At 69.8% G+C, this 228,770-nt stretch carries 218 protein-coding genes and 2 pseudogenes (1 of these 220 running past the window's edge); 119 read left to right on the forward strand and 101 right to left on the reverse strand.

Translation table 11 applies throughout. The features are described 5' to 3' along the window. Positions 1–551: 551 nt before the first annotated feature. Positions 552–2,345: a S8 family serine peptidase gene (locus tag IE307_RS33210; RefSeq protein WP_229905315.1), complete on the reverse strand. Its 1,794-nt coding sequence runs from the start codon at positions 2,343–2,345 to the stop codon at positions 552–554. Positions 2,346–2,527: 182 nt separating this feature from the next. Here IE307_RS33210 and IE307_RS33215 point away from each other — a divergent pair, with 182 nt between their 5' ends. Beyond that, on the forward strand, positions 2,528–3,454 hold the full coding sequence (locus IE307_RS33215; protein ID WP_191303375.1) for a LuxR C-terminal-related transcriptional regulator: 927 nt from the start codon (positions 2,528–2,530) through the stop codon (positions 3,452–3,454). Positions 3,455–3,529: 75 nt separating this feature from the next. On the opposite strand, the gene IE307_RS33220 is transcribed toward IE307_RS33215, so the two are convergent. Then, positions 3,530–5,407, reverse strand: coding sequence for a S41 family peptidase (locus IE307_RS33220; protein ID WP_191303376.1), 1,878 nt, complete (start codon positions 5,405–5,407; stop codon positions 3,530–3,532). A 120-nt stretch (positions 5,408–5,527) separates the two neighbouring features. Between IE307_RS33220 and IE307_RS33225 the strand changes: the two genes are divergently transcribed. Together IE307_RS33225 and IE307_RS33230 are read left to right on the forward strand one after the other, a co-directional pair. Next, on the forward strand, positions 5,528–7,918 hold the full coding sequence (locus IE307_RS33225) for a hypothetical protein (RefSeq protein WP_191303377.1): 2,391 nt from the start codon (positions 5,528–5,530) through the stop codon (positions 7,916–7,918). Between the two features lie 14 nt (positions 7,919–7,932). Continuing rightward, a complete protein-coding gene (locus tag IE307_RS33230) occupies positions 7,933–8,508 on the forward strand; it encodes a superoxide dismutase family protein (RefSeq protein WP_191303378.1) in 576 nt (191 codons plus the stop codon). On the opposite strand, the gene IE307_RS33235 is transcribed toward IE307_RS33230, so the two are convergent. After that, positions 8,505–10,244: a helix-turn-helix domain-containing protein gene (locus IE307_RS33235; protein ID WP_191303379.1), complete on the reverse strand. Its 1,740-nt coding sequence runs from the start codon at positions 10,242–10,244 to the stop codon at positions 8,505–8,507. The two genes, IE307_RS33230 and IE307_RS33235, sit on opposite strands and share 4 nt — an antisense overlap. A gap of 141 nt (positions 10,245–10,385) precedes the next feature. On the opposite strand from IE307_RS33235, the gene IE307_RS33240 reads away from it, so the two are divergent. The 3 genes from IE307_RS33240 to IE307_RS33250 all read left to right on the forward strand — a co-directional run bounded on the left by IE307_RS33240 (position 10,386) and on the right by IE307_RS33250 (position 16,126). Continuing rightward, positions 10,386–12,995 (forward strand): type 2 lanthipeptide synthetase LanM family protein, encoded by a 2,610-nt coding sequence (locus tag IE307_RS33240; RefSeq protein ID WP_191303380.1) that lies wholly within the window; start codon positions 10,386–10,388, stop codon positions 12,993–12,995. Further along, entirely contained in the window at positions 12,992–13,180 is a 189-nt protein-coding gene (locus IE307_RS33245; protein ID WP_191303381.1) for a hypothetical protein, read from the forward strand. Before IE307_RS33240 ends, IE307_RS33245 begins: the two co-directional genes overlap by 4 nt. A 69-nt stretch (positions 13,181–13,249) precedes the next feature. Further along, on the forward strand, positions 13,250–16,126 hold the full coding sequence (locus IE307_RS33250) for a LuxR family transcriptional regulator (RefSeq protein WP_191303382.1): 2,877 nt from the start codon (positions 13,250–13,252) through the stop codon (positions 16,124–16,126). 9 nt (positions 16,127–16,135) lie between these two features. Here IE307_RS33250 and IE307_RS33255 read toward each other — a convergent pair whose 3' ends face one another. Both IE307_RS33255 and IE307_RS33260 read right to left on the reverse strand, forming a co-directional pair. Continuing rightward, a complete protein-coding gene (locus IE307_RS33255; RefSeq protein WP_191303383.1) occupies positions 16,136–16,351 on the reverse strand; it encodes a CDGSH iron-sulfur domain-containing protein in 216 nt (71 codons plus the stop codon). Further along, complete coding sequence (locus IE307_RS33260; RefSeq protein ID WP_191303384.1) at positions 16,293–16,991, reverse strand: HemK2/MTQ2 family protein methyltransferase; 699 nt, start codon at positions 16,989–16,991, stop codon at positions 16,293–16,295. The genes IE307_RS33255 and IE307_RS33260 overlap by 59 nt, the downstream gene beginning before the upstream one ends. A 48-nt stretch (positions 16,992–17,039) precedes the next feature. On the opposite strand from IE307_RS33260, the gene IE307_RS33265 reads away from it, so the two are divergent. Further along, entirely contained in the window at positions 17,040–17,648 is a 609-nt protein-coding gene (locus IE307_RS33265) for a hypothetical protein (protein WP_191303385.1), read from the forward strand. Here IE307_RS33265 and IE307_RS33270 read toward each other — a convergent pair. Together IE307_RS33270 and IE307_RS33275 are read right to left on the reverse strand one after the other, a co-directional pair. Beyond that, positions 17,643–18,119 (reverse strand): DUF1360 domain-containing protein, encoded by a 477-nt coding sequence (locus IE307_RS33270; RefSeq protein ID WP_229905316.1) that lies wholly within the window; start codon positions 18,117–18,119, stop codon positions 17,643–17,645. The genes IE307_RS33265 and IE307_RS33270 overlap by 6 nt on opposite strands. Before the next feature lie 53 nt (positions 18,120–18,172). Continuing rightward, positions 18,173–18,967 carry an SDR family NAD(P)-dependent oxidoreductase gene (locus tag IE307_RS33275; RefSeq protein WP_191303386.1) on the reverse strand — a complete coding sequence of 265 codons (795 nt, stop codon included), beginning with the start codon at positions 18,965–18,967 and terminating at the stop codon, positions 18,173–18,175. 140 nt (positions 18,968–19,107) lie between these two features. On the opposite strand from IE307_RS33275, the gene IE307_RS33280 reads away from it, so the two are divergent. From IE307_RS33280 to IE307_RS33290, 3 genes are read left to right on the forward strand one after another with little or no spacing between them, the layout of a single operon-like run. Next, entirely contained in the window at positions 19,108–20,100 is a 993-nt protein-coding gene (locus IE307_RS33280; RefSeq protein WP_191303387.1) for an efflux RND transporter periplasmic adaptor subunit, read from the forward strand. Continuing rightward, a complete protein-coding gene (locus IE307_RS33285) occupies positions 20,100–20,810 on the forward strand; it encodes an ABC transporter ATP-binding protein (RefSeq protein WP_191303388.1) in 711 nt (236 codons plus the stop codon). The genes IE307_RS33280 and IE307_RS33285 overlap by 1 nt, the downstream gene beginning before the upstream one ends. Further along, positions 20,810–22,138: an ABC transporter permease gene (locus tag IE307_RS33290; protein WP_191303389.1), complete on the forward strand. Its 1,329-nt coding sequence runs from the start codon at positions 20,810–20,812 to the stop codon at positions 22,136–22,138. The genes IE307_RS33285 and IE307_RS33290 overlap by 1 nt, the downstream gene beginning before the upstream one ends. A 68-nt stretch (positions 22,139–22,206) precedes the next feature. Here the strand turns inward: IE307_RS33290 and IE307_RS33295 are convergent, their stop codons facing one another. Together IE307_RS33295 and IE307_RS33300 are read right to left on the reverse strand one after the other, a co-directional pair. After that, positions 22,207–22,992: an aldo/keto reductase gene (locus IE307_RS33295; RefSeq protein ID WP_191303578.1), complete on the reverse strand. Its 786-nt coding sequence runs from the start codon at positions 22,990–22,992 to the stop codon at positions 22,207–22,209. Positions 22,993–23,043: 51 nt separating this feature from the next. Beyond that, positions 23,044–23,808: an SDR family NAD(P)-dependent oxidoreductase gene (locus tag IE307_RS33300; RefSeq protein ID WP_191303390.1), complete on the reverse strand. Its 765-nt coding sequence runs from the start codon at positions 23,806–23,808 to the stop codon at positions 23,044–23,046. Positions 23,809–23,891: 83 nt separating this feature from the next. On the opposite strand from IE307_RS33300, the gene IE307_RS33305 reads away from it, so the two are divergent. From IE307_RS33305 to IE307_RS33325, 5 genes are read left to right on the forward strand one after another with little or no spacing between them, the layout of a single operon-like run. Further along, the gene (locus IE307_RS33305) at positions 23,892–24,329 is read left to right on the forward strand and encodes a MarR family winged helix-turn-helix transcriptional regulator (RefSeq protein ID WP_191303391.1); all 438 of its coding nucleotides are present in this window, start codon (positions 23,892–23,894) and stop codon (positions 24,327–24,329) included. Between the two features lie 21 nt (positions 24,330–24,350). Beyond that, the gene (locus IE307_RS33310; protein WP_191303392.1) at positions 24,351–25,442 is read left to right on the forward strand and encodes an acyl-CoA dehydrogenase family protein; all 1,092 of its coding nucleotides are present in this window, start codon (positions 24,351–24,353) and stop codon (positions 25,440–25,442) included. Further along, positions 25,442–26,044: a nitroreductase family protein gene (locus IE307_RS33315; protein WP_191303393.1), complete on the forward strand. Its 603-nt coding sequence runs from the start codon at positions 25,442–25,444 to the stop codon at positions 26,042–26,044. Before IE307_RS33310 ends, IE307_RS33315 begins: the two co-directional genes overlap by 1 nt. Before the next feature lie 9 nt (positions 26,045–26,053). Continuing rightward, positions 26,054–26,851: a thymidylate synthase gene (locus IE307_RS33320; protein WP_191303394.1), complete on the forward strand. Its 798-nt coding sequence runs from the start codon at positions 26,054–26,056 to the stop codon at positions 26,849–26,851. After that, the gene (locus IE307_RS33325; RefSeq protein WP_191303395.1) at positions 26,848–27,303 is read left to right on the forward strand and encodes a dihydrofolate reductase; all 456 of its coding nucleotides are present in this window, start codon (positions 26,848–26,850) and stop codon (positions 27,301–27,303) included. Before IE307_RS33320 ends, IE307_RS33325 begins: the two co-directional genes overlap by 4 nt. 160 nt (positions 27,304–27,463) lie before the next feature. Here the strand turns inward: IE307_RS33325 and IE307_RS33330 are convergent, their stop codons facing one another. Genes IE307_RS33330 through IE307_RS33340 form a run of 3 tightly spaced genes read right to left on the reverse strand, consistent with a single transcriptional unit; the run spans position 27,464 to position 29,256 of the window. Continuing rightward, positions 27,464–27,982 carry a YciI family protein gene (locus tag IE307_RS33330; RefSeq protein ID WP_191303396.1) on the reverse strand — a complete coding sequence of 173 codons (519 nt, stop codon included), beginning with the start codon at positions 27,980–27,982 and terminating at the stop codon, positions 27,464–27,466. Further along, a complete protein-coding gene (locus IE307_RS33335; protein ID WP_191303397.1) occupies positions 27,982–28,341 on the reverse strand; it encodes an MmcQ/YjbR family DNA-binding protein in 360 nt (119 codons plus the stop codon). The genes IE307_RS33330 and IE307_RS33335 overlap by 1 nt, the downstream gene beginning before the upstream one ends. Positions 28,342–28,350: 9 nt before the next feature. Then, positions 28,351–29,256, reverse strand: coding sequence for a proteasome assembly chaperone family protein (locus IE307_RS33340; RefSeq protein ID WP_229905317.1), 906 nt, complete (start codon positions 29,254–29,256; stop codon positions 28,351–28,353). A 111-nt stretch (positions 29,257–29,367) separates the two neighbouring features. Here IE307_RS33340 and IE307_RS33345 point away from each other — a divergent pair, with 111 nt between their 5' ends. The 3 genes from IE307_RS33345 to IE307_RS33355 all read left to right on the forward strand — a co-directional run bounded on the left by IE307_RS33345 (position 29,368) and on the right by IE307_RS33355 (position 32,228). Next, the gene (locus tag IE307_RS33345) at positions 29,368–29,979 is read left to right on the forward strand and encodes a DUF4230 domain-containing protein (RefSeq protein WP_191303398.1); all 612 of its coding nucleotides are present in this window, start codon (positions 29,368–29,370) and stop codon (positions 29,977–29,979) included. A 70-nt stretch (positions 29,980–30,049) separates the two neighbouring features. Continuing rightward, positions 30,050–31,654: a serine/threonine-protein kinase gene (locus tag IE307_RS33350; protein ID WP_191303399.1), complete on the forward strand. Its 1,605-nt coding sequence runs from the start codon at positions 30,050–30,052 to the stop codon at positions 31,652–31,654. Positions 31,655–31,706: 52 nt separating this feature from the next. Next, the gene (locus IE307_RS33355) at positions 31,707–32,228 is read left to right on the forward strand and encodes a hypothetical protein (protein WP_191303400.1); all 522 of its coding nucleotides are present in this window, start codon (positions 31,707–31,709) and stop codon (positions 32,226–32,228) included. A gap of 4 nt (positions 32,229–32,232) precedes the next feature. Here IE307_RS33355 and IE307_RS33360 read toward each other — a convergent pair whose 3' ends face one another. The 4 genes from IE307_RS33360 to IE307_RS33375 all read right to left on the reverse strand — a co-directional run bounded on the left by IE307_RS33360 (position 32,233) and on the right by IE307_RS33375 (position 39,098). Next, entirely contained in the window at positions 32,233–34,245 is a 2,013-nt protein-coding gene (locus IE307_RS33360; protein WP_191303401.1) for a transglutaminase TgpA family protein, read from the reverse strand. 625 nt (positions 34,246–34,870) lie between these two features. Then, positions 34,871–35,977 (reverse strand): DUF58 domain-containing protein, encoded by a 1,107-nt coding sequence (locus tag IE307_RS33365; RefSeq protein ID WP_229905318.1) that lies wholly within the window; start codon positions 35,975–35,977, stop codon positions 34,871–34,873. After that, entirely contained in the window at positions 35,974–36,939 is a 966-nt protein-coding gene (locus IE307_RS33370) for an AAA family ATPase (protein ID WP_191303402.1), read from the reverse strand. The genes IE307_RS33365 and IE307_RS33370 overlap by 4 nt, the downstream gene beginning before the upstream one ends. Beyond that, positions 36,936–39,098: an NHL repeat-containing protein gene (locus IE307_RS33375; RefSeq protein WP_191303403.1), complete on the reverse strand. Its 2,163-nt coding sequence runs from the start codon at positions 39,096–39,098 to the stop codon at positions 36,936–36,938. The genes IE307_RS33370 and IE307_RS33375 overlap by 4 nt, the downstream gene beginning before the upstream one ends. Positions 39,099–39,285: 187 nt before the next feature. On the opposite strand from IE307_RS33375, the gene IE307_RS33380 reads away from it, so the two are divergent. Further along, on the forward strand, positions 39,286–39,930 hold the full coding sequence (locus tag IE307_RS33380; RefSeq protein WP_229905319.1) for a hypothetical protein: 645 nt from the start codon (positions 39,286–39,288) through the stop codon (positions 39,928–39,930). Between the two features lie 178 nt (positions 39,931–40,108). Here the strand turns inward: IE307_RS33380 and IE307_RS33385 are convergent, their stop codons facing one another. Further along, positions 40,109–40,783, reverse strand: a complete 675-nt coding sequence (locus tag IE307_RS33385) for a fibronectin type III domain-containing protein (protein ID WP_191303404.1) — start codon at positions 40,781–40,783, stop codon at positions 40,109–40,111. After that, positions 40,780–41,382, reverse strand: coding sequence for a hypothetical protein (locus IE307_RS33390; RefSeq protein ID WP_191303405.1), 603 nt, complete (start codon positions 41,380–41,382; stop codon positions 40,780–40,782). Before IE307_RS33390 ends, IE307_RS33385 begins: the two co-directional genes overlap by 4 nt. Before the next feature lie 80 nt (positions 41,383–41,462). Between IE307_RS33390 and IE307_RS33395 the strand changes: the two genes are divergently transcribed. Continuing rightward, positions 41,463–42,350 (forward strand): LysR family transcriptional regulator, encoded by an 888-nt coding sequence (locus IE307_RS33395; protein ID WP_191303406.1) that lies wholly within the window; start codon positions 41,463–41,465, stop codon positions 42,348–42,350. Here IE307_RS33395 and IE307_RS33400 read toward each other — a convergent pair. Beyond that, the gene (locus IE307_RS33400) at positions 42,253–43,143 is read right to left on the reverse strand and encodes an EamA family transporter (RefSeq protein ID WP_191303407.1); all 891 of its coding nucleotides are present in this window, start codon (positions 43,141–43,143) and stop codon (positions 42,253–42,255) included. The genes IE307_RS33395 and IE307_RS33400 overlap by 98 nt on opposite strands. Before the next feature lie 66 nt (positions 43,144–43,209). On the opposite strand from IE307_RS33400, the gene IE307_RS33405 reads away from it, so the two are divergent. Continuing rightward, positions 43,210–44,118 (forward strand): RluA family pseudouridine synthase, encoded by a 909-nt coding sequence (locus tag IE307_RS33405; RefSeq protein ID WP_191303408.1) that lies wholly within the window; start codon positions 43,210–43,212, stop codon positions 44,116–44,118. Here the strand turns inward: IE307_RS33405 and IE307_RS33410 are convergent. Beyond that, complete coding sequence (locus IE307_RS33410) at positions 44,113–45,006, reverse strand: phosphotransferase family protein (RefSeq protein WP_191303409.1); 894 nt, start codon at positions 45,004–45,006, stop codon at positions 44,113–44,115. The genes IE307_RS33405 and IE307_RS33410 overlap by 6 nt on opposite strands. Before the next feature lie 45 nt (positions 45,007–45,051). Next, positions 45,052–48,339: a GH92 family glycosyl hydrolase gene (locus IE307_RS33415; protein ID WP_308436421.1), complete on the reverse strand. Its 3,288-nt coding sequence runs from the start codon at positions 48,337–48,339 to the stop codon at positions 45,052–45,054. Here IE307_RS33415 and IE307_RS33420 point away from each other — a divergent pair. From IE307_RS33420 to IE307_RS33440, 5 genes are all read left to right on the forward strand, one after another. Beyond that, the gene (locus tag IE307_RS33420) at positions 48,300–49,562 is read left to right on the forward strand and encodes a BNR-4 repeat-containing protein (protein ID WP_191303411.1); all 1,263 of its coding nucleotides are present in this window, start codon (positions 48,300–48,302) and stop codon (positions 49,560–49,562) included. The two genes, IE307_RS33415 and IE307_RS33420, sit on opposite strands and share 40 nt — an antisense overlap. Positions 49,563–49,602: 40 nt before the next feature. After that, complete coding sequence (locus IE307_RS33425) at positions 49,603–49,986, forward strand: VOC family protein (protein WP_191303412.1); 384 nt, start codon at positions 49,603–49,605, stop codon at positions 49,984–49,986. 119 nt (positions 49,987–50,105) lie between these two features. Further along, the gene (locus IE307_RS33430; RefSeq protein WP_191303413.1) at positions 50,106–50,795 is read left to right on the forward strand and encodes a chitinase; all 690 of its coding nucleotides are present in this window, start codon (positions 50,106–50,108) and stop codon (positions 50,793–50,795) included. A 127-nt stretch (positions 50,796–50,922) separates the two neighbouring features. Next, a complete protein-coding gene (locus IE307_RS33435) occupies positions 50,923–51,969 on the forward strand; it encodes a glycoside hydrolase family 19 protein (RefSeq protein ID WP_373306063.1) in 1,047 nt (348 codons plus the stop codon). Between the two features lie 37 nt (positions 51,970–52,006). Then, on the forward strand, positions 52,007–52,489 hold the full coding sequence (locus IE307_RS33440) for a DinB family protein (protein WP_191303414.1): 483 nt from the start codon (positions 52,007–52,009) through the stop codon (positions 52,487–52,489). Between the two features lie 25 nt (positions 52,490–52,514). On the opposite strand, the gene IE307_RS33445 is transcribed toward IE307_RS33440, so the two are convergent. Then, positions 52,515–52,760, reverse strand: a complete 246-nt coding sequence (locus IE307_RS33445; protein WP_030472806.1) for a mycoredoxin — start codon at positions 52,758–52,760, stop codon at positions 52,515–52,517. Positions 52,761–53,054: 294 nt separating this feature from the next. On the opposite strand from IE307_RS33445, the gene IE307_RS33450 reads away from it, so the two are divergent. From IE307_RS33450 to IE307_RS33460, 3 genes are all read left to right on the forward strand, one after another. Next, positions 53,055–53,678, forward strand: a complete 624-nt coding sequence (locus IE307_RS33450) for a DUF4360 domain-containing protein (protein WP_191303583.1) — start codon at positions 53,055–53,057, stop codon at positions 53,676–53,678. A gap of 62 nt (positions 53,679–53,740) precedes the next feature. Further along, on the forward strand, positions 53,741–54,385 hold the full coding sequence (locus IE307_RS33455) for a DUF4360 domain-containing protein (protein ID WP_191303415.1): 645 nt from the start codon (positions 53,741–53,743) through the stop codon (positions 54,383–54,385). A 94-nt stretch (positions 54,386–54,479) separates the two neighbouring features. Then, positions 54,480–55,718 (forward strand): hypothetical protein, encoded by a 1,239-nt coding sequence (locus tag IE307_RS33460; RefSeq protein ID WP_191303416.1) that lies wholly within the window; start codon positions 54,480–54,482, stop codon positions 55,716–55,718. Here the strand turns inward: IE307_RS33460 and ilvA are convergent. Then, on the reverse strand, positions 55,715–56,950 hold the full coding sequence (gene ilvA / locus IE307_RS33465) for a threonine ammonia-lyase IlvA (protein WP_191303417.1): 1,236 nt from the start codon (positions 56,948–56,950) through the stop codon (positions 55,715–55,717). The two genes, IE307_RS33460 and ilvA, sit on opposite strands and share 4 nt — an antisense overlap. A gap of 62 nt (positions 56,951–57,012) precedes the next feature. Between ilvA and IE307_RS33470 the strand changes: the two genes are divergently transcribed. Then, complete coding sequence (locus IE307_RS33470; RefSeq protein ID WP_191303418.1) at positions 57,013–57,876, forward strand: lytic polysaccharide monooxygenase auxiliary activity family 9 protein; 864 nt, start codon at positions 57,013–57,015, stop codon at positions 57,874–57,876. A gap of 83 nt (positions 57,877–57,959) precedes the next feature. Continuing rightward, complete coding sequence (locus tag IE307_RS33475; protein ID WP_191303419.1) at positions 57,960–59,201, forward strand: ThuA domain-containing protein; 1,242 nt, start codon at positions 57,960–57,962, stop codon at positions 59,199–59,201. On the opposite strand, the gene IE307_RS33480 is transcribed toward IE307_RS33475, so the two are convergent. Continuing rightward, positions 59,198–59,587 (reverse strand): hypothetical protein, encoded by a 390-nt coding sequence (locus tag IE307_RS33480; protein WP_191303420.1) that lies wholly within the window; start codon positions 59,585–59,587, stop codon positions 59,198–59,200. The two genes, IE307_RS33475 and IE307_RS33480, sit on opposite strands and share 4 nt — an antisense overlap. 145 nt (positions 59,588–59,732) lie before the next feature. Here IE307_RS33480 and IE307_RS33485 point away from each other — a divergent pair, with 145 nt between their 5' ends. Genes IE307_RS33485 through IE307_RS33505 form a run of 5 tightly spaced genes read left to right on the forward strand, consistent with a single transcriptional unit; the run spans position 59,733 to position 63,489 of the window. Beyond that, positions 59,733–60,170 carry a helix-turn-helix domain-containing protein gene (locus IE307_RS33485; RefSeq protein WP_191303421.1) on the forward strand — a complete coding sequence of 146 codons (438 nt, stop codon included), beginning with the start codon at positions 59,733–59,735 and terminating at the stop codon, positions 60,168–60,170. 3 nt (positions 60,171–60,173) lie between these two features. Next, positions 60,174–60,686, forward strand: a complete 513-nt coding sequence (locus IE307_RS33490) for an ImmA/IrrE family metallo-endopeptidase (protein WP_191303422.1) — start codon at positions 60,174–60,176, stop codon at positions 60,684–60,686. Next, positions 60,687–61,796: an MAB_1171c family putative transporter gene (locus tag IE307_RS33495; protein ID WP_191303423.1), complete on the forward strand. Its 1,110-nt coding sequence runs from the start codon at positions 60,687–60,689 to the stop codon at positions 61,794–61,796. Between the two features lie 15 nt (positions 61,797–61,811). Beyond that, the gene (locus tag IE307_RS33500; RefSeq protein WP_191303424.1) at positions 61,812–62,870 is read left to right on the forward strand and encodes an ATP-dependent DNA ligase; all 1,059 of its coding nucleotides are present in this window, start codon (positions 61,812–61,814) and stop codon (positions 62,868–62,870) included. 19 nt (positions 62,871–62,889) lie between these two features. Then, positions 62,890–63,489, forward strand: coding sequence for a YigZ family protein (locus IE307_RS33505; RefSeq protein ID WP_191303425.1), 600 nt, complete (start codon positions 62,890–62,892; stop codon positions 63,487–63,489). Here IE307_RS33505 and IE307_RS33510 read toward each other — a convergent pair. Beyond that, positions 63,486–64,265 carry an alpha/beta hydrolase gene (locus tag IE307_RS33510; protein WP_229905320.1) on the reverse strand — a complete coding sequence of 260 codons (780 nt, stop codon included), beginning with the start codon at positions 64,263–64,265 and terminating at the stop codon, positions 63,486–63,488. The genes IE307_RS33505 and IE307_RS33510 overlap by 4 nt on opposite strands. Before the next feature lie 91 nt (positions 64,266–64,356). On the opposite strand from IE307_RS33510, the gene IE307_RS33515 reads away from it, so the two are divergent. Then, entirely contained in the window at positions 64,357–64,911 is a 555-nt protein-coding gene (locus IE307_RS33515) for a TetR/AcrR family transcriptional regulator (RefSeq protein ID WP_191303426.1), read from the forward strand. Between the two features lie 48 nt (positions 64,912–64,959). Here IE307_RS33515 and IE307_RS33520 read toward each other — a convergent pair whose 3' ends face one another. The 3 genes from IE307_RS33520 to IE307_RS33530 form a co-directional block, all read right to left on the reverse strand. After that, positions 64,960–67,572, reverse strand: coding sequence for a glycoside hydrolase family 3 protein (locus IE307_RS33520; protein WP_191303427.1), 2,613 nt, complete (start codon positions 67,570–67,572; stop codon positions 64,960–64,962). Between the two features lie 496 nt (positions 67,573–68,068). Then, positions 68,069–68,728: a YdcF family protein gene (locus IE307_RS33525; RefSeq protein ID WP_229905321.1), complete on the reverse strand. Its 660-nt coding sequence runs from the start codon at positions 68,726–68,728 to the stop codon at positions 68,069–68,071. Between the two features lie 12 nt (positions 68,729–68,740). After that, on the reverse strand, positions 68,741–69,877 hold the full coding sequence (locus tag IE307_RS33530) for a helix-turn-helix domain-containing protein (protein WP_229905322.1): 1,137 nt from the start codon (positions 69,875–69,877) through the stop codon (positions 68,741–68,743). Between the two features lie 89 nt (positions 69,878–69,966). Between IE307_RS33530 and IE307_RS33535 the strand changes: the two genes are divergently transcribed. Then, positions 69,967–70,422 carry a glycine-rich domain-containing protein gene (locus IE307_RS33535; RefSeq protein WP_191303428.1) on the forward strand — a complete coding sequence of 152 codons (456 nt, stop codon included), beginning with the start codon at positions 69,967–69,969 and terminating at the stop codon, positions 70,420–70,422. 8 nt (positions 70,423–70,430) lie between these two features. Next, positions 70,431–71,252: a phosphotransferase family protein gene (locus IE307_RS33540; protein ID WP_191303429.1), complete on the forward strand. Its 822-nt coding sequence runs from the start codon at positions 70,431–70,433 to the stop codon at positions 71,250–71,252. 27 nt (positions 71,253–71,279) lie between these two features. On the opposite strand, the gene IE307_RS33545 is transcribed toward IE307_RS33540, so the two are convergent. Further along, on the reverse strand, positions 71,280–72,926 hold the full coding sequence (locus IE307_RS33545) for a glutamate--tRNA ligase (protein ID WP_191303430.1): 1,647 nt from the start codon (positions 72,924–72,926) through the stop codon (positions 71,280–71,282). Positions 72,927–73,026: 100 nt separating this feature from the next. On the opposite strand from IE307_RS33545, the gene IE307_RS33550 reads away from it, so the two are divergent. After that, the gene (locus IE307_RS33550; protein WP_191303431.1) at positions 73,027–73,647 is read left to right on the forward strand and encodes an L-threonylcarbamoyladenylate synthase; all 621 of its coding nucleotides are present in this window, start codon (positions 73,027–73,029) and stop codon (positions 73,645–73,647) included. On the opposite strand, the gene IE307_RS33555 is transcribed toward IE307_RS33550, so the two are convergent. Further along, positions 73,648–75,471 carry a S8 family serine peptidase gene (locus IE307_RS33555; RefSeq protein WP_191303432.1) on the reverse strand — a complete coding sequence of 608 codons (1,824 nt, stop codon included), beginning with the start codon at positions 75,469–75,471 and terminating at the stop codon, positions 73,648–73,650. A gap of 239 nt (positions 75,472–75,710) precedes the next feature. On the opposite strand from IE307_RS33555, the gene IE307_RS33560 reads away from it, so the two are divergent. Then, entirely contained in the window at positions 75,711–76,670 is a 960-nt protein-coding gene (locus IE307_RS33560; RefSeq protein WP_191303433.1) for a hypothetical protein, read from the forward strand. 61 nt (positions 76,671–76,731) lie between these two features. After that, complete coding sequence (locus tag IE307_RS33565; RefSeq protein WP_191303434.1) at positions 76,732–76,890, forward strand: hypothetical protein; 159 nt, start codon at positions 76,732–76,734, stop codon at positions 76,888–76,890. Between the two features lie 109 nt (positions 76,891–76,999). Here IE307_RS33565 and IE307_RS33570 read toward each other — a convergent pair whose 3' ends face one another. Further along, positions 77,000–77,581, reverse strand: coding sequence for an NUDIX domain-containing protein (locus IE307_RS33570; protein WP_229905323.1), 582 nt, complete (start codon positions 77,579–77,581; stop codon positions 77,000–77,002). A 130-nt stretch (positions 77,582–77,711) separates the two neighbouring features. Between IE307_RS33570 and IE307_RS33575 the strand changes: the two genes are divergently transcribed. Further along, complete coding sequence (locus IE307_RS33575; RefSeq protein WP_191303435.1) at positions 77,712–78,806, forward strand: helix-turn-helix domain-containing protein; 1,095 nt, start codon at positions 77,712–77,714, stop codon at positions 78,804–78,806. Between the two features lie 12 nt (positions 78,807–78,818). Here the strand turns inward: IE307_RS33575 and IE307_RS33580 are convergent, their stop codons facing one another. Further along, a complete protein-coding gene (locus IE307_RS33580) occupies positions 78,819–79,715 on the reverse strand; it encodes a ParB/RepB/Spo0J family partition protein (RefSeq protein ID WP_191303436.1) in 897 nt (298 codons plus the stop codon). 78 nt (positions 79,716–79,793) lie between these two features. Beyond that, positions 79,794–80,186 carry a CoA-binding protein gene (locus IE307_RS33585; protein ID WP_191303437.1) on the reverse strand — a complete coding sequence of 131 codons (393 nt, stop codon included), beginning with the start codon at positions 80,184–80,186 and terminating at the stop codon, positions 79,794–79,796. Positions 80,187–80,305: 119 nt separating this feature from the next. On the opposite strand from IE307_RS33585, the gene IE307_RS33590 reads away from it, so the two are divergent. Beyond that, positions 80,306–80,728 (forward strand): YciI family protein, encoded by a 423-nt coding sequence (locus tag IE307_RS33590; protein WP_191303438.1) that lies wholly within the window; start codon positions 80,306–80,308, stop codon positions 80,726–80,728. 28 nt (positions 80,729–80,756) lie between these two features. Here the strand turns inward: IE307_RS33590 and IE307_RS33595 are convergent, their stop codons facing one another. Next, positions 80,757–81,461 (reverse strand): LysR family transcriptional regulator substrate-binding protein, encoded by a 705-nt coding sequence (locus tag IE307_RS33595; RefSeq protein ID WP_191303439.1) that lies wholly within the window; start codon positions 81,459–81,461, stop codon positions 80,757–80,759. 57 nt (positions 81,462–81,518) lie between these two features. Between IE307_RS33595 and IE307_RS33600 the strand changes: the two genes are divergently transcribed. Beyond that, a complete protein-coding gene (locus tag IE307_RS33600; protein ID WP_191303588.1) occupies positions 81,519–81,878 on the forward strand; it encodes a DUF5997 family protein in 360 nt (119 codons plus the stop codon). On the opposite strand, the gene IE307_RS33605 is transcribed toward IE307_RS33600, so the two are convergent. Then, entirely contained in the window at positions 81,875–82,516 is a 642-nt protein-coding gene (locus tag IE307_RS33605; RefSeq protein WP_191303440.1) for a maleylpyruvate isomerase N-terminal domain-containing protein, read from the reverse strand. The genes IE307_RS33600 and IE307_RS33605 overlap by 4 nt on opposite strands. Before the next feature lie 50 nt (positions 82,517–82,566). Between IE307_RS33605 and ligD the strand changes: the two genes are divergently transcribed. Continuing rightward, positions 82,567–83,511 (forward strand): non-homologous end-joining DNA ligase, encoded by a 945-nt coding sequence (gene ligD / locus IE307_RS33610; protein WP_191303441.1) that lies wholly within the window; start codon positions 82,567–82,569, stop codon positions 83,509–83,511. After that, the gene (locus IE307_RS33615; protein ID WP_191303442.1) at positions 83,501–84,436 is read left to right on the forward strand and encodes a DNA polymerase domain-containing protein; all 936 of its coding nucleotides are present in this window, start codon (positions 83,501–83,503) and stop codon (positions 84,434–84,436) included. The genes ligD and IE307_RS33615 overlap by 11 nt, the downstream gene beginning before the upstream one ends. On the opposite strand, the gene IE307_RS33620 is transcribed toward IE307_RS33615, so the two are convergent. The 7 genes from IE307_RS33620 to IE307_RS33650 all read right to left on the reverse strand — a co-directional run bounded on the left by IE307_RS33620 (position 84,415) and on the right by IE307_RS33650 (position 95,212). Then, a complete protein-coding gene (locus IE307_RS33620; protein WP_191303443.1) occupies positions 84,415–86,838 on the reverse strand; it encodes an effector-associated constant component EACC1 in 2,424 nt (807 codons plus the stop codon). The genes IE307_RS33615 and IE307_RS33620 overlap by 22 nt on opposite strands. A 43-nt stretch (positions 86,839–86,881) precedes the next feature. After that, positions 86,882–87,760, reverse strand: coding sequence for a hypothetical protein (locus tag IE307_RS33625; protein WP_191303444.1), 879 nt, complete (start codon positions 87,758–87,760; stop codon positions 86,882–86,884). A gap of 69 nt (positions 87,761–87,829) precedes the next feature. After that, entirely contained in the window at positions 87,830–89,527 is a 1,698-nt protein-coding gene (locus IE307_RS33630) for an ABC transporter family substrate-binding protein (RefSeq protein ID WP_229905325.1), read from the reverse strand. A gap of 80 nt (positions 89,528–89,607) precedes the next feature. Then, positions 89,608–91,731 carry an ABC transporter ATP-binding protein gene (locus IE307_RS33635; protein ID WP_191303446.1) on the reverse strand — a complete coding sequence of 708 codons (2,124 nt, stop codon included), beginning with the start codon at positions 91,729–91,731 and terminating at the stop codon, positions 89,608–89,610. Continuing rightward, positions 91,728–92,708: an ABC transporter permease gene (locus IE307_RS33640; protein ID WP_229905326.1), complete on the reverse strand. Its 981-nt coding sequence runs from the start codon at positions 92,706–92,708 to the stop codon at positions 91,728–91,730. The genes IE307_RS33635 and IE307_RS33640 overlap by 4 nt, the downstream gene beginning before the upstream one ends. Positions 92,709–92,724: 16 nt before the next feature. Continuing rightward, entirely contained in the window at positions 92,725–93,702 is a 978-nt protein-coding gene (locus tag IE307_RS33645; protein WP_191303447.1) for an ABC transporter permease, read from the reverse strand. 487 nt (positions 93,703–94,189) lie between these two features. Continuing rightward, a complete protein-coding gene (locus IE307_RS33650) occupies positions 94,190–95,212 on the reverse strand; it encodes a hypothetical protein (RefSeq protein WP_191303448.1) in 1,023 nt (340 codons plus the stop codon). 325 nt (positions 95,213–95,537) lie between these two features. Here IE307_RS33650 and IE307_RS33655 point away from each other — a divergent pair, with 325 nt between their 5' ends. Beyond that, on the forward strand, positions 95,538–96,188 hold the full coding sequence (locus IE307_RS33655) for a response regulator transcription factor (protein ID WP_191303449.1): 651 nt from the start codon (positions 95,538–95,540) through the stop codon (positions 96,186–96,188). Further along, on the forward strand, positions 96,185–97,453 hold the full coding sequence (locus IE307_RS33660; RefSeq protein ID WP_191303450.1) for a HAMP domain-containing sensor histidine kinase: 1,269 nt from the start codon (positions 96,185–96,187) through the stop codon (positions 97,451–97,453). The genes IE307_RS33655 and IE307_RS33660 overlap by 4 nt, the downstream gene beginning before the upstream one ends. On the opposite strand, the gene IE307_RS33665 is transcribed toward IE307_RS33660, so the two are convergent. Continuing rightward, a complete protein-coding gene (locus IE307_RS33665) occupies positions 97,410–97,937 on the reverse strand; it encodes an SgcJ/EcaC family oxidoreductase (RefSeq protein WP_229905327.1) in 528 nt (175 codons plus the stop codon). The two genes, IE307_RS33660 and IE307_RS33665, sit on opposite strands and share 44 nt — an antisense overlap. An 83-nt stretch (positions 97,938–98,020) precedes the next feature. On the opposite strand from IE307_RS33665, the gene IE307_RS33670 reads away from it, so the two are divergent. Beyond that, a complete protein-coding gene (locus tag IE307_RS33670) occupies positions 98,021–98,395 on the forward strand; it encodes a PH domain-containing protein (protein ID WP_191303451.1) in 375 nt (124 codons plus the stop codon). Positions 98,396–98,466: 71 nt separating this feature from the next. Here IE307_RS33670 and IE307_RS33675 read toward each other — a convergent pair whose 3' ends face one another. Together IE307_RS33675 and IE307_RS33680 are read right to left on the reverse strand one after the other, a co-directional pair. After that, positions 98,467–98,913: a DoxX family membrane protein gene (locus tag IE307_RS33675; protein WP_191303452.1), complete on the reverse strand. Its 447-nt coding sequence runs from the start codon at positions 98,911–98,913 to the stop codon at positions 98,467–98,469. A 107-nt stretch (positions 98,914–99,020) separates the two neighbouring features. After that, positions 99,021–99,680, reverse strand: a complete 660-nt coding sequence (locus IE307_RS33680) for a winged helix-turn-helix transcriptional regulator (protein WP_229905328.1) — start codon at positions 99,678–99,680, stop codon at positions 99,021–99,023. A gap of 94 nt (positions 99,681–99,774) precedes the next feature. Here IE307_RS33680 and IE307_RS33685 point away from each other — a divergent pair, with 94 nt between their 5' ends. The 3 genes from IE307_RS33685 to IE307_RS33695 all read left to right on the forward strand — a co-directional run bounded on the left by IE307_RS33685 (position 99,775) and on the right by IE307_RS33695 (position 101,824). Then, positions 99,775–100,920, forward strand: a complete 1,146-nt coding sequence (locus IE307_RS33685) for an acyl-CoA dehydrogenase family protein (RefSeq protein WP_191303453.1) — start codon at positions 99,775–99,777, stop codon at positions 100,918–100,920. Positions 100,921–100,986: 66 nt separating this feature from the next. After that, on the forward strand, positions 100,987–101,394 hold the full coding sequence (locus tag IE307_RS33690) for a VOC family protein (RefSeq protein ID WP_191303454.1): 408 nt from the start codon (positions 100,987–100,989) through the stop codon (positions 101,392–101,394). Positions 101,395–101,443: 49 nt separating this feature from the next. After that, complete coding sequence (locus IE307_RS33695) at positions 101,444–101,824, forward strand: class I SAM-dependent methyltransferase (protein WP_191303455.1); 381 nt, start codon at positions 101,444–101,446, stop codon at positions 101,822–101,824. Here the strand turns inward: IE307_RS33695 and IE307_RS33700 are convergent. The 6 genes from IE307_RS33700 to IE307_RS33725 all read right to left on the reverse strand — a co-directional run bounded on the left by IE307_RS33700 (position 101,821) and on the right by IE307_RS33725 (position 108,622). Then, positions 101,821–103,536: a DUF2264 domain-containing protein gene (locus IE307_RS33700; protein WP_191303456.1), complete on the reverse strand. Its 1,716-nt coding sequence runs from the start codon at positions 103,534–103,536 to the stop codon at positions 101,821–101,823. The genes IE307_RS33695 and IE307_RS33700 overlap by 4 nt on opposite strands. A 79-nt stretch (positions 103,537–103,615) precedes the next feature. Further along, the gene (locus IE307_RS33705; RefSeq protein ID WP_229905329.1) at positions 103,616–104,566 is read right to left on the reverse strand and encodes a hydroxyacid dehydrogenase; all 951 of its coding nucleotides are present in this window, start codon (positions 104,564–104,566) and stop codon (positions 103,616–103,618) included. Further along, on the reverse strand, positions 104,563–105,390 hold the full coding sequence (locus IE307_RS33710; protein WP_191303457.1) for a carbohydrate ABC transporter permease: 828 nt from the start codon (positions 105,388–105,390) through the stop codon (positions 104,563–104,565). Before IE307_RS33710 ends, IE307_RS33705 begins: the two co-directional genes overlap by 4 nt. Beyond that, positions 105,390–106,265 (reverse strand): carbohydrate ABC transporter permease, encoded by an 876-nt coding sequence (locus IE307_RS33715; RefSeq protein WP_229905330.1) that lies wholly within the window; start codon positions 106,263–106,265, stop codon positions 105,390–105,392. The genes IE307_RS33710 and IE307_RS33715 overlap by 1 nt, the downstream gene beginning before the upstream one ends. After that, entirely contained in the window at positions 106,262–107,560 is a 1,299-nt protein-coding gene (locus tag IE307_RS33720) for an ABC transporter substrate-binding protein (protein ID WP_191303458.1), read from the reverse strand. The genes IE307_RS33715 and IE307_RS33720 overlap by 4 nt, the downstream gene beginning before the upstream one ends. A 33-nt stretch (positions 107,561–107,593) precedes the next feature. Beyond that, positions 107,594–108,622, reverse strand: coding sequence for a substrate-binding domain-containing protein (locus IE307_RS33725; protein WP_191303459.1), 1,029 nt, complete (start codon positions 108,620–108,622; stop codon positions 107,594–107,596). Between the two features lie 97 nt (positions 108,623–108,719). Between IE307_RS33725 and IE307_RS33730 the strand changes: the two genes are divergently transcribed. Genes IE307_RS33730 through IE307_RS33740 form a run of 4 tightly spaced genes read left to right on the forward strand, consistent with a single transcriptional unit; the run spans position 108,720 to position 110,735 of the window. Next, positions 108,720–109,640, forward strand: a complete 921-nt coding sequence (locus IE307_RS33730) for a TIGR01777 family oxidoreductase (RefSeq protein WP_191303460.1) — start codon at positions 108,720–108,722, stop codon at positions 109,638–109,640. A 1-nt stretch (position 109,641) separates the two neighbouring features. After that, positions 109,642–109,893 (forward strand): SH3-like domain-containing protein, encoded by a 252-nt coding sequence (locus tag IE307_RS47025; protein WP_229905331.1) that lies wholly within the window; start codon positions 109,642–109,644, stop codon positions 109,891–109,893. After that, positions 109,886–110,152 carry an SH3-like domain-containing protein gene (locus IE307_RS47030; protein ID WP_229905332.1) on the forward strand — a complete coding sequence of 89 codons (267 nt, stop codon included), beginning with the start codon at positions 109,886–109,888 and terminating at the stop codon, positions 110,150–110,152. The genes IE307_RS47025 and IE307_RS47030 overlap by 8 nt, the downstream gene beginning before the upstream one ends. Then, entirely contained in the window at positions 110,145–110,735 is a 591-nt protein-coding gene (locus tag IE307_RS33740) for a nitrile hydratase subunit alpha (protein WP_191303461.1), read from the forward strand. The genes IE307_RS47030 and IE307_RS33740 overlap by 8 nt, the downstream gene beginning before the upstream one ends. A 22-nt stretch (positions 110,736–110,757) precedes the next feature. Here the strand turns inward: IE307_RS33740 and IE307_RS33745 are convergent, their stop codons facing one another. Genes IE307_RS33745 through IE307_RS33760 form a run of 4 tightly spaced genes read right to left on the reverse strand, consistent with a single transcriptional unit; the run spans position 110,758 to position 115,649 of the window. Beyond that, the gene (locus IE307_RS33745) at positions 110,758–112,158 is read right to left on the reverse strand and encodes a serine hydrolase (protein WP_191303462.1); all 1,401 of its coding nucleotides are present in this window, start codon (positions 112,156–112,158) and stop codon (positions 110,758–110,760) included. Positions 112,159–112,183: 25 nt separating this feature from the next. Further along, positions 112,184–113,407: an MFS transporter gene (locus tag IE307_RS33750; protein ID WP_191303463.1), complete on the reverse strand. Its 1,224-nt coding sequence runs from the start codon at positions 113,405–113,407 to the stop codon at positions 112,184–112,186. 60 nt (positions 113,408–113,467) lie between these two features. After that, a complete protein-coding gene (locus IE307_RS33755; protein WP_191303464.1) occupies positions 113,468–113,929 on the reverse strand; it encodes a DoxX family protein in 462 nt (153 codons plus the stop codon). Between the two features lie 58 nt (positions 113,930–113,987). Further along, entirely contained in the window at positions 113,988–115,649 is a 1,662-nt protein-coding gene (locus IE307_RS33760) for a peroxidase family protein (RefSeq protein WP_191303465.1), read from the reverse strand. A 283-nt stretch (positions 115,650–115,932) separates the two neighbouring features. Here IE307_RS33760 and IE307_RS33765 point away from each other — a divergent pair, with 283 nt between their 5' ends. Continuing rightward, positions 115,933–116,256, forward strand: a complete 324-nt coding sequence (locus IE307_RS33765; protein ID WP_191303466.1) for an STAS domain-containing protein — start codon at positions 115,933–115,935, stop codon at positions 116,254–116,256. Between the two features lie 51 nt (positions 116,257–116,307). Continuing rightward, positions 116,308–116,664, forward strand: coding sequence for an RNA-binding S4 domain-containing protein (locus IE307_RS33770; RefSeq protein ID WP_191303467.1), 357 nt, complete (start codon positions 116,308–116,310; stop codon positions 116,662–116,664). Here the strand turns inward: IE307_RS33770 and IE307_RS33775 are convergent. The 5 genes from IE307_RS33775 to IE307_RS33795 form a co-directional block, all read right to left on the reverse strand. Next, positions 116,661–118,079, reverse strand: a complete 1,419-nt coding sequence (locus tag IE307_RS33775; protein WP_191303468.1) for a DUF4419 domain-containing protein — start codon at positions 118,077–118,079, stop codon at positions 116,661–116,663. The genes IE307_RS33770 and IE307_RS33775 overlap by 4 nt on opposite strands. A 6-nt stretch (positions 118,080–118,085) precedes the next feature. Next, positions 118,086–118,955, reverse strand: a complete 870-nt coding sequence (locus IE307_RS33780; protein ID WP_191303469.1) for an NAD-dependent protein deacetylase — start codon at positions 118,953–118,955, stop codon at positions 118,086–118,088. Position 118,956: 1 nt separating this feature from the next. Continuing rightward, positions 118,957–120,687 (reverse strand): cellulase family glycosylhydrolase, encoded by a 1,731-nt coding sequence (locus IE307_RS33785; protein WP_229905333.1) that lies wholly within the window; start codon positions 120,685–120,687, stop codon positions 118,957–118,959. A gap of 442 nt (positions 120,688–121,129) precedes the next feature. Continuing rightward, positions 121,130–122,011 carry a class A beta-lactamase gene (bla, locus tag IE307_RS33790; RefSeq protein WP_191303471.1) on the reverse strand — a complete coding sequence of 294 codons (882 nt, stop codon included), beginning with the start codon at positions 122,009–122,011 and terminating at the stop codon, positions 121,130–121,132. 63 nt (positions 122,012–122,074) lie between these two features. Further along, positions 122,075–122,905: a phosphatase PAP2 family protein gene (locus tag IE307_RS33795; RefSeq protein WP_229905334.1), complete on the reverse strand. Its 831-nt coding sequence runs from the start codon at positions 122,903–122,905 to the stop codon at positions 122,075–122,077. Positions 122,906–122,958: 53 nt separating this feature from the next. On the opposite strand from IE307_RS33795, the gene IE307_RS33800 reads away from it, so the two are divergent. Further along, positions 122,959–123,285, forward strand: a complete 327-nt coding sequence (locus IE307_RS33800) for a hypothetical protein (protein WP_191303472.1) — start codon at positions 122,959–122,961, stop codon at positions 123,283–123,285. Here IE307_RS33800 and IE307_RS33805 read toward each other — a convergent pair. Continuing rightward, entirely contained in the window at positions 123,258–123,926 is a 669-nt protein-coding gene (locus IE307_RS33805; RefSeq protein WP_229905335.1) for a TetR/AcrR family transcriptional regulator, read from the reverse strand. The genes IE307_RS33800 and IE307_RS33805 overlap by 28 nt on opposite strands. Positions 123,927–124,006: 80 nt before the next feature. Between IE307_RS33805 and IE307_RS33810 the strand changes: the two genes are divergently transcribed. Together IE307_RS33810 and IE307_RS33815 are read left to right on the forward strand one after the other, a co-directional pair. After that, on the forward strand, positions 124,007–125,020 hold the full coding sequence (locus IE307_RS33810) for an MBL fold metallo-hydrolase (RefSeq protein ID WP_229905336.1): 1,014 nt from the start codon (positions 124,007–124,009) through the stop codon (positions 125,018–125,020). Between the two features lie 10 nt (positions 125,021–125,030). After that, positions 125,031–125,591 carry an ester cyclase gene (locus tag IE307_RS33815; protein ID WP_191303474.1) on the forward strand — a complete coding sequence of 187 codons (561 nt, stop codon included), beginning with the start codon at positions 125,031–125,033 and terminating at the stop codon, positions 125,589–125,591. Here the strand turns inward: IE307_RS33815 and IE307_RS33820 are convergent. Then, positions 125,588–126,193, reverse strand: coding sequence for a response regulator (locus tag IE307_RS33820; RefSeq protein WP_191303475.1), 606 nt, complete (start codon positions 126,191–126,193; stop codon positions 125,588–125,590). The two genes, IE307_RS33815 and IE307_RS33820, sit on opposite strands and share 4 nt — an antisense overlap. After that, positions 126,190–127,152, reverse strand: coding sequence for a sensor histidine kinase (locus tag IE307_RS33825; protein WP_229905337.1), 963 nt, complete (start codon positions 127,150–127,152; stop codon positions 126,190–126,192). Before IE307_RS33825 ends, IE307_RS33820 begins: the two co-directional genes overlap by 4 nt. A gap of 111 nt (positions 127,153–127,263) precedes the next feature. On the opposite strand from IE307_RS33825, the gene IE307_RS33830 reads away from it, so the two are divergent. Continuing rightward, a complete protein-coding gene (locus IE307_RS33830) occupies positions 127,264–127,752 on the forward strand; it encodes a GlcG/HbpS family heme-binding protein (RefSeq protein WP_191303476.1) in 489 nt (162 codons plus the stop codon). A 20-nt stretch (positions 127,753–127,772) separates the two neighbouring features. On the opposite strand, the gene IE307_RS33835 is transcribed toward IE307_RS33830, so the two are convergent. After that, positions 127,773–128,183: a hypothetical protein gene (locus IE307_RS33835; protein ID WP_191303477.1), complete on the reverse strand. Its 411-nt coding sequence runs from the start codon at positions 128,181–128,183 to the stop codon at positions 127,773–127,775. Between the two features lie 96 nt (positions 128,184–128,279). On the opposite strand from IE307_RS33835, the gene IE307_RS33840 reads away from it, so the two are divergent. Further along, positions 128,280–129,104, forward strand: a complete 825-nt coding sequence (locus IE307_RS33840) for a class II glutamine amidotransferase (RefSeq protein WP_191303478.1) — start codon at positions 128,280–128,282, stop codon at positions 129,102–129,104. A gap of 4 nt (positions 129,105–129,108) precedes the next feature. Here the strand turns inward: IE307_RS33840 and IE307_RS33845 are convergent, their stop codons facing one another. After that, positions 129,109–129,870, reverse strand: a complete 762-nt coding sequence (locus tag IE307_RS33845; RefSeq protein ID WP_191303479.1) for a hypothetical protein — start codon at positions 129,868–129,870, stop codon at positions 129,109–129,111. 67 nt (positions 129,871–129,937) lie between these two features. Here IE307_RS33845 and IE307_RS33850 point away from each other — a divergent pair, with 67 nt between their 5' ends. Next, on the forward strand, positions 129,938–130,372 hold the full coding sequence (locus tag IE307_RS33850) for a cupin domain-containing protein (RefSeq protein WP_191303480.1): 435 nt from the start codon (positions 129,938–129,940) through the stop codon (positions 130,370–130,372). Continuing rightward, positions 130,369–130,701: a cupin domain-containing protein gene (locus tag IE307_RS33855; RefSeq protein ID WP_191303481.1), complete on the forward strand. Its 333-nt coding sequence runs from the start codon at positions 130,369–130,371 to the stop codon at positions 130,699–130,701. Before IE307_RS33850 ends, IE307_RS33855 begins: the two co-directional genes overlap by 4 nt. A 38-nt stretch (positions 130,702–130,739) precedes the next feature. On the opposite strand, the gene IE307_RS33860 is transcribed toward IE307_RS33855, so the two are convergent. Continuing rightward, a complete protein-coding gene (locus IE307_RS33860; RefSeq protein WP_229905338.1) occupies positions 130,740–132,431 on the reverse strand; it encodes an L-aspartate oxidase in 1,692 nt (563 codons plus the stop codon). 121 nt (positions 132,432–132,552) lie between these two features. Here IE307_RS33860 and IE307_RS33865 point away from each other — a divergent pair, with 121 nt between their 5' ends. Then, complete coding sequence (locus tag IE307_RS33865) at positions 132,553–133,155, forward strand: phosphoribosylanthranilate isomerase (RefSeq protein ID WP_191303483.1); 603 nt, start codon at positions 132,553–132,555, stop codon at positions 133,153–133,155. Here IE307_RS33865 and IE307_RS33870 read toward each other — a convergent pair. Then, positions 133,143–133,505: a DUF4406 domain-containing protein gene (locus IE307_RS33870; protein ID WP_191303484.1), complete on the reverse strand. Its 363-nt coding sequence runs from the start codon at positions 133,503–133,505 to the stop codon at positions 133,143–133,145. The two genes, IE307_RS33865 and IE307_RS33870, sit on opposite strands and share 13 nt — an antisense overlap. Positions 133,506–133,553: 48 nt before the next feature. On the opposite strand from IE307_RS33870, the gene IE307_RS33875 reads away from it, so the two are divergent. Continuing rightward, on the forward strand, positions 133,554–134,294 hold the full coding sequence (locus tag IE307_RS33875; protein WP_191303485.1) for a DeoR/GlpR family DNA-binding transcription regulator: 741 nt from the start codon (positions 133,554–133,556) through the stop codon (positions 134,292–134,294). Here IE307_RS33875 and IE307_RS33880 read toward each other — a convergent pair. Next, positions 134,284–135,348: a HEAT repeat domain-containing protein gene (locus IE307_RS33880; protein WP_229905339.1), complete on the reverse strand. Its 1,065-nt coding sequence runs from the start codon at positions 135,346–135,348 to the stop codon at positions 134,284–134,286. The genes IE307_RS33875 and IE307_RS33880 overlap by 11 nt on opposite strands. Positions 135,349–135,444: 96 nt before the next feature. Here IE307_RS33880 and IE307_RS33885 point away from each other — a divergent pair, with 96 nt between their 5' ends. The 9 genes from IE307_RS33885 to IE307_RS33925 all read left to right on the forward strand — a co-directional run bounded on the left by IE307_RS33885 (position 135,445) and on the right by IE307_RS33925 (position 144,855). Beyond that, positions 135,445–136,758 carry a cytochrome P450 gene (locus IE307_RS33885; protein WP_191303486.1) on the forward strand — a complete coding sequence of 438 codons (1,314 nt, stop codon included), beginning with the start codon at positions 135,445–135,447 and terminating at the stop codon, positions 136,756–136,758. Continuing rightward, on the forward strand, positions 136,755–137,309 hold the full coding sequence (locus IE307_RS33890; RefSeq protein ID WP_229905340.1) for a TetR/AcrR family transcriptional regulator: 555 nt from the start codon (positions 136,755–136,757) through the stop codon (positions 137,307–137,309). Before IE307_RS33885 ends, IE307_RS33890 begins: the two co-directional genes overlap by 4 nt. A gap of 32 nt (positions 137,310–137,341) precedes the next feature. Continuing rightward, positions 137,342–138,472 carry an aromatic ring-hydroxylating oxygenase subunit alpha gene (locus IE307_RS33895; RefSeq protein WP_229905341.1) on the forward strand — a complete coding sequence of 377 codons (1,131 nt, stop codon included), beginning with the start codon at positions 137,342–137,344 and terminating at the stop codon, positions 138,470–138,472. 68 nt (positions 138,473–138,540) lie between these two features. Then, complete coding sequence (locus IE307_RS33900) at positions 138,541–139,581, forward strand: alpha/beta hydrolase (RefSeq protein ID WP_191303487.1); 1,041 nt, start codon at positions 138,541–138,543, stop codon at positions 139,579–139,581. Between the two features lie 143 nt (positions 139,582–139,724). Next, entirely contained in the window at positions 139,725–141,443 is a 1,719-nt protein-coding gene (locus IE307_RS33905; RefSeq protein WP_229905342.1) for a S8 family peptidase, read from the forward strand. A gap of 67 nt (positions 141,444–141,510) precedes the next feature. After that, positions 141,511–142,146 (forward strand): hypothetical protein, encoded by a 636-nt coding sequence (locus IE307_RS33910; protein ID WP_191303489.1) that lies wholly within the window; start codon positions 141,511–141,513, stop codon positions 142,144–142,146. A 178-nt stretch (positions 142,147–142,324) separates the two neighbouring features. Next, complete coding sequence (locus tag IE307_RS33915; RefSeq protein WP_191303490.1) at positions 142,325–143,227, forward strand: LysR family transcriptional regulator; 903 nt, start codon at positions 142,325–142,327, stop codon at positions 143,225–143,227. Positions 143,228–143,296: 69 nt separating this feature from the next. Further along, complete coding sequence (locus tag IE307_RS33920) at positions 143,297–144,292, forward strand: YeiH family protein (protein ID WP_191303491.1); 996 nt, start codon at positions 143,297–143,299, stop codon at positions 144,290–144,292. A gap of 29 nt (positions 144,293–144,321) precedes the next feature. Next, positions 144,322–144,855: a cysteine dioxygenase family protein gene (locus IE307_RS33925; RefSeq protein ID WP_191303492.1), complete on the forward strand. Its 534-nt coding sequence runs from the start codon at positions 144,322–144,324 to the stop codon at positions 144,853–144,855. Here IE307_RS33925 and IE307_RS33930 read toward each other — a convergent pair. Beyond that, complete coding sequence (locus IE307_RS33930; protein WP_191303493.1) at positions 144,842–145,456, reverse strand: TetR/AcrR family transcriptional regulator; 615 nt, start codon at positions 145,454–145,456, stop codon at positions 144,842–144,844. The two genes, IE307_RS33925 and IE307_RS33930, sit on opposite strands and share 14 nt — an antisense overlap. Before the next feature lie 74 nt (positions 145,457–145,530). On the opposite strand from IE307_RS33930, the gene IE307_RS33935 reads away from it, so the two are divergent. From IE307_RS33935 to IE307_RS33965, 7 genes are read left to right on the forward strand one after another with little or no spacing between them, the layout of a single operon-like run. Beyond that, entirely contained in the window at positions 145,531–146,196 is a 666-nt protein-coding gene (locus tag IE307_RS33935) for a 3'(2'),5'-bisphosphate nucleotidase CysQ (RefSeq protein WP_191303494.1), read from the forward strand. Then, the gene (gene cysD, locus IE307_RS33940) at positions 146,193–147,080 is read left to right on the forward strand and encodes a sulfate adenylyltransferase subunit CysD (RefSeq protein ID WP_268250440.1); all 888 of its coding nucleotides are present in this window, start codon (positions 146,193–146,195) and stop codon (positions 147,078–147,080) included. Before IE307_RS33935 ends, cysD begins: the two co-directional genes overlap by 4 nt. Next, positions 147,080–148,855, forward strand: a complete 1,776-nt coding sequence (cysC, locus tag IE307_RS33945) for an adenylyl-sulfate kinase (RefSeq protein WP_191303496.1) — start codon at positions 147,080–147,082, stop codon at positions 148,853–148,855. Before cysD ends, cysC begins: the two co-directional genes overlap by 1 nt. Before the next feature lie 59 nt (positions 148,856–148,914). Further along, positions 148,915–149,970, forward strand: a complete 1,056-nt coding sequence (locus IE307_RS33950) for a DUF1214 domain-containing protein (RefSeq protein ID WP_191303497.1) — start codon at positions 148,915–148,917, stop codon at positions 149,968–149,970. After that, entirely contained in the window at positions 149,967–151,115 is a 1,149-nt protein-coding gene (locus IE307_RS33955) for a sulfotransferase family protein (protein WP_191303498.1), read from the forward strand. The genes IE307_RS33950 and IE307_RS33955 overlap by 4 nt, the downstream gene beginning before the upstream one ends. Beyond that, positions 151,115–151,891, forward strand: coding sequence for an SDR family oxidoreductase (locus IE307_RS33960; protein ID WP_191303499.1), 777 nt, complete (start codon positions 151,115–151,117; stop codon positions 151,889–151,891). The genes IE307_RS33955 and IE307_RS33960 overlap by 1 nt, the downstream gene beginning before the upstream one ends. Beyond that, entirely contained in the window at positions 151,888–152,340 is a 453-nt protein-coding gene (locus tag IE307_RS33965) for an SRPBCC domain-containing protein (protein WP_191303500.1), read from the forward strand. The genes IE307_RS33960 and IE307_RS33965 overlap by 4 nt, the downstream gene beginning before the upstream one ends. 3 nt (positions 152,341–152,343) lie before the next feature. Here IE307_RS33965 and IE307_RS33970 read toward each other — a convergent pair whose 3' ends face one another. After that, positions 152,344–152,934, reverse strand: coding sequence for a TetR/AcrR family transcriptional regulator (locus IE307_RS33970; protein ID WP_191303599.1), 591 nt, complete (start codon positions 152,932–152,934; stop codon positions 152,344–152,346). A 118-nt stretch (positions 152,935–153,052) separates the two neighbouring features. On the opposite strand from IE307_RS33970, the gene IE307_RS33975 reads away from it, so the two are divergent. Both IE307_RS33975 and IE307_RS33980 read left to right on the forward strand, forming a co-directional pair. Continuing rightward, on the forward strand, positions 153,053–154,267 hold the full coding sequence (locus IE307_RS33975; RefSeq protein WP_191303501.1) for a cytochrome P450: 1,215 nt from the start codon (positions 153,053–153,055) through the stop codon (positions 154,265–154,267). Then, a complete protein-coding gene (locus tag IE307_RS33980) occupies positions 154,264–154,458 on the forward strand; it encodes a ferredoxin (protein WP_191303502.1) in 195 nt (64 codons plus the stop codon). Before IE307_RS33975 ends, IE307_RS33980 begins: the two co-directional genes overlap by 4 nt. A 43-nt stretch (positions 154,459–154,501) precedes the next feature. Here IE307_RS33980 and IE307_RS33985 read toward each other — a convergent pair whose 3' ends face one another. Then, positions 154,502–154,978, reverse strand: coding sequence for a cupin domain-containing protein (locus IE307_RS33985; RefSeq protein WP_191303503.1), 477 nt, complete (start codon positions 154,976–154,978; stop codon positions 154,502–154,504). Between the two features lie 55 nt (positions 154,979–155,033). Continuing rightward, a complete protein-coding gene (locus IE307_RS47035) occupies positions 155,034–156,635 on the reverse strand; it encodes a serine/threonine-protein kinase (protein ID WP_229905343.1) in 1,602 nt (533 codons plus the stop codon). 45 nt (positions 156,636–156,680) lie between these two features. Between IE307_RS47035 and IE307_RS33995 the strand changes: the two genes are divergently transcribed. Continuing rightward, positions 156,681–158,153, forward strand: coding sequence for a tannase/feruloyl esterase family alpha/beta hydrolase (locus tag IE307_RS33995; protein WP_191303504.1), 1,473 nt, complete (start codon positions 156,681–156,683; stop codon positions 158,151–158,153). A gap of 34 nt (positions 158,154–158,187) precedes the next feature. Here IE307_RS33995 and IE307_RS34000 read toward each other — a convergent pair whose 3' ends face one another. From IE307_RS34000 to IE307_RS34015, 4 genes are all read right to left on the reverse strand, one after another. Beyond that, positions 158,188–159,030: an alpha/beta hydrolase family protein gene (locus tag IE307_RS34000; protein WP_191303505.1), complete on the reverse strand. Its 843-nt coding sequence runs from the start codon at positions 159,028–159,030 to the stop codon at positions 158,188–158,190. A gap of 35 nt (positions 159,031–159,065) precedes the next feature. Then, positions 159,066–159,356 (reverse strand): antibiotic biosynthesis monooxygenase, encoded by a 291-nt coding sequence (locus IE307_RS34005; RefSeq protein ID WP_191303506.1) that lies wholly within the window; start codon positions 159,354–159,356, stop codon positions 159,066–159,068. A gap of 70 nt (positions 159,357–159,426) precedes the next feature. Next, positions 159,427–159,888, reverse strand: coding sequence for a MarR family winged helix-turn-helix transcriptional regulator (locus tag IE307_RS34010; protein WP_191303507.1), 462 nt, complete (start codon positions 159,886–159,888; stop codon positions 159,427–159,429). Positions 159,889–159,897: 9 nt separating this feature from the next. Beyond that, the gene (locus IE307_RS34015; protein WP_191303508.1) at positions 159,898–160,521 is read right to left on the reverse strand and encodes a hypothetical protein; all 624 of its coding nucleotides are present in this window, start codon (positions 160,519–160,521) and stop codon (positions 159,898–159,900) included. A 192-nt stretch (positions 160,522–160,713) separates the two neighbouring features. On the opposite strand from IE307_RS34015, the gene IE307_RS34020 reads away from it, so the two are divergent. Then, positions 160,714–161,538 (forward strand): alpha/beta fold hydrolase, encoded by an 825-nt coding sequence (locus tag IE307_RS34020; protein ID WP_191303509.1) that lies wholly within the window; start codon positions 160,714–160,716, stop codon positions 161,536–161,538. 50 nt (positions 161,539–161,588) lie between these two features. Here IE307_RS34020 and IE307_RS34025 read toward each other — a convergent pair whose 3' ends face one another. Beyond that, the gene (locus IE307_RS34025; RefSeq protein WP_191303510.1) at positions 161,589–162,143 is read right to left on the reverse strand and encodes an EF-hand domain-containing protein; all 555 of its coding nucleotides are present in this window, start codon (positions 162,141–162,143) and stop codon (positions 161,589–161,591) included. A 123-nt stretch (positions 162,144–162,266) separates the two neighbouring features. Here IE307_RS34025 and map point away from each other — a divergent pair, with 123 nt between their 5' ends. The 3 genes from map to IE307_RS34035 all read left to right on the forward strand — a co-directional run bounded on the left by map (position 162,267) and on the right by IE307_RS34035 (position 164,599). Beyond that, entirely contained in the window at positions 162,267–163,085 is an 819-nt protein-coding gene (gene map / locus IE307_RS34030) for a type I methionyl aminopeptidase (RefSeq protein ID WP_191303511.1), read from the forward strand. Between the two features lie 433 nt (positions 163,086–163,518). Next, complete coding sequence (locus IE307_RS47040) at positions 163,519–163,662, forward strand: hypothetical protein (protein WP_229905344.1); 144 nt, start codon at positions 163,519–163,521, stop codon at positions 163,660–163,662. 16 nt (positions 163,663–163,678) lie between these two features. Beyond that, positions 163,679–164,599 carry an aKG-HExxH-type peptide beta-hydroxylase gene (locus IE307_RS34035; RefSeq protein WP_229905345.1) on the forward strand — a complete coding sequence of 307 codons (921 nt, stop codon included), beginning with the start codon at positions 163,679–163,681 and terminating at the stop codon, positions 164,597–164,599. A 6-nt stretch (positions 164,600–164,605) separates the two neighbouring features. Here the strand turns inward: IE307_RS34035 and fxsT are convergent, their stop codons facing one another. The 5 genes and pseudogenes from fxsT to IE307_RS34055 form a co-directional block, all read right to left on the reverse strand. Continuing rightward, positions 164,606–167,389 (reverse strand): FxSxx-COOH system tetratricopeptide repeat protein, encoded by a 2,784-nt coding sequence (fxsT, locus tag IE307_RS34040; protein WP_308436426.1) that lies wholly within the window; start codon positions 167,387–167,389, stop codon positions 164,606–164,608. 165 nt (positions 167,390–167,554) lie between these two features. Next, positions 167,555–168,745, reverse strand: a pseudogene (locus IE307_RS47350) (SAV_2336 N-terminal domain-related protein); the annotation flags it as partial. 189 nt (positions 168,746–168,934) lie between these two features. Further along, complete coding sequence (locus IE307_RS34045; protein WP_191303513.1) at positions 168,935–170,008, reverse strand: AAA family ATPase; 1,074 nt, start codon at positions 170,006–170,008, stop codon at positions 168,935–168,937. Positions 170,009–170,339: 331 nt separating this feature from the next. Further along, positions 170,340–170,786 carry a VMAP-C domain-containing protein gene (locus tag IE307_RS34050; protein WP_191303514.1) on the reverse strand — a complete coding sequence of 149 codons (447 nt, stop codon included), beginning with the start codon at positions 170,784–170,786 and terminating at the stop codon, positions 170,340–170,342. Continuing rightward, positions 170,787–171,692: a hypothetical protein gene (locus IE307_RS34055; protein WP_191303515.1), complete on the reverse strand. Its 906-nt coding sequence runs from the start codon at positions 171,690–171,692 to the stop codon at positions 170,787–170,789. Between the two features lie 348 nt (positions 171,693–172,040). Between IE307_RS34055 and IE307_RS34060 the strand changes: the two genes are divergently transcribed. Continuing rightward, positions 172,041–172,694, forward strand: a complete 654-nt coding sequence (locus IE307_RS34060) for a Crp/Fnr family transcriptional regulator (RefSeq protein ID WP_229905346.1) — start codon at positions 172,041–172,043, stop codon at positions 172,692–172,694. Positions 172,695–172,764: 70 nt separating this feature from the next. Next, positions 172,765–173,091, forward strand: a complete 327-nt coding sequence (locus IE307_RS34065) for a hypothetical protein (RefSeq protein WP_191303516.1) — start codon at positions 172,765–172,767, stop codon at positions 173,089–173,091. Between the two features lie 53 nt (positions 173,092–173,144). Here IE307_RS34065 and wecB read toward each other — a convergent pair whose 3' ends face one another. Further along, the gene (gene wecB / locus IE307_RS34070) at positions 173,145–174,260 is read right to left on the reverse strand and encodes a non-hydrolyzing UDP-N-acetylglucosamine 2-epimerase (RefSeq protein WP_229905347.1); all 1,116 of its coding nucleotides are present in this window, start codon (positions 174,258–174,260) and stop codon (positions 173,145–173,147) included. Positions 174,261–174,384: 124 nt separating this feature from the next. Here wecB and IE307_RS34075 point away from each other — a divergent pair, with 124 nt between their 5' ends. The 10 genes from IE307_RS34075 to IE307_RS34120 all read left to right on the forward strand — a co-directional run bounded on the left by IE307_RS34075 (position 174,385) and on the right by IE307_RS34120 (position 184,749). Continuing rightward, on the forward strand, positions 174,385–175,215 hold the full coding sequence (locus IE307_RS34075; RefSeq protein ID WP_191303518.1) for a hypothetical protein: 831 nt from the start codon (positions 174,385–174,387) through the stop codon (positions 175,213–175,215). Between the two features lie 5 nt (positions 175,216–175,220). Further along, positions 175,221–176,156, forward strand: a complete 936-nt coding sequence (locus IE307_RS34080; protein ID WP_229905348.1) for a polysaccharide deacetylase family protein — start codon at positions 175,221–175,223, stop codon at positions 176,154–176,156. Continuing rightward, a complete protein-coding gene (locus tag IE307_RS34085; protein ID WP_191303520.1) occupies positions 176,147–177,319 on the forward strand; it encodes an O-antigen ligase family protein in 1,173 nt (390 codons plus the stop codon). The genes IE307_RS34080 and IE307_RS34085 overlap by 10 nt, the downstream gene beginning before the upstream one ends. Then, positions 177,301–178,335 (forward strand): glycosyltransferase, encoded by a 1,035-nt coding sequence (locus IE307_RS34090; RefSeq protein WP_191303521.1) that lies wholly within the window; start codon positions 177,301–177,303, stop codon positions 178,333–178,335. Before IE307_RS34085 ends, IE307_RS34090 begins: the two co-directional genes overlap by 19 nt. Beyond that, entirely contained in the window at positions 178,332–179,183 is an 852-nt protein-coding gene (locus IE307_RS34095) for a hypothetical protein (RefSeq protein ID WP_191303522.1), read from the forward strand. Before IE307_RS34090 ends, IE307_RS34095 begins: the two co-directional genes overlap by 4 nt. Beyond that, positions 179,180–179,947, forward strand: a complete 768-nt coding sequence (locus IE307_RS34100) for a hypothetical protein (protein WP_191303523.1) — start codon at positions 179,180–179,182, stop codon at positions 179,945–179,947. Before IE307_RS34095 ends, IE307_RS34100 begins: the two co-directional genes overlap by 4 nt. A gap of 143 nt (positions 179,948–180,090) precedes the next feature. After that, complete coding sequence (locus tag IE307_RS34105) at positions 180,091–181,194, forward strand: glycosyltransferase family 87 protein (RefSeq protein WP_229905349.1); 1,104 nt, start codon at positions 180,091–180,093, stop codon at positions 181,192–181,194. Beyond that, positions 181,191–182,591, forward strand: a complete 1,401-nt coding sequence (locus IE307_RS34110) for an oligosaccharide flippase family protein (RefSeq protein WP_191303525.1) — start codon at positions 181,191–181,193, stop codon at positions 182,589–182,591. Before IE307_RS34105 ends, IE307_RS34110 begins: the two co-directional genes overlap by 4 nt. After that, positions 182,588–183,655 (forward strand): glycosyltransferase family 4 protein, encoded by a 1,068-nt coding sequence (locus IE307_RS34115; RefSeq protein WP_191303526.1) that lies wholly within the window; start codon positions 182,588–182,590, stop codon positions 183,653–183,655. Before IE307_RS34110 ends, IE307_RS34115 begins: the two co-directional genes overlap by 4 nt. After that, entirely contained in the window at positions 183,652–184,749 is a 1,098-nt protein-coding gene (locus tag IE307_RS34120; protein WP_191303527.1) for a glycosyltransferase family 4 protein, read from the forward strand. The genes IE307_RS34115 and IE307_RS34120 overlap by 4 nt, the downstream gene beginning before the upstream one ends. Here the strand turns inward: IE307_RS34120 and IE307_RS34125 are convergent. Continuing rightward, entirely contained in the window at positions 184,730–185,857 is a 1,128-nt protein-coding gene (locus IE307_RS34125) for a putative glycoside hydrolase family 15 protein (RefSeq protein WP_229905350.1), read from the reverse strand. The two genes, IE307_RS34120 and IE307_RS34125, sit on opposite strands and share 20 nt — an antisense overlap. 89 nt (positions 185,858–185,946) lie before the next feature. Beyond that, positions 185,947–187,389, reverse strand: a complete 1,443-nt coding sequence (locus IE307_RS34130; RefSeq protein WP_191303529.1) for a sugar transferase — start codon at positions 187,387–187,389, stop codon at positions 185,947–185,949. Between the two features lie 235 nt (positions 187,390–187,624). On the opposite strand from IE307_RS34130, the gene IE307_RS34135 reads away from it, so the two are divergent. The 5 genes from IE307_RS34135 (at position 187,625) to IE307_RS34155 (ending at position 193,572) form a co-directional block, all read left to right on the forward strand. Further along, positions 187,625–188,449 (forward strand): glycosyltransferase, encoded by an 825-nt coding sequence (locus IE307_RS34135; protein ID WP_191303530.1) that lies wholly within the window; start codon positions 187,625–187,627, stop codon positions 188,447–188,449. Beyond that, complete coding sequence (locus tag IE307_RS34140) at positions 188,449–189,783, forward strand: NAD(P)/FAD-dependent oxidoreductase (RefSeq protein ID WP_191303531.1); 1,335 nt, start codon at positions 188,449–188,451, stop codon at positions 189,781–189,783. Before IE307_RS34135 ends, IE307_RS34140 begins: the two co-directional genes overlap by 1 nt. After that, positions 189,780–190,715: a lysyl oxidase family protein gene (locus IE307_RS34145; protein WP_229905351.1), complete on the forward strand. Its 936-nt coding sequence runs from the start codon at positions 189,780–189,782 to the stop codon at positions 190,713–190,715. The genes IE307_RS34140 and IE307_RS34145 overlap by 4 nt, the downstream gene beginning before the upstream one ends. Positions 190,716–191,163: 448 nt before the next feature. Beyond that, the gene (locus tag IE307_RS34150) at positions 191,164–192,186 is read left to right on the forward strand and encodes a tryptophan dimethylallyltransferase family protein (RefSeq protein WP_229905364.1); all 1,023 of its coding nucleotides are present in this window, start codon (positions 191,164–191,166) and stop codon (positions 192,184–192,186) included. Positions 192,187–192,210: 24 nt separating this feature from the next. Further along, positions 192,211–193,572, forward strand: a complete 1,362-nt coding sequence (locus IE307_RS34155; protein WP_191303533.1) for a tryptophanase — start codon at positions 192,211–192,213, stop codon at positions 193,570–193,572. A gap of 213 nt (positions 193,573–193,785) precedes the next feature. Here IE307_RS34155 and IE307_RS34160 read toward each other — a convergent pair whose 3' ends face one another. The 9 genes from IE307_RS34160 to IE307_RS34200 form a co-directional block, all read right to left on the reverse strand. Continuing rightward, on the reverse strand, positions 193,786–194,394 hold the full coding sequence (locus IE307_RS34160; RefSeq protein WP_191303534.1) for a GTP-binding protein: 609 nt from the start codon (positions 194,392–194,394) through the stop codon (positions 193,786–193,788). Beyond that, the gene (locus tag IE307_RS34165; RefSeq protein ID WP_191303535.1) at positions 194,375–194,752 is read right to left on the reverse strand and encodes a DUF742 domain-containing protein; all 378 of its coding nucleotides are present in this window, start codon (positions 194,750–194,752) and stop codon (positions 194,375–194,377) included. The genes IE307_RS34160 and IE307_RS34165 overlap by 20 nt, the downstream gene beginning before the upstream one ends. After that, a complete protein-coding gene (locus IE307_RS34170) occupies positions 194,749–195,186 on the reverse strand; it encodes a roadblock/LC7 domain-containing protein (RefSeq protein WP_191303536.1) in 438 nt (145 codons plus the stop codon). The genes IE307_RS34165 and IE307_RS34170 overlap by 4 nt, the downstream gene beginning before the upstream one ends. A 26-nt stretch (positions 195,187–195,212) precedes the next feature. Next, positions 195,213–197,609, reverse strand: a complete 2,397-nt coding sequence (locus IE307_RS34175; RefSeq protein WP_308436422.1) for a sensor histidine kinase — start codon at positions 197,607–197,609, stop codon at positions 195,213–195,215. 684 nt (positions 197,610–198,293) lie between these two features. Further along, complete coding sequence (locus IE307_RS34180) at positions 198,294–199,265, reverse strand: hypothetical protein (protein WP_191303538.1); 972 nt, start codon at positions 199,263–199,265, stop codon at positions 198,294–198,296. Continuing rightward, the gene (locus IE307_RS34185) at positions 199,262–199,753 is read right to left on the reverse strand and encodes a hypothetical protein (protein ID WP_191303539.1); all 492 of its coding nucleotides are present in this window, start codon (positions 199,751–199,753) and stop codon (positions 199,262–199,264) included. Before IE307_RS34185 ends, IE307_RS34180 begins: the two co-directional genes overlap by 4 nt. Positions 199,754–199,801: 48 nt before the next feature. Then, a complete protein-coding gene (locus tag IE307_RS34190) occupies positions 199,802–200,830 on the reverse strand; it encodes an NAD(P)-dependent alcohol dehydrogenase (RefSeq protein WP_191303540.1) in 1,029 nt (342 codons plus the stop codon). After that, a complete protein-coding gene (locus tag IE307_RS34195) occupies positions 200,827–201,483 on the reverse strand; it encodes an iron-sulfur cluster assembly protein (protein WP_191303541.1) in 657 nt (218 codons plus the stop codon). The genes IE307_RS34190 and IE307_RS34195 overlap by 4 nt, the downstream gene beginning before the upstream one ends. After that, on the reverse strand, positions 201,480–202,493 hold the full coding sequence (locus tag IE307_RS34200; protein WP_191303542.1) for an amidohydrolase family protein: 1,014 nt from the start codon (positions 202,491–202,493) through the stop codon (positions 201,480–201,482). Before IE307_RS34200 ends, IE307_RS34195 begins: the two co-directional genes overlap by 4 nt. Positions 202,494–202,641: 148 nt before the next feature. Between IE307_RS34200 and IE307_RS34205 the strand changes: the two genes are divergently transcribed. Next, positions 202,642–204,039 carry an AAA-type ATPase lid domain-containing protein gene (locus IE307_RS34205; RefSeq protein WP_191303543.1) on the forward strand — a complete coding sequence of 466 codons (1,398 nt, stop codon included), beginning with the start codon at positions 202,642–202,644 and terminating at the stop codon, positions 204,037–204,039. Here IE307_RS34205 and IE307_RS47045 read toward each other — a convergent pair. From IE307_RS47045 to IE307_RS34225, 3 genes and pseudogenes are all read right to left on the reverse strand, one after another. After that, a pseudogene (locus IE307_RS47045) lies at positions 204,014–205,114 on the reverse strand (serine hydrolase domain-containing protein). The gene IE307_RS34205 and the pseudogene IE307_RS47045 overlap by 26 nt on opposite strands. A gap of 80 nt (positions 205,115–205,194) precedes the next feature. Beyond that, the gene (locus IE307_RS34220) at positions 205,195–205,863 is read right to left on the reverse strand and encodes a phosphoribosylformylglycinamidine synthase subunit PurQ (RefSeq protein ID WP_191303546.1); all 669 of its coding nucleotides are present in this window, start codon (positions 205,861–205,863) and stop codon (positions 205,195–205,197) included. Beyond that, complete coding sequence (locus IE307_RS34225; RefSeq protein ID WP_191303547.1) at positions 205,860–208,643, reverse strand: AIR synthase-related protein; 2,784 nt, start codon at positions 208,641–208,643, stop codon at positions 205,860–205,862. The genes IE307_RS34220 and IE307_RS34225 overlap by 4 nt, the downstream gene beginning before the upstream one ends. A 123-nt stretch (positions 208,644–208,766) precedes the next feature. On the opposite strand from IE307_RS34225, the gene IE307_RS34230 reads away from it, so the two are divergent. From IE307_RS34230 to IE307_RS34270, 9 genes are all read left to right on the forward strand, one after another. Further along, complete coding sequence (locus IE307_RS34230) at positions 208,767–209,750, forward strand: DUF6461 domain-containing protein (RefSeq protein ID WP_229905352.1); 984 nt, start codon at positions 208,767–208,769, stop codon at positions 209,748–209,750. Positions 209,751–209,758: 8 nt separating this feature from the next. Further along, a complete protein-coding gene (locus IE307_RS34235; protein WP_229905353.1) occupies positions 209,759–210,580 on the forward strand; it encodes an SAM-dependent methyltransferase in 822 nt (273 codons plus the stop codon). A gap of 301 nt (positions 210,581–210,881) precedes the next feature. Further along, positions 210,882–211,976 (forward strand): radical SAM protein, encoded by a 1,095-nt coding sequence (locus IE307_RS34240; RefSeq protein WP_191303549.1) that lies wholly within the window; start codon positions 210,882–210,884, stop codon positions 211,974–211,976. 154 nt (positions 211,977–212,130) lie between these two features. Beyond that, positions 212,131–213,435 (forward strand): M16 family metallopeptidase, encoded by a 1,305-nt coding sequence (locus tag IE307_RS34245; protein WP_229905354.1) that lies wholly within the window; start codon positions 212,131–212,133, stop codon positions 213,433–213,435. Further along, on the forward strand, positions 213,432–214,760 hold the full coding sequence (locus IE307_RS34250) for a M16 family metallopeptidase (protein ID WP_191303550.1): 1,329 nt from the start codon (positions 213,432–213,434) through the stop codon (positions 214,758–214,760). The genes IE307_RS34245 and IE307_RS34250 overlap by 4 nt, the downstream gene beginning before the upstream one ends. Positions 214,761–214,922: 162 nt before the next feature. After that, positions 214,923–215,891, forward strand: coding sequence for a hypothetical protein (locus IE307_RS34255; RefSeq protein WP_191303551.1), 969 nt, complete (start codon positions 214,923–214,925; stop codon positions 215,889–215,891). Positions 215,892–216,210: 319 nt separating this feature from the next. Continuing rightward, a complete protein-coding gene (gene lanKC / locus IE307_RS34260; protein WP_191303552.1) occupies positions 216,211–218,742 on the forward strand; it encodes a class III lanthionine synthetase LanKC in 2,532 nt (843 codons plus the stop codon). Between the two features lie 411 nt (positions 218,743–219,153). Beyond that, positions 219,154–220,392, forward strand: coding sequence for an MFS transporter (locus IE307_RS34265; RefSeq protein WP_191303553.1), 1,239 nt, complete (start codon positions 219,154–219,156; stop codon positions 220,390–220,392). Next, a complete protein-coding gene (locus tag IE307_RS34270) occupies positions 220,389–222,110 on the forward strand; it encodes an FAD/NAD(P)-binding protein (RefSeq protein WP_191303554.1) in 1,722 nt (573 codons plus the stop codon). The genes IE307_RS34265 and IE307_RS34270 overlap by 4 nt, the downstream gene beginning before the upstream one ends. A gap of 58 nt (positions 222,111–222,168) precedes the next feature. Here IE307_RS34270 and IE307_RS34275 read toward each other — a convergent pair whose 3' ends face one another. From IE307_RS34275 to IE307_RS34285, 3 genes are all read right to left on the reverse strand, one after another. Then, positions 222,169–223,605 (reverse strand): serine-rich family protein, encoded by a 1,437-nt coding sequence (locus IE307_RS34275; RefSeq protein WP_191303555.1) that lies wholly within the window; start codon positions 223,603–223,605, stop codon positions 222,169–222,171. A gap of 130 nt (positions 223,606–223,735) precedes the next feature. After that, positions 223,736–224,530, reverse strand: a complete 795-nt coding sequence (locus tag IE307_RS34280) for a hypothetical protein (protein WP_191303556.1) — start codon at positions 224,528–224,530, stop codon at positions 223,736–223,738. 299 nt (positions 224,531–224,829) lie between these two features. Beyond that, positions 224,830–225,483 (reverse strand): fasciclin domain-containing protein, encoded by a 654-nt coding sequence (locus tag IE307_RS34285; protein WP_191303557.1) that lies wholly within the window; start codon positions 225,481–225,483, stop codon positions 224,830–224,832. Positions 225,484–225,611: 128 nt separating this feature from the next. Between IE307_RS34285 and IE307_RS34290 the strand changes: the two genes are divergently transcribed. Then, positions 225,612–226,076 (forward strand): peroxiredoxin, encoded by a 465-nt coding sequence (locus tag IE307_RS34290; RefSeq protein ID WP_191303558.1) that lies wholly within the window; start codon positions 225,612–225,614, stop codon positions 226,074–226,076. Between the two features lie 64 nt (positions 226,077–226,140). Here the strand turns inward: IE307_RS34290 and IE307_RS34295 are convergent, their stop codons facing one another. Further along, positions 226,141–228,770 carry the 3' portion of a DUF5682 family protein gene (locus tag IE307_RS34295; RefSeq protein WP_191303559.1) on the reverse strand. The gene runs 91 nt beyond the window's last position, so 2,630 of the gene's 2,721 nt are visible here — the last part of the coding sequence; its start codon lies beyond the right edge, outside the window; it ends in the stop codon at positions 226,141–226,143.

Consider the following 228,770-nt stretch of genomic DNA (forward strand, 5'->3'; position numbering starts at 1 on the left):
ACACGCCTCGGCTTCGCCATTGCCGTTGGCGGCCTGGGTGCCTCGGCTTCGCCGTTGGCCTTGTCGTTCGGGAGGGACGCCTCGGCTTCGCCATTGCCGTTGTGCTCGGTGGCTTGCCCCTGTCCCGCCCCGCATCTCACCTGGCCGTGCCCCCTCGCTCCCCGCCTGCGCCGCCCCGCCCCACGCAGCCTGCAGGCACCCGCCTGCGCCGCCCCGCGTCGCCTCGCCCCCGCGTCGCCTCGCCCGCGTCGCCTCGCCCCGCGCCACCTCGCCCTGCGCCTCCTCGCCCTGCCTGTGCCGCCCCGCCTCACCCAGCCCGCCGGCACCCGCCTGCGCCGCCCCGTGTCGCGTCGCCTGTAGGCCCCGCCTGCGCTGCCCCGCGTCGCCTCGCCTCGCCTGCGGGCCCCGCCTTGCTGCGAGTCTGCCTCGCCGAGCCGAGCCTCTCGCCCCGCCGCGCCCGCCTGGCCCTGCCCGCCTGGCCTGGCACGTGAAAGGGCGGCGCGCTCCCAGTGTCAGGCTGGGAGGCGCCGCCCCTCGGCGAACTCGTGGAGCTATCGCAGGGTCAGGTTCCAGGCGTTGATGTACCCGGTGTCACCGGAGTACGCGTCCTGGACCCGCAGCTTCCACGTGCCCGCCGCGACCTCGGACGAGGCGTTGACCGTGTAGGTCGCCACCACGTTGTCGGCACTGTCCGAAGAGGACGAGTTCTTGAGGCGGTAGGCGGTGCCGTCCGGCGCCACCAGGTCGATCACCAGGTCTCCTCGGTAGGTGTGGACGATGTCCACGCCCACCTTGGTGGTGGCGGAGGCGTTGCCCGTCACCGTGGAGGTGATGGAGGACGTGACGGTGCCGCGGTCCACGATGGCCACGTCGGTCGTGTTCTCCAGGCCGCCGGTGGGCGGGGGTGTGGTGTCGAGTGCGTTCACGGTCTTGGTGGCGTCCGCGAGGCCCGCGCCGCAGCCGCCCGAGCAGGTGCCGGGGAAGGTGCGGGCGTTGGTCTTGATGAGGTCCTTGACCTGGGCCGGGGTCAGCGACGGCTTCTTGGCGACGAGCAGTGCCGCGAGGCCGGCGATGTGCGGGGCCGCCATCGAGGTGCCCTGGTAGGGCTTGTAGTTCTCGGCGCCGGGGGTGGTGGCTCCGGCGTTCAGCGTCGACCAGATGCCGTTCTCCGGCGTGGTGATGGTGCCGGGGGTGTCGGTGCCGCGGCGGGTCTCGCCGCCGGGGGCGGCGATGTCGATGCGGGTGCCGAAGTTCGAGTAGAACGCCTTGTTGCCCTCGCGGGAGGAGGCGGCGACGGTGATGACGCCGTTGCAGTTGGCCGGGGTGAAGTTCGCGACGTTCATGTTCGAGTTGCCGGCCGCGACGACGACCGTGGTGCCGCGGTTGATGGCGCCGTTGATCGCGTTCTGGTACGTCGTGGAGCAGGAGGACTGGCCGCCGAGGGACATGTTGATGACCTTGGCGACGTTCTGGTTCGCGGGGACGCCGTTCACCGTGCCGCCGGACGCCCAGGTGATCGCGTCGGCGATGTCCGAGGTGGCGCCGCCGCACTTCGCGAGGACGCGCAGGGGCTGGATCTTGGCGTCGTAGGCGATGCCCGCGATGCCCTTGCTGTTGTTGGTCGACGCGGCGATCGTGCCCGCCACGTGCGTGCCGTGCCAGGACGAGCCCTGGTCGGCCGGCGGGACCGGCTGGCCGTTGGCGTCCGTGCCGCACTCGCCGCGGGCGGTCCAGTCGCCCTCGTCGGCCGGGTTGGAGTCGCGGCCGTTGTTGTCGCGGGCGCGCGCCGAGTCCGACACGAAGTCGTAGCCCGCGACGACCTTGGAGGCCAGGTCGCTGTGCGCGACGTAGCCGGTGTCGATCACGGCGACGGTGACGCCCGCGCCGGTGGTGCTGGACCACGCGCCGGGGACGTTCATGCCCGCGGTGGCCTCGAAGAGGTCCCACTGCCGGGAGTACTCGGTGTCGTTCGGGTCGGCGAGCGGCTGCATCAGCAGGTCCGGCTCGACGTAGGCGACCTTCGGGTCGTTCTTGAAGGCCTGGATCGCCGAGTCGGCGTTCGTGGTCTTCGAGCCGAGGTCGACGACGACCGCGCCACTCGCCGTGCGGCGGTGGACGGACTTGCCCTTCTTGCGGGCGTCGTCCGAGGCAGCGGAGTCGGACGAGGCTTCGGCGGTGCCGGGCTTGTAGCCGACGATCAGCCGTTCGAAGGGGCGGTTCACCTGGGTCGAGTCCGGCTGGGACTGGATCTGGGCGGGGGCAGCGGTTGCCGATGGGGCAAGAACGCTGAGCACGGCGGCGGAAACTGCCGCGGCGCACACACTCGTGCGTCGCACGTTGTTCACGTGAGGTCCTTCCACGCAGGGCCTTCGCGTGCCGTTGAGGGCGTCAGTGTTCTGAACCGGCTGCGGAGGTGGAGGGACCGTAAGTCGGGTCACACCTGCGAAAACAGGTCTAGCGGAGTCCGAATGACGACACTGGCGTGTTCACGACAGGGGCGTTGCGCTGAATGGCGCACACTATGGCCGTGTTCGGACACTTGGGCGTCTCACCGGAGCTGTCGGCGGTCTACGAGCTCCTGGTGACGGGAGGCAGCCGCACCACCGAGGAGATCGGTGTCGCGGCCCCGCTGCTGGAGCGGATGCGGGAGCTCGGCCTGGTCCGGCACCTGCCCGGTGACGTGTGGCAGGCCGTCGCGCCCGACCTCGCCGTGGAGGCGCTGATCGCGGCGCGCGAGGAGGCCAACCGCCGGGCGCGCGCGGACATCGGCCCGTTGATGGAGCTGTACCTGCGCAACCGCGACGAGGAGCTGGCCGACAACGCGTTCGTCGAGGTGATCTCCGGCGGGGCCGCGGTCCGCGAGCTGTGGCACGCCCTGCTGCGCGGCGCCCGCGAGGAGGTCTGCGTGCTCGACCAGCCGCCGTACATCACGCCGCTGGGCCAGCACGTCGCCCTGGAGGACGAGACCCGTGCACGGGACGTGCAGTGGCGCGTCGTCTACGACCGGTCCGCCGTCGACATCCCCGGCCGGGTCACGGAGATCATCGAACTGGTCTCGGCCGGCGAACGCGCCCGCGTCACGCCGACGCTGCCGTTCAAGCTCGCGGTGATCGACACGCACGCGGCCGTGCTCCCCGTCGTCAACGGCGACGTGGTCGACAAGGTGCTGCTGATCCGCCCGTCCGCGCTGCTGGACGTGCTGCGCTCGACGTTCGAGCTGTACTGGGACAAGGGGATCCCGTTCAGCCCCGGCGGCATCTACGCGGCCGCGGCCGACGTCGACCCGAGCCTGCTGGGGTTGCTGGCCGCCGGGCTGACCGACGAGTCGATCGCGCGGCAGCTGGGGCTGGCGCCCCGGACCGTGCAGCGGCGGGTGCGGCAGCTGATGGACCGGTGCGGGGCGCAGACGCGGTTCCAGGCGGGTGTTCAGGCCATGCGGCGGGGGTGGCTCTGACCGAAGCACCTCACCTGGACGTGCAAGAGAGAACGGGCGCTTCCGGTCATGGAGTCACCGGAAGCGCCCGCTCGATCAACTGGCGACCTTGCGCGCGGCCACCAGCTGCCCGTCCGCGAACCCCTCGACGCGCACCTCGCGCCCGGTCGCGGTCAACGTCGCGGTGTGCGCACCGTCGGTCACGTCCAGCGAGGTCATCGGGCGGCCGTCGACGTAGACGTCCACCCGGTCGAGGTTCACGGTGTCCAGTGAGACGGTCGTTCCGGCGACCGCCACTCCCAGCCTGCGCACCGGCAGCGCCTTCAGCAGCTCTCCTGCCCGTGCGAGCAGATCCACGTTGCCCTGCAACAGGTCCGCGCGCGTGACCTTGTGCTGGTGCGTCGGGCGCACGCCCAGGTCCTCCACCGGCGTGCCGGCGAGCTTGCCGACGCGCAGCGTGCGGCGGATCGACACGCGCATGTTCGCCTTGTTGGGCAACGCCTTGTACGGCGACTCGGCGTCGGCCGGCGCCGGGATCTTCAGCAGGATCGACAGGAGCCCGTGCGTCCAGACGTTCGCGCCCCCGGCACCGGTGTTGTCGTCCACGCCGAGGATCGGGCCCAGCTCGTGGTCCGCCCAGCCCGCCGCGAAGATGTCCGTGGCGGAGTAGCAGCGCGCGTCGGTGATCAGCACCACCGGGCCGTGGTAGGTCTGGCCCACGGCGTTCGCGCCCTCGACCGGTGTGATCGTGTGCGAGCAGGAGAACGCCTGGCCCGTCTCCGTCGAGCTGTCGAGCGACGGGAACCACGGGCCGAGGTCGATCTGGCCGGTCGGGTCCTCCGCGTGGCGGCGGCAGATCCGCAGGTTCAGCGGTGTGCTGAGGAACTGCACGGGTTCCGGTGCGATCGGCTTCGGCGTCATCGTCTGCAGCAGGAACTCCGAGGCGAAGATGTGACCGCCGCCGTTGTCACGGACGTCGACGACGAGTCCGTTCTGCGGCAACAGGTTCGCGAGCCGGACGAACTCGGCGAGGAACGCCTCCGGGTCGTCGACGCTGAACGTGAAGATGCGCAGGTGCCCGAACGTGCCGGACGGCGTGACGACGGGACGCGCCCGGAACACGCCGGGCATCGTCGTCGGGACGTCCTGCGACGCCATGGCGACCGCGCCGCCGGCTGCCTCCGCCTGCACGACCTTGGGCGCGTGCAACAACTTCTTGGCGCGCGCCTTCTCGTCCGAGTCGAGGTCGACACCCTGCGCGGCGGCGGCCGAGGACAGCGAGTCGACGTCGGTCATCGGCGGCAGGTTCTCCGTGACCTGCCAGTCGACGCGGATCTCCTCGGTGGCGCCGGCCTCGGTGCGGTGGCTGACGACGACCCAGTCCTCGTCGGGCGGGAGCTGGATCACCAGCGGGCGCAGCGTGAGCGACTCGAGGCCGCGGGCGTGGTTCGCGGCGCTGTTGCTGCCGCAGAAGTTCGCGCCGTTCAACGCGACGGCGCGCGCGATCGGCGTGCCGTTCCAGTGCGTCACCTCGGCGCCGGCCGCGAGGCCGTTGAAGCCGGCGACCGTGCGGGCGACCAGGTACTGCTCGGTGCCGTCCTGCGCGAAGCAGCGCTCCAGCTGGAACGGCAGGAAGGCGATCTTGCCGGCGAACGGCGCGGGCAGCAGGTAGTTCGTGTGCAGGTCGCGCACCGAGTGGAAGGTGCTCGACAGCTCGCGGTGGAACTGCCACTCCGCCTCGGCCGTGGCGTCGGTCTGCCGTTCGAGTCTCGCTCTCAGGACTCTCAGTCTCTGCACGGGGTTCACGGCGTGCATGGCGACCTTCAGAGGCAGGTGCGCGTAGTTCTGCTCCAGCAGGATCAGGGCCTGGTCGACGATGAGCTTGCGTTGCGCCAGGGTGAGCGTGCCCGCGGTGGCGAGGAACTCGGCGAGTCCGACGGAGTTCGCGATGTTCGGGTGAGCGGTTGTGGTCATGGTGGGGCCTCCTTGCTCAGTAGAGGCTTTCCAGGGCGTCTGGATACACCTTTTTCACCCGTTCGGCCGCTAACTGGAGCAGTTTTCGGGACGACAACTGGAGTAAAGGGGAGGCAGACGATGAGTCCGAGCGTCCTGGAACTGCGCATCCACGGGGTCAACAACACACCCCCTGACGCGATGCTGGCCCTTCCCGACCACGCCGTCGAGCAGTTCCGGGGCGATCGCTTCGGCAGCTTCTGGCGGCCGAGGCCGGACAAACTCGCCGACCTGCCACCGGATCACGCCGGGCGCGTGCCCGGGAACGTGCGGCGCGAGGCGTACTCGTGGGGCGGGATGGCGCGCAGCACCCCCGGCGTGCCGGGCAGCGGTGTGCCCTCGGTGCTCGCGAACGCGCTGGGACGCGTCGGATGGGCGTTGCTGCTGCCGTTCGGGCTCGCGAACGTCGCCTACTGGTCCCGGAAACTGCCCGACGACTCGGTTCCGACGACGCGGCGGATGGTGTGGTGGAACGCCGGGCGCGGGGCGGCCTCGACGCGGTTGTTCGGGTTGGGGCTCACGGTGTTGCTGGTGCTCGCGGTGTGCGAGGCGGCGATCTCGACGTACGCGGTCCAGTGCTCCCTGCCGGGTGTCGCGTGCAAGCGGCTGCCGGAGTTCCTGGACGTGCTCGGTGATCCCGCGCAGCACGTGCGCGTGCTGGCCGCGTCCGCCGTGCCGGTGCTGTTGCTGCTCGGGCTGCTGGCGCTGACCTCGTTGTCGCGCAGCAGGTACGAGATGACCTCGATGCGCACTCCCGAACGCCGGGCCGGCGTGATGCTGAGCCGCAAGTCGATGTGGGAGGGCAGCCCGCGGATCCGCCGGCTCACGCGGCTGCACATCTCCGCCGGGTGTTGCGTGGTGGTGCTGGCGACGAGCACGCAACTGTTGCAGCACGTGTTCTTCCTGGTGCTCACGGTGCTCGCGGCGGGGGTGCTGGCGGTCGTGACCGCGCGAGTGGTCGTGACGGCGACCGACTGCCCGGACGTGCCGTCGACCGAGAAGGGCGGTCTCTGGTCGTGGCTGCTGATGGTCTCGGCCGTGATCGTGCTGGTGGCGCACGGGTTCGGGCTGTACGCGGTCGCGCCGTCGTTCGACGGACCGTTGTGGCTGACGACGTGGGGACCGCCGACGGTGGTCGTCGCGTTGCTCGGATCGGTGCTGGCGGCGTGGTCGTGGCGGCGCAACGACGCCAAGGGGCCGTTGGTCCTGCTCCTGCTGTTCGTGGCGTTCATGGTTGCCACGCATTGGTTTTCGCTGGCCTGGATCGGCGCCGCGGTGTTCGGTGGTGTGCTGGCGTGGCGGGCGCGGCCCCGGGCTGGTGACGAGTGGCAGGCCTGGCGCGGGGCCGGACCCGGTGTGCTGCTGGGGTTGTCGCTCGTGTCGTCGGTGATGTTGTCGACCGTGCTGGTGCTGACCTTCCGCGGCTGGGTCGGGACCGGGCTGGAGGCGCCGCCGTTCTACTCGTGGTTCAGCGCGGCCTTCGCCTGTGCGCTGGTTCCGTTGGTGCTGCTGGTTGTTGTGCAGGCCTTCGTGTTGTTGTCGCGGTTGATCGCGCCCGCGGTGCTGGACGGCGAGGCCGAGGCGCTGGTCGTGCGGACGCGGCACGTCGTCGCGGTGACGCACCGGGCCGAGAACGTGGCCGGAATGCTGTCGGTGCTGGGCGTGCTCGCCCTGCTGCTGACGTGCTACCTGACGTTCGACGCGCCCTCGTGGTCGCGCTGGTCCGGCGTCGAGTGGGTGGTGGGCAAGGGCGACTGGGTGACCGGGCTCGCCGGGGTCGCGGTGGTCGGCTCGTTCGTCGGGGCCGGGATGCTGGTGAACCGCCGGCCGCTCGGGCTGGTGTGGGACCTGATGTGCTTCCTGCCGCGCACGGCCCACCCGTTCGCACCGCCCTGCTACGCCGAGCGCGCGGTACCGGAGATCGCCGACCGCACGCGTGAGTTCCTCGACGAGTCGCCTGGGAATCGTGTCGTGCTGTCCGCGCACAGCCTGGGCGCCGTGCTGGCGGTCGCGGCCTTGTACGCGTTGCCCGCCGGGTACCTGAAGCGCGTGCAGCTGCTGACGTACGGCGTGCAGCTGCGGCCCTACTTCGGGCGGATCTTCCCGGAACTGCTGGGACCCGTCGTGCTGGGAACGCCGTCGGTGCGGGCGGGGGCGATGTTCTCGTGCGACCCGTGGGTGCGGCCGACCGGTGAGGCGCCGGATCGCGGGCTGTCGCAGTTGCTGGGGCCGAGCTGGATCAACCTGTGGCGCCGCACCGACTACCTCGGCTTCCCGGTGCACGGCTGGGGTTCGAACGAGCTCGACCGCCGCGCCGGCGAGACGGACGGCTCACCGGACCAGGTCGCGACCCACGGCGGATATCACCTGTGTGAGGCCTATCAGCAGGCGTTTGCGGACCTCGTGGCGATCGACCTGAGCCAGTCACCCGTTAGTGAACAGGAAGCGGGTGAGAACCTGGGACCCAGTTGAGCCGAGGGAGAGACATGCGCATCGTGGCGACTGCCGTACTGCTGACCGCGGGACTGGCCACCTGCTCGACCCCAGGTCCGGGCGCTCCATCCGACGCGCCCGCGATCAAGCCGATCGCCGAGACCGCGGTGGCGGCGCCCGCCTCGTCCGGCGAGCAACCGAGGGGCATCACCTACGACGTCGCGCGGATTCCCGTGGGAGCCCGGATCTCCACCGGCTCGACTGTCTCAGGTGGACGAACGACGGTGGAGCTGAAGGTGTCCGGCCTGCTGCCGGACACGAAGTACGGCTCGCACGTGCACACCAAGCCGTGCGGCGCCAAGCCCGCCGACTCGGGCCCGCACTACCAGAACGACGAGGACCCGGTGACGCCGAGCGTCGACCCGAAGCACGCCAACGCGCAGAACGAGATCTGGCTGGACTTCACCACCGACGCCCAGGGCGCCGCGACCGCCGCGGCGACCGTGGGGTGGGAGTTCCGCAAGGGCGAGGCGAACTCCGTCGTCGTGCACGCCGCGCACACGAGCACCGAGCACGGCAAGGCGGGCACCGCCGGTGACCGCCTCGCCTGCCTGACCGCCGCCTTCTAAACCGGCCAGGTCAGGGCCACGCCTCCCGGGAAGTGCGGCCCTGCCACCGGTTCGAGCACCGCCGCGCGCACGAGGCTCAGCACCTCGTACCGCGTCCCGACCCGGCGAACCAGCCCGCGCACGCACAACTCCCTCAGCGACCGCCCAGGACCGGGTTCCTCGCCTCCGGCCATGCGCACCAGCAGCTCACGCGCCTCCTCGTCCACAGTGGACAGCGAACGCCGCAGCGAGTCGCGCAGGTGCGCCGAGGTCGGGTCGAGCGGGTTGGACCGCAACCGCTCGAGCAGGTGCTGCGGCGAGTAGACCATGAACCACCCCGCGGCGAACTCCAGCGCCGACGGCAACCCGTCCAACTCGTGCACGAGACCCATGAGCGCGGCCTGGTTGGCCGGCTCGGCCTTGAACGCGGGCCGCACCCGGTGCACGTGCGTGAGCAGCAACCGCACCGCGGCGTCATCGGCCAGCGCCCCGAGCGGGAACACGTGCTCACCCGGCAGCCCGGTGGGCGCCAGCGCCGTCACGACGACACGCAGGCGCGGGTGCGCCTCCAGCAGCCGCGGGTCGGGGCGGTGGTCGGTGACGAGGACGGTGTCCTGGTCGTCGTCGATGACCGGGGTGGTCTGGGACGGGTGCCACAGCACGGACCAGCCGTGCCGGAAGTGCAGCTCGCCGGCGACCTCGAGGGCGAGCCTCGTCTTGCCGACGCCGCTGACACCGGTGATGGTGACCAGTCGCCGCGACTCGTGGGGCAGGCGGAGGGCTGGACCGCGCGCGATGGTCTCGCCGGCAGGGGCTTCTGCCTGTGCGGCGAGCCGCATGGCCTGATGGGAGGCGTCAGGCGTTGCGACTCGCACACCGTCTACGACCCAACGCTCGCCTTCCGGCGACAAGGGCTCGGCAGCGCCGTCGCACGGGCTGACCGCCGACGCGCGCACACAGCCGTCCAACGGCACGCCACCGCCCGCTCCGGCCCGTCCTTCCGACGACGGACCTCCGGCTGCGCCCCCACGCAGCCCATCCGCCGAAGAACGTGCACCGCCTGACGAGGGCGTACCGCCTTCACGCAGCTCATCCGCCAACGTGCGCGCACCGCCAGCAGACGTCACACCGGCCTCACGCAGCTCGTCCGCGGCCGTGCGCGCACGGCCGCCCAACGGCACACCACCAGCGGAAGCAGTGCCAGCCTCACGCAGCTCATCCGCCAACGTGCGCGCACGGCCACCCGACGGCACACCACCGGCCACGCCCCGCCCATCCGGCGACGAACCTCCGGCAGCGCCACGCAACCCGGCCGCCGACGTGCGCGCACGACCGTCCAACGGCACACCGCCGCCCAACGGCGCACGACCGTCCAACGGCACACGGCCGTCCAACGGCACACCGCCGCCGCCCAACGGCAAACCCCCGCCGACCCCTTCCGTCAGCAACGCCGCCAACGCGGCCGCCTCCGCCTCCCGCCCCACGATCGACCCGGCGGGCCCGGCCGGAGCGGGTGGCGCCACCGCGGCCCGGCCCGACGAGCGGCCACCGGCCTGCTGCAGGTTCGCGCGGCTTCCCTCGTCCAGCCGCAGCCCGTCGGCGAGCAGGCGCACCGTCTCAGCTCGTGGCGAGCGGGTGCGGCCGCATTCCAGGTCCCGGATCGCCCGGACGCTCACCATCGCGAAGTCAGCCAGCTGTTGCTGGGTGAGGCCCGCGCCGATGCGGTGCGTGCGCAGCAGTTCTCCGAACTCCCTCATGCCGTTCCCTCCCTCGGACCTCGAGTCTCGGGGCGAACGGGCCGGGAAACATGGGTGGCGGACCCCCATATTCGCGGCCGCTCACAAATCTGGGGGATTGATCCCCATGTGCCGCGTGGCCGCGCGTGCGAGGTTGTGCCGGTGACCTCCGCGGCCGAGACCAGCACCGGTGAGAGCTGGACAGCAGCTTTCGCCCACGCCTTGCGCCCGCTGATCGACGCCTCCCGCACCGAGGTGGCGCCGCCGTTCGACGCGGCGTTCGCTGAGCAGCTCGGGCGACGGTTGGTGGAGATCGCGGCGCGGACGCTCGTGCTGGAACTGCACACCGTGCGCGACGCGCTGACGAGCCCCACCAGTGAAGAGCGGTTCATCGAGTTCACGCGGACGTTGAACCTGTCCGCGGTCTTCAACCGCTACCCGGTGCTGGCGCGGCTGCTCGCGCAGGCCTGTGAGCAGGCCGTTTCCACGCACCACGAGTTGTCGTCGCGGTTCACGCGCGACCGTGCGCTGATCGTCCAGACGATCTTCGGCGCCACCGATCCCGGCGCGCTGGTCTCCATCGACATGGGCCAGGGGGACGCGCACCAGCAGGGCCGGACCGTGGCGGTCCTGACCTTCGAGTCCGGCGAGAAGCTCGTCTACCGGCCGCGGCCGGTGGGGCTGCACACGCGCTTCCAGGACCAGGTCCAGTGGCTTTCCAGTCGGACTGGAATCACTTTCCGGTCTCCGCGACTCCTGCCCCGCGACGGGTACGGGTGGATCGAGCACGTCACGCACGAGCCGTGCGCGGACGTGTCGGAGGTTGCCGAGTTCTACCGGAGGCTCGGTGCGCTGCTGGCGCTGCTCTACGCGGTCGACGGCACCGACATGCACTACGAGAACCTCATCGCGTGCGGCAGCCAGCCGGTGCTCGTGGACGTCGAGACGTTGTTCCACCCGACGCTGGCGCACGACGCCGACCCCGCCGCGCTTGCGCTGATGCGGTCGGTGCACCGCACGGCCCTGCTCCCCCACGTGCTGCTGGGCGACAACGGCGTCGCGGACGTGTCCGGTGTCGGCGGTGACCAGGGCGTGCTGTCGCCGTTGAACGTGGTCGACTGGGCCGACCCGGGAACCGACAGGATGCGGCTGGTCAGGCGTCCCAGGACATCGTCGGGGGCGCGCAACAGGCCGCTGCTCGACGCCCTGCCCGCCGAGCCGGCCGACTACCAGGACTCGCTGCTGGCCGGGTTCCGCACCGGCTACGACGCGATAGTGGCGCACAGGGAGGAGCTGCTGCAGCTCGTCCGGGAGTGCGCCAACGAGGAAGTGCGGTTCGTGGCGCGCTCGACGCGGCAGTACGCGCGGTTGCTGGACGAGTCGACGCACCCGTCCGTGCTGGCCGACGCGCTGGACCGCGACCTGGCGTTCGGCGTGCTGGTGGTGGACGACCCGCTGCTCGACCGGCTGGTGCCGTTCGAGGTGTCCGACCTGTGGCGCGGTGACGTGCCGCTCTTCACGTGCAGGCCGGGGTCGACCGACCTGTGGACCGCGTCCGGGCTCCGGCTGCCGGGGATGCTGCCGGAGCCCGGGCTGCACGCCGTCACGCGCAAGATCCTCGCGATGAGCGAGGTCGACCGGCACGACCAGCAGTGGGTGATCACGGCGCTGCTGGCGTCGCGGCCGCGCCCGGTGTCGCACCACAGCGGCGTCGCGGCGCAGGGCCACGTCGCCGCGGTCGACCCGGATCCGGCACGGCTGCTGGTCGCCGCGTGCGGGATCGCCGACCAGGTCCTGGCGCACGCCGTCACCGGCGAGGACCGCGTCAACTGGCTCGGGCTCGAACTGGTCGACGACCGGCACTGGACGGTGCAGCCGCTCGGCGCCAGCCTGTCGAACGGCTACACGGGTGTGGCGCTGTTCCTGGCCGAGCTGGGGGCGCTCACCGGGGCGGCGCGCTACGTCGACTTCGCGCGGGACGCGCTGAGGCCGCTGCCGGACCTGCTGAACCTCTTCGCCGAGGAGCCGGAGCTCGTCCCGGTGGTCGGCGGCGGGATCCACGGCCTCGGAGGCATCTGCTACGGCCTCGCACGCCTCACGCCGTTGCTCGGCCTCGACCCGAAGCTGCTCGCGCAGGCCGTCCAGCTGATGCCGAGGGACGATTCGTCGCACACCGTCGTGGACGGCGTCGCGGGCTCGCTGGCCGCGATGCTCGCCGTCGGCACGCCTGAAGCTTTGGCCCTCGCCGATCATTACGCCTCTACTCTGCGTGGCGTTATTTGCCCGGCCAATGGCTTCGCCCGCGGCCATGCGGGAATCGGATGGGCCCTGAGGCGTTACGCGGCAACGGTTCAGGACGAGTTATCAGACGTGGCCGCGCGAACTTTCATGGAGAGCGACTCCATCGACCCGACCGACACCGGATGGTGCACCGGTCTGGCCGGTGTCGCGCTCGCCCGTGACGACGAGCGCCTGGCAGGCCTGCTCGCAACGAGGGAACCGTTGCGGGACATGAGTCTCTGCCACGGCGAGCTGGGCGTCGTCGAGGCACTGGCCGCGCACCACCCCAGCGCGGCGAACCGTCGCACGGCGTTGTTGCTGGGAGCACTGGACGACCACGGCGCACGCTGCGCCACCCCGGGCGGCGTCCCGTCGCCAGGGCTGCTCACGGGCCTGTCCGGCATCGGTCACGGCCTGCTGCGCCAAGGGTTCCCGATCCCCTCGGTCCTGCTACTGCAAGCATCACCTGACGAAGAGGAGTGCACCCGATGAACGAGTCCCTGCACCGTTCGGCCGACCAGTCCGACCCGGCCGAGCACGCGATCGGCGAGATGGAGCTGGCGCCGAAGACGTTCGCGGGTGCCCGGGCACGTGCGTTGATGGGCCTGACCATGGCGACGAGCGCTTTCGTGACGATCACCCCGCTCGTCACCGACACCACGGTGAGCGTGGTGTAGGAAACTTTCACCCCGAATACGTCTGGGCGGTCGATACGGAGACCCGCACGTGGCCGTTAGGGTCCAGACATGCAGACAGGAGCGTCCCGGGTGATCGGTCGTGATCAGGAGGTCACGGCCATCACCGGGGCGCTCTCCCGCACTCGGGCCTCCCGCGGCGGCGCCGTCTTCCTCACCGGGGAGGCAGGGATCGGCAAGTCGCGGCTCGCCCGCTACGCGGCGGGCCAGGCGTTCGACGAGGGCATGCGGGTGCTCAAAGGACGCGGTACGACGATCGGCCCGATGGTGCCGTTCCGCCCGATCGCGGAAGCGCTCCTGGGCCTGTTCCGCGGCGATCCGCCGGACGACTCGGCGCTCGGGCCGTACAAACCGGTGCTGGGCACGCTGATCCCGGAGTGGCACGACCACAGGTCCACGACCGAGTCGGTCGTCGTGCTGGCCGAGGCGGTGCTCAGGCTGCTCGCGTCCGTCGCGCGCAAGACGCCGTGCCTGCTCGTCCTCGAGGACCTGCACGAGGCGGACGCGGAAACGCTTGCGGTCGTCGAGTACCTCGCGGACAACCTGGAGGACCAGCCGGTCCTGCTGCTGGCGACGATCCGCAGCGAACCCGGCCACGCGCTGGAGCTCGTGCGCAGGATGGTGCAACGAGGGTCCGGCACGCTCGTGGAGCTGCACCGGCTGTCGCAGGACGAGGTCGGCCAGATGACGGCCGCGTGCCTCGAGAGCGACCGCGTCCCGGCGGAGCTCGTCGATCGACTGTGGACGGACAGCGCCGGAAACCCCTTCGTGGTAGAGGAACTGCTGCACGGCATGGTGAGCGGCGGCCTGCTCGTGGCCGGGGCGCACGGCTGGCAGGTGCTGGGCGAGCTCAAGCTCCCGGTGCCGGCGGCGTTCGTGCGCAGCGTCGCGCACCGCACGGACACGCTGGGACCGCAGGGCCGCGAGGTGCTGTCCATCGCGGCGGTGCTGGGCCACCGGTTCCCGCTCTCCCTCGTGCAGAAGGTGACCGGGATCGATGACCGCGAGCTGCTCAGCCACCTGCACGCCGGTGTGGCCGCGCAGCTCGTGACGCCCGACGAGCCCGCACCCGACTGGTACGCGTTCCGCCACCCGCTCACGGCGGACGCGTTGCTGGCCCAGCTGACCCTGGCCGAACGCGTCGACCTGTCCGCGCGCACCGCCGACGCGATCGAGGACCTGCACCCCGGCCTGCCGGGCGACTGGTGCCCGCTCGTCGCGAAGCTGCTGCTCGACGCGGGGTCCGAGACCAGGGCGGGCCTCCTGTTCGCCGAGGCGGGCAGGCGCGCGCTGGCGGGGGGTGCCGCCGAGTCGGCCGTCACGCTGCTCGACCGCGCGCAGGGCCTGCTCACCGACGAGGTCGGCCTGCGCGCCGACGTGCTCGACACGTTGCTGCCCGCGCTGGCCGAGACGGGCGAGTTCGAACGCGCCTTCGCCTTCGACGTCGCGGACTTCCAGGCACTGGACGGGCAGCGCCGCGCGAAGCTCCACTCGCGACTGTCCCGTGTGGCCTTCACCGCCGGGTGGTTCACCGAGGGCGTGGAGCAGGTGCGCATCGCGAGGACGTTGCTCGGGCCCGACGCGCCCGCCGCGCTGACGGCGCAGCTCGACGTCACCCTCGCCCACCTCACGCTGAACATCCCGAGCCCGGAACGGATCTCCTCGGCCGAGGGTCTCGCCAGGCAGGCCGCGCTGGCGGCGGACCGGGCGCAGCTGCCGGTGGAGGCCTGCGAGGCGTGGCAGCTGCTCGGCATCATCGCGCGCGAGCAGGACATGAACGAGGCCAACGAGTGCTTCGGCAAGGCACTCGCACTGGCGGGCACGCACCACATGCCGATCCAGCACGTCTACGCGCTGGTCCGCCTGGCGGGCAACGACTGGCTGCAGCACGGCAGCACCGCGTCCCTCGACCGCACGCACGCCGAGGCGTCCCGGGCGGGCGCGATCACGGTGTCGCACAACGTGGACGCGATCCTGGCGCTGCAGTCCGTGCTGACCGGCGACTACGCCACGGCCGCGGACCAGATCGAGAAGTGCCTGGCCGTCACCACGCGCCTGCGGTTCCACTCGCTGACGCGCTACCTGCTGATGAGCAAGGCGACACTGGCCGCGCACCAGGGCAACCGCGCGGCGGCCGACGACGCCATCAGCGAGTTCGAGGCGGTCGCGAAGAGCGGCGCTCAGGAGTACCCGCTGTGCTTCGGGCTCGCGCGCGCCTTCTGCGCGTTGCTGGAGGAGAACCACGCCCTGGCGATGACGGAGTTCGACCGCGCGCTCGCCTTGGAGTCCCAGAACCCCACGACGTTCCACCTGTCCGGCACGCACGGCATGAGGGTGCTGCTCGGAGTGCTCGACGGCCGTTTCGGCTGGCGCGACCACGAGGCGCTGACCACCTCCTCCGCGTCGCAGATGCGGTGGAACCGGCAGTTCACCGAGCTGGCGCGAGCCGTTCTGCTCGGCCGCGACGGCCGGGTGGACGACGCCAGGGACGCGTTCCAGCGCGCCCAGGAGGCCGCGGGGCTGTACCCGCTGGCACGTCACCTGGGTCTGCGGCTGGTCGCCCCGGAGGCGGCGGCCTGGGGCGATCCGGTGGCCTGGCTGCGCTCCGCCGAGGAGTACTTCCACCAGGCCACGGTCCCGGCGGTGGCCTCGGCGTGCCGGGGGCTGCTGCGGCAGGCCGGGGCACCGGTGCAGCAACGGCGCAGCGGCACCGACCAGGTGCCGAAGGAGCTGCGCGGTCAGGGCGTGACGGTCCGCGAGTTCGAGGTGTTCGTGCTGCTGGCCGACCGGATGGGCAACAAGGCGATCGGCACCCGCCTGCACATCTCACCGCGCACGGTGGAAAAGCACGTCGCCTCGCTCATCGCGAAGACGGGCCAGCCCGACCGGGAGTCGCTGTCCTCGTTCGCGGCGGGGTTCGCCGGCTGATCCGGCGCGTCACTTCCCGTCCTGCGGCACGTCGTCGCGCACACGTTTGCGATGACTGGTGTCGCAGAACGGAAAGCGTTTGCTGCGGCGGCACGCGCAGACCGCGACCACGAACCGGTCGCTGGTGTGCGTCACGCCGTCGTCGGTGACCAGTTCGACCGGTCCCTCAACGAGCACCGGCCCGTTCGGCACCACCGTCACCCTGCGGGCGCTCTGGCCGGTCACCTCGGATCACCACCAGTTCCTCGTGTCGCTGACCGGACTCGATCAGGCCGTGCTGTTCCAGAAAGCCGATCCTGCCGTGCATCACGGGTCCGAACGGCACCCAGCGGCGTTGCACGACCGACGCTTTCAGGCCGCAGTCGCGCAGACGCTGGAGCGTCGCGTCCACTCCGCACAGTGCGGAGTGGACCATCAGCAGCACGCCGCCCGGCACGAGCAGGTCGTGGATCCTGGCGCACAACGGGTCCAGCAGCTGCCGTCCGTCGAGACCCGCGTCCCACGCCCTGGCCGGCCCCTTGGCGGCACAGGTGCTCGCCGCGGGCACGTACGGAGGGTTCGAGAGGACCAGGTCGAAGCTCTCCCCCTTCGCCACGACGTCGAGCGCGTTGCCGAACCGCACGCGCAGCGGCACCCTCTGCAGGGCGGCGTTGACGCGTGCCGTCCACACCGCACGCCGGGAAACGTCCACACCGGTCACCTCGGCGGCGCCGGCGCGGATCGCCGCGATGGCGAGCGCCCCGGTGCCGGTGCCGATGTCGAGCACGCGACCACCTGGCGCGATCGCCGCCGCGTGCAGCGCTTCGACCAGAAGCGCGGTGTCGTCCTGGGGCGTGTACACGCCTGGTGCTCTGAGCAGCCTCACGGGGTTGGAATCCCCTGCGCGAAGACCTTGAAACACCGCGTTTTTCCGGTGTTTTCGCGGGTACACGAGGGTGTGCTGACCACCGTCTTCCGCCTGATCGCCCACACGCGGCACGCCCGCGCCTTCCACCCCAGGGGCATCCAGCTGACCGGTGAGCTGAGCGGCAGCGCCCCCTTCCCCGGCAACGCCACCGTGCCCGTCCGACTGTCCAAAGGGGCAGGAACCGGGCCGGGCAAACCCGACGTGCTCGGCCTCGCGCTGCGCGTGCCCACCGCGACCGGCGACTGGGACCTGTTGCTGTCGAGCACCGGCACCGGTGAGCGGACGCGGATGCTGCCGAAGTTCGTGCGGCACTGGCAGGACGCCCGGCTCGGCACGCTCGCGCCCTACCGCCACCGCGGCGAGCTCGTGTGGTTCATGGCCGTTCCCGGTGAGGGCGAACCGCCGGAGCGGTTCACCCTCCACGCGTCGGGCAAGGACGCCGACTGGCGTCCGGTCGCGGAACTGGTGCTGCGGCCCCAGGACCGCGACGTGGCGCCGGTGGCGTTCGACCCCGTGCTCAACCTGCCGGCGGACATGGAACTGGCGCCGCGCTGGCTCGCCAAGTTGCGCGACGAGGCCTACGAGGGCAGCAGGCGCGGCCGCCGGGAGTCATGACTTGAGCCTGTCGTAGACCAGGTTCAGCGAGTCGGACGCCGCGACCGCCGTGAGCGCGGTCGACACGAGCCTGGTCACCCGCGGCGCGAACACCAGCCCGGCGGTGAGACCGCTCGCGATCCACACACCCGCGCAGAACGGGCACGTCAGCAGCTCTCCGATCGCGTGCTGCGCCGGGTGGCCGGACCGCACGGACTCCTTGATCTCCGCGTGTCCCGCGGGCTCCTCGTACCGGGTGAACGGGGCCCTGAGCGGGCTGGTCACCGCCTCCTTGGTGAGCAACCGGCTGGCCTTGTGGGTCGCCACGGCCACGAGCGCGGTGTCCGCGAGCGAGAACCGGTCGGGCAGCCGGACGCCCGTGAGGCGTCCTGCCACCGAGACCGCGCCGACGAGAGCCGTGTAACTGGCGATGGCGAGCAGGTATCCGGGCAACGGCCTGCCCTCGCCGTACGCCTGCCAAATCCGCTTCACGCTTCCCGAACCTCCGTGCAGAAGACGATCGAACCGTGGTGCGCGAGTACCCGTCACTCCTCGCCCGAACCGGGTTCCGTCATCGTCCTCATCACCTTCGCCTTGACGGGGTCCGGCGCGACCCTGCCCACGACGGCCTGGACCTTGTTCTTCAGCGATCCCGCGACCACGTGGTCGTCGCCCTTCATCAACGCCTCGAAGCCCTGCCGCGCGACCTGCGCGGGGTCGTCCTTGGGCCCCGTGGCGACCTTGGTGTCCTGCATGCCGGCGCGGTCGAAGAACTCGGTGTCGGTCGGCCCGGGCATCAGCGTGGTCACGGTGACCCCGGTGTCGCGCAGCTCCTCGCGCAGGCTCTGCCCGAACGACGCCAGGAACGCCTTGGAGGCCGCGTAGACCGAGTGGAACGGGCCGGGTCCGGTGGCGGCGATGGACGACGTGAAGAGGATCCTGCCCTCCTTGCGGTCCACCATGTCGCCGAGCAGGCGGTGCGTCAGGTGCACCGCCGAGCGGACGTTCAGGTCCACGATCTCCAGGTTGTCGTCGACCGACGTGTCGCGCGCGAAGTCGCCGCCGACGCCGACGCCCGCGTTCACCGCGAGCACGTCGACCGGACGGCCCAACGCGCGCACGCGGGACACCAGAGCCTCAACGCCTTCGTAGCCGCGCAGGTCGGCCCGCACCGGTTCCACGCGCACGCCACCGCTGAGCAGCCTCAGCTGCGCGGCCGCTTCGTCAATCCTTTCGTCCTCAGCCACAACGACGACGTCGAAGGCGTTGTCCGCGAGGACTTTCGCGAGTTCGTACCCTATTCCACTGGACGCACCGGTCACCACGGCAAGCGCATTCACAGGCGTTCTCCCTTCCGGTCAACGCCCCGGATACCCGTGGCCGCCAGGTCGATGCGCATCGGCCGAAAGACTGATGCAACCTCCGGGGCCCATCGGGTGTCCTTATCGATAGGTTGGTCGAAACGACATGGGGGACATTCGTGCGCAAAATTCTTCTCGCGCCGCTGTGCGCGCTGGTCACGGTGGGCGTGGCGGCGTGCAGTCCGTCAGGTCCGGACCAGACCAACCCGGAACTGGCGCCACGCGGCACGACGATGACCAAGGTCAAGCCGACCAGGCAGGACCTCACCACCAAGCTCAGCATCTCGGGCAAGGTCGAGATGAACCCGACGTTCGGGCTCGTCGCGCCGGTCGAGGGCCAGGTGCGGTACTTCGACGTCCCGGCGCCGAACGGCACGCCGACCAAGCCCATCCGGGTCGCCACGGTGTGGAAGGGCCAGACGCCGAACTACGTCGAGGCGCCGGCCGGGTCCACGTTCAGCGGCAGGCTCGTCGACGACAAGGCCACGGTGACGGCGGGCATGCCGATCGCGTCGGCCAAGCACGTCGGCTACGCGCTCGTCGGCGACATCGACGGCCAGCAGGCGTACAAGATCAACGGCGCGCTGACCGACGTGACGGCGCAGATCAAGAACGGCCCCGGCCCGTTCCCGTGCACGGTGCTCGGCACGATCGCCGCGCTGCCGCAGGGAACCGTCCCGGAGAAGCCGCCGGTCACGCCGGACACCAAGGACGAGAAGAAGGACCAGCCCCAGCAACAGCAGCAGCCCAAGGACCAGCCGCAGCAGCCGAGTTCGTCCACGGGCCTGCGCATCGTGTGCACCGCGCCGGCGGACGTGCAGATGATCAACGGCGCCACCGCGTCGATCGAGGTCACCACGGGCAAGGCGGCGCAGGCGCTGGTCGTCCCGGTCGAGGCCGTCGCGGGCCAGCAGGGCAAGGGCAAGGTCGACGTCATCCAGCCCGACGGCTCGCGCCGCACCACCGACGTGGTGCTGGGCCTCACCGACGGCAAGGTCATCGAGGTCAAGTCGGGCCTCACGGGCGAAGAGGAACTCGCCGTTCCCGGCCCGAACCTGCCGGAGGGCCAGCAGCAGGGCGGCGACCAGCAGCAGAAGCCGACGGGACCGTGATGACCCAGTCCTTCGACCAGCCCACGGTTCAGGTCCAGGCACCGCTGCTGCAGCTGAACGGCATCACGAAGATCCTTAAGGGGCAAGGAGAACCGCGCACGATCCTGTCCGGTGTGGACTTCACCGTCCACCCGGGACAGAGCGTGGCGATCCTCGGCCGCTCCGGCTCCGGCAAGTCGACCCTGCTGTCGCTGATCGGTCTGTTCGACCGCGCCGACGAGGGCCAGTACTTCCTGCACGGCAACGACATCACGAAGCTCCCCGAGCGCAGGGCCGCGGCGTTGCGCAGCGCGGAGTTCGGGTTCGTGTTCCAGCGCTTCTTCCTGCTCAAGCACCTCACCGCGGCGCAGAACGTGGCGATGGCGCTCGTGAACGGCCAGGGCTGGTCGGCGCGGCGCAAGCGCAAGCAGCAGGTGATGGAGGCCCTGGAGCAGGTCGGCATCGCGCACCTCGCCAAGTCCAAGCCCACCAGGCTTTCCGGCGGCGAGCAGCAGCGCGTCGCGATCGCCCGCGCACTCGTGCGGCAGCCGCGCATCATCCTCGCCGACGAGCCCACGGGCGCGCTCGACACCGAGACCGGCAACCTCGTCGTCGAGGTGCTGCTCAACACGACCAGGCAGGGCTGCGGCCTCGTGCTGGTCACGCACGACCACGACCACGCGCGCAAGATGGGCCGCGTGATGGAGCTGCGCGACGGGCGGTTCAACTGATGCTTTCCGGCAAGTTCCGGTCCGCCCTGGTCATCGGCGGACAGGGCATCCGCGCCCGCAAACTGCGCACGTTCCTCTCGATGGTGTCGCTGTTCCTCGGCGTCCTCGCCGTCGTGGCGGTGCAGGCGGGCGCCGAGATCGCCGAACGCGCGATGCTCACCGACGTCGAGCTCCAGTCCGGCAAGGACGGCACGGTGATGGGCTACGTCCCCGGCGAGAAGGGCGCGCCGGGCATCGTGGAGTCCACGATGAAGGGCCGCACCGACGCCGTCGCGATGATCGGCTCACGGGCCATCATCGGCGAGCCGGGCGTGCGCCCGATCAACGAGGGCGGCATGCCGTTCGAGTACGCGGGCCGCGGCGGCGACTACTCGGGCCCCATGGTCTTCTGCGACGCCAACGGCACCTGCACCGAGCAGAAGCCGCAGGAGAAGAAGCCGGACGGCCAGGCCATCGAGGTCAGCATGGTCGCGCTGACCGGCGACATCCGCCCGTTCAAGCCGTTCCGCCCGGTCTCCGGCACCTGGCTCGAGTTCGGCACGGCACCCTCGCTCGCCCCGCGCATCGTGCTGAACGAGGAGGCCGCCAAGGGCCTGCGCCAGTACCGCGTCCCCGGCGAGATGATGATCGACGGCGCCACCCACCACGTGTCGCCGCAGATCCTCGGTGTCGTCCAGGACGGCTACTCGCAGCCCCGCATCTACATGCGCCTCGACGAGCTGCGCACGTGGATGCCCGCGGCCGCGGCCACCACCGAGGTCGACAGGTTCCGCGGCGGCGGCACCCAGCTCGAGCTGTACATGGAACCGGGCTCCGACGAACTGCAGCAGCTGCTCAAGGCCAAGCTCGCCGGCGCCGGCATCCCGCAGGACCAGATGCACTTCCAGGTCGTGAAGTCCAAGGAGCGCATGGAGTCCGAGCTGCGGATCATGCGACTGATCTTCCTCGGCATGGCGTTCCTGGTCCTGCTGATCGGCGTCGCCGGCATCCTCAACGTCGGCCTCGCCACCGTCGGCGAACGCGTCGAGGAGTTCGCCCTGCGCCGCGCCGTCGGCATGTCACGCCTGCTGCTCGCCGGCATCGTGCTCGCCGAGACCCTGCTGACCGGCCTGCTGACCGCCGCACTGGCGATCGGCGCGGGCGCGGCCGGGTTGCAGGTGGCGCTGATGATGTTCGGCAGCAGGTTCCCGTCGTTGCAGGGCACCGCTTTCCCGTGGGAGGCGGGCGTCGCCGGGGTGATCGCCGGGCTCGTCGCGGGTGTGCTCGGTGGGCTCATCCCGGCCATCCGGGCGGCGCGGATCCCGATCGCCACAGTCATGCGGGCCTGAGGCGCCCGTTACCGGCGAAGCCCGGACCGCGATCAAGCGGTCCGGGCTTCGTATTTTCGTGGGCGGTCCTAGTTGAGCTCGTCCGGGTTAGGCCCAATCCGGCCACCCCGGTCCAGAGTGGACAGAGCCTCCACCTCGGCGTCCGGCAGCTCGAAGTCGAACACGTCGATGTTCTCCTGGATCCGCGACGGCGTCACGGACTTCGGGATCACGACGTTGCCGATCTGCAGGTGCCAGCGCAGCACGACCTGGGCCGCCGACTTCCCGTGCGCCAGGGCGATCTTCTGCACGACCGGGTCGGTGAGCAGCTCGCCGCCCTGGCCGAGCGGCGACCAGGCCTCGGTCACGATGCCGTGCTCGGCGTTGAACGCGCGCACGTCGGCCTGCTGGAAGTACGGGTGCAGCTCGATCTGGTTGACCGCGGGCGCGACACCGGTCTCGTCGATCAGGCGCTTGAGGTGCGCGGGCTGGAAGTTGGAGACGCCGATCGCGCGGACGCGGCCCTCCTTCTGCAGCTCTACGAACGCCTTCCAGGTGTCGACGAAGTTGTCACGGGCCGGGGTCGGCCAGTGGATCAGGTAGAGGTCGAGCACGTCGAGGCCGAGCTTCTGCAGAGAAGCGTCGAACGCGCGCTTGGTCGCGTCGAAGCCGTGGTCGTCGTTCCAGAGCTTGGTGGTGACGAAGACCTCGTCGCGGTCCACACCGGACTGGGCGATGGCCGCGCCGGTGCCGGCCTCGTTGCCGTAGGCGGCGGCGGTGTCGATGCTGCGGTAGCCGGCCTTCAGCGCCTCGGCGACGGCCGGGGTGGCCTCCGCGTCCGGCACCTGCCAGACGCCGAAACCGAGCTGGGGCATGACGACGCCGTTGTTGAGCTTCACGGTGTTCAAAGCGGATTCCTTACCTGGTTACGGAATGAGCGTCGGTGCGGTGCCGCCGTCGACGCGCAACGCGGCTCCGGTCGTCGCGGACGACAGGTCCGACGCGACGTAGGTGATGAGGTTCGCGACCTCGTGGGGACGGATCAGGCGGCCCAGCAGCAGCGTGGGGCGTTCGGTGCGGACGAACTCCGCCTCGCCGCCCTCGCCGACGCGCTCGCGGATGAACTCCTCGACGCCGGGCGTGAGCGTGGGGCCGGGCAGCACCGAGTTGACGGTGACGCCGGTGCCCTTGACCTCCTGGGCCATGCCGCGCGACAGGGCGAGCTGCGCGGTCTTCGTCATGCCGTAGTGCACCATCTCGGTCGGCGTGAAGACGGAGGACTCGCTGCTCACGAAGATCACCCGGCCCCAGCCGCGCTCGACCATGCGGGGCGTGTAGTGCCTGGCCAGGCGGACGCCGGACATGATGTTGGTGTCGAAGTAGCGCTGCCACTCGGCGTCGTCGACCTCGAACACCGGCTTCGCGCCGTAGATGCCCAGGTTGTTCACCAGGACGTCCACGTCCGGCACCTGGTCCACGAGCAGGGCCGCGCCCTCGGCGGTCGCGAGGTCCGTCGCGACACCGCGCACGTCACCGGCGCCGCTGAGCTTGCCGACCGCTTCGGCCACGCGCTCCTCGGTGCGGCCGGTGATGACGACGGAGGCACCCGCCTTGAGCAGGCCTTCCGCCGTGGCGAAGCCGATGCCGGCGGTGGAGCCCGTCACAAGTGCCGTGCGTCCCGACAGATCCATGTCTCTCCCCGGTAGACTTGTTGAAGACGATTACAAGCGTACGCAATAGTTGCAGACGCTGTCTATTCGAGAAGGGTTGACCTATGTCACTGGACGACGACGCCGTCCAGGCGCGCGCACAGGGCTGGCGCACGCTCGCGGCGTTGCACGCGCGCATCGAGGACCGTCTCGAGAGAGCGCTGCAGAAGGCCCACGAGCTTTCTGTCAGCGAGTACACCGTTCTCGACGTCCTCAACCGCCAGGACGGGTTCCACCTTCGGATGAACCAGCTCTCCAACGCCGTGGTGCTCAGCCAGTCGGCCACGACGCGCCTGGTCACGCGCCTCGAGGACCGCGGGCTGCTCGCGCGCTACCTCTGCCCCACCGACCGCCGGGGCATCTACACCGAGGTCACCGACAAGGGCCACGAACTGCTGGCGCTCGCCCGCCCCACGCACGACGAGGTGCTCGCCGCCTCTCTCGACGAGGCTTCCGGCGCTCCGGAGCTCAAGCCACTCGTTGAGGCGCTCGCCAAGCTGTAGGTCGATGGGCAAGATCACCGCATGGATCTCCACGCCCTGATCCGCGTCGAAGCGCCGTTGGCCGAGCAGCAGCGCGCCCTCACCGGACCGGTGCTCACCGCGCTCGTCGACTCCGGCGTGCACCGCATGATCGCCCCGAAGCGCTACGGCGGCGCCGAGGCCGGCTTGCCCGAGTGGAGCCGCGAGGTCCAGGAGCTGTCGCGGGCCGACGCCTCGACCGGGTGGACCGCGATGACGACCACCACCTCGTCGTCGCTGGCCTGGTACCTGCCCATCGACGCCGCCGACGAGGTGTTCGGCGACCCGCGCGCGTTGATCGCGGGCACCGCCGCGCCGCTGGGCAAGGCGGTCGATGCTGACGGCGGTTACCGCGTCACGGGCCGTTGGGGCTGGGGCAGCGCCGTCTCCTACTGCTCGTGGGTCATCGGTGGCACGATCACGCCCGTTGGCCCACGTCTGGCCGTGTATCCCCGTTCGGACGTGACGGTGCACGACACGTGGCGCGCCGCCGGGCTTCGCGCCACCAGTTCGCACGAGTTCTCCGTCTCGGACGCCTTCCTCCCCGCCCGCCGCGCGGTGTGGCCGATCGGCACCACCCCCGGCATCGAGGGCCCGATCACGGTGTTCCCCTACTTCAGCTTCCTGGCCGTGGGCGTCGCGTCCGTGTGCCTGGGCGTGGCCCGCCGCGCGATCGACGAGATCGAGGCGCTGGCCGTCGAGAAGGTGCCGCAGTACGCGACGTCCCGGCTCGCCGAGCAGACCGGCGTGCAGATCGAGCTCGCGCTGGCGGAGGCGCGGTTGTCGTCGGCGGCGGCGTTCCTGCACGAGACGGTGAGCACCGCCTGGGACCACGCCCTCAACGGCGAACCGGCCCCGGACGCGGTGAAGGCACGGCTGCGGCTGGCCTGTTCGTTCGCCTCGGGCGAGGCGACGGACGTGACGCAGAAGGCGTTCGCGGCGGGCGGTGGCAGCTCCGTGTTCGAGTCGTCCGCCCTGCAGCGCTGCCTGCGGGACGTGCACGTGGCCGCGCAGCACACGGTGGTGTCGCGGCGGATGCTGGAGACCTACTCGATGCTCAAGCTGGGGCTCGCCCCGGACATGACGAGGTTCTGATGGACGCGCTCGAGGCGATCATGACCACGCGGGCGATCCGCCGGTTCACCGACGAGCCGGTCTCGCCGGACGACGTGTGGACCTGCCTGCGCGCCGCCCAGCAGGGACCGTCGGGCGGCAACGTCCAGCCCACCCGCTACCTGGTCGTCACCGATCCCGGCGTCCGCGCCGAGGTGGGCAGGCTCTACCGCAGCGCGTTCACGCGGTACACCTCCGTCGCTCCGGAGCGCACCGACGCCACCGGTGTGCGCATCAGCCGGTCCGCGAACCACCTCGCCGACACCCTCGGGTCCGTGCCGGTGATCGTGTTCTTCCTCATGCCGCGGCTGCCGTCGCTGGTGGAGGGCATCGACATCGGGCCGGTGCACGCGTCGGTGTACCCCGCCGTGCAGAACTTCTGCCTGGCGGCGCGGGCGCTGGGGCTCGGCACCACGCTGACCACGGTGATCAGGGTCTGCCACGACGAGGCGCTGGAACTGCTCGGCGTGCCCGCGAAGTGGGAGATCGCGGCGATGGTCCCGCTCGGCCACCCCGCCGAGCGCTTCTCCGTGGCGAAGCGGCGCGACGTGGCGGACCTGACGTCGTTCGACCGCTGGAGCTAGGGTGCGTCCATGCCCGACACGCAGTACGAAGACCTGCTCCGCCACGTCCTGGAAGAAGGCGTGCGCAAGGCGGACCGCACCGGCACCGGCACGCGGTCGATCTTCGGCCACCAGCTGCGCTATCCGCTCGCCGCGGGCTTCCCGCTGATCACGACGAAGAAGGTCCACTTCAAGTCGCTGGCGTACGAGCTGTTGTGGTTCCTGCGCGGAGACGCCAACGTCCGCTGGTTGCAGGAGCACGGTGTGTCCATCTGGGACGAGTGGGCCTCTCCCGAGGGCGAACTGGGTCCGGTCTACGGCGTGCAGTGGCGCTCGTGGCCGACCCCGGACGGCGGGCACGTCGACCAGATCGCGGACGTCCTCGAGACGTTGCGGACGAACCCGGACTCGCGCCGGATCATCGTCTCCGCCTGGAACGTCGGCGAGATCCCGCAGATGGCGCTGCCGCCGTGCCACGCGTTCTTCCAGTTCTACGTCGCGGACGGCAAGCTCTCCTGCCAGCTCTACCAGCGCAGCGCGGACCTGTTCCTCGGCGTGCCGTTCAACATCGCCTCCTACGCGCTGCTCACGCACATGATCGCCGAGCAGACCGGCCTGGGCGTCGGCGACTTCATCTGGACCGGCGGCGACTGCCACATCTACGACAACCACGTCGAGCAGGTCGAACTCCAGCTCAGCCGCGAGGCGCGCGAGTTCCCGACGCTCAAGATGGCTGAGGCACGTAGCTTGTTCGACTACTCCTACGAGGACTTCACGATCGAGGGCTACGACCCGCATCCCGGCATCAAGGCGCCGGTGGCGGTGTGATCGGCCTGATCTGGGCGCAGTCCGCGAACGGCGTGATCGGCCGGGACAACGCCATCCCGTGGCACGTCCCCGAGGACATGAGGCACTTCCGCGAGCTGACCGCGGGCTCGGCGGTCCTCATGGGACGCCGCACCTGGGAGTCGTTGCCGCCGCGCTTCCGCCCGCTGCCGGGGCGCCGCAACCTGGTGCTGTCGCGCACCGCCCAGGACGGCGCGGAGACGTTCTCGTCGCTGGAGAAGGCCCTTGCCGACGTCACCGGCGACCTGTGGGTGATCGGCGGGTCGGCGGTGTACGCGGCGGCACTGCCGTTCGCCGACCGGGTCGAGGTGACGGAGATCCGCGAGGAGTTCGAGGGCGACACCTGCGCGCCGGCTGTGGGGCGTGAGCCGGTCAGCGTCGGTGAGTGGCTGGAGTCGAGCAGCGGCCTGCACTACCGGTTCGTCCGCTACTAGGGCCTGTGTCGAAGTCCGGTTCGATGAGAGTCGCGCTTGGGGTGGTTCCTGGTGGTGCGGCCGGATGGCCCGCGTACCGGTGTTGTACGTGGGTCGTCCGGCCGTGCCGCCAGGGGCCGCCTCGGGCCCGGCTGTCGCGGATCAGACTTCGACACAGGCCCTAGCGGCGTCCGCCGAACTCCCACTCGTGCACCTCGACGGCGTCGTAGCGGCCGGCGGTCAGCACCGAGGCGGGGTCGGCCGACCTGACCAGCGCCGCCGTCCCCAGCCACGTCGTGCCGTCGTCGGACAGCAGCCGCCCGTACGCGATCAGCTCGTCGAGGCGGCCGGGAACGGTGTCGGGCTCACCCGACCCGAACCCGAGCACCAGGTGGCCGCCACCCTCGCGGCCGCCGGGGAAGTCCCCCACGGAGCGGCCGAGCACGTTGTCCCACCGGCGCACCAGCACGTCCCGGTAGCCGCCTGCCTGGTGGATCGGCTCGTCGAAGGCGAACGCGCGGGCCGCCGCCGCGTCCGGCACCTCGACCACGTGCACGCTGCCGGTGACCACGCCGTCCGCGAACGTCGGGCCGCGCGCGACGAGCTCGAAGCCGTCCATGTAGGACCAGTGCTCCTCGGCCAGCGCCTCGCGCAACGGCATCGAGCCGGGCCGGTCCCGGTGGTAGCAGAGGAACTCCATCAGCGGCGCCTCGCCCGCGCGTGCCAGGCCTCGACGATCAGCTCTTCCAGCTCCCCCACCTCGATGTGCTCCAGCCGCACCAGGATCGCCGGGTACCCGTTGAAGTGCGGCGTCGTGAAGTAGACCGAGTGGTCGGAGGCCAGCAGCGCCTCCTTGGCCCCGAGGTCGGGCACCCGAGCGGCCAGGATCGGCCCGGAGGGAGCGGCCGCGCCCAGCGCCGACAGGTCGGTCTTGCGCAGCGGCCGTTCCCAGACGAACAGCTTGTCCTTGACCCTCCAGTCGACGACGCCCTCGCGCACCCGCTCCGTGACGTCGGGCATGGCGGTGGCGATCCGGTGCACGTCGTCCCAGGTGGCCATCACTCGCTCCTACAGGTGGTCCGGCGGACGCTGCTGCTCGGCGAGGAACCGTTCGAACTCGGCGCCCAGTTCGTCCGCGCTGGGGATGTCGGTGTTGCCGACAGTCTGGATGAACGCGTCGTACTGCCGCTCGAGCGCTTCGACCACCTGGGCGACCTCTTCGGAGTCGGCGACCTGGCGGTGGATCTCGGCGTCGGCGGCCTGGGCGGCCTCGGCGAGCGAGCCGATGGGCAGGGCGAGGCCCGAGGCGCGGGCGACGGCGTCCAGCAGCGTCACGGCGGCGGCCGGGTACTGGGACTGCGCGAGGTAGTGCGGCACCTGGGCGGCGAAGCCCATGGCGTCGTGGCCCGCCTGGCCCAGGCGGAACTCCAGCAGGCCCGAGACGTTGCCCGGCACCTGCACGCGGTTGAAGAACGGCTGGTACTCCGACACGAGCTCAGGACGCGTGGCGTGACCGATGACGTTCAACGGCCGTGTGTGCGGCACGCCCATCGGGATGCCGTGGAAGCCCAGGGTCAGACGCACGCCCCAGCGGTCGATCAGCGAACGCACGGCCTGGATGAACGCCTCCCAGCCGCGGTCCGGCTCGGGGCCCGTGAGCAGCAGGAACGGGTGGCCCGCGCTGTCCCAGAGCAGGTGCACGACCAGTTTGGGAGCGGCGTAGTCCTCCCAGTGGTCGGTCGCGTAGGTCATCAGCGGGCGGCGCGAGCGGTAGTCGATCAGGCCGTCGACGTCGAAGCGCGCGACGACACGGCTCTCCAACGTCTCCAGCAGGTGTTCGGCGAGCAGACGGCCCGCGGCGCCGGCGTCCATGAAGCCCTCGAAGTGGTGCAGCAGCACCGCACCCGTGAGGTCCGGTACCTCCGAGTCCACCTCGTACAGGTTCTCCGGGTCCACCGCACGCCTCCTGATCACTAGCTCTAGTTTCGTCCAAAGCCAACCACGTGGACACCGAACTGATTCCGCACGGGTCGATTAGCCCATACGGACCGTGTGCGCGCATCAGCTCACGGGTACTCCAATGCCGTGTACAGGCGCTGGATCACGCGTGGAGCAGTTGTCGCGGCCGTCGTCATTCTCCTCGGCGCGGCCGTGTTCGTCTTCGGCCAATTCAGGCCCTTCGGTGACGAATCCATCGACCGCAGTCAGCCCGCGATGCTCAAGTCGGTGCGGGACCTGAGCCAGTACCACGCGGCGGCAGGCGAGTTCCAGGTCGTGCTCGACATCGAGAACGACGTGAAGTGGGTACCGGCGGCGCTGGCGGGCGAGCGCACGCTGTTCGTCGCGGCCGGGTCGGTCAACGCCTTCGTGGACTTCGGGACGCTCAAGGACGACGGGCTGGTCCTCTCGCCGGACGGGAAGACCGTCGAGCTGCGGGTGCCCAAGCCCCAGCTGGACAAGCCGAACATGCACCACGACAGGTCGTACGTCTTCAGCCAGGAGCGCGGCCTGATCAACGACCTGCAGGCGTTGGCGGGACCTCCTGACCAGCAGAAGTTCTACGTCGCCGCGGAGGCCAAGCTCGCGGAGGCAGCGAAGCAGTCGGAGCTGCTCAAGCGCGCCGAGGACAACACCCGCGTGATGCTCACCGGAATGCTGCAAGCACTGGGGTTCCAGGTGAAAGTCGTCGGCGACTGAGCCGAACCCCGGCGGCCTTTCCCGACGAACGTCCAGCGGTGACCCCATCGCTCCGGGATAGGATCCGTTGGTGGAAGACGATCTGATGGCCTGGGCACCCGCGCAGGGCGCTGCGCAGGCGCCCGAGATCGCGTTGCCCGGCTACAGCGCCTTCCGCGTGATCGCGCAGGGTGGCGAGGGCACGATCTACCGCGCCCGCCAGGACGGCCTCGGCCGCGACGTCGCGGTGAAGGTCCTGCAGGTCACGGATCCGGCCACGGTGGCGCGCTTCCGCCGTGAGCTCGCGATCACCGTCGAGCTGGGCCGCCAGCACCCGCACATCGTGACGGTGCTCGACACCGGCACGCTGCCGGACGGCCGCCCGTGCATCGTCATGGAGTTCTACGAGCGAGGATCGCTGCACGACCGGTTGCGCGCCATGGGCCCGTTGCCCGTGCAGGACGTGGTGGCAGCGGGCATCGCCGTCGCGGACGCGCTGGCGTTCGCACACGGGCAGAACATCCTGCATCGGGACGTGAAGCCGCAGAACGTCCTGGTGCTCCCGACTTCGTACGTCCTGGCCGATTTCGGCATCGCACGCGGCGCCGACGCCGGCCATTCCGCGTCACTGCAGATCCTCAGCTACCGGCACGCCGCCCCGCAGATGCTGGAGGGCGCCGCGCCGTCGTTCGCCGACGACATCTGGTCGCTCGGTTCGACGCTGTTCACGTTGCTGGAGGGCAAGCCCCCGTTCGCCTCGGACAACCCGGACGAGGACACGCTGCTGTCCTACATCGGCCGGGTCGGCACCGGTGAACCCCGCCCGCTCACCCGCTTCGACGTGCCGGCGTGGCTCGTCGCCGTGATCAACCGCTGCCTGCGCAAGGACCGCGCCGAGCGCTTCGGTTCGGCGCAGGAGCTGCGCGACGCGCTGACGGCGGCGAACTCGGGCACCGCGCTGTCCTCTGTGGACCCCGACGCGACGTCGATGCTGGGCGAGCGCCCCGAATTCTACCCGGAGGGCCCGACCGAGGCCCCCGGATTCGGCCCGCGCGGGTTCGTACCGGAACCAGAACCGGAACCCGAACCGGAGGTCGAGCGCGACGACTCGTGGCAGGGCCGGCTCGAGGACCTGACCTACCGGCACCACGACTTCGTCCCGCCACCGCCTCCCCGGCCGCAACCGGTCGCGGTGCTACCGAGCGTGGACCTGCCGCCGGTCGAGCCGATGACCGCGCCGGTCCGCAAGAGCAAACGCGGTGCGGTGCTCGCGTTGCTGGCCGTGATCGCGGTGACGGGCGGGCTCGCCGCGGGCATCTTCCTGAACCGCGGAGGCGACGGACAGCAGGCTCAACCCCCTGTGACGACAACGGCACCGCCCGTGCCGACGTCCGACTCCGCCGACGCCAGTCCGTCACCGAACAGCGACCCGAGGTTCGTCCCGGTGCTCAAGCGCGCCGAGTACGAGGGCAGGTCGATCGAGCTGGAGTGGACCGATCCGAGCGACGGCCGGGCCCAGTTCGTGGTGGTCGACGTGACCGGGGAGAAGCCGTACGCCGTCGTCACGGTGACCGGTGGGGGCACGAAGCACGTGATCGAGGACGGTGGCGGTGACCGCCGGTGCTTCCAGATCGCGGCGATCGGGGACAACGGGGAGCGCGGCGGATCCGCGAAGGTGTGCGCCAACAAGAACTAGTCGGTTCGGGCCAGTGTTGTTGCGTCCGCACGGATTGGCGTACGGTCCCCCGGTGCAAAGCGCTCGTTATGCCGGCCCACCGATGTTCGCCCGTGGAGGAAAGCGCCGCACACTCGTGGCGTGGGCGGCGATTCCACTCGTCATCGGCATCGGCATCGGCCTGCTGATCGGCGGAAACCTCCAGTCGAAGTCCCCCGAGAACACCGGCGCCACACCGACGGCACCCGTTGAGCCCGTTCAGCTCGAATACACGGACATGCCGTGCGACCCGGGCTCGTCGGTTCTCGTCCTGCATTCGCTGGAGGGTGCGATGCGGGCGGAGGACGTCAAGACTTTGCTGGACTACGAAACAATGTGGGTGCAGCACCGTGAGGGCGTGAACCCGGCGTTGCGCGGCCAGACCGCGTTCCTGAGCAGACGCGACGACGTGTGCTCCGCCATCGTCCCCAACGACACGAGGTTCACCCAGTTCGTGTGGCTCGGGCCGTTCCAGTCGGACATCGCGCCGTCGCTGTGCGAGGCGCTGCTCAAGGTCACGGGCAAGAACTGCATCCCGGCCCAGGTGGTCCGCTGATCCGTCAGCGCCGGAACAACGGCCTCGGGTCGACCGCCCACACCACCCTGCGCCACCAGGAAGCCTTGCGGCGCACCGCTTTCTTCACCTGCCGGGCGAGTTGCCAGCTGTTCTCGTGCTGAGCAGGCTGCGGCGCGAACGCGGCCTGGTCGACCACGACCGCGAGCCGTGCGCCCGCCTCGCCCCACTCGCGCGCGACGTCCGGCACGGTGCGGCTCGGTTTCGGCTTGAGACCCGCGAGCTGCAACGAGTCGAGCACCTCGTTCCACGCTCCCACTGGGCCTGCCGACCGGAGCCTGATGCGCCGCGACGTTCGTGCCGCGTAGAGCGCGACGAGCAGCAGCACCGGCGTGAACACCCAGAAGGGGAAGGTCTTCGCGGCCTCGGGCGCGGCGACCGCGTCGGGGTTCACCGCGGTCGGCTGCACCAGCGGCGGCACGGAGGCCAACGAGGTCGGCGTCGGCTTCGCGGTGGTCGACGCGAGCCGGTTCAGCACCTCGCGCTTCGAGGCGGCGCTCGGCCCGCTTCCGTTCCCGGACACGGGATCGAACGCGACCCAGCCCCACCCGCTGAAGTACACCTCCGGCCAGGCGGTGGCGTCCGCGGCCCGCACGATCCGCTCGCCGTTCTCCTCGGGCACCGGCTGGAACCCGACGACCACCCGCGTCGGCAACCCGACCGACCGCGCGAGCACCGCGTAGGCCGACGCGAACTGCTCCGCCGTCCCCGCCCCCGCGCCCGACTCTCCGGGTGAGCCGAAGAGGAACGTCTCCAGCCGCGCGTACGACGACCCGACCGGCGCCTCGGCGTCCGGCCTGCGGTTGAGCCGCACGACCTGTTCCAGCGCAACGGCCTTCTCGTACGGCGTGCGCGCGTTCTGCGTCGCCTGCTTCGCGTACTCCGCCAACGTGAACGGCAACCGCGGCAACGCCGTGTACCTCGTCGCGTCGGCGGGCACCTGGGCCTCGACGAGATCGGTGTCGGCCGGCGTCTCGACCACACCCCTGACGGTGTAGCTCAACCCGGTCTTCAGCCCCTCGGCCACGACGAGCGACCCGGTGTCCGGATCGACCATGGCGTTGCTCAGCGACACCGCCTGCGGCTTCCCGACCCCCGGCAGCCACTCCCCCTGCAGCCCGGTGATCCGCAGGTCCACGCTGGCGTCCTGGAACTTCCCGCCCGTCGGCAGGTCCGGCGCGTCCACCACGCCGAGCGGCCCGTACGTCGAAGCCGCCTCCCACGACGCCCCCGAGTACCGGCTCAGCGTCACCAGCCGCACCGGCACCTCGGGCCCGCGCATCCGGAACAGCTCCGCCTCCCCCTGCGCAGCCCACGACGCGAGCTGCGGCAGCGGGTTGGAGATCGCGATGTCCGTGACCGGCGGCGTGACGAGCTTGCGCGGCTCGAACCCGTTGGTGGGCAACACGAACGTCAGCAACGTGAGCGCGGCCAGCGCCGTCGCGAGCACCGCCGGCGGCACCACGGGCCCACGCCGGTCGATGATCAGCCACCCCAGCGCGAGCAACACCACCAGCGTCAGCGCCACGAGCCCGTAGCGGTCCGCACGGCCCGTCGTGAGCAGCGCCGCCGACACGTACAGGGTGGCGGCGCCGAGCGCCGGCACGAACAGGGCCGTGCCGCGCCTGGTCACCGACAGCACCGTGCCCGTGGAGATGCCGATGATCAGCAACAGGCCCGGTACCAGGAGTTCCGGGGTCGCGGGGGCGGGGCGGGCGGCGGTGAGGAGCCTGGGCACGGTGTCCAGCAGCACCCAGGTGGGGTCGCGGTCCGGGGAGGCGCCGCGGGCCAGGAAGAACCCGCCCGCCATCGCGAGGACCATGACGCCGAGTGCGGCCAGTCCGGCCGGGACGAGTTTCTTGAGCAGGACGGCCAGGAAGCCGGCGAACGCGGCGAGTCCGAAGTAGACGAACGCGCCGTCCCAGGCTTGGGCGAGTTGGAGGGAGCCGACCAGGAGGATGGCCGTGACCCAGGCGTACTTCATCAGCGGGTTGGTCATGGGGCGACCGCCGTGGTCGGTGTGCCGGCGGGGGTGGTGCCGGACGCGTTGAAGACAGCGGGGTTGGTGGCGGGGGCAGCGAGATCGGGGGCGGTCTGTGCCGGGGGTACGGCCGGTGCTGGGGGTACGGCCGGTGCCGGACTGGTGTCAGCGACGTCGGATGCGGCCGGTGCCGGGAGCGCTGCCGGTGCCGGGTTGGCGGCAGCGACGTCGGGTGCGGCCGGTACCGGAAGCGCCGGATTCGTGGCAGCGAAGTCGAGTGCGACCGGTGCCGGAAGTGCCAGGTTGGTAGCAGCGAAGTCGGGTACGACCGGTACCGGAAGTGCCAGGTTGGTAGCAGCGAAGTCGGGTACGACCGGTACCGCAGGTGCCGGGTTCGTGGCAGCGAAGTCAGGTGCGACCGGTACCGGAAGCGCCGGATTCGTGGCCGCGAGATCGGGTGTGGCCGGTACCGACTTGGCGGCAGGCGTGAGATTCGTGGTGGTGGCGGCGAACACCGGCGCGGCCGAGGCCGACCATCCACGCCTCACCGCGTCCAGCCCCACCCCGCCGGCCGGGTTCGCTGCATCTCCGCCGGCCGGGTTCGCTGCATCGCCGGCGGACACCGGCACCGTCTGCCCGCGGCTCATCGCGCCACCACCGCGTTCCACGAGTCGACCAGGTCCTCGGCGCGTGCCCCGCTGATCACCAGCACCGTGCCCGCCGCGGTCACCGGGCGCTGCTCGTCCACCACGAGCACCGTGCCGAACGCGGCGCGGCCTGCCTCCAGGACCAGCGCTGGGACCGTGGTGCCGCTGACCACGGCGACCACGTCGAGGTCGCGGACCGGCACGGTGGGGCGGCCGTCGACGTCCTGCAGTTCGAGGTCGGCGAGGGCGGAGAGGATCGGTGCCGAGTCCTGCTGTTCCTCGAGGTCGGTGCCGCCGGAGGACGTCAGCAGGCGCACCGGGTGGCCCTGTTCGAGGGCCGAGGTGACGAGGGACGCCGCCACCTCCACCGCCTCCTCGAAGCGCTGCGGTTCCGGGTAGGAGGTGGTGCTGTCGTCGAGGAGCACGGCCAGGTGGGGGCGGGCCGGGTCGGCGTCCTCGCGGATCATCAGGGTGCCGGTGCGGGCGGAGGTCGCCCAGTGCAGGCGGCGCAGGTCGTCGCCCGGCACGTACTCGCGCAGGCCGACCAGGTCGGTGCCGCCCCGCTCGACGCGTTCGTCGGCTCCCACCTGGCCCCGGCGGGCGCCGGACGGGAGGCCCCGGACCGGGAGGACGCGCGGGACCACGCGCACCTGCACTACCTCGCCCAGCACGGTGCGTGCCTGGGCCAGGCCGGCCAGGCCCTTGCGGCGCAACGTCAGGGGGCCCACGTCGAACACGCCCCGGCGTTCGGTCGGGATGGCGTAGTCGACGGACTCGACCGCGCCCGGCGCGAGCAGGGGCACGTCCACGTCCATCGGGGAGCCAGCGACCACGTCGACGGCGTCCAGCGCCACGGGCCAGCGGCCCGTGGACGACAGTTCCAGCCTGCCGTTGCACCGCGCGAGCCTCGGGACGGTGCGGGGGCGGACCGTGCGCGAGACCGTCAGCGGTGACGCGACGAGCACGGAGACGATCGACGCGACGACCAGCGCTGTCAGCGCCAGGCCGAAGGCCGCCATGCCCGCGTAACGCCACCACAGGCCGACTCCGAGCATCAGCAGGCCCAGCACCGCCACTCCGGTGCCGCGCACGGTGAGTCTCATTGCGCCGCTGGCTTGGGCACCGGCACGCGCGAGAGCACGTCGGCCAGCACCTCGGACGTCGTCACGCCCGACAGGACGCTCTCCCGCGTCAGCACGAGGCGGTGGGCCAGCACCGGGTCGGCGATGTCCTGGACGTCCTGCGGCACGACGAAGTGGCGGCCCTTCGACGCCGCGTAGACCTGTGCGCACCGCACGAGCGTGCGCAGGCCACGCGTCGAGGTGCCCAGGCGCAGGCGTTCGTCGGAACGGGTGCCCGTGCCCAGCGACGAGATGTACTGCAGGATCGGGTCGGCGACGTGCAGCAGCGACAGGCGTCCGCTGAACGAGCTGACCTCGCGCGGCGACGTCACCGTGTGCACGTCGGCGATCCGGCCCGCGCCGCTGCCGGGGCGCAGCACGTCCAGCTCGTCCTCGACCGACGGGTAGCCGATCGAGGTGCGCAGCATGAACCTGTCGAGCTGCGCCTCGGGCAGCCGGTAGGTGCCGTCGAGGTCGATCGGGTTCTGCGTGGCCACCACGAGGAACGGGTCGGGCACCGTGTGCCCGACTCCGTCGATCGTGACGGTCCGCTCCTCCATGACCTCGAGCAACGCGGACTGCGTCTTGGCCGCCGCGCGGTTGATCTCGTCCGCCAGCACGATGTTCGCGAACACCGGACCCGGCCGGAACCGGATCTGGCCCGTCTGCGGGTCGTAGACCGAGGTGCCCGTGACGTCGGACGGCAGCAGGTCGGGCGTGAACTGCACGCGCCTCGACACCCCGCCCAACGCACCCGCGACGGCACGCGCGAGCGTCGTCTTCCCCGTGCCCGGCACGTCCTCGAGCAGCACGTGGCCGCCCGCGAACATCGCCACCAGCACCAGGTCGACCACGTCGCGCTTGCCGCGCACCGCGCTCTCGACCGCGTCGCCCAGGCGGGTGTGCAGGTCGCGGAAGGCGGAGACCTCACCGGTGTCGATCACTTTTCCTCATCTCCACGACGAACACCGATGCGCAGCAGGAACGCGCACGCCAGCAGCCCCAGGCCACCCGCGCCCATCGGCGCGGTCCCGGCTCCTGCCGGAACCTGCTGGGGAACGCACGTCGGCTTGTTCGGCAGGCAGCCGTCACTCGTGTAGATCACGTTGCGCGCCGCCGAATCGACCTGCCCGGCGCCGGACGCGGCGTAGGCGCGCACGACGATCGAGTTGCTGCCCTCCTCCACGTCGATCTGCGCGGTGGTGGCGCTGCAGGCGATCCCGACCGAGTAGCCCTGCGTCCTGTTCACGACCTCGCAGCGCCCGTTGTGGCTCGCCCAGTCCGCCGGAGGCGCCATGGACACGGTGCGTCTCGGCAGCATCCGCCCACCGGTGACCCCGGTGATCACCCCGGCACCCGCGGTCGGCAGCGACGGCGGTGGTGGCGGAGGAGGTGGCGGAGGCGTCGTCGTGGTCGTGACGGGCGGCGGGGGTGGGGGCGGCGGAGGCGTGGTCGTTGTCGTCACGGGAGGCGGAGGCGGCGGGTTGTTCGGCGCGGACACCGTGAACGCCGCCATGCCCGACGCACCGGCCGTCGTCGCCGTCGAACCGCGCACCGTCACGTCGAGCCTGCCACCGGAGCAGAACGTCGATCCCGCGCAGGGGATCGAGAGATCGGTGGACGTGCCCGCGGACTGGGCCGACACCGAGCCGCCGGAGAACGAGCCGGAGCCCGACACCGTGTAGCCCACGATCGGCTCGGACGACGTGGCCGCGTTCCAGCTCACCGTCACGACGAGCGCGGAGGAGCTCCGCGACTTCTCCCGCACCGTCACCCCCGCGGGCGCGCCGGGAGCCGTGCCGCCGACCGACGGCGGGACCGAGGGAACCGACGGAGGCGGGGACACCTCGGTCGTCGGGTTGTTGTTGCCGTTCCCGTTGCCGTTGCCCGGGTTGCGCGGCGGCTTGACCGGCTCGTTCGGGTTCGGCGGCGGGGGCGGCGGCACGGACGGCGGCGGCGAGCGGTCCGGGTCCTTCACCGGGAGCTCGGGGCTGCGGATCGTCATCGTGCGCGTCGCACCGTCCGGGTCGATCAGCACACCCGTGGACGAGCCCGGCACGTTGACGAACAACCGGCCGTCGTCGAACACCAGCTCGGGGTCGGCCCCGCCGGACGTGCGGACGTCGTCGCCGCCGCGGTTGCCGCCGCGGTCGAGGACGATGACCTTGCCGGAGCCCTTGCAGGGCACGTAGACCTTGTCGCGGAACACCGCGGGACGGCCTGGGCTCGGACAGCCCATCGCGCCCACGTCGACGCGCAGGACGTCACGGCCGACGACCAGCACCACGACCGAGGACGACGGCACGGAGGCGGGCACGAGGCCGAGCGGCGAGGACTGGGCGGCGATCACCTCGGCGTCCGAGCGGTCCGTCGACGAGTCGACGTCCTCACCCGTGCCGTCGCGCACGACGACACCGCCGTCGAGACCGATCAGCGTGACGCCCTGGTCGTGCGGCACGAGAACGGTGCGCGGCCCGGCACCGGTGACCTGGCGGTGCGAACGCTCCTGGAACCGCTCCTCGTCATCCGACCAGTCCAGGGACCGCAAAGTGCCGCCGTGGTCGACGATCCACAGCACGCCGCGCTCGTCCACGACGGCGTCGGCGAGCGGCTGCCCGGCCTGCCACGTCTGCCCGATGTCGGCCAGCGTCAGCGGGTCCGCGGTGTGCACGGTGCCGGCGGCGCGGTCGACGACGTACACCATCCCGTTCGCCACCAGCACCTTGCTCGTCGCACCGGGCGGCGCCTGCCGGCGGCCGGAGGCGAGCAGGGTGGCCAGGTCGATCACGGTGATCTCGCCGGTGCGCCGGTTCAGGACGATCAGCCTGCCGTCCTCCTGCGCGATCTCGAGCTGCGAGTCGGGCCCGCTGATCTGCAGGCGCGTCTGCGGCTTGCCCGACACCGGGTTGACCTGCACGACCTCGCCGCGCTGATCATCACCCAGCCAGGTGAGCCCGTCCGACACCGCGACCGACGTCCGGGAGATGCCCTGCCCGAGCGCGGCGCCCGCGAGCACCAGGACTCCCAGCAGTGCCGCGACGAAACTCGCCGACTCCCGCCCTCCACCGGAGATAATGCGTCTGATCCGGTGCCACCAAGACATAACGCGCCCTCCCTCGCCCGCCGGGGATGCTAACCCCCGGCTCTGACCTGTTCGGGTGGCGCATGGTTCCCGGTTCACCCGGTCAGCCGTCTGGCAGACATCAGCAACGGTAATCCGGAGGTCTGACAGTTTTGAAAACCGAATGGCGCTACGCCGAACCGACCAACGCTTAAGGCAGAGTGGACGCATGGAGATCCCCGGCATGGGACTTGCCAAGCAGGCGCTCAACACCGCCCTCGACACGACAGCGGCCGCCGCGGCCGTGCCCAGCCGCGTGCTGAGCCTGATCGGCGAGGTCGAACAGCTCGTGCGGAAGGTGAACGGAACGATCTACGCGGTCGACGGCATCGTCGCGAGAGCCGACGTGCTGGTCGACCGCACGGCGAACGTGGTGGCGGACGCGGAGAAGGCGGTCGACGAGGTCCGCGCGATCACGGCGAGCGCGAGCGACGTCGCCGAACGCGCGGGGCTGGTCGTCACGAAGGCGGGCCACACCGCGACCACGGCCAACGAGCTGATCGACATGTACGAACCGCTCGCCAAGCAGGCCCAGCCGCTCGCGAAGCGGTTCGTGGAGGAGCTCTCGCCGCACGAGGTCGAGGCCGCGATCAAGCTGGTCGACGAGCTGCCGGTGCTCACGGAGCACCTGATCAGCGACATCCTGCCGATCTTGGCGACCCTCGACAAGGTCGGCCCGGAGGTGCACCAGCTGCTCGAGGTCACGAGCGACATGCGCCAGGCGATCCTCGGCATCCCGGGCTTCGCGTTCATGCGCCGCCGCGGCGAGAAAAAAGAGGAAGAAGAAGGTGTGAAGGAGCCCGAGAACGGGTAGCCCACCCGAATGACTGCTGACGTGCACGCCGATCGGCTGACCTGGTGGCTTCTGACCAGCGTTTTCGGGCTCCTGGCCGCGATCGACGTGGCGCTGGCCGTCACCGAACGCGCGATCTGGCCCTACGCGCTCGCGGCGTTGCTTCTCGCCGCGAGCGCGTGGAGTGCCAGACAGGCGCTCAGACCTTTCCCGTCGTCTGGTGCGTCAGGTTCGACGGTGGCCCGAACCGGAACGCCCGCACCCGATAGGTCGCGGTTTTCTCGTCTGGAAGTGTGATCACCCCGTACGAGGTGGTGTCCGGGTCGAGCTGCACGGCGACGCGGTAGTCCGCCGCGCCCGCGGGTCTGACCTCGATCAGGTACCCGTCCTCGTCCGACGCCCGGTCCTGCCAGGTGAACAGGATCCCGTTGGCGTGCTTCACCTCCGCCTCCACCTCCGACGCCGCCGCCTCGGGTGAGGCCACCGGCGTCCTCCCGCCACCGGCCCTGACCGGCGCGGTCCAGTCCGGCCCCTCGATCTCCGGCACGTCGTCGCCAGGGGGCAGCGCGACGTCCACAGTGGCCGAAGCGGTTCCCGTGAACGGCCGGACCCGGTAGTAGAACTGGGTTTCCGGGATCAGGTCCGGGTGCTCGAAGGTGTCCTTCGCCGGTGCGGCGAACTCCAGGATCGCGTACTCGCCGTCAGCCGCGTTCGCGTACTCGACGACCTGCCCGGCCGACCCCGCGTCCGGACGCCAGTGCAGCGTCACGTCCACGGGCGAGGTCAGCTCGGACGTCAGCACGGGGTCCTGCTGTTCCTGGCCGCAGGCAGCCAAGAACAGCAGGAGCACCAACGTCGTCGTACGTCGGATCACTTGCGCCAGAACTTGACGTTGCTCCAGACGACCGTGGCAGGGCCCTGGCCGCTGGACGTCCGGTACGCGCCGAACTTGTCGTAGAAGCTCGTACCCGAGCTCGCGTAGGTGTGCGCACGCGAGCCGTTGATGTACGTGCGGTGTTCCGTGGCCGTGTTGTGCACGGTGTTCACGCGCACGGTGGTGCCCACGGTCGCGCCGGTGGCGATGGTGGCGCCTCCGTGCACGGCGTAAAGACGGCCGCCGCGTTCCACGGCAAGCATCCAGAACGGTCCCGCGCTGGGGGCCTCCCGGAACGTCTGCTTGAGGCTGACGCGGGTGCCTCCGAGACTCGTGATCCGGAAACTCCCCTCGAACTGGCGCGTGCCGCCGGTGTAAGTGGCGTAACGCCGCTCGGCACGCTGGTCACCGCTCGCGGTGGAGCAGGTGAGCTGGAACGTGAGGTTGTTGACGGTGCCGCAGCCGCGTTCCTGGACGGTGAACGACGGCGAGTAGCTGGTCCACGGACCGGTTTCAACCTGGGCCTGTGCCGGGGCGACCGACACGAGCAGACCGGTTGCCATCGCGATCCCCGCGACGATGCGGAGTCGTTTCGACATCCCGATACCTCCTCAAAGCGTGCTGAGGACAGCACGTTTTCTCAGGGGGCGGTAACAGGACTGTATCCGATAATGATCGGATGTTCGACCTCCATCGTCTGCGCCTGCTCCGCGAACTCTCCCGGAGGGGGACGCTCGCCGCCGTCGCGCAGGCGCTGAACTACAGCCCGTCGTCGGTGTCGCAGCAGTTGTCGCTGCTGGAGACCGAGGTCGGCGTGCCCCTGCTGGAACCGGTCGGCAGGCGGGTCAAGCTGACCCCGCAGGCGGAGATCCTGGTGCGGCACACCGAGGAGGTCCTCGCCCGCCTGGACCAGGCCGAGTCGGAGGTCGCCGCCTCGTTGCACGAGATCACCGGCACGCTGCGGGTGGCGACGTTCCAGACCGCGGCCCTGGCGCTGATCCCGGCGACGCTGGCGCGCATGAGGGACGAGCACCCGTCCCTGCGCATCGAGTTCCAGGTGCTCGACCCCGCGGAGGCGTTGTCGGCGTTGAACGCCAGGGACTTCGACCTCGTGTTCGTGGAGGAGTGGCCGGACCAGCCGGAGGCGCGGTTCACCGGCCTCGAGTACCGGGAACTGTGCCGGGACCCGATCCGGCTCGCCGTCCCGCGTGGACTGCCGGTCGCCGAGATCGGCTCCCACCCGTGGATCATGGAGACCGAGGGCTTCCCGCAGCGGATCTTCAACGTGAACTGGTGCCGCCAGAACGGCTTCGAGCCGGACGTGCGCTTCTCCTCGACCGACGTGCTGGTGAAGCTGCGGTTCGTGGAACGGGGTCTCGCCGTCGCGTTGCTGCCCGACCTGGTCTGGTACGACCGCGAGATCACCGTGGACCTGCACGAGCTGCCGGCCGACCGGTCACGGCTGCTGTTCACTGCGGCGCGGGCAGGACGAGGTCAGCATCCCGCTGTGCGGGCGTTTCGCGAGGCGCTGGCGCTCTCCGTAGCGCCGCTCCGACCCCCGCCGTGATGACGAGAGCCATGCCGAGCAACGAGATCACGCCGAGGTGCTGGCCCAGCAGCAACGCCCCGGCGAGCGCGGCCGCCGCGGGTTCGAGCGCGAGCACGACCCCGAACGTGCTGGGCTGCAACGTCTTGAGCGCCCTGATCTCCAGCGTGTACGGGATGGCGGACGCGAGCAGGGCCACCAGCGTGCCGAGCAGGAGCATCTTGGGTTCGAACAACGCGGCGCCGGCCGTCGACAGCCCGTACGGCAGCGTGAGCGCCGCCGCGATCAGGCTCGCGCCCGCCAGACCGCCGGTGCCGAGCCCCGCCGTCGCGACCTCGCGCCCCGCGAGCACGTAGAAGGCCCAGAAGACGGCCGCGATCAACGCGAGCACCACCCCGATGAGGTCGAGCTCCGCACCGGTGTACTCGCGCCAGCCGAGGACCAGGACGCCGACGAGCGCCAGCCCGACCCACACGAGGTCCCGCGCCCTCCTGCTCAGCACCGCCGCCAGCCCGAGGGGCCCGAGGAACTCGATCGTCACGGCCACACCGAGCGGGATCCGGTCGAGCGCGAGGTAGAACGTGCCGTTCATGCCGGCCATGGTCATCCCGAGCACGAGCGTCTCCTGGCGGAACTTCGGCCGCACGACCACGGCCAGCATCAACGCCGCGATGCCGAGCCGGAGCGCGGTGGCGCCGGGCGCGCCGACCTGGCCGAAGAGCTGGTTCGCGAACGCGGCGCCGAACTGCAGGGAGATGACGGAGCCGAGGACGAGGAAGACCGACATGCCGCCAGTCTTCGTCCCGTACTCCATTCAGTACAGCGAATGTTTCCGAGCGATGTCGTTCGGTTTTTCCGACCATTTAGACTGACCGGTGCGATGAGACGCAAACCCTCCTCCCCACTTCCGCAGCGTGCCGGGCTGGACGCGGCGCGGTTGAAGCTGCCCTCCGTCGGCTCCTGGTCGTCGTTGCGCGAGCACCTCGTCGAACGCCTGCCGCGGGTGGCCGCCGAGCGCATCGACGAAATGCTGGTGGAGGAACGGATCTGGGGTGTCTCCGGCCCGTTGGGCATCGACGCGCCGTTCGTGCCCGACGCCTACATCTGGTTCCACCGCGACCTGCCCGTCGAGGTGCCGGTGCCGTTCGAGATCGGTGTCGTCTACCAGGACGACGCCATCGTGGTCGCCGACAAGCCGCACTTCCTCGCGACGATCCCGCGCGGCCAGCACATCATGCAGACGGCGCTGGTGAAGCTGCGGGACTCGCTGGGCCTGCCCGACCTCTCCCCCGCGCACCGCCTGGACCGCGTCACGGCCGGTCTCGTGCTGTTCGTGGTGCGCCGTGAGCTGCGCGGCAAGTACCAGACGATGTTCCGCGATCGCCTGGTGCACAAGGAATACGAGGCGATCGCACCGTACGACCCGGCGCTGGAACTGCCGCGCGTGGTGCGGTCGCGGATCATCAAGGAGCGCGGCGTCATCACCGCGTTCGAGGTCGACGGCGAGCCCAACGCGGAGACCCACGTGTCCCTTGTGGAGCATCGCGGTCCGCTGGGCCGGTACCGGTTGAATCCGCTGACCGGACGCACGCACCAGCTGCGGTTGCACATGTCCGGGCTCGGGGTGCCGATCGTGAACGACGACTTCTACCCCGTGCTGCGGGAGCGCCCGCTGGACGACTTCTCGTCGCCGCTGCAGTTGCTGGCGCGTGATCTGTCCTTCGTGGACCCGGTGTCGGGGGTCGAGCGGTCGTTCACCTCGGGGCTGCGGTTGTCCGCCTGGTCATGAGACGTGGGTGCGGCGGGTGTCGATCGGCTGCGGCTCCCAGACCTGGTTCATCCGGTCGAGCAGCCTTCCGGCCAGCGCGCTCGTCTCGGGGTGGGTCTCGGTGAACGTCGCCACCACGCGCGCACGGAACATCAGCCGGCCGCGCGCCGTCGTGCTGTACCAGAACCAGTCCTCGTCGACGGCCCTGGCGAGGTGGTCGGTGCCATCACGCTCGGCGCGTTGCACGAGCGCGTCGCCGTTCACGAACCACCGCACGCACGCGTCGCCGAGCTCAGCCGTGAAGCCGCGTTCCTCGAAGTAGGCCTGTTCGGCGGCCTCCCTCAGCTCCCGGGGCGTCTCGGAGACGGTCGCGCAGGTCGGGAACCCGATGCGCAGGTAGACGACCTCGGTCAGCCCGTCACCGAGCGACGCGCCTTCGAAGTCGATGAACCTGGCGCCGTTCGGCGAGTACATGTCGTTGCCGGGACACGGGTCTCCGTGCACGAGGTCGAACTTGCCGGTGTCCTCGAACGCCAGCTCGTCCTCCGCACGTCCGATGTCCACTCCCATCGCACGTACGAACCGCAGGAAGGGAACGGGGTCCGGCACCTGCTGGCGCGGCAGCAGCCCGGCGTGCTCCGGACCGGTGGCCATGTGCAGACGGGCGAGGCCGCGGGCGTAGTCGATCACCCAGTCCTCGCCGAAGCTGTCGGAGCGCAGGCGTTCGAGCACCACGGTCCGCTTCTCGTGGTCCACCTCGAGGATCCGCGGCACCACACCGGTGTGCGCGGCGAGCTCCAAAGCGGTGATCTCGCGCTCGAACGCGGCCGGGTCACCGACCACCTGCTTGATGATCCGGTCGCCGTCCGCCCAGACGTTGGACCTCTGACCGCTGTCGAGTAGCTCCACCCCTCCAGTGTTCCAGGACGGAGGGGTGGAGCCGCTCGGCTCGGATCAGGCCAGCGTCAGCGCGTACAGCTCGACCCGCGGGTCGTTCGGCAGGGTCACCGAACGAACCGTCTTCGACGCGTCCAGCCTCAGCGACTGACCGAACAACCGCACAGGCGGCCCGTCAACGCCCTGACCGGCCTTGATGCGGTGCGGCATCTCCAGCACGGCGGAGCCGCCGCCCGCCCAGTCCGGCACCGTGGCGGCCACCTCGGCCGAGGTGCCGTCGGTGTACCAGACGGTGAAGGAGGCCGACACGGGTCCGTTGTGCGACGAGCCCACGACGTGCAGCCACGAGTGCTGACCGGTGGGCAGCAGGAGCCCCTGCCCGCGCGCCTCCACGAAGTTCGGCGCCGTGCCGGTGGGGTCCGGTGCCTGGTAGGTGATGCCGCCCCACGTCACGGGTCCCTTGGCGGGCAACAGGGCCGCGTCGTAGCTCCAGCCGCCGCCGTCGAAGTTGCCGGCGGCGGAGTCGGCGACCGTCGCCGTGCCGTCGTGGTTGAGCTCCGGTGTCACGTCCACCGAACAGGTCGAGAACGCGCACAACGCGGCCGGTTTGACCTCGATGACGGCCTTGAGGGCCACCTCCCCGACCTGCACAGCGATCTCGTACGACCCCGCGGCCGTCCCGGCGGGCACCGACAGCGTCAACGGCACCGTCTTCTGCGTGGGCAGATGCCGCGACACGATCGTGAACGGCTTGGCACCGCTCACCTTCCAGCCCGCGGGGGCGGTGACGACGGGACGCACCGGCGTCGCGGCCGGGGACTGCGCCAGCACGTCGAGCTGCACCGTCAGCGACTGCGCGGAGTCCGAGGTCGGCACGACGATCTCGGAGTTCCGCAACGACGCCGACAACGCCCGGCGCGAGTCCTCGTTGCCGTTGTTCAGCGACGGCGGCTCGTCACCCCGGCCGGTGCCCCACGACGACGGCTTCGAGGACACCTCGTGGGTGAGCTTCCCGCCGCGCTGCAGCGAAGACCACGACAGCCACGTCTTGCGGACGTCACGCCCGCCGAACGACACGTTCTTGATGTACCGGTTGGTGTCCGACACACCGCGCGCCGACACCGTCAGCGTCCCGCCCTGCGAGCCGTACTGCCCGATGCGGACGGTCGCGGACTCGAACTGCGGCGAGGACAGCGCCAGGAAGTCGGCGCCGTTGAAGGTCGGGTAGATGCCCAGCGACGAGAAGACGTACCAGGCCGACATCGTGCCCAGGTCGTCGTTGCCGGTCATGCCGTCCGGACCGGTGGTGAACAACGTCATGGCCGCCCGCACGACTGTCGCGGTCTTCGACGGCGTGCCCGCCCACAGGTACATGTACGGCGCGAGCAGGTCGGGTTCGTTGTTCGGGTTGTAGGTCGGCTTGCCGTAGTAGTCGTACGGCTCGGTGATCCAGTCTCGCTTCGCGGTGCCGGCGGGGTCGGCCAGCAGCTTGTCGTAGACGAAGAACGAGTCGAGCCGCTTCTCCGTCTCACGCCTGCCGCCCATCAGCGACACCAGCCCGGCCGGGTCCTGCGGCACGAGCCACTGGTACTGGTAGGCGCCGCCCTCGTGGAACTGGTGCGAGGCGTCGACCGGGTTGTACGGCGTCAGCCACGTGCCGGCGGCGGTGCGGGGCCGGAACTGGCCGATCGAGGCGTCCCAGAGGTTGCGGTACCACTGGCCGCGGTCGGCGAACAGGCGCGCGTCCGCCTTCTTGCCCAGGCCCTTGGCCATCAACGCGAGCGACGCGTCGGCGGCCGAGTACTCCAGGGTCGCGGAGGCCGGGTGCACGCAGTCGTTGTCGCCGCCCTTGTGCGCGCAGTCCTTGCCGAGTTCCAGGCCGGACGGGATGTACCCGCGGTCGTTGTAGAACTGCACACCGGACCGGCCGTTGTAGGGCGAGTCGGCGGGAGGCAGCGACGTGGCGTTGGTGCGCAGGAGCTGGTAGGTCTCCTCCTCGAAACCCTTCAGCAGTCCCTTGGACCAGGCCTCGACGAGGAACGGCGTGACCGGGTCGCCGGTCATGATGTTGGTCTCGGAGGACGCGAGTGCCCAGCGCGGCAACCATCCTCCGTCACGCCCACTGGCCACGACGGACAGTGCGACGTCCCGGGCGACCCTGGGCTCCAGGATCTGCAGGAGCTGGTTCTGTGGTCTGTACGTGTCCCACAAAGAGAAGTTCTGGTACGGCGTGTAACCCGACGCCGTGCGCACCTTCCCGTCGAAGCCCATGTACTTGCCGTCGACGTCACCGGCGAGGTTCGGGTGCAGCACCGAGTGGTAGAGCGCGGTGTAGAACGCGACCTGCCGGTCCCGCGGCCCACCGGACACCCGAGCGGCGTCCAGCTGCTTCTTCCAGACGTCCTTGGCGCCCGCCACGACACCGTCGAAGTCGTAGGAAGGAGCCTCCGCCGCGAGGTTCTTCCGCGCGCCCTCGATCCCCGTGTACGACAGGCCGAGCTTCAGCACCACGTCGCGGTCCGCGGACGCGTCGAACGTGACCCAGGCGCCGTTCCCGCCCGTGCCGGCGGCATCTCGCGCACCCGGCGTGGGAGCGTTCCCCCGCCACGCGCCGAAGGAGGCGAAGGGCCGGTCGAACGAGGCCGTGAAGTACACGGTGTGCTCGTCCTTGCCCGCGCAGAACCGGCCGTTGCGCACCCGGCCCTCGATCGTCCGGTCACCGACGACGTGGATCTCGGAGTCCAGCACCGTCTGGTTGGACTTGCCGGTGTTGAACAGGACGTTCGCCGCGCCCGTCGAGGGGAACGTGTAGCGCTGCCAGCCGGTCCGCTGCGTGGCCGTGAGCTCGGCGTTCACCCCGTAGCGGGGAAGCCCGACGCGGTAGTAGCCGGGCTGCGCGGCTTCGTCCGAATGGCTGAAGTCGGACTTGTAGCCGTTGATGTCAACGTTGTCGACGGACCCGACCGTCGGCATGACCGGCAGCTCGCCCATGACGCCACAGCCCACACCCGAGAGGTGGGTCTGCGAGAAGCCGTAGATCGAGGTGGCCTTGTAGTCGTACCCGCCCTGCCCGCCCGTGTCAGGGCTGACCTGCACCATCCCGAACGGCACCGAGGCGCCGGGGAAGGTGTTGCCGAAGTTCTGCGTACCCACGAAGGGGTTCACCAGGGACGAGGGCTCCTCGTCCGCCTGAGCCGCTTGCGCAGGGACTGTTAACCCTAGTAACAGTCCGACTACAACCAGTGTCCGCATGAAAGGCAGTATTGTCCGTTCGTCGCCGCCCCGACACCCATCGGAGGTCGGCGATGCGCGTTCTTGCAGCGGTGTTGCTGATTCTTGTCGCATTTTGTCAACCGGCGCAGGCCGCGCCCACCCTCGACACGGTCACCACGGCGAGCGTGTACGGCTGCCTGCGCACCAACGGGGCGGGCGTGTACGACGCGACGGTCAACAGGACGTTCGTGACGTACTCGGGAACCAGGCACGACATCTACGTCAAGGCGTTCGACCACTCCGCGAACATGTGGTCGGCGGCGGTCAAGGTCGCCACGCTCGACCTGACGCACGACAACGCCTATCACGACTACCCGGTGCTCACACAGCTCGGCGACGGCAGGCTCGCGGTCTTCCGCGCCACGCACACGGTGTCGATGCAGCTCTACACCGCGCCCACGCCGCGTTCCATCACCGGCACGTGGACCGCGCGGACGATCAGCACGGACAAGAACACCTACCCCGAGCCGGTCGTCACGGGCAACACGATCCACCTGTTCTACAGCCACAACACGGATCTGTCGTACCCGTACCGCACGTTCAAGGTCATCAAGTCGACGGACGGCGGGAGGACGTGGTCGGCGCCGCGCACGATCATCGACTCCGGCAGGACGGCCGACAGGTATGCCGAGGTCTACGCGTTCGGCGTGACGCACCGCAACGGCCGCGTCTACCTGACCTGGTCGCTGCACGGCGGCCCCAAGGGCCACAACGGCGGCGGCAAGAACATCTACGCCGCCTACCTCGACACGGCGTCCGGCACCCTCTTCACGGTCGGCGGCACGTCCCTGGGCACGGTGATCGACTCCTCCGACACCGACAAGACCCGTGTCGTCACGACGAATCCGGGCGACCTGCCCGCGGGCAAGGCCCTGCCGGAGGAGAACCCCGTCACCGTCGTGCTGAACGACGGCTCGCTCGTGCTGGGGTACGGCGTGCACACCAGCACCAGCGCCAGGATCGTGCTCTCGCGGTTCGACGGGGGCACCTGGACCTCGACGACGGCCGACGGCTCCACGTCGTTGTTCAAGGACCTCGTCGCGACCGGCACCGGCGTGGACTTCTCCTACGCCAGCGCGGATCGCAGGCGGCTGCTGGTGAAGTCGTGGACGGCGGGCGGGCCGGTGACGGCGAAGCACGACCTGACCGTGCCGTACTCGGCCGGCGCCGACACGACGTTCTACGCGAACTTCGTGGAGAACCGGCCGAGCGACCTGGTGGCGAACACGATCGACCACGAGACCCGCAAGACGAACCACACCGGTAGGTGGCCGGTGTTCTCGATCAGGGGCTAAAGGCGGTGCGAGGGCATGGCGCCTGCGGTAAGCAGGTGTCATGCCCGTACAGCTCAACCACACCATCGTTCATTCTTCCGACCAGGAGCGCTCCGCCCGTCACCTCACCGACCTGCTCGGCCTGCCGGACCCGGTGCGCTTCGGCCCGTTCCTCGTCGTCGAGGTCGCGAACGGCGTCTCGCTCGACTACGTGACCACGACCGACCCGATCGCCGAGCAGCACTACGCCTTCCTCGTGACGGAGGACGAGTTCGACCAGATCTACGGCCGCATCAGGGAGCACCGGCTCGAGCACTGGGCCGACCCGTTCCACAGCCGGCCCGGTGAGATCAACCGCAACGACGGCGGGCGCGGCGTCTACTGGAGCGATCCCGACGGCCACAACCTCGAGATCATCACCCGCCCCTACGGCTCCGGCGCCTGACGAACCGGTTCACGTATCTAAAAGGTATAGACCACCTCTTGTGCTCGGAGTGCCCTGCCTGCCACCGTGAGAGCGGTAACACAGTGTGGGCGCGCAGATGCTCGGAGGAGTTGGTCCCCATGTCCGGAACTCGCGCCGCCGCCCTGATCGTCGCGCTGATCGGCGTCTTCACGCTCGTTCAGCCGGCGACGGCGGCGCCGTTCATCGTCAGCGAGGCGCAGTTCAACCAGATGTTCCCGTCCCGCAACGGCTTCTACACCTACAGCGGCCTGAAGAACGCGATGAACTCGTTCGGTTCGTTCGCGAACCAGGGCAGTGACACGGTGAAGAAGCAGGAGCTGGCGGCGTTCCTCGCGAACGTCTCGCACGAGACCGGCGGCCTGGTGCACATCCGCGAGATCAACCAGAGCGGTGACTACTGCGACGAAAGCCAGTCCTACGGCTGCCCTGCGGGCACCAGGGCGTACTACGGCCGCGGCCCGATCCAGCTGTCGTGGAACTTCAACTACAAGGCGGCGGGCGACTACCTGGGCATCAACCTGCTGAGCAACCCGGACCAGGTGGCCACGAACGCCACGACGTCGTGGAAGACCGCGATCTGGTACTGGATGACGCAGAGCGGCCCCGGCACCATGACCCCGCACAACGCGATGGTCAACTCGCGCGGCTTCGGCCAGACGATCCGCAGCATCAACGGATCCCTCGAGTGCGACGGGCGCAACCCCGGCACCGTGCAGAGCCGCGTCTCGAAGTACCAGCAGTTCACCGGGATCATCAAGGTGGCTCAGGGTTCGAACCTGTACTGCTGACCCGACAGAACAGGTCTAGACCCTTGACTGGTCTGGACCACTGATGCCAACCTCAGCATGTTCACATCCTTGATTCCTCGGATGCAACAGACTCCAGGAGTGGGTGACCTTGCTGAAAAAACGCATCTTGGCGTCTCTCGCGGCGGGTGTGATGGCGGCTTCGCTGGCCGTCATCGCACCGACCGCTTCATCAAAGGCAGAAGTGTCCGCGCAGGCCTGCACCTTCACGGACTGGGTCCAGGGTCAGTGGTACACCACCGGTTCGATCGTGAGATTCGAGGGCGCGTACTACGTCGCCGAGCACGACAACCCGGGCTACAGCCCGACGGTGTCCACCTGGTACTGGGAACCGACCGGCTGTGACGGCGGTGGAGGTGGCGGCGGCGGCACCTGCGCCGGCGCGACCGACTGGGCAGCGGGCCGGCAGTACTACACGGGCAACATCGTGAAGTACAACGGTTCCTACTACATCGCCGAGCACGACAACCCCGGTTACGACCCGACGATCTCGACGTGGTTCTGGGAGCCGCACAACTGCGGCGGTGGCGGAGAACCCGGTACCGGCTTCCCCATCAGCGAATCCCAGTTCAACAGCTTGTTCTCCGGTCGCAACAGCTTCTACACCTACCAGGGCTTCGTCGACGCGGCACGCACCATCCCCGCGTTCGGCACGTCCGGCAGCGACACGGTGAAGAAGCAGGAAGTCGCGGCGTTCCTCGCGAACACCGCGCACGAGACGGGCAACTTCGTCTACATCGAAGAGATCAACAAGAACAACGACCTCTGCGATGAGGGCCAGCCCTACGGCTGCCCGGCCGGCACCTACGCCTACTACGGCCGCGGTCCGATCCAGCTGTCGTGGAACTTCAACTACAAGGCCGCGGGCGACTACCTCGGCCTGAACCTGCTGCAGAACCCGTACCAGGTGGCGCAGAACTCCACGACCGCGTGGCGGACGGCGATCTGGTACTGGATGACGCAGCGCGGCCCCGGCTCGATGACCGGGCACGACGCGATCGTCAACGGCGCCGGATTCGGCCAGACGATCCGCAGCATCAACGGTTCCCTGGAGTGCGACGGCCGCAACCCGGCGCAGGTCCAGAGCCGCGTCTCGAACTACCAGCGGATCACCGGAGTCATCGGCGTGACGCAGGGTGGAAACCTGTACTGCTAGGACTTCTGCTGTCCTAGTTCGGTCATAGCTTCACCTCATGGCCGAAGAGCTCGAAGAACTGCTGCACGAACTGAACGACCAGCGCAGGACCTTCCGCATCACGACGCGGGGTCTCACCGCGGCAGACGCGGTGAAGCGCACCACGGTCAGCGAGCTCACCCTGGGCGGGTTGCTCAACCACCTCGTCCGGGGTGAGCTCGGCTGGACCCACATCATCACCGAGCAGCCCCTGCCCCCGCCCGGAATGCTGGACGTGAGCCAGTACACCTGGACGGGGAACGACTTCGAGGCGCTGCTCACCGGCTACGACGAGGCGGCGCGCGCGACCGACGAGGCCGTGCGCGCCGCCTCGCTCGGCAAGCTCGTCCCGCTGCCCAGCGCCCCGTGGGATCCCGACCCGCGGCCGATGTCGGTCCGGCGGATCGTGTTGCACCTGCTGCGGGAGACCGCGCAGCACGCGGGCCACGCGGACGTCATCCGCGAGGCGCTCGACGGCCAGTCGACCACCGCGCTGCTCTGAGCCGTGTCCCGCGAGTCTCGCCGCCCTAGGCCGCGAGCTGTTCCTTCACCTGCGCCAGCGACGGGTTCGTGAGCGCGGAGCCGTTCGGGAAGTGGACGGTCGGCACCGTGCGGTTGCCGCCGTTCACGCTCATCACGAAGTCGGCCGCACCCGGCGTCTCCTCGATGTTGATCTCGACGTACTCGATGCCTTCGCGGTCGAGCGAGCTCTTCAGGATCCGGCAGTAGCCGCACCACGAGGTCGAGTAGACGGTCAGCTGGTCGGGAGCCATCAGGCGCACTCCTCGTCGGGGTTGGACTGTGTCACCGGTGCCAACGCCCGGCGCCCCGCGCTTCTTCCCGCGCCCGCGACTCCGATCGTCAGACAATCGTCAGGTCAATTCCGCTCACCGCGGGTGAGCATGGTTCGCGCGCGTCCGAAGATTTCGGTCGCGCAATTGGTCGTGCATTCCTCTTGATACCCCCCACGAATTCAGTCACCCAATCGGAGGCCGGTCGCCACGCAGAGTTTCCGATATCGTCTGAAATCCGCCGCCGCTACCGCAGTCATGATGGAAAGGCTGACCATGCTGAAAACGGTGGCGGCTGCTGCCCTCGCGCTGTCCGCGGTCTTCACCGCGCCCGCCGCGAACGCAGCATCCGATGTTCCTGATTTCGTGACGATCGACGTCGTCACCGTGAACGGTTCCGGCTGCCCCGCCGGCACCGCCGCGGTCGCGGCCGGGGACGACCGCACGGCGTTCACCGTCACGTACAGCCAGTACCTCGCCCAGGCCGGCCAGGGCTCGGCCCCCACCGACTTCCGGAAGAACTGCCAGCTCAACATCAGAGTGAGCTACCCGCAGGGCTTCACGTTCGGCATCGCCCAGGCGGACTACCGCGGATTCGCCAACCTGCAGCAGGGCGCCACCGGCACGGAAAAGGGGAACTACTACTTCCAGGGCATGTCCCAGGGCGCGAGCCGCACCCACACGTTCACCGGCCCGAAGAGCGACAACTGGCAGGCCACCGACCGCGCCCAGGTCGCGGAAATCATCTACGCCCCCTGCGGAGAAGTCCGTCACCTGAACATCAACACCGAACTCCGCGTGAACGCGGGAACCGCGTCGAAGGCCAACAGCTTCATGACGATGGATTCCACCGACAGCAGCGTGAGCACGAAGTACCAGTTCTCCTGGAAGCGCTGCTGACGAAGGCACCGATCACCGCCGCCCGTTCATTTCGTTGAACACCCCCGACGGAAAGGTGCCCCATGCTGAACACACTGGCCGCGGCCGCGCTCGCGATGTCGACGATCGTCTTCCCTCCCGGCGGCGCCCCCGGCGACACCCCGCCCCCGGACCACATCACCATCGACGTCGTGACGATCAACGGCTCCGGCTGCCGGGCGGGAACGGCCGCCGTGGCCGTCAGCCCGGACAACAAGGCGTTCACCGTCACCTACAGCGAGTTCATGGCGCAGGTGGGCCCCCAGGCCCTGCCCACCGACTTCCGCAAGAACTGCCAGCTGAACCTGCGCGTCAACGTGCCGTCCGGCTTCACCTACGGCATCTCCTCCACCGACTACCGGGGCTTCGCCCACCTCGAACGCGGCGCCACCGCCCTGGAGAAGGCGAACTACTACTTCCAGGGCATGTCCCAGACGGAGTACAAGCAGCACAACTACAAGGGCCCGTTCAGCGACGACTGGCAGGCAACGGACACGACCGACGTGGCCGCCATCGTCTACCACCCCTGCGGCGAGAAGCGGAACTTCAACATCAACACCGAGCTGCGCGTCATGGCGGGCACGTCCGACAAGAAGCTGACGAGCTTCATCACGATGGACTCGACCGACGGCTCCATCGAGACGACCTACCACTTCGCGTGGAAGGTTTGTCCTCCCCCGAGGCCGTAGTACCCGGCCAGGTGCCGGGCATTCCGCGAACGGGGTGCCCGGCACGCCCCTGCTCTGAGAAGATCGACCTCAGCGACCGTCTGGGGGGACGACCATGAAGATGCACGCGCTGTCCGGCGTCCACCTGGGACCGGCGTTCCACGCGGTGGTGGACGAGATCGCCGCGGTGGTCCCGGCACCGCGCTACCCGAACCTCCCGGTGTTCCTCGACGACCTGCCGGACTCGTCCGCGCGCGTGGACCTGATGCGCCTGGCCGTGCTCGTGGCGCTGGAGCGGTCGGGCGACAACGTGCACACGATCTCCGTCACCGGCCATTCCGGGTACCTGCCCGACCACGGGTGGCTGATCTCCCGGGAGGACCCCTCCCCCGGCCTCACCTTCCTCAAGGGCGCCCGGCAGCCGGAAGACCGCATCGCGACCGTCGTCGAGGGCGCGGACGGGGTGCACGTGACGGTCGGCGCGGCGCGCTTCGTGTTCCAGCCACCTCCGGAGGAGGAGTGCCGGCAGCTGCTGAAGGCCGGCGTGCGGGGCACGCCGATCAGGTTCCCCGTCTTCCCGAGCCCCAGCCCGTTCCTGCTCGCCCGCGGTGACGGACCCGACGAGGTGCTGCTGTGGCGGCTGGGCCTGCCGACCGCCCGGTTCCGGCTGCCAGGCCCGGTCCTCGCCGCCACCCACGTCGGCGACCACCACCAGAACACGCTGGTCACGCTGATCGAGTTCGGGGGCGAACTGCTGGTGCACGTCACCGGCGAGGCGGACACCGACCTGGCCAAGCTGCACGTCCCGATCGACTTCAGCGTCGCCGACGAGGCCGCGCACGACCTGTCACCGCTCTACTTCGACATGGACGAGGCCTGGGACTTCGGCGTCTACTTCCGCCGCGGCGGTGAGTGGTGGACCCTGCGCTGGTGGCCCAGCAGGGCGCTGTTGAGGCCGTCGACCTCGAAGGTCCACGAGCCCGACAGCTTTCCCTTCCACACCAGGCTCGACGGCGCGGGCAAGGTGCTGTTCGGGCCGAATTGGACCGCCGGCCGGCGCGACGCCGGGTGGACGGCGTGGCGGCACGAGCGGGACGACGTGGTCATCCCCGTGACTCGTGACGAGGAGGTGATGGGCCTGACCGAGCTCGGGGACCTGCCCGCGTTGCTGACCCGGGAGGGCGACGTCGTCCGGGTGAGGACGGCGAACGGCGTGCGCACGGTCGCCGAGTCCGCGGGCACCGTGAACCGCCACCACCAACTGCCCTGGGTGGCGGTGCAGCGCTCACCTCACCTGGTGGAGATCATCGACATCGCGACCGGCGTGGTGCTGCACACCCTCGACACGGCCTAGATCAGGAACCGGTACGCCGTCGACCCCGGCTCCACCGGCTGGATCCGCAGCGGGGACTCCTTCATCCGCCCCCACAGCAGGTCGTAGTCCTCACGCCGCCCCAGCTCGATGCACACCAGCGCGGCCCCGGTCTCCCGGTTGTCCCGCTTGACGTACTCGAACCGCACGATGTCGTCGTCCTTGCCCAGCACGTCGTCCAGGAACCGCCGCAACGCACCGGGCTCCTGCGGGAACTCCACCAGGAACCAGTGCTTCAGACCGCGGTGGATCATCGACCGCTCGACGATCTCCGCATACCGCGACACGTCGTTGTTCCCACCGGACAACAGGCAGACCACGGTCGAGTCGGGCGCGACGGAAATCTCCTCCAGCAGCGCCGCCGACGCCAGGGCGCCCGCGGGCTCCGCGATGATCCCGTCGATCTGGTACAGCTCCAACATCTCCGTGCACACCGCACCCTCAGCCACGGTCAGCAGCTCAGCCCCGGAGTCACGCACCAACGGAAACGTGACCTCCCCCGCCCGACGAACAGCGGCACCGTCGACGAACGAGTCCACCTCGGGCAACGTGACCGGACCACCGGCCTGCAACGCCGCGATCATGCTCGCCGCCCCGGCCGGCTCCACACCGATGATCCGAGTGCGCGGAAACCGCTCCCGGAACCAGGTCCCGACACCGGAGAGCAGCCCGCCACCACCCACGGGCACCACGACCACGTCGGGGGCGCCACCCAGCTGCTGCACGATCTCCAGCCCCACAGTGCCCTGCCCGGCCACCGTACGAGGATCGTCGAAGGCCGGAACGAGAGTCGCCCCCGTCGCGTCCGCGTACTCCTTGGCCAAAGCCGCCGCGTCGTCGTACGTGTCGCCGTCCACGATGAGCTGCACCATCCCCTGCCCGAGGGCGGCGATGCGGTCGCGCTTCTGGCGCGGTGTGGTCCGCGGCACGTGCACGCGGCCCTCGATGCCGAGGCGGCGGCAGGCGTAGGCGACGCCCTGGCCGTGGTTGCCGGCCGAGGCGCAGACGGCGCCACCGAAGGCGAACTCGGTCTGGCAGAGCAGGTTGAACGCGCCGCGCAGCTTGTAGGAGCGGCCGACCTGGAGGTCCTCGCGCTTGAACCACACGCGGGCGCCGGTCCGCTCGGACAGGCGCTGGTTCACCTCGAGCGGCGTGGTGCGTGCGACTCCGCCGAGCCGGGCTGCGGCGGCGGACACCTCATCAGCGAAGGACATGTCAGTACATCTTCCGTGAACGACTCGGGTCTGGCACGCGTACCCCTAGAAGGAAGGGGGCGGTGCCCGTGTTTCGCCTGTTGGGCGTGCTGACGCTGCTCATGATGCTCTCCGCGGTTCCCGCGCACGGCCATGGCGCGCCCACCGACCCGCCGAGCAGGGCTTTCCTGTGCTCGCCAGGTCAACCCACAGCATCATCCTCGCCCTGCCGCAGCGCCATCGCGGCGGGGTTGCCGTCCAAGGAGTGGGACAACATCCGGCTCCCGAACGTGCGCGGGCAGGACGAGGCGAAGGTTCCGGACGGCAAACTGTGCAGCGCGGGGCTCGCGAAGTACGCGGGACTCGACCAGTCGTCGGCCGCGTGGCCGGTGACCAAGCTGAAGAGCACGGCCTTCACCTACCGGGCGACGATCCCGCACCAGGGCTCGTTCCGGTTCTACGTGACGCGCGACGGCTTCTCGCCGGACCGGCCGCTGCGGTGGGCGGACCTGGACCAGTTCCTGAACGTGCCCTCTCCCCCGCTCGTCAACGGCTCCTACGAGTTCCAGGTGCAGTTGCCGCAGGACCGGACGGGACGGCACCTGGTCTACACGGTCTGGCAGAACACGGACACGCCCGACACCTACTACTCGTGCACCGACGTCGAGATCGCGGCAGCGGTGAAACCCACGACGCCGGCCGCCCAGCAGGCGCCGGCCGCACCACCCGTGAAGGCCGCACCGCAGACCCCGGCGAGCCGGTCCGCCCCGTCGTCCACCAAGCCGTCGGCGCCGAAGTCGAGCGTTCCGCGCCCGGTTCCTGTTGCGTCGAGCGCCGAACAACCTCCTTCGGACGCGACGAGGTTCGGCATGGCCGCCGTGGTCGCGGCACTGGGAGGACTCGTCGTGCTGGGCGGGTTCGTGTTGTGGCGCAAAAGAATTCTGTGAACGTACCGGTCCCCAACAGGTCTAGACCTTCCCTACGATGATCTTCGGGCGCGCAACCCCTGCTAGACGAAGGTGTGTACCCGATGGCTCGAAAACTGTTGGCGCTACTGGCAATGCTCGCCGCCACGCTCGTCCCGGTCTCCGTCTCGGCCGCCGGCTCGGCACAGGCGGCTCCGTTCAAGGTCCTGGCGTTCTACAACGGCACCTTCGACGCGGCCCACATCGCGTTCGTCAACGAGGCGAACCCGTGGCTCACCCGCGCGGGCCAGGAGAACGGCTTCACCTACGAGTCGACCAAGGACTGGAACCGGCTCAGCACCCTGACCCCCGCGCAGGCGCAGGTCGTGGTCTTCCTCGACGACGCCCCGACCGGTGCCGCGGCGCGGTCGGGGTTCCAGCGCTACATCGAGGCGGGCGGCGGTTTCTTCGGCTTCCACGTCAGCGCGTTCACCCAGAACGCCGGTGAGTGGTCCTGGTACCACAACACGTTCCTGGCCAAGGGCAACTTCGTCAGCAACACGTGGGGCCCGACCACCGCGGTGCTCAAGACCGAGACCCGCACCCACCCCTCGACGCTGCGCCTGCCGGAGAGGTTCACGTCGGCGGTCAGCGAGTGGTACAGCTGGGACCGCGACCTGCGCCAGAACTCGAACGTCCAGATCCTGGCGAGCGTCGACCCGTCGAGCTTCCCGCTCGGCACCGACCCGAACCAGCAGTGGCGCAGCGGCTACTACCCGATCATGTGGACGAACAAGAATTACAAGATGATCTACGCGAACTTCGGCCACAACGCCATGGACTACCAGGCGAACAAGCCGCTGTCGTCCACGTTCGCGAGCCAGACCCAGAACAACTTCCTCATCGACAGCCTCCTGTGGCTGGGCGGTGGCGGCACCCCGCCGCCGCAGGGCGAGTGGAAGACGGTCGTCAACCGCGGCAACGGCAAGTGCGTCGACGCCGCCGCGGCCGGTGTCAGCAACGGCACCGTCATCCAGCAGTACGCCTGCAACGGCACCACGGCCCAGAACTTCCGCGTGGTGGCGACGACCGACGGCTACTCCCGCGTCGAGTACCGCAACGACCCGGCCAAGGTGCTCGACGTGAGCAACGTGTCCAGCGCCGACAACGCCGGCATCCACCTGTGGGACTTCGGTGGCGGCACGAACCAGCAGTGGCGCGTCACGACCGGCTCCGACGGCTACTCGACGCTGACGGCGCGGCACTCGAACAAGTGCCTGAGCGCGTCGTCCGGGTCGGCCGACGGCGTGCAGCTCGTCCAGGCGACCTGCAACGGTTCGGCGGCGCAGAGCTTCAAGATCGGTTAGGTGGACCGTGAGTGGTTCTGGTCGTTGAGGCGGCCGGAACCACTCACGACCACCCGCTCCCCCGGGCCAGGGTCCACCGCGCGCGGCGCCCCGAGGAACCCGTACATGTCGTTGAGCTGGTGCAGCGCCTGCACCGCGTCCCGCCACACCGGACAGGGCCACGCGCGGTGCCGCCCGTACCAGGCGCGGCACGACTTGCACCGGTGCCGCTCGTCCGGCTCGTGCATCCGCAGCAGACCCCGCCACCACGGCAGGGCGTCGCGAAGCTGTTCGCGCAGGTCGAAGACCTCGTGGGGCGATTCCGCCCGCGCGAGCCGGTCCATGGTCTTGTAGACGACGTCGATCACCGACTGGTGGAACGAGTCCTGCCGTTCAGCAAGCGCCATGTCCGGATGTCCTCCGCGAAGTTGAGACAGGCACGGGCGGAGTCTATGTTGGCCAGTGGAGGGCTTTCAACTGGTGAAAATCCGGTCACCCGGTTAGCCCTTTCCACGAGTGGAGACGCTCACCGCGCGCGACGGGGGGACGGCAATGGCGGGGGAACGTTCCCTGGCTGACAGGCTCAACCACCTCTTCGCCAGGTACACGGCTCGTTCCGGCCAGGAGTTCAGCAACGAACAGGTCGCCGCGTCGATCGCCGGAACCGGCGTCACCATCTCCCAGAGCTACATCTGGCAGCTGCGCAAGGGCAAGAAGGACAACCCGACGTTCAAGCACCTGCAGGCCCTGGCAGGCTTCTTCGGTGTGCCCGTGAGCTACTTCTTCGACGACGAGGTCACCGACCGCGTCGACGAGCAGCTGAAATCGTTGCAGGACGAGCAGTCGCGCCTGCACGAGATCGCCGCGGGCAGCGACGCGCAGCTCATGGCGATGCGCGCGGGGGAGCTGTCGCCGGACCGCCGCCGCCTGGTCATGGAACTGCTCGACGTGGTCTACCGACAGGAACAGGCCGAGCGCGGCGAAGGATGACTCGTGGCCGAACGAGATTTGCGCAAGCGGTGCCGCCGCCTGCTGAACGAGCTGGACATCCAGCCGCCGCTCGACGTCGAGGAGCTCTGCCGCCGCGTCGGTGACCAGCGAGGAAGACCGATCCGGCTGATCGCGCACCCGATCCCGGTGCCCGGCCCGTACGGCGTGTGGATCGCCACCGCGAAGGCCGACTACATCCTGTACCAGCAGGAGACGTCGAAGGCGCACCAGAACCACATCATCCTGCACGAACTCGGCCACCTGCTGGCCGGTCACACCAGTGACGAGCAGGACGACGGCCTGCTCACGGGCCTGTACCCCGACCTGGAACCGGACGCGGTGCGGCGGGCGCTGCGGCGCACGTCCTACGACTCGGAGCACGAGCGCGAGGCCGAGACGGTGGCGACGATCATCCTCGAGTGGGCGTCGGTGCTGGACAAGGTCGCTCCACGGGCCTCCGAGGGTCCCGCGCGCCGCATGTCGTCGTCACTCGCGGACCGTCTGGGGTGGTTGTAGGTGGAGTACCTCAAGGAGACCCAGGGCATCGTCGCGTTCTCGGCGCTGGCGGTCGTGCTGTACCTGCTGGTGCGCCGGCCTCGCGACCCGCGCCTGCGCTCGGTGACGGCCCTGGTGGCGGGCTGGGCGGTCGGCTACCCGTTCGGGCGGGCGGCGTCGGGCGGGCGGTGGTTGCTCGGGCTCGACCCGATGGTCTGCCAACTGATCCAGCACTCGATGCTGCAGGTCGGTGTTTACGGGCTGATCTGCTTCTTCATCTTCTCCGCCCTCGACGACGCCCGTGCGAAGCGGCAGGCGTTGCTCCAGCTCGCGCCTCTGCTGCTGTGCATCAGCGTCATGACGTGGGCGGTGCTCGCGATCCCTGACGAGCTGAGGGTGGCGGCGGCGCGGGTGCCGAACTCGCTCGGCGGCGGCCCGACCGGGGTCCTCGCGATCACGGTCTTCTACGCGCTGGGCAACGGGTACCTGCTCTACGGCTTCGCGACGATGTTCGTGTGGGCCCGCCGCTACGCCCGCGGCGCCGAGCCCCGGTTGCGCCGGGGCCTGCTGATCACCTCGACGGGCCTGGCGCTGCTGGTGCCCGCCGACGCCATCTTCGTGTCCTCCAACGTCTCCCGCTACTTCGGCGAGCCGCTCCCCCGCTGGTTGCTGACCACCGCGGTGTGGTTCCTGCTGCCCGGCGTGCTGCTGTGCGTCGTCGGCGTGATCTACCCGATCGCCGCCATGCGGTTCGCGGCGACGGGGTTGTGGCTGCGGCACCTGCGCGCGTACCACCGGCTTGCTCCACTGTGGACGTTGCTGCACCAGTCGTTCCCCGAGGACGCCCTGCACCGGGTGCCGTCCCGCCGTGACGCGTTCTCGTTGCGGGGCGTGCACCGGCGCTACTACCGGCGGGTGATCGAGTGCCGCGACGGGCTGGTGCGGATCAGCCCGTACGTCGCCGAGACGCCCGAGGAGCTGCCGTTGTCCGAACGGCTGCGGGCCGGGCTGCAGACCCGTAGGTCGGGCGCGGTGACGATGCGGCTGCCGATCGCCCTCGCGATCCCGGAGGACGACGGGATGGACGCCGACGTGCGCGAACTGGAAAGACTCGCGGTGTCGTTGCGCTGAGCCTATGGTCCATTCGTGGACCTGCCCGTGATGCCGCCGGTGAAGCCGATGCTCGCGAAGTCCGTCCCGTCGCTGCCGCGAGGGGACGGGCTGGCGTACGAGCCGAAGTGGGACGGCTTCCGCTGCATCGTGTTCCGCGACGGCGACGAGATCGAGCTGGGGTCGCGCAACGACAAGCCGCTCACCCGGTACTTCCCCGAGGTCGTCGAGCTGCTCAAGGAGGCGCTGCCGCCGCGGTGCGTCGTGGACGGTGAGATCGTGCTCGTCACGCCCGACGGGCTGAGCTTCGACGTCCTGCAGTTGCGGCTGCACCCGGCGGCGTCGCGGGTCAGGAAGCTCTCGGTCGAGACGCCGGCGAGCTTCGTGGCGTTCGACCTGCTGGCGCTGGGCGACTCCGACGTCACCGGCCTGACGCTGGCCGAGCGGCGGTCCATGCTGGAGAAGGCCGTCACCGAGGTCCCCGGGATCTACCTGACACCGTCCACAGCGGACCCCGAGGTGGCCCAGGACTGGTTCACCCGGTTCGAGGGCGCGGGCTTCGACGGCGTGGTCGTGAAGGCCCTGGACGGCGTCTACGAGCCGGACAAGCGCGTGATGTTCAAGGTGAAGCACGAGCGGACCGCCGACTGCGTGGTCGCGGGCTACCGCCTGCACAAGGACGGCGAGACGGTCGGGTCGCTCGTGCTGGGGCTCTACCAGGACGGTGAGCTGCACAACGTCGGTGTGGCCAGCAGCTTCACCGCGGCGCGGCGGCGGGAGCTCGTCGAGGAGCTGAAGCCGTTGCTCGACCCCGCCGAGCACCCGTGGAGCGCGTGGGCGACGTACGAGGGCCCCGGCATGAACAGCCGGTGGAATCCAGGAAAGCAGCTCCAGGTCGTGCTGCTCGAACCGTCGCGGGTGGCGGAGGTGCGGTACGAGCACGTGCAGGGCGGGCGGTTCCGGCACACCGCACGGCTGGTGCGGTTCCGCGAGGACAAGACACCTTTGGAGTGCACGTACGAGCAACTCGAAGAAGTGCCACCCGCTGAGCTCGACGCGCTGTTCGGTGAAGCAGAGCGGCGCAGATCAACCTGAGAGGCGGGACAATCGAGCCGTGAAGGTGATCAAGCGGGACGGCACGCACGAGATCGAGATCCAGCGGTCGCGGTTCCTGTGCCACGTCGCCCGTGTCGCCACCGACGCAGAGGCCTCCGATTTCTTCGCTCGCGTGCGCAAGGAGCACTGGCAGGCCTCGCACAACTGCACGGCTTTCCGGACCACGGACACTCAACGGTCGTCTGACGACGGTGAACCCGCCGGTACCGCCGGGGTGCCGATGCTGGAGGTGCTGACGCGCCGGGACCTCGTGGACGTCGCGGTCGTCGTCACCCGCTACTACGGCGGGATCAAGCTGGGCGCCGGTGGCCTGGTCCGGGCGTACGGACGGGCCGTGTCGGAGGCCGTCGACTCGCTGGGCACTCTCACCCGTGAGCGGCACGAGAGCGTGCTTCTGGCCGTGGACCACGATCAGGCGGGGAAGCTGGAGAACGCGTTGCGCGCGGCCGGGCACCACGTCGCGGACACCGAGTACGGCCATGACGTCACCTTCACCGTTCTGACGAAGGACCCGGAGGCGTTCGAGGTCTGGCTCGCCGCTCAGACCGGCGGTTCGGTGACCGCGATCAGGGGCGAGCCCGTGGACCTCGACAGCTAGAACTTCTCAGCCCAGTTCAGGGCGTGGTCGGCGACCTCTTCCCAGCCCTGCGTGCCCATGACGAAGTGCGGGCGGTTCGGGAACTCCTTGATCTCCGTGACCGAGGGCGTCTTGTAGCGGCGGGCGTTCTCGCGGTTCATCGACGCGGGCACGACGTTGTCGCTCTCGCTCGCGATGAACAGCAACGGCGCGCGGTTGGGGTTCCTGTAGTCGACCTTCGTCGCGTTGTGCGTGGTGAAGTTCGCGGTCGCGGCCTGCCAGAGCGGACGTCCGGGCGCGGTGATGGCCCACTTCTGCCGCAACGCCTCCGCGTCGTCCTTCGAGAGGGTGTTCGTGAAGGCGTAGTGCCATTCCTCGGGCGAGAGGGCGACGTTGCGCTTGGCGTTGGCCGGGTTCTTCAGCACCGGGAACGCGGCCTTGAGCGACGAGAACGGCAGGCCCAGCGTGCCCTTCGCGGGTGCCGAGTGGATCGCGACACCGGCCTTGCCCAGGCCTCGGTCCAGCAGCTTCTGGGTGATCAGGCCGCCGAACGAGTGGCCCATGATGATCGCGTCCTCCGCGTTGTTCTCGCGGATGAACTTCTCGACGTGGTCGGTGATCTCGACGACGCCCAGGCCGTTCGCGACCTCGGGGTGCGCCCTCATCTCGGCGACCTCGCCGTAGCCGGGCCAGGTCGGCGTGAGCACCTCGTGGCCGGCCGCGGTGAACCGCTCGGCGACGTTCTTCCAGCTGCTCGCGGTGAGCCACAGGCCGTGAACCAGCACGATCTTCGACATTTCCGTCTCCCTCAGCGGTGGAGAACGCTCGTTCTCCGGTGTGTTTGCTACAGTAGAGAACGAACGTTCTCCACGGCAAGGGGTAGCTGAAGTGACGACGGACACAGAGGTTCGCGAGAGGGTTCTGGAGGCCGCTGACCGGCTGTTCTACGCGAAGAGCGCGCACGCGGTCGGCATGGACGAGCTGCGCGCGGAGGCGGGCGTCTCGTTGAAGAAGCTCTACTCGCTCTTCGACGGCAAGGACGCGCTCGTCGAGGAGGTGCTGCGCCGGCGGGAGGAGGCGATCACCGCCGAGACGATGAAGTACGTGCTGCGCGCGTCGTCACCGCAGGAGCAGGTCCTCGCGGTCTTCGACTGGATGGCGGACTCGTCGGGCACGACCGACTTCCGCGGGTGCGCGTTCATCAACTCCTACGCGGAGCTGGGGCCGTCCTCCGACCGGGTCACGGCCGTCGTGCGCCACCAGAAGTCCGGCGTGCGGGGCGCGATCGCGGCAATGGTCGAGGCGATGGGCAAGCCGGAGTGGGTGGCGGACTCGATCTTCCTGCTGTTCGAGGGCGCGATGACGAACACGGCGATCACGGTGTCGTCGGAACCGGCGCGGCAGGCCCGGAAGGCGGCACGCTTCCTGCTGGAGTCCACATAGGAACGCGCCCCCGCCGGTGTGTCGGCAGGGGCGCGTCCGGTCATGTTCCTACGTGCAGGGCAGTGCGTCCGGGTCGGCGCCCGCCTTGGGCACCCACCGGATGTTCGCGAACGAGGCCTGGAAGGCGCCGTCCGTGTAGACCAGGAACGGCGTGTTGACGCTCTCCAGGTCCAGTCCCTTGTTGGAGAAGCAGGAGACCGGGATCTTGACGGTCGACTTCTGCCCGACGGGGAGGTCTCGGAACGCCTGCGTGGCATCGATCTCGGCCATGCACGGGTACTGGCAGTGCGAGCTGATCACCGTGCGGTTGGCCGGGGCCTGGTGCACGATCACGTCGAACTGGATGGCGGCGTTGGCGTTGCCGTAACCGCGGAGGTCGCTGACCGCCGGGCTCTGCAGGTACACCTGTGCGGGGCCGGTACCGGTCCACGTCGTCTTGAGCGCGTCCTGCTGGACGTTGACGTCGGACTGCACGACGTTGATCTCGGCGTGCGAGGCCTGGCCGTCGGGCCCGACCACGGTGCCGCCCCAGTTCTCCGCCGAACCGATCATGCTCTGGTACGGCGCGATGTCGGTGCGGTTGAAGATCTCCAGGTCGTCGGTCGCGGTGCCACCGCCACCACCGGAGCACAGGACGCCGGGGCTCGTCTCGTCGAGCTTGCCGACGCGGCCGGTCTCCCAGTCGCGCAGGCCGTAGCCCAGCTTGAACAGGGGCTTCTTCGCGGCCTCACCGGGCAGCGCCGGGCAGGCCTCGCCGGGCCACGAGTAGGACAGCTTGCCGCTGAACCCGTTGTGGCGTCCCCTGATCAGCAGGTCGGCGATGCCGCCGCCCTCGGAGCCGGGCAGCCAGGCCGCGACGAACGCGTCGGAGCGGTTGATCTCCTTGTTCATGTACAGCGCGCGGCCACCGACGTAGACGGTGATGACCGGCTTGCCCTTGCCGGACACCTTGTCCAGCACGGCGATGTCCTGCGGCTGCAGGCGAGCGGCCTCGAAGGAGCGCTTGCCGAGGTCGCCCACGCCCTCCGCGTACGGCGTCTCACCGATCACGGCGATGACGGCGTCGAACTGGCTCGGGTCCACACCGTCGGCGGTCTCGGCGAACGTGACGTTGGAGGTGCCCAGGGTGTCCTGGATGCCCTTGAGGATGCTGGTGGCGTTGGGGAAGTCGGCGTTGGTGTTGCCGGTGCCCTGCCAGGACAGCGTCCAGCCACCGGTCTGGTTGCCGATGTTGTCGGCGCTCTTGCCGACCACGAGCACCTTGCTGCGCTTGGACAGCGGCAGCACGCGCTTCTCGTTCTTCAGCAGCACGGCGGACTCGCGCACGGCCTCGCGGGCGAGTTCCTTGTGCTGCAGGGCCTTCTGCTCACCCGCGTGCTCGCGCAGCGACGGCTTCTTGGCCTCGAACACACCGGCGCGCAACTTGACGCGCAGGATGCGGGTCACCGCGTCGTCGATGCGGGCCATCGGGATCTCACCGGCGTTGACCTGGGCGATCGTGTTGGTGATGAGCGCCTTCCAGTCGTTCGGCACCATGAGGACGTCCAGGCCGGCGTTGATCGCCGCGGCACAGCTGCCGTTCGTGCAGCCGGTGACCTGGCCGTGGCCGTTCCAGTCGCCGACGAGCAGGCCGTCGAAGCCCATCTTCTCCTTGAGGATGCCGGTCTGCACGTACTTGGAACCGTGCACCTTGCCCTCCTGGATGACGTCGTTCGTCCAGCTGTTGAACGAGATCATCACCGACTGCGCACCCGCGGCGAGGGCACCGTAGTAGCCCTGGCCGTGAATGTTGATCATGTCCTTCTCGGACGAGGCGTTGACGCCCTGGTCCTTGCCGCCGGTCGTGCCGCCGTCACCGATGAAGTGCTTGGCGGTGGCGATCACGCCGTCCTCGCCGATGCGCTTCTTCGCGTTGTCCTGCAAGCCCTTCACGGCCTCGTAGCCGTAGGCGCGCGTGATGCGCGGGTCCTCGGAGAAGCCCTCGTACGTGCGACCCCACCGGTCGTCCTGCACGACGGCCAGCGTCGGCGCGAACGCCCAGTCCTGCCCCGTGGCCCGAATCTGCTCGGCCGTGGCGGCGTTGATGTCGCGGATGAGGCACGGGTCCTGCGTCGCACCGAGACCGATGTTGTGCGGGAAAACCGTTGCGCCGTAAACGTTGTTGTTGCCGTGCACGGCGTCGATGCCCCAGATGACGGGGATCTTGGTGCGCGACTGCTTCGACGCCTCGAAGAAGGTGTCGGCGAGCGCGAGCCACTCCTGCGGCGTCGCGTTCTTCTTCGCACCCGGCCAGCTACCGCCACCGTTGAGGATCGTGCCGAACCCGTAGTTCTTGACGTCCTCGGCCGTGATCGCGGAGATCTCGGGCTGCGTCATCTGGCCGACCTTCTCGGCCAGCGTCATGTCCTTGAGGATCGCCTTGATGCGCGCCTCGTCCTTGCGGTCACCCTTGAGCTGGCTCTCGACCTTCGGCCAGTCCTTGAGCTCCGGCAGGGACTTCTCGATGCGAGCGCAGCCGTTCTGCGTCTTGGGCTGCCCGATGACCGTCTGCTTCGGCGGCTTCGGCGGCCAGTGCTGCGCGTCCTGCGCCACGGCCGCCGAGGTCGTGCCGGCGGCGAGCGTCAGCCCCAGCACTGCGGCGAGAGTGCTTCTCCAATGCATGCCGCCGATCCTCAACGGCGTGTTACGTCCGCGTCAATGGGAACGCTCTCACGACTTTGTTCCGGAAACTCTTTGGACGAAGTTCTCATACCGGGCTTGTGTGGTTGTGTGGGGTTTTGAGGGGGATTTGGGGGTGGGGTTGTTCGCTGGGGGCGCTGGCGGGTCGGCTTGGGTTGGCTGGTGCCGGTTCCAGCGGGGTGGTCGCCTTGGTTGGCGGATGGTCACCTTGCTCGGGTGGTTGCGTGGGCCTGTGACGAGCCGGTGCCGGTCATCGCCGCTTCGCGACGATCGCGATTGGGGCTTGACTTCGGGGCCCTTGTGAGGCCCTGGATCGGCCTGAAAAAGCTGGGCATCGAGGAGCCCAGCCGATCCATCAGTGTAGGGCCTCACACCCGAAGTCAAGCCCCAATCGCCGTCGTGGTTGCGTTATCACCGCTGGTCAGGGCGGCAGAGGTATGCACGCCTCGGCTTCGCCATTGCGTTGAGCCCCAGCGGTCTACAGGTGCAGCATGCGGCTGTCGAACCCTGCTGCAACAAGTCGGTCATAGGCGGCGGACACGTCGGCCGGCACGTCCTGTTCCACCGCGAAGCCGTGCTTCGGGTACTCCACGACCCGTTGCAGATCCCCGACGAGCATGTCGATGACGAGCTTCTCGTCGCCGATCGAGCGGACGTAGTCGGCGAACTTCAGCGGCTCCGAGGCGCAGACGACCTCGACCTCCGGCCACAGCTTCCGGCACGTCGCGTAGGCGCGGCGTTCCATGTACGGCTTCGAGATGAGCAGCACCGAGTCGGGCTCGTGACCGTGCGCCGACAGCAGCGCACGCGACAGCGACACGTTCTGGCCGGTGTTGCCCGCCAGAGTTTCGACCAGGACAGCGCTGTCAGGCACTCCGAGGCGCAGGGCGTGCTCGCGGTAATGCACTGCTTCCCCGTGAGGGAACCGTGCGGCCGTCGTCGGACTGTTGCCTCCGGTGAACACGAGCAACGGGAACAACCCTGCGCGGTACAGCTCGGCGGCGAAGGCGGCGACGCCGAGGTCGTGGCTGCCGAGGCCGATGGCGACGTCGACGGGACGCGGTTCGTGGTTCATCTGGTGGTAGTCCCAGATGGTCTCCGCGTCGCGCCATTGCTCGTCGCTGATCCGCTGGCTCACGGTTGTGCGCTCCTAGTTCACGTGCTCGAAGGCGCTTCGAATGGTCTCGATGCTGGCTAGTTGGTGGGACATGTCGAACGTACGTGACGTCTCGGCGGCCTCATCGAGCAGCTGAAGCCCGCCGTCCGAGGTCGCGCGGTCGGAGAGCAGGATGTGGGCGTGGGCCGTCTGCAGGCGGACGCGCTGCATCGGGGAGTCCGAGCGGTTCGCGAGTGCGACATCGATGTAGCGCAGCGCCACGGTGAGTGCGCCGGCACCACGGTGCGCGAGAGCCATCTTCTGATGTGCGACCGACCAGTCGTCTGGCTCTTCGAGCTGCTCGAAACGACGGATCGCCTCCGCCATGACCGCCACCGCGTGGTCGTTGGAGCCCTTCTTGCTCAGAGCTGTGCCCACCCACAGAAGAGCGCGTGTTCGGTCGCGAGGGCTGAGGCGGGAGTCTCCGGCGAGGACCTCGTACCTGCGCGCCGCGAGATCGAGCCGTCCGTTCATCTCCTCCACGACCGCGAGTGACAACTCGACCTGCGCTGCCCGCCGTGGCACACCCAGGTCGTGGAAGAACTGGTGCGCGGAACGGTAGGTGTGCGAAGCCGACAGAGGCCCGTGGACGTCGCCCCTGTCTCGCTGCAGGTCCCCGAGCAACACCAACGATCGGGCGTGCAGGTGCAGGCCGTGCCGGTCGAGCTCCGTCGGCGTGAAGCGCCGCAGCCAGCGGTCGACGAGGCTGCCCGCGAACTCGAAGTCCTGCTGGGCCAGGCATGCCGCCGCACGTCCCAGGTCGTCGGTCCAGGTCTCGTAGTCCCATTCCCTCGGACCGCTTCGGTAGTAGTCCCGCACCGGCACTTCGCCGTCCTGCCGCAGCAACAGCTCGAAGCGCTGCTTGGCTTCCGGATCCGCGGTGGACAGGGCGGTGTCCAGGATGGACTGCATGAACGGCCTCGGCGTGGTCCGGCTGCCGAGCGACTCCCACTTGGTGACGGTGCGAACACCGACACCGAGACGCTCCGCGAAGGCACGAACGCTGAGACGCAACGCGCGGCGAAGCGCACGTGCTTCACGGCCTGTCCAATGTGCCAGCGACCCCATGTCCGTGACCTCCCACAGCCAATGGAACCAGGCGGGCACGTGCAGGTGCGCTGCAAGTGCCACGGAAGTGCCACACCGGTTCGTTCCCCGAAAGACCGGCTGGGACCAGGCTTCTGACAGGCAGCACCACAACCGAAGGTCAGGAGAAGCCGATGTCCGAGATCGTCTGTTCCCCGCCCGCCGTCACGACCGAGGTCCGGCAACGGCTGCGCGTCCAACTGGCCGCTGAGCACTCGCTCACAGTCGCCGAAGCCGATCGGATCATCACCGACACGATCAGCTTCCTCACGGTCTGCGCGGCCGATCCGCACCAGCGGTTCCGGCCCAGCAGGCAGGTGGACCTCGGCTGGCACCAGTTCATCCTCAACACCCAGGACTACGCGACCTTCTGCGATCGAGCGGCAGGAAGGTTCATCCACCACGTACCGGACGAGTTCGTCGCGCCGGTGCGCCGCGCGACAGCGGAGGTGCTCGGTCCTACTGTGGAGGCGATCAAGGCCGCCGGACTGCCCTTCCACCCCGAGTTGTGGCTGACCGGCGAAGGACGTTGTTCGCAGTGCCACGCGGGCTGCACCACCTGCGGTCAAGGTGGCGAAGACCCGAGTTGAGGGAACAGATGAGCGGCCGCCTGGAGTGGCAGGAACTTCCCGCCGGAGTGCGAGAGGCGGTCCAGGACCGCGTCGGACCGGTGACAGCGGCGGAGAGTGCTTCCGCGGGCCGCAACTCCGCGTTCGCCGCGTCGCTGACCACTGCGGCCGGATCGGTGTTCTGCAAGGGAGGCAGGGCAGACGGGCCGCAGGCGGTGATGCATCGCAACGAAGCTGTGGTGAATCCCTTCCTGCCGAAGGAGCTCGCACCGCACTTGCTCTGGCAGGTCGAACGGGACGGCTGGCTGCTGCTCGGGTTCGAACACGTTCCCGGGCGGCATGCCGACCTCTCACCCGGCTCCCCCGACCTACCGCTGGTCGCAGGTGCGATCGAGCAGATCAGCACGATCGTGCCGCAGCGGGCACCACGACGACTGATCGCCGAGCACTGGGAGGCGGCGCTCGCGAACGAGCCCGCTGACGAGTGGGCGGCGCTGGCCCCGCGGCACATGCGCGGTGCGACGCTGGTGCATTCCGACCTCAACCCGTTGAACGTCCTCGTCGCCGGCACCGCTCGTGTCGTCGACTGGGCGTGGTGGCGGACCGGTGCCTCCTGGATCGACCCGGCGTTCACGGTCGTGCGGCTCGTGGCGGAAGGGCACGACCCCGCCCGGGCCGAGGAGTGGGCAAAGCAGTTCGGCGGGTTCCGGGAAGCGCCTGCTGAGGCGCTCACCGCGTTCGCGGCCTCGCTGATGTCCCTGTGGGGACGGAAGTTCGCGGGCACTCCGGCCACCGAGGCGGCGAGGACGTGGGCCGAGCACCGGAAAGCGAACGGCCCCCGGCTCCCGTAGGAGCCGAGGGCCGTTCACACACGTGCGTCAGCCCGCGAGTGCGCGCACCCGTCGCAGGACCTCGTCGGTGCCCAGCGTGCGGGCCACGGCGTGCAGGTCCGGGCTGGCCTTGGAGCCGGTGAGGGCCACGCGGATCAGCTGGGCCGCCTCGCGGATCGAGCCCGGGTAGGCGTCCGGGTTCTTCTTGTACTCCTTGGGGTTCGGCGCGAAGCCGTGCTTGGTGGCTAGTTCGCGGATCTGGGCGAACCACTCCTGGCCGTCCTCGAGGTCGGCGTAGCCGTCGGCGAAGTCCGCTGCGAAGGCGGAGATCAGCTCGGGCGGGAGGCCGCCGAGGCGCTCGTCGGTGCGGTCGGAGACCAGCGGGAAGAGTGACGGGAAGAAGAAGCCGTAGGCGGTGCGGAAGTCGGACCACTTGCGGAGGTCCTTGCGGGGGTTGGCGACCTCCGGGCCGCGCTCGACCTGCAGGGCGGCCAGGGCGGCGTCGCGCTCCGAGGCGAGCACGGAGACCAGCTCGGGGTCGTAGGCCGTGGCCCACTCGGAGACGCGGGAGATGATCTCCTCGCCGGAGAGGGTGGCCACGTAGTCGGCGCAGATGTCGTCGAGCTTCACGAGGTCGACGAGGGGGCCCGCCACGCCGCACTCGGCGAGCGAGATCGGTGCCTCCAGGGCCTCGGCCAGGGGCAGCTCCGCCAGGCGGGCGTTCACGAGGCCGCGGAGGTAGTACTGGACGGCCTGCGCCGGGAAGCCCGCCTCGATGAAGAACTCGACGGAGGCTTCGGGGTCCTTGCGCTTCGAGAGCTTGCGGCGGGAGCCGCCCTGCTGCTTCATGAGCGGCGCGATGTGGGCGTACTCGACCCGGTCGAAGCCGAGGGCGTCGAAGAGCTGCAGGTGGGTGGGGACGGAGGAGATCCACTCCTCGCCGCGGATCACCAGGTTCACGCGCATCAGGTGGTCGTCCACGGCGTGGGCGAAGTGGTAGGTGGGCAGGCGCGGGGACTGGTCGGACGCCTTGAGGATCACCACGTCGTTGCGGTTGGCCTCGTGCTCCAGGGAACCGCGGATGGCGTCGACGAACGAGGTGCGCTCGCCCGCCTTGCCCGGCGAGCGGAAGCGGACGACGTACGGGCGGCCGGCCTCCAGGGCCTCGGCGACGTCCTCCGCGGTCTTGTCGCGCCAGATCGCCCAGCGGCCGTAGTAGCCGGTGGGGAGCTTCGTGGCCTGCTGGCGGGCGGTGATGTCCGCCAGCTCGTCCTTCGTGGCGAAGCAGAGGTACGCCTTGCCGTCGCGCAGCAGTTCGCGCACGTACGTCAGGTAGATCTGCTCGCGCTGCGACTGGTGGTACGGGCCGTAGGCGCCCACCTCGTCGGCCTCGTCGGGCTGGATGCCGAAGTACTCGAACGCCTTGGTGAACTGGGCGACGGCGCCTTCGACCTCACGGGCCTGGTCGGTGTCCTCGACGCGCACGATGTACGAGCCGCCCGAGTGGGTGGCGACGTCGCGGTCGATCGAGCCGACGTACAGGCCGCCGATGTGCAGGAACCCGGTCGGGGACGGGCCCAGGCGGGTGACCTTCGCGCCTTCGCCGAGCCCGCGGGGCGGGTACTGCTCCTCCCAGTGGGACGGCTCGGGCAGGTCCGAGGGGAACAGGGCGTCGACGACGGCACGGTCGAGCATCGCTAGGGGTCTCCAAACCAGGGAAAGAAGTACGCCCAGGTTATCAACGTGCGCGAGCCGAAATGCTGGCCCCCGGATGATCGGCCTAAGCTCACACGCCATGGCCAAGTACCTCGACGTCCACCCGGTCAACCCGCAGAAGCGCGCCATCGACCAGGCAGTGCGGATCCTGCAGGAGGACGGCCTGATCGCGTACCCGACCGACTCCTGCTACGCGCTCGGCTGCCGGCTGGGCAACAAGGACGGCATCGACCGCATCCGGGAGATCCGCAAGCTCGACGACAAGCACCACTTCACGCTGATGTGCGAGAACTTCGCGCAGCTCGGGCAGTTCGTGGTGGTGGACAACGCGGTGTTCCGCGCGGTCAAGGCGTCCACGCCGGGCAACTACACGTTCATCCTGCCCGCGACGAAGGAGGTGCCGCGCCGCATGATGCACCCGAAGAAGAAGACGGTGGGCGCGCGCATCCCGGACCACGTCGTGACGCAGGCGCTGCTGCAGGCGATGGGCGAGCCGCTGCTCACGTCCACCCTCCTGCTGCCCGACGAGGCCGAGCCGCTGGTGCAGGGCTGGGAGATCAAGGAACGCCTGGACCACGTGGTGGACGCGGTGATCGACTCCGGGGAGTGCGGCACCACGCCCACCACGGTGGTGGACTTCTCGAGCGGCGAGGCCGAGATCATCCGCTACGGCGCGGGCGACCCCGAGCGGTTCGAATAGCTAGGACACGACCAGCGCGTAGTCGGCGTCGGTCGCGGAGGTCTCGACGTGACCGTCCACGTTGACCGAGGTCGCGATCACCTCGACGGTCCAGTTGCCCGCGGCGGGCGTCTGGACGAGGACGTTCTCGACGGTGTCGACGGTGTTCGCGACGCCGCCGGAGGTCGACCAGTTGCCGGCGAGCAGGCCGTTGTTGCCCCAGTAGACGGTGCCGTTGGGGGCGGTGACCTTCAGCGTCAGGTCGTTGACGGTCGCCTTGGCCGCGGTCGGCGAGCCGGCCGGGTCGGTGTAGGCCAGCGTCGCGCGGAGCGGCGTCTGGCCGTTGGACGCCACGGTGTACTTGCGCGACTGACCGGTCGCGAGCAGGTCGGTCTCGTTCACCAGCACCGGCAGCTTCCAGCCGCCCGCCTTCGCGCGGTCGTACAGGTTGCGCACGGACGCCGTGCCCCAGCCCTGGTGCGTGCGGGTCTGGTCGTGCGTGGTGCCGGTGAACGCGTGCTGGTTGGCGGTGTTGATGAGCAGCGCCTTGGCGGTCGCGGCGTGCGGGCGGGAGGCGAACACGTCGCGTCCCTTGCCGGGGCCGCCGTCGAACACGCCGTCCGCCCACATCTGGAACATCAGGCCGGCGTTGCCGCAGGTGATCGGCGTGGCGCCGGACGTGCCGCCGAACGACGTGGTGTACGCGGTGTCGTTGGTGGACGTCGTGGTGTCGATGCGGTCGTAGTAGTTCGAGATCTCGGGCTTGATGCGGCCGTCGGCGGCGGGGCCGATCGACGCGCCACCGTTCCACTTGTCGTCGGCGCGGTCGAGGGTGTTGTAGTGGTAGTGACCGCCGACCGAGAGCACGTTCTTCGCCCACGCCTGCGGGCGTGAGCTCCTGGTGCCCGCGTTGCTCTGCGACTGGCAGATCAGCAGGTCGTGGTCGAACACGATCCTGTCCATCTGCTGCGAGATCGAGTTGTACGACGTGGTGAGCGAGTCGCCCCAGCTGTTGCTCTGGAACACCGCCCTGTACTGGCCGGCCGGGTCGACGAGCTGCTTGGTGTGGGCGTAGCGGTCGCCGGAGCCGTAGATCGCGAAGATGCCCTGCGCCTCGGGCAGCAGGCCGCGGTGCGCCGACGAGACGCCGGACGCGAAGATCTGGCCGTACGTCGAGGTGCCGTGCGAGGTGCTCGACGAGTTGCCGGTGTGCATCAGCGGCGGGCGGGCGCGGAACTCCTGGTGCGTGGTGCGCAGGCCGCCGTCCATGACCTCGCCGCGCACGCCCTGGCCCTTGTAACCGCCGACGCTCTCGACGTAGTTGGCACCGGAGGACTCGCGGGAGATCGCCATGTCGGTCTCGGGCGCCGACACCGGGTCGATCGCGATCACGGCGGGCAGCTTCGCGAGCTGCGCGGCCTGGCCCGCGTCCAGGGTGGCCATGATGTGCTCGCGGCTCGCGGAGATCTCGTTCACCGTGCCGCCCAAGGACTTCACCTTGTCAGCGACGGTCTTCTGGTCGCGCTCGTCCTGCTCGACGAGCGTGATCAGGTAGCCGGACGAGCCGCCCAGGGCCATGATCCGGGGCTCGGCCCTGAACGGCTTCACCTCGCGCACGTAGCCCAGCTTCGAGACGCGCGCGGTGCTCGTCATGCGGGCGACGTACGTGCCGTCCTGGACGAACGCGCCCAGCCGCACGCCGAGACGTTCGAGCTGGTCGCGCTGGCTGTCGGACAGGGTGGTGCGGAACTGCAGCAGGTAGGCGCCCTCGGCGGGCGCAGCGACGGCAGGAACGCCGCTGACCAGCGAGAACACCGCGGCGACGCTCAATATTGTGCGCAGCACTAGAAAACCTCCAACGGCAGGGTTGGCGGCGACCGGAGGGAGTCACTGCCCGTGACCAGCACGTTACCGGTAAAGGCCAGGTCAGGACATCAGTCGTTCGGCGGTGATCATCTTGCGGGACGGTGTAGAAGAATCCCCTCGCCCGCCGACATTCGCGTTCACCCGGATGGCGCATCCGGAGTAACGTCCGATCAGGTAAGCCCGACATGCCCGGCAAAGCATTTCCGCGCGGAGGACGGATGTCTGTCTCACCTGAGCAGCTGATGGAAGAGCTGCGCACCTTGTGCCGTGGGCGCGGTGTGCAGACTCCCGGTATCGACTTGCACGTCGGACCGGCGCTGCGCCAGGTGTGCGGCATCGTCGAGACGGACGGCGCGGAAGCCGTGCGGACGAAACTGCGCGACTGGGTCGCGAACGCGACGCGCGGATTCCCGGTCGAGGTCCGCAACGCGGTTCTGGCGCCTCTGGGACTGCACGACGAGGCGCAGTACCGGTTCCTCAACGAACGCATCGAGTGGCTCGCGAAGCAACAGGACCGCGGGGCGCGCACGGTGCGCAGGAGGATGGACGCCGGACTGCAGCGCCTGGTGGAAGTGGCGCTGCAGCCGGCCCCCTCGACGACGCACGTGGCGCCGTCGGAACTGTGGCACGTCAAGGAGTTCGACGCGCTGCTGAAGCTGGACGGCCCGACGCCCGCGTGCACGGAACGCCGGACCGTCGTGGCCGACACCGACGGTGTCAACGAGATCGCGTGGTCGATCACGATCCCCTCCCCCACACCCGATGGCGCTCCAGGCGACCTGGACGTGGAGGTGTTGCACGGGGTCGAGCTCATCGGCCACGAACGTCCGTCCCCTCGACGCTTTCTGATGAAGCTGCGGTTGCCCCGGCCCCTCAACGCGGGGCAGACGCACCAGTTCGCACTCGAGGTACGAGTGCCACGAGGACAGTCGATGCGCCCGACCTACGTGTTCTGGCCGGAGCGGATGTGCGAGTCGTTCCGCTTGCGGGTGCGGTTCGACCAGGACGACCTGCCGGCATCGGTGTGGCGCGTCGAGGAAGCCCTCGCGCGCGACACCGATGACCTGACGCCTTGGCCGCAGACGCTGCCGCTGGACGAGATCGGTGAGATCGACGTGCAGTTCCCACACCCTCGTCAGGGCCGCGGCTACGGCGTGCAGTGGACGCCACGCTGGTAGCCGGAGACACTCAGATCATCTCGGAGCAGAAGTGCGGTTCCACGGCTGACACCTCCCTTTGATGGCCAGGGAGAACCGCAGTCCGAATTCGAGTCAGATCACCGTTGCGATGAAAACACTGCCGACCATGAACCCGACGAAAAGGCAGATCGCAGCAACTTTCATGACGGTGGCGAGTGAGCAGATCATTCTCATCGAGAAATTCACCTTCTCATTCTGACTGGCATTCGGGCTGTTGTTCTCGCCGATGCACCAAGAGTGGCTTTTCGCCAGTCGAATGAGAACGGGTTTCCTGTTGCACGCAGAATGTGGAAACCCCACGAGGAGATTTATTTCTGGGTCGTGCGGCGCAGCGCCATGACGAGCAGCGCGTGCGAACTGCCGGCGTGCGGGAGCTTGCCCTGGCGGACCAGGTCGAGCGCGCCGCAGAACGGCATCGTGCGCACGCGCAGGTCGGCCTCGCCGGGCTCGAGCGCCGGCTCGCCCTGGGTGAGGTCGGTGGCCAGGAAGATGTGGTCGACGTGGTTGCTCAGGCTGTCCGCGCCGTGGATCTGGCCGAGGCGTTCCCACTTCCCGGCCCGCAGCCCGGTCTCCTCCGCGAGCTCACGACGTGCCGCTGCCAGCGGATCGGCGTCCGTCTCGTCGACGGCCCCACCGGGCAGCCGCCACTCGGTGCCGCCGTGCGTGTAGATCCACTGGCGGGTCAGGACGACCTCGTCGTCGTCCTGGATCGCGAGGACCGTGACCGATCCAGGCGCCACCACGTGCGTGTAGGTGCCGTGCCCGCCATCGGGTCTGACGACGCTGTCGGAGCGAACCTCGAACCAGCGCGACCGGTGGACCACGTTGGTCGCCAAGCGCTGCCAGACCATCACCACACCAGCCGCCTCGTCGGACCGCGTCATCACCATGACTCACATGGAACCATCGCCGACCGCTCGAGTTGGTCCCAGTTGATCGTCAATCACAGGCCAATTGATGGACATTCCGCATTCGGGTGTTTGTCCACGTCCACACTTCCGGGGGAGGGGGTGAAGGCCGTTGCCGCCCACGTTCGCCCAGGAGGTTCGCCGCCTGCGCAACGAGCGCGGGCTCTCGCTCAGCAAGATGATCGATCTCGTACCGTACAGCAAGGGACACCTCAGCAAGATCGAGAACGGCCGGGTCCACCCGACTCCCGAAATGGCCCGGCTCTTCGACGACGTCCTGCAGGCCGGCGGTCATCTGATCGAACTGGCCGACGCCCCGGCCCGCCCGATCCCGAGCGATCACACGACGCTCCTCACGTTCGACGCGATGTTCGAGCACCACCGCGCCCTGGGACACCGCCTGAGCTCCGACGTGGTGCTGCCGAGCCTGCGTCCCCAGGTCGACGTCCTGAGCTCCATGGCCCGCTCCGCGGACGACCCCGGTCTCGGCCGCGGCCTGTGGCTGCTCGCCGCCCGCTACGCCGAGTACGCGGGCTGGATGGAGCAGGAACGGGGCGACGACGCCTCGGCCGCCGAACTCACCAAGCGCGCCGTCCAGTACGCCGCGAAGGGCGGCGACGCGGAACTGGAGTCCTGGGCGTACGTCCGCATGGCCGAGTTCTCCCTGTACCGCGGCGACGCCCACGCCACCGTCGGCTACGCCCGCAGGGCGGGCAAGTCGCGGTCGACCGCGGTGCAGGCGGCGGCCGCACTGCGCGAAGCCCAGGGCTACGCCCTCGCCGGAGTCGCCGACCGCTGCCAGGACGCGCTGGACCGCGCAGCCGAACTCCAGCGAACCGTGAGCGAACCCCGTTACGGCACAACGAGTCTCATGGACCAGGTGGCCATCGCCCGCGCCTGGTCGTTCCACGACCTGGGCCGCCACGCCGAGGCCGCCGCCATCCTCGACGCCCAGATGCCGCTGATCGCCCCCACGGCCCTGCGCGCCCGCACCCGCTTCGGCCTGCGCAGGGCCCTGGCCCACGCCGAGGCGGGCGACGCGGACCACGCCTGCGCACTGGTCATGGACCTGCTCGACGACATCCGGCAGGTGCGGTCGGCGACCGTCCACATAGACCTGACGGCGTTCAGCAAGCTGTTGTCGCGCTTGCGTCCCGCTGTGGGGCGTGAAGTGGCGCGCGAGATCAGCGACATCCTCTTCCCCTGAGCGCTCAGCCGGTCAGACCGCCCTGCGCTCGCTCTCCCTCTCCAGCGCCTCGGCCATCTCCAGCCAGGCCTCGGCGCACCCCCTGGCCATGTCCGCCACCAGTTCCCGGCTGTGCGAGGGCACCCCGGCGACCACGGTGGCCCACTCCCCCGACGACACCGCGTGCACCTCCAGCCACCGCAGCACCGACCGCCCGTGCTCGTTGAACCGCAACGAGGGATCGCGCCGCAGGATGGGCAGGGTGGCGTCGGGGTCGCGGACCTCGGTGCGCCCGGCGGGCAGCACGGCCTCGGCCCGCTCGGCGGCCCGCATCCGTTCCGGCACGGGGTCGAGACCGGCGTTCAACCGCCGCCGCACGTCCCGGACGGTGCCGGGCGACACCCCGGCCGCGCGGGCGATGTCGCGCAACGAGGCGTCCGGCTGTTCGGTGGCCATCCGTCCCGCCAACCGGCGTCCGGCGGCGGAGTTGACCGGCCTGACCTTGCCGTCGCGGCCGACCCGGACCGGGGCCTGACCGCCCACGGCACGCCGCAGCACGCCGACGGACTTGGCGGCCAGGCCCGTCGAGGCGGCGATGGCCCGGTCGGACCACTGCGGGTGCGACCGCAGCAGGCGCCGGGCGGCGGCCTCGCGGTCGGCGGTCGAGAGGGTGGAGAGGTTCAGCGACACCGACAGACCGAACAGGTCCTCCGCGGGGCCTTCGACGTACTCGACCTCGACGGACCGGCAGCCGCGCAGCGCCGCGGCCTTCAGGCGGTGGGTGCCGTCGACGACCTTCATCGTCGGGCGGTGCACCACGATCGGTGGCAGGTGGGCGCCGGACGACGCCAGTGAACGGATGAAGTCGTCGCTGCAGCCGCGCAGGCGCGGCGACTCGGCGGACCGCAACGCGGTGATGTCTACGAGCATGCGAAATCAAGCCCCCCAGGCTGATCGCCTCCGGAACCCCCAGGTGTCCGGACGACGCGACCCAGGTTAGCTACTCGTTCAACGGGAGCGCCACTCGATCGCGGGACAGACGTCCATCACCATGCGCAGGCCGGCCTCCCGCGCGCGGCCGTACGCGGCGTCGTCCACCACGCCGAGCTGGAACCAGACGGCCTTCGCGCCGATGGACACCGCCTCGTCGGCGAACTGCCCGGCGTCCTCCGAACGGCGGAACACGTCCACGACGTCGACCGGGAACGGGATGTCCGCGAGCGTCGCGTACCCCTGCTCGCCGTGCACGGTCTCGGCGGACGGGTGCACCGGGACGATCTTCTTGCCGCGCTCCTGCAGGAACCGGGCCACGCCGTGGGCCGCGCGGGACGGGTTGTCCGAGAGCCCCACGATGGCCCAGACCTGGCAGTTCTCGAGGATCCAGTCGACGTCTTCGCGCATGCCGTCAACACTAACCCTGTGACCCCGGTCACAATTGCCGCGAGCCGGTCGAAAGACGGGGGCGTCCGATCGACGCGTGGGTAGAAACGCACCGGACGCACCAGGCAGAGGAGATCGACATGCGGTTCATGGTCATCGTCAAGGCCAACGAGGACACCGAGAACGGCGTGATGCCCACGACCGAGGAGCTCACCGCCATGGGCAACTACAACGAGGAGCTCGTCAAGGCCGGGGTGATGCTCGCGGGCGACGGCCTCTACTCGAGTGACAAGGGCGCGCGGGTGGCGTTCGACGGCAAGGGCGCGACGACGGTCATCGACGGCCCCTTCGCCGAGACGAAGGAGCTGATCGCCGGTTTCTGGATCTGGGAGCTGCCGTCGCTGCAGGACGCCGTGGAGTGGCTGAAGAAGGCGCCGTTCCAGGAGGGCGAGGTGGAGATCCGCCAGATCCACGGCCCCGAGGCGTTCGGTGACGCGCTGACGCCCGAGATCCAGGCGCAGGAGGACCGCATGCGCGAGCAGATCTCCGCCCAGAACCAGTGACCCCGTCCTAAGAGGACGGCAGGGCTCTTCAGCGACCGCGACGGGGTTTCACGCGCTTGGCAGGCTGCTTCTTCTGCTGCGGCGCGGGACCCCGTCGCTGCTGCTTGGGCGCCTGCTTCTTCGCCGGTTCCGGCGCGGGGCCGCGGGTGCTGTTGACCGTGCGGCCGCGGACGATGCCGATCAGGTGCTCGACCAGTTCGGGGTTCTCGTCGCGGATCGGGAACGACAGCGCGACGCGGGACTGCGGCGCGTCGCTCAACGGCACGTACTTCAGGTCCTTGCGGTGGTGCAGCCGCGCGAGCGACTGCGGCACGACCAGCATCCCGACGCCCGCCGCCACGATCTGGACGGCGTCCGCGGTGGTCTCCGGGCGTTCGACCGGCGCCTGGCCGGGCAGCGCGTCCCACTCCAGCGCGTCGTCGAGCGGCTGCCACAGGACGTGCTCCGCCAGGTCCTCGAGGGACAGTTCGTCGGCGGCGGCGAACTCGTGGTCCTTGGGGAACACGACGACGCTCGTCTCGGTGTAGAGCGGGATCGCGTGCAGGTCCTCCCGGTCGCCGGGCAGCCGCAGCAGCGCGGCGTCGGCCTCGCCGGAGCGCACCTTCGCGGCGGCTTCGGCGACGGGTACCTGCACGAGGGTCAGCTCGGTCTCCGGCAGGCGGTCCTGCCAGACCCGCGCCCACTTGCCCGGCGTCACGCCTGGGACGTACGCGAGCGTGAACGATCCGGTCACGTGCTGAGGCTACCGGACGAGCCCGTTACTCTTTTCCGCATGAAGTCGCAGCAGACCATGAAGCCCGCCACCGCCGCCAAGAAGCTCGGCGTGTACCTCGAGGCCACGCCCGAGGAGTTCCAGGCCGGCGTCGTGTCGCGCGACGAGCTGAACGAGCTGCAGGCCAACCCGCCGCAGTGGCTGGCGGACCTGCGCCGCAACGGCCCGCACCCCAAGCAGCTCATCGCGCAGAAGCTCGGCATCTCGACGTCGGGCCTGGTGCGCGCCGGCATCACCGAGGCGCTGACCACCGACCAGATCACCGCGCTCAAGGACGAGAACCCGGACTGGCTGGTGCGCGAGCGCAACACCTACAAGGAGTTCAAGGCCGAAGAGGCCCGGCTGGCCGAGAAGGCCCAGGCCGAGGAGCAGGTCTAACCCAGCACGAACGGGATCTCCAGAGCACCCAGGGCGGCGCGCTCCGACTCGGTCGGGGCGCGCCGTCCTGTTCCCACGAGCAGGACGTCCACGTCGGACCACGAGGCCGGGAACGCCCCGGCGATCCGTTCGAGCGTCGCACGGCAGCGGGCCAACGCCCCGGCGGGCGGTCCTGCCCGGTCCGGCAGGTTCACGACCAGGTCCAGGTGGTGCAGCGTCCACTCCCAGACGTACGCGCCGAGGTAACCGGACGTGCACAGCACCTTGTCCTGGGTGGCCACCTTGAGCGTCGGGTCGGCGAGCTCCGCCGCGCGCAACGCCGCCCGGCCCACGTCGTCGACGTGGTGCTTCAGCATCCACGGCTCGCCGTAGGCGGCGGCGAGCCTCACCGTCAGCGCGGCCAGCGGGTCGTCGGCGGGTTCGTGCGAGACGTCCCAGTACGTCACCTGGTCGTGCGTCACGGCGTCGGCAGTGGGCGTCACCAGCGTGATCAGCACGTCCTGCGCGTCGATCACGAGGTGGCACACCAGGTCGCGCACCAGCCAGCCCTCGCACCCGGACGGCCGGGTGAAGTCGTCGTCGGTGAGCTCGCCGACCTCGTCGAGGAGCGACCCCAGCGCGAGCGAGAACAGGTCCACCACCGCAAACTACAAGGATCCAGGGCGGACGACCGGTTAGGTTGGTGGGCATGGGCAAGTCCCCGGCTGTGGAGCTCGAGGTGGAGGACCGCGTGGTGCGGATCTCCAACCCCGACCGCGTCTACTTCCCCGCGCGCGGGGAGACGAAGCTGGACCTCGCGAACTACTACCTGTCCGTCGGCGACGGGATCGTCCGCGCGCTGCGGGAACGGCCGTGCATGCTGCACCGCTTCCCCGAGGGCGTCACGGGCGAGAAGGTGCACCAGAAGCGGCTCCCGAACGGCGCACCGCCGTGGGTGCGGACGGTGCGGGTGCACTTCCCGCGCTACAACCGCCACGCCGACGAACTGTGCGTCACGCACGTCGCCGACGTGATCTGGGCGGTGCAGATGTCCACTGTGGAGTTCCACCCGTGGAACTCGCGCGCCGCCGACACCGAGAAGCCCGACGAGTGGCGCATCGACCTCGACCCCGGGCCCACGTGTTCGTTCGACCGCGTGCGGCGGGTCGCGCTGGTGGCGCAGGAAGTTCTGGCCGAGCTGGGTGCGACGGGGTTCCCGAAGACGTCGGGGTCGAAGGGGCTGCACATCTACGTGCGGATCAAGCCCGAGTTCGGGTTCCAGGACGTGCGCAAGGCCGCGCTGGCGTTCGCGCACGAGGTCGAACGCCGGGCGCCCGACGACGTCGAGACCACGTGGTGGCGCAAGGACCGCGATCCGTCGCTGGTCTTCGTGGACTACAACCAGAACGCGCGCGACCACACGATCGCCAGCGCCTACTCCGTGCGGGGCTTCCCCGAGGCGACGGTGTCGACGCCGATCCGCTGGGACGAGGTCCCGGACGTCGACCCGCGGGACTTCACGATCGCCACCGTGCCGAAGCGCTACGCCGAACTGGGCGACCTGCACGCCGGGATCGACGACGCGGTGTGGTCGATCGAACCGTTGCTGGAGAAGGCCGCCCGAGACGAACTCGAGGTTCCGGATGAGCAGTAGCCCGATCAAGTTCTCGTCGCTCGACCAGCCGCTGTTCGGTGGTCTGCTCAAGGGCGACCTGGTCGACTACCTGGACTTCGTGGCCGGCAGGTTCGTGCCGGTGCTCGCCGGGCGGCAGCTGTCGGTGTGGCGGATCCTGCGCGGCCAGGACCCGTTCATGCAGAAGAACGTCCCCAAGTACACGCCCTCGTTCGTGCGCACGGTCGAGGTGTGGGCGGAGGCGTCGCACCGCAAGATCAAGTACGCGATCTGCGACGACGAGCAGACGCTCATGTGGTTCGCGAACCAGCGCGCGGTCGAGTACCACGTGCCGCTCTACCTCGGCGACCACTTCGGCGACGACCACCACCAGACCCACATGGTCCTCGACGTCGACCCGCCGGAGGGTTCCGGGTTCGACGTCGTGGTGGGCTCGGCGCTGCTGATCAGGGAGGCGCTGGCCGCCGCGGGCCTGCAGGGCCTCGTGAAGACCAGTGGTGCCAAGGGCGTGCACATCTTCGTGCCGCTGGAACCGCACTCCCCCGACGACGTGGCCGCGGCGACGCGCGCGGTGGCGGCGCGGGCCGAGAAGCTGGACCCGTCACTGGCCACCACCGCCTACATCAAGGACGAGCGCGGCGGGAAGGTCTTCCTCGACTCGACGCGCTCTTGGGGCGCCATGGTCGTCGCCGCCTACAGCCCCCGGCTGCGCGAGGGCCTGCCGATCTCGTTCCCGGTGCCGTGGGAGTCGCTGCCCGACGTCAAACCTTCGGACTTCACCATCAAGACCCGCTTCGACGGCGACCCGTGGTCGTCGTTGATGCCCGCGCCGCAACGCCTCCCGGACGACCTGGTCGCCGAGGGGCACACCATCCCCGTCGCCCGCGTGGTCGCGATGCACGAGGGCAAGCGGCGGAAGGCGGCTCAGCGCGAGCGCGAGAAGTAGGCGATCACCGCCGCCACCAGCGGCAGGGTCACGTGGGCGACGCCGGTGAACGTCGGCTCGTCCGCTGAGACGTAGTCGTTGGCCCTGACGAGGAGTCCGGCCGCGACCGCCGTGCAGGCGGCGAACCGGGCCGTGCCGGTGGTGACGGCGGCGATCAGCGGGACGACGACGAGGCCGGCCAGGCTCGCGTGGGTGACGTAAGACGGGACCTCCGCGGTCAGCGTGAGCACCACGTCCAGGAGCAGCAGGGCCGGTGCGATCGCGCTCGGCCAGTGCCTGTCGCGCCAGACGCGGTACGCCGCGAGGCAGGTGAGGGCGGCGGCCGTGGCGAACAGCGTGAACTCCTCGCCGTCGTCGCCGAGCGGTGTCAGGTCGTTCGCCTTGGAGGCGACCACGTAGACGCCGAGCGCGCCCAGCCCTCCGCCGGTGATCGCAAGCCACCACGGGGTCGTGGCCGTCGCGAGGGCCAGGGCGGTGGCCGCGAGTGCGTACGGGACCCAGGCGTAGGTCTCGCCACCGCTGAGCAGGCCTGTCGTGCCCGCCAGCAGGCCCAGCGCGGCGCCAGGGACCCACGGGTGGTCGCGGCAGGTGACGGCGAAGAGCGCGGCCACCAGCGCCCACGGCCAGACGGCGGCGAACACGAAGGTGGTGAGACTGCTGTCGCCGATGACCCTCAGGTTGCTGCCGGGGACCGTCATCAGGGCTACGACCAGGAGGGTCAGGGCCAGGCCGGCGGCGAGGCGGGGCAGCACGGCGGCCCACTGCTCCGCCGGCGGCTTCGGAATCGATACCGACTCGCGGGCCCCCTGGGGGGATTCACCCCCCATCCCAATTCTCTCAGGCGGCACCGACAGTTTTCGGGCCGCGAGGTCGTCGCCGGTCGGCAGCTTCGACGTCGGCGCGGGTGCGGTGGACTGCCCTTTCAGCAGTGCGGCAACCGGCCTGCTCGGTGTGCGTGCGGTGGAGGGCCTGCCCGGTGCGGGCGCGGCGGTCTTCTGGTTCGGCGGTGCGGCCGAGGCCGGCGGTGCGGCGGAGACCGGCGGTGCGGCGGCCTTGACCGCGACCGGCTCCGGTGCGGCCTTCTCCCCCGAAGCCTTCTCCCCCAGCGCCTCACGGGCCGCCGCGGCCACCATCCGGCTGTCGTCGTCCCGCAGCCGCCGCAACGCCATCCGCGCCGCCAGCACCCGTCCCTCGTGCGCGACCGACAGCATCCGCCGCAACTCGGGGATCGCCCCGGCCCGCACCCCCGGCAGCGAGTGGTCGATCGCCTCCTGCAGTTCCGAGGGCAGTGCGGCTGGCACCGAGACCGGGCGGGCGCGGCGGGCGATGCGCAGGTCGCCGCGCACGTCGAGCATCCACTTGCCGGGGGTCTGGTGCGGGGTCACGCGGCGGACGCGGTCGTAGACGTACTCGTAGAGCTCGTCGAGGCCCACGTGGCCGTCCTGGTCGCGGTCGGCGTCGCCCGATTCGAGGCCCTCGACCAGGGCCGAGGTGAAGACGGACGGTTCGCCCTCCGACGTGTCGGCGACCGCGGCGCCCTCGAAGGCGTACTCCATGGACGACGAGGCGGTGATGACGGCCCGGCCGCTGCCGCCGAACTGCTCCTCGAGGCCCACGGAGCCTCCCGCGCGGGCGACCATGCCGCGGCCGAACGCGCCGGAGTAGCAGCAGTCGAGGAGCAGCACGATGCGGCGGGAGCGGGAGCGGTTCATGCGGCGGGCCACGAAGTCCGCGGACACGGCGGTGCCCGCCAGGCGGGAGAGCTTGGTGCTGGAGGTGGCGAAGTGCAGCTCGCCGGCCTCGTCCTTGACGCCGTGGCCGGAGAAGTGGAGCACCAGCAGGTCGTCCGGCTCGCGGTCGGCGAAGAAGTCCTCGACGGCCTCGTTCACCTCGGCGGCCGGGGAGTTGATCAGGGTGCGCACGTGGAAGCCGCCGATGCGGGCGTCCGCGAGCACCTCGCCCAGCCGTGCCGCGTCGTGGGCGGGGGCGCGCAGCGACGACAGGCCGGGGTCGGAGAACTCGTGGCTCGCGATGATGAGGGCGTAGCGGTGCAGGTGCCGGCCCAGCCACGCGGACCGCTGGGCGAGCTCGGTCTCCGTCGGGGCGCCGGTGAGTTCGAGGGCCTCGCCGTCCGCCTCGACGGTCACGGATCTCTCGCGGCGCTGACCCAGCCACGACGACACGGCGTTGATCACCGCCGCCAGGACCGTGGACGACGAGATGGTGGTCAGCAGGGTGCCGAGCTCGGCCACGTCGAGGGCCTTGGCGCCCTCGGGAGCCTCGCCGGGGACGGCGGAGACGGGGACCAGTTCCCGCAGCTCGGAGCTGAGGAACGTGGTGAGCTGCTCGATGCGCTCGTCGTCGGCCCCGTCCTCGTGCACGCGCAGTGTGACGTCGGTCATAGCGGCCTCCTACGAAAGGAGGTCGCTCACCGGGCACCAAGCATTACGACGGGTCGGAGCCCCGGAACGCACCCCACCACAGCCCCAGCACCGCGGCGATCACGGTGGCCGTGATCCAGCCGGTGAACCCGCTGCCGTCCAGGTACGCCCAGAACAGTCCGACGACCGGCGCGGGCACCGTGAACACCGCGTCGGCCCGCAGCTGGGCGGCCAGACCGCGGGGCGCGCGCGTCTCCGGGTCGGGCTGCGCGGGGTTGTCGAGACGACGGCCGCGCGGGTGCTTGGTCACCGGGCGGCCGGACGGGTAGAGGGTCACGCCGTCGACCACGGCGACCCGGCCACCGCGCAGCTCGACGTCGACCGGCGACGGCAGCGTCACGAGCACGGGGTCGTAGTAGACGGGCACCCACCGCTCGACGGGCCCGTCGATCTCGAGCCACGACCGCACCATCAGCCCGGACTGCAGCCGGATCCGGCGCACCGGCGTGGTGACGGCGGCCGATCGCCCGGGCCGCACCGCCAGCAGCAGCCGCACGCCACCGGCGAAGACCACCAGCAGCGCCACGGCGGCGGCGAACGTGACGCCGCCCAGCGCCCGGTCGGTCTCGAGGAAGAGGTCCGAACCGGGGATCACGGCACGCGACGGTTCGGCGGGGTCGAACGCGATCTGCGTCTGCTTGCCCACGATCCGCTCGCCGTTCTCGTAGGCGACGAGCGCGGTCCCCGTCGGCCAGCGCACCTCGACCGATCCGTCCGAAAAGGACACCACGTCACCCGTGGCGCGGGCCGTCATCGACGTCAACGCCGCACGCCCGTCCGAATAGGACAGCCAGCAGAACAGCGCGACCACGAAGCACACCACCAGCACGACCGCGGTGGCGAACAACCCGTGGCGCAGCGCACGAACCCGGGAACGCAACACGACAAGCTCCCAACAGAAAGAAACGGCCCGGCGGAGAGACCCGCCGGGCCGTTCATGAGACTAGCTACATCACTCGGTGAAGCCCATGTGGATGTAGTCGTACGGACGGTTCGCGTACGCGACGGCGCCGAAGTTGGCGACGTTGCTCTTCACCGCGACCGCGCCGGGCAGCTGGTACAGCGGGATCTGGTGGCCCAGCTCCCAGATCTTCTTGTCGGCCTCGTTGGCGATCTCGAGGCGCTTGGTGTCGTCGAGCTCGCCGTTGGCCTGCTCGAGCAGCTTGTTGACCTCTTCGGAGCCGATCCGGCCGTAGTTCTGGTTGGTGCTGGCCGGGTCGAGCGTGTAGATGCCCTTGCTGTCCGAGACCGGCGTGGCCGAGGACAGCCAGCGGAAGCCGACCATGTCGAAGTTGCCGACGTTCACGAACTGCTTGAAGAAGTCGGTCGACGGCACGGCCTGGATGTCGATCTTGGCGCCGACCTCCTTCAGCTGCGACTGCACGAGCTTCGCGATCTGGTCGGACGTGGGGTTCGGCGTCGGGATGATGTAGCGGACGACGAGCTCCTTGCCGTCCTTCTTGCGGGTCTCACCCTCGAGCTTCCAGCCCAGCTCGTCGAGCTGCTTCTTCGCGGCTTCCTTGTCGAACGAGGCGACGGACGAGTTGTCCTTGTAGCCCGCGGAACCCAGCAGGAAGAAGTGGTTGCCGGTGACCTGCGCGTCGCCCTTGATCATCTGGCCGAGCAGCGCCTTGGAGATGGTCTTGGTGTCGATGCCGCGCATCAGCGCGACGCGGAGCTTCGGGTCGTTGAGGATCGACGAGTCCGCACCGTTGAACGTGATGTGCGAGTAGTCCGGCGTGATCGCCTGGCGGATCGTCACACCCTGCATCGACTTGGCACGCGTGAAGTTGTCGATGCTCGAGCCGATGTCGAAGAAGTCGATCTGGCCGTTGGCGAGCGCGTCCGCGAGCGCGGGGCGGTCGACCTGGCGGAACGTGATCTTGTCGAGCTTCGGCTTCTCGCCCCACCACGCCGGGTCCTGCACGACGGTCACGAGCTTGGCGGTGCGGTCGATCGTGCCGACCTTGAACGGACCGGCGGTGATCTTCGGGGCGTCGGCCCAGCCCTTGTTGAACTCCTCGGGCGAGGAGGACATGGACTTCGGGTAGAGGGGCGTGAAGACGGTGCCCTTCCACTCGGCGAACTTCTTCTTGAAGGTCACCTTGACGTCCTGGTCGGACGCGCCCTTCTCGACCTTCTCGATGTCCTCGTAACCGGTGGTGCCGGCGACCTCGTAGGCCTTGTCGGTCCCGTTGAGGGACTTCCACATGGCCTCGAAGTCCTGCCACGTGATCGCGTTGCCGTCAGACCACTTGGCCTTCGAGTTGATCTTGAACTCGACGACCTGCGGGTCGTTGGAGGCCAGCTTCGCGTCGTCGAGGATGTCCTTGTTGACCTCGATCGTCGAGTCGGCCTTCTGCTTGAACAGGTTCGGCATCAACGTGTCGATCATGCGGCGGCCGTCGGCGTTGGTGCCGTCGAGCTGGTTGTAGTTCCAGTTGTCCGGCAACTGGTCGACCGGCCAGCGGAACTCGCCGCCGGCCTTGACCTTGGACGCGTCCTGCGGGTTGATGTCCGCCTGGCCGATCGCGTTGTCCGCGCCCTTGAGCCCGGAGTTGGCGTTGTTGTTGCTGGGCCCCCCACACGCGGTAAGCGTGAGGACGACCGCGGCCAGCGCGGACACTCCCACCGTGGTACGTCGACTCACTGTCGTGAACCTCCCTCGTGCCCGGACACCAGTTGCCGGGGACACTGTTCCTTCGCAGGTCTGCTGAGGCGACGGATGCATCAGAGGACCTGACGGACTTGGGCGAAGTGGCAGGCTGCCTCGTGGTCGGGCGCCTGGACCTCGCGCGGTGGTTCCACCTCGATGCACGTGCGCTGCTTCTCGGGCGGCAGCTGCGCGTGCAGGAAGCAGCGGGTGCGGAACCGGCAGCCGGACGGCGGGTTCGCCGGGCTCGGCAGGTCGCCGGTGAGGATGATCCTCTCCCGCTGGCGCTCCTTGACGGGGTCGGGGATCGGGATCGCGGACAGCAGCGCCTGCGTGTACGGGTGGCGCGGCGCGTCGAACACCGAGTCCACCTCGCCGATCTCGATGATCTTCCCGAGGTACATGACGGCCACCCGGTCCGCGATGTGGCGCACCACGGACAGGTCGTGCGCCACGAACAGGTAGGCCAGGCCCAGCTTGGACTTGAGCTCCTCCAGCAGGTTGATGACACCCGCCTGGATGGAGACGTCCAGCGCCGACACCGGCTCGTCGAGCACGACGAGCTTCGGTTCGAGCGCGAGCGCCCGCGCGATGCCGATGCGCTGGCGCTGACCACCGGAGAACTCACCGGGGTAGCGCGAGAGCTGCTCGGGGCGCAGGCCGACGAGGCTCATCAGCTCCGGCACGCGCCGGTTGATGTCGGCCTTGCTGTAGCCGTGGACCTGCATCGGCTCGGCGATGCAGTCGTGGATCGTCAGGCGCGGGTCGAGCGACGCCATCGGGTCCTGGAAGACCACCGACATGTCGCGGCGGATCGCGAAGCGGCGCTTGGCGTCCACTTCGGACGACTTCGTGCCGAGCACGGAGATCTCGCCGCTCTGGGGCTTCTGGAGGTTGAGGATCTCCATCAGCGTCGTGGTCTTGCCGCAGCCCGACTCACCGACGAGGCCCAGGGTCTCGCCCTCGCGGACGTCGAACGAGATGCCCGCGACCGCGTGCACGGTGCCGACGCGGCGCTTGAACACCACGCCCTTGTTGACCGGGTACTCCTTGACGAGCTCGTCGAGGCCCAGCACGACGTCGCGCTGCTCGCGCGGGATCTTCGCGACCTCGGGCTCGTCCGCCACCTCGGCGCCGAAGATCTCGACGGCGGCCTCGGCGCCCTCGGCGTCGGTCGCGGCGATCTCGTTGGTGCGGATGCACGCGGCGGCGTGCTCGAGCGAGCCGTCGACGTCCACCAGCGGCGGTTCGGCGGTGTGGCAGGCGTCGACGACCATCGGGCAGCGCGGCGCGAACGGGCAGCCCGGGGGCAGGTCCGTGAGCGACGGCGGCTGGCCCTTGATCGGCACCAGCGCCTGCTTCTCGCTGACGTCGAGGCGCGGGATCGAGCCGAGCAGGCCGAGCGTGTACGGCATGCGCGGCTGCTGGTAGATGTCGTCGACCTTGCCCTTTTCGACGGCACGGCCCGCGTACATGACCATCAGGCGGTCCGCGAACCCGGCGACGACGCCGAGGTCGTGGGTGATGATCACGATGCCCGCGCCGGTGACCTCCTGCGCGGTCTCGAGCAGCTGCAGCACCTGCGCCTGCACCGTCACGTCGAGCGCGGTGGTCGGCTCGTCGGCGATGATCAGGTCGGGGTCGTTGGCGATCGCCATCGCGATCACCGCGCGCTGCCGCATGCCGCCGGAGAACTCGTGCGGGAACGCCTTGGCGCGCTCGGCGGCGTTCGGGATGCCGACGAGGTCGAGCAGCTCGATCGCGCGCTTGTTCGCGGCGGACTTGGACACCTTGCGGTGCACCAGGATCGCCTCGGCGATCTGGTCGCCGACGGTGTAGACCGGCGTCAGCGCGGACAGCGGGTCCTGGAACACCATCGAGATGCGCCGGCCGCGGATCCGCGACAGCTCGGTGTCGCTCTGGCCGATGAGCTCGCGGCCCTGGAACTTGATGGAACCGGTGATGCGCGCCGAGTTCGGCAGCAGGCCCATGACGGCGAGCGACGACACGGACTTGCCGGAACCGGACTCGCCGACGATGCCGAGGACCTCGCCGGGCGAGACGTGGTAGCTCAGGCCGCGCACGGCCCGCACGCGGCCCGCCTCGCTCGGGAAGGACACGTGGAGGTCCTCGACCTGCAGGACCGGCCCCTCGACGACCGGGTCTGCCGGCGTGTCGAACTGGATCTCCGAGGTGGTCATGAGGCGGCCTTCTCCTTGGTGTCCTTCTTCTCCTTGCGGCGCACGCGCGTGGAGGTGGGGTCGAGCGCGTCGCGGAGCCCGTCGCCGACCCAGTTCACCGCCAGCACGAACACGACGAGGAAGCCCGCCGGGAACAGGAACAGCCACGGGAAGGTCGTCGCGGACTCGGCGTTGAGACCGATCAGGGTGCCGAGCGAGACGTCGGGCGACTGCACGCCGAACCCGAAGTAGCTCAGGCCCGTCTCGGCGAGCACGGCGGAGCCGACGTTGATGGTCGCGTCGATGATGAGCAGCGACGCCATGTTCGGCACGATGTGCTTGGCGATGATCTTGCGCGCCGGCTGGCCCATGAACTTGGCCGCCTTCACGAACTCGCGTTCCTTCAGCGTCAGCGTCATGCCGCGCACGATGCGGGCGGTGATCATCCACTGGAACGCCGCGAGCATCAGCACCAGCAGGAACCACGACTTGCCGCGGAACCAGGGGCTCAGGATCGCGATGATCAGGAACGACGGCAGCACCAGCAGCAGGTCGACGACCCACATGAGCGCCTTGTCGGCGACACCGAGGAAGTAACCCGCCGCCGCGCCGACGATCGCCGCCACGGTGGTCGAGATCAGCGCCACGAGCAGGCCGATGATCAACGACTTCTGCAGTCCGCGCATGGTGAGCGCGAACATGTCGGTACCGATCTTGTCGGTGCCGAAGATGTGCTCGGAGTACGGGGGCTCCAGGAACGCGGTGTAGTCCTGGGTGTCGTAGCTCCACTTCGACAGGAGCGGGCCCACGAACGCCATCAGGTACATGCCGAGGATGAGCACCAGGCCGACCAGCGCCAGCTTGTTGCGCATGAAGCGGATCAGCACGAGCCTGCCGCGCGTCATCGCCTTGCCCGGTTCGGGCGCCGCGTCGACGGGGCTGCCGGAGGCGGCGCCGGTGGTTCCCGCGGAGTCGCCCTCGTTGAGGATCACGGTCACGTCGTCGTCACCTTGCCTAGTTCACGCGGATTCGGGGGTCGAGCGCGGCGTACAGCACGTCGGCGAGCCAGCCGGAGAACAGCACGCACACCGCGACGAAGAGCGTCACCGTGGCGGTGATGTTCGTGTCCTGCGCCGAGATGCCGGTGACGAGCCAGTCACCCATGCCGAACCAGCCGAAGATCCGCTCGGTGAACGTGCCACCGACGACGAGCAGGCCGAAACCGAACGCGAACAGGGTCGCCATCGGGATCAGCGCGGTGCGCAGGCCGTGCTTGAACAACGCCTTGCGGCGGGTCAGCCCCTTGGCCTGGGCGGTGCGCAGGAAGTCGCTGCCGAGCACGTCGAGCATCGACGAGCGCTGGTAGCGGCTGTAGTAGGCGATCTGGCCGAGTGCGATCGTCAGCGTCGGCACGACCAGGTGCTGCAGCCGGTCGCCGAGGTGCTCGAACCAGTTGCCCTGGAATCCGGGTGTCGTCTCACCGACGAAGATCAGCACGTTGGTGCCGATCGAGTCGTTGATCCCCTGTGCGCCCATCTTCAGCAACGTGCCCAGCACGAACACCGGTGTGGACAGCAGTATGAAGCTGAACAGGGTCGCGAAGTAGTCGCTGAACTTGTACTGCCGGATCGCGCTCACCACACCGAGCAGCACGCCGAACAGGATGCCGATCGTGATGCCGATCAGGAACAGCCTCAGACTCACGCCGATGCGCCTGCCGAGTTCGTCGGTGATCGGGCGGTCGGCGATCGTGCGACCGAAGTCGCCCTGGACCACTCCTCCCATCCACGTGACGAACCGCTGCGGGATCGGCTGGTCGAGGTGCAGGTCTCGTTTCTTCGCCTCGATCGATGCCGCCGGAGGCGGTGGGTTGCGTTGTTGCAACACCCCGATCGGGTCAAAGGTGGCGGAGGCCAACGTGAACGCGAGGAACGTCGCCACCAGGGCGAGCACCACGTAGTTGACCAACCGCCGCAACAGAAATCCGGCCACCCGTGTTCAGTCCTCTCCCCGGTGGTTGCGACGTCGGCTCACTGGATTGCAGTGGACGAGTTGCAAGAGGTTAACCGCCGTTCTGGCGGACCGCTGCCCACCCCCACCATTGGCGTGGAGGCCCACTGACCGGGCCATAGTCACCCATGCGTGGAGGAAAGGGCGGTGGAACAGCGACATCAACAGTTGACTCTCGTGAATTGTGTGTCCAAGCGTGACCATTGTGCGGCCGGATCGCTGTATTCACCGTGAAGTTCTGTCTCACCACGGATGGATGTGACGCATACGGGTGAATGCATTGACCAGAAGTCGTGGGACAAGCAGCGCAATGTCACCAGAAACCGGGCATCACGCTGTGAAGCGCTTCAGGTGTGCAGTGTTACTGCATCGATGCGGAGCAGGGCGGACGTCCGAGCAGCTCACGAGCCGCTAGCCCGAACGGCGTGAACCGCGTCACAGCGGACACCGCCAGATGGATCAGGCGAGCCTAAGAAAGGCGCCACAAACGACCGCCGGCGATCACGAAAACCTGGTCTCCGGCCTTCTCCGCCGCCGTCACGGTTCCCGAGGGACCGTCCGCCACGCGTTCGTCCTTTTCGGACACGAGCTTCACACCGCCATGATCGACGAACAACGTCGGCGTGCCGTTCACGGACACCGGCGCGGCGAGGGTCTGGTCGTCCCCGACCGGCACGTCCGGCGTGGCGACCTTCTTCCAGTCCGGCCCGGTCCACCACGCGAGCTTGCCCTTCGCACGCCCCACCACGTGACAGGTCCCGTCCCAGCAGCGGGCGGCCAGCGCGGCGTCGCCGTCCGGAAGCACGGCCGTGGTCCAGGTGGCACCGTCGAACCGCCAGACAGCGGCGCTGACCACGCCCTTCGCGATCTGCCAGCCCACGACGAGCGCGCCGTCGCCGTCCTGCGTCACGGCGAGCGGGAACCGCAGGAGCTCCTGTGAGCTCTCCAGCACCGTGCCGGCGGAGGGCTGACGGGTCCACGTGTCGTCGGCGTAGGTCCAGGCGGCGATGTCGAGACCCGCCTTGTCGCTCTGCCAGGTGCCGATGATCAACGGCCCCTGATTGGTCCGCACCGGCCCGATCAGCTCACCCGCGCCGTAACCACCGAACGTGCTGAAGGCCTGCGGCTTCTCGTCAATCGCACGGGTGTCACCGGTCCACGCGCTCCACCGCACGTTGCCGTGCGCGCCACCCCGTTCGCCGCCGACACCGGTGATCGTGGTGCCGTCGGAGGTGATGCCGTACCAGTGCGCTTCCTTGCCGTACGGGGTCGACGGCGTCAGCCTGGAGTTGGAGAGCGTGCCGTCCTTGGTGCGCGTCACGAGTTCCGGGTGGTCGGACGGCCGGGTGCCGATGACCAGCATCTCGCCGTGCGTCGCCAACGCTTCCGGCGTGGCCGTGAGGTCGACCGGGGTGAAGCCGGCCGTGTTGTCCGCACCGCCTGAGGAGCAGCCGGTGAGGACCAGCAGAACCGCGAGCATCAGCCTCCGCATGCGGGCCAGTATCGACCACATGCGCCCCGAACCCGGCCAGGTCATGCACTTCTCGGGTCCTGGGGTCTGACGGCGACCGTGCAGGGCCCCGGGAGACCTCCAGGCCGATGGCGTCGAACGCCTCCGACGGTGTCACGACCGAGCGCGGGTGGTCGACGCGTCTGCAGAAGGCAGAGCCCTTCGCACCGCTTCCGCTGTGGCGGAGCTCCAACGTTCGGCAGCACACCCGCGTCTTGGCTGAGACGAGGTCGTGGCCGGTCCCCTCGAGTTCAGCGGCATCCGGCTGCGCAACGCCCTGCCGCGTTCGATGGAATGATCGGCGCCCATGCGGGTGCTGCTGGTGGAGGACGACGAGCCGATCGCGGAATCGCTCACGCGAGGGTTGTCCCGCTACGGGTTCGAGGTCCGGTGGGTGCGCACGGGCGCGGAGGCGCTGGCGGCGGAGGACTTCGCGCTGGCGCTGGTGGACCTCGGGCTGCCCGACGTGGACGGCCTCGACGTCTGCCGGGAGCTGCGGGCGCGCGGGGACGTGCCGATCATCGTCATCAGCGCGCGGTCCGACGAGGTGGACCGGGTGGTGGGGCTGGAGATCGGGGCGGACGACTACGTCACCAAGCCGTTCGGGGTGCGGGAGGTGGTCGCGCGGATGCGGGCGGTGCTGCGGCGCGTGCAGCCCGCGCAGGCCGAGCCGGAGGCGCACGGGCGGGTTCGCATCGACCGGCGGGGGCGCCGGGTGCACCTCGACGGTGGTGAGGTCGAGCTGACGCCGAAGGAGTTCGACCTGCTGGCGTTCCTCGCGGAGGACCCCGGGGCGGTGTTCACCCGCGAGCAGATCATGGAGGCGGTGTGGGACGAGAACTGGTTCGGCCCCACCAAGACGCTCGACGTGCACGTCGGGGTGCTGCGCCGCAAGCTCGGTGACGCGGCGTCGCTCGAAACCGTGCGGGGAGTGGGATTCCGGCTGGTGCTCCCGTGATCCGCCGGCTCGTCTGGAGCTACGTGCTGCTGGTCGCGGTGGCGATCGCGGCGTTCACGGTGCCGGTGGCGTTCACGCTCAACCAGCAGCTCTACGGCGACGCCGAGAACACCGCCCGCCGGGAGGCCGACACCGCCGCGTTGCTGCTCGCGTCCGGCGACACCAGGTCGCTGACCGCGTTGATCGACGCCTACGAACGCCAGACGCCCGGCCAGATCGACGTCCTCGAACCCCAGCCGGACTCGACGGTCTGGGACTCGGAGGGCCTGAAGCTCACGGTGGCCGCGAAGGCCCCGGACGGCACGGTCGTCGGTGCGGTCCGGCTGTCCTATCCGGACGGACCCATCGTCGACAGGCTGTGGCAGATCTGGGGTTTCCGCGCCGCGCTCGCCGTCGGCGTGCTGGTCGTGGCGGCGTTCCTGGGGCTGTGGCTCGCGCGCAGGCTCACCCGGCCGTTGCGCGACCTGAACGCGATGGCGGGCAGGCTGCGCGACGGCGACCTGTCCGCGCGGGCCGAGGAGACGGGACCGCCGGAGACCCGCACGCTCGCCCGCACGCTGAACACCGCCACCGAGACGATCGGCACGCTGGTCGGCTCGCAGCGGGCGTTCATCGGCGACGCCTCGCACCAGCTGCGCACCCCGCTGACCGCGTTGCGGCTGAGCCTCGACAACGTGGCCGACGGCGTCGACGACCCGGCGGTCCGCGAGGACGTCGAGATGGCGACGGCCGAGGTCGTGCGGATGTCCCGGCTGGTCAACGGGTTGCTCGCGCTGGCACGCGCCGAGGCCGACGTCGCCCACCCCGAACCGGTGCAGGTGCTCGACGTCGTCGCCGAACGCTTCACCGCGTGGCGCGCCGCCGCCGACGAACGCTCGATCTCGCTGGTCAGCGAGGGCTTCGACATCCGCGTCCTCGCGACACCGGGACACCTCGAGCAGGTGCTGGACAACGTGCTGTCCAACGCGCTGGAGGTGTCCCCGGACGGCGCCGCGGTCGTCGTCCGCACCACGCGGCCGGGCCTGGTGGAGGTCATCGACGCCGGACCAGGGCTGCCCGAGGCGGATCGGGCGCGGGCGTTCGACCGGTTCTGGCGCGGCCAGGGCCTCACCGGCAGGGGCGGGTCGGGTCTCGGGCTCGCGATCGTGAAGCAGCTCGTCACCGACGACGGCGGCGCGGTGTCGCTGGAGGAGGCGTCGAGCGGCGGGCTGTGCGTGCGGATCAGGCTTGCTCCGGCATCGCCGACGAGTGGTGGTTCACGATGAGCCACTTCCCGTCGATCTTCTCGTAGACGAACGTGTAGCGGGCGTCGACGGTGGAGGGCTTGCCGTCCTTGGTGAGCGCGAACCGGTAGGTGCCCGCGTCGATGGCGTCGTCGGCGTCCAGCACGGCGACGTGCGAGTCGAGGATGCTGCCGCTCGGCCTGCCCTGCAGGAAGTGCTCGAAGTAGTCGACGATCTCGGCCCGCGTGGACCGCACCTGGTTCGACACCGTGGGCAGCAGGACCGCGTTCGGAGCGTAGCGGTCGGCCACCTTCTGGGCGTCCCCCGTGGCGAGGGAGGCGTTCCAGTCGGCGAACAACGCCTTGATCTGGTCGGTCGTCGGCCTCTCGGCCGACTCGGTGGTCGTGTGCGCTGGGGCGCTGGAACATCCGACGAGCAGGGCGGTGGTGCCGGCCAGTGCGGCGGCTGCGGTGAGGTGTTGGCGCATCGTGTCGTTCTCCCCGATCGAGTGGCTGTTGAGATCCACTTTCGGGGTGTGACGGGAAGCGCTCGGACAGCGGAAGCCCAGGACCGGGACAAGCTTTCGGAAAGCCTGGTAAACGTGGACGTATGGGACTTCTCAGCGGAATGATGGGGAACGCGTCGAAGCTCGACCCGCGGGACGCCGCGAAGGAGTTCGGGCGGCTCCTGGGGCACGGCGAGCAGATCCACGCGGCGTACCAGCTGCTGCGCGACTCGTTCCTGTTCACCGACCGGCGCCTGATCCTGGTCGACAAGCAGGGCATGACGGGCAAGAAGGTCGAGTACCACTCGGTGCCCTACAAGGCGATCACGCAGTTCTCGGTCGAGACGGCCGGCCACTTCGACCTCGACGCGGAGCTCAAGATCTGGGTCTCCAGCCACGACGCGCCGATCTCCAAGCAGTTCGGCAAGGGCGTCGACGTCTACGAGGTGCAGGCGCTGCTGGCCTCGTTCGTGCGGTAGGAAACCGTGTCTCACAAAGACAATTCCCCCGCAGGCGGCGAGCCTGCGGGGGAATTGTCGTTGTGGGGGGCTCAGCGGGCCTGCAGCATCGGCCGGAACTTGTCGCGGTGGGCCCACGCGAGACCGATCTCCGCGGCGACCACGAGCAGCGCCATGACCAGGCCGCTCGGCTCGAGGAAGACGTGGAACAGGAAGATGTTCACGACCACCGGGGCCAGCAACGCGAGCGCCAGCGGCACGAACCTCCCGGCGACCAGCAGCACACCGGCGAGCACCTGGACGCCCGAGGCCAGCTGCAGCATGTACCCCGTGGCGTAGAGCGCCGCGCTGAACGCCACCCCGGCGGGAGCCATCGTGCTCGGATCCGGTGCGGGCATGAAGTTCAGGAACCCGTTCAGGCCGGTCACGGTGAACAGCAGACCGGTGAGGACGCGGGTCACCAGCGTGGCGTGGCGGGCGAAAGCCGACTTGCGGACGACGCGGGTGGTGGCGGCGGGGGCGGTGGTCGTGGCGGTCATCTCTGGTTCCTCCTGGGCTGTCGTGTCCTTCCACTGATGAGTCGAACGGGCACCACCCCGGATCGACACGACAGCCCAGAAAACTCCCGGAAACTTGAAACCGCAGGTCAGACGCGTGCCGCCCGCACGTACTCCGCGACGGGGCTGAGCTTGAGCCAGTCCGGCAGGCCGCGCACCACCCACCGCTGACCGGTCAGCTCGATCGTGCCCGCGCGCACCGCGTCGAGCAGGTCGAACTCCCCCGCCCACATCCGGAAGAGCGTGGCGAGGTCGGACTCCAGCACCGCGTCGACCTCGAGGCCCGGGTCGGTGTAGCAGATCGAGGCGTCACCGGGTTCGATCACGAGCCAGAACGTGCGGCGGCGGTCGTTGACGCGGACCTCGACGTTCGCGCGCTTGCTCACCGAGCCGGTGTCGATGCGGCCGTGCATCCACCACATCAGCACCTCGGGGTCGAGCTCCTCGGCACGGGGATCGCCGAACGCGTACCGGGCGCCCCAGTCGGCGAGGCTGAACACCAGCGGGCGCAGCGCCTCGCCGGCCGGCGTCAGCGTGTAGCCGTCCCCGGTGCGCTGCACCAGACCGGCGGAGGCGAGCTGCCGCAGCCGCCGCGACAGCAGGGCCCGCGAGAGCCCCGGCAGGCCGCGGGCGAGCTCGTTGAAGCGCGTGGCACCGATGAGCATGTCCCGCACGATCAGCAACGTCCACCGGTCGCCCAGCACCTCGACGGCGCGGACGATCGGGCAGTACTGCGCATACGTCCTCACAGGGGAAGTCTCCGCCGCGGCGGACGTTTCGTTACCGCCGTCCGGTTCACTTTCAGAACTACCCGCGGGGCTCGCCGGTTCTTACGTTCGTCGCATGACAACACTTGACGCACCACGGGTGACCGGCACGTTTCCGACCGTCACCAGAGAAGACGACGCGAAGTTCGTGGAGATGGCCGCGCGCATCGGCGCGGTCGCGGCGGCCCACGCGGCCGAGCACGACCGCGACGCCACGTTCGTGAGCGAGGCGTACGAGGCGATGCGCGAGGAGGGCTACCTGGCGTTGGCCGTACCCGAGGAACTGGGCGGGCTCGGCGCCACGATGCGCCAGGTCTGCTACGCGCAGGCGGAGCTCGCACGCCACGACGGCGCCACCGCGCTGGCCGTCACGATGCACCTGTACCTGACTCTGATGCAGGGCTACAGACGGCGCAAGGGCGCGCCGGACGCGGAGGGCGTGCTGCGGCGCGTGGCCGCGGAAGGCCTGGTCATCGCCACCAGCGGCGGGTCGGACTGGCTGTGGCCGACGACGACCGCGACGCCGGTGGACGGCGGGTTCCTGGTGAACGGGCGCAAGGCGTTCTGCAGCCAGTCACCGCGGGCGAACGTCGTCGCCACGTCCGCCGTCCTGGGTGAGGAGGTGCTGCACTTCAGCGCGCCTCTGAACGCCGACGGCGTGCGCATCGAGGAAACGTGGGACACGCTCGGCATGCGCGGCACGGCCAGCCACGACGTGGTGATGCAGGACGTGTTCATCCCGGCCGGGAAGATCGCCGCCCGCCGGCCGTACGGGGAGTTCGGCGCGCCCCTGTTCGCCGCGGTCGTCCACTTCGCACCGGTGTGCGGGGCGACGTACTTCGGCATCGCGTCGGGTGCGCGGGACGTGGCCGTGCGGTCGACGTCGAAGAACGCCGCGCGGCAGATCGGGCTGATGGACTACAAGCTGCGCACCGCGTGGTGGTCGCTGATGGGCTCGATCGACGAGCTCGGCTCGGACTACACCGCCGACGCCGCGTCGACCGTCACGGTGATGCTCGCCAAGCGGCAGGCCGTCGTGGAGGCGATCGAGGTCGTGGACGTCGCGATGGAGGTCCTGGGTGGACGGTCGTTCTTCCGGCGTTCCCCGCTCGAGCGCGCCTACCGCGACGTGCGCGCCGGAACGTTCCACCCGCTCACGCCCGAGGCCACACTCGTGTACGCGGGCAAGGTCGCGCAGGGTGACCCCGGAGTCACGGAATAAGTTCAAGTTGTCGGCACGCCAAGGGTTTGCGAGGATTCGGGCCCGTCTCTCGAAGGAGCGATCACGGTGGCCACTCGCCTCAACCCGTACCTCAGCTTCGACGGCCAGGCCCGCCAGGCGTTGGAGTTCTACCACTCGGTCTTCGGCGGCGAGCTGAAGATGAACACCTTCGGCGAGTTCGGCGTGCAGGACACGCCGCAGGCCGACCAGATCATGCACGGCCAGCTGGAGACCGAGGCCGGCTACACGATCATGGCGGCCGACACGCCGCCCGGCATGGAGCACCGGTCCGGCTCCAGCATCACGGTGTCGCTGTCGGGTGACGAAGAGGTGCTGCGCCAGTACTTCAACGCCCTGGCGGAGGGGGGAAAGGTCGGCACGCCGCTCGAGAAGCAGATGTGGGGCGACGAGTACGGCGACCTCGTCGACAAGTACGGCATCAGCTGGATGGTCAACCTGGGCGGCCTCGGCTGAGGTCCCGCGGGAGTAGCCCCGCCCGCCCCGCTGACGCATCATGTGGACCATGAGCGAGCGTCTGCGGGGTGTGGTCGGCCAACTCGCGATCCGGCCGGGCGACCGGGTGCTGGAGATCGGCTGCGGGCAGGGCGTGGCCGCCACGATGGTGTGCCAGCTGCTGTCCACGGGCACGCTCACCGCGATCGACCGCTCGGTCAGGATGGTCGAGGCGGCCACCCGCCGCAACGCCCCGTACGTGGCGTCGGGCAGGGCGGAGTTCCTCATCGCGTCGCTGGAGGACGTGAACCTCGGCGACCGGCGGTTCGACCTGGTCTTCGCCGTGCGGGTCGGGTTGTTCCACCGCGAACCCGGCCGGGCCCGCGCCTTGCTGGAACCGTGGCTCGCACCGGGTGCGCGGGTGATGTCGTTCTTCGACGTGCCCGTCTAGTCCGCGTCGAGGGTGAGCTTCAGGACCTCGTCCACGCGGGCGTCCCAGTCCACGTCCTCGACGGTGCCGCCGAGGACCGCGACGGCGGCGAGGGTCACCGTGCCCTCGACGTCCGCGGTCAGCGTCGTGACCTTCGCGGTGGCGGTGAACGCCGTGCCCTGCGGTGCGGTCTGCGCCGTCTCACCGGTCCAGCCCCGGATCGGGACCAACGCCGACGGCAGGTCCGTGGCCCAGCCGGTGAGCTCGGCCTTCATGCCGGGCGGGGCGCCGACGACGCGGTGGACGCGCAGCTCCTGGTCGCCCCACACCGCCGTGACGCTCTCGACCCGCAGACCGGGCACCATCGGCTGGTTCGCCTCGAACACCGGGCGGTGCCAGGAGGCGGCCCAGTTGTCCCGCGCGCCCAGCGGGTGGATCCTGCGCCGCACGCTGCGGTCACCCCGGAAGACCAGGCTGATGTGGTTGTCGGGCACGTTGTGCCTCGAGGTCGGGCCGGTGGACGTCGAGTAGGCGAAGCGGCTGTAGAGCGGGTCGTCGTCGGACGCGTGCTCGCCCTCGAACGGCCGGACGTGGTCGCTGCCGTGGTTGTGCAGCCTGGTGACACCGCCGTGGCGCTGGACCAGGAAACCCGGTCCCGGCAGAGCGAGCGTGCGGTCCTCGTCCTGGGCCTCCTCGGTCGCGGTCCACAGTGGATGGCTGGCATCGGCGAGCAGGCAGACGAACGCCTTGGACGCCCAGTAGGGCGAGGCAGGACCGGAGTACGGTTGCAGGCTCGCCTCGTGCGGGCCGTGCCAGCCGAGGCTGAGCAGGCCGTCGGTGAGCGAGCCGCGGTCGAGGAAGTACCGCAGGGTGTTGCTGATGAGGTGGCGGGAGTGGCCGGGGCTCAGCGGCGTCTCGCCGGTGACCGCGCCCAGTCCCACGGCCGAGGCGGCGGCGAACCGGTAGGTGAGCGACCGTCCGAAGTAGACCGGAGCGCCGTCCGCGCCGAACAGCAGGGCGAAGCTCTCCAGGTGTTCGCGCAGGTGCGTGGTGATCGGCCTGCCGTTCAGGTGCGCGTCCAGCGCCGGGTAGAGGTGCAGGGCCCAGCCGTTGTAGTGGTCGAACGCCCTGCCGTCGCCGTCGGAGTACCAGCCGTCGCCGACGTACCAGCCCTGGAGCAGGTCCATCGCGCGTTCCCGCGCCCGGCGGGTCTCGTCGTCGCCGCGACCGGCCTGTTCCAGGAAGGACGCCACGGTGTACGGGAAGAAGTACCAGTTGTTGGCGGCGGGAACGTGGCGCAGCGACTCCCGCAGCCACGCCTCGGCGCGGTCCTGCACCGGCTCGGGCAGCGCGTCCCACAGCCACGGTTTGGTGAGGCGCAGGCCCAGTGCCACGGAGGCGGACTCGACCATGGGCTGGCCGACGTCGAGGATCGCGGGCCACTCCCCCGCGGTGCCGGCGGCCAGACCCGCGGCGTACCGCTCCAGCCAGTGGTGCGGGTCGTCGCCGTGCGCGGTGCGGAACGTGGCGGCGAGGAACGTGCGGGCGTAGCCCTCCAGGCCGTCGGACCTCACCCCGCTGCGGGACGGCCTGCCGGGCAGGTCGAGGAAGGCCTGGTCCGGGGAGGCGTGGCGCCAGGCCGCGTCGAGCAGGTCGTCTGCGGTGGCCACCCAGTGCTCGCGGGTGAGGCCGGTGTGGGGGCTGAGTGCGTGGTCCGGCTCTGGCAGCTTCACGCCGTGTGTTCCCTTCGGTCGTTGCGGTCTGGCGAGTTCACGCGCTCGTTCCTCTCCACGCCGCCGGCAGCGGCCGCACTCATGCGATCCGTTCCCTCAACGCCGCCGGCACCGGGGTCGCGAACCCCTCCCCCGCCGCCCACCGCCGCACCTCGTCTGCGGCGTGCCGGCCGAGCCGGCCCCACTCGTTGCCCTGCGACCCGGCCAGGTGGGGCGTGATCAGCACGTTGTCGCTGCGCCACAACGGGTGGTCCGCCGGCAGCACCTCGGGGTCGGTCACGTCGAGCACCGCCCGGATGCGGCCGACCTCGGCCACCAGCGCGTCCTGGTCCACCACGGCGCCGCGGGCCGTGTTGATCAGCACGGCGTCGTCGCGCAGCAGGCGCAGCAGCTCGGCGCTGACCAGGCCGACGGTCTCCGGCAGCAGCGGCGTGTGCACGCTGACGACGTCGCTGCGTTCGAACAGTTCCGCGAGGCCCACCGACTCGGCACCGTCCACTTCGGTCACGAACGGGTCGTGCACCAGCACCTCGAAATCGTAGGGCGCCAGCAGCTCGATCACCCGCCGGCCGATCAGCGACGCGGACAGGACGCCCACGACGGCGCCGAAGTTGCCCACCGAACCGGGCACCTCGTACACCGACATCCGCTTGGTCTCGCGGTACGAGCGGGCGCGTTCGAGCACGCGCTTGCCGCTGAGCAGGATCATCGCGAGGGTGTACTCGGCGACCGGCAGCGCGTTGGCCTGCGCGGCCGACGACACCGCGATGCCGCGTTCCCAGCACGCGTCGGTGACGAAGCCCTTGACCGACCCGGCCGTGTGCACGATCGCCCTCAGACCGGGCAACCGCGACAGCACCTCCGCCGTGATCGGCGGGCAGCCCCAGCCCGTCACGAGCAGGTCGACGTCGGGGACGTCCGCGAAGTCCTGGTGGACGCCCCGGAAGTCGCAGGCCGCCTCCAGCGAGGGGAGCACGGGCGTGAGGACGGCGGCGGCGGCCTCTGCCGACATCACGCCCGCGGCCCTCACTTGACGGCTCCCGCGGTCATGCCGGCCTTCCAGAACCGTTGCAGCAACATGAACGCGAGGATCAGCGGCAGCACCGCGAAGAGAGATCCCATGATCACCACCGGGTAGTACTCGGGAGACACCGTGGCCGAACTGTTCCACTGGTACAGGCCAAGGCTGACGGGGTAGAGCAACTGGTCGGACAACATCACCATCGGCAGGAAGAAGTTGTTCCAGATCGTGGTGAGCTGGAACAGGAACAGCGTGACCATTCCCGGTCCCAGCATCCTGAAGGCGACCTTGAAGTAGGTGGCGAGATCACCCGCGCCGTCGATGCGCGCGGCCTCCAGCACCTCGTCGGGGACGTACCCCTGCGCGAAGATCCGGCCGAGGTAGACGCCGAACGGGTTGAACAGCGCCGGGATGAACACCGCCCAGAACGTGTTCACCAGCCCCGCACCGGACGCCATCAGGTACAGCGGCAGCGCGAGGACGGTCTGCGGCACCATGACCGCCGCGAGCACGAGCCCGAAGAGCTTCTCCTTGTGGCGGAAGGCGTACTTGTCGAACGCGTAGCCAGCCGCGATCGAGATGAACGCGCTGACCGCCGCGCCGATCACCGCGTACAACAGGCTGTTGAGGTACCAGCGCCCGTACAGGCCCTTGTCCATCGCGAACAGGTTCTTGACGTTCTCCACGAGCGAGAAGCCGCCGAACAGGTCGCTGTTGAACAACGCGTCGACGTTCTTCGTGGCGGCGAGCACCAGCCACATCACCGGCAGCAGCGTGTAGAGCACCGCGATGCCGACGACCACGTTCACCGTGGTCCGGCCGAGGAGGGTCATCAGGCGGCCTTCCTGTTCGTCCAGCGGGTGACGCCGAAGGACAGCGCGACCGTGAAGGCCAGCAGGACCACGGACGCGGCCGCGGCGAGGCCGTAGTTGTTGCGGGTGAAGGCGGCGTCGTAGATGTACATGCTCGGCGAGAACCGGGCGCTGATCATCGGGGTGGACTGGCTCAGCAGCACCGGTTCGGTGAACAGCTGCAGCGCCCAGATCAACGTGAAGATGCCGACGGTGACGATCGCGCCGCGCACCAGCGGCGCCTTGATCCGGACCGCCTGCTTGACCGGCCCGGCACCGTCCACGACGGACGCTTCCAGGACCTCCCTCGGCACGGCCTGCAACGCGGCGTAGAAGATGACCATGTTGTAGCCGAGGTTGCTCCACAGGGCGATGTTCACGATCGACGGCAGCACGGTGTTGATGCCGAGGAAGTTGATCTCGATGTCGGCCTGGGCGAACAGGTCGATGATCGGGCTCAGCCCCGGTGTGTAGAGGTAGAGCCAGATCAGGGCCGCGATGATGCCCGGCACGGCGTGCGGCAGGTAGAGGCTCATCTGCGCCCAGCTGCGGAGCTTCGCCACACCGGAGTCCAGCAGCAGCGCGAGGGTGAGCGCGCCGACGACCATCAACGGGATGTAGAGCACGCAGTACAGGACGACGGTCCCGAGACCGTTGAGGAACGTCGGGTCGCTGAGCACGGCGGCGTAGCTGCGCAGCCCGACGAACACCGTGCTCTCCGGCCCGAAGCCCAGTCCCGGCTGGTCGGCGGCGAAGAAGCTGAGCCAGATCGCCGTGCCGGTCGGGATGAGGAAGACCGTCACGAGCAACACGAAGAACGGCGCCATCAGAACGGCGCAGGCGAGCTTCCCCTTCACCTCGCACCCTCCTCTGTGGACAGACCGAGGGCCCTGAGGTCCGGCATCGTGCCGCTCTGGGCCTCGCGCATCGCGTCGATCACCGTGCCGGCACCGGCCCCGGCGCGGGCGAACCCGTCCTGCATCACCTTCTGGGTGGCGGTCATCCGCGGCCCCCACACCCAGCCGTCGCGGATCTTGTCCGCCTCCCGCTGGAACAGCCGGTAGATGTCCTGGCCGCCGTAGTACTCGCCGGGGAACGCCTTGGCGCCCGCCTCGACCAGGCCGGGCGCGACCGGGTACTGGCTGCTGGTGCCGCTCTTCAACCGTGCCGTCAGCGCGTCCGGGTGCGTGCACTGCCACTCGATGAACTCCATCGCGGCCTCGGGCTGCCGGGAGTCCTTGGTGACGGCGAACGTCGAGCCGCCGTGCGTGCCGACGACCTGCTCGTCCCAGATCGGCATGGGGGCGATGCGCCACTTGCCCTTCTGCGCCGGGCGGGCCCGCATCTGCGCGCCCGCGTCCCACGCGCCGCTGAGCCTCGTGATCACGCGGTCCTGGCCGAGCTGGGCGTCGTGCTGCTTGCTGTCGGCGGCGTTGCGGAAGACGAGGTCCTCGTCGATCAGTTCCTGCCAGTACGCCGCGACCTTCTGCGTGGGCTCGTCGGCGAGGGACACGCGCCACTTGCCACCGCTGGTGTCGAACCACTGCGCGCCGGCCTGCCAGGCGTAGCAGGCGAACTGCATGCCGCCGTCGGTCGGGAAGATCCCGAGCCGCCTGTCCGGGAACGCGTCGCGGACGGTGCGGGCGAGCGCCGCGTACTCGTCCCAGGTCGCCGGGACCTCGAAGCCACCGGCCTCGAACAGGTCCGCGCGGTAGTGCAGGACCATCGGCTCGACGTCGAGCGGGACGCTGAACACGCGGTTGTCGAACGTCGTGAGCTTGAGCGCCTGCGGCAGGATCTTCTGCTTCACGCGTTCGCTCAGGAGGTCGGTGATGTCCCGGGCCACGCCGTCGATCGCGTACCCCGGCACCTGCGGATATTCGATCGTGGCGACATCGGGCGCGTTGCCCGCACGAGCCGCGTTGCTGAGCTTGGCGTAGCCGCCCTGCCCACCGGAGGGGATCTGCTGGAAGACCACCCTGATGCGGTTCTGCGAGGAGTTGAACGCGTCGACGACCTGCTGGCTACCTCGCAGGGCCGACCAGAACGTGATCTCTACCGGACCTCCGGCACCGCGGCGTTGCGGAGTGGAGCAGGCCGCCAATGGTGCCGTGAGGCCCGCCGCGAGAAGTGTGCGACGACTCAGGCGCATGGATCGCATCCTGATCGCCTGATCGGTTTGACGTCAAGAAACGGTCAAACGCTCAGTCGATGAACGGATCTTCAACGTGGGCAGCAGCTCGATGCGTTCGGCGGCGGTGACCTCGCCTTTCAGCTTCCGGAGCAGCAGCTCGGCGGCGACCTTGCCGACCTCGGTCTTCGGCGGCGCGACGGCCGTGAGCGGAATGCTGCCGAGCGACGCGACCACGTCGTCGTACGACACGACCGAGCACATCCCCGGCACGTCCACCCCGGCGCTCATCATCTGCTGGACCAGCATCAACGCGTCCTCGTCGCCGTGCAGCACCGCCGCCGTGGCCCGGTGCGCGCGCAGCACGTCCACGAGGCCGGTGTCCGGCGAGCTCAGCACCGTGACCGCGTCCTCCAGGTCCGCGGAGATCTCCTGGAACGCCCTGCGCAGGACCCGCGCGGTCGGGCTGTCGTCGCGTGCGGCCAGCACGATCCTGCGATGCCCCAGGTCCGTCAGGTGCTTCACGGCCAGATGCATGCCGTACCAGTGGTCCGAGCACACGGAGTTCATCGCGCGCAGTCCACCGCTCGGGCGGCGTTCCATGAACACGGTCGGCACGCCCGTGCCGGCGAGCCAGTCGTCCTCGGTCTCCTCCTCGGAGGTGCGCCAGCGCGGCGCCATCAGCAGCCCCTGCACGGAGTCGGTCAGCGCCTTCTCGACGATGGGCCGTTCGGCACCCCTGACCTGCGGCGCGATGTGCAGGACCACGCGCATGCCGGCCTCTTCGAGCGTCTTGCGGGCGCCGTTCATGGTCTCGTACAGGTACGTGTGGCGCTCCGGCACCACCAGTGCGATCGACCCGTTCGCCGCCTGTACGGGCTCCGGCCGCTGGACCGGCGTGAGCGACCGCACGACACCGTGCCCGCGGCGCAGCCTGCCGAGCCTCGCGAGCTCCTCGACGTCGCGCCGGATCGTGACGATCGAGACGTCCAGCTCCTCGGCCAGATCGCTCACCTTGACCGTGCCCCGCGACGCCGTGACGGCCAAGATCCGCTGCCGCCGTGCCTCGCTGGACTCCCGCATGACCGACCGCCTGTTCGTTTGATCGTTTCGCCGGAGCATAGCTGACACGACTCTCAGCTACCGGGTACTAGCGTCGGCCGCGAGGGGGACGGACGACATGAAGATCGTGATTCCAGGCGGTACGGGGCAGGTCGGCGGCGTGCTGACCCGCGCGCTCAGGGCGGCGGGCCACGAGGTGGTGATCATCAGCCGCAGCGCGGGCGTGCGCTGGGACGGGCACTCGCTGGGCGCGTGGGCGGACGAGATCGACGGCGCCGACGTCGTGATCAACCTGGCGGGGCGCAGCGTGAGCTGCCGCTACACCGCCGAGAACCTGCGGCAGATGATGCGGTCGCGGATCGACTCGGCGCGGGTCGTCGGCGAGGCCATCGCGAAGGCGGACAACCCACCGGGCGTGTGGTTGCAGATGAGCACGGCGACGATCTACTCGCACCGGTTCGACGCCGCGAACGACGAGGAGACCGGCGTCGTCGGCGGCCGCGAGCCGGACGTGCCGGGCTACTGGGCGTACAGCGTCGAGATCGCCAAGCGCTGGGAGGCCGAGCTGGACGAGGCCGCCACCCCGGGCACCCGCAAGGTCGCGCTGCGGGCCGCGATGGTGATGAGCCCGGACCGCGGCGGCGTGTTCGACTACCTGTCGTGGATGGCCCGGCTCGGGCTGGGCGGCCCGGTGGCGGGCGGCGGGCAGTACGTCTCGTGGATCCACGACGACGACTTCGTGCGGGCGGTCGCGCTGCTGATCAGGGAACCGATCTCCGGGGCCGTCAACCTCGCGGCGCCGGACCCGTTGCCGCAGCGCGAGTTCATGCGCGAGCTGCGGAAGGCCTGGAAGATGCCCGTCGGGCTGCCCGCGACGAGCTGGATGGCCGAGATCGGGGCGTTCGCGCTCCGCACCGACACCGAGCTGCTGCTCAAGAGCCGCCGGGTCGTGCCGGGCAGGCTCCAGCGCGCGGGATTCGAGTTCCACTTCCCGAACTGGCGGGAGGCGGCGCAGAATCTGGCTGAGCGCAGGAGGTGACATGCCGAGGATCAACGACGTCGGCGGCCTGGACGGGTTCGGCCCGGTTCTCGAGGAACTGGACGAACCGCCCTTCCACGCCGACTGGGAGGCGCACGTCATGGCGATGAACCGCGCGCTGATCGGGCAGGGGATCTACAACCTCGACGAGTTCCGCGACGCCGTCGAACGCACGATGTCGCACGAGTCGAGCTACTACGAGAACTGGTTCCGCGCCATCCAGACGCTCCTGAAGGAGAAGGGCGTTGTCTGAGCGCTACCGGACGGGCGACCGGGTCCGGACGTCCACTGTGGACCCCGACCACCACACGCGGCTGCCGCACTACGCGCGCGGCCGCGTCGGCACGGTCGTCGGCAGCGACGGCGTCCACCCGCTCGCGGACCTGAACGCGCGGGGAATCCGGCAGCCGCAACAGGTGTACCTCGTGCGGTTCCCCGCACGTGAACTGTTCGGGCACGGCGACCACAACGTGACGCTGTCCCTCTGGGAGGACTACCTCGGCGATGAGTGACGACCACGACGACTCCCCGATCGCCGCCCGCGTCCGGGAGCTGGAGGCGATCCTCGAGGAGAAGGGCCTGATCGACCCCCGGGAACTGGACCAGGTGCTGGAGGCGTTCACGGCGAAGGCCTCGCCCGCCAACGGTTTCCGGGTCGTGGCACGCGCCTGGACCGACGACGGCTTCCGGGCACGCCTGCTGGCCGACGCGAACGACACGTTGCCCGAAGTCGGCCTGTCGATGGGCGGCGGCCTGCAACCGCAGGTGCTGCACGTCGTCGAGAACACCGCGGACGTGCACAACGTCATCGTGTGCACGCTCTGCAGCTGCTACCCGCTCTCGCTGCTCGGCCCGTCCCCCACCTGGTACAAGAGCCCGGCCTACCGCTCGAAGGTGGTCAGCCACCCGCGCGAGGTGCTGGAGCAGTTCGGCCTGGCGCTGCCCGATTCCACCAGGATCGAGGTGTGGGACGCGAACGCCGAGTCGCGGTACATGGTGCTGCCCCGCCGGCCCGCCGGCACGGAAGGTCTCGCGGAGGCCGAGCTGGCGGCGCTGGTGACGCGCAACGGGTTGATCGGCACCGCGGCCGTGTGAACGACCGCGGTACCGGGGGGGACTACAGGTTCTTCATGATCGTGTCGATCGCCTTGCCGAGCTGCGCGTACTTCTGCGTGTACAGCACCGGGTACACGCCGGGCGGGTCGGCGGGACGGTTCGCGTCGACGTAGTCGGTGCCGAGGTTGCAGAACACGACGACGACGTAGTCGCGCTTGTCCTTGCCGCGGATCGACTTCACGATGCCCGCGTCCGAACCGGTCGTGTCGACCCAGCCCGTCTTGTGCGCGAACGTGACCTCGGCGGCGTCGTTGCACGGGCGCACGTCGCGGTCGTAGATCGCGTCGCCGACGGTCACGGTGCCGTCGGGCTTGATCCAGCGCGCCGGCACCTGCTGCGGGATGCCCTGCACGGGGTAGTCGCGGCCGCACCAGTTCGGCGTGGACAGCATCTCGTTGTGGCCCTGGCCCGCCAGCGTCTCCTGGAAGAACCTCCGCGAGGACGGCGAGAGCTCGTTGCGGGTGACGGGCTTGCCCTTGTCGGTCGTCCACAGCACGCCGGCGCCGCCGTTGACGAGCAGCAGGAGCTTCGCGGTGTCGAGGCCGCTCATGTTCGAGCCGATCCACTGGCCGCCGTTGCCGGGCAGGGTGCCGGTGACCATCAGCGTCGGCATGCCGAGGTCGGCGAACGTCCGGTTCACCTCGTCCCAGGCGTTGTGGTCGTGGATGAGCTTGATCAGCGCGCAGGTGGACTCGTTCTGCGACTTGGTGATCATCTCGTCGAAGTGCTGCCGGACCTTCTTCACCGACGGGCCGCCGCACGCCGCGCGCACCGGGTTCGGGTCGTAGACGTAGTCGGCGTCGAGATCGACCTTGCCCTGGTCCGCCAGCCGCAGGACGCCGAAGCCCACCATCAGCTTCAGCACCGACGCCGGGTAGGGCGAGGAGAAGTCGATCGGCGCGTTCTCCCTGCCGGGCAGCACGTCGACGGTTCCCCTGCCGCCGTTGACGTCCCACTCGGTGTCGTCCCACCAGCGGTAGCGCACCTGGTCGGTGGACAGGCCCCTGCGCTCGACCGGCACGACGACGCCGTTCGGGTGCTGCGGGCTCAGCAGCACGTTCGCCACCGCCTTCGGCCGGCCGAAGGCGTCGAGCTCGATGATCGCCGCGTCCATGTTCGGCGTCTGGTGCAACGGCTTGCCCGCCGCCATCCGCGACCGGGCGCGGTTCATCAGCTCCGCGGGCGAGGCGTCGTACTTCTCCTGCTTGCCGGCCGACCGCGCGCCGGGCACCGGCGGGGTCAGGTCGATGACGTCCTTGAAGTCCTGCGCGGCGATGGCCTCGCGCAGCCGCTCCGCGAGCGGGCGGTGGCCGGTGTCTGCAGAGGCGGAGGCTGCCGGTGACAGAGCCGCGCCCAGCAACGTGACAGCGGTGAAGAGCGCAGCGAAACGCTTGCGGTTCATTCACTCCCCCAGTGAAGTGGAATACCTATGCCTGCACCGTAGCAACGTTCGCGACCGAACGCACGGACCGGGAAGCGAGCATCACCGCGGTCGCGAGCAGGCAGATCGCGGCGCATCCGAGCAACGTCGCGGACGTCCCGAACGCGTGGGACACCGGCCCGATCGCGAGCTGGGCCAGCGGGATCACCGCGAACGACCCGACCATGTCGTAGGAGTAGACCCGCGCGAGCCGGTCCTGCGGGACATGGTGCTGCAACGTCGTCTCCCACGCCACCCCGGACTGCTCCACACCGAGCCCGCAGACGAAAGCGGCGAGCACGAGCGCCCACGGCTGCGGGTACAGGACCATCGTCAGCGGCAGGCACGCGAACGCCGCCGTGCACGCCGCCCCGAACAGCAACAGGCGGCGTGCCCTGATCCGCATCGCGACGAAGGCGCCGGCGACCATGCCCGCCGCCTCCGAGGCGAGGACCAGGCCCCACACCTCACGACCGAACGTGGTGTCGGCGAGCACCGGACCGAGGATCATCACACCGCCCACGAACGCCGCGTTGACGAACGTGAAGGCCGCGACCACCAACCAGACCCACTGCCGTGCGACGAACTCCGTCCAGCCCTCCTTCATCTCGGCGAACACCGACGGCTTGCTCTCAGCGGTGGCACGGGCGGCGGGCACCCGCACGAAGGCGAAGAACACGGCCGCCAGCGCGAACGACAGCGCGTCCACCACGAGCCCCCAGCCCGGGCCGGTGAACGCGATCAGCAGGCCGCCCAGGGCCGCGCCGCCGATGTTCGCGGAGCCCACCCCGAGACGCAGCAACGCGTTGGCCCGCAGCCGCACGTCGACCGGCACGGTCTGGGACACCAGCGCCGAGGACGCGGGCAGCGAGAACGCGCTCGACATGCCGTTGACCGCCGAGAGCACGACGAACCACGGGATCGACACGGTCCCGGTCAGCACGAGGGCCGCGATCACCGCCTGGCCGGCCGCGCTGACGGCACAGGACCCGACGAGCACGAGCTGGCGCGGAAGCCGGTCCGCGACAACGCCGCCCCACAGCAGGAACGCCACGTTGGTCACCGACCGCGCGGCGACGACCAGGCCCAGCGAGGTGATGGACGAGGTCAGGTCGAGCACGGCGAACGCGAGCGCGATCGGTGCCATCGCGTTGCCGGTGACGGTCGTGACGCGGGCGAGGAACAGCCAGCGAAAAGCAGGATGCGCCAGTGGCGCGAACATTTCCCCCATTCCCGCGAACCTACAGCGACGCGGGAGCCGCCCGATCCCCGTGGATCGAGCGGCTCCCGGTCACCGCACCCTGGGGTGCGATGAGGCGATGACCACCGCGGCGGCGACGGTCACCAGGTTCTTCAGGACGTACTGGGCTTCGAACGACGCCTGCAGCGGACCGGCCCACATCTCGCCGGGGAACAACACCAGTGGTGTCGACACCAGCACGACGTGACCGATCAGCAGCACCGCGCACAGCCGCGGCGCGCGGAAGCTCAGCAGCACCAGCGCGATCCCGATCTCGGTGACCGCGGCGCTCAGCCGGGCCAGGTCCCCGTGGACGATCCCGAACGTCAGCGCGGAGACCGTGCGTTCGACGAGGTCCTCGGCAGGGCTGCCACCGGGGAAGAGCTTCAGCACGCCGAACCAGAGGTGCACGACCCCCAGGCCGATCCGCAGCAACGGAATCCCGGACTCCCGCGCAAGACGAGTCAGGCGTTCCCGCGTGTTCTCGCGACGTGTGGTTTCTGGACGTGGCATTGATCTCCCTCTCCTGTCTGACCGCCACCACCCGGTCAGACAGGAGGAGCGAGGGGGATCAGTCGCCCAGCGGGTTCAGCAGGTCGGCCTTGCCCTCGAAGGCGAACAGCACCAGGTCGACCATGCGGAACGTGCTGGAGTCCGGGCCGAGCGTCGGCCGCCAGTAGGGCGAGCGCACGATCGAGATGCGGCTGCCCTCCATCGCGCGGTGGAAGACCTCCGCGGTGATCCGGCCGCCGACCGGGCCCAGCAGCCCGTTGCCGACCTCCGCCTCCCGCAGGACGTAGAACCACAGCGGGGTGGCCTCGACCAGCCGCTCCTGCTGCTCCTGCGACAGGCCTTCGACGACCGCGCCTCCGTTGCCCACCAGGATCTGCTCGGCGGTGAGCGGCTCGACGCGGAACAGCTCGGCGAGCTGCTGGCCGGTGGCGAGCTCCATCATCGAGGCCCTGGTCAGGTTCCGGAACGCGAGGTTGCGCTCGATCTCGCGGAACGCCGTGCCGCGACCGCCGAACGTGCCGGCCGGCAGCTGCGTCAGCGGGTCGACCAGCAGCGTGTCGATCCGCTTGGTGACGTTGCCGCCACCGGACTCCGCAGGCGGCACCAGGTCCTCGCGCTCGGCCTCGGTGAAGTCGTAGAGCCGGCGGAAGTCCGCGATCCAGTTGCTGGGCAACGTGAAGAGCGGGCCGCGGTTCACGTCGTCGAGGTCGCCCGGCGTGCCGGAGCTCGGGTCGAAGTTGCCGGCCGCACCGGTGAAGGTGAACAGCGCGAACAACGTCGCGACGCCGCCCGGTCCCGTCGAGTTGAAGACGCGGTTCCACTGGTAGGCGCCGCGGACCTGGCTGTGCCCGAAGCGGTACGAGGCCACCGAGAACTCGACGGGCATGGTCGGCGAGTCGTCCCGGCACCGGCCGGGCACCTCGAAGAACCTGCGGCCGTGGGTGAACACGTCGTCCACGATCGCCTGGTCGACGATCCGCGGCAGGAAGTCGGTCTTGAGCATCCACTGGTAGTGCCGCACCACGAGTTCCTTGGCAGCGCGGAACAACCGCGTGCCCGTGAGGCCGGTGAGCGCGAGCTCGTCGACCACGCGGTTGTGGAAGCGGATGAACGCGAGGTGCGTCTGCGCCACCACGAGGTTCTCGTCGTTGCGGGCGTCCGGGATCAGCGGCAGCCGCCGATCCGCCGCCGTGCCGGCCGTCCCACCGCGGCGCGGCAGGTCGAAGCCCTCGAACGGGACGTTGGTGCCCTCGTCCGGGAACGGCACCGGTGTCGTGGTGCCGACCTTGAGCTTCACCCCGTCCTGGGCGTAGAAGGCCTGGTCGTCCTTGTCGCGCGGGCCGCGGCCGTAGACCGAGTCGAGGTCCAGCGCCGGCGAGCGGCCCTGCACCAGCTCGTCGAGGTTGACGTCCTGCCCCAGCTGCGACTCGGTGCGGTCCATCGTCAGGTCGTGGTCGACGAACTGGCCGAGGTAGGTGAACCCCGCCGGAACGGCCGGATCCGCCGAGTCGGGCTGCGGGACGTTCGCGGTGATCGCGGACGCGAGGGCGACCCGCGTCTCCTCGTCCGTGCGCGGCCCCTTCGGCCCCAGTCGCGAGAACCGGAACCTGCGCAGCTCCTCCGCGGTGGAGGGCGGACGCGTGGTCGCCACGCCTTTGTCGTCGAATTCCAGCACACCTTCGCCCACGACGAAGAAACTGTCGCGCACGTGCCTCTTCATGTGTTTCCCCCTGTATCCCCTCTGCCAGGCGACCTGTTCTCCCCAACAAGCACCTGCCCCACCGCCAGTCTCCGGACGGACGAAAACACCGTCGAAGCTTTTGGCCGAGACCAAAATGCCGTCACACAGCGGATACGAAGCGATCAGGAATATTCCTGAGAACAGAGCCTGAATGATCTAACGAATTCGGATCTTGCATTAACGCCCTGTTGTCCACGACCCCCTCACGGGGGACAGCAGCCAGGGTGGTTTCAGGACGCGTCCCAGTGGGTACCGCAACGAAATGCTCGAAGTCACGGTGACGTCGTCGTCACCTGCCTCCACCCTCGTCACCGTCTCCGGTGAACTGGCGGGCCCCGGCGCGGAACGGCTCCTCGCCCGGCTCGACCGGCTCCTCGACAACGGCCACCGCTACGTGGTGCTCGACCTGACGGGCGTCAAGTTCTGCGACTCCAGCGGCGTGAGCGCCCTGGTGCGCGGCCACGCCCGCGCGTCGGCCGCGGCGGGCGGCCTCAGACTCTCCGCCGCGTCCGACCAGGTGACACGGGTGCTCGAACTGTCCGGCCTCGCGCGGATGCTCGGCCTTCCGTCCACAGTGGAGGCTTAGCGGGCAGGGCCGGAGCGGCCCGCGGATCTCCGGAAGTGCCATGATGGCGGGGTGGAGTCCACGCGCATCGACCGCTGGCTGTGGGCGGTCCGGCTGACGAAGACCCGCCCGGACGCCTCCCAGGCGTGCAAGGGCGGGCACGTGCGCATCAACGACAAACCCGCGAAGGCCTCCGCGACCGTGGTCGCCGGAGACCGGGTCCGCGCCCGCGTCGGCGACAAGACGCGCATCGTCGAAGTGGTGCGCGTGATCCAGAAACGCGTCGGCGCGGCGGACGCGGCCACGTGCTTCATCGACCGCACTCCCCCACCCCCCGTCGAGGCCCCGATCGCTCGGCGCGACCGGGGCGCCGGGCGTCCGACGAAGCGGGAACGGCGAATCCTGGACCAGTTCCGCGCCCAGAACTAGTCGTGGCTCAGCCGCAGCTCGGAAAGCCTCATCGTCTCCATCTGAGCGACCTCGCCGTGGTCGAGCACTGATTCGAGCAGCATCGCGAGCGAGGAGCCGAGCACCGGGACGTCCTCCGGGAGGTCGCCGGGGCGGAAGAGCACCCAGTGGCTCAGTCCGGTGCGAAAGTCGGCGACCTCACCGGCGAGCCGCCCGTCCGCCAGGTCGAACACCACGTCGACCTGGTAGCGGCCGACCCCTTCACGTCCCCGAGCGCTGTTCGGGCGAATCCTCCACGAGCCGCCGTGCAACGACGCCGCGCCCAAGCGCTCGTAGAGCGCGATCAGCTCACCGCTGCCCTGCGGTCGCATGTAGATGCTGAGCGGTCCCGGGCGCTGCACCAGCGGCTCGGGAGGCTCGCACTCGTGCTCGACGACGACGCGGTCCAGCACCGCCTCGATGCTCGGCGGAGCGGCCACCACCGCCCAGCCCGCCACCGGTTCCAGCGCGCCGTCCTCGTGCTGGGTGACGCCGACGAGGCCCGCGTCCACCGCCACGGCGCTGATGTCGCGATGGTCGTTGACGTTGATCACCGCACGGCACAGCGTGGCGGGCACGGTGTTCGTGACGAGGCCGTGCTCGGTGCTGTCCCGCGGTTCGCCGACCGGGAGGTCCAGCATCGGGTTCGGCACGGTGCCTTCCGGGGAGAATTCCAGGTACGGGTAGAAACGCGTGATCCAGCCGGTGACGATCTCCCCGCCGTACGCGTCCACCGGGTTGTAGATCCGTTTCCAGAACTCCGCGTCCGCGTCGCCTTCGAACGCGCGCACGAACTCGTCCGTGATTGGTCGCAGCGAACGGCACCAGTGCTCCAGCCCGAACCCAGGGAGGTCGTCGACCCTGGCGCGGATGCGGCGCCAGTCGTCCGGCGATCCGGTGAGGGTGATCGATGGGATGCCGCAGACGCCGATCATCCAATAGCCGTGGTAGGGCGAGTAGGCGTCCATCATGGCGACGCGGCCCGCCAGGCGTTCGACGTCGGTGCTCGTGCTGAAGTCGCAGTCGAAGGTCGTGTCGCCGATCTCCTTCGCGAACCGTTCGACCACGGTGTCCCACGTGTCAGCGGGGCCGTAGGACACCGCGAGGACCTTCTTGCCCTCGTGGCCGACGAGGACAGGTCGCAGTTCCTCGGCGTTGAGCTTCACGTGGTCGGAGATGCCGCGCGCGATCGTCAGCCACACCGCGTCCGGTGACAGCACCAGCGGCCGGTGTTCGGCGAACGCCTTGCCGACCGCGTGCAGCAAGGGGTGCACACCGTTGGGCTCGAGCACTCGCGCGTCGCCCCCGGTGGCGAGCGCCCCGGGGAACAGATCAGCGGTGGGAGAAGTGGGAAGGAGGTCGGTCACCGGCTCGACGTCGTCGACCGAAAAGGTCACCATTCCTCATTGTACGAAGACTTCTGCCAGCTCCGTCAGCGTTTTCCCGAGCGGTAGGTCGACCCGGTGCGTCGCGTGCGGGTCGCCCCGCGTCTCACCCCGGTTGATGATCACCACCGGGATTCCGGCGGCCGAAGCGCGCCGCACGAACCTGAGTCCGGACATGACCGTCAGCGAAGAACCCAGGACGAGCAGGGACCGCGCGCCGTCGACGAGCGAGTAGCACTGCTCGACACGGGGGCGGGGCACGTTCTCGCCGAAGAACACGACGTCCGGCTTGAGCACGCCACCGCACACGGCGCACGGCACGACCTCGAAGCCGCGCACGGTCTCCTCGGGCAGGAAGACGTCGCCGTCCGGGTTGATCTCGTCGGTCGTCACGTGGAAGTCCGGGTTGGCCTCGCGCAGGCGGCGGTCGAGGTCGATGCGCGGGGTGAGCAGCTTGCAGTCGAGGCAGATCACGCGGTCGAGGCCGCCGTGCAGTTCCACGACGTCCGGCGAGCCCGCGGCCTGGTGCAGGCCGTCGACGTTCTGGGTGATGACGCCGCAGAGCTTGCTCGAGAGCCTGGTGACGGCGTGGTGGCCCGCGTTCGGGTGCGCGCGGGCGATGGTGCGCCAGCCGACGTGGCTGCGCGCCCAGTAGCGCTGCCGGCCCGCCTGGCTGCCGGTGAACTCCTCGTAGGTCATCGGGGTGTGCTTGCGCAGGGACCCGCCTTCGCCGCGGTAGTCCGGGATGCCGGACTCCGTCGAGATGCCCGCACCGCTGAGCACCAGCACCCCACCCTCCGCGACGATCGGCACGACGTCGGCGAGGGTGGAGGTGCGCGGCAGCGACGGGCCTGGGTTCGACCAGGTCAGAGTGGGCCTTGTTCGCACTTCACCAGCTTACGTACCACTGGCGGATCTCGGCCTCCGCCGCCGCGACGTTCCCGCCGGACGGGGCCGTGACCAGCGCGAACTGGCGTCCGGGCCCGCTGGTGAGCAGGAGCTTGTCAGCTTGCGCGGTCGAGGTGGCCGAGCTGATCACCAACGGCGAGCGCAACGACTGCGGCAGGTGGAGTTCGGTCGGCGCGGTGCCGCCGTTCGAGTCCCAGACGATCACCGCGAACGGCGCCGAGCCCACCAGCGCCCGGACGTTCGGGAGCGGGACCTGCTGCCAGGTCTGGTACGCGCGGTCCTCGTAGGTGAACGCGAGCGTGGTGCCCGCGACGGCCTGCGGGTAGACGCGGTCGACGAGGGCCCGGTCGACGGTGAGCACCGCGTTGCCCGCCGCGTCGAGCTTGACGGCCGAGAAGTGCTCGTCGTTCATCGCGTCGCCGTCGGTCTTGACCTTGTCCGGGTTGTCGTTCATCAGTTCGCGGTGACGGCCGTAGTTGGTGTCCCAGTGCCACTGGCTGCCGGAGACCACGCTGCCGCGCGGCGCCGACCACCAGCGCGCGCCCGGCGCGGTCGAGTCGAGGCCCTGGTAGATCGCCTTGAGCACCGACGGCGTCTTGTCGGAGGTGAAGCCGGAGACCGGGTGGCCGAACTCGGAGACGATCGCGGTGGTGCCGAGCGCCCTCGCGCGGTCGCGGATCGTGCCGAACGCCTGGGTGTACTGGCCGTCGCCGGCCTTGCCCGGCATGAGGACCCCCGACTGCGCCTTGCCGTCGTAGAAGTGCGCGTTGAACACGAACCGCTCCCCCAGCGACGGCACGAGCGCGAGCCCGCCGGGTTCGGCGAAGAAGTCCACGTTCTGGTTCCAGAACACCAGCGGCTCCACGAACGCGGGCTTGGCCGTCCAGCCCGCCTCGTCCATCTCCGCGCGGAAGCGCTGGTAGAACGGCATCAGGAGGTCGCGCTCCCACGTCTGCGAGGTCTGGCCGGCGTCGTACTTGCCGGCGTAGGGCTCGTTCAGCGGGTCGACGCCGACGACGAGCTTGAACTCGTTGGCGGGCAACGCCTGCTTGACGTGCTTGAGCGCCTCGCCGGCCGCGTTGACGAACGAGTCCTGCACACCGTTGCGGTTGTGCCAGAAGTCGTAGGTGGCGGCGGTGACGGCGTTGTTGTTCTTCATGTTCTGGCCCCAGTGCACGCAGATCCCGCACGACTCCTTGGGGTACCCGCTCGCCGCCCACGCCGGCGCGCCGTCACCGGTGTACCAGCTGTCCTTGTTGAACAGGTGGCGCGAGTACAGGTCCTGGTGGAAGTCGAGGTACACCCGGACGCCCAGATCGGTGAACGCCCGCAGCTGCGCGGTCACGCCGTCGAGGTAGGTGTGGTCGATCTGCCCGCGCTGCGGTTCGATCCACGCCCAGGTCAGCAGGAACCGCACGGCGTTCGCGCCGGTCAGCTGCTTCATCGCCTGCGCGGACCTCCGCGCGTCGGAGGTGTTCGCGAACGGGAGCCCGCGGTACTCCGCGAGTTTCGCCGTGCCGGAGACGTTGAAGCCGCGCAACACCACCTCGCGGCCGTGTTCGTCGCGGAAGACCCCGCCGGACACCCGCAGCTCGGAGCCGTCGAACTCCGCGCGTGCCGGTGTGACCACCAGGGAGAAGAGGAAGAGGACCACCAGGAGAACCGCTCGCCGCATCGCCGCCGCCTTTGGGAACGTGAACGAGATTCGCATTGCACCGTAGCGGGTGGAACGACGTCAGGGCTAGGGTCGATCGGTGCGCAACGACGTCATCAGTCGCGACGACGTGCCCGTGCTGGAGCACACGGTCGCCGACGAGCTCACCGCGATGCGCGAGGCGTGGGACTGGTTCGAGAACCTCGTGGGCCTCAAGGGGCGCAAGATGTTCGCCCGCGTGGACGAGTCCGCGGGCACCTACACCGTGTGCACGCCTGTCCAGCCCGCCGACTCCTTCGACCTCGCGGTCGGGGTGCTGCCCGGCGGGCGGTACCGGCGCGCGGTGCTGGAAGGTGAGCCGCCCGGGCTGTACGGCCGGATCGGTACGGCCGGATCGGTACGGCCATGGAGGAGCTCAAGGCCCTGGGGCCCCGGGACTCCTCCAGGCCGCTCGTCGAGTTCTACCGGCGGCACACGGCGGTCGAGCTGTGGGTGCCGATCAGCTGAACGTCGCCGCGACCAGCTCGGCGGTCCTGGCCAGCAGCGGTTCGTCGGCGCCGCCGGTCGGCTCGTCCTTGCGCGTCGACAGGACGGCGATCACGATCGGCGCGCGGCCGACCGGGAACGCGATGCCGACGTCGTTGGTCGTGCCGTAGCTGCCGGTGCCGGTCTTGTCGCCCCAGCGCCACGCGGACGGCAGGCCCGCGCGAACGCGGTTGCCGCCGGTCGTGTTGGCCAGCAACCACTTCGTGAGCTGGTCGGAGTCGTTGGAGTTGAGCGCGTGGCCCAGCGTCAGGCGCGCGTAGCTCTGGCCGATGGCGCGCGGCGAGGTCGTGTCGGTGACGCGGCCCGGTTCCGCCGAGTTCAGCTCGGGCTCCCAGCGGTCGAGGCGCGTGACCGGGTCGCCGATGGACCGGCTGAAGCGGCTGATCGCCGTGGGGCCGCCGAGCTCCCTGAGCAGCAGGTTCGCCGCGCAGTTGTCGCTGTAGGTGATGGTCGCCTCGCACAGGGCCGAGACGGTCATGCCGTTCGCGAGGTTCTCCGGCCTGCCGGTGACCGGCCCGTACCCGGACTTGTCCACATCGGACTTCGTGTAGGTGATCACCTTGCCCAGCAACGTCCCGTCGCGGTCCTTGCGCAGGACCGCGGCCGCGGCGATGGTCTTGAAGGTCGAGCACATCGGGAAGAGCTCGTCCGCCCGGTGCAGCACCGTGCGGCCGGTGCCGGTGTCCACGGCGAACACGCCGAGGCGCGCGTTGTGCTGCTTCTCGAGCTCGCGCAGCTTGCCGGTGATCGTCGAAGCCTGCGCCTGGGCCGGAACCGCCACGGCCAGCGCCGCTCCGGCACCCAAGGTCAGTGCCGCACGTCGGTTGAAGCTCAACGTCCTGTCCCCTCTCCCCGAAACCTCTCCACAGACCAGGACGCGCGGGAGATCAACTGGTTGTCACGCGATCCGGCGCCAGCACGCGACGTAAGTGAGCGCGGCGATCAGCGACCCGGCCGACGCGAACGAGCCCGCGCCGAGGTAGATCACCCACTCGTCGGCGTTCAGACCCTCCTGGGCCAGCGGGAACACCCACAGGATCGCGCCCAGCGCGAGCGTCACGACCGCGATGAGGGACCAGAACACGACCAGCACGACCCGGCCGACGCGCCTCGGTCCGGTGTAGGGCTGAAGGGCCCCCTTGCGCTGCAACCACCACGCGGCGAGTGCCGCGAGGGCGAGCGCGATGCCGTCGGCGGCGAGGGTGTCGCTGAGGCGGTGCCACTTCGCCGTCAGCGTGTACTGGCCGATCGCCGTCGCCCACGGCAGCACGAAGAACAGCACGACGCCGCGCCACTTCCACGGCACGACGATGATCGCCGCGAACAGCACCGTCATCGCGATCGTCGTGTGTCCACTCGGGAGGCTGTTGTGCGCGTAGTCGCCGGTGACCTCGACCAGCGCCGGGCGGGGCAGGACGAACCGCTTGAGCCCCTGCACGACGACCTGACCGGCGACGATCACGCCCACGGCCGCGATCGTGAGGTCCCAGCGCTTCCTGAGCACGCCGACGAGCACCACCGCCACGACCGCCGCGGCGAGCGAGTAGACAGTGATCTGGCCGAGCGCCTGCCAGGCGGCGTCCGTTTCGGACACGTCGTCCTGGTCGGCGCCGCGCAGGGCCGCGTTCTCGATGGTCTGGCCGGCTCTCGTCAGCACCGCGAGGACGTACACGACCGCCGCGAAGACGAATCCCGCCGCCGCGACCACGGGCCACCGTCGAAGGTTCACGCTCGCCCACTCTGCCTCCGTTCGGCCCAGCGCGCAGTCCGAAGATCAACGGCATGCTGTCCGGCATGGACCTCCCCGACGACGCGCGGTCACGGCTCCTGCGTGGACTGCGGGCGATCGTCGACGAGCAGGGCCCGCCGAACGGGCAGACCCACCAGGCCGGCGAAGCCGCGGAGGAACGACTGCTCGCGCTGGGAGCGGCGCCTGAGGACCTGCGGGCGTTCGCCCGGATGGCAGCCTTCGAATCGCTGTTCGCCGCCCTGCACCTCCTCGACGACCCCCGCGGCTCCCCCGGCTGGGCGCTGGTGGAGACCTCGGGCGGCGAGCCGACCGGACGGCTGGTGCAGGGCCTCTACGAGGACCTCGGTCCCGACCGCTGACCGATCCGGTCCAGCACGGCGGTGATCGCGAGGTCCACGGTGTACTCGAACTCGGCATCGCGGTCGAACGCCGCCAGGTGCGGCGCCGTCCTCACCACCGCTGCGAGCCCCGAAGCCTCCAGCGCCTCACGGCGTTGTCCGTCGTCACCGCCGAACGCCGGCGCCGCCGAGAGTTCGCGCAGCAACGTGCCGATCAGCGTGGCGAGCAGCATCCGCAACAGGTGCACGGCCTCTTCTACCGAGGCACCCGCGGTCAGCAGGACGGCTAGCACCGCGTCGACCGGAGCCAGACCTTCCAGTGACGACAGCTGGCGGGTGAGCACGAGCGGAGCGGCGCCCGGATGCGCCAGGGCGCGGGAGCGGAAGGCGTGCGCGATGGCGTGCAGGTCGCGCCGCGCGTCCCCGGTCGGGGACGGCAGCACCAGGCCGCCCAGCAGCTGCTCGGCGACGGCGTCGAGCAGGCCGTCCTTGCCGTCGACGTGGTTGTAGAGGCTCTTCGCGTCGACCCCGAGCGCCCGCGCGACCGAGCGCATGCCCACGCCCGCCACGCCTTCCACGTCGATGACCTGCAGCGTCGCCGCGACGATCGACTCGCGCGACAGCAGCGGCGTCCGCGGACGGCCTCGTCGGGTTCCAGTCACACGGTCATTGTGCCTTGCGGATGCCCACACCGTGGGTTTAACCTTCGAATTAACCCACACTGTGGGTATTGGAGGGGATGATGTTCACCAGGATCGACACGCTCGACAACATGGACGTCGAGGGCGGACCGGGCGCGCGGCTGCGCGTCGTGCGCGAACGCGGCGAGGCGTTCCGGCGGGAGTTCGCGACCACGGGCACACCGGGCAGCATCGTCACGCGCGACCTGGTGACGTTGCCGTACCCGACGCGGTTCGGGCTGTTCAGGGCGTCACGGGCGATCGCGCCGTTCCTGTCGATCACGAACCGCATGCTGGTGATCCGCTGGCACGAGGGCGACCGCGAGCGCGTCCTGCTGTTCGAGCCGAGCGACCACGAGTACGGCCGGTACACGCCGTACTTCGAGGACCTGTCGGAGCGCACGCCGGCCGTGGTGGAACGGCGCGTGGTCAAGGTCCACGGCACCGTGCCCGGCCACCTCGACCGGCTGGGCATCGCGCCGCAGGACGTCGACTACCTGATGTTCGACCACCTGCACACGCAGGACCTGCGGCGCTGGATCGGCGCCACGCCGTACTTCCCGAACGCCAGGGTGATCGTGCAGCGCGACGAGCTCGCGGCCCTGACCGACCTGCACCCGTTGCAGAAGCCCTGGTACCAGCCGTCGACCTACCGCGACCTGCCGGCGGAGGCGTTCCTGCCGATCGACGGCTCCGTCGTGCTGGGGCCGGGTGTCGCGGTGGTCAAGACGCCGGGCCACGTCTTCGGCAACCAGAGTCTGGTCGTCAACACGTCCACCGGCATCTGGGTGAGCAGCGAGAACGTCATCGCCGCCGAGGCCCTGGTCCCCGAGCACTCGAAGCTGCCCGGCCTCACGGCGTGGTCGCGGCGGTGGCAGCAGGAGGTCGTGCTCAACGCCAACAGCATCGAGAGCACCGCCGACCAGTACAACTCGATCATCCTCGAGAAGACGCTCGCCGACCGCAGCCAGGCCGACCCGCGGTTCCCGCAGTTCTTCCCGTCCAGCGAACTCACCGGCGCGTGGACGAACCCCGGCACCACCCCCACGTTCAGCCACGGCCAGATCGTCCACTGAGGAGCTCCCGATGCCCGACCGCTTCACCTTCCCGCCGAAGGAAGTCCTGCAGGCCCGCGAGAAGCTCGTGCTCGACCACTTCCGCGACGAGGTGGCGCACGACTGGGACGCCACGCTGTCCACGTTCCCGCACCCCCACTACGAGGTCATCGCCCAGATGGTCGTCCACGACGGCGACGACGCGGTGCGGCAGTACTACACCGACACGCGGGTGGCGTTCCCCGACCAGCACCACGAGCTGATCTCGTTCCGGCACAGCGTCGACGCCGTGATCGTGGAGTTCTGGCTGCTGGGCACGCACCTGGGGCCGTTGGGCAAGATCCCGGCGACCGGCGGCAGGCACCGCACGCGCATGAACGCGTACTTCATCTTCGACGAGAACGAGAACCTCGTCACCGAGCGCATCTACTTCGACCAGCTCAGCGTGCTGAAGCAGGTGATCGGCGGGATCGACCGGCGCAAGCCGAGCGGGCTGCGCACGCTGCTGCAGGTGTTGCGCGGGATGCTCGCGATGTCGGGAAGTCAGCCGGACGCACGCCTGACGAAGACCACGCCGCCGTCGCTGGACTAGATCCGGATCAGCTTGCGTTCCACGGCGGTCGTCACGGCCGCCGTGCGGGTCTCCACCCCGAGCTTCGTGAAGATCCGCACCAGGTGCGTCTTCACGGTGGCCTGGCTGATGAACAGCTCCTTCGCGATGTCCTTGTTCGCGAGGCCCCTGGCGAGGCACTCGAGGATCTGGATCTCGCGCTTGCTGACCTTCGGCGCGGGGTCGCGGACCTGGCCCAGCAGCCGTTGCGCGATGTCCGGGGAGAGCACGGTCTGGCCGGTCGACGCCGTGCGCACCGCCTGAGTCAGCTCCTCGGGTTCACAGCCCTTGAGCAGGTAGCCGATCGCGCCGGCCTCGACCGCGCGCACGATGTCGGCGTCGGAGTCGTAAGTCGTCAGGATGACGACCTGCGGCCCGTTCTCCATCGCGCGGATCCTGCGTGTGGCCTCCACTCCGTCGATTCCCTTGCCGAGCTGCAGATCCATCAGCACGACGTCCGCGGCGGGGGCCTTGGTCAGCGACTCCTCACCGGTCGCGGCCTCGATCACGTCGAAGTGGCGCGACAGCAACCCGGACAGCCCGAACCGGACCACCGGGTGGTCGTCGACCACCAGCACCCTCACGGTGTCGGCACCGTCACGGCCACTGCGGTTCCCTCCCCCGGCGCGCTCTCCACCGACACCGTGCCACCGAGTTCGGTGATGCGCCCCCGGATGGACGCGAGCCCGTAGCCGCGGCCCTCCGCTGGTTCGACCTCCGCCGGGTCGAAGCCGCAGCCGTCGTCCACGACGTCCATCGACACCGCGTCCCCCAGGTACGACAGCGTGATTGCCACCCGGCCCGCCCCCGAGTGCTCGAAGACGTTCGCCACGGCACCTTGAGCGACCCGCAACAACGCGACCTCGGTCTGCACGCTCAGCGCGTACGGATCACCGTCCACCTCCACGTGCGGGACCAGTCTGTGCAACGCCTCGACCAGCGTGCCGTGGATCGGCGCCAGGTCGCGCACGAACCGCCGCGCCTCGCCGAGGTTCTCCCGCGCGACCTCGGCTGCCTTGCGCGTCTCCCCCAGCGAGAGCAGCAGGTGGATGCTGGAGAAGCCCTGCGCGAGCGTGTCGTGGATCTCGCGTGCGAGCCGTTGGCGTTCTTCCAGCACACCCGCCTCGTGCAGCAGCCGGGCGCGGTCGAAGAACACCGCCACCGACAACACCGCCACACCCACCGGCCCGAGCACGAGCGACCAGTCGAACGCCGCCGCGAGCCTGACCTGCGCCAGCACCACAGCCGCCGTCAGCACGGCCGCGATCGGCAACGCCACCCGCGGTTTCAACAGACGCAGGCACTGGAAGAACAACGGGATCGCGCACCAGCCGAAACTCGGCGCGAGCCACACCAGCACCAGCCACACGGCGAGAACCAGCGGCAACGCCCGCGTCCACCGCACGCTCGCGGGATAGACGAGCCCCAGGGCCAGCGCCAGGCCGAGCACGACAAGGTCAGCACCGTGGTACGCGACGTACCGCGCCGCCGACGCCGTCAACAGCACGTAGAAACCCGCGTGCATCGCCCTGTGCAGCCACACGTCGGCGACATTAGGCGACCCGGTGGGTCCCGCGGGTCAACCGATGGGTTGAACCGGGGTTCAACCGTCACCACCACGGAAAACGGCTCTGGTCGGAGCACCGTTGTGGCCATGGACATCAAGAAGATCGCAATCGCCACCCTCGTCGTGCTGAGCATCGGCGGCGGCTACGCGGCAGCCGACCAGCGCACCACCACCCGCACGGAGAAGGTCCTGACCGTCGACGCGGCGATCAAGGCCGCCCAGGCCACCCTCGACGCCGCGGAGAAGGAGAACCAGCGCGTCACGGTCGCCGTCGTCGACCGCAGCGGAGACCTGGTCGTGCTGCTCGCCGGTGACGGCGCCGGCCCGCAGACGGAGGAATCGGCGCGGCGCAAGGCGTTCACCGCGGTGTCGTTCAACGCCCCGACCTCGGAGCTCGCCGGCCGCGTGACGGGCCAGGGCGCGACGCTGCGGGACATCCCCGGCACGTTGTTCCTGGGCGGCGGCGTGCCGGTGGCGGTCGACGGCACGTCCGTGGCGGGCATCGGCGTCGGCGGGGCGCCCAGCGGTGACCTGGACGAGAAGTTCGCGAAGGCGGGCCTCGCGACCCTGCGGTGAACCGCCGGAACCGGCGCCGGTCAGCGGCGCCGGTCGGTCGTCCCCCACCCGGGGTGAGCGATCCGGTCCGTCGCCTCGGGGTCGATGGTGTGCCGGGCCACGTGCCGGCCGGGCTTCGGCTTCTTGCTCATCAGCATCAACGCCACGGCCACGATCAGGCCGATGGTGGCGAGACCGGCGGCGACGGCGCGGGCGGCCGGGTGTTCGAGGACCAGCGTGCTGGCGGTCAGGGCGAGCACGACGGCGGCGATCGGGCCGATGACGGCGATGTCCGAGCGCTCCTCCGGCTCCTCGGCGGGCTCCGGGAGGGGCTGCGGGACGGACTGCGGAACGGGCGGCACCTGCGTGACCGGCGCGTAGACCTCGATCGTCTCGAAGTTCCCGCGCGGCTTTTCGTAGGGCGGCTGCCGTAAGCCGGGAGGGACCGTCACCCCGGCCATGCTGCCCGAGGAAGGCGCGTCGCCGCAAACCTCCCATTCCGGTCTGCTACGTGTTCCCATGTAGCGCTGGGTATTAGGAGGTTGGTCATGTGCCGGTGGCTCGCGTATTCCGGTTCGCCGGTCTTGCTGGAGGAGTTGCTCTACGCGCCCGAGAACTCCCTCGTCATGCAGTCCAAGCACGCCCGGCTGGGCGCCACGGCGGTGAACGGTGACGGGTTCGGCATCGGCTGGTACGGCAGCGCGAGCACTCCCGGCCTGTTCCTGAGCACCGAACCGGCGTGGAACGACCGCAACCTGCGGGAACTGTCCGCGCAGATCACGGTCGACCGGGTGTTCGCGCACGTGCGGGCGTCCACGGGCGGCGCGGTGCAGCGGTCGAACTGCCACCCGTTCCGCCACGGCGGCTGGTTGTGGATGCACAACGGGCTGATCCCCAAGTTCCCGCTGGTGCGGCGCGAGCTGATGCTGGCGATCGACCCGGTGCTGTTCCCGCTGATCGAAGGGTCGACGGACTCGGAGGTCATGTTCTACCTGGCGCTGAGCTTCGGCCTGGAGCAGGACCCGCCGGCCGGGGTGGCGCGCATGGTCGAGTTCGTCGAGGACGTCGGGCGGCGCGCGGGCGTCGAGTACCCGGTCCAGATGACGGTCGCGGTCACGGACGGCTCGACGACCTGGGCGTTCCGGTACTCGAGCCGCGGCAAGTCGCGGTCGTTGTTCCACAGCACCGACGTGTCGACGCTGCGCCGCCAGTACCCGGACAACCCGGCGCTGCACAACCTCACCGACGACTCCCGGTTGATCGTCTCCGAACCGCTGGCCGACCTCGTCGGCGCCTGGCAGGAGGTGCCGGAGTCGACGTGCGTGGTGGTGCGGACCGGCGTCGAGGAGGAACTGCTCCCCTTCAAGCCCTGACCGGTCAGCCCGCGAACGACCGGCGCAGGAGCAGCCAGATCTCGCCGGGCCGTTCGGCCGTGGCGGGGAACCACCTCGGTGCGACGGCCTCGGTCAGCTCCTCCACGCGGTCGACGAGGTCGCTCACCGCGGGCTCGCCGACGACGACCAGGGTCGACCAGTCCACGAACGCCAGCACGAAGTCCCGCGTCACGCCGAACTTCTCCTCCAGCACCGTCATCAGCTCGTGCGGCGTGTCCGGTCCGGCGTCGACCCGGCTGACATCGGGCACCTCGGCCCGGGTCGCCGTGGGACGTTCTTCCTCGTGCTGCTCGGACCAGACGTGCTTGCTGAGCGAGTGGATGCTCGAGACGAGATCGTCCGACTGGTCCTCGGTGAGGACCAGCGTGACCGAGCGGCCGTCGGTGAGGGTGAAGGTCAGTTCGGCCTCCGGCAGCCCGCCCGATCCCGGCACGGCGTCGACGGACCCGGCCACCTCGGCGGTCATCACGTGGTCCGCGCGCGTCTGGGCGCCCATCCGGAACGACGGCAGGTTCGCCGCCATGTCGACGACGAGCCGGGCGGCGGTGAAGAACGCCTGCCTGTCGTGGAACTCCTTGCGGCTGCTGGTGAGCGTGCGGCCGACGCCGGCGGGCTCGACGTACGCCTCGACGGTGCCGGTGCCGTCCCATCGGGCGTGGACGGTGACTCCGTTGGCCAAGCGCTTGCGGTAGCTCTCCTCGTCGCCGTGGCGGGACAGCTCCCAGCCCGCGATCTCCTCGGACAACGGTCTTCCTCTCGAACGGGAAGGCCGACGCTGTCACAGATGGAGGTGCTGCGTGGTCTTTTCTGGCATGAGCCACGAACACACGCACCAGCTGGACAACCCCGACAAGAGCGGCCCGCCGCCGAAGCTCGACGTCATCGGCACCGTGCCGGGAGCGCCGCAGATCCCGGAGGGCGCCGAGGCCATGACGATCCTCGTGACGCTGCCGCCGTCGAGCCCCGGCGCCCCGCCCCACCGGCATTCCGGCCCCGCGTACGGCTACGTCGTGAAGGGCGCCGTCGTCTTCGAGCTCGAAGGCGAGCCGGAACGGGTCGTGCGCGCGGGCGGGACGTTCTGGGAGCCGGGTGGCGACGTCATCCACTACCAGGACGGCAACCACCTGTTGGACGAGGAGTCCGCCTTCGTCGTCACGATGTTCTGCGCGCCCGGACAACCGATGCTGACCGTCGTGGAACCGGACGAGCTGGAGGCCCGCCAGCACCTCAGGGCGCCGCGGCCGTGAAGACGTCTTTGAACGCATTGGCGCACGACCACCTCGAACTGGCGCGCACCGCGTCGAGCGGCCGCAGCGCCACGACCGTCCACGGTGGACACGAGAACGCGTTGCGGCAGACGGTGATGGCGTTGCGCTCGGGTGAGCACCTGCACGAGCACGAGCACCCCGGTGAGGTGACCGTGCAGGTCCTGCTCGGCCACGTGCGGCTGGTGGCCGGGCCCGACTCGTGGGAGGCGGCGCCCGGCGACCTGCTGACGATGCCGGACCGCCGGCACCGGGTGGAGGCGGTGCAGGACAGCGTCTTCCTGTTCACGACGGCGCTGCGGCTGCCGTGACGGGAGCGAGGGGGCGGGAGCACCGCCCCCTCGCTCGTTCACTCGACCAGCTTGCCGGCCGTGTCGACGTCCCTCATCAGGGCCGCGATCTCGGCGGGCACCGCGGGGATCTCCTCCCGCTCGACCTGGCCGGGTCCCGACCAGACGAGGTTGACCTGCTGTGCCGGGTCGAGATCCGGGTGGTCGGACCGGTTGTGGCAGCCGCGGGTCTCGCGGCGTTCGAGCGCGCACTCCAGGGTCGCGCGGGCCGAGAGCGCCGAGGACAGCAGGTCGAACGCGTGCGCGAGGTCCTGGAACCCGGCCAGGTCGGGATGCACGCCGACGTTGCGGATGCGCGCCTCCAGCTGGTCCAGCTCCGCGAGTCCCTTGCGCAGCCCGGCCTCGTCGCGGACGACGCCCGCGTGCTCGGTCATCGTGTTGCGCAGCGCGCGTTGCAGGGCGCGGACGTTCTCCGGGCCGTCGGCGGCCAGCAGTCCGTCCACTTCGGACCGCGCCTCGTCGATCGCCTCGTGCGAACGCCGTTGCGCGTCCAGGGAGGCCGAGTACTCGGCCGCCGCCTCGCCGACGATCCGCCCGTAGACCAGCAGTTCGATGAGCGAGTTGCCACCGAGCCGGTTCGCGCCGTGCAGGCCGCTGGAGGCCTCCCCGATCGCGTAGAGGCCGTCCACGCCCGTCGAGTGGTCGGCGGGCGAGACCCACACGCCGCCCATCGAGTAGTGCGCGGTCGGCGCGATCTCGACGGGTTCCTGCGTGATGTCCTTCATCTGCAGCTCGAGCAGCGTCTGGTAGACCCTGGGCAGGCGCTGCATGATCTGCTCGCGCGGCAGGTGCGACACGTCGAGCCACACGCCGCCGTTCGGGGTGCCGCGACCCTCCTTGATCTCGGTGTACGCGGCCAGCGCCACCCTGTCCCGCGTGGACAGTTCCATGCGCTGCGGGTCGTAGCGGGCCATGAACCGCTCGCCCTCGGCGTTGGTGAGGACGCCGCCCTCACCGCGGGCGGCCTCCGAGACCAGCGTGCCCGCCGCGTTCTCCGGTTCGATCAGGCCGGACGGGTGGAACTGCACGAGCTCGGGGTCGCGGATCCTGCCGCCCGCGAGCACGGCCAGGCGGAACGAGTCGCCCGTGTTCTCGTCGCGGCGGCTCGACGTGCGGCGCCAGATCCGGGTGTGCCCGCCGGCCGCGAGGATCACGACGTCGGCGTGGAACACGTACCGCGTGCCGGTGTCGAGGTCGAACCCGTACGCGCCGAAGACCACGTTGTCGTGCGTCAGGATCCGCGTGATGTAGCAGGTGTCGTGGATCGGGATGTTGAGCTGCGTGGCCCGGTTCACGAGCGTGCGCTGGATCTCGAGCCCGGTGTAGTCGCCCGCGAACGACGTGCGGCGGAACGTGTGCGCGCCGAAGAACCGCTGCGAGATGCGCCCGTCGGCCTCCCGCGCGAACGGCATGCCATAGCGTTCGAGGTCCTCGATGCCGCGTGCCGCCTGCTCGGCCACGACCCGCACGATCTCGGGGTTGGCGAGCAGGTAGCTCTCCTTGATGGTGTCCGCCGCGTGCTGCTGCCAGGTGTCGGCGGGGTCCATCGTCGCGAGCGCCGCGTTGATCCCGCCGGCGGCGAGCGCGGTGTGCGCGTCGGCCTTGGAGCGCTTGCCGACGACCATGACGTCGACGCCGCGCTCGGCGAGTTCGATCGCGGCGCGCAGACCGGCGCCCCCGCTGCCGATCACCAACACTGATGTGGCAATTCGATGTTCAGTCATCGCGGCCTCCGTTGCCCGTGTCCCTACTAGTAGGACCACGTGGCGCCGGGATGTGTGACTGTTAGCTGCGCGACATAGGATCGGTGGTGTGTTCGTGAAGCTGTGCGGTCTGCGCACCGAGTCCGATGTCGCCGTCGCCGTGGAAACCGGCGCGGACGCAGTGGGTTTCGTGCTCACCACCAGTCCCCGCCAGATCGACGTCGACCTGGCGAGCAGGCTCGTGGCGGAGGTGCCCGCGGACGTCCTCACGGTCGCCGTTGTGCGCGGTATCACGGCCGCCGAAGCGGGCGAGCTGGCGCTGAAGACCGGCGTACGCGCGTTGCAGCTGCACGGCGACTATCCCCGCGAAGCCTTCGACGAACTGGCGGACCTGCCGTTCGATCTGGTCAGGGCGACCGCGCTCGGGCCGTCCACGGACGTGCGCACAGGGGCGTTCGGCGAGGAACTGCTGCTGATCGACTCCCCCGTCGCCGGGTCGGGCGAGCAGTGGGACATCACGCGGCTCGCCGAGAACCCGCCCACCGGCAGGTGGGTGCTGGCGGGCGGGCTGTCGCCGGAGACCGTGGCGGACGCGATCAGCGTCGCCGCGCCGTGGGGCGTGGACGTGTCCAGCGGCATCGAGTCAAGCCGCGGGGTCAAGGACCACGGCCGGATGCGCGAGTTCGTCGCCGCCGCCCGTCAGGCCGCCTGATACCCCGGGACGTCCTCCACCCGGTGGTAGACCGGCAGTCCGCGTTCGCGCGCGATCCGGACGTCCTCGTCCGCGCCGGTCGACTCGCCGGGGAGCCTGAGCACGGCCTCGCAGTGCTGGAGCAGGCGTTCCGCGGTCGGGTACATGATCTCCGACGCGATCGGGTCGGTCGGCGCGCTTCCCCCGGCGCCGCGCAGCACCGGCAGCGCGACCCACTCGCCGATCATCGGCACGTGCCCGCTGCGGAAGAGCGGCCACGCGGCCTCCTCCAGTCGTTCGAGGTTGCGCGCCATCAGTGCGGGGTCGTCCCCGGTGCCCGAGCGGTAGGGCCCTGCGATCAGAATCAGCATGCCCCGACCATAATGTGCAAGACTCGGCAAAAACAAGGAGAAACGTGCATGCTGGCTGCCCAACGCCGTGACCTGCTGCTCGAACGGCTGCGCACCGACGGCCGGATCGTCGCCAAGGACCTCGCCGCCGAAGTCGGCATCTCCGAGGACACGATCCGTCGCGACCTGCGTGACATGGCGGCGGCGGGCCTCTGCCAACGCGTGTACGGCGGCGCACTGCCCGCATCCCCCGCCATCGCCGACTACGCCACGCGTCAGGGCGTGCAGGTCGATGGCAAGCAACGGGTCGCACGAGCGGCGGCCGCGTTGATCGAACCGGGCAGCACCGTGATCCTCGACGGCGGCACGACCACCCTCGCCGTCGTGCGCGCCCTACCGCTCGACCTGCACGCCACGGTCGTCACGCACAGTCCGACGATCGCGAGCGCGTTGGAGGAGCACCGGGACGTGGACGTCTACGTCATCGGAGGCCGGCTCTTCAAGCACTCGATGGTCGCGTGCGGCGCCGCCGCCGTCGAGGCCGCACGAGGCGTGCACGCCGACCTCTTCTTCCTCGGCGTCACGGGCGTGCACCCCGAAGCAGGCCTCACGACCGGCGACGCGGACGAGGCCGCCATGAAGCGTGCGCTCGCCCACCAGGCCGCGGACACCTACGTGCTGGCCAGCTCGGAGAAGATCGGCACGGCGTCGCGGTTCACCGTGCTGCCGTTCGCCGAGGTCGCCGGGGTGATCACGGACGCGGACAACGAGACCGTGCGCACCCTGGAGGTGCCGGTGATCAGGTGCTGATCCGCAGATAACCCTTGGGAGAGCCGTACTCGCGGCCGCACTCGGTCAGCGCCAGCACGCCGTGCCCCTCGACGTCGCCCTCGAAGTAGCGCGGGTTCACCGACAGCTCTTCGGCCACGTCGGTGGTCCAGTTGTCCTCCTCGTCCTCGTCGTCGGACTCGAACACGTCGTAGTGGCGGACGACCTCGCCCTGCTCCGCGATGCACCAGGCCTTCCAGCCGTCACCGCAACTCTCGCCGTAGTAGTGCGCCTCACCGAAGACGGCGCTCAGCGCGGCGCAGATCTCCGGCACCGAACGGGTTCCGTGCGCGAACGGCTCGCCGAACACCAGGGTCCAGCCGTCCCACGAGCCCGTCACGTACACCCTGGCGCACCGCACGTGCTCGCCGTCCCTGGAAGTCGCGTGGTGGTCGTTGTTCCAGGCCTCACCGCCCAGCACCTTCGTCACCGGCACCGGGTCCCGCAGGCCGCAGACCCCGAGCACGGCCGCCTGGTCGTCGGTCCTGATCGCGTACCAGCCGCCGCAGAGGTGCATCTCGTCGACGTCGTACACCTCGTCCTCGATCTTGTACCGGATGAACCGGTCGACCACCTCGCGGTCCTCCGGCGAGAACGCGTCGGGGCCGGCGACCTCGGCGATGCCGACCAACGCGCCCCGGCGCAGCGCTCCTTTGGCCGTGCGGCGGGTTTCCCGCAGCAGCGGCAACACGTCCGGGCCCATGGTCGCGAACGCCCACAACGCTTCCCGTTGCACGTAATAGTCCTCGTCGGCGAGCAGCGGCAGCAGTTCGGCGGCGCGTTCCAGCGCCTCCTCGCCGCGGAACGTGCTCGCGGCCACCCGGCGCACCCCGTCGTGCGGGTGGCTCAGCAGACCGGGGTAGAGCTCAGTCGCGTTCACCAGGGAGAACACCCGGTAGGCCTGGCGGTCCCCGGAGGTGGTGATCAGGTCCACGAGCTGACCGAACGTGGAGATCTCCCGCTCCCGCGCGAAGTCCTCCACCTCGCGCTTCCAGCGGTCGTCGTCCATGCGGTCGAGCAGGGCCCGGATCTCCATGGCGGCGCACCCTATCGTCCGTCCGAAGTGGACTCCCCGTTCCTCCGTACGGCCCAGACCTTGACGCGGGGCGGCCCAGCGACCACGCTGCGAATCGTGACGAGCCTGGCTGAGCAGCACGTCAAACCGGCGGTGCGCTGGAGCATCGGCCACGCCCTGCCGCGTGCCGTGCTGCGCCTCGCCGCCCGCCGCGGCGACCTGCAGGGCCGCATCACCGTCGAGGCCTCCACCGGCGCCGACCTGACGGCCCTGTTCGACGAAATCCGCTCCCGCGGCCCGCTCGCCCCCACGAGGATCGGCCACACCACGACCCGGCACGAGGTCGTGAAGGCGGTCCTGTCCGACGACGCGTTCGTGACGGCCCGCCCGCGCTTCGGCGCCGGCATCCTCGGCAAACTCGCCGCGTGGTCGTCCACCGACGTCATGCACCCGGTCCAGCCCCCGTCGCTGCTGGCCGTCGAACCGCCCGCGCACACCCGCTACCGCAAGCTCGTCACCCGCGTCTTCACCGCCCGCGCCGTCGAACAACTGCGCGTCCGCACCCAGGAGATCGCCGACGACCTGCTCGACGGCCTCGACCCCGCCGACCCGGTCGACCTGATCGAGACCTACTGCGGCCTGCTCCCGGTCACCGTGATCAGCGAGATCCTCGGCGTACCACCACAAGAGCGTTCCACCGTCCTGGCCCTGGGCTCGGCCGCGGCACCATCGTTGGACCTGGGCCTGTCCTGGCGCGTGTTCCGCGACGTCGAAACGGGCCTGAACTCGTTCGACGACTGGCTCTCCCGCCACCTCGACGCCCTGCGCGCCACCCCCGGCGACAACCTCCTGAGCCGCCTGATCACCGCCCGGGAAGACGGCGAGGGCCTCACCGAGCGCGAACTGAAGGCCACCGCCGGCCTCGTCCTGGCCGCCGGCTTCGAGACCACCGTCAACCTCCTCGGCAACGGCATCTCGTTGCTCAGCAAGCACCCCGAACAACTCGAAGCGCTCCGCGCAGACCCTTCGCTGTGGGGCAACGCCGCGGACGAGGTGCTGCGACACGACCCGCCCGTCCTGCTCACCGGCCGCATGTGCGCCCGCGACACCACCGTCGCCGGAGTGCCCATCAGGCGCGGCCAGCTCGTCACGACGGTCCTCGCCGGCGCCAACCGCGACCCGTCCGTCTTCGAGAACCCGTCGGCGTTCGACGTCAGCCGTCCGAACGCCCGCGACCACGTCTCGTTCGGCGCCGGCCGCCACTACTGCCTGGGCGCCCAGCTCGCGCGCATGGAAGGCGAGATCGGCCTGCGCACGATCTTCGACCGCTTCCCGGACCTCGCCCCGCTGCCGGGCGCACGCCGCCGCGCGACCCGCATCCTGCGCGGCTTCGAACGCCTTCCGGCCAGCCTCACTAGACTCGGCGGGTGAGCACAGACTCCGCCGGACGCATCCTCGACGCCGTCCTCACCCTGTTGTCGCGGCACGGCATCGGCGGCGTCAGCATGCGCGCCGTGGCGCGGGAGGCCGGCGTCGCCCTCGGCCTCGTCAACTACCACTTCGACGACAAGACGAGCCTGATCTGCGCGGCCCTGCGCCGCATCGAGGACCAGGACATCGCCCTGGTGGAGCCGGATCCCGCCCTGCCGCCGGAAGAACGCCTGCGGGTCGCGCTGCGACGGGTGGCCGCCCCGGAGTTCCTGACGACCGAGTACCTGTCGCTGCGCCTGCAGCTCTGGTCGCTCGCGCAGGCAGGCGAGGAGTTCGAACGCATCAACACCGAGGCGCAGGGCCGTTACCGCGCCGGACTGGCACGGCTGATCCGCGCGGCACGACCGGAACTGTCCCGGCACGAGTGCGCGAAGCGGGCGGCGGACGTCGACGTGATCCAGAACGGCATGTGGCTCACCGCGCTGCTCGGGCTCGACCGCTCCTCCCTGCGCCGCGCCGTCAAGCTGTGCGAGGACATCGCACTGTCTTGAACGATCGTTCAATCCGCTCTACCTTGGGGTACATGAAGGTCACGGCGGAGGACGTTCATCGCATCGCCACCGGCTACCACCCCGATCCCGCGCGCTCGATGTCACTGCGCGCCGAGGCGTACGTCGACCCCCTGTGGTCCGCCTTCGAGGACCGCGCCGTCTTCTCCCGCTCGTGGCAATGGATCTGCCACGTCTCCCAGCTGTCCGGCCCCGGCGGCTACGTCGCCTCCACGGTCGCCGGCATGCCGATCGTGGTCGTGCGCGACCGGACCGGCGTCCTCCGCGCGTTCTACAACGTGTGCAAGCACCGCGCGCACGAACTCCTGACCGGTTCCGGCGTCACACGCAACATCGTCTGCCCGTACCACGCGTGGACGTACGACCTGAACGGCGATTTGAAGGCCGCACGGCGCGCCGACCGCATGGAGACCTTCGACAAGTCGTCCATCTGCCTCGACCAGGTGCAGGTCGAGGAGTTCGGCGGCTTCGTCTACGTCAACCTCGACCCGACCGCCGCGACACTCGCGGTGCAAGCCCCGGACCTGGCCGCGGAGATCGACTTCTGGGCCCCCGACGTGGCTTCGCTCCAGCACGCCCGCAGGCTCACCTACACGATCGACTCCAACTGGAAGAACGTCGTCGACAACTTCCTGGAGTGCTACCACTGCCACATCGCGCACCCGGAGTTCGTGGACCTCGTCGACATGGGCACCTACGACGTGAAGACCCACGGCATCTGGTCGAGCCACTTCGCCGAAGCGGGCAAACAGGCGAACAGCGCCTACGACGTCTCCGGCGCAACGGTGAACCAACACGCCGTGTGGTGGCTGTGGCCCAACACGTGCCTGCTGCGCTACCCCGGCCGTTCCAACTTCATGGTGCTGCAGATCCTCCCGGACGGCCCGGAACGCACGCACGAGACGTGGGACTTCTACTTCGAGACCACCGACCTGACCGCCGCGGAGCTCGACGGCGTCCGGTACGTCGACGAGGTGTTGCAGCAGCAGGACATCCGCATCGTGGAGAGCGTGCAGCGCGGCATGCGCACGCCGGCGTTCGACCAGGGGCGGATCGTCTACGACCCGGCGGGCACCGGGTTGTCGGAGCACGGCGTGCACCACTTCCACGGCCTGCTGCTGGAGGCCTACCGCGCGGCTCTGTGACGGACCGGCCAGTAATGGCCGGTCCCCTGGCCTGGTCCTCCCACCTGGCCCGACACCACGATCAAGCCATGATCCGCACACTCGCCACCGCCGTCCTCGTGATGGCGCTGTCCAGTCCCCAGGCCCGAGCCGACGACGCACCACCCCACCTGGCCGACGGTTTCGGCCTCACCGTCACGAACCAGCCGAGGTGGGTCGACGAGACCCGCCGCACGTTCGTCTTCAGCGTGTCCACGAACCAGGTCCCGGCCCCGACCCTGCTGCCGGGCCAGGAACCCGGCCGGCACGCCGTCGTCGTCACCCTGCCCGAGGACTACGGCCGCACCTCCGACCGCCACCCCGTCCAGTACTACCTGCACGGGCACCCCGACCGCCCCGACTCGCAGTGGAACCAGCGGGTCGTGGAGAAGGCGACCGCGGGCACCGGCCTGATCACCGTGCAGCCCAACGGAAGTGGTCGCGGCTGGTACTCGAACTGGGTCAACCCCGGTGCCGCGGGCCCGCAGAACTGGGAGACGTTCCACCTCGAGCAGGTGATCCCGTTCGTGGACGCCAACCTGCGCACCAAGGCGAGCAGGGCGGACAGGGCGATCGTCGGGCACTCGATGGGCGGCTTCGGCGCGTTCCACTACGCCGAGCACCGGCCGGACCTGTTCAGCCACGTCGGCAGCTTCTCCGGTGGTCTCGACCTGCGGAACTCCGAGGTGCGAGCAGCGATCACCACGACCTTGGTCAACCCGGCGAGCGGCACGCCGACGGTGAACGCCGACGCCGTGTTCGGGTCGCCGTTCTGGCCGTTCGACGGGGTCTGGAACGCCCAGAGCCCGGCTCACAACGTCGGGAGGCTCCGGGGCATGGGTGTGGCCCTGTACACGGGCAACGGCGGTGATCTGACGGTCAACCCGGTCCAGGCCGTGCTGGAGAACCGGGCGCGCGAAACGGCGCTGGTCACGGCGGCGAACCTCCGGGCGGAGGGCATCGGGTTCCACTTCTCCGACTACGGCGACGGCAGCGGGTGGGCGCCGGGGTGCACCGGCAAGCACGCCGACGAGGCGTGCGTGCAGGCCGACATGAACCACTTCGTCCGGCTCGTCACGGGACACGCCTGACGTGCGACGTTCGTAGTGAGCCGAACGGGGCATTTCCGGTTGGAAGCGTCCCGAATCCCGCGAGAGCTCCTCTAATGAGTCTGACGGGCCCCTGCACCCGCGCGACGTGCGCGGGCGACGCCCGCTTAGGAGTTGGAGGAATCGTGTTCCTGGGTTCACGATCACGCCTTCGTGCCGCGGTCATCGCCGCAGCCGTGGGCGCCGGTGTGCTGGCGGCGGCCACCCCCGCCGCGGCAGCGCCTGCCGCAGGTACGCGTAGTTATCTGGTCATCACGGCGCCCGGTGACACCGCCGGTGCCAAGACGGCCGTGGGCAGCAACGGGGGCACCGTGTGGTCGAGTTACGACGCCATCGGTGTCGTCGTCGCCCACTCCGGTGCCGCCGACTTCGCCGCGAAGATGCGGACCACCGCCGGTGTGCAGAAGGTGGGTGCCACTCGGACGAGTGACATCCCCGCCGAGGCGGCGAACCCGGCGATTCCCGCCTCGCCGTCACAGGCCACGCCGGCGAGCGGTGAGCCGTTGCGCACGGACATGACGCAGATCGGCGCTGACAGGGCGTGGGCGGTCAACCAGGGGTCTTCCAGTGTCACGGTCGGTGTGCTCGACACGGGCGTGGACGACCAGCACGCCGACCTCAAGCCGAACTTCGACGCCGCCAACTCCGCGTCTTGTGCCTACGGCAAGCTCGACACGCGCACGGGTTCGTGGCGTGACACCGGCTCGCACGGCACGCACGTCGCGGGCACGATCGCGGCGGCGAAGAACAACTCCGGCATGGTCGGTGTGGCTCCCGGCGTCAAGATCGCGAGTGTTCGCATCGCGGAGAAGCCGAGCGGGTTGTTCTTCCCGGAGAACACCATCTGCGCCATGGTCTTCTCCGGCGACCGCGGCTTCGAGGTGACCAACAACAGCTACTACACCGACCCGTGGCTGTTCAACTGCCCGGACAACGCCGACCAGGACGCGATCCTCGAAGGCGTGAAGCGCGCGGTGGCCTACGCCGAGGGCAAGGGCGTGCTCAACGTCGCCGCGGCGGGCAACGAGAACTACAACCTCGCGGCCAAGACCCGTGACACGACCAGCCCGAACGATTCCACCACCACGACGCGCACCATCACCAACGCCTGCCTGAGCGTGCCGACCGAGGTCTCCGGCGTGGTCAGCGTCGCGTCGATCAGCTCGAACAACGCCAAGTCGTCGTTCTCGAACTTCGGCACCGACAAGATCCACGTCGCGGCGCCCGGTGACAGCGTCTACTCCACGGTCCCCGGCGGCCGCTACAGCTCCATGTCCGGCACGTCGATGGCCTCGCCGCACGTCGCGGGTGTCGCCGCGCTGCTCAAGTCGGCCAACCCCACGGCCACCCCGGCCCAGCTCCGCACTCTGCTCGCGACCCAGGCGGACGACCTGAGCTGCACCGACAGCCGGTGCAGCGGCACCACGGCGAAGAACAACTTCTTCGGTGAGGGCCGCGTCGACGCCTTCGCCGCGGTCGACACCGGCACGCCTCCCGGCGGCGGCTCGTTCGAGAACACCGCCGACGTGACCATCCCGGACGCCGGCGCGGCCATCAGCAGCTCCATCGCGGTCTCCGGCGTCACCGGCAACGCCCCGGCGACGCTGAAGGTCGACGTCAACATCGTGCACACCTACCGCGGCGACCTGGTCATCGACCTGATCGCCCCGGACGGCACGGCGTACCGGCTGAAGGCCTCCAACGGCGACTCGGCCGACAACGTCGTGGCGACCTACACGGTCAACGCGTCCAGCGAGGTCGCCAACGGCACGTGGAAGCTCCAGGTCCAGGACGTGGCACGGCAGGACACCGGCTACATCAACTCCTGGAAGCTCACGTTCTGAAAAGCATTCGGAGGAACCTCGGCCGCCACGGCTAACCCTGGTCCCCACCCGCGGCGATAGCAGTGACGTGGAACCCGATCTGTGGTCGTCGGCCGCCGAGGCCCTCAACGAGCACGAACACGCCCTCGTGACGGCACGGCTGGCGGGCGCGATCCTCGGCCCCGGTCAGACCGAGCGCCTCGCCCGCGGCGAGCGCGACGTCGTGTTCCTGCTGCCGGACCGCCTCGTGTTCGTGCGACCGGAGCCCTACTGGGCGGGTTCGTACGACCGCGAGCAGGTGGAACGCATCATGCTCGCCGCCGGTCACGTCCAGTTCGACGTGACCGGCGGCGACAGCCTCGAGTTCTGGATCGACACCGACCTCTCCCCCGCCGAGCCGTTCGTGCGGGAGGCGGAGGCCTGGCTGGCCCCGCGCAAGAGCTCGAACAACGGCGCGGTCGTCGGGTTCGGTCTCGCGATCGTCATCGCCCTGCTGTTCGTGCTCGGGCCGGACGTCTCGCCGTCGGGCGGCACGCTCACCGTCCGGTCGAGCTGCAGCGACTTCCTGCGGGCCGGTCTCGAGGAGCAGATCGACCTGCTCCGGCGGATCTTCGCGCAGGTGGGCATGGCCGACGAGGCCGAGAAGCCGACGACGCTCGAGACGACCCGGCGGCACTGCGAGAGCAACGGCGCGACGCTGGACTCGCTCCTCACCGGACGGTGAGGCCTAGGCCTGTGTCGAAGTCCGGTTCGATGAGAGGCACGCCTGAGGTGGTTCCTGGTGGCGCGGCCGGGCGACCGGCATACCGGTGTTGTATGTGGGTCGTCCGGCCGTGCCTCCAGGGGCCGCCTCAGGCCCGGCTATCGCGGACTGGACTTCGACACAGGCCTATGGTGCGGGGGTGTTCGACACCCGCCAGCTCGAGGTCTTCGCGACGGTCGCCAGGACCGGCTCGTTCAGCGCCGCCGCACGACTGCTGCACTGCACCCAGCCGGCCGTCAGCCAGCAGATGCGCGCGCTGGAACGGCAGGTCGGCGGGCCGCTGTTCGTGCGGACGGGCCGGGGGCTGCACCTCACCGAGGCCGGCCGGATCCTGGCGGAACGCGGGTCGGAGTTGCTGGACCAGCTGGCGACGACCCACCAGCAGGTCAGCGCGATAGCGACGCACGACATCGGCACGATCCGGATCTGCGCCTTCCCCAGCGCCAACGTGTCGCTGGTGCCCGCGGCGGCGGCGATCCTGGCCGAGGAACGCCCCCAGCTGCGGCTCGAGCTGGTCGAGGAGGAGCCGCCGGACTCGTTCGCGCTGCTCCGGCGCGGTGAGGTCGACCTGGTGCTGAGCTTCAGCTACCTGGACGAACCGCAGGACGAGGCCACGGTCAACGGCATGCTGAGCGTGCCGTTGCTGCGGGAGCCGCTCGCGTTGCTCGTGCCCGCGGGCCACCGGCTCGCCGGACGGGAGCGCGTGTCGCTGACCGAGGCGGCGGAGGAACGCTGGATCGCCGGTTGCGTGCGGTGCCAGCGCGCGTTGCACCAGGCGTGCGGGGCGGCCGGGTTCGTTCCGGACATCACCTGCTCGACCGACGACAACCTGGCCATCCAGAGCCTCGTCACCGCAGGTCTGGGCGTCGCGCTCGTCCCGAGGCTGCTGCTGTCGTTCCTGCAGCACCCCGGTCTGAGGGCGGTCGAGGTGGAGTCGGCGGCGCAACGGCTGACCGCGCTGTACACCTGGCCGGACCTCATCCGGCTGCCGATCATGCGCGCGACGGTGGACGCGTTGATCTCCGCCTCGGCGCAGGCATAAGCCCGCCTTATGGGCCCCCAACAAATGGCCATCTACTGCGCATAGCCCGCGCTGGTCATCGTTGGTGGCATGGGCATCGTCAGGACCACTCCGCGCACCACCGACTCGGTCCTGCCCGGCCTCGCCCTGGTCACGGCCGGTGTCGCGGTCGCGATGGTCGTGTCCTGGCTCTACCCCTCGGTCAGCGCGCTCACGGTCGCCGTGCTGCTCGGCGCCGTCGTCGCCAACGTCGTGACGCTGCCGGAGTCGGTCACGCCGGGCATGAAGCTCGCCGGACGCCGGCTGCTGCGCCTCGGTGTCGTGCTGCTCGGCCTGAAGCTGGTCTTCCAGGACGTGCTGAAGCTCGGCTACGAGATCATGGTCCTGGCGATCGTCGCGGTGGTCGTGACGTTCGTCGTGACGCGGTGGCTCGGGCGGGTGCTCGGGGTGAGCGAGGGTCTGTCGTTGCTGATCGCGACGGGGTTCTCGATCTGCGGCGCTTCGGCCGTGGCCGCGATGAACAGCGTGCGCCGGCAGGACGAGGAGGACGTGGCCAAGGCGCTCGGCCTCGTCACGCTCTTCGGCACCGTCGCGATGTTCAGCCTGCCCGCGTTGTTCCCGCTGACCGGCCTCACGTCCTCGCAGTACGGGGTGTGGGCTGGCGGCAGCGTGCACGAGGTCGCGCAGGTCGTGGCCGCCGCCGGACCGGTGAGCGGTGCGCTGGCCGTCGCCGTCGCGGTGAAGCTGACGCGGGTCGTGCTGCTCGCGCCGATGCTCGCCGCCGTGAGCTTCGCCGAACGCCTCAAGTACCCGACGTCCGGGCAACGTCCGCCGATCGTGCCGTTGTTCGTCGTCGGTTTCCTCGCCATGGCGGCGGTGCGGGCGACCGGACTGCTGCCCGACTCCGTGCTGTCCGTGGCGACGTTCGTGGACAACGTGCTGCTGGCCGCCGGCATGTTCGCGCTGGGCACCGCGGTGCGCCTGCGTTCCCTGATCCGTTCCGGCCCTGCGGTGCTGCTGCTGGGCCTGCTCTCGACCGCGGTGATCGTCGTCCTGGTGCTCACGGGCACGGTGTTGATCGGCTGATCGCCCGTTCCTCAAAGGAGGACCCGCTCATGACGCACAGCCTGCTCTCCCCCACGGCCACGCTTCTGGTGGGCTCGCTCCGGGCCGCCGTCGCGGCCGGTGGTGACGACGCGGTCGTCGCCGCACGGGTGTCGCGCACCCTCGAAGGCCACCTCACCGACCCGTTCCTGCTCAGCGCGGCGCAGCGGGAGCCCGACCCGGCCGCGTACCGCCAGCACGTCCTGCACGTCGAACCGGACGGCGGCTTCTCGGTCGTCGCGCTGGTCTGGTTGCCCGGTCAGGAGACCTGCATCCACGACCACGTGTCGTGGTGCGTCGTCGGCACCTACGTCGGCGAGGAGGAGGAGACCACCTACCGGTTGCGCGGCGATCGGCTGATCCCGTTGCGCGTCAACAAGACTCCCGAGGGCGTGGCGTCCTACCTCGTGCCGCCGGGCGACATCCACAAGGTCTGCAACAACTCCAGCTCCGTGGCGATCTCGATCCACGTCTACGGGGCCGACGTCAGCATCCTCGGCACGAGCATCCGGCGGCGCTACGACCAGCCCGTCAGCGGGCGATGATCCCGCGCTCGATCGCGCCGGTGGCGAACGCGACCAGCTGAGCGGGCTTGACCCGGTTGATCCGCGCGCCCTGCAGCAGGAGGTCGTCCGCGAGGCCGATCAGCGAGTCCCAGACCCAGTGCGGCAACGCGGGGTCGTCGAGCAGCCGCTGACCGGACACCTCGGCGGTCTCCTTCAACGCCTTGGCGAGCGCCTTGAGCGTCTTGCGGTAGTCCTGGGCCGAGTTCGCCACCTCCTTGCCCCGGCGGCCGCCGGAGAGGACCTTGGCCTCCCACTGCGCGGCGGAACGCCCGAACCGCCGCCAGAACTCGGTGATCTGGGGCTCGACCTCCCGGAGCACACCGGCGATCCCGAGCGTGCGGTCGACGGACGCGAGAGTGCGCTGCAGCTCGTCCAGGCGCCGTTCCATCAACGCCGCGAAGACGTCCTCCTTGCCGGAGAAGTACTGGTACACGGTGCCGGAACTGACTCCCGCGCCGACCGCGATCGCGCGCATGGTCAGGCCCGCGTACCCCTGCTCCTCGAGGATCAGCTCGGCCGACGACAGGATGTCGCGCCGCCTGCCTTCCGCGTCACCCCAGGCCGTTTGCTCGGTGCTCACGCCGTTCAGCCTAACTTGAACAACGTTCAGAAGCATATTGAACGTTGTTCGGTTTGCTCGCTACCCTCGGGTGCATGGCGGAGACGGATGCGGAGCTGGCCACGCGACTGGCCACCGAGACCGGCCGGTTGCTCGTCAGCGTGAGACCGGGCGACGGCGACCACGTCGCCCAGCTCTTCCTGGCGGCACAGCTGCAGGAGCACCGCCCGGACGACGCGGTGCTGTCGGAGGAGGCGCCGGACGACCCGCGCAGGCTGACCGCCGACCGAGTGTGGATCATCGACCCGCTGGACGGCAGCCGCGAGTACGCCGAGCCGGGCCGCACCGACTGGGCGGTGCACGTGGCGCTCTGGGAACTCGGTGAGCTCGTGGCCGGAGCGGTCGCGGTGCCCGCGTTGCCGCCGGCTCCGAGGACGTCCCACCGCCGCCCCAGGATCGTCGTCAGCCGCACCCGGCCACCCGAGTTCGCACACCGGGTCGCCGAGGCGATCAACGGCGTTCTGGTGCCCATGGGCAGCGCGGGCGCGAAGACGATGGCCGTGGTGCGCGGTGAGGCCGACGCCTACCTGCACGCGGGCGGCATGTACGAGTGGGACTCCGCCGCCCCCGTCTACGTCGCCCGCAGGGCCGGGCTGCACGCCTCGCGCGTCGACGGGCGGCCACTCGTCTACAACCAGCCCGACCCGTGGCTGCCCGACCTGCTGATCTGCCGCCCGGAACTCGCGGGGGTGCTCGCGTGAACCACCTCGACCGGCTGGAGGCCGACAGCATCGACGTCTTCCGCGAGGCCGTGGCCGAGAGCGAACGGCCGGTGCTGCTGTACTCGATCGGCAAGGACAGCTCGGTGCTGCTCCACCTGGCACGCAAGGCCTTCTACCCGTCGAAGCCGCCGTTCCCGTTGCTGCACGTCGACACCACGTGGAAGTTCCGGGAGATGATCGCGTTCCGGGACTCCACGGTCGCCTCGCTGGGCCTGGACCTGATCGTGCACCGCAACCCGGACTGCGTGGCGGCGGGCATCAACCCGTTCGACCACGGGTCCGCGCGGCACACCGACCTGTGGAAGACCCAGGGCCTGCGGCAGGCGCTGGACGAGCACCGGTTCGACGTGGCGTTCGGTGGCGCGCGGCGCGACGAGGAAGCCTCCCGTGCCAAGGAGAGGGTGTTCTCGTTCCGCACCGCGCAGCACCAGTGGGATCCGAAGAACCAGCGTCCCGAGCTGTGGCGGCTCTACAACACGCGGGTCGCGCCCGGCGAGAGCATCAGGGTGTTCCCGCTGTCGAACTGGACCGAGCTCGACGTGTGGCGCTACGTCGAACGCGAGCGGATTCCCGTTGTGCCGCTGTACTTCGCGGCCCTGCGGCCGGTCGTCGACCGCGACGGCGCGCTGATCATGGTCGACGACGAGCGGATGCCGCTGACCGAGGAGCCGCGCCACGAGCTGGTCCGGTTCCGGACGTTGGGCTGCTACCCGCTGACGGGCGCGGTGCGCAGCGAGGCCCGCACGGTGGCGGAGATCGTCGAGGAGATGCGGGCCGCGACGACCTCCGAGCGGCAGGGGCGGGTGATCGACCACGACCAGAGCGGGTCGATGGAGCGCAAGAAGCGGGAGGGCTACTTCTGATGGAGCTTCTGCGGTTCATCACCTGCGGCAGCGTGGACGACGGCAAGAGCACGCTGATCGGGCGCCTGCTGTACGAGTCGAAACTGCTGTACGCCGATCACCTCGCCGCCCTGGAGGCGGATTCGAGACGCGTCGGCACGCGTGGCGGCGAGCTGGACTTCGCGCTGCTGGTGGACGGTCTGGCGGCGGAACGCGAGCAGGGCATCACGATCGACGTGGCCTACCGGTTCTTCGCCACGGAGGCGCGGCGGTTCATCGTCGCGGACACCCCGGGGCACGAGCAGTACACGCGCAACATGGTCACCGGCGCGTCCACGGCCGAAGCCGCGGTGATCCTGCTCGACGCGCGCAAGGGCGTGCTGAGCCAGACGCGCAGACACGCGCGCATCGCCTCCCTGCTGGGCATCCGGCACGTGGCGGTGGCCGTGAACAAGCTCGACCTCGCCGGCTATTCGCGTGAGGTGTTCAACGAGGTCAGCGCGTCGTTCGGGGAACTGGCCGCGGAACTGGACTTCGACGAGGTCACCTGCGTGCCGATGTCAGCGACCGAGGGCGTGAACGTGGTGGGGCGCAGCGAACTCACGCCCTGGTACGACGGGCCGACGCTGCTGCAGTGGCTGGAATCGGTCGATCCCGCGACGGCACGAGGCGGTCCGTCGCGTTTCCTCGTGCAGTGGGTGAACCGGCCGGACGCGACGTTCCGCGGGCTGTCCGGACGAGTGCTGGGCGGCACGGTGAAACAAGGCGAGGCGGTGCGCCTGGGCAGCGTGGTCTCCACCGTGGCACGGATCGTCACGATGGACGGCGACCTGGAGGAGGCGCCGACCGGGTCGTCGGTCACCGTCGTGCTGGCGGACGACGTCGACGCGAGCCGGGGCGACGTCGTGGCCGCCGCCTCCGACCCACCGGGCGTCGCCGACGCGTTCCAGGCGAAGCTGGTCTGGCTGCACGAGACGGGGTTGCTGCCCGGACGGCAGTACCTCGCGAAGATCGGCGCGCGCACGGTCGGGTTCACGGCCACGAAGGCGTTGGGACTCAACGAGATCGGCGTCGACAACGTGCACTTCGACGCGCCCGTGCCGTTCGAGGGCTATCGGACCAACCGCGACCTCGGGTCGTTCGTGGTGCTCGACCGGCTGTCCAACGCGACCGTCGGTGCCGGGATGATCGACTTCGCCCTCAGCCCGACGAACGTGCGCTGGCAGACCCTCACCGTCGACAAGAAGGCCCGGATCGCGCGCAACGGGCACCGGCCGTGCGTGGTGTGGCTGACCGGGCTGTCCGGCGCGGGCAAGTCCACGATCGCGGACCTGGTCGAGAAGACGCTGCACGCCGAGGGCAGGCACACGTTCCTGCTGGACGGCGACAACGTGCGGCACGGGCTCAACTCCGACCTCGGGTTCACCGACGCCGACCGCGTCGAGAACATCCGGCGCATCGCCGAGGTCGCCGCGCTGATGGTCGACGCGGGCCTGATCGTGCTGGTCTCGTTCATCTCGCCGTTCCGGGCGGAGCGGGCGCTGGCACGGGACCTCGTGGGCGACGGCGAGTTCTGCGAGGTCTTCGTCGACACCCCGCTGACCGTCGCCGAGCAGCGCGACCCGAAAGGCCTGTACCGCAAGGCCCGCAGGGGTGAGCTGGCGAACTTCACCGGCATCGACTCCCCCTACGAACCCCCGGTGGAACCCGAGGTCCGCCTCGACACGACGGCGTTGAGCCCGCAGGCCGCCGCCGATGCCGTGGTGGCACGGCTTCGCGCGCTCGGCGTCTGTTGAACGTTGTCCAAAATCGTGTAGCTTCAGCTAGAACACGTTCTAAATTCGGGAGGCATCCGGTGCCGGACCAGGCGTGGTCGCAGTTCTGCCGTGCGTTGGAGAAGGCCGGCGAGGTGGTCCTGTCCGACGGGGCGCCGGACACCCCGCTGGACCGCGCGGAGGGGTACCGGTACCTCGCCCGGCTGACCCGCGAGATGCTCTACTCCTGCCTGGACAACGCCGATCCCGACTTCCCGCGCTTCCACGAGCTCGACCTCGTGAAGATCGGCGCGGACAACCCGGACAACGTCTACCTGTCCGCCAACATCCGCGGCGACCGCACGTACCGGATCACCGGAACGCGCGGCACCATCGCGTACTTCAGCATCGGCTCCAAGGCCAACCGGTACGCCAAGGACGGCACGATGGCGTCGACCGGCGAACTGTCCGACGCCGACCTCACCGTCGCACCGGACGGCACGGTGGAGATCATCGCGAGCGCCTCGGAACACGAAGGAAACTGGCTCCCGCTCGCCCCCGACTCCACGGGTCTGGTGGTGCGCCAGACGTATCTCGACCGGACCACCGAGATACCCGGTCAGTGGCACGTCGAGCAGATCGGCGGACCCTCCGAACCCGCCGCCCTCACCCCGGAGTTCCTGGCCAAGGCGTTGCAACGCGCGGCTCTGTCGGTGCACGGCACCGCGGCGACGTTCGCGCACTGGACGCGCACGTTCATGGCGCGCCCCAACGAACTCCCCGACTTCGGCCAGGAGATGTTCCAGCGGGCCGGCGGTGATCCGGAGATCTTCTACCTGCACGGGTACTGGGTGCTCGAGCCCGGACAGGCGTGGGTGGTCGAGACCGACGTGCCCGACTGCCCGTACTGGAACTTCCAGCTCGGCAACTGGTGGATGGAGTCGCTCGACCACCACCGGAAGATCACCGTCAACAAGCACACGGCGTCGCTCGTGAACGGCCGGTTGACGATCGTCGTGGCCGCCGAGGATCCCGGCGTGGGCAACTGGATCGACACCTGCGGCCACACCTCCGGCACCGCGTTGCTGCGCTGGCTCGGCGCGGCCGGACACCCGGTCCCGAAGTGCCGCGTGGTGCCCTTGGAGGAGGTTCGATGACGGTCACGACCGCGCTGAACGTGCCGGAGCTGCTGGAGAGGGCCGCCGCGAAGACCGGGCTCACCTACTTCGGCGACGACTGGTTCCGCGAGCCGCTGGACGTGCTGGTGCACAGCCTCAACACCGAGGCCGCGTTGTCCCCGCTGGGATTCGAGCTGACCAGGCACCGGCTGACCGCGCTGCTGTCGGACCGGCTGCGCCTGCGAGCGTTGCAACGGTCGAACCCCGAGGTGCTCGACGTCGAGGTCCGCGTGGCCGCCGAGATCTGCGGTCTGCCGCGCACCGGATCGACGCTGCTGCACCGCCTCTTGGCCGCCTCACCGCAGGTCACGTCCACGCTCTCCTGGGAGGTCGCCTACCCGCTGCCGTTCCCCGGCGAGGGCCCCGGCGCCGAGCAGCGCAAACACCGCGCGCGGGAACGGATGCAGGTGTTCTCGCAGCTCTCCCCCGACTTCGGCGACCTGCACACCGTCGTGTGGGACGGGCCGGAGGAGGACGTGATCCTGCTGGACCGCACCTTCGTGTCGATGAGCTTCGACTCGTTCTACTGGGTGCCGACCTACGGCGACTGGCTGCGGTCCGCCGACCAGAGCCCCGCCTACCGCGAGCTGCGCGAGTGGCTGCAGGTCCTGCAGTGGCAGAACACCTCGCGCTCACTGCCGTGGGTGCTCAAGTCGCCCCACCACCTGACCGCCGTCGACACCGTGCTGGACGAGTTCCCGGACTGCAAGATCGTGATGACGCACCGCTCGCCGGTCAACGCCGTGCCGTCGTACGCGTCGATGGTGCGCGCGATGTCTTCGCAGTACAGCGACAACGCCAACCCTGTCCACATCGGACAGTACTGGTCACGCAGGTTCGCGCGGACGCTGGAGGGCTTCGCCTCGGCCCGGTCGGCACGCCCGGACCGGTTCGTGGACGTGCGGTTCGCCGACACCGTCGGCAGGCCCCTGGAAGTCGCCCGCGAGGTCCTCGACGCCCTGGGCCTGCCGGCCGGCCCCGCCGACGACGAGGCGTTCGAGACCTATCTGCGGCAGAACCGCGCCGAACGGCACGGCTCCCACTCCTACACGCCCGAGGACTTCGGCCTCTCCGAAGAACAACTGCGCCGCGACTTCGCCTTCTACTCGGAGGTCTACCTGTGATGCTGCGAGACGAGGTCGTGCTGATCACCGGCGTGGGCCCCGGCCTGGGCTCGAAACTGGCGGTCCGCGCCGCCGCGGAGGGCGCCAGGGTCGTGATGGCCGCCCGCTCGGCCGACGTCATGAAGCAGGCGGAGAAGGACATCACCGCCGCGGGTGGCGAAGCCGTCGGCGTCCAGTGCGACGTGCGCAGGCCGGACGAGGTGGCCCGGCTGGTCGAGGCGGCCGTCTCGCGGTTCGGCACGATCACGGGCCTGGTGAACTCGGCCTTCGGCCACCCGGGCTGGTCCGACCTGCTGGAGACGCCGGAGAAGGCGGTCCGCCGCTCGATGGACATCATCCTGTTCGGCGCCCTGAACGTGACCCGCGAGGTCGTGCCGCACATGAAGGCCGCCGGACGCGGCTCCATCGTCAACGTGGGCACGATGACGACCCGCAAACCGATGCGCGGCGAGGGCGGGTACGCCGTGGCGAAGGCCGCGATGGCGACCGCGACCCAGTTCCTCGCCCTGGAACTGGGCGAGCACGGCATCCGCGCCAACCAGGCGATCATGGGCTGGCTCGACGGACCGGGCGTGCGCTTCTACCTCAAGTTCACCGCGGAGGCGCGCGGCATCTCCGAGCAGGCCGTCTACGACGAGATCGCCGCCCGCAACCCGCTGGGCCGCATCCCGACCGACGACGCCTGCGCCGGAGCGGTGCTGTTCCTGTTGTCACAGCACGCCTCCGAGGTCACCGGTGCCGTGCTGGACGTCAACGGCGGGGAGCACATGCCATGACCCACCTCATCGAGTCCGTGGTCGTGGAGATCGACGCGCCCGCCTCGTTCGTGTGGGACGTGCTGCTCGACTACCCGCACTATCCACAGTGGAATCCCTACACGCTGGCGGTGTCCACGACACTGGCCGTCGGCTCGCCGATCGACCTGACCCTGCCCCGCCCGGACGGCTCCGAGGGGACGTTCGTCAGCCGCGAGTACATCCGCGTGGTCGAACCGCCGCGGTTGTTGCGCTACGACACCGGGGACACGTTCCCCGGCCTGCTGGGCACGCGCGACCAGATCGTCACCCCGCTCACCGCAGACCGGTGCAGCTACCGGACGTTCGAGACGTTCACGGGCAAGTACGCCGACGCCGTGTTCGCGGCGCAGGAGAAGTACGTGAAGAACGGCTTCGACTCGGTGGCCCACGCATTGCGCGATCGGGTCTTGGCGCTGCTGGGGGCCTGACGGCTACAGCATCCGCGACAGGTCCCGCAGCGCCGTGGCGATCTGCTCCCGGTGCCCTTCCAGGGTCTCGGTCGTGACACCACCGGACGCCGCCCGCGCCACGTCGTCCGTCGAGACCTTGAGCACCGCGCTCATCGCCGCGGCCTGCACGCGGACCTCGACGTCCCCGGCCGGGCGCCCCATGCGTTCACCGAGCACCTCGGCGAGCGCGTCTTCGGCCCGTTCGCGCAACATCAGGTAGGCGGCGCGCAACGCACGTTCCTCCTGGGTGAGCCGCACGACCGAGAGAACAGCTTCGATGTCCTCGGAGGCGGCACCCAGCAACGGGCTGTAGGCCTCGCGCAGGTGGTCGATCAGCTCCATCTCACGCGGCCAGGCGCGCACCACCGCGCAGAACGCGTCCACCATCTTCGTGAGCAGCGGCTCGACGCAGCTCTCCTTCTGCGGGAAGTAGCGCCAGAAGGTGCGTTCGGAGACGCCCGAGGCCTGCGCGATCTGCTCGCCCGAGGTCGCGGCGACGCCCTGTTCGGCGAACAACCGGACGGCGTGCCGGGAGATGTCGAGGCGCTGACGCTGACGTTGCTCGTCGCTCACGGGCGGGCGGCCACGGCGAGGCTTTTCTGTCGCAACGTCCGTCATCGGGCGATTTAAGCACGTCACCCACCTGGATCATTTATTGGCACCATCTGCCATTAAGCGCTACGGTCGGTGCATGAGCATTGACGCAGAGCGCCTGAAGCTGCCGTTGGCCAGGCCGAACGTCCTCGACCTCGCTCCGCTCTACGAGGTGCTGCGACGCGAGGCGCCGATCGCGCCCGTGACCACACCGGCGGGCGACCCCGCCTGGCTCGTGACCCGGTTCGAGGAGGTCCGCCTCCTGCTGGGCGACAAGCGCTTCGGCCGGTCGCACCCGGAACCGGACAAGGCCTCCCGCATCTCGACCTCCGCCGTGCAGGACGGTCCGACCGGCGAGTACGCGACCGAGGAGGCCGACCACACGCGCATGCGCCGCCTGCTGACGCCGGCGTTCTCCGCCAAGCGGATGCGGATGCTGGGCGACAACATGGAGGAGCTGGTCGACGCCTGCATCGACCAGCTGATCGCCGAGCACGAGAGGACCGGCGTCGTCGACCTGCACCACGGCCTCGCGTTCCCGCTGCCCGTCGCCATGATCTGCCGGCTGCTCGGGGTGCCGCAGGAGGACAACGAGAAGTTCGCGTCGCTGTCCGAGCGCATGGCGGGCACCGAGATCGGCGAGGACGCGCACAAGGCGCGCGAGGAGTTCTTCGGCTACATGGTCGGGCTCGTCGAGAGCAAGCGCGGGGCGCTCGGGGAGGACGTGATCTCCGACCTCGTGCGCGCCCAGGCCGAGGACCCGTCGTTCGACTACGTGCAGATGGTCCGGTTGTGCGTCGGCCTGCTGTTCGCGGGCCACGAGACCACGGTCAACCGCATCGGCCTCGGCGTGCTGTTCCTGCTCACCGAGCGCTCGCGCTGGGACGCCCTCGTCGCCGACCCCGACGGCCGCGTCGACGCGGTGGTCGAGGAGGTCATGCGCCTCGGCGCCCCCGGCGACCTCGGCCTGCTGCGCTACGCGCGGGAGGACGTCGACCTCGCCGGGGTGACCATCCACGCCGGTGACGCGCTGGTGCTCTCCATCAACGCCGCCAACCGCGACGTGAGCGTGTACACCGACGCCGAGGAGTTCAACCCGGACCGTCCGGAGAGGACGCACCTCGGGTTCGGGCACGGCGCCCACTTCTGCATCGGCGCCTCACTGGCCCGCACGGAGCTGCGCGTCGTGTTCGCCGCGCTGGCCAAGCGCCTGCCGGAGATGAGGCTCGCCAAGGAACTCGACCAGCTGCAGGTCCGCGCGACGCTCACCGGCGGCGTGGCGGAGCTGCCCGTGACCTGGAGGTCGGCGTGAACATCGAGGTGGACCAGGGCAAGTGCGTCGGGGCCGGGCAGTGCGTGCTGGCCGCGGACGACGTGTTCGACCAGCGCGACGACGACGGTCTGGTGGACCTGCTGAACGCGCACCCGCCGGCCGAGCGCCTGGCCGACGTGCGGCACGCGGCAGCGGTGTGCCCGGCCTCGGCGATCGCCGTCTCGGAGTGATCCGCAGGTGCCGGACCGGTGGTGTCACCGGTCCGGCACCGGGTCAGACGAAGTACGAGTCGTGCTTGACCCGGAACGCGGTGAGGTCCTCCTGCGCGACCTGGCTGAGCTTCTCGAAGTACTCCTCCCGGGGCGCGCCCGGGGTGAAGAGCAGCAACATCTCCGCCGGCGCGTCGGAGCCGTTGTGGAACGCGTGCAACCCGCCTTGCGGCACGTACAGGAAGTCGCCCGGTCCCGCCTCGGTCCACTTCTCGCCGTCGTAGAGCTGAACGGCGCCGCTGAGGACGAAGAACGACTCCGAGATCGTCTTGTGGAAGTGCGTGCTGGGCCCCTTCGCCCTGGGCTTCATCATCACCCGGTACAGCCCGAACTCACCGCGCGTGGTCTCGGTGGTCGCGAGGTAGTGGATGCCGTCGCCCTCGCGGCCTACCTCCGGCGGGGTGGTCGCGGGGCGGTAGGTGGCGCTGACTTCGCCTTCTTCGCCGAAGTAGACCTCTTCCGGATAAGACAAGGTGTTCATCCTTTGCTCTTGTGCTTCTACGAAGAAGACACACCAGCCGCCGTGGATGTGACAACTAGTTCTTCATCAGCGGTTCGACCAGCTTCGTCCCGTCCGCCTTGCCGACGAAGCAGTGGATGAGGCGGTCGGAGCTGCGGTACCCGTTCTCCGTCTTCACCTTCCACGCCTCCGCGGTCGGGACGATCACCCAGTACCGCAGGGTCTTCTCCTTGTCCTGGCCGTTCACCTTGTCGGACAGGAACGTCCGGGTGCAGCCGGTGCCGCCGATCTTCGTGAGCTCCTCGACGCCGGGGTACGGCACGTCCTTCTCGGTCTCGGTGCTGGCGAGGACGGTGTCGAGCAGTTCGACGTCGTGCTCGGCGTAGCAGCCGACGCGGTCCTTGCTCTCGATCTTGCGGACGTCCTTCGCGGGCACCCAGGTGAGGCAGGAGTTGCGGAACGCCATCGACACCGCGCCGTCCCCGATGTCGCCGCCCGGGCCGATCGTGAGGACCGGTTGCATGGCGGCGGTGCTCGCCGGGCCGTCCGGCACGCCCAGGCCCCAGCCGGCGAACATCGGCTTGAAGACGGTGAAGTACAACGAGATCAGCGCGCCCACGAGGAACAGCGGGACCAGCGTGGCCGAGAGGTTCAACCCCACCGGGCGCTTGCGGCGCGGCGGAACCGGGAAGACCGGGGCGGGGGCGAACTGGCCGATCGCCACCGGACCCGACGTGGGCCGCGGACCGGTGACCGGCCGGTGCACGCCCATCGTCGGGACCGCCACCGTCGGACCGCTGTGCAACGCGGTCGGCTGGTCCTCCCCCACGACGAGCGCGCGCTCGATCAGGCGGTGTGCCTGCGCGACACCGGGCCTGCGCGCGGGTTCGGGGTCCATCAGGCCGGTGATCAGCTCGCCGAGCGGCCCGGAGACGCGGGGCACCGGCCGTTCGCTCATCACCGCGAGGATCGTCGCCGAGGTGGTCGGGCGGTCGAACGCGCCGCGTCCCTCCACGGCGAAGAACAGCGTCGCGCCCAGCGCCCACAGGTCCCAGGCGGGCGAGGCCTCACCGCCCGCGAGGCGTTCCGGCGCCATGTAGGCGGGCGAGCCGATCAGCGTGCCGGTCGCCGTCAGCCGGGGGTCGTCGACGGACTGGGCGATGCCGAAGTCGGTGAGCTTCGCGGTGCCCCTGCCGGGCACCATCACGTTGCCGGGCTTGACATCGCGGTGCACGACGCCGAACGCGTGCGCGGCCTCCAGGGCGTTGAGCAGCTGTCCCGCGAGCGTCGCGACCGCGCGGACGTCCAGCGGCCCGGAGCTCTCAACCAGGGACTCGAGCGTCGGAGCGTTGATCAGCTCCATCACGATGAACGTCTGGTCGTCCTCGGAGATGAGGTCGTAGACGGTGACGACGGCGGGGTCCTGCAGTTGTGAGGCGATGCGCGCCTCGCGCAGCACCCGTTCCTGGTACACGGCGCGTTCCGCGGCCGGTACGCCTTGGGGCAGCAGGAGTTCCTTGACGGCGACCTCGCGGCCGAGAACCGTGTCCTTCCCCAGCCACACGGCCCCCATGCCGCCGCGCCCCAGCTCGCGATCCAGCCGGTAGCGTCTGTTGCCCACCTCGCGCATGCGCGGCAGTCTGTCACCCGGTTCGGTGACGTACACCGGCAGCGTCATCTGACGGGCGCGAGCACCTCACGGCCCGGCTTAACGTCGCGCGGCGTGAGACGACTGACGAAGCTGTTGGCGACAACGCTGCTCCTGACCGGACTGGCGCCCCTCGCGCCGGCGTCGGCGAGCACCCCGAACTGCACGACGGTCGCGGTCACCGCACCGGCGGGCGCGAAGATCGAGTCCGTGGACGCCGTGAGCCGCCCGACGCACTGCGAAGTCACCGTGACGCTCACCCACACCGGCGACCACGTGAAGGTCGTCGTCGGACTGCCCCCGAACTGGACGGGCAGGCTGCAGGGCGTCGGCGGCAGCGCGTACGCCGCCGGGGACACCGGAGCGCCGTTCGAGCAGGCCGTCAAGGACGGCTACGCGGCCGTGACGACCGACGCGGGTGTGCTCGACGGCCTCAACGCGAGCTGGGCGCTGAAGAACGGCGAGGTCGACCGGACCCTGCTGACCAACTTCGCCACGCGCTCGGTGCACGAGGCGGCCGTGATCGCGAAGCAGGTGGTGCGCAAGCACTACCAGCGCGCGGTCACCTACTCGTACTGGAACGGCTGCTCGACCGGCGGCCGCCAGGGCTACTCGGAGGCGCAGCACTTCCCGGACGACTACGACGGCGTCCTCGCCAACGCGCCCGCCGTCAACTGGTCCCAGTTCGCCGTCGCGACCCTGTGGCCGCAGGTCGTGCAGGGCAACGACGGTCACGTCGTCAGCAACTGCGTGCTCGACGCGTTCCGCGAGGAAGCCGTGCAGGCCTGCGACACCCAGGACGGTGTCGCCAACGGCATCGTCGACCGGCCCGACCGCTGCAGTTACGACCCGCGGCAGCTCATCGGCGCGAAGATCCTGTGCGACGGCAACGAGATCGTGGTGACGAAAGCCGACGCCGACGTCATGCGCAAGATCTGGGACGGCCCCACCGACGAACGCGGCCGCTCCTTGTGGCCGGGCCTGCCGAAGGGCGCCGACCCGGTGTGGCTCGCGGGCACCCTGCCCGGCGCCACCGGCCCCGGTTTCCCGGTCGCCGCGCTGTGGGTGCAGAACTTCCTGCTGAAGCAGCCCGGTTTCGACACCTCGAAGCTCACCTACGCCCAGTACCGCGACCTGTTCCGCCAGTCGGTCCGCGAGTTCGACGACGTCATCGGCACCTCCGACCCGGACCTGTCGGCGTTCCGGCGCTCGGGCGGCAAGCTGATCACGTTCGTCGGCACCAACGACCAGCTGATCCCTCCCGGTGGCACGCTGAAGTACCGCGACCAGGTGGAGCGGCGCATGGGGTACGTGAACGACTTCTACCGCCTGTTCACCGCGCCCGGAGTCGACCACTGCTTCGGCGGCAACGGCCCGCAGCCCACCAACGCCCTGGGCCAGCTGGTCGACTGGGTCGAACGCGGCAAGGCGCCGGCGACCCTCACCGCCGCCACGGCCGACACGACCCGCAACCTCTGCCCGTACCCGCGGACCTCCCGTTACATCCACGGCGACCCGAAGACGGCGTCCAGCTACCTCTGCCTCTGATGGGGAACGAGGGGGCCCGACCAGGGCCCCCTCGTCAGGAAAGCTTGTCCGCCAACCACTTCCGCGCGACGGTCCACGCGTGCCCGTCCGGCTCGATCACGGCGAAGTGGTCCGCTCCCGGCGACTCGACGAACTCCGCCCGCGGGTGCGCCTGCGCGTACCTGCGGCTGAACTCCGCCGGGATCACCTCGTCCGCCAGCCCGTGGATCGCGAGCACGGGCACGCCACCGTCCGCCATCTCCACCGGCGACGTCACCGCGTACAGCCCGGGGTCCCCGGCCGCCGAGACGCCGAGCAGCAGCCGGGTCATGCCGTGACCGACCCCGGCCGCCACGACCGGCCAGTGCCCGGGACCGGACGGTCCGGGCGCGCCCCGCGGCGGCTCCCCGTCCAGGTCGGCCAACTCGGTGCCCAGTTCGGCGTTGTCGGCGGCGACGAGGTCGAGCACACCGGCCAGCGACACCACGCCCACGAGCGGCACCACCGGATGCGCCCCGACGACGCCGGACGGCAACGCGCCCCGGTGCGCGGTCCAGGTCGCCAGGTGCCCACCCGCCGAGTGCCCGACGACGGCCACGCGCGAGAGGTCCAGCGGCGCGTCGAGCTCAGCGACCAGGTCGACGGCACGAGCGACGTCCTCGAACGTGCCGGGCCAACCCGCGCCGGGCTCGCCGACACGGCGGTATTCGATGCTCCACACGGCAAAGCCGTCGCCGACGAGGTCGGCGATGAGCGGGCGCACGGCCGTGTCGTCCCACATGGCGGCCCACCAGCCGCCGTGCACCATCACGACGGCCGGGAACGGGCCGTCGCCCGTGGGCAGGTGCAGCACGCCGTACTGGGACGGTTCGGTGCCGTAAGCGATCTTGCGAGACATCGTGATTCCTCTTCCTGGGCAGGGATGTGGTGCTCCTACGCGGAGAGCACGCCTTCTTCCGCGGTGACGAGCGAGTCGATCGCGTCGAAGAAGGCCTTGATGCCGGGCCGGTTCGGCCCCTTCTCGCTGGAAGCGGCGTAGTCCGCCGAGGACCGCCACTCGACGATGTCGAGCCATTCGTCGCCGGGCAGCCGCACGAGCCGGGCGCCGAGGAAGCCCTCCCGGTCCGCTTCGAAGTCGGCGATCATGCCCGGACGGGCTGCGAGCAAGGCCTCGACCTTCTCGGGCGCCACGCGGAAGCGGGTCAGCTCCACTGAAGTAGTCATGAACTCATGATAATCAATATTCTTGACTAAATCCAGCGAGCGCCGTGACCGCCGATCTCGAGGTATCCGGTCAGGCCCGGCCGGCCAGGCGCTGGTGCTCGGTGATGTCGATCAGCATGCGCTTGAAGCGCGTGTACTCACCCTTGCCGACGCGCTCGGCGTGCCGTTCCTGCATCGCGGCCATGATGTGGTCCGCGGCCTTCATCTGCGCGAGACCGCGGCCGGTCGGGCAGATCAGCTTCGCCCGGCGGTCGCTCGGGTCCGGCCGCCTCTCGACGTAGCCGAGCACCTCCAGCTCGTCGATCAGCGTGCCGATGATCTGCTTGTGCTGGCCCGAGAGGTTCGCGAGGTCCGTCGCGCGCACCCCGTCCGGGTCGAGGTAGGCCAGCACCGCGCCGTGGCGGTGCTTCAGGTCGCCGAACCCCAGCTCGGCGAGGGTCTGGAAGAGCTCGCGCTGCACCGCGAACAGCAGACGGCCCGACAGGACTCCCAGATCGGGGTTCGAGGCGTTGCGTTCCGCGCGGGTCACCATCGACACACCCTAGCGGCGCGCGAGGTCGCGCCCGAGAACCTCCCGCAGATGCACCTCGACGAACTCGCGCAGGTACCGGTCCCCGGCCATCTCGTCGAACACGGCCGCGAGCGCCGGGTCGCGTTCGCCGGTCAGGACGACGATCCGCCACAGGTTGAGCGGATCCGCCTCCGCGCCGCCGACCGAGTGCTCGACATGGAAGACCGGCTGCCCGTCCCCCGCCGTGAACACCCGCCCGTCCGGCGCCTCGAACCGTTCCGCGCCCACGAAGAACGCGCGGCGGCTGTCGTGGTCCAGACGCACGTGCTCGATGATCCGCGCGGTCCGCAACGGGTCCGCCCACAGCCGTTGCTCGGACACCCGCGTGAACTGCTCGGTCCGGCCGCGCCACGAGCTCGGGAACTTCTCCGCACCCGGCAGCACCACGCCGGGTATGAAAGTGCTCGGCGCCTTGGCCTTGCGGACCTCCATGTCCCAGAGCAGCGCGCCGGTGTACTCGAACGGCGGCGTCACCCGGTAGCGCTCGCGCAGCACCTCGTTGACCCGCACGGGCGGCAGGTCGGCGGTGGTGGTGCCGGGCGCGGACCAGGCCTGCTCGAAAACGGCCTCGTGATCGAGCGTGGTGGCGGTCATGACATCCTCCGAACTGATCAATTATCGTGATAGTCACTATACATGACCATATTGGAAGGCTTCCGTCGTGAGTCGCGCCGCCGGGTGTCACACCACGGCCGCCTGCCCGGTCCAGTCATGTGACAGACCCCGCGGCCGCACTCGGAGGTGCAGAGTGGTGGCGAAGGGACGCGACCAGACAGGAGCACGGCGATGCCGACGATCACCACCAACGACGGCGTGGAAATCTTCTACAAGGACTGGGGCACCGGCCAGCCGATCGTCTTCAGCCACGGCTGGCCGCTCTCGTCGGACGACTGGGACAACCAGATGTTGTTCTTCGTGCGGCAGGGCTTCCGCGTCATCGCGCACGACCGCCGCGGCCACGGCCGTTCAGAACAGGTCGCCACCGGCCACGACATGGACCACTACGCCGCAGACCTGGCAGCCCTGACGGAACACCTCGACCTGCGCGACGCCGTCCACATCGGACACTCGACCGGAGGCGGCGAGGTCGTGCACCACATCGCCCGGCACGGCGAGTCCCGCGTGGCCAAGGCCGCCATCCTCGGCGCCGTGCCCCCGCTGATGGTGCAGACCCCTTCGAACCCCGGCGGCTTGCCGCTGTCCGTCTTCGAGGACCTCCAGGCCCAGCTCGCCGCCAGCCGCTCGGAGTTCTACACCGCGCTGCCCTCCGGCCCGTTCTACGGCTTCAACCGCGACGGCGTGGAGCCCCGCGAGGCGTTGATCCGCAACTGGTGGCGGCAGGGCATGATGGGCTCGGCCCTGGCCCACCACGAGGGCATCGTGGCGTTCTCCCAGACCGACTTCACCGAGGACCTCCGGAAGATCACCGTGCCGGTGCTCGTGATGCACGGCGACGACGACCAGATCGTGCCGATCGCCGACTCGGCGCTGCTCTCCGCGCCGTTGCTGAAGAACGGGACCTTGAAGGTCTACGAGGGGTTCCCGCACGGCATGCCCACGACGCACGCGGACGTGATCAACGCGGACCTGCTGGAGTTCATCCGGTCCTGACCGAGCGGGGCTTGACCTCTTCCTGACGCGAGGTGAAGCCCCGACCCCGGTCAGATCCGCTGCAGCGCCTTCGGGTACAGCCAGCTGCCGGGCGTGTCCTCCGCCGGGTTCGTGTAGTAGTCCCGCACCGCCGCGACGTACTCCTGCACGCTGATCGCCCCGTCACCGTCGGTGTCGAGGTGCGCGAACGCCGTCCCGCACTCCTCCGCAGACAGCCCGCGCGCCTTCAGCAGCACCCCGAACTCGGCGGAGTCGACACGACCGTCACCGTTCGTGTCCTTGAGGACGAGGAGGGACTGGACGACCTCGAGGAAGTCCATGTTGATCGGGCCGCCCTCCACGAACGCCTCGATCATGGCCGCGCGGTACTCCTCCGGCCCGATGCGACCGTCTCGATCGGCGTCGCAGTGGTCGGCCAGCATCTCCCAGAACCTGTCGTAGGCCTCCACCAGGTCACGGCCGCGCTCCGAGGAGGCCGGTTCGCCGTACGCCTGGAGCAGGCGGTTGGCGAGGGCGTAGATGTCCGCCAGTTCGATGACGCCGTTGCGGTTCACGTCGTAGTGGGCGAAGGTCGAGTCGATCCTGTGCTGCAGCACCTGCTTCATGATCAGGCACTGTGGTGACGCGACCGGGCAGATGCAACGCGCGTCCCCCTCCTGGGTGGTGTTGTTCAGCCGGTTCCGCGAAGCCGGTATAGTTATACCGGCACCCGCTGATGGAGGAACACGTTGATCGAGCTCAAGTCCCCCGCCGAGATCGAGCGCATGCACGTCACCGGCCAGTTCATCGCGGAGGTGCTCGACGAGCTCTCCACCAAGGCCGCCGTGGGCGTGAACCTGCTCGACCTCGAACACCACGCGCGCCACATGCTGCAGGAACGCGGCGCCGTGTCCTGCTACTGGGACTACTCGCCGTCCTTCGGACGCGGACCCTTCCGCAACGTCACGTGCCTCGCCGTCAACGACGCCGTACTGCACGGCCTCCCCAAGAGCTACGTCCTGGAGGACGGCGACGTCCTGACCATGGACATCGCGGTCCTCGTAGACGGCTGGGCGGCCGACTCGGCCATGACCGTCATCGTCGGAACCCCCCGCGAGGAAGACCAGCGCCTCATCCGCGCCACCGAGGTGGCCCTGGCAGCCGCCATCGAAGCCGCCCAGGTCGGCAACCGCATCGGCGACATCTCAGCGGCCATCGGAGAGGTCTGCGGCCAGTTCGGCTACACGCCCAACCTGGAGTTCGGCGGCCACGGCATCGGCCGCACCATGCACGAGGCACCGCACATCTCCAACAACGGCCGCCGCCGCCACGGCATGAAGCTCAAGCCCGGCCTCACCGTCGCCATCGAACCGTGGCTCGCCGCCACCACCGACGAGATCATCTACGACGAGGACGGCTGGACCCTGCGATCGGCCGACGGCTCGCGCACCGCGCACTCCGAGCACACCGTCGCGATCACCGAGGACGGCCCGCTGGTGCTGACCCGCCGCAAGAGCGAGCTGGCGTCGCAGCCGGGTTCCGCGTCCTCGCAGGCTGGAACTCCCTAGTCCGGGGATCAGCGGGCACCCTGCGCCGACATTGTCCCTGCGGTCGATCAACTCCAGCTGACGGGAGTCTTGTGACCGCAGGTTCTCCCCCACCACGGGCCACGAACCCGTCCAGAACGCGGGCGGCGTCGGGCATCAGGACCGCAAGCCAGTCCGGCACCAGATCGCCCGCCACCGCCGCCACCTTCATGATCCGGTGCGGCAGATCGAGGTCCATGATCGGTCGGTTGCGCGGAGCTGAGCACAGCAGGCAAAAGCTGGTGGTGCACGCGTTGATCGAATCCTCGGCGAAGGTCCCAGGAGCGTACGGGCCGCTGCTGCCGCTCGAAACGGTCTGGGACCTGCTCGCGCGAGCCGGGAACGTGTCACCGGCCGCCCTGACAGAGCATTCGCCCACCCCTACACCAGAAGCTGGGCCGACTACACGACCCGGTTGCTCAACAACCGCATCGACGGGGCCTGTCCACTGTGGATGGACCTCGGCCACGTGCACGCCCTCGCGGCGGCCGCAGCGATCATGGCCGATCTCGATTTCGAGATCTCCGTGCCGTTAGAACCCGAGCGCTTCGACCGGTGAGGCCTTCGGCAGCGCTGTGATCGGGCTGCCCTCGGACGCCACCGACCTGGCCGCCACCTTGGTGCACGAGCACCAGCACATCGTGCTGGGTGGCATCCTCCACCTGGCTCAGCTCTACGAGAACGATCGCACAGAACGGATCTACGTTCCCTGGCGGGACGATCCGCGTCCTCTCAGCGGTGCGCTTCAAGGCGTGTATGCGTTCTTCGGCGTCACCGCGTTCTGGCGAAGCACGGCTCAGGCTGGCGGGTCGCGTCTCGCGACCTTCGAGTTCGCGCACTGGCGCGGCCAGACGTGGCGAACACTGCGGACCTTGCGCCGCGACGCGACGCTGACCGAAGCGGGCCGGCGTTTTCTGGACGGTGTCGCGGAGGTGCTTGGCCCCTGGCAGCACGAACCAGTGCCGGAGGACGTCCTGGAACTGGCCGATCTGCTCGCCGCAGATCATCGTGCGGGCTGGCTCCTGCGACACCGGCGTCCGGACCCCTCGACCGTTTCCACCGCGGTCGACGCCTGGCTGGCAGGGCGGGCGAGGCCGCCTGTAGTCCTGCCCCAGGCCGATCCCCCGCCGACACCTGTGCCGGACGGACCGTGGTCACGAAGTCGCGCGACTGTGGTGCACCTCGGCCTGAACGGGCACGCGAACTGGCGGGTGGTCCCCGACGCCACCGAAGCGGACTTCGCTCTCGTCACCGGACTCCACGCCGACGCGGCCCGCGGCTACCGCGCGCAACTGCGCACCGACCCCGACCGGCCCGTCTCGTTGGTGGGGCTGGGACTGGCTCTGAACGCCGCCGGCCCGAACCCGGCCGCGCGCGCACTGCTGCACTGCCCGGAAGTGGTGCGTGCGGTGCACCGCGAACTCCGGCGCACCGCACATGAGGTACCGACGCCGGAGAAGCTCGCCTGGTGGCTCGACCAGCTCGTCTCCGGCTGAGGCCCGCTACATCAGCAGCGGGTCGATGTCGCAGTTCGCCCTTGTCCCCTTGATCGCGGCGATGGTGCCGGGGTGCCCTTCACCCAGCACCTTGCGGTACCTGTCCAGCACCGGCTCCTGGCGGCGGGCCGCCTCCTCCGGGCGGCCCGCCGCCAGGAGGTCGTGTCCGAGGTTGAGCGACGCGGCCAGCAGGGTGGGGTGGTTGACGCCGAACACCTGGCCACCACGCTGCACGGCGTCCTGGCCCAGAGCGATCGCCCGCTCGATCTCACCGAGGGCCGCGAGGTCGCTCGCCAGGTTGATCGTGGCGACGATCGCGTAGGGGTGGTTCGGGCTGAGGCGGCCGCGGAAGAGGTCCAACGCCCGTTCGTCGAGTTCCCGAGCTTCGGCCACCTCCCCCTTGAGCCGCATCGTCAACGCCAGGTCAACCGTCGCGAGAACGGTGTGGGGGTGGTCGTCACCCAGAGCGCGCCGGTACCGCTCGAACGTGTCCTCGCCCAGTGTCTTCGAGGCGCCGAGGTCTCCCGCGTGGCGAAGGTCGATCGAGTGCGCCACGGCGCAGGCCAACCGGGTTTGGTGGTCGTGCCCGTACAGCAGCGTGAACTGGGTGAGTGCCGGAGTGGACAGTTCCAGCGCTTGCGCATGGTTGCCGTCCTTGCGCCGCAATACCGACAGGAGGAACAACCACGTCGACTGCTCCGGGTTGTCCGCGGGGAAACGCGTCCGGAACGTCTCAGTGAACTTCTCCATGTCGATCCGCGCACGCATGTACTCGCCCGCTTCGCGCCGGTCGACGATTTCCGCGGCCTGGCTGAACAACGTCCTCGGGTGATCCGTCCCGAGCACCTCGCTGCGACGCCGAGCGGTGTCGCGGTCCAGTTCGGCTGCCGCCACGTACTCACCGGACAACCGGAGGCTGATGCCGTGCTGGTAGGCCGCTTTGAGCGTCTCCGGGTCGTCGTCGCCGAACAGCCGCCGGGACTTGTGGAGGATCTCCTCGCTCAGCTTCGCCGCGGTGGCGAAGTCGCCCTGTGCCCGGAGGTCGGTGACGACGTTGGTCTGGAGGGTGAGCACCTCCTCGCTGTCCTCACCGGTCACCGAGATCTGCCGCTGCAAAGTGCGCTGGTTGATCCGCGAGGCTTCCTCGTACCGGCCCACACCCCACAGGTAGAAGCCAAGACGTGCGGCGACGTCCAACGACTGCGGGTGGGTGGGGCCCAATTTGCGTTCGAACTTCTCGCTGATCAGCTCAGCCAGGCGCGCGGCCTCGTCGTGGTCGCCCCACCCGGAGAGGAAGCGCATCACGTTGATGATGAGCTGCCGGGGCCAGTCCTCGTCGCAGTCGACGATGTCGGACGCGTAGACGTGCGGCAGCAGCTCGCGATAACGCGGCCAGTGACGAGCCGAGTCGGGGTCGTTGGGGTCGAGACTGGCCAGGAGCTGGTGCGCGCCGTGCTTCATCTGGGCCTGCAGCTGCGGAGCCATGGTGCGATTGCGCAGCACCAACTGGACCAACCGGTGCAGTTGCAGGGTGTTGTTGCCGTGGTCGATCTTCGCCAGGCCGTAGCGGTTGATGTCGCGGATGGCCCTGGCAAGTTTGATCGGGTCCCGCAGTGCCGCGTCCAGTTCCGGGGAGATCGACACCCGGCTGACGCCGGTGAACAGGTCTCGCGAGATCGGCTCCGGCGAGTAGAAGGCGCAGATGTGCAGGATCTGGTGTGCAGCCGGATTGCGCTTCTTCAGCTCGTCGAACGACACGTTCCAGGCCGCGGCGACCGATCGCTCGTTCTCCGAGTCGGTCTCGGCGGACGTGCTGAGGATCTCCGCCACCGACTCGTCGAACAGCCTCAGGTACTCGCTCACGGGCATACCGGTGACCGCGCGCCAGGCCGCGGCCTGCTCGACCGCCAGAGGCAGGTCGCCGAGCTTCTCCGCGAGCACGTCCGCGTCAGTCTCATCGATCTCCGGGCCGCGCTTGCCCAGCAGTTCGATGCTCTCCGCGCGGTCGAACACCGCGAGTTCCAGCGGACGGGCCACACCGGCCCAGTCCGGGTTGCGAGAGGTGATCAGCACTTCACCGGAACCGTTGGCCGGGAAGAACGGACGGACTTCCTCGGGGCTTTCCGCCGCGTCGAAGACGAGCAACCAGCGGCGGAACGGACGCCCGACGCGCAGTGCTTCGCGGACGGCGGGGACGGCGATGTTCGCCTCGGCGGCACCGGGAAGTCCAAGCTGACGCGCCAGCTCGGTGAGGCCGGCGCGGATCTGGGTCGGGCGGGCCGCCTCGATCCACCAAATGAGGTCGTAGTCCTGCAGGTGGCGGTAGATGTACTCGGTTGCCATCTGCGTCTTGCCGATACCGCCCATGCCGTGCAGCGCGGACGGCAGCACGGCGGTGGCACCGCCGGCGGTCAGGCGTTTGCTGAGCTGCTCCAGCAGTTCTTCGCGGCCGGTGAAGTTCAGATTCCGAGGCGGCACATTTCCCCAGATGATCGGGGGATCATCCGTCCTCCGCTCGTGAAACGTCCGCAAGCTCGGAGCGGGAAGAACCGTCATATCGCTCACCTCGGGGAGGTCATTGTCGCGCGACCCGGTGAATTGCGCCACGTCCGACACGGAATGCGCAGGGGGATCAGATAGCGTCGACTTGCTGGTGCGCTTGGTCCCATCAGGCATTTCCTTGCTCGCCATCCTAGTCTTGATTGATTCTGGCGGCAACGCGAGCTCACGCGCAACCGCATTGCTCAGCCGATCCGCACGCGACAGGTACGGGCCCGACAAAGCACCCATCACCGCACGCTGCAGCCCGACATCAGCAGCGTCGGAATCAGACGGCACTGGGTCAGGCGTGTTGTCCGGATCTACGATGGCGTCACGGAGACGTCCGAGTACCGGAATACGATCCCCAAATGCCGCTGCAGCCGTTTGCACGACACCCGCGGTTTCGGACCGCCGGGCACCGCTGAGCAGAAGCTTTCGCACATTTTCAGGAAAGACAAAAGCAGTGGAGTCCCAAGTGGACGTACCACCGCCGGGCGGAGAATAGCGGATGACTCCGCTCAGGAGCAATTCGCTCAGATGCTCGGTTTTCGCCTCGGGAACGAATCGATGGCGAATGAGTTTCACGACTTCGAGGTGCGCCGGAACCGCCGCGAGCAGCGTCACCAGACGCAACGCAGGCGGGGAGGCAAGGCTTCTGAACCCGCCCACGTGTTCTTTCGCCGACACGTCCCCGTCCGGCGCGGCACCCTTCTTGCGGGTGGCCAGCAGCACCGTCCCAGCGGCCGGGCCGCGATGCCCGGCCGTGATCAACCGCGACCACCACTTCAAGTACCGGGGCTGCAGTTCGACCACAGGCACGAGCACGGCACCGTTGCGCAGGTGCGCCTCCGGGTCCTCCTCCATCCAGGCGTCGGGCAAGTCGTAGGCCCAGCGGCTGTTGGGGCGCATCTCGGTCGGCACGGTGAGGTTGGCGCGGCGCAACGGCACGGAACCGCGGCCCCACAACCCCTGCGGCAGCAGGTGCAGGACGCTCACAGGCATGGACCGCGCCCACCGAACGAGCATCGGGTTCAGCAGGTCCGGACGCCAGACGCCCCCGACCCCGTCCGTCACCAGCAACATGACCCTGCGGCCGGAGACGTCGAGCACCTCGGCGGGATCGCGCGCGGGCGCATCGGGCGTACCACCGCGCAACACAGGGACCTCCGTTCCTTCCTCGTCACGAACGACGTCGACGAAGCGGAACTGGATCGTGCGGAAGGCGCCCAGCCGCGCGAACATCTCGAGGAATGCGACGACCTTCGGCTGCCACAGCGACATGGACGGACTGTCGCCTAAAACGACGGTCAGATCGAGCCATCGCTCCGGACTCGAACGGGTGATCGGCCACCAGGTGCCGATCCGCGCCACCTGTTCCGCAGTCGCCACTTCATCCAGGACCGTTGCCCCGTAACAGAAATGGGGGATTCCCCGCTTCGACGACCTCCGGGCGCGAAAGCACCTCAGCGTGTCGGTCAGCACGGGCCCGACCGCAGCTGCAGGAGGAAGTTCCCCGCGCGCCCCCTCGTCCCGGTCAGGCAGTGGGGGCTCGGGCACCTCGGCCGGCGCGGGATCGGCGACGGGAACGTTCTCAGGCTCACTCCCAGGCTCGCTCGGCGGCGATGTGGCGGGGAAGGCGGTTCGTCGTTCACGGCCTCGGCTGGTACCGGCTTCACGGGGTCGGAATCGCCGAGTTCGTTCTCACCGCTTTCCGTTGCACCACGGCGCATCGCGGCGGCCAGCCAGACGACTTCCGCTACTTCGGGCCAGCTCAAGCCCTCGAGGCCGGCCACGTCACTGCCCCGTCGTCAGTCTGCGCCACAACGCGTCGAGCAGGCTCTGCCACGCCGCGTCGTCCGGCCGGTACGCGCCCGACGACGCGAGGTAGACGGCATCCAGCAGGCAGTCGGCGGGAAGGCCACCCTCCGCGCGGCTCTTGTCGATGAATTCCCGCACCAGCCGTTCGCGGTGTTCTCCATTGTCGTCAAGGAGATGATTGGCGACCATGGCGGCCAACTGCTCGACGGTCGGGTCCTTGATCTCGAGTTGCAGCACCCGGCGCAGGAACGCGGGAGGGAACTCACGCTCGCCGTTGCTGGTCATGACGACGACCGGGAACGCGCGGCAGCCGACCCTGCCGTCGACGACGGTCGCTGTCCCGTTGGGGTCGTTGGTGTGGACGGTGACCTCGCGCGTCTGGTTGCGCACGCGAGCGAGCTCCTGGATGACGAACTCACCGTCCTCGAAAATGCTCAGCAGATCATTCGGCAGGTCCGACTCGGACTTGTCCAGTTCGTCGATGAGGACGACTCGCGGGAGCCTGCCCGGCAGGAACGCGGTGCCCAGCGGTCCGAGCCTCACGAATTCACCGATGGACACTTCTTCGCGATTCTCCGACTGCGCCTGACTCGCAGCCGCCTGCAACCGGCCGATGGCGTCGTAATCGAACAGCCCGGAGTTCAGCGTGGTGCGACTGGTGATCGACCAGCAGAGCACCCGCCCAAGCCTCAGTTCCCTGGCGATGCGCCAGGCGAGTGAGGACTTTCCGACGCCGGGTCTTCCTGTCAGCAGCAACGGCCTGCGCAAGTACAAAGCGGCGTTCACCACGTCGAGTTCGTGCGCGTCGACATCCGACTCGGCCAGGTTGATCTCCGGCCCGAGCCTGCGATCCGCCTCACCCTCGTCACCCGGCGGCACGTCGTTCTCCCGAACGGGCCCGCCCTGGAAATTGCGCCACGGCGGCGGAGGCGGAAGTATCTCCGCGAGGTCGATGTCGTGGATCTCCCTGCCCGTGCCGCGATATATCCACCAGTCCGGAACGTCGACTCCCACCGGACGCCGGTCTTCGCCGCGTTCACGCGCCCTCATATGCTGCCTCCACTCGACGGCGGCGAAGAAGGTCCGCCGGAAACGATTTTGATTCGGGGTCGTCGAGCAGCATTACGAGAGCCCGGACGAGATGGTCGTCGATCGCGGCCAGGTGCGCGTCACGGTGGCGGCCCGGCACGCCGACGGTCGGCGCGTCGGGCCTAGCGCTCGGATCCGGATACGCGGAAGGTGTCTCGTCCATGACAATTCCAACCCATGTGGATTCACTGAGTGCGGCGTCGATCGGATTTTCCTTGGTTTCCGCTGGTCCGTACGGGTGAATTCTCAGCAACGACGGGTTGTCATCTACGGCCGAGTCCCACCTGATGCGCTAAAACCGGTGCCAGTGGGCGGATCTCATTCGCTCGAGAGACCTGAGCGCCAGAGCACAATCATAGACGCGCGGCCGCGGCGATCCCGAACCCCGCTCCTTGCGCAACCCCATTATCGACATTCGCAGCAGTGATCGGGCCACCACGAATTCGAGGACGACGGAAATAGCCTGGTCGGACCACTTGCTCTCCGATGTGACGATGACATCGTCGATTCGCCGCTTCAGTTCATCCACTGACAGCTCGTACAACCCGCCGCGAGCCGGCGGCCACTCCAGCGGATCGTCCTGACGCCAGAGGGAAAGCAGGCACCGGCTTTCATCGATGGAGTCCATCTCAATCATGATCATCAGATGCAGCAACGGCTCGGCTGGAAACAGAACTCTGACCTCGTGGCGCTCCTGCCGCTCACCTGTGCGCCTCAGCTTCTGGAACTTCTGCGCCACTCAAGCCTTCAGTTCAGCGGAATTGTCGTCGTCGAGCTCCGCTGCCAGCAACTCCAGGAATTCGACAGCGGGAGGAATTCCGTCGGAATCCGCGTTGACGTCGGCCAGGTCGAGAAAGGCGTCCCAGACCGAAGCGAAACGAGGCATGGGAATCCTGGCGCGCGTGGCGCGGTTGACGATCAGCGGCAGGCGGTCCGTCTCCACCCCCGACAGGAGGCCCTGCAGGACCTTCAGCTCATCGGCGGGGAACAGGGCCCGCACGACGACGTCGTCGTCTCGTGCCGGTGCCGCGACCAGGGCGGGAGGCGCCGTGCCGGTCTCCCACCCCGCACCGTGCAGGCGCAGCCAGGCATGCCCCTCGAACGACTTCACGGAGACGTCGATGCGGCGGTAGGACCCCGGCGCGCTGGCGGGGTCCTGCGAGATGACCTCTTCGTAGAAGTACGAGCTCGCGATGAAGGCGACGAGCTGGTCGGAGCTGCGCAACGCCACCTTCGCCTCCTCCGAGTCGAGGATTCGGCAGGCCAGCACAACGGCGTTCCCCACCCAGCCGTGCTCGTTCTTGCGGATGTCGCCGGCGTGCAGGGCCACCCTGAGGGTGAACTGGGCCGCTCGACTGTGAGTCGCGTTGTGGCGGCGGATCTCCGCAGCGAGGCGGTCGGGCAGCTTGTCGGCGAGCTCGCTCTTCGACACGGACGGCCGTATCAGGATCAGCGCGCCGTCCCCGCGGTCCTCGATCACGCAGTCGTCCGAGGTAGCTCCGGCGGCGGTCAGCGCGGCCCTCACCACGTCGTAGAGACCTCGCTGCACCGCCAGGTGGTCCGCGACGGTTCTGTCGGGACGGGTGAACTCGGCGACGTCCACGACGACGATCGTCCGGTGTTCGGTCGGTGGAGAGAGGGGCACGACCGTCCTTCCCACGACATGACGCCGGCTGCTACCGGCGAGCCGATTCGTCGTGTACCAGACCGACCGGCCGGGTTGCGCGCCGTTTGACGCACAAGGCCCAGTTCCACCCCGTGGGATCTCGCACAGCAGACACTCGTGCGTAACTACAGCAGGATTCCCTTCACACCAACGACCGCTCGGGCTGCGCGGTCGGAGATTTCAGCCGATAAGACGAGTGGGTCATCGGTGTCGCCCGCCGGATCCGTCGGAAGATCGTGGCGGAGCGTTACCCGCGGCGCCGCGAAGGTGGTGCGATTAGATCGATCGGGGCAGTGACCGCCGGGCTGGTCCGTGAATCATGGAAGCATGGGGATCGGCCGGTCGTTCTGGGGGATGCTCGACGAGGGCGACCGCGCGGCGGTGCTGGCCGCGGCGACCCGCAGGAGGTTCGGCGCCGGATCCGTGATCTGCCACCAGGGTGACGAGACGCGCAACGTGTTCGTCGTGGCGCGCGGGCGGGTGCGGGTCAGCCGGTTCGGCGTCGGTGGCGAGGAGACGTTGCTCGCCGTGCGCGGTGCCGGTGACATCATCGGTGAGCTCGCCGCGATCGACGGGGAGGGGCGGTCTGCGTCGCTCACGTCGGTGGACGACGTCGAGGGGGTGGTGATCACCGCTGCCGCGTTCATCCGGCTGTGCGAAAGGCATCCGAGGCTCATGTGGGCCGTGTTGCGGGTCGTGGTGGCACGTGCCCGGGCCGCGGCCGACCAGCAGGACCTGCGGACGGGGCCCTCGTTGCAGCGGGTGGCGGGCATGTTGCTCGGCCTCGCCCACCGGGACGTCGACGACATGATCGCGACCGTGCCGCTCAGCCAGCGCGAGCTCGCCAACATCGTGGGCATCTCGCGTGAGACGCTGGTGCGGGCGTTGAAGACGTTGCGGGAAGCTGGAATCATCGTGACTCGCCGCACGCACATCGAAATTCTACGCGAGGACGAACTGCGCTCGTTGTGCGGCATATGACGCAGACGTTCCGGCCCCATGGCGCTTTCCTTGGTGCACAAGCCACAAGGCAGTCATCAGGGGAGACATCATGAAGCGCCACACTCTGCCGGAACCCGGATCTCGCAAGCAGATGGCGCGTGCACGCCGCAAGCACACGGAGCGGGTCTTCTTCGCGGTCGTCTTCACGGCGATCGAGCTGTGGGCCGTCGTGGCCGCCGTGGTGCTGATCAACGACGACGGTGTGCTCGCCGTCGCCGCGTCGGTGGTGCTGTCGGCGGCCCTCATCGCGGTGTGGGACACGTGGCGGGCGGTCTTCGCTTCCGGGCGTGCGCTGCGTTCGCTGCAGGAGCAGCAGGACGAGACCCCTGCCGAAGAGGTCGCCCCCGACCAACCGATGAAGCTGGTGCGGCTGTAGGACCAGGTGTGGCCGCGGCGTAGGGGGGCGCGGCCACACCGCCCATCTCACCGTCAGGCGGTGACGGGCTCTCGCAACGGTTCCAGCATCGCGCGCACCGCTGAGGCGATCTGCTCGGACGGCGACCCCGTTCCGTACGGCGACGGGATCTCCTGGAGCGCGGCCCTGTGCCCCTCCACGTCGTCCAGCCACGCCATCACGGAGCTGCCGACGAGCGGGCCTGGAGGGACGAGCGTGCCGAAGGTGCCCTCGATCTCCGGGCGTTCGGTGCTGCGCCGCACGACCACCACGGGCCGTTTGAGCACACTCACCTCCTCCTGGATTCCACCCGAGTCCGACACGATCACGGCGGACGCGTGCGCCAGGGCCAGGAAGGGCCGGTACGGCTGGGGGTCGATGACCTGCAGGCCGTGGAGCAGGTTCCCGAGGCCGAACGCGGTGATGCGCTGCGCGGTGCGCGGGTGCAGCGGGAGGACCACGGGCAGCGGCAGGCCGCCGAGCTCGCGCAGGATGGTCTCGAGGTTGCCGGCGTCGTCCACGTTCTCCGGGCGGTGGATCGTCGCCAGGACGTAGCGGTCGTGCTTCAGGCCGAGGTCGCCCAGGACGGCGTCCTGCTCCTCGGGTGAGGGCAGCGCGTGGGCCAGCGCCTCGACGACGGTGTTGCCGGTGACGGCGATACGGCGGTCGGCGACGCCTTCGGCCAGGAGGTTGTGGCGGTTCAACGGCGTCGGCGCGCAGCAGAGGTCGGAGAGGTGGTCGATGAGCACCCGGTTGTGCTCTTCCGGCATCGCCCGGTCGTAGCTGCGCAGGCCCGCCTCGACGTGCACCAGCGGCACGTCACAGGCGTTGGCGGCCAACGCTCCCGCGAGGGCGGAGGTCGTGTCGCCCTGCACGATCACGGCGCCGGGGCGTTCCGAGGCCAGCACCTCGTCCACGGCCGAGACCGCCCGGCCGAGCTGGTCACCTCGGCGCAGGCCGCCCAGCCGCAGCTCGTGGAAACCGCCCGGTTCCGGCACATCACGGCGGATGAGCGAGTACATCGAGCGGTCGTAGTGCTGGCCGGTGTAGATCATGGTGCACGCGCTGCCGAAGTGCTCGACGAGCGGCGCGAGTTTGATCAGTTCCGGTCTTGTGCCGCAGACGATCGTCACGGTGTTCGTTTCCCGCACCGCGGCAAGGTACTTCATCGATCTTGACGAATCCGGGCACATCCCGCTCACGTTCACTCGAAAGAGTTGCCTGGGATATCGCTCGAAAGTGTTGGCGTACAAGCGTGTCGTAGTGTCCGCGCTCATGTCCGGTCATCTGGCACTCGCTGTGTCCACTGTCCTCTACGGCCTGGGGATAGTCGCGCAGACCGTCGCCGCTCGGAGGGCCGACGCACGTCCCGGCAGCGGGGTGGGGCTGCTCGCCCGTCTAGCGTCGGATCGGTTGTACCTGCTGGGTTTCTCCGGTCAGGTGGGCGGTTTCCTCTTCGCGTTCCTCGCTCGGGAGGACCTGCCCCTCTACCTCGTGCAGGCGGGGTCGTCGTCCGCGGTCGGCCTCGCCACCGTGATCGGCGTGCTGCTGCTCGGCTGGCGCATCCGGCGCGTCGAGATCGCGGTGCTGGTGGTGATGGCGTGCGGTCTGCTGCTGCTGACGGGCGCGGCGGCGCCGTCCACGGCCCGTGAGCTCCCGCTGGTGCCGGCCCTGGTCGTGCTGGGGCTGCTGACGCTCGCGGTGCTCCCGCTGGCGCGCACGCTCAAGGCCGCGACGCCGGTGCTCGCCGGCATCGCGTTCGCGGTCGTCGCGGTGGCCGCGCGCAACGTCGCCGGCAAGCCGCTGCTCGACCTGGTGCTGCACCCGCTGACGTGGGTGATGGTGATCGCCGCGTTCGTCGGGCAGGCGTGCCTCGCGACGGCGCTGCAACGCGTTTCCGCCACCTCCGCGGTGGCGTCGATGGACGCGACCACGGTGGTGATCAGCTCGGTGGCCGGGCTCGCGCTGATGGGCGATCAGATCGCGGCCGAGCGCGAGTGGTGGGTCGTGCTGGGGATCCTGCTGGTGGTGTCCGGGGTGCTGGTGCTCGGGTCCGCCACCCGCAGGCCCGCCCAGGACCTGGTCTCCGCCGGGGGTCAGCGGTGAAGCCCGTGGCCAGCGTGTCGCTGGACCTCGACAACCTGTGGGCGTACCTGCGCACGCACGGCGACCCGCGCTGGGAGAGCAGGCCGAGCTTCCTGCCGTCCGCGGTGCCGCGCCTGCTGGACGTCTTCGGTGAACAGCGTCTGACCACCACGGTCTTCGTCGTGGGCGCGGACGCCGAACGCGACGACGGCGCCGAAGCGGTGTCCTCGATCGTCGCCGCCGGGCACGAGATCGCGAACCACTCGTTCTGGCACCAGCCGTGGCTGCACCGGTTCTCCGACGAGGACGTCGAGAAGGAGGTCATGCGCGCCGAGGAGGCGATCATGGCCGCCGGGGCGCCGCGGCCGGTCGGGTTCCGCGGGCCGGGGTACAGCGTCACGCCCGCGTTGCTGGACGTGCTGGCGCGGCGCGGTTACCGCTACGACGCCAGCGTGCTGCCGACGTGGATCGGGCCGCTGGCGCGCGCCTACCACAACCGGACGGCGGGCTCGACGGACGGCGGCGAGGACCTGTTCGGCGGGTTCGGCAAGGTCCGGGCTCCCAACAAGGCGTATCGCTGGCGTGGCAACGGAGTGGTCGAGCTGCCGGTGACGACGATGCCGTTGCTGCGGGTGCCGATCCACGGCGCGTACCTGCTTCAGCTGCACCAGATCTCGCCCCGGCTGGCGCGCGGTTACTTCCGCACGGCGTTGCGGTTGTGCTTGGCGCGCAAGGTCTCCCCGTCGCTGCTGCTGCACCCGACCGACGTGTTGTCCGGTGCCGAGGCGCCCGGGATGGAGTTCTTCCCCGGCATGGCGATCCCCGGCACGCAGAAGGTCGAGCTGCTGGGGTGGGTGTTGTCGTTGCTGCGTCAGCACTTCGACGTGGTCGGAACCGGTGAGCACGTCGACCGGGTCGCGGGTTCCCGGCTTCGCGAACGGGATCCCGTCGCATGTGGCTGACGGTCCTGCTGCGCGTCTTCGCCTGCGGCACGGTGGCACTGGCCCCGTTGGAGGGCTACCTGCTGCAGGTGCACGGGCAGTCGGCCAAGATCGTGCCCGCCCTGTTGATCGGCGTGTGGCTCTTCTCGCTCTACCGGGAACGGCGACTGCCCGCGCCGCATCCGCTGCACCTGATCATCGCCTTGCTGGCGGTGGTGCTGCTGGCGACTTCGGCTGTGCACGAGGCCGAGCCGTTCACGATGGAGTACCTCGTGCGGTGGGTGCCGTTCCTGGTGATCACGGTGGTGCTCGCCGACGTGGCCGCGCGGGAGGTGCCGGTCCGCGCGCTGCTCGCGGCGACGGTCGCCGGCGCGGTCGTGGCCGCGGCGGGCGGGCTGCTCAGCGTGGCCGGTGGTTCGTTGCGCGCCACCGGGCCGTTGGAGGACCCCAACGACCTGGCGTTCTTCCTCGTGGCGGCGATGCCGTTGCTGGTCGCCCTTCCTGCTCGCGGCCGGTCCCGGATCGTGTTGCTGGTGCTGGGCGCGGTGCTGGTGGCCGGTACCGCAGCGACCTTCTCCCGTGGCGGGGGGATCGCGCTGGCGTGCGCGCTGGTGTGGTTGATCGCGCGCAAGGCCTTGCCGGTGCGCGCGGTGGCGGTGACCGCGGCCGTCGCGGGTGTGGCGGCGCTGGTGTTCGCGTCGACCGCGCAGGCGGAGCTGTCGCGGGCGTTCCAGGAGAAGAGCCACATCGCGGGCACCAACGCCGACACCAGGATGCTGCGCTGGCAGGCGGCGTCGCGGATGCTGGCCGACAACCCGGTGCTCGGCGTCGGGCCCGGCGGGTTCCGCCAGGAGTACGCGGCGGCCGGGCACAACGCGGAGATCGACGAGCAGACCCCCGTGGCGCACAACCTGTTCCTCGAAGTCGCCGCCGAGCTCGGCGTTCCGGGTTTCGCGCTGCTGATCGCGTTCATCGCGCTCGGGTTCGTGGCGAGCGAACGGGCGTTGCGCCGCGTGGCGGACCGGCGTGAGGCCGTGGCCGTGCAGGCGGCGCTGATCGCCGTGCTGATCGCCTCGATCTTCCTGTCCGAGCAGTACTACCTGCCCCTGTGGTCGCTCGTCGCCCTCGCCGTGGCGATCGAACAGCGGTGCCTGAAGGAGAGTCGATGCGCGTTCTCCACGTGATCAGCGAGATGGGCGCGGGCGGCGCGGAGGCGCTCGTGGCCGGCATGGCACTCGCGGGCGGTGACGTCGGCTGGGAGTCCGCGGTGGCGAGCGGCGGGGGTTTCCGCGTCGACACCGTTCGTGCCGGCGGGGTTCCCGTGTTCGACGTGCCGGTGGCGCGCCGCTCGCCTCTCGGTGTGCTCCGCGCGGCTGTGGCCGTCCGGGCGGCCGTGCGCCGCTTCCGGCCCGATGTCGTTCTGGCGCACAACGTCTCGGCGTCGCTCGTCGCTCGCATGGCCTCTCCGCGACGGCCTGTGGTGACGGTGTTCCACGGCGTGGACGAGGCCGACGTGCCTGGCGCTGTCCGCGTTCTGAACCGGGTGTCCACCGTCGTCGTGACCGTCGCCTCGGCCGCGGCCGCTCGACTGCGCGACGCCGGGCTCGGCTCCGTGGCCGTGATCCCGAACGCCGTCTTCCCGTGCGCGCCTTCCGCGGATCGGGCGACGGTGCGCGCTCGGCTGGGCACCCCACCCGGCGTGCCGGTCGCCCTGTGCCCGGCCCGGCTGGAACCGCAGAAGCGGCACGACGTGCTGCTCGACGCGTGGGCCCAGGTCCCCGGCGACTGCGAGCTGTGGCTGGCCGGCGACGGCAGCCTGCGCGCGTCGCTGGAGGCGAGGGCCGACGGCCGCGTCCGTTTCCTGGGCACCCGCACCGACGTGCGCGACCTGCTCGAGGCGGCGGACGTCACCGTGCTCACCAGCGACTGGGAGGGCATGCCGATCGCGCTCCTCGAATCACTGGCGGCGGACCGCCCCGTCGTAGCGTCCGATGTGGACGGTGTGCGCGAGGTGCTGTCCGGCGGCGGCGGAATCCTCGTGCCGCGCCGCGACCCCGCGCAGACCGCGAAGGCGTTGCGCGGCCTGCTCCACTCCCCCGCAGCGCGTTCGGTGGCCGCCTCCCACGACGGGTCGGCCGACGCGCACACGTTGATGAAGTCCTACGACGAACTGCTTCGTACCGTCCTGGAGGGACGATGAAGGCTCCCAGAGCTGTGGTGGAAGGCGTGCTGGCCGCCGTGCTGGTAGGCGCGGCCGTGCTGCTGGCCGTGGCGATGCGCGACGGTGTGTCCGAGGGCAGGCTGACCCTGCTCGCCACCCCGGTGGCACCCGACAGCGCCCAGTTCGGCGAGGTCACCTCCCTCGCCGCACCCGCTGTCGTGCAACTGGTCCGCAGCCCGTCCGTCCTCGACGCCGCGTCCCGCGCGGCGGGCACGACCCCGGACCGCCTCGCCGACGCCATCGCCGTCGAACTGGTCCCGGCGTCCGGCGTGGCCCGGATCTCGGTGCGCGCGGACTCGTCGGACCACGCCTCGAACGCCGTGGCCGCGGTGGCCAAGGCCGTGATCGACGCCGACCTGCTGGCTCCGGCCGCCCGCTTCCGGCTCGTGGACCCGCGCCCCGAGACGACGCAGGTGTCGCCGGACTGGCGCCTCGCCACCGGGCTCGCCCTGGTCGCCGCCGTGATCGCCGGTGTGGCCGTGGTGGCGCTGCGCCGTCTGCGGGGCAACGTGCGCGCCGCGCTCTCGACCGCGGGCATCGGTCACCCCGTTGTCGTCGCTGCTGACGATGACCCGGATCTGACTTCGCGGCTCACGGCGTTGTGCGTGGCGGCGGCCCGGCCGGTGCGGGTGCTGCCGGTGAGCCCGTCGCTGGTGGAGCGGGCGGAGGAACTCGCGCGGGCGCTGCCGGACAAGGCTTCGGAGCCCGCCGACGGCACGGCCGTGATCGCGGTCGCGTCGAGCGACCGGGCTCGGCGCGACGACCTGGCGACGGCCCTTGCGGTGTTGCCGGCCTCTTCGGTGCTGGTGGCGGTGGTGCTGGCGTGATCTCGGCGAAGATGTCAGACCTGCTTGGGACGATAGGAGTGGGGGCTCGCGCCCCCCTGGGGGCCGGTCAGTCCGAATCGATCCCGACGGCGGCGGCCGGTCTGAAGGCGCCCGCCAAGGCGGTGGCTGGCTCGAAGGCGGTGGCTGGCCCAAAGGCGGTGGCTGGCCCAAAGGCGGTGGCTGGCTCGAAGGCGGCCGCGAGGGTTGCGGCGAGTCCCAAGGCAGCCGCGAACGCGGCCAAGCCGAGGGTGGCTGCGAACGCGGGCACGAACCCCGCGCCAGCCACCAAGGCGGTGACGAACCCGAAGGCGGCCACAAACACGGTGGCCAAGCCGAAACCAGCCACTGATGCGGTCGCCAGGCTGAAGGCCATCACGAAGGCGGTGGATGGCCCGAAGCCAGCTTCGAACGGGGTCGCGGACCCCAATCCTGCTTCCAAGGCAGTGGCCGGCCCAAAGGCGGCCACCGACTTGAAGGCGTCCGCAAACCCCGAGGCAGCCAAGAACGCGGTGGCCAACGCGCAGGCAACCACCAAGGCCGCCACCTCGAACAACCAGCCCACCGCAGACGCCGAGTCCAGCCAAGACGACCTGACCCCCCACCCCAAAACGGGCGTGAAGCTAGCACTCAGGTGGCCCACCCTCCTCCACCCGCAGAACCTCCCCGTGATCCTGGCCGCAACAACCCTCACCGCCCTAGCAGCACTAGCCGCCCTGACCGCCCTCGCAGCAACCTCAGTAGTAGTAGCGGTGGTACCAGAATGATCACCACGACCAACCGACCCGGCCTCGCCAAAACCATCGGCATCACCCTGGTAGCCCTAGCCGGTGCCCTAAGCGCCTTCCGGGCACTGAAGCCGTCGTGGGAAGTCCCCCTCCCCACAGAGCAGAACCTGCCCGAAGAACGCATGCAGGACTTCCGGGACGCGCTCTACTTCCCGATCCGCGAGTTCATGAACGGCGGCAACCCGTACGACCCGGCGGTGATGTTCGACCACTGGCCGGTGCGGCAGAACTTCAACCTCTACCAGCCCTACCACCTGGTGCTGCACCTCCCGTTCGCGCTGCCGGAGTACCGGGTGGGCGCGGTGGCGTTCGCGCTGGCGTGTCTGGTGCTCCTGATCGGACTCGCTGTCATGGCGGCCAACGGCGCACGTCTGCCGCTCGTCGCCAGCAGCACTGTGATCGCCACGCTGCTGGTGACGAGCCAGGTCGGCAAGGCGCAGATGTACATCGGCCAGGTGAACCCGCTGATCGCGGTCAGCGTGGCCGGGGCGTTGTTGCTGCGCACGAAGAGTCCTGGCTGGGCGTCGGTGGCACTGGCTCTCGCGTGGCTCAAGCCGCAGTTCGGGCTTCCGCTGGCGCTGTTGTTGTTCGTGCGCGGGGATCGGAGGGTTGCGCTGCAAGGCACGGCGGTGGCCGCGGTGGCGAGTCTGCCCGTGGCGGGGCTGTTGATCGTGCGCGGTGGTGGGGTGCGGGAGTTCCTCGACGTCATCTCGCGCAACCTCGAGTGGGCCAGCAGCACCGGGTACGGGGCGGTCGACTCGATGACGGCTCAGCGCGTTGACCTGCCCGCGGTGTTCTTCCGCGTGACCGGGTGGTTGCCGCCTGCTGCGGAGTTGTTGGCGTTGTGCGGGGTTCTTGCGGTGACGGCGCTGCTCGCGCGGAGGCTCGACCGGACCGAGAACGGGTCGGAGGCGGCGGATCTGCTCGTGTGCCTTGGCATCGTGGTGGCGCTCGTGCATCAGCCGGGTGACGTGTTGATCGCGGTTCCGGCGATGGTGGCGCTGGCCGTCGTGTGCTGGCGGCGCAGGAGGGACAGCCACTGGCGGTGGGCCGGTGTGGCGACGTTGCTGGTCGTGGTTCCGTTCGCGCACCTCTACTTCGTTGACACGGCTGTGAAAAGCCTTGTGGGTGCTCGGGCCGGTGTGACGCTGGACGGGGCGGCGCTCGTCGTGGCCTGGGTGGTGCTGGCCGTGTTCGCGGCACGACACGTCCGGCGCAACGCATGACAGACGTGGCGGTGCGGGGGTCGCTGTGGCTCTTCGCGGTCAACCTGGTGAGCAAGAGCAGCCAGATCGTCGTGACCCTCGCGCTCGCCCTGTTCCTCACCGAAGCCGACCTCGGGGCGGTGGCGCTCACGGTGTCGATCGTCAACATCGGCCAGGTGATCCAGGCGATGGGCGTCTACGACATCGTCAGCCGGACCGCCCTCGATCCCCTCAGGACCGCCGGAACCGTGCTCACGATGAGCGTCGCGGCCGGCACGGTGCTCGCCGTGGTGCTCGTCGCCACCGCGAACCCGATCGCCGCCGCGCTCGGGGCGCCCGACGCCTCCGGGATGCTGCGGCTCGCGGCGCTCACCCTGCCGTTCACCGCGGCGGGCGGTGTGCAGATGGCGTTGATGCACCGCGAACTCGACTTCCGGCGGCGCATGCTCCCCGACGCGGGCGGCATGCTCATCGGCGCGGCGGTCACGGTCACCCTGGCAGCGAACGGGACCGGGCCGACGGCGCTCGTCCTGGGGCTGCTCTGCACGGCGGTCGCGCAACCCGTGCTCGCCGCCGTCGCCGGCGCGCGGATCCGTCCCACCTGGGACCGGGACGCGGCGGCGGAAGCGGCGCAGTGGCTCGTGGTCGTGGGGCCGGGCGCGTTGATCGCGGTGTTGCTGATCAACGTCGACTACCTCGCGATCGGGCACGTCCTCGGCCCGGAGGCGGTGGGCGGTTACAGCCTCGCCTTCCGCATCGCCTGGGTGCCGTACATCATGATCGCGGTCGTGCTGGGCGGCGTGCTGTTCCCGATCTGCGCCGAGCTGGTCCGAAATGGACAGAGCGATCAGCTCCCGGACACGCTGCGGCGGTTCACCACCGCGACCCTGGTGATCACCGGTGGCCTGTACGCGACGGTCGCGCTGTCGGCACACGGGATCGTGGTGCTGGGTGAGCAGTGGGCGGGCGCGGCGCGTCTGCTCTCCCTGCTCTGCGGCTACGGACTCGGCCTGGGCCTCCTGCACGTCTGGTACCAGGTGATCAGAGCCGCCGGGCACGCCCGCCAGTACCTCGCCCTCGAAGCCGCCCACCTCGTGGCGCTCCTGACCGCACTGGTGTTCACCACCGGACTCGGCCCGGCGGCGGTCGCGATCACCCAGGTGACCGTGGTGTGGCTGTTGGTGCCCGTGACCTGGCTGGTCCTCAGGCGCAACGGCCTCGCGTTCCCCATCCCGATCCGGACGATCGCCGGCGTTCTCGGCGCCGCCCTCGCGTGCTACGCCGTCAGCACCCTCCTGCCCGACAGCACGACCGTCACCGGCCTGATCACAACGGGACTGGTCCTGCTCGCCACCTACTGCGCGATCGCCCTCCCCCTGAACCGCACCGTCCTCATCGGACTGAAGGAGCGCGCGTGAAGATCCTCCACGTGACGCAACCGGTCGAGGCCGGCGTCGCCGTCGTGGTCCTGGCCCTCGCCCGAGCCCAGCAACGACGCGGCTGGGACGTCGGCATCGCCTGCCCTCCGCACGGCTGGCTGCCAGAACAGGCGCGCAAAGCCGGAATCCCGGTGCACACCTGGCACGCGACCCGAAGCCCGGGACCACGCACAGCGCTGGAACTCCGTTCCCTCCGCGAGGTCATGAAAAAACTGACTCCCGACGTCGTCCACCTGCACAGCTCCAAGGCCGGTCTCGCGAGGCTCGTCCTGCGCGGCCGCACCCCCACGATCTTCCAGCCCCACCTGTGGTCGTTCCGCGTCGCCACCGGAGCGCTCAGCAAGGCGTGTCGCCTCTGGGAGGCGGCGGCGTCCCGCTGGACGACCACGCTCCTCTGCGTCAGCGACGACGAACTGCAAGCCGGCCGCACGGCGAAGGTCAGCGCACGGGCCGAGGTCGTCTTCAACGGCATCGACACCCGAAGCCTGACCCCGAGCCCCAAAGCCCACGACGTCCCCACCGCGGTGTGCGTCGGCAGGCTGGCGCACCAGAAGGGCCAGGACCTGCTGCTCGAAGCCTGGCCCCACGTGCTCGCAAAGGTCCCCGACGCCGAACTCCTGATGGTCGGCGACGGTCCGATGGCAGCGCAACTACAGGCCGGGCACCACTCCGGCGTCCGCTGGCACGGCCACAGCGACGCGGTCGACGCGTTCTACGCCGAAGCCGACGTCGTGGTCCTGCCCTCCCGCGCCGAGGGCATGGCCCTGGTGCCGCTCGAAGCCATGGCCTGCGGGCGCCCGGTCGTCGCGTTCGACGTCGAAGGTGTCGGGCAGAGCATCGGCGACGCGGGCGAGGTGGTCCCGGCCGGAGACGTGAAAGCCCTGGCGCAAGCGATTGCGCTCAGGCTCGCCGACCCGGAACTCGCCGCCGCGGAAGGCAAACGCGGCCGGCAGCGGGCGGAGACCCTGTTCGACCGCGACCGCATGACCGACCGGATCGCGACGCTCACCGCGACGCTGGTCGCCGAGGAAGGACGACGATGACACGGATCGCCTACCTGCTCACCCAGGACAGCGGTGGCCCGGTGGACGTGACGGTGCGCCTGGCCGCCGCGCTGGCCAAGTCGGGCGACGCCGAGGTGCGCGTGTTCGGCCCCCGGCCGAGGCGCGGCGCCGAGCTGATCGACCCGTTCTTCGAGGAGACCCTGGTGATGCGCAAGGGGGACGTGGCCGCCGCACGGCAGGCGCGTGCCGCCCTGAAAGCCTGGCGCCCGGACGTCGTGCACGCCCAGGACCGCCGATCCGGACTGGTCAGCGCGGGCCTCGCCACCACCGGCACCAAGATCGTGCACACCTACCACGGCGTGCCCGACGACGTGGCGGAGCCGTGGTTCCGCAACGTCCGCGGCGCCACCCCTCCCCCGGCCTACACGAGGGCGGTGCTGGCCGCCGACGCCGCCGTCGCCCGCGTCGTGCACCGCACCGTCGTCCCCGCCAGGGAGATGGGCAGGTTCCTGCGCGAACGCCTCTACGTGCCCCCGCACCGCATGACCCACATCGACAACTGCGTCGACGTCGGCGCCGCCATCCCGCCCGTCAAGCCGGTGCGCAAGCTCATCTTCGTGGGCCTGCTCGTGGAGCGCAAAGGCTTGCTGGACCTGCTGGACGCGCTGGAGACCACGATGCCGGAGGACGCGACGCTCACGGTCGTCGGCGACGGTCCACAAAGGCTTCAGGCGGAGGGCCGGGTGACGCGCCGGGGTCTCTCGACCAGGGTCAGGTTCCTGGGGTTCCGCACCGACGTCCCGGAACTGCTGCTCGACCACGACGCCCTGGTGCTGCCGTCCACCATGGAGCAGCAGCCGCTCGTCGTCGCGGAGGCCATGGCGGCGGGCAAACCCGTCGTCGCCACCGACACCGGCGGGGTCGCGGACATGCTGGGCATCCCCGGCGAGGACTGCCCGAAGCCCGGCGACGTGCCCGCACTCGCCGCACGGCTGAAAGCCCTCTTCGCCGATCCCGATCCCGCGAGCACCGGAGACCGGCTCGCCACGAGGGCACGGGAGCGGTTCACCCCGGAGGTCTGCGCCCGCAGGCACCTCGACCTCTACCGCAAGCTCACCGCCGCGGACCGTTGACCAGCACGACGGCGTCGGCGGACGGCAGGTCGAACTGGGCCGGCACGGGTTCGCCGCGCAACGTCACGAGGCCCGGCGGAGGCGTGAGGAGCACGGACGTCTTCGTCGGGTTCACGGCCACCCAGCCGCCCGAGTAGCGGCGGTTCCACACCCCGCTCGGCAGGCGGTTGGCCGTCTCGACCGCCTCGCCGAGCCGCGCGTCCTGGTACGCCGACCAGTACGGGTTCTTGTAGTCGGGCTGGGCCCTGGTCCAGCACGTGTGGGGGCTCGCGAGGAGCGCGGCCGAGGCGTACCCGACGCGCTCCTCCTTGTCCGACTTCGTGTGCGTGATCAGCAGCAGCCACGACTCGCCGAGCGCGGCCTGGGCGCGCTGCTCCTTGAACTGGTTGCCCTGGAACGTGATCAGCTCGCCGGTGCCGTCGTCGCCCTGCAGGCCGAAGTTCTCCTCCATCGCGCCCGCGTACCGGGAGTGCGCCGACCAGCGTCCCGGCGTCAGCTGCGACTCCGAGACGTTGGGGACCAGCATCTTCCCGGACTTCTCCAGGGCGTCACCGGTGAGCGCGAGCATGCCGTCGAGGCCGTCGCGCAGCAGCCGGTCCGAGCCCGCGGCGTCAGCGGTGCCCGCGATGACCGACGGCGAGTAGTACTTGAGCGAGCTGAAGTCGTTGTCCGCCAGCACGCCGTCCCAGCCCTCGCGCAGCACCTCGCCGACCACGGCGTCCGCCCAGGCCTTCTGGTAGGCGGGGTCCCAGACCGTCATCTGCCAGTGCTTCGGGTAGCCGTTCCACTCGATGCGCTGCCCGAGCGTGCTGATCGCGAACCACTCCGGCTGGGTCCGCTCCGCGGCGACGTATCCGACCCCGGTCGGCAGGTACTTGGCGTCGCGATCACCCTCGACCGCGCCGTAGTAGTTGCGCGTGCTGGAGAAGTCCTTGTACACCAGCACTTTGACCTTGGGGTTCAGCTCGTGGAGCTTGCGCATGGCCGCCGTCTCCCACGCGTTGAGCACGACGACGTCGTAGTGCTTGGCCGCGGACCGGATCTCCCACGACGAGGGCGAGTCGCCGATGCCGTACCACCACGCGCAGGGCGCCAGCGGCTTCGGCACCGGCCCGGTGATGATCGGATCGGACTCCGCGGCACTGACCGCACATGCACTCGAAAGAAGTACGAGGGCGACAACGGCGAATCGACGAATCAGCGATTTCTCCGACAACACAACTCACCCGCTGTCATCAGTAGAATCCTCAGGTCAAGCCACAACGACCAATTGGCGATGTAGTAGTTGTCGTATCGAGACCTGTCGGCGATGGAAGTGTCACCTCGCAGCCCGTGCACTTGAGCGAGCCCCGTCAAGCCGGTCGGAACGCGATGGCGCGCCCAATATAGCTCGTGAATTGCGGAAAACTCGCGAACGAAACCAGGACGCTCCGGGCGTGGCCCGACGACGCACATGTCGCCGCGCAGCACGTTCCACAGCTGGGGCAGCTCGTCGAGCGACGTGCGGCGCAGGAACCGGCCGACCGGCCCGACCCGGGAGTCGCCGACGACCGACCACGTCGACTGCGAGTCGTCCTCGCCGGTCTGCCGGACGCTGCGGATCTTGTAGAGGGTGAACGTGCGGTCGTCCATGCCGACGCGGACCTGCCGGAAGAGCAACGGCCGGCCGCTCTCGACGAGCACCGCCAGGGCGCACAGCCCGATCACCGGCGAGAGCACGACCAGCGCGAACGCCGCCAGCAGCAGGTCGGCGGCGCGCTTGATCCACCAGGTCGGCCTGCTGGTCGGCGCGGTGCCGAGGCGCATCAGCGGGTAGCTGCGCAGCCGTTCGATGCCGGGGCCGTCGGGGTGCAGCTCGTACATGCGGGGCACGACGAGCGTCGAGCAGCCGAGCCGGTGGGCGGTGATCGCGGCCTCGACCAGCGGGGAGTCGCGGGTGTGCGAGAACGCGAGCACGACCGTGCCCGCCTTGAGCCGCACGATCGCGTCGGCCAGGTCGCCCTCGACCACCTCGAGCAACGGCGGCTGCCGGTCCGGATCGGGCCCGGAGTCGGCGAACGCGACGGGCCGCAGGCCGAACTGCGGGTGCTCCAGCATGGTCTTCGCGAGGTTCACGCCCACCTCGCCCGCGCCGACGATGATCGTGCGGTCGCAGCGGTCGAACTTGCGCCGGCACCACCGGCCGAACGCGAAGACGCACCACCGCACCGGCTCGATGACCAGCGCGAACACGATCATCGCCCACTGCGCGGCGGCGAGCTCACGCGCGTCGGAACCGCTGATCAGGCCGATGCCGGACAACAGCGCGAACGCCAGGGCGGTGCTCGCCGCGGACCGGGGCAGGTCCTGCAACCACGACAGCCACAGCCGCCGCCGGTAGAGCCGCCAGGCTCCCCTGATCGTGACCGCCGAGGCCACGACCGCGGCGCTCCAGCCCCAGCCGAGACCCCGGTGCGCGCACACCGCGGCGAGCGTCACGGCGTCCGCGAGGACGAGCAGGACCGCGACCGCGTTCACCCGGCTGAGCACGTCCCTGCCGACCGAGGACGGCTTGAGGGGGCGCTGCGAGGGGCGTCTGGCCTCGGCCTCGCGCGCGGGCGTTGGTGCTTCGGGAACGGCAACCGCCGAGAATCGCCTCATGGAAGATCATCCGATCGAAGGAGTTAGGGCCGCAGGAGCGCACGAAAGAGTGAATGAACTCTGAGAAATCATCTCTTCGGGTATCAATATTCCCTCTTCAGTGTCCCGCGTGATTGCGGTTGGTGAGGTTTCGACGTTGTTCCTGCCCTGAACTCACCCAGGGCCGCCTCAAAGCTTTAGCACGCGGTGTCAATAATTCACTCCACCATCCACGAGCCACCGAAGGGGGCGTTGAGTGAGAGTCGACGAACACGGCATCCGGCATTCGGCCGGTGAGCCCGTCGCGATCGTGCAGAAGCCGATCCGCACGTGTGGCGACGTGCACGTCGTCCTGCCCGCCTACAACGAGGCCGTGGCGCTCCCGTCGCTGCTGGCGCGCATCGCCGCCACCGACCTGGCCGACCGGATCACGGTGTGGGTGGTCGACGACGGGTCGTCGGACGGCACCGGCGCCTGCGTGGCCGGCGTGCGCGGGCTCGACGTGCGCCTGGTGACGCACCCGGTGAACCTCGGGCTCGGCCAGGCCGTCCAATCAGGACTGACGGCGGCGCTCGCGGAGGCCGAGCCCGACCACGTCCTGATCGTCATGGACGCCGACGACACGCACGACCCCGGCGTGTTCCCCGCGATGCTGGCCGAGATCAAGGCCGGCGCGGACGTCGTGATCTGCTCCCGCTTCGTCGCGGGCGGCGACGACTCGACGGCGCCGCAGTGGCGCCGGCTGCTCTCGCGCGGCGCCCGCGTCGTGTTCGGCAAGGTGCTGCACTTCGACGGCGTCCAGGACTTCACGAGCGGCTTTCGCGCGTACCGGGTGAGCCTGCTGCGCCGCGCCGCCGCGCACTGGGGCGAGCGCCTGGTCGAGGAACGCGGGTTCGCCTGCATGGTCGAGCTCCTGCTGAAGCTGCGGCACTGCGGGCCGATCGTCAGCGAGATCCCGCTGCACCTGCGCTACGACCGCAAGCCCGGCGCCAGCAAGCTCCGGCTCGGCCGCACGCTCAAGCAGTACCTGCTCCTGCTCACGCGTGACCGCCTCGCGCCCGTCCCGTTCCGGAAGCTCTGATGCCCCAGCGCGTTGTCGTCGTCGGCGGGGGCATCTGCGGCCTCGCCACCGCTCACCGCCTCGCCCGCGAGGGCATGGCCGTGACGCTCCTCGAGGCCGGTGACCAGCTTGGCGGCCTCGGCACGTTCTTCACCTCGCGTGGCCGTTCCGTGGAACGCTTCTACCACTGCGTGATGCCGACCGACGCGGCCCTGCTGGCGCTGCTGGACGAGGTCGGCCTGCGCGAGAGCGTCAGCTGGAACCCCACCACGATGGGCATGGTCGTCGAGGGCCAGCACCGCTCGTTCAACTCGGCGCTGGACCTGCTGCGGTTCACGCCCCTGAGCCTGGTGAACCGGATCCGCTTCGGCGTGGTCTCGTTGCTGCTGCGCCGGTTGGGGCAGGGCAAGGACCTCGACGGGATGCGCACCGAGGACTGGTTGCGCGGCCTGTACGGCGACAAGATCTGGACGATGCTGCTCGCCCCGATGTTCGGCGCCAAGTTCGGCGCCGCGTTCGGCGACGTGCCCGCGCTGTACGTGTGGCAGCGCCTGGGCCGCGAGAGCAACGAGGCCGTCCGCGGCTACCCCGCCGGTGGCTACAAGAGCGTGATCGACGCGCTGAAGGCCTCCATCGAGGCGCACGGCGGCGAGGTCCGCACCTCCGCTCCCGTCGGCAGGCTCGAAGCCTCGGAAGACCGCGTGCTGGTCACGTTGATCGACGGCGAGACGATCGAGGCGGACCACGCGGTCTCCACGGTCCCGCTGCCGGCGTTGCGGGCCATCGCCGACGCCGACCTCGCGCCGCGGCTGCCCGACGTCCAGCTGCCGTACCAGGGCGTCGTCAACACGGTGTTCTTCCTGCGCAAGCCGTTGTCCGGGCACTACTGGGCCCCCGTGATCCGGTCGGGCACGGACTTCGACGGCGTGATCGAGATGACGCCGCTCACCGGCTCCGAGCGCTACGGCGACCGGCACCTCGTGTACGTCATGCACTACGCGGACCGCGAGTCCGCGCTGTACCGCGAGGACTCGGACAGCATCGCCCGCCGGTGGACCGAGCAGCTGCTGAGCGTCCACGAAGGCCTCACGCCGGACGACGTCGACGAGGTGCGCGTGTTCAAGGCGCCGTTCGTCGAGCCGGTGTACCCGTTGGGATACCTCACGAAGCGCCCGCCCGTCGAGGTGCCCGGCACGCGGTTGCGGCTCGCCACCACCGCCCACGTCTACCCCAACGTCACGAGCTGGAACTCGAGCGTCGAGCTCTCCAACTCCGTGACGGACGCACTCCTGCGCGACGCCAGGAGTTCCACGACCCAGGAGAACACCGCATGGTCAGCAGAATCGGCGCGGTGATCGCAGCACTCACTTTCACCGCGGTCAACCTCGTCTCCTCGCAGCACGTCCAGGCCGATCCGGCGCCGCTGCTGCCCGACCTCCGCCAAGCGCCCATCGGCTGCCCCGGTGGTTACGACGGCGCACCGTTGCTGTGCCGCGCGTGGGACGTCTGCCTCGTGGAGGACGCCTCGGCGCCCCGCGGCAAGTGCATGAACCGCGGCGGCACCGCCCAGGCCGTTCGCCTGCGGTTCACGACGTCGATCGACAACGTCGGCGACGGCCCGTTGCTGCTGCACGCGCACCGCGACAACACCGCCACGCCGACGATGAAGGTGCGGCAGGCCGTCCAGTCCGGTGTGGACGGTTCGATCGCCGGCTCGTACGACGAGGCGCGGCGGGAGACCCCGGCCGGCGCCTACTACGAGCCCGCGCCCACGCACACGCACTGGCACCTGCTCAACTTCGAGTACTTCCAGCTGCGCACGCCCGACGGCGGTGTGGTCGTGACGGACCGCAAGAACGGCTTCTGCATCGGCGACCGCTACAAGGTGTCCGACGACCTCGAGCACCGTCCGTCGAACCCGGACAGCCCGGAAGGCAAGCTGGCACAACGCCTTCGCGGACACATGTGCGAGCACCACAACCCGTCCGCGCTGGACGTCATGTTCGGCATCTCGGTCGGCTCGGGCGACGACTACAAGCACGAGGTCGACTTCCAGTGGCTCGACCTCACGCAGGTGAAGTCCGGCACCTACGACGTTGTGAACGTGGTGAACTCCGACCGCTCGTTGCTGGAGAAGAACTACGACAACAACGCGGCGTCGATCGCGATCTCCGTGCAGTGGCCCGGCGGCGCGGTGAACCCGCCGGCCACGATCGACCAGGCGCCGTCGGTGCGCATGATCCGCAGTTGTCCCGGCAAAGCGCGGTGCGCGAAGTCGCACAACTGAGCTTTTGTGAAACAACCCCGAACGGGGGTGTTCGCTCCGGCGGACACCCCCGTTTCTTTTGTACCGGGACAAACGGGCGCCATTCGGATCGCAATACCACGCGGAGCTTGATTAACACAAACCTCACTCTGCGAAACCAATGGCGGTTGCACATAGCACACCCATACGCACAGACGCAATTACTCTCAATGACAGGCACGAACACCCGAGTCAATAGACCGAGTGGTGCAATCTTCATCACAGTGGAGAGTGTCGCACGCAACCCCCTTGGCTCTTGACCTGGGCATGTGGCCGCTTGAGAGAATTCATTCGCGATTCCACCCCGTCAGGGATCGCAAAACGACCTGATTCCCCGGCCGATCAGGAGTGCCCCATCTTGAGCGCGCCATCCGTCTCGTTGCACGATTTCGCCATCGGACAGCTACACGACCTCCTGCGCGCCGTCGGTTTGTCGAACGCGGCCGAAAGCGCGACAAAACTGCTGGGTGAGGCATTAGGCCCAGGTAGCAGGCTTCCGCTCTCCGCGATTCCCCATTGGCCGTCATTCGTCGCCGACGATCACACCCCGATCGAATTCTCGGTGGCTTTGGCCCAAAACGAGCGCCCCGCGGTCCGGATGATCGTCGAGTCGCTCGCCGAACAGCCCGGCCGCCAGGCCAACGTCGCCGAGGCGCTGCGGGTGCTCGACGGACTGGCGGCACGACATCAGGTGCGGCTCGGCCAGCTCGACCTCGTCCGCGACCTGTTCCTGCCGGAGGACCCGCAGGGCGCGTTCGCGTTCTGGTACTCGCTGATAGTCCAGCCCGCCGTGCCACCCGCCGTGAAGGTCTACCTCAACCCCGAGGCGCGCGGTCGTGAGAGCGCGACCGCCCTGGTGGGCGAGGCGTTGTCCCGGCTCGGCCTGGGCGGGGCGTTCCCCGCCGTGCAGGAGCACGGGCTGCGGCGCGAGGGGCTGGACCGGTTCTCCTTCTTCGCCCTCGACCTCATGGACGAGAGCCGGGCACGGGTGAAGACCTACGTCTCGCACGAGGACGCCGTGGTCGCGGACGTGGTGCGCGCTGCGGCCGCGGTGCCCGAGGCGGACCAGACCATCCTCGCGGACGTCTGCGAGCTCGCCTGCGGCGGCGTGGGGCCCTTCTCCCGGCGTCCCCTGATGTCGAGCTACACGTTCCTGTCCGGCGACACGGAGCGGCCCAGCGGCTACTCCGTCTACATCCCGGTGCGGGACTACGTGCAGGACGACCTGGAGGCGTGCGAGCGCGTCCTGGCGATCATGGCCAGGTGCGGGCTCGACACGACGCCGTTCGTGATGGCGCTGGCGAGCCTCGTGCAGCGCCCGCTCGGGGACGGCGCCGGCCTGATCGCCCACGTGTCACTGAGGCTGGGCAGGCCGAAGCCCGGTGTCTCGGTCTACCTGTCCTCGGAGGCGTACGACGTCACGCCGCCCCGCACCAAAGCACTATCCGCTTAGCGCTGCACCAGAAAGGCCACCGCCGTGGAGCCGTACCGCATCAAGGTCGTCGAGCCCATTCCCATCACCACCCGAGAATTCCGGGAACGCCGTTACGCCGAGGCCGGGTACAACCAGTTCAACCTCACAGCGGAAGACGTCACGATCGACCTGCTGAGCGATTCCGGCACCGGCGCGTTGTCGGCGGAACAGCAGGCGGCCGGCATGCGCGGCGACGAGACGTACGCGGGCGCCCGCTCGTGGTTCCGGTTCCGCGAGGTGGCGGAGGAGCTCACCGGGTACGAGCACATCTTCCCCGTGCACCAGGGCCGCGCCGCCGAACGCATCCTGTTCAGCGCTCTGCTCAAGCCCGGGCAGATCTCGGTCAGCAACACGCACTTCGACACCACCCGCGCGAACGTCGAACTGGCGGGCGGTGTCGTGCGCGACCTCCCGTCGCCCGCGTTCGCGGACCTCGACAGCGACGCGCCGTTCAAGGGCGACATCGACCTCGTCGCGCTCGAGGCGTTGCTCGACGGGCCCGAGGACGTCGGCCTGGTGCTCATGACGATCACCAACAACGGTGGCGGCGGGCAGCCGGTGTCGATGGCGAACCTCGAGGCCGTGGGCGTGTTGTGCCGCAGGTACGGGGTGCCGTTCATCCTCGACGCGGCCCGCTTCGCCGAGAACGCGTGGCTCGTGACGCAGCGGGAGGAGCGCTTCCGCGGCCACAGCCCGCGCGAGGTCGCGAGGCTCGCGTTCCGGCTGGCCGACGGGTGCGTGCTGAGCCTGAAGAAGGACGGCATCGTCCACATCGGAGGGATGCTCGCGCTGCAGGACCAGGACCTGGCCAAGCAGTGCGAACTCCTGCTGATCGCGACCGAGGGGTTCAGCACGTACGGCGGGCTCTCCGGACGTGACCTCGACATGTGCGCGCAGGGCCTGATCGAGGTCACCGACCCGCTGTACCTGCGCGAGCGGGCGGAGGCCACCGCCTACCTCGCCGACTGCGCGCGCGAGGCCGGTGTGGACAGTGTGCGGCCGGCCGGCGTGCATGCCGTGTACCTCAACGCGGGCAGGCTCCTGCCGCACATCCCGCCGAGCCGCTTCACCGGGCACGCGCTCGCGTCGGAGTTGTACCTCGCGGGCGGAATCCGGTGCGCCGAGGTGGGTTCCCTCTACCTCGGGGAGATCGACCCGTCCGGTGAGCTGATCACGCCGGCGCCGTTCGAGCTGGTGCGGCTCGCGATCCCGCGCCGCGTGTACACCCGCAGCCACCTGGAGTACGTGGCGGAGACGCTGGCCGGTATCGCGAAGGATCCCGGGCGGGTGCCCGGTTACCGGCTCACGGAGGTGCCGCCGATCCTGCGGCCGTTCCGCTGCCGGCTCGAGCAGATCAAGCCCTAGTGGCGCGACACAGGACGTTGGCGGCCTGTCCGCGCTCAGCAGGACCCGTCGCGGCACCGCCCCCACGCCCCCGTACTACCAGTACGAGGACGTGGGGGCGGCACCACGACACGCCCGTCTGACCACGAACACACCGGCAACGTCCTGAGCCACGCCACTAGAAACGACTGAAGCCCCTGGCGCACAACGCCAAGGGCTTCAGCACAGAGCAGATCAGGCCATCACGTCGAGGCGGTTCATCGCGTGCTCGATCACGCGGACCAGCACCGCCTTGCACGACTCGCGGTCGCGGGCGTCGCACAGCACCAGCGGCACGTTGTCCGCGACGTCCAGCGCCACGCGCATCTCCTCCGCCGTGTAGGAGTGGCTGCCCTGGAAGCAGTTCACCGCCACGACGAACGGGATGCCCCTGCGCTCGAAGAAGTCGATCGCGCCGAAGCCCGCGTCGAGCCTGCGGGTGTCGACCAGGACGACGGCGCCGATCGAGCCGATGGCGAGCTCGTCCCACAGGAACCAGAAGCGGTCCTGGCCCGGTGTGCCGAACAGGTAGAGCACCAGGTCGGGGTTGATCGTGATGCGGCCGAAGTCCAGGGCCACGGTCGTCGTGGTCTTGCCCTCGACGCCGTAGAGGTCGTCGATCTCCTCGCCGGCCTCGGTGAGCAGTTCCTCGGTCCGCAGCGGGGTGATCTCGCTGACCGCGCCGACCATCGTGGTCTTGCCGACGCCGAAACCGCCGGCGACGACGATCTTGACCGACGAGGGGACGAGGAGTTCTTCCTTGCCCTGCCCTGAATCCGGGCGGTCAGATTGCACGGACACCATCGAGCACCTTCTGGAGTAGGTTCATGTCGACCGGGGCCACCGTGGTGGCCGGGCCGCTGGTGATGACGTCACCGCGCTGGATGAGGTCGCTCAGGAGCACCTTCACGACGACGAGCGGCGCGTGCAGGTAGGCGGCGACCTCCGCGACGGAAAGCGGTTTCCGGCAGAGTTTGATGATCTCCAGGTGCTCCACCGACAGCGTGCCCTGGTCCGTTGTCGTGCGCAGCGCCCGGACCTGGGTCGTGACGGTCAGGTCCTCGCCCGCGGGCTTGGGCCTGGTGCGGCCGTTCACCATCGCGTACGGGCGGACCATGGGGCCCGCCGCCTCGTCGTACCACCAGTCGGAGGAGTTGCTCATGACAACCCGAGGGGGTTGGGCATCCTCGGCGACGCCATTGTTCGCGGCGCCGACGAGAGGTAGGCGCCCACGCGCTTCACGAGCATGTTCATCTCGTAGGCGATCATGCCCATGTCGGCGTCCTCGTCGCCCACCACCGCGAGACAGGCGCCCTGTCCCGCCGCGGTGACGAACAGGTGGGCGCGTTCCATCTCCACGATGGTCTGGCGGACCTGCCCACCCCCGAAGTGCCTTCCGGTGCCTCGGGCGAGGCTCTGGAACGCCGACGCCATCGCCGAGAGGTGATCGGAGTCGTCCTTGGAGAGCTCGGGAGAGTGGGCGAGCAGCAGGCCGTCCGCGGAGAGCACCACCGCGTGCCGGGCACCGACCACTCTCGAGACGAGGTCCTCCAGCAGCCAGTTGAGCTCGGGGTGCCCGCTGGTCAGGTCGTCCACGGAAATAGCCCTTCTAGTATTCGTGATCACGGTTCCACGACGTCGTCGGCCTGGCGGGCGTCACGCGTGCCCCGCTGGAAGGCGGACATTCCGTCGCGGGTGCGTTCCGCCCGTTCCTCGGGGTTGAACTCGGCGAGTTCGGGCATCGGCCGGAGGTCGTCGTTGGCCAACTGCGGTACGAGGTGCTGCTGCCGCCTCCGGCGCGGCAGCTCGGGCCGTGCGTTCTGGCGCGTCGTCTGCTCACCTTCCGCCGGGTCGTCGGTCGGCCAGGCGCCTGCCCGGCGGTCTTCCCGGGGCAGCTCGAGCTGCCCGCTGCTGCTGTCCAGATCCCTTTCCGGGCCTGGGGCCGAGCCGTTTCCCACTGCCCTCCCGGCCCAGAACTCGTCCAGCTGGAAGGTCTCGGTGGGCCTCTCGGCGGGCAGCGAGTCGTGCGTCAGTTCGCCCTGCATCGGGACGGCGCCCTCGAGTGCCTCCGGCGAACGCGCGGCCTGCTGCATCGTCTGCTGGCGGAACGTGGGCTTGGGCATCTGCACCGAGTCCGCGGGGTCCACCGCGCCCGCCTCGCCGACGATCAGCTCGGACGGGATCAGGACCAGCGCGATGGTGCCGCCGGACGGGCAGTCGCGCAGCTCGACGTGGATGTGGCGGCGCGCGGCCAGCCGGGCGACGACGAACAGGCCGAGGCGGGACTCGCCGCGCAGCCTCATCGCCTCGAAGTCGGGCGGCGCTTCCAGCATCTTGTTGTGCAGCTCGCGGTCCTCGGGCTTGATGCCGAGACCGTGGTCCTCGATCTCGATGACGAGACCCTGCGGCACCTCGCTGCTGTGGATCTCGACCTGCGAGCGCGGCGACGAGAACGACGTCGCGTTGTCGACGAGCTCGGCGATCAGGTGGATGGTGTCCGCGACGGCGGCGCCGACCAGCGCGACCTCGGGCACCGGGTTCACCTTCACGCGGGCGTACTGCTCGGTCTCCGCGACGGCGGCGCGCACGACGTCGAGCATGCGCACGGGCTTGCGCCACTGCCGGCCCGGCTGCTCACCGGTCAGGATGATCAGGTTCTCGGCGTTGCGGCGCGCGCGGGTCGCGAGGTGGTCGAGCTGGAAGAACGCGTCGAGGTGGTCGGGGTTCTCCTCCTCGCGCTCCAGCTTGTCGAGGATCTTGAGCTGGCGGTGCACCAGGCCCTGGTTGCGGCGCGCGATGTCGAGGAAGACCCGGTTCACGCCCTCACGGGTCTGCGACTCCTTCACGGCCGCGGCGACGGCGGTGTACTGCGCGGCGTTGAACGCGTCGGCCACCTGCCCGATCTCGTCGTTGCCGTAGTCGAGCGCGGGGACCTCGGCGGCGACGTCGACGTGCTTGCCTTCGCGCAGGCGCTCGACGATGTCCGGCAGCCGCTCGTGGGCGAGCTTCAGCGAGTCGCTCTTCAGGTTGATCAGGCGGACGATCAACGCCTTGTTGACCAGGCGGTTCGAGACGCGCACGGCGACGAAGATGCCGGCGATGACCGCGATCAGGGCGATGAGGCTGCCGATGAGGACGGTGGTGAACTTCTCCTTGCCGTTCGCCATGGCGATGTTCACGGCGCCCGTGGACTGCTCCTGCACCATCGTGACGATCTCCTGCGAGACCGCGCGGGTGGAGTTCTCGAAGTCCGCCAGGGCGACCTGCTGCCCGATGGGCCGGTCGGAGTTCTGCAGCAGGCGGTTCTCGAACGTCACGAGCTGCTGGTACGGCGCGCTTCCGGTGAGCTGCTTGAAGTGCTCGCGCACGTCGGGCAGCGAGACGGGCTCGATGACGTTGAGCGTGAAGTGGTACGCGCCGACGAGGTTGACGTACTCGCGGTGCTCCTCCGGCGTGAACTTGCCCGCCGCGATCGCACCCGCGGCGACCGAGCTGGCCCGCGACATCGCGTCGGAGGCCTGGAAGGCCTGCAACGCGGTCAGCGCGCCCTGCACGGTCTCGGCGTCGGGGACGATGCGGGCCTGCGTGCCGAACAGCGAGCCACCGGCGTCGAGCACGCTGTTGTAGTAGCGGTAGACCTCGTCCTTGGACGAGTTGCCCGACTCGAGGCGCTCGCGCTGGTCCGGCAGCTGGTCGAGCAGCCCGTTGAGCTTGTTGATGCCGTCGACGATCTCCTGCGGCGCCTGGGAGGCGAGCTCCCCGAACGCCGCCTTCATCTTCTCGACGTCCTTGTCGGTGTCCTGCTGCTGCTTGAGCAACGCCGACGAGCCCGCGCCGCCGCGGCTCAGGCTCGTCATGCTCAGCTCGCGTTCCTTCTGCAGCGACGCGAACGACTGGACCGCGGGGATCGACGCGTCCCGCGCGCCGGAGGCGACCAGCTGGAGGTAGAGACCCTCGAACACCGTGTAGGACGAGAACAGCGCCCACATGGCCAGAAGGACGACGCTGGGAACCACCACGACACCAGTGAGCCGAGAACGAATTGTCTTGTAATTCGTCTCAGGCACGTTCTTCAGCTTCACAACGCTCCACGACCACCCGAATTGGCGACGGAAAGATAGCACTACAAGATCAACACTATCAACAGCGATGATCTTGAGGGGGTGAGAGCAGAGTACTCAGTCAGATGCGCAGCGCAACACCCCCTATCCGAGTTCACTCTCCGCGTTGTCACGGAGGAACGCGCTCTCGCAGGTCGGGCGCGTCTCCCGTGACCGAGCGGGCGAATGGGCGGCGAGCTGGACTTTCGCGAACTGAACAGTGGAAACGCTCGCTATTGACCGCGAACTTGACACGAGTGTGCGGCATCTCTATGCGAGAACGGAGCGCGACCGGGCGTCGCTTTCCGTCACCAGCGCTTATCGCGGAATTCGCATGACTCACCGTGATCAGGAGTCATTCCCCGGTCATGATCTTCGTTACCCGCCTCCCGCCGACGTCGAGAGCGTGGCAATTCCGCTGGTCACCGCCATCACGCCCACTCCGATCGCGATCCGCGGAACCGCACTGGAGCGCCGGCCGCGCCCCCTGTGGCCCGCACCACAGCGCTGCAAACGTTCCAGATCGGTTCTGGTGACGGTCCGCGCGATTTCTGTCTGATTTCTGCCCGCACCCCCGCCAATGCCCGGACGGCGCCGCCGGAATCAAAAGGCTTTCGCACGGCGTTCCTCGCGCGCCTGTTCGATGCGTTCTTCCAGCTCCGCGAACCACTGCCGGCCCTGCGCACCGCAGTTGTCGCGGATCTCGTGCTTGAGCTCGGACGTGTTGGCGTTCAGGTCGCGGACCATGCCCAGCCCCTGGTCGACCTGTGACCGCAGCTCGCCGTGCGACCGCTCCAGGTGCGTCGCGGCGGCCCGCATCTCGGCGCGGGCGCGCTGGCTCGCGACCAGGTGGCGCGGTGCGATTCGCGCCCGGCGGACCAGGAAGGACATCGTGCGCAGCGACGTTTGCGCGGAGTCGTAGGCGAGATGCGCGGTGTCGGCGCATTGGTAGGACTCGCGGTGGAATATGCGCAACGAATGGAATTCCACGTCGGAACGCGCGGGATCACGGGCCTGGAGCTTCACCAGGCGCGCCTGCACCTGCTCGGCCTGGCGGCGCACTCGGGCGTTCTCGGCACGCACGCGCTTCAGCGCGTGGTCGGCCTGGACGGCGGCCTCGCGCACCTCCTCGACGGTGACGCGGCGGGCACGGCGGTCCCACAGCGACAGCACGACGAGCACGGCCAGGCCGACCAGCGCGGAGCCTCCGAAGAACGGCACGAGGTCCTGGACCACGTGCTCACCCGCGGCGGACGGCGCCTTCTTGAGAAAGGCGAAGGTGTTGACGGCGGCGAGCAGCACCACGCCGTTCACGAACAGGCCCCGCCAGCGCTTCAGCGGCGGAGCCCCGCGCACCCGGCCGTCCCGCTTCAGCGCGGACCGGACCAGCAGCGTGCTCAGCGGCACGGAGATCGCGGCGCCCCAGAGCCACTCGTGCAGGTACGGCTGGTGTTCCGGCACGGCGTCGACGTAGATGCGGGCCGCCATCGCGGGCGAGATCAGCAGGATCGCGAACGGCATCACCAGGAAGACGGCGAGGAGGCCGAGCGCGCAGCCGCGGTTGTCGCGGCTCACCGGCGGCGGCGCGGCTTGCGGGCCGGCGCGAGCGCGGCGGCGCCGGATCCGTTGAGCACCTTGTCGATGACGTCCGCGACGCCTCCGGTGAGGTCGGAGTGGTGCTGCACGAGCATCGTGGTGAAGTGCTGCGTCAGGTCGATGTAGGCACGGCGTTCGGCCAGTTCGATGCCCGGCTTCACGGTCGCGCGCTGCATGTTGACCATGCACTGCCGCAACGCCGCCGCGCTCCTGTCGGCCCTGCCGAGCTCCTTCTGCATGCTGCGCAACGTGGAGGTGGACTCCCGGCGGCGCTGGTCCAGCACCGCCAGCTTGACCTCCTTGTCGTCCACCGCCTTCGCCTCGCTGATCCGGCGGATCTCGGTGGCCAGCGCGTACGTCTCGGCGACGCACCGGCCCGCGTCGCCGAGCGGTTTCAGCTGCTCGGCGACACGGGACAGCGCGTCGGTGAAACCGACATGGCTGCCCTCGACAGTGACCAGGCCCATGGACCGTTCATCACGCCTCCGGGCCGGAGCGTTACAGCCCGAACGAACTCATTGCGGTGTGAGGATGGCGCGGCCGCGCACCCGTCCGGCGTCGAGGTCGTCGATCGCGTCCTGGAACCTCTCCAGCGGGTACTTCTGGGTGTGCAGCGTGACCTTCCCCTGCGCCGCCAGCACCATGAGCTCGCAGAGGTCGTTGTAGGAGCCGACGAGGTTGCCGATCAGGTTGATCTCGGTGGAGATGATGTCGATCGTGGGCACGTCGATGTTCTCGCCGTAGCCGACGACGTGGTAGTCGCCCGCACGCCGCAGCATCGCGACGCCGTCGCGCGTCGCACCGCCCTCGCCGACGAAGTCGATGACCGTCTCGGCGCCGTTCCCGCCGGTGAGGTCGAGGACCGCGGAGACGTGCGAGCCGTCCGCGACGACGCCGTGGTCGGCTCCGATCGTCTCGGCGAGCTTGACCGCGTCCTGGTTGCGGTCGAGGACGACGATCTCGGCCGCTGTCAACGCTTTGAGCACCTGCACGCCGATGTGCCCGAGGCCGCCCGCGCCGATCACCACGCACCGGTCCCCCGGCCGCAGCCTGCGCGCCGCCTTGGCCGCCGCGTGGTACGCCGTGAGACCCGCGTCGGCCAGGGCCGCCACGTCGGAGGGCTCCAGGGCGTTGTCGATCTTCACGACGCTGCGGGCGGACGTCTTCAGGTACTCCGCGTAGCCGCCGGCGGTGTCGATGCCGGGGAACTGCGAGGCGGCGCAGTGCACGTCGTCACCGCTGCGGCAGGCCCGGCACAGGCCGCACGTGATCAGCGGGTGCACGATCACCTTGTCGCCCACCGCGACGTTCGAGACGGCCGGGCCGACCGCGTGCACCCAGCCGGCGTTCTCGTGGCCGATCGTGTACGGCAGCGCCACGCCGGACTTCTCCGCCCACTGCCCTTCGAGGATGTGCAGGTCCGTGCGGCACACGCCGGCGCCGCCGATGCGCACCACGACGTCGAACGGTCCGGTCGCCGTGGGCTCCTCGACCTCGGTGAGCTCCAAGGGCTTGTGGTAGCCGACCACCTGAACGGCCTTCATGCCGTCTCCTCCAATGCGTAACGGGTGCGCAGCAGACCGCGGCAGAAGTGCGCGTTGCCCTCGATGGAAATGCCGACCGACCTCGCGAACCGCAGCCGCAGCGGCAGTTCGCCCGGCGGCAGCGGTGCGCCGATGTCGTCGACGAGGACCGGCGCGTCCGGCGCGGTGTCGAAGCCGAGGGCGGAACGCCTGCGCCGCAACGCCTCGCTCGCCCTGGTGGCGGGGAGGTCCTGCAACGTCAACGACCTCAGGCGTTCCAGCGGCACCTCGCGCACGGCCCGTTCCATCGCCGCCGCGTGAGCCTTGCGCTGGAACGTCAACCGCAGCTCTTCCAGTTCCCGCGACGCCTCCTCGCCGTACGTGCCGACGAACCCGGCGTCGGCGGCGATGCCGCGGTTGATCACGTCCGAGTCGTGGTGGTCGTCCAGCACGACGACCACGTGCGGCGCCAGGTCGCGCAGCGCGTCCTTCGAGTCCGATGCCATGAGGTACGCGAAGTTCGGCGAGCAGAACGCGGTGGGGAGTCGCAAGTGGACTGTCAGCACGCCGCCGTCCAGCTCGACCGAGCGCACGAAACCGAGCGTCGTGATCGGCTCGTCCAGCTCGGGGTCCATGACCTCGTCGAGCGCCTCGAACACCGCCGTCTCGATCATGCGACCGACACCGCCTCCTGCTCGACCGGGGCGACGTCCAGACCCTCGGGAACCGGGATGTCGTACATCTTCGCGGCGTTCAGGCCGAGGATCTTCTTCTTCTGGGCCACGGTGAGCGGCGCGTACTCGGTCATGTCCTCGGGGATCTGGAAGTCCACGAACCGCTCGACCAGCCAGCGCGGCGTCCACAGCGCGTAGTCGCTGGAGAACTGGATCCTGTCCTCGTTCAGCCAGTACAGCAGCTCGCCGATGATCTGGGCGAAGTACCGCGGCCGGGTGTGGATGAACGGCATCGCGACCGCGAGACCGGCGTGCACGTTCGGTTCCTGCGTGGCGATCCAGCAGAAGTCCTCCAGGCGCGGCAGCCCGCAGTGCTCGACCACGAAGTTCAGCTCGGGGAAGTCGGTCGCCGCGTGGTCGACGTCGGCCACCTCGAACGCGTCGCGGTCGAGCGGCCTGATCGTCGGCCCCTTGTGCACGTGGATGTTGCGGATGCCCAGTTCCTGCGCGGTCTCCAGGTACTTGTAGCTCCACGGGTCGTCGAGCCGGTAGCCGCGCGAGTCGCCGTACCACTCGGCGGTGTAGAGCTTCACGCCCTTGAGCCCGAACCGCTCCGCGTCGCGCTTGAGCTCGTCGAGGCCCTTCTGCTCGCGGCGCGGGTCCCAGCAGTGGTTGTAGGTGAGTTTGTCCGGGTGCTTCGAGGTGAGCGCCCACGCCTCCTCGGTCTGCCCGAACCCGTTGTTGTAGAAGGCGCCCAGGTGAGCGGGCTGGAAGATGGCGTGGTCCACGTACCCGTCGTCGAAGAGGTCCTTCATCAGGCGGTCGCCGCCCTGGTACAGGTACTCCTCGTACGGCCACACCTCCGACTCGGGCGAGAGGTTGCGGTGGTAGTCGTAGAAGCAGTCGATGAACTGCTTGCCGTGGATGTTGCGCTGGTTCTCCGGGCGGGCGTCCCAGAGAGCGACGTGCGCGTCGACGATGAAGTAGGTCTCGCCGTCCTTCGAGTACATGGCCGCCTCCTGTGGTGGTGGGGACGACCGTAGGAAGATCGGCGCAGCTCAGGGACCCGTCCGGTGTCTCACTTTGAGACAGCGCGCCACACGCCGAGCGCACGTTCCCGTCGTACGCTGAGCTGGAACGCGCGACGAGGAGGTCGACGTGGACGACCGGCGGCTGGCCGCGATCCCGCAGCGACTGCGGGCGTCGTGGCTGCGCAGTGAGCGGTACGGCGTGCCGGAGGACGAGGTGCGGCCGGTCTTCACGGGCACGGTCGACACGAGCTCGTTGTTCTACGAGTGCGGCCACGAGGTGCTGCGCGGCCTGCACGCCACGTTGTCGAACGAGCCCATCAGCCTGATGATCACCGACAGCGACGGCCTCGTCCTGACCAGGCTGTGCACGGACCCGGCCATCGTCCGTTCCCTCGACCGCGTCTACCTGGCCCCCGGCTTCTACTTCGCCGAGACCAACGCCGGCACGAACGGCCTGGGCCTGGCCCTCGCCGACCGCACGGCGACGCTGGTCCGCGCCGACGAGCACTACTGCACCGGCCTGCGCGGCTACACGTGCGCGGCGGTGCCGGTGGTCGACCCGGTGTCCGGCGCGCTGGCGGGCAGCGTGAACCTCACGACGTGGTCCGAGCAGTCGTCCGAACTGCTCCTGGCCCTGGCGCAGGCCGCGGCGGGCACCACGGCGGCGTTGATGCTGGCCCGCGCCTCAGGTCGCAAGGCCCGCCCGGCCCCGCGCGGCGAGGTGTTCCGCGTCTACGCCGACCGGGTGCAGCCGCCGAAGCTGTCAACGGCGTGGACGTCCGCGGTGGCGACGGCGGCGGAGGCCATGCTGGAAGGCCGCGTCGTGGCCGTCACCGGCGAGACGGGAGCGGGCAAGACGGCACTGGCCACGCTCGCCCGCCGTTCCGTCCGCCCCCGCGAACGCCTGCTCAACGCCCGTCCCCCGGCCCCCGACGACGTCGGCTCGTGGCTGCGGCTCTGGACGCCCGAGCTGGGCAAGGCCGACACCTGCGTCGTCGTCTCCGACGTCGACGCGCTGCCCGCGTGGGCCGCGTCCTCACTGGCCCCGCTGCTCAGCGGGTTCGTCCTGACCGCGACCGAGGCCCTGCCCGAAGCGCTCGCACCGTTGGTGGACGTCGTGGTGGAAGCCCCGGCGCTGCGTTTGCGGCCGGACGACATCCTGCCGCTGGCCCACTACTTCGCGCACCGCGACCGAGGCCGTGACATCACGTTCACCTCGGCCGCCGTGCGCGCGTTGCTGTCGTACGAGTGGCCGGACAACACCAGGCAGCTGCGCCAGGTCGTGCGTGCCGCCGCCGCCCGTTCGGACGTGGTCGACGTGCAGCACCTGCCAGCCGAGGTGTTCACGAGCGTCGGCCACCGTCTGAGCAGGCTGCAGGTGCTGGAACGCGACGAGATCGTGCGCTGCCTGACCGAGCCGGGCGCGACGATCGCACAGGCGTCCGCCGAGCTCGGCATCGGGCGGGCGACGATCTACCGCAAGATGGCGCAGTACGGCATCAAGGCCGACCAGCTGCGGGGCTAGTCGCGGCGTTGGCGATGCGCAGCGTCATCAGCTGCTGGCTGGCGTCACGTGCCGTCGGCGTGAACGAGTAGGCGATGCGCCGTTGCTGGTCCCGCGTCGAGAACAGGCCCGCGTTGTACCCGTACTGCTCCCCCGTCTTGCCCCACACCGTGACACCGTTGATGGTGAACGTCTGCAGGCCCGTGGAGTACGCGGCCGGTCGACCGTCCACCATGGACACGTTCGGCACCGTGAACATCTTGTCCAGCAACGGTGCCGGCAGCAGGTCGCCGCTGAAGAGCCCCTCGGCGAACCGGGTGAGATCACCGGTCGTCGAGACGATGTCGCCCTCGCCGTACGACTTCGACGTGTTGAAGTCGCTGACGTCGACCAGGCCCTTGCCCGGCACGTCCAGGTAGCCGTGGACGTGCGCCCCGCGGATCTTCGTCTCGTACCGGCCGGGCACGTAGGTCTAGGTCAGCCCGAGGGGACGGGTGATGCGCTTCTCGACCTCGTGGCCGTAACCGTGACCGCTGACCTTCTCGATGATCATCGCGGTGAGCACGTAGTTGATGCCCCGGTACTCCTGTTTCGTGCCGGGGGTGAACATCGGCTCGACGGCGGGGATCATCTTCAGGCGCTGGTCCGGCGCGTACCGGTCGTAGCGGTGCTCGAGGACCTTCTCCGGCGTGCTCAGGTCGGGGAAGCCGACCTCGTACGGGATTCCGCTGGTGTGGTCGAGCAACTGGCCGACCTTCACGTCCCCCAACGTCTCCGGCAACGCGGGGAGGTAGTGCCGGACGGGCGTGTCCAGGCCGATCTTGTTCTCCGCCACCAGCTGCAGGGCCACCGTCGCCACGAACACCTTGGTGACGCTGCCGATCCGGAACCGGTCGTCCGGGTCGATGCCGCACTGCGTCCGCTGGTCCGCGACGCCCGCCGTGCCGTACCACTGGCCGGCCTCACCGGACACGCGCAGCTGCGCCGAGGTCGCTGCCGGGTTCTCCAGGTCGGAGATGGCGGCCTGCAGCAGTTCCGGCTGCAGCGGGGGTAACGGCGAGAGCGCGACCACAGCCGCGATCAGGAGTGATTTCATGATCACCAACTTGCCGTGATCACCACTGCACGGCCATGGTGCCGGCCCCCGCTCGCGCGGTAGGGCCGGCACCAGCACCGCTAGCGGACCGCGCGCACGCCGTTCTCGAAGAACGCCAGCCGCACCTCGCGGTCGATCGCCCGCTCGGGGTGGTCCATCAACCCGAACGCGAGCCCGTCCGCGCTGGTGACACCCGCGATGTCGTCGAACGACCCGTCCGGGTTCGAGTCCTTCTCGTACCGCAGCGCGACGCGGAACGCGGAGGTCTCAGCGCCCGGGTCGAACCGGCCCTCGCCGTGCGCGCACGGGAAGGTCAGCGTCTGGCCGCCCAACCCGGTGAGCCACGGGCTGTCGTTGTCGTTCTCGACGACGTGCCGCTGGTTCTCCTCGTTGCGGAACGTGCCGGCGCTGTTGACCTTCAGGCCCACCTTGCCGAAGCAGCCGCCGCGCACCGCGATCTGGAACCCGTTGCAGATGCCGATCAGCGGACGCGTGCGCGCCGCCTCGAACTGGTCGGCGAGGTGGCTGCGCAGCAACGCCGCCGCCACCGCGCCACCGCCGAGGTGGTCGCCGAACGAGAACCCTCCGGGGATGCAGAGGATGTCGGCGTCGTCGAGCCGCTCGGTGCCCGCCAGCAGGTCGGCCGCGAACCTCATCCGCGGCTGCGCACCCACCTCGGCGAACGCTCGGACGGTCTCCTCCTGGCAGTTGGTGCCGGGCAGGTACAGGACGTTGACGGTCGGCTTCATGCGATCCTCGCCGTGAACGAGTTGAGCCAGCCGTCGCGCGCGGCCGGTGCGAACAGGTCGATGCCCTCGAGCTCGATGCCGGTGCCCTCCAGCGTGCCTTCCAGCACACCGAGAACGACGGGGTTGAGCTCTGCGGGCAGTGCGGCGACGTCCTCGGGGAGGACCTCGACGACGGCACCGACGCGGTGCTCGGCGAAGAGCGACTCGGTGCTGCCCGACTCCAGCTTCACGCCGATGCCGCTGGCCAGCGCACCCTGGGCGAGCGTGGCGGCGACACCGCCGGCGCCGATGCGGGCACCGCTGCGCAGCAGGGCGCGGCTCGCGGCGAGCGCGGTCAGGTAGCTGTCCACATCGGACAGTTCCAGGTCGTCGAGCGCGCCGGTGGGCAGGCTGAGCTTGCGCCCGGCGACCGTGCCGACCGGGGAGCCGGTGGTCAGGCCGACGCGCACGAGCACGTTGCCCGCCGTGGTCCACTGCTCGCGCAGCAGGTCGTCGGTGTGCGGCACCTTGCCCAGGGCGGAGAGGAACACCGCGGGCGGCACGCTGACGAGACCCTCGTCGGTCTGCACGGAGCCGGCCGAGGAGTCCTTGCCGGAGATCAGCGGGACGCCGAAGTGGCGCACCAGCACCGCGAGCTCGTCGACCATGCCGACCAGCCACTCGCGCCAGTGCGGCGAGAGGTGCGGGGTGTAGAAGTTGTCGCACATGCAGATGTCCTTCACCGCGACACCCGCGAGCACCTGGCCCGCGATCGCCGCGCAGAACATCTGGCGCGTGGCGGCGACCGGGTCCGCGTCGAACATCCACGGGTTGAACGCGGTGTTCAGCACGGCCGCGGCCGGCGAACCGGCGACCGGCGTGCCCGCCCAGTAGGACGTGCGGACCGAGGTCTCGGTGCCGTAGTGCGGGCCGTACCAGGTGTTGCCCTGGACCGTGGAGTCGTACTGCGAGTCGGCGAAGTGCTGCGAGGCGACCTCGGCGTCGGCGACGACCTCCTCCAGCAACCCGGCGAGCTGCGTGGGCGCGAGCTCGGGCCACTCCACCACGTCGGCCGGACGCGGCGGCGGGCCGACCTCGAACCGTTCGACCTCGATGTCGAGCAGGTCGTACGACACGTCGAAGCCGGTCTCGCCCCGGTGGGCGGGAACCTCGCCGGGGGCGCCCGCGATGAGGGCCTCCTCGGTCAGGTCCGGCGCGTGGAACACGTGGTAGCGACCCGTGTCCGCGAACCGGCCGATGACCGTCGAGCGCACCATGTGGCGGTCGAGGATCTTCTTCGCCCGCTCCTGGTGCTCCGGCGGGACGGCGAGCAGCATGCGTTCCTGCGACTCGGACAGCAGGATCCGCCACATCGGCAGCGCCGCGGTCTTCAGCGGCACCAGCGCCGTGTTGATCCACACGCCGCACGCCTCGCCGATCTCACCGACGGCGCTGTTGAGGCCCGCGCCACCGACGTCGGTCAGGGCGCTCATGCAGCCCGCCTCGCGCAGCTCGATCAGCGCCTTGCGGAACTTGACCTGCTCCAGCGGCGCGCCGATCTGCACGGCGGCCGTGTCCATCGTGGCGCCCGCGGAGCTCGCGGACGCGCCGTGGATGCCCTCGTTGCCGGTCAGGCCACCGATGAGCACGACGAAGTCGCCCGGACGCGGGGTGCCGCGCTGCGCCGCCGACACGGGCAGCAGGCCGATGCTGCCGCCGAGCGCGAACGGCTTGGCGCGGTAGCTGGGGTGGAACGTCATGCGCGACGACATCATCGGCACGCCGAAGGTGTTGCCGTACTCCTTGATCGCCCGGATCGTCTCGCCGGCGAGCCTGCGCGCGTCCGGACGGCCCTGGATCGGCGCGGGCGCCTCGGGCTCCCCGACCGCCGTGTACTCGAAGCTGCCGATCGGGTCGGCGGACAGGCCGGTGCCGAGGATGTCGCGCAGCACGCCGCCGAGCTTGGTCAGCTGGCCGAAGTAGCCGGAGATCGCCGACGGGCCGTTGTGCGTCTCGGCCTTGATCGCGATGGCGTGGCCGTCGTAGAAGTCCCAGACGCCCGCGTTGTCGTGGAACATGCTGAGCACGTTCGGGTTGTCGACGTCCTTCGCGGCCTGCACGAGCCTGCCGAGCAGGCTGCCCAGCGACTTCCACGTGGTGTGCGCGCAGTGGTCGCTCCAGCGGGCGTCCAGCGCCTCCAGCAGGACGTCGGTGACGAACTCGTCCTCGAGCGTCTCCTGCACGTGCTGCACGTGCTTCATCTGGGCGAGCGAGAGGTTGCGGCCACCGGCCACGCCCAGCTCGGTGAGCGCCGCGTCGTCGAGCCCGCGCAGGTCGAACTGCGCGGCCGACTCGTAGTGGCCCTGCGGGACGAGGGTGTCGTAGTGCGGTTCCCCGTCGTGCAGCTCTTCGATCGTCGCGTTGAACCGCGTCGCGGTCACGAGGTCCTTGAGCTGCGGCGACGCCGACTTGTAGCTGGTCGCGACCTTGCCCGCGCGCGCCTTCACGCCGAGCAACCCGCACACGGTGATGATCGAGTCGCTCTCGTTGTCGACCACGCCGCGCTTGTAGGCGACCTGCACGGCGCCCGAGTCCAGCGGCTGGTCCAGGGAGACCTCGACGTCGAGCTGGTCCCCGAGCACGGCGGCCACCTGGGCCAGCGCGGCCGGATCCGGCGCGCCCTCGAACTCGACGTAGTAGTCGCGCCACACCTCGAGGTCGTCGAGCTCCCACGATCGGCCGAGCTCACGGATGTCGGGCTCCGCTACCCCCGCGGAGCGAACCGAGAACTTGTGGATCAACAATCCTCCTGGAGCTGAACGGTCGGGAGCAATTGTCCCTGGCAGCGACCGCGCTCGTGGAGGCACCCAGGCATCCGGGCGAGGCCGCACTGCGACACACGCAGCACCCTAGGCGAACAGCTCGTGACGACTCGAATCGACGGGACGCGACGCGCGTCACTCACCACACCGGGGGACCACATGCAGCAGCACGACCTGTCCTGGGCGGACGCCGGCCACGGCGATCCCCAGTTCCTGGGCGAGATCTACTCGCTCGCGTTCGTCCGCGACGTCTCCCCGCTCGACGCGTTGCGCCGCGTCGGCGGACTGGAGGACACGCTGGCCGACCGCACGGCCGCGGACATCAGCGCGTTGCACAACTTCGACGACGGCTACCCGGAGGCCGTCTCGGTGCTGGCACTGGGCGAGTGGACCGTCCTCGTCCAGCCGACGAGCTTCTGGCTGGGACAGCTGGTGGACGCGCTCTCGCGGGGCACGGAGGCGATCTCGGTCGTGCGGCACGACTACGCCTCGCCCCGTTTCACCCACTCGACCGACGGCACGACCACCACCACCTTCCACCTCAACTGGCCCGACAACCGCGACGGCACGGACCCGGACCGCCTGCTCCCGCTGATGCGCGAGGCGGGCTTCGACCCCGACACGGCCGACGACGAGGACGAGGAGGACGACGAGAGCTGGCAGTACCGCTACGAGGACGTCATGACCCACGCGCTGCGGCTGACCGGCCTGATCACCGGCGTCCTGCCCACCTACGAGCAGATCACCGCTCCCCAGCCCAGCGCGCACTTCGACCACTGGTTCAGCCGCACGAGGCCGTACCCCGTCGAGGACGCCACCACCACGGCCACCAGGCTCGCCGCCGAACTGGGCTTGGGCGACACCCCGGGCCTGGCCGCCGCACTGGCGTCCACGGACCCCGTCGTCGTCACCCCCGACAGCGACCTCGGCAGGCACGTGCGCGAGTGGTCGACCCTGGCGCGCAGGGCGAGCTGGTCGACCAACCTCGAGCGCAGCCGCATGACCGACGAAGAACGCTCCCGCGGCCACCGGTTCGGCCAGCTGACCCAGGCGCTCGCTGCCGCGTTCCGCGCCGATCTGGCTTGATGGAGGACATGGAGATCCCCGCGGACGGACTGAGCCACACCGCCCTCTACACCGCCTGGGTCAGGCACCGGGAGGCCGAGCACCCGAGTCCCCTCTTCACCGACCCCCTGGCGACCTACCTCGTCGCCGCGGCCGGAGACCACCCGGCACTGCAGGCGTTCATCGCGCAGATGCAGGACACCTCCAGCGGCTTCCCCTCCTACCACGTCGTCCGCACCCGGTACTTCGACGACCGGATCAGGTACGCGCTGGACAACGGCGTGCGCCAGGTAGTGACCCTCGCGGCGGGAGTCGACGGCCGCCCGGCCCGCCTGCCGTGCCCGCCGGCCACCCGCTGGTTCGAGCTCGACCTGCCGGCCATGACCGAGTTCAAGACGGCACTGGTCGAGCAGTCCGGCCTGACGCCCGCCTGCGAACGGATCGGGGTGGCCGCCGACCTCACGGCGGACTGGGCGACGCCGTTGCGCGCGGCCGGGTTCTCCCCCGACGAGCCGACCGCGTGGTTGATCGAGGGCGTCCTGATGTACCTCACGCCGCAGGAGTGCGACGAGCTTCTCCGTGCTTCGACCGAGCTGTCCGCCCCCGGCAGCCACCTGCTGCTCGAACACCTCCAGGTCTCGATGCTCGGCGACCAGGGCACGCGGGTGCGCGGCGGGCTGGGCAAGCACGGGGTGACGTTCCGGTCGGCCCGCGACGACCTGGCGGACTGGCTGGGCGCCGCCGGGTGGCGGGCGAGCGTGCACGCGGGCGTGGATCCCGCGATCGGGCACGGCAGGACCGTCGCGCCGGTGCCCGCCGCCTGGCTCGCGGCCGCGACACGGCGTCGGTGAGCGCGCATCACCTCCGGGCAGGTCACCAAGCTGCCACCCCCACGTCCCCTACCTGCCGCGCAACCCGGTGTCGCACGCCCTCCCCCCAGGCGACAGTGGAACCACGATCGAGCGGAAGGAGGTGGATCAGATGCTCAAGACTCCGGACTTCGGTGACGAGTACGGCGACCAGGACGTGCGTTGCGTCGGCACCAGCGGTTACCACGACCTCGGCGACTACTACGGGATCTGATTCACCCGCAGGCGGCCTGGCGCCCACGCCCCAGGCCCCTCGCCGGCACCGCGGAGGGAGGTGCGGGACATGCGACTGGTGCAGGGCAGGAACGGCTGGTGGTGCATCGGCCGGTCGGCGACGGCGTTGCTGCCGGACGGGTTGGTGCACAACGGCGACCTCACCCCGGAAGGCCGAGTGCAACTGCGAGCGGCGGGCATCGACGAGGTGCCGGAGCCGGACCACTACAGCCTGACCGTCGTGACGTCCACCGGCTGCAACCTCGGCTGCTCCTACTGCTTCCAGAACACCCCGGACGGCAGGCGGCGCATCGCTCCCGCACGGCTCGACGCGCGGAACGTCGCGCGGTGCCTCTCGTTCGCCGAGAAGCAGATGGCCGAACTGGGTGTGCGCAGGCTGGAACTGCTCCTGTTCGGTGGTGAGCCGTTGCTCAACCCCGCCGGGTGTCTGCAGGTGCTGCGGGCGTTCGGTGCGCGGATGCCGGTCACCGCGAGCATGGTCAGCAACGGCGTGCTGCTCACCCGGCGCACGGCGGGCAGGCTGGCCGAGGCCGGGCTCGGGCACGTCCAGGTCACCCTGGACGGCGAGCGCGACCAGCACGACAGGACACGGGTGACACGCGGCGGCAGGCCCACGTTCGACCTCATCCTGGCCAACGTGGCGGCCGCCCAGCAGCACACCGGTCTCCGCTTCACCTTGCGCGTCAACGTGACCCCGCAAGTTGTGCCGCGACTCCCGGCCGTGCTCGACCAGGCGGCCGAGGTGCTCGACGTCCGCAGCACGAACCTCGCGATCGCACCCGTGCTCGACTACGGCGCCGGCGTCCCGGCACCGGACGCACGGGCCGCGCAGGAGGCGGTCGAGCCTGCGCGAAGGCGGCCGAACTGGGTTTCCGGCTCGTCCGCCCGCGTGACGACCACTGCGACTTCTGCTCCGAGACCGACGGCCGCCTGGGCGCGGTCGTCTCCGCGGACGGCACGTTGTTCAGCTGCTGGGACGCGGTCGGCGAGGACGACCTCGCGGTGGGTGAGCTCGAAACGGGCTACAGCACCGAATCCCGGAAACGCTGGCGCCGCTGCGGTGGCGAACTGCCGCGCACACAAGCGTTCTCCGACGCACTCGACGCCGGAGTGCTCGACGTCATCCGTGCGCGCAAGGAGGTGACACGACCATGACCGAACCCCAGCACCACGACGACGAGACGCCCTCGGCGCCGAACTTCATCGAACTGCTCGAGGCCGACGAGGACCTGACGACTCCCGGCCTCTGCGTTCCGTTCCGCTAGTCATCCCCGCACGAGCACCGGAAGGAGACGGCCGTGCAAAGACCCCACCAGCACCTGGTCCGCACCCAGCTGGCCAACGGGCTGCGGGTGTTGCTCGCACCCGACCGCACCGTTCCGGTCGTCGCCGTCGCGGTGCACTACGACGTCGGCATGCGCTCCGAACCCGAGGGCCGCACCGGGTTCGCGCACCTCTTCGAGCACCTGATGTTCCAGGGTTCGGAGCTGCTGCCGAAGCTCGACCACGCGCACTACGTGCAGGCGTCGGGCGGAGTGTTCAACGGCAGCACCCACCTCGACTACACGCAGTACCACAACGTGTTGCCCAGCAATGCTTTGGAACGCGTGCTGTTCCTCGAGGCCGACAGGATGCGGGCGCCGAACCTCAACGCGGAGAACCTGCGCGTGCAGATCGACGTCGTCAAGGAGGAGATCCGCGCCAACGTCACCAACAAGCCGTACGGCTGCTTCCCGTGGGTGTCGTTGCCGGGTGTCCTCTTCGACAGCTTCGCGAACTCGCACGACGGCTACGGGTCGTTCGACGACCTGGACTCCGCGACCGTCGCGGACGCGCGCCAGTTCTTCGACCGCTACTACGCGCCGGCGAACGCGCTGCTGACGTTGTGCGGCGACTTCGACGCGAACGAGGCGCTCGACATGGTCGAACGCCACTTCGGGCCGATCCCGTTCCGCCCCAGGCCTTCCCGGCCGAACTTCGCGGAACCGGAGATCACGGGCGAACGGCGGACGACGAAGTACGACCCGCACGCGCCGCTGCCCGCCGTGGCCGCGGGCTGGCGGGTGCCCGACCCGATCAGCGAGTGGGACTCCTACCTGCCGTACCTGCTGCTCTCCGACGTGATGTCGGACGACGGCCCCGCGTGCCGGCTGCACCGCAGGCTGGTGCGCCAGGACGGGCTCGTCACGAGCCACCGCTGCTACCTCGGCATGCTCGGCGACCCGCTCGACACGGGCCACCCGACGGCCCTGGTGTGCAGCGCGCGCCAGACGCCCGGCACGAGCGCGCAGCAGGTGCTCGACGCGATCGCCGAGGAGTTCGCCGTGGTGGCGCGGGAAGGTCCGGCCGAACGGGAGCTCCGCAGGATCGCGACGCGCCTCAGCACGCGGCTGCTGGTGGAGACGGACGGGGTGCTGGCGCGCACGCAGGCGTTGGCGTCCCTGGAACTGCGCCACGGCCGCGCCGAACTGCTCGGTGAGCTGCCCGGCCTGCTCACGGCGGTCACACCCGGGCAGGTGGCGGAGGCGGCCGCGCGCATCACCCCCGACCGCAGGGCCGTGGTGGAGCTGCTGCCCGCCTCGTACCAGGAGAAGGCAGCATGACGGCGAGTGTGGTCCCCGCGTTGCGCCCGTGGCCGGAGCTCACCTCTCCGGACGTCACGGAAGACCGCTGCGCCAACGGGTTGCGGCTCCTCGCGCTCGAACGTCCTGGCGCGCCGCTGGCCGAGATCCGGCTGAGCATCCCGTTCGGCTCGATGACACCGGGGCACCTGGCCCGCGCGTGGCTGCTGTCGGAGACGGTGCTGGCGGGCACCGCGACCACCGGCCGGATCGGGCTCGCCGAACGCATCGGTGAGCTGGGGGCGAGCCTGCGGGCCGAGGTCGACCACGACCGGCTGCTGTTCAGCGGCACTGTGCTCGCGGACCGGTTCGAGGAGCTGCTGGCCGTGCTCGCGGAGGTCGTGCGGGAGGCGACCTACCCGGACCGGGAGGTGCTGGCCGAACGCAAGCGGCTCGCGTCCCGGCTGACGGCGGCACGGTCGCAGGCCGCCATCCGGGCGCGGGAGATCCTGCACCGGCACCTCTACGGCGACCACCCCTACGGGGCGAGCATGCCGGCCGGTGCCGAGGTCGACGCGATCTCCGCCGGGACGCTGCGCGCGCTGCACGCCGAACGGGTCGTGCCCGATCACGCGGTTCTCGTCGTCGTGGGTCTGATCGACCCAGACCGAGCCGTCACGGCGATGCACCGGCACTTCGCGGACTGGCGGCCGGGCGGACTGCCCGTGCCGGACCTGCCCCCGCTGCCGGACGAGGCTCCCGCGGGCGCCTCACGGCTGTTCCACCGGCCCGGCTCGGTGCAGTCGTCGATCCGCATCGGCGGGCCCGCGCTGCCCCGCGACGACCCGTTGTTCCCCGCGCTGCACCTCGCGAATCTGATCTACGGCGGGTACTTCTCGTCGCGACTGGTGGCGAACATCCGCGAGGACAAGGGGTACACCTACACCCCGCGCAGCCGGATCCTGCACAGCGGCGCGGGATCGACGCTCGTGATCGAGGCGGACGTCGCCACCGACGTGACGGCGCCCGCGTTGCTGGAGATGTGGTACGAGCTGGGCAGGCTGTCGACGTTGCGGCCCACCGCCCAGGAGCTGCGCGACGTCCGCCAGTTCGCCGCGGGCAACCTCGCGATGTCGATCGCCACGAGGTCGGGGCTCGCCACCACCCTGGTGACGTTGCTCGGCGTCGGCCTGGACCTCGACTGGATCCGGCGCAGCCCCGACCTGCTCGCCGAGGTGACCGCGTCCGACATCTACCACGTCGGCGTGCACCTGCTGGCCCCCAAGCTGCTCGCCGCGGTCGTCATCGGGGACGCGACCAAGTGCGAGGAGCCGCTGCAGGCCTTCGGTCCGTGGGTCGTCGAGTAGCCGTTCTACCTGCGGGAAGCCCGGTCTCACACACGTGGGACCGGGCTTCTGCGCGTCGTGCCCCCACACCCCGGTGCGAATATGGGGACCCACTACCCATGTGACCGCACAAGTAGGTGGCGCAGAGTCTCCCCAGGCGGTGGAACTGATCGGGGTGGTGGGATGTCGCTGCGTGATCTCGGCTTCGACTCGATCCAGGAGAGCGTTTACCGGAGCCTGCTCGCCGATCCCCTGCGGGACACCGGCACCCTCGCGTCGCTCGCCCTCGCGGACGACAACGTGGTCCGCCACGCGCTGGCCGGGCTGCTCGCCCTCGGCGTGGTGGAGGTGGCCGCCACCGCCCCGTGCGGTTACGCGCCAGGCGATCCCGAGGTCGTGGTCGGGGAGCTGATCGAACGGCTGGAGCAGGAGACGTTGCGGCGCCAGCAGAAGATCGGCGGCACGCGGTCGGAGCTCGCCGGACTGGCGGCGGGGTTCCGGCACGACGCGCGCACCGTCGAGGTCGAGCACATCACCGAACCCGAACGGATCCGCGAACGCCTGGCGGAGCTGTGCTTCTTCACCCGCTCCAGCGTGTACGCGGTGCAGCCGGCGCGGGCGTCGAGCGAGGCCGCCCGCGCGGAGGCGTCCCGGCTCGACAACCGCAGCCTGGGCCGCGGCGTGACGATGCAGGTCATCTACGACGAACGGTTGCTGCGCGGCGAACGCACCCGTGCCCGGCTCGGCGAGCGCACGGCGTCCGGCGCGCAGATCCGGTTCCTGCCGGGTCCGCTCGCCCGGTTGATCCTGCTGGACGAGCGGATCGCGATCGTGCCCTCCGATCCCACCGACGCGGGCTCCGGCGCGCTCGTCGTGCACCAGCCGGGGATCGTGAGCGAACTGGTCGCGCGCTTCCGCCAGTTGTGGGACGGCGCGACGGACTTCGCCGCCGAACCCGCCGACGTGCCGTCGGACGACGACCGGTCCGTGCTGCGGATGCTCGCGTCCGGCCTGACCGACGAGCTCGTCGCCCGGCAGATCGGCGTGTCCGTGCGGCACCTGCGCCGCCGCATCGCGCGGCTGATGGACGAACTCGGCGCGGACAGCCGGTTCCAGGCCGGAATGGCGGCTTCCCGGCGTGGCTGGATCTAAGACTTTCATGGCCTGAAAACAGCAGGTGACACTGTTCAGGAGGAAACATGTTCAGCAAGGCGGGCTTGAACGGGATCGGCGAGGACGACGACGTGATCGGCGCGTTCGGCTGGGACTGACGGCCATCGCACATCCAGGGCGGGTACCCATCGGTACCCGCCCTTTTCGTTACCCCGCAACGGGGTCATCTTGTTGTCCGCGTCCGGTCCGGAAGCTGACGCGCGGCGCACTTCCGAACACCCCGGCGCCGAAGCAGAATTGTTTCCAGAGCAAGGGAAAAACCCGAAGAATCCGGAAAGGGGGATCGAGGAGGATGAGCATGTCACTCGTGCACGCCGATCCGGAATTCTACGCCCCGCTCAGCCGGACGACCCGCCGCGGCGTCGAGTACACCGCGACGGACATGCCCGCGGACTGGAGCGAGAACCACCAGGACGTGTGGACCGGCTGGTTCCCGCCGCACGAGCTCGGCGGGGTCACCGACGGCTGGAAGATCCACCTGTCCGCCCGCGCCGACCGCGCCCAGCACGTGCTGGACGTCGCCGCGCCGATCTTCGTGGCGCACGGCGTGGGGTTCAAGCACCTCAGCTGCTCGCTGTACTTCGTCGTCACGCACCACAAGCACGCCGAACGCAGCCAGTCGGGCAAGTTCTGCGCCGCCTACCCGCCGGACGCGAAGACCGCCGAGGCGCTCATGCGCGACCTCGCCGCCGCGTTCGACGGCGAGGAAGGTCCTTACGTGCTCAGCGATCGCCGGTTCGGCGACTCGCGGGTCGTGCACTACCGCTACGGCGCGTTCGTCGCCCGGCGCAGGCTGACGCCGCAGGGCTGGCACGAGCTGCTGGTCCTCGACGCCGCCGGCCAGAGCGTTCCGGACGTGCGCGGCACCCGGTTCAGCACGCCCGAGGGCATCACCGACCCGTTCATCGAGTCCTCTGTGGACGCACCGCGCAAGACCGGTGCGTCGGAGTTCGGCGGGGTCCGGTTCGACAAGGTCCTGCGCCACAGCAACGGCGGTGGCGCCTACCAGGGCACCGACGTCGCCACCGGGCGCACGGTGTTCGTCAAGGAGAGCCGGGGCCACCACGGCCTCGTGAGCCCCACCAGCGCGAGCCAGGACCGGCTGCGCAACGAGTACGAGGTGCTGCGAGAGCTGCACCGCATCGGCTCCGGCTTCGCCCCCGAACCGGTGCGGTACTTCCGCCACCTGGAGAACGAGTTCCTGGTCACCGAGTTCGTCGAGGGCCGGTCGCTGCGCTCGTGGTGGGTCGAGCACAACCCGATCATCTGGTCCACCGCGACCGACGACGACTTCCGGGACTACTACTCGCGTGCCTCGAAGATCCTCGACGAGCTCACCGCGCAGCTGGAACGGTTGCACGGCTTCGGTTACGCGTTCATCGACCTGAGCCCGGACAACGTGCTCGTGGACTCCGAGGACCGGATCCGGCTCATCGACTTCGAGACGGCCGCACGGGTGGACGGACCGGTGACGCCGATCGGCACGCCTGGGTTCTTCCCCGCCGACCCGCTGGCGTTCGCCGACGACCCGGTGCGCTACGACGACTACGCGCTCTCCTCGCTCGCGCTGGCGTTGGTCGCGCCGATCAACACGACCGCCGACCTGAACCACGGCGTGCTCGCCCACCTGAAGGCCCAGCTCGACCCCCGCGGCCTCGTGCCGCGGCGGATGTGGGCACTGGCGACGCGAGTGCGCGACGCCGCTCCCGTCCCGTCCGCGGACGAGGTCACCTCGAACCCCTGGAACTGCCTGAAGGCGTTGCGAGACGGCCTGATCACCGGCCTGCGCGGCACCGGCCACCCCGACGGTGTGGTGCCGCTGGGTCCCCGGTCGTACGCCACCAACGGACTCGGCTTCGGCCACGGACTCGCCGGCGTCGTGCACGCACTGCACGTGGCGGGCGCACCGTCGGACGAGCTGCTGGACCGCTTGTGCACCCGTGCCCTGGCGGAGGCGGACGACCTGCCGCCTGGACTCGTTGCGGGACAAGCAGGTGTGGTCCGCGTTCTCGCGGAGCACGGCAGGATCGCCGAGGCGCAGGAACTCCTGGCACGGGCGGACGACCACCCGTTGCTGCACGGTTCCGCGACGCTCGGTTTCGGTTCCGCCGGCGTCGGACTCGCCCACCTCGCGCTGTACGGGCACACCGGCGAGCGCGCCCACCTCGACCGCGCCGTCCGGCACGCCGCCGAGATCCCCGACTCACCGTCGGACCTGCTCGGCGGGAACAACGCCGTAGGACTGGTCGACGGGCGCACCGGGCTCGCGCTGTTCCACCACCACCTCGGTGTGCTGACCGGCGACGAGGAGCACCTCGTGCGGGGACTGGGTTTCCTGCACGCCGAGCTGGACCGCGCCGAACTCTCCGAGGGCGGGCTGCTGTTCCCCGTCTCGGACCGCGACCGCAGGCTGATGCCGTACCTGAGCACCGGCACCGCGGGCGTGCTGATGGTGGCGAGCCGTTACCTGGCCACGACGGGCGACGACCGCGTCGCCGCCGCGATCCCCGGTCTGCTGACGGGACTGAACTGCTCGTTCACCCACTACGGCGGCCTGTTCGACGGCATGGCGGGGCTCAGCCTCGCCCTGCACGACCACGGCCGCAGGCACGGCGACCAGGCGAGCCTGGACCGTGCGAAGACCTTGGCACAGCGTCTGTTCCTGTACGCCGTGCCGCACGAGACCGGGACGTACGTCCCCGGCGAGCACGCACTGCGACTCAGCGGCGACCTGTGGTTCGGGTCGGCCGGGGTGCTGACGGTGCTCGCCGGCGTGCTGGACGACCGCCCGGACCCCCTGTTCACGCTCGACGACGTGGTCGAGCGGTAGCAAGAAGAACCCTTGAGGAGGCAGCCATGTCCGACATCAACGAGCTCCAGAACCTGGCCGACGAGAACACCGAGGCCGGCTTCGGCACCCCGGTCGAGGTCGAGCCCGGCAAGAGCACCGCCAGCATCGTCTGCTGATCTGGCCCCACCCGCTCTTCCCCCCATCACACCAGGCAGTTCCGAACAGAAGGAGACAGTCATGTCGGACATCAACGAGCTCCAGAACCTCGCCGACGACGAGACCTCGGAGCCGGGCTACACCGAGCACGGCGCCGTCGCGCCCGGCAAGAGCACCGCCAGCATCGTTTGCTGATCTGACCTTCCCAGGTCACGCCATGCCACGGGGCGGGGGCGGAGGAACTCCTCCGCTCTCCGCCCCGATGCATTTCTGTCGCGCCGCAGGAGGAACAGCATGAGCCGCGATTTCCGCTACTACTGGTCGGCCGAGGTCAGTTCCACCTTCGGTTCGACGTTCACCACGATGGCGATCGCCACCCTCGGCGTCATCGTGTTCAACGCGACGCCGAGCGAGCTCGGCTTCGTCAGCGCGGCCGCGATCCTGCCCGCCTGCGTCTTCGGCCTGCTGGCCGGCGTCATCGGCGACCGTCTGCGCAAGCCCCGCCGCGTGCTGATCGGCTGCAACGCCGCGGCCGCCGCGCTGGTGCTGTTCGTCGCGCTCGGCATCGGCACCGGTGCCGCGACGATCTGGTGGCTCGCCGGGCTGTGCTTCGTGCTCGGCTGCATCGCCACCGTCGTCGAGACCGTCTACTTCACGCACCTGCGCAGCCTCGTGCCGGCGGACCGGTTGACCGCGGGCCGTGCCCGGCTGCAGACAGGCGAGTACGGCGCCCGCACGGCGGGACAGGCGCTGGCGGGTCTGCTGATCTCCGTGCTGGGCGGTGCCTTCGCGCTGGTGGTCGACGCGATGACCTACCTCGTCAGCCTCGTCCTGCTGACCCGCATCACCGCACCCGATCAGGGCGCGCCACCGTCCGACGCGCCGCGGTCGCTGCACCGCGAGATCGGCGAGGGTTTCCGCCAGGTCGCGAAGTACCCGTTCCTGCGCAACTTCGGCGTCTTCACCGCGGTGCGCTCGATGAGCGTCGGCGCGCTCGCGACCATCGTCGCGCCGTTCCTGCTCCGCGACCTGTCCGTGCCGCTGGAGCTCTACGGCGCGTTGTTCGCCGTCAGCGGCCTGGCGGGCCTCGTCGGCTCAGTGGCCGCCGGACGCCTCGCTGAACGCATGAGCCTGAACTCCCTGGCGGTGCTGGGAAGCGCGGGCACCGTCGGCGCCGCGTTCGTGCTCCCGTCGGCGAGCGGACCGCTGCCCGTCGCCATCGCGATCGCCGTGCTGGGCCTCGCCCTGCCGACCGTGTTCGGCGCGATCGCCAACGTGGGCCTCAGCGGCGCCCTGACCGAGATGGTGCCGGAGAACGTGCTGGGCCGCGCCATCGCCAGCCTGCGCACGATCGCCACGGGCGCCCAGATCCTCGGCGCCCTGGGCGGCGGCCTGCTCGCCGACGCACTCGGTCTGCGCCCCACGGCGTGGGTGTGCGCGGGTCTCGCGCTGGTCGGCTGCCTGCCCTTGCTGCGCGCGGTGATGATCACCCGTGGGGAGACCCCCGCCGAGAAACCGGCGGTGCTCGTATGACCGCCGTGCTCGCGATCATCGGCGCCGGTCCCCGCGGCACGGGCCTGCTGGAACGCCTGGTGGCCAACGCGACCCTGCTCCCCCCGCAGGGCTGCGAGATCCACCTGATCGACCCGCACCCGGCCGGAGCGGGCCGCGTGTGGCGCCCGGACCAGTCGCCGCTGATGCTGATGAACTCCCGCGCGGCCGACGTCACGATGTTCACCGACGACAGCGTCCGCTGCACCGGACCGATCACCCCGGGCCCCACGCTCGCGGAGTGGTCCGGCCTGCACGGCGACGACTTCCCGACCCGGCGGCAGGGTGGCGCTTACCTGAGGTGGTGCTTCGACCGAGCCGTGCGTGCTTTTCCCTCCGACATACGCGTCGTGGTGCACCAGACCAGTGCCGTGGCCCTGTCGGACGGCTCCCGCCAGACCATCGCGCTGGCCGACGGCACGCACGTGGTGGCCGATGTGGTCGTCATGGCACAGGGGAACGTCGGCGGCCACCGGACGCCGGAGCAGCAGGCCCACGAGGACTTCGCCGCGCGCACAGGCGGCACGTACCTGCCCCCGTCGTGCCCGGGAGACGAGGACCTGGACCGCCTGCCACCGGGCGAGCCGGTCCTGGTGTCCGGCATGGGCCTGGCGTTCGTCGACCTGGCCGTGCTGCTCACCGAAGGCCGTGGGGGCCGTTTCACCCGCGACCGCGACGGCACGATGACCTACCACCCGAGCGGCCGGGAACCGTTGCTGCACGCGGGATCCCGCCGAGGAGTGCCCTACCTGCCCAAGCCCCTGCTCCCCCCGCTGACCGACCGGGCCCCGCGCTTCTTCACCCCGGAGTTCCTCGCCCAGGCCACCACACCGGGCGACCTGGTGGGTGCGGCGTGCCGGGAGCTCGTGTGGGCGCACTACCGCGAACTGTTCGCCGCGCAGGCCGACCGCACCCGCATGTCCTGGACCGCCTTCGCGTCGGAGTTCGCCGCGATCCCGGTGACCGACCCGGCACTGGGAAAGCTGGTCTCCCACGCGGTCCCCGACCCGGCCGACCACGCGGACATGAGCTTCCTGCGTTCGCCGCTCGACGGTGCGTTCCCGGACCAGGCAGCGCTGAAAACGTGGATGCACAACCACATCAGCCACGCGGTGACCCGTGCCACCGACCCTCGCCACAGCGCGCACGCCGCGGTACTGCACGGCCTCCTGACCGTGAGCGAGGTGCTGGAACAGGCGACCCCCACGCCGTCGGCCGCACGCGCGTCCGCGATCCTCTCGCGCTTCGCCGCCTACCTGGGCTCCGGCCCTCCCCCGCACCGCTTGGAACAACTTCAAGCCCTCTCCCGGGCAGGCGTGCTGCACTTCCTCGGAGCCGGCCTTCAGGTCACCTGCACCGACTCCTTCACGGCCCGCACGGCCTCGCTGCCCTTCGCGGTGAAGGCACGCCACTTCGTCGAGGCCCGCCTCCCCGACCCCGACGCGCGCACCCACCCGTTGCTCATCTCGTTGTCCCAGAACCGGACCCGCGTTCCCGTCGACCCGGACACGTTCCAGGTCCTCGACCACGCGGGCGACCCCCACCCGCGCCGCCTGGCACTGGGACTCTTCGCCGGCGGTGGGGCGCTCGGCGCGTTCTCCCGCCCCGGCCGCAACGCGCCGTTCTTCCGCCAGAACGACGACACGGCCCGCCGCGTCCTCACCGAACTCGGCGCCCGGACCCCGGCCCTCACGCCCTGAGCGCACAGCGAAAGGCGGGACCGGCCGAAGCCGATCCCGCCCGTTGATCACCTCGTGGTCACGCCTTCACGGAGTGGTGCTTCCCGTGGGTCCAGGACGCGGCGTCGCCGCCGTCGCCCGCCGGACCGGAGTGGCCACCGACCGTGTTGCTGTGGTTGGAAGCGTCGCCGGTCCAGCCCGTGGCGCCGGTGTCACCGGAGTTGCCCGAGGTGACCTCGGTCCAGGACTTGGTGCCGTGGTTGTTCCAGCCGTGCTTCCAGCCGTGGTTCTTCCAGCTGTGGTTCTTGTTCTCGGTCTTCACCACTGCCGAGTTGCCACCGGTGTCGCCGGAGTTCCCCGACTTGCCCGAGTTGCCGGACGTGGCGTTGTTCGAGCTCGTGGCGTTGCCGCCCTTGCCCGAGTTCCCACCGTTGCCCGCGATCGCCTCGGCGGAGCCGGACTTGCTCCACTTGCTGTGGTGCTTGCCCTGTTCGGTCACTGCCCAGGCGTTGCCGCCGTCACCGGCCGGACCGGAGTTGCCGCCCACCGTGTTGCTGTGGTTCCACGCGTCACCGGTCGAGCCGGTGGCACCCGTGTCGCCGGAGTCGCCCGACGTGACGGTCGTCCAGGACTTGGTGCCGTTCCAGGACTTCCTGTCCCAGTTCCAGCCGTGGCCCTGCTCCGAACCGATCGAACGCACGACGGCCTTGTTGCCGCCGGTGTCACCGGAGTTCCCCGAGTTGCCGGAGTTCCCCGACTTGGCGTTGTTCGAGCTGGTGGCGTTGCCGCCCTTGCCCGAGTTGCCGCCGTTGCCCGCAGTAGCCTCGGCGGAGCCGGACTTGCTGTGGTGGCCCCACTTCTGGTCCTTGGACACGACCGAAGCGTCGCCGCCGTCACCGGCGGGACCGGAGTTGCCGCCCACGGTGTTGCTGTGGTTGGAGGCGTCCCCGGTCGAACCGGTCGCACCCGTGTTCCCGGAGTCACCCGAGCTCACGTTCGTGTGGCACTCGGCCAGCAGGCAGACGCCGTAGGCGCTGTTGCCGCCGGTGTCACCCGAGTTGCCCGAGTTACCGGAGTTGCCGGACGTGGCGTTGTTCGAGCTCGTGGCGTTGCCGCCCTTGCCCGAGTTCCCGCCGTTGCCCGCGGTCGCGCCGGCGTTGTTCGATCGTCCGGCCGCGGTGGCGTCGCCACCGTTGCCGGCCGCACCGGAGTTCCCGCCCACGGTGTTGCTGTGGTTGGAGGCGTCCCCGGTCGAACCGGTCGCACCCGTGTTCCCGGAGTCACCCGAGCTCACGTTCGTGTGGCATTCCGCCAGCACGCACAGGCCGGTGGCGCTGTTGCCGCCGGTGGAACCGGAGTTCCCGGAGTTGCCCGAGTTCCCCGACTTGGCGTTGTTCGAGCTCGTGGCGTCGCCGCCCTTGCCCGAGTTCCCGCCGTTGCCACCGTTCACGACCGAGTGCACGACGTCGCCGACGCCGCCCAGGAGGCCATCGCCACCCGTGTCAGCGCTCGCCATCGCCGTTCCGAACAGGAGGAATCCTCCCGAAAACGCTGCGGCCACCAGACCGCGTCGCACAGAGCTGTGCATTGTCGAACCTTCCTGTCAATCAAGCTGGGTGATCTGTCGGCTTGGTCGGCAGGTCTGGTCAACTGGGATGGTTCCGGCCGTAGTAGAAGCACCACGACCCGTGGACCTGGTGGTCGGTGACCACCGCGAGCGACTCACCGCCCGGGCGAACTCCCGATCCTGCCGGGAGGTCCGAGAGCGCGAGTCCTGACGATCCACTCGAAGACGCCGATCCTGGGGTGCCGGGTAAAGCGAACGGCACGTCAGGTGAAGGCTGTGACGGCGCCTCGATCGGTGGCGCCACATCAGGTGCGGAGATCTGCTGCCGCGTTTCGGCCACCGCGTTCCAGTCGGGCAGCGCCGCGGCGTGAACCTGCGGCGTGACGACCGGTGCCTGCGGCGTCAGCGGCGTCTCCGGAACCACGGGCACGGCGACCGGCGGCACCTCCGCCGGAGCGGAAGGTGTTGCCACCAGCGGTTCCGCGATCCGCGGCACCACCGGCACGTCCTGCACCGCGTTCACCACCGGGGTGAGCAGCGGCGCGGTCACGGGCTGGAGGGGCTCCAGCACCGGACTGAGGGTCCGCGTGGCCGTGTCGACGACCGGCGCCAGCGGTTCGAGCAGCGGTCCGGTCACCGGCTTGGCGGCCTTCACCACCGGCTTCACCACCGGATCGGCCACCGCCACTACATCCCGTGTCACCGGCACGACCACGTCGGTCACCGGAGCGACGAGATCGGCGACACCACCCAGCAAGCCGGGCGAACCACCGTCGTCAGCACTCGCGACGCCCGCGGAGAGCAGGCCGAACCCGATCAGGAACCCGGCCACACCCAGAGTCCGCCGGAGCGCTGTGGAGCATGTCAACTTCATGCAATCACCCCCTCTCACCGAATCAGCACCTGTACAACCAGGCATTCGGATTCACCCAGGAGAGTGGATTGCACGAAAGTGGAGAAACTTTTGTTGCAGCAGCTCAAGGCCGCTAAATTGATTCAAAACATGTATTTCCAACTACTTTGCGAAACAAATTGACATGCGCCTTGTCAACGCACAGTGATCATCCAATTCTCAAACCCAGGCTCTCTGACGTCGACCTGAAGACGCAAAAACTCCGGGAACCGCCTGTGGAGCGCGGTTCCCGGAGTCGCGGTGCTGCTGCCCTGGAGATGTCAGGCGGGCATCAGGACCGAGTCGATGAGGTAGACGGTCGCGTTGGCGGTCTTCACGCCACCGCAGATGACGTTGGCGTCGTTGACCTTGATCGCGTTGCCCGAGCCGGTGACCTTCACGGTGCCGGTCTGCACGGTCTTCTGGTCACCCGCGATCTTGTCGGGCGTGATCTGACCCGGGACGACGTGGTAGGTCAGGATCTTGGTCAGCAGCGCGTCATCGGTCTTGAGCGTCTCGATGGTGGCGGCGTCGATCTTGGCGAACGCCGAGTCGACCGGCGCGAAGACGGTGAACTCGGCACCGTTGAGCGTCGAGACGAGGTTGACCTTCGGGTTGAGCTTGCCGGACACCGCGCTGACGAGCGTGGTGAGCAGCGGGTTGTTGCTCGCGGCCACGGCCACCGGGTCAGCGGCCATGCCGCTCACGGAACCGGCGCCGGACGGGACCTGCTTGGCGTAGTCGGCACAGCCGGGGCCGACGAGGTTGGCGGCCGGGTCGGCCATCGCCGCGGACGACGAGGTCGCCGTCGAGGTCGGGGCCGCGCTGGACGAGGTGCCGCTGCTGGCCATGTCACCCGAGCCGCACGCCGCGCCGAACAGGGCGAGCGAGGCGGCGCCGAGGGCCAGGACGGTGTTGCGGACGGTCTTGTTCATGACAGGACATCTCCAAGGGTGATCGAACAGTTGCTGCTCGTGATTCGGCACCCCCTGGAGAGCGGATGGGTGCGGTTATCGACCCGTTACCAACCCATCCGCGCCACCCCCTGACTCGAAGACCTGTCATGGACCGAGGAGACACCGCCCCCGACTTCACGCTGCCCGACGACAACGGGGACCCACGCACCCTGTCCGGCTTCCTGGCCTCCGGCCCGGTCGTGCTGTTCTTCTACCCCGCCGCGATGACGGGTGGCTGCACCGCCGAGAGCTGCCACTTCCGCGACCTGACGGCGGAGTTCGGCGAGGTCGGCGCGCACAGGATCGGCATCAGCCCCGACGCCGTGAGCAGGCAACGCGCGTTCTCCGCCGCGAACGGCTTCGACTACCCGCTCCTGTCCGATGTGGACGGTGCGGTGGCCAGGCAGTTCGGCGCCTGGCGGCGCTTCAGCCCGCTGCACGCGAAGAGGCGCACCTTCGTCATCGACACCGACCGCCAGGTCCTCGCCGTGATCAAGAGCGAGCTGAAGTTCACCGTCCACGCCGACGAGGCCCTCGAGGTCCTGCGGGTGCGCGCCGCCAGGCAGCCCTGAGCCGGCCCGCCGCCCTTGCGGGACAGGACGGCGGGCTTCGGCGGGCGTGACCCGCTTGCCGCGCTCAGGTGGCCAACAGCGCCTCCAGCGCGACCGCGGTGTCCGGATGACGGCTCAGCAACGCCACCCCGCCGGGTGCGGCCTGCCACGCACCCTCACAGCCCAGCAGGTCCGCCACCGCGTCACAGGTCGCCGGGTGGGCGGCCAGCAGCGCGAGGCCCTGTCCGGTGCTCGTGCGCACGGTGACGGGTGCGGGCTGGTCGAGCCAGGGCGGGACCCACTCGTCCAACGCGGGGAGCCGGCCGGGGAACACCCGCCCGGCTTCCCGGATGAGCAGCGGGACGAACTGCGCGCCGCGGGAGCGCAGGGTGCTGATCAGGGTCGGCAGCCACGGCAGCAGCAGCGGGTCCGGCAGGTGCGCGAAGGCGTTGGACATCGTCTCCACCACGAAGTCCACGAGGCTCGGCACCGGCTCCAGGGCGTGCACGAAACCGCTCAGGTAACGCGGATAACTGGGCAGCGACAACGGGTTGCCCAGCAGGTCGTCGCACCGGACGCGCAGCTCCAACCTCGACAGGCGGCCGAGGTGGACCTGGGCGGCCCACAGCAGGGCCACCTTCGACGGCTCCTCCGGGTGGGACTGGGCCACCGCGAGTTCCAGCTGGGTGCGGTCACATCCCAGGGACAGGGCCAGGGACTCCATGCTGAACAGGAAGCCGAGCATCGCGGCCACCTGGTCGACACCCGCCTCCTCCTCGGTGAACGCCGTCGGCAGCAACGTGCAGTAGTGCGCGTAACCGGTCCGCACGAAGGACTCGATCCACTGCGGCAGAACGGGTTCGTTCGTGCGGTAGTAGGCGAGCAGGCGGCGGGACCGGCGCAGGACCTCCGGCGCTCCGTCGACCGTGCGTTCCGCGGACAGCAGTTCCAGCGCCCGCACGCCCAGTTCGCCCGCCAGACGCGGGCTGTGCAGGTAGCGGATGGCGTCCTCGACGGCTTCGAGGACGCTCGCGGTGGTGGCCTGCGGGTCGCAGGCGCCGCGGCGCAGGCGTTGCTCCACGACCTGTTCGACGCTGACGCCCTCGTAGCCCAGTTCGATCAGGGACCGCTGGTGGGTGCCGAGGGCGAGGTCCCAGGACTCCTGGATCGGACGCTCCCCCAGCTTCCGCTCGCCCATGATCGGACGGGCGGCACCGCGCGGCAGCAGGTAGCGCAACATCCACAGCAGGTTCGAGCAGAGTTCGAGCTCCGGCCGGGAGACGATGTCGAGCAACGCCCGCTGCACGCCTCGTTGCTGGAGCTTGAGCTCGAGCGGGGCGAGGCGGTCGTGCACGTCACGGGCCAGCGGCGGCAGCGCGTCGTAACCGACCTGGCCGATCCGGTCGCCGCCCATCATGATCTCGACCAGGCGCCGGACGTCCCGGCGACCGGGGACCACGTCCTTCTCGATGCAGGTGACGGCGGCGTCCTGGAAGTCGTACGGCGTCGGCCGGGCGCGGTCGCGCATGCCCGCCAGCAGGATCGAGGTCTCGAAGACCGCGATCGCGTCGGCGGTGGAGGCCAGGTACCCGTTGCGGCGTACGGCACGCACGATCTCCACGGACCAGCCCAGCAGCTCGGCCTCGTCCAGCCGGTCCAGCACGGGCGGGCGTTGCAGGAAGCCGGAGAGCTGGTCAGCCGCGGAGACGTCCGCGACCGGGCCGGGCAGCGCCGCCTGCTTGCGCGCCTTCTTCCCCCCGGCCTGGCCGGCGAGCTGGAACGGCTTCACCTTGGTGCGCTTGAGGTTCTTGGCCCACTCGGTGGCCGCGATGGACACCGATCCCGCCGCCAGGTCGAACTGCGCCTCGATCGCGGCGTGGCTCGACGGGATCAGGCCGTGCTGCCACACCGTGTCGCTGCGCGGGCTGATCACGAAGCCGTCGCTGCCGTCGACGCCGAACTCCGCGACCCGGCTGGCCGCGTGGAAGGCGCCGCAGACGTACAGGCAGTCCGCCGGATCCGCGCCGGTGGCGGCCAAGTGCTCGCGCATCCGGGTCCACATGTACCGCTCGCGGTCCTCGTCGACCCGCACCCGGCGCGGATCGCCGGGAGCGAGCCGCCGGAACAGGCTGCCGATCAGGAACATCACCTGGCGGTAGGTGTCGTGGTCGCTGTCGCCGAGCGGGAGCTCGACGTACTGGTGCCACCACTCCGACCAGTGCCGCACCTTGCCGTGGTGCAGCAGGTGCTCCTCCAGTTCGGCGAAGCGCGGCCTCAGGTCGCCGATCTCCACGCCGACCGCGTCGCCGTGCAGCGCGTCCTCGCCGGTCTCCTTGGCCTCCGGCGCCTGCCACTGGAACACGTGGTCCGTCGAGCGGTCCACCAGGACCAGCTCCACGCCCGGCATGTCCAGCGCGTACGCGATCGCCTGGTACTCCGCGGACGCCTCGGTGATCGGCGCGACCACCGACAGCGGCGCCCACTCGGCCGGGAACCCCTCGACCTCGCTGGAGAACGCCTGCACCGCAACAGGTAGGCGGCAGTTGCGCAGCTCCGTGAGCAGCGGAGCCATGTCCTCGCAGAGCTCGAGGTAGATCACCTTGGGCTGCTTGTCCCGCAACCGGCGGGCCATGGCCACGGCGGAGGCCGGGGAGTGGTGGCAGACCGGGAAGATCTCCAGCGGTTCGGAGACCGCCCGGTCCACGTCGTCGACCA

The organism is Lentzea cavernae (assembly GCF_014653695.1).
In the GTDB taxonomy this organism is placed as follows: Bacteria; Actinomycetota; Actinomycetes; order Mycobacteriales; family Pseudonocardiaceae; genus Lentzea; species Lentzea cavernae.

Bases quoted from the DNA above. Each gene is read 5' to 3' on its own strand.
- IE307_RS34005 (WP_191303506.1), bottom strand. From the start codon at position 159,356: ATGACTACTTCAGTGGAGCTGACCCGCTTCCGCGTGGCGCCCGAGAAG.
- IE307_RS33300 (WP_191303390.1), bottom strand. From the start codon at position 23,808: ATGGATCTGTCGGGACGCACGGCACTTGTGACGGGCTCCACCGCCGGC.
- IE307_RS33870 (WP_191303484.1), bottom strand. From the start codon at position 133,505: ATGCTGATTCTGATCGCAGGGCCCTACCGCTCGGGCACCGGGGACGAC.
- IE307_RS33815 (WP_191303474.1), top strand. From the start codon at position 125,031: ATGCCCGACCGCTTCACCTTCCCGCCGAAGGAAGTCCTGCAGGCCCGC.
- IE307_RS34095 (WP_191303522.1), top strand. From the start codon at position 178,332: ATGAAGGCTCCCAGAGCTGTGGTGGAAGGCGTGCTGGCCGCCGTGCTG.
- IE307_RS33310 (WP_191303392.1), top strand. From the start codon at position 24,351: ATGGATCTCCACGCCCTGATCCGCGTCGAAGCGCCGTTGGCCGAGCAG.
- IE307_RS34270 (WP_191303554.1), top strand. From the start codon at position 220,389: ATGACCGCCGTGCTCGCGATCATCGGCGCCGGTCCCCGCGGCACGGGC.
- IE307_RS34160 (WP_191303534.1), bottom strand. From the start codon at position 194,394: ATGGTGTCCGTGCAATCTGACCGCCCGGATTCAGGGCAGGGCAAGGAA.
- IE307_RS34235 (WP_229905353.1), top strand. From the start codon at position 209,759: ATGGAGATCCCCGCGGACGGACTGAGCCACACCGCCCTCTACACCGCC.
- IE307_RS33450 (WP_191303583.1), top strand. From the start codon at position 53,055: ATGCTGAAAACGGTGGCGGCTGCTGCCCTCGCGCTGTCCGCGGTCTTC.
- IE307_RS33760 (WP_191303465.1), bottom strand. From the start codon at position 115,649: ATGAAGAGGCACGTGCGCGACAGTTTCTTCGTCGTGGGCGAAGGTGTG.
- IE307_RS34015 (WP_191303508.1), bottom strand. From the start codon at position 160,521: ATGACCGCCACCACGCTCGATCACGAGGCCGTTTTCGAGCAGGCCTGG.
- IE307_RS34255 (WP_191303551.1), top strand. From the start codon at position 214,923: ATGTCGCTGCGTGATCTCGGCTTCGACTCGATCCAGGAGAGCGTTTAC.
- IE307_RS33535 (WP_191303428.1), top strand. From the start codon at position 69,967: ATGTCCGAGATCGTCTGTTCCCCGCCCGCCGTCACGACCGAGGTCCGG.
- IE307_RS33725 (WP_191303459.1), bottom strand. From the start codon at position 108,622: ATGCGGGAGTCCAGCGAGGCACGGCGGCAGCGGATCTTGGCCGTCACG.
- IE307_RS47025 (WP_229905331.1), top strand. From the start codon at position 109,642: ATGCCGAGGATCAACGACGTCGGCGGCCTGGACGGGTTCGGCCCGGTT.
- IE307_RS34165 (WP_191303535.1), bottom strand. From the start codon at position 194,752: ATGAGCAACTCCTCCGACTGGTGGTACGACGAGGCGGCGGGCCCCATG.
- IE307_RS34010 (WP_191303507.1), bottom strand. From the start codon at position 159,888: ATGGTGACCCGCGCGGAACGCAACGCCTCGAACCCCGATCTGGGAGTC.
- IE307_RS33920 (WP_191303491.1), top strand. From the start codon at position 143,297: ATGGGCATCGTCAGGACCACTCCGCGCACCACCGACTCGGTCCTGCCC.
- IE307_RS34220 (WP_191303546.1), bottom strand. From the start codon at position 205,863: ATGAAGCCGACCGTCAACGTCCTGTACCTGCCCGGCACCAACTGCCAG.
- IE307_RS33330 (WP_191303396.1), bottom strand. From the start codon at position 27,982: ATGGAGTTCCTCTGCTACCACCGGGACCGGCCCGGCTCGATGCCGTTG.
- IE307_RS34280 (WP_191303556.1), bottom strand. From the start codon at position 224,530: ATGAAGTTGACATGCTCCACAGCGCTCCGGCGGACTCTGGGTGTGGCC.
- IE307_RS33560 (WP_191303433.1), top strand. From the start codon at position 75,711: ATGTCTGTCTCACCTGAGCAGCTGATGGAAGAGCTGCGCACCTTGTGC.
- IE307_RS33430 (WP_191303413.1), top strand. From the start codon at position 50,106: ATGTCCGGAACTCGCGCCGCCGCCCTGATCGTCGCGCTGATCGGCGTC.
- IE307_RS33955 (WP_191303498.1), top strand. From the start codon at position 149,967: ATGACGGTCACGACCGCGCTGAACGTGCCGGAGCTGCTGGAGAGGGCC.
- IE307_RS33810 (WP_229905336.1), top strand. From the start codon at position 124,007: ATGTTCACCAGGATCGACACGCTCGACAACATGGACGTCGAGGGCGGA.
- IE307_RS33785 (WP_229905333.1), bottom strand. From the start codon at position 120,687: ATGCGAATCTCGTTCACGTTCCCAAAGGCGGCGGCGATGCGGCGAGCG.
- IE307_RS33485 (WP_191303421.1), top strand. From the start codon at position 59,733: ATGGCGGGGGAACGTTCCCTGGCTGACAGGCTCAACCACCTCTTCGCC.
- IE307_RS33315 (WP_191303393.1), top strand. From the start codon at position 25,442: ATGGACGCGCTCGAGGCGATCATGACCACGCGGGCGATCCGCCGGTTC.
- IE307_RS34065 (WP_191303516.1), top strand. From the start codon at position 172,765: ATGAAGCGCCACACTCTGCCGGAACCCGGATCTCGCAAGCAGATGGCG.
- IE307_RS33570 (WP_229905323.1), bottom strand. From the start codon at position 77,581: ATGGTGATGACGCGGTCCGACGAGGCGGCTGGTGTGGTGATGGTCTGG.
- IE307_RS34130 (WP_191303529.1), bottom strand. From the start codon at position 187,389: ATGAGGCGATTCTCGGCGGTTGCCGTTCCCGAAGCACCAACGCCCGCG.
- IE307_RS33880 (WP_229905339.1), bottom strand. From the start codon at position 135,348: ATGGAGATCCGGGCCCTGCTCGACCGCATGGACGACGACCGCTGGAAG.
- IE307_RS34110 (WP_191303525.1), top strand. From the start codon at position 181,191: ATGACAGACGTGGCGGTGCGGGGGTCGCTGTGGCTCTTCGCGGTCAAC.
- IE307_RS33720 (WP_191303458.1), bottom strand. From the start codon at position 107,560: ATGCGCCTGAGTCGTCGCACACTTCTCGCGGCGGGCCTCACGGCACCA.
- IE307_RS34250 (WP_191303550.1), top strand. From the start codon at position 213,432: ATGACGGCGAGTGTGGTCCCCGCGTTGCGCCCGTGGCCGGAGCTCACC.
- IE307_RS47035 (WP_229905343.1), bottom strand. From the start codon at position 156,635: ATGACGCTGCCGGTGTACGTCACCGAACCGGGTGACAGACTGCCGCGC.
- IE307_RS34285 (WP_191303557.1), bottom strand. From the start codon at position 225,483: ATGAACAAGACCGTCCGCAACACCGTCCTGGCCCTCGGCGCCGCCTCG.
- IE307_RS33405 (WP_191303408.1), top strand. From the start codon at position 43,210: ATGAGACGCAAACCCTCCTCCCCACTTCCGCAGCGTGCCGGGCTGGAC.
- IE307_RS33415 (WP_308436421.1), bottom strand. From the start codon at position 48,339: ATGCGACAAGAATCAGCAACACCGCTGCAAGAACGCGCATCGCCGACC.
- IE307_RS33440 (WP_191303414.1), top strand. From the start codon at position 52,007: ATGGCCGAAGAGCTCGAAGAACTGCTGCACGAACTGAACGACCAGCGC.
- IE307_RS33425 (WP_191303412.1), top strand. From the start codon at position 49,603: ATGCCCGTACAGCTCAACCACACCATCGTTCATTCTTCCGACCAGGAG.
- IE307_RS33685 (WP_191303453.1), top strand. From the start codon at position 99,775: ATGACAACACTTGACGCACCACGGGTGACCGGCACGTTTCCGACCGTC.
- IE307_RS33230 (WP_191303378.1), top strand. From the start codon at position 7,933: ATGCGCATCGTGGCGACTGCCGTACTGCTGACCGCGGGACTGGCCACC.
- IE307_RS34275 (WP_191303555.1), bottom strand. From the start codon at position 223,605: ATGGCGAGCGCTGACACGGGTGGCGATGGCCTCCTGGGCGGCGTCGGC.
- IE307_RS33600 (WP_191303588.1), top strand. From the start codon at position 81,519: ATGAAGCCCGCCACCGCCGCCAAGAAGCTCGGCGTGTACCTCGAGGCC.
- IE307_RS33650 (WP_191303448.1), bottom strand. From the start codon at position 95,212: ATGCGGAGGCTGATGCTCGCGGTTCTGCTGGTCCTCACCGGCTGCTCC.
- IE307_RS33695 (WP_191303455.1), top strand. From the start codon at position 101,444: ATGAGCGAGCGTCTGCGGGGTGTGGTCGGCCAACTCGCGATCCGGCCG.
- IE307_RS34195 (WP_191303541.1), bottom strand. From the start codon at position 201,483: ATGATCGAGACGGCGGTGTTCGAGGCGCTCGACGAGGTCATGGACCCC.
- IE307_RS33895 (WP_229905341.1), top strand. From the start codon at position 137,342: ATGAAGGTCACGGCGGAGGACGTTCATCGCATCGCCACCGGCTACCAC.
- IE307_RS33620 (WP_191303443.1), bottom strand. From the start codon at position 86,838: ATGACCGACGTCACACTGCGCGTGCACGAGGACGGGGCCGACGACGAG.
- IE307_RS33585 (WP_191303437.1), bottom strand. From the start codon at position 80,186: ATGCGCGAAGACGTCGACTGGATCCTCGAGAACTGCCAGGTCTGGGCC.
- IE307_RS33960 (WP_191303499.1), top strand. From the start codon at position 151,115: ATGCTGCGAGACGAGGTCGTGCTGATCACCGGCGTGGGCCCCGGCCTG.
- IE307_RS33975 (WP_191303501.1), top strand. From the start codon at position 153,053: ATGAGCATTGACGCAGAGCGCCTGAAGCTGCCGTTGGCCAGGCCGAAC.
- IE307_RS33520 (WP_191303427.1), bottom strand. From the start codon at position 67,572: ATGCATTGGAGAAGCACTCTCGCCGCAGTGCTGGGGCTGACGCTCGCC.
- IE307_RS33985 (WP_191303503.1), bottom strand. From the start codon at position 154,978: ATGAACACCTTGTCTTATCCGGAAGAGGTCTACTTCGGCGAAGAAGGC.
- IE307_RS34075 (WP_191303518.1), top strand. From the start codon at position 174,385: ATGTCCGGTCATCTGGCACTCGCTGTGTCCACTGTCCTCTACGGCCTG.
- IE307_RS34140 (WP_191303531.1), top strand. From the start codon at position 188,449: ATGCCCCAGCGCGTTGTCGTCGTCGGCGGGGGCATCTGCGGCCTCGCC.
- IE307_RS33420 (WP_191303411.1), top strand. From the start codon at position 48,300: ATGCGCGTTCTTGCAGCGGTGTTGCTGATTCTTGTCGCATTTTGTCAA.
- ilvA (WP_191303417.1), bottom strand. From the start codon at position 56,950: ATGTCCTTCGCTGATGAGGTGTCCGCCGCCGCAGCCCGGCTCGGCGGA.
- IE307_RS34240 (WP_191303549.1), top strand. From the start codon at position 210,882: ATGCGACTGGTGCAGGGCAGGAACGGCTGGTGGTGCATCGGCCGGTCG.
- IE307_RS34090 (WP_191303521.1), top strand. From the start codon at position 177,301: ATGCGCGTTCTCCACGTGATCAGCGAGATGGGCGCGGGCGGCGCGGAG.
- IE307_RS33335 (WP_191303397.1), bottom strand. From the start codon at position 28,341: ATGGCCACCTGGGACGACGTGCACCGGATCGCCACCGCCATGCCCGAC.
- IE307_RS33380 (WP_229905319.1), top strand. From the start codon at position 39,286: ATGGAGATCCCCGGCATGGGACTTGCCAAGCAGGCGCTCAACACCGCC.
- IE307_RS34200 (WP_191303542.1), bottom strand. From the start codon at position 202,493: ATGTACTCGAAGGACGGCGAGACCTACTTCATCGTCGACGCGCACGTC.
- IE307_RS33615 (WP_191303442.1), top strand. From the start codon at position 83,501: ATGAGCAGTAGCCCGATCAAGTTCTCGTCGCTCGACCAGCCGCTGTTC.
- IE307_RS33220 (WP_191303376.1), bottom strand. From the start codon at position 5,407: ATGACCACAACCGCTCACCCGAACATCGCGAACTCCGTCGGACTCGCC.
- IE307_RS33635 (WP_191303446.1), bottom strand. From the start codon at position 91,731: ATGACCACCTCGGAGATCCAGTTCGACACGCCGGCAGACCCGGTCGTC.
- IE307_RS33510 (WP_229905320.1), bottom strand. From the start codon at position 64,265: ATGTCGAAGATCGTGCTGGTTCACGGCCTGTGGCTCACCGCGAGCAGC.
- IE307_RS33755 (WP_191303464.1), bottom strand. From the start codon at position 113,929: ATGCCACGTCCAGAAACCACACGTCGCGAGAACACGCGGGAACGCCTG.
- IE307_RS33245 (WP_191303381.1), top strand. From the start codon at position 12,992: ATGAACGAGTCCCTGCACCGTTCGGCCGACCAGTCCGACCCGGCCGAG.
- IE307_RS33925 (WP_191303492.1), top strand. From the start codon at position 144,322: ATGACGCACAGCCTGCTCTCCCCCACGGCCACGCTTCTGGTGGGCTCG.
- IE307_RS33830 (WP_191303476.1), top strand. From the start codon at position 127,264: ATGGACATCAAGAAGATCGCAATCGCCACCCTCGTCGTGCTGAGCATC.
- IE307_RS33750 (WP_191303463.1), bottom strand. From the start codon at position 113,407: ATGGGGGAAATGTTCGCGCCACTGGCGCATCCTGCTTTTCGCTGGCTG.
- IE307_RS33900 (WP_191303487.1), top strand. From the start codon at position 138,541: ATGATCCGCACACTCGCCACCGCCGTCCTCGTGATGGCGCTGTCCAGT.
- IE307_RS33765 (WP_191303466.1), top strand. From the start codon at position 115,933: ATGCTCGAAGTCACGGTGACGTCGTCGTCACCTGCCTCCACCCTCGTC.
- ligD (WP_191303441.1), top strand. From the start codon at position 82,567: ATGGGCAAGTCCCCGGCTGTGGAGCTCGAGGTGGAGGACCGCGTGGTG.
- IE307_RS33540 (WP_191303429.1), top strand. From the start codon at position 70,431: ATGAGCGGCCGCCTGGAGTGGCAGGAACTTCCCGCCGGAGTGCGAGAG.
- IE307_RS34045 (WP_191303513.1), bottom strand. From the start codon at position 170,008: ATGAGGGCGCGTGAACGCGGCGAAGACCGGCGTCCGGTGGGAGTCGAC.
- IE307_RS33250 (WP_191303382.1), top strand. From the start codon at position 13,250: ATGCAGACAGGAGCGTCCCGGGTGATCGGTCGTGATCAGGAGGTCACG.
- IE307_RS33390 (WP_191303405.1), bottom strand. From the start codon at position 41,382: ATGTCGAAACGACTCCGCATCGTCGCGGGGATCGCGATGGCAACCGGT.
- IE307_RS33455 (WP_191303415.1), top strand. From the start codon at position 53,741: ATGCTGAACACACTGGCCGCGGCCGCGCTCGCGATGTCGACGATCGTC.
- IE307_RS33285 (WP_191303388.1), top strand. From the start codon at position 20,100: ATGACCCAGTCCTTCGACCAGCCCACGGTTCAGGTCCAGGCACCGCTG.
- IE307_RS33745 (WP_191303462.1), bottom strand. From the start codon at position 112,158: ATGAACCGCAAGCGTTTCGCTGCGCTCTTCACCGCTGTCACGTTGCTG.
- IE307_RS33545 (WP_191303430.1), bottom strand. From the start codon at position 72,926: ATGCTCGACCGTGCCGTCGTCGACGCCCTGTTCCCCTCGGACCTGCCC.
- IE307_RS33565 (WP_191303434.1), top strand. From the start codon at position 76,732: ATGGCCAGGGAGAACCGCAGTCCGAATTCGAGTCAGATCACCGTTGCG.
- IE307_RS34060 (WP_229905346.1), top strand. From the start codon at position 172,041: ATGGGGATCGGCCGGTCGTTCTGGGGGATGCTCGACGAGGGCGACCGC.
- IE307_RS34120 (WP_191303527.1), top strand. From the start codon at position 183,652: ATGACACGGATCGCCTACCTGCTCACCCAGGACAGCGGTGGCCCGGTG.
- IE307_RS33875 (WP_191303485.1), top strand. From the start codon at position 133,554: ATGCTGGCTGCCCAACGCCGTGACCTGCTGCTCGAACGGCTGCGCACC.
- IE307_RS33305 (WP_191303391.1), top strand. From the start codon at position 23,892: ATGTCACTGGACGACGACGCCGTCCAGGCGCGCGCACAGGGCTGGCGC.
- IE307_RS34105 (WP_229905349.1), top strand. From the start codon at position 180,091: ATGCAGGACTTCCGGGACGCGCTCTACTTCCCGATCCGCGAGTTCATG.
- IE307_RS33320 (WP_191303394.1), top strand. From the start codon at position 26,054: ATGCCCGACACGCAGTACGAAGACCTGCTCCGCCACGTCCTGGAAGAA.
- IE307_RS33375 (WP_191303403.1), bottom strand. From the start codon at position 39,098: ATGTCTTGGTGGCACCGGATCAGACGCATTATCTCCGGTGGAGGGCGG.
- cysC (WP_191303496.1), top strand. From the start codon at position 147,080: ATGGAGCTTCTGCGGTTCATCACCTGCGGCAGCGTGGACGACGGCAAG.
- IE307_RS33675 (WP_191303452.1), bottom strand. From the start codon at position 98,913: ATGACCGCCACGACCACCGCCCCCGCCGCCACCACCCGCGTCGTCCGC.
- IE307_RS34025 (WP_191303510.1), bottom strand. From the start codon at position 162,143: ATGAAGCAGGTGCTGCAGCACAGGATCGACTCGACCTTCGCCCACTAC.
- IE307_RS34190 (WP_191303540.1), bottom strand. From the start codon at position 200,830: ATGAAGGCCGTTCAGGTGGTCGGCTACCACAAGCCCTTGGAGCTCACC.
- IE307_RS33225 (WP_191303377.1), top strand. From the start codon at position 5,528: ATGAGTCCGAGCGTCCTGGAACTGCGCATCCACGGGGTCAACAACACA.
- IE307_RS33740 (WP_191303461.1), top strand. From the start codon at position 110,145: ATGAGTGACGACCACGACGACTCCCCGATCGCCGCCCGCGTCCGGGAG.
- IE307_RS33365 (WP_229905318.1), bottom strand. From the start codon at position 35,977: ATGAGACTCACCGTGCGCGGCACCGGAGTGGCGGTGCTGGGCCTGCTG.
- IE307_RS34085 (WP_191303520.1), top strand. From the start codon at position 176,147: ATGTGGCTGACGGTCCTGCTGCGCGTCTTCGCCTGCGGCACGGTGGCA.
- IE307_RS33840 (WP_191303478.1), top strand. From the start codon at position 128,280: ATGTGCCGGTGGCTCGCGTATTCCGGTTCGCCGGTCTTGCTGGAGGAG.
- IE307_RS33460 (WP_191303416.1), top strand. From the start codon at position 54,480: ATGAAGATGCACGCGCTGTCCGGCGTCCACCTGGGACCGGCGTTCCAC.
- IE307_RS33445 (WP_030472806.1), bottom strand. From the start codon at position 52,760: ATGGCTCCCGACCAGCTGACCGTCTACTCGACCTCGTGGTGCGGCTAC.
- IE307_RS33935 (WP_191303494.1), top strand. From the start codon at position 145,531: ATGGCGGAGACGGATGCGGAGCTGGCCACGCGACTGGCCACCGAGACC.
- IE307_RS34185 (WP_191303539.1), bottom strand. From the start codon at position 199,753: ATGGGCCTGGTCACTGTCGAGGGCAGCCATGTCGGTTTCACCGACGCG.
- IE307_RS33730 (WP_191303460.1), top strand. From the start codon at position 108,720: ATGAAGATCGTGATTCCAGGCGGTACGGGGCAGGTCGGCGGCGTGCTG.
- IE307_RS33400 (WP_191303407.1), bottom strand. From the start codon at position 43,143: ATGGAGTACGGGACGAAGACTGGCGGCATGTCGGTCTTCCTCGTCCTC.
- IE307_RS33965 (WP_191303500.1), top strand. From the start codon at position 151,888: ATGACCCACCTCATCGAGTCCGTGGTCGTGGAGATCGACGCGCCCGCC.
- IE307_RS33360 (WP_191303401.1), bottom strand. From the start codon at position 34,245: ATGACCAACCCGCTGATGAAGTACGCCTGGGTCACGGCCATCCTCCTG.
- IE307_RS33480 (WP_191303420.1), bottom strand. From the start codon at position 59,587: ATGGCGCTTGCTGAACGGCAGGACTCGTTCCACCAGTCGGTGATCGAC.
- IE307_RS33580 (WP_191303436.1), bottom strand. From the start codon at position 79,715: ATGCTCGTAGACATCACCGCGTTGCGGTCCGCCGAGTCGCCGCGCCTG.
- IE307_RS33475 (WP_191303419.1), top strand. From the start codon at position 57,960: ATGGCTCGAAAACTGTTGGCGCTACTGGCAATGCTCGCCGCCACGCTC.
- IE307_RS33590 (WP_191303438.1), top strand. From the start codon at position 80,306: ATGCGGTTCATGGTCATCGTCAAGGCCAACGAGGACACCGAGAACGGC.
- IE307_RS33395 (WP_191303406.1), top strand. From the start codon at position 41,463: ATGTTCGACCTCCATCGTCTGCGCCTGCTCCGCGAACTCTCCCGGAGG.
- lanKC (WP_191303552.1), top strand. From the start codon at position 216,211: ATGTCACTCGTGCACGCCGATCCGGAATTCTACGCCCCGCTCAGCCGG.
- IE307_RS33800 (WP_191303472.1), top strand. From the start codon at position 122,959: ATGCTGTCCGGCATGGACCTCCCCGACGACGCGCGGTCACGGCTCCTG.
- IE307_RS34000 (WP_191303505.1), bottom strand. From the start codon at position 159,030: ATGTCTCGCAAGATCGCTTACGGCACCGAACCGTCCCAGTACGGCGTG.
- IE307_RS34290 (WP_191303558.1), top strand. From the start codon at position 225,612: ATGGACCGAGGAGACACCGCCCCCGACTTCACGCTGCCCGACGACAAC.
- IE307_RS33295 (WP_191303578.1), bottom strand. From the start codon at position 22,992: ATGCCCCAGCTCGGTTTCGGCGTCTGGCAGGTGCCGGACGCGGAGGCC.
- IE307_RS33290 (WP_191303389.1), top strand. From the start codon at position 20,810: ATGCTTTCCGGCAAGTTCCGGTCCGCCCTGGTCATCGGCGGACAGGGC.
- IE307_RS33655 (WP_191303449.1), top strand. From the start codon at position 95,538: ATGCGGGTGCTGCTGGTGGAGGACGACGAGCCGATCGCGGAATCGCTC.
- IE307_RS33710 (WP_191303457.1), bottom strand. From the start codon at position 105,390: ATGACCCTCCTCGGCCGGACCACGGTGAACGTGGTCGTCGGCATCGCG.
- fxsT (WP_308436426.1), bottom strand. From the start codon at position 167,389: ATGGGTGCTTTGTCGGGCCCGTACCTGTCGCGTGCGGATCGGCTGAGC.
- IE307_RS33550 (WP_191303431.1), top strand. From the start codon at position 73,027: ATGGCCAAGTACCTCGACGTCCACCCGGTCAACCCGCAGAAGCGCGCC.
- IE307_RS34265 (WP_191303553.1), top strand. From the start codon at position 219,154: ATGAGCCGCGATTTCCGCTACTACTGGTCGGCCGAGGTCAGTTCCACC.
- IE307_RS33235 (WP_191303379.1), bottom strand. From the start codon at position 10,244: ATGAGGGAGTTCGGAGAACTGCTGCGCACGCACCGCATCGGCGCGGGC.
- IE307_RS33850 (WP_191303480.1), top strand. From the start codon at position 129,938: ATGAGCCACGAACACACGCACCAGCTGGACAACCCCGACAAGAGCGGC.
- IE307_RS34020 (WP_191303509.1), top strand. From the start codon at position 160,714: ATGCCGACGATCACCACCAACGACGGCGTGGAAATCTTCTACAAGGAC.
- IE307_RS33670 (WP_191303451.1), top strand. From the start codon at position 98,021: ATGGGACTTCTCAGCGGAATGATGGGGAACGCGTCGAAGCTCGACCCG.